Source organism: Saccharothrix stipae (assembly GCF_054781895.1).
Genome location: NZ_BAAGTN010000005.1, coordinates 227079 through 453051, shown reverse-complemented (window position 1 = coordinate 453051; position 225973 = coordinate 227079). Strand labels below are relative to the sequence as shown.

Here is a 225973-nt window from a genome sequence, read left to right as displayed (position 1 = left end):
CTGACGCTCGACAGCTATGGGAAGGTGCGCAGCGACGGCGCGCCGGTCGATCCGGCCCGGTACGACTACCGGCGTGCGGCTCGGGACGCGGTGCACTTCGCGGCACTGCTGGACCGGTTCGTGCAGAACCTGCGGCGCTGCGTCGGCTGGGACGTGCAGTACTTCTCAACGGTCGAACCTCAGCGGCGACTGGCGCCACACTGGCACGCCGCTATCCGGGGTTCGATCTCGCGCGCGGAGCTGCGAGCGGTCGCTGAGGCCACCTACCACCAGGTGTGGTGGCCCAACCACGACGAGATCAAGTACGGCGGTGACAACCGGCCGGTGTGGGACGCGCGGGCGAAGGGGTTCGTTGATCCGGCTACCCGCGAACCTCTGCCGACCTGGGCGGAAGCCCTCGACCAGGTGGAGCGTCCGGCACATGTGGCGCGGTTCGGGGTGCAGGTGCACTCCAAGGGCATCCTCGGCGGCACGGAGGAGGCCGGACGTCACATTGGCTACCTGACGAAGTACCTGACCAAGAGCATCGGTGAGTGCTTCGACGCTCGGACCAGCCGCCAGGAGGACCACGCCGAACGGCTGTGCACGGAGCTGGCCGTGACGCCCTGCTCGCCGCAGTGCCCGGTGTGGCTGCTCTACGGCGTCCAACCCAAGGGCGCTCGCCTGTCGATGGAACCGGGCAAGTGCAAGGGCAAGGCGCACAAGCGCTCAACGCTCGGCGTCGCCGGTCGGCGGGTGCTGGTGTCGCGGAAGTGGTCGGGCAAGTCGCTCGCCGACCACAAGCACGACCGCAAGGAATTCGTTCGGCAACTGCTCGCCGACGTGGGGATCACCGGGGACGACCAGCCGAAACGGGTCGTCTGGAACAACGTGCAGCCCGGTGACCCGAACGTGCCCCCAAGACCACACCTGCTGCTGCGGGCGGTCGCGGAGCGGCGTCGATGGAAGGCCGAGTACACGGCGGCGTTGCTCGCCTCGGCCGGTCCGCCAAACCGTTCGGCAACGTCTCAAGCTGCGTAAATGGGGGAGAAGAGATGAAGGAGCACTTCACGGTTCAGGAAGCGGCGGACTACATGAACACGACCGTCCGCTTCGTCCGGCGGCTCATCGCTGAGCGTCGGATCGCGTTCCACCACCTCGGGCGGCACGTCCGGCTGAAGCGGGCCGATGTGGACGAGTTCATCAACGCCGGTCGGGTCGAGCCGGTCTGGAGGGCTGCCTGATGGCGAACAAGAAGAACCACCGCCAGTTCGGCCACGTTCGTAAGCTGCCGTCCGGTCGGCACCAGGCGAGCTACCTCGGGCCTGACGGCCTTCGTCGAAACGCGCCGGAGACATTCCCGACCAAGACCGATGCCAACGCCTGGCTGTCCACGGTCGAAGCCGATCTGCTCCGCGGTGAGTGGGTTGACCCGCTGCTCGGCAAGGTCGCGCTCAAGGAGTACGGGGAGCGGTGGATCAAGGAACGGCAGCTCGGCGTCCGTACTCGTGAGGAGTACGAGCGGCAGTTCCGGCTGCACGTCGTGCCGTTCCTAGGGGAGAAGCTGCTCAACTCCATCACCACGGAGACCGTGCGCACCTGGCGACGGCACCTGCTCGACAACGGCCGTTCGGACACCACGACCGCCAAGGCGTACCGGCTACTACGGGCGGTCATGAACACCGCCCTGGACGACAACCGGATCAAGCGGAACCCGTGCCGCGTCAAGGGAGCAGACCAGGAGAAGGCTCCCGAACGGCCGGTGGCGTCCGTGGACCAGGTCTTCACCCTGTCCGAGACCGTGCCGCCACGCTTCCGGGTGCTGATCCTGGCCGCTGCCTTCACCGGCCTGCGGTGGGGTGAGTTGATCGCCCTCCGAAGGTGTGACGTCGACCTGGACGCGCCATCGGTCCGGGTTCCTCGGAGGTTGGCTCAGCTCAACTCGGGGCAGCTCGTGGAAGGCCCACCGAAGTCAGCGGCGGGCTTCCGAACGGTCGCCATGCCGGAGATCCTCGTGGACGACTTCCGGCGTCACCTGATGGCGTTCGTCAAGGCCGGTCCGGAGGAGTTGATCTTCACCGGAGCGAAGGGCGCGGCGCTCAAGCGGGGCAACTGGCACCGGTCCGTGAAGTGGATCAAGACCGTGGCCGAGGTCGGACTCCCGAAGGGCTTCCACTTCCACGACCTGCGCCACACGGGCAACAACCTGGCGGCGGCAGCCGGTGCCAGCACGCGGGAACTGATGCACCGCATGGGGCACGGGAGCATGCGGGCGGCGCTGATCTACCAGCACGCGACCCGCGAGCGTGATCGTGAGATCGCCGACAAGCTCAGTGAGCGGGTCAGGAAGAGCCAATCGCACGCTAATCGCACGACCTGATCTAGAGACACGACAGCGGTGCTACCCGGAGATGGGTGGCACCGCTGTTGACCTGCAAGGGGAAGTCGAGAGCGGGTGACGGGAATCGAACCCGCATGACCAGCTTGGAAGGCTGGGGCTCTACCATTGAGCTACACCCGCACCGCGCCTACCGGGGTGGGCGCGTTGGTAGCTTAGCTGGTCGCGATAGGCTTGGGTGGACCGGGGCGTGGCGCAGTTTGGTAGCGCACCCGCTTTGGGAGCGGGGGGTCGCAGGTTCAAATCCTGTCGCCCCGACGGTCGCCCTGGCCAGCCTGGTGGTTGGTCAGGGCCCTTCCGATCCCGGACCAGGGGCGCCCGAGCAGGAGCCCGGTTGCGGGGTCGAGGCGGAAGAGCCCGATGTGGTCGAGGGCGAACCGAAGGCGGTCAGCCGCCCAGTTCGTTGACGGCGGTCGAGACCGCGGCCGCCTGGCGTTCAAGCTCCTGGTCCGGCGAGTTCTCGTCCACGCCTCGCGCCAGGAGTTCGGCTCTGGAGAGCAACAGCATCGCACCGCGGAAGTGGTCCGCGTCCAGGTCGTCCACCTGGACGACCTCCAGCCTGCCCTCGATCAGGACCAGGTTCGGGTCCGGCAGGTCGGAGGTCAGCAACGCGCGCAGATCACGCGCCTTCACGGTCATGGCTTCGGCCTACCCGGCACTCGTCCCGCGAAACGCGGGCCGTTCTTGAGCACACCCGCGCCCGGGCGCTCAAGAACGGCTCCCCAGTGTCATGCCGGAGTCGCCACCTGCTCGCTGACCACCTGCGCCGCCGCCGACACGAGTGCCGTCACCGACGGGTTGATGGAGTTGTCCTGGCGCCACGCGAACTGGGTGTACACCCGGAACGGCGGGACCCAGGGCAGCCGGCACAACCTGCCGTCGGCGAGCTCCGCCGCGACCGTCACCTCGGGGACAAGCGAGATCCCCAGACCCGAGGCGACCGCCCGCTTGGCGGCGTCGATCGAGTCGAGCGCCAGCACCGGCGACTTCGACTCGGCTTCCTGCAAACCCAACGCCTGCTCGAACTGCTCGTAGTAGCTGGCGCCGTTCTCGGCCCGGATGAGCGTGCTGCCGCGCAGCTCGTCCTCGGTGATCACCGAACGCCTGGTCAGGGCGTGGGTCGGACCGGCGACCATGACCAGCGGCTCCGGGCAGAGCACCGTCGTCTCCAACCCCTCGCGGGGCTCCACGGAGCCGATGAAGAAGGTGCAGTCCAACCGCCCCTCACGCACCGAAGTCAGGTTCGCCTGGGTGTTGCGCGAGTGGAGGGAGATCTGGACGCTCGGGTACCGCCAGCACATGTACTCGATCAGTGGTAGCAGACGGTAGTCGGTCAGACTCTGTGCGCTGCCGATGACCAGCTTGCCGTGCGGCTCGCCGTTCATCGTGATGGCTTTCCTGGCCTTGTCGGTCAGGGTGATGATGTTCCGCGCGAACGGCAATAGCTCGACACCGGCAGAGGTCATCTGGATGCCGCGCGGAAGTCGACGGAACAGCGGCACGCCGAGGGTCTCTTCGAGTGCCTTGATCCGAGTGGTTATAGTGGGTTGCGAGCAATTCAGCGTGGCGGCTGCCTTGGTGAAACTGCCCGTTTGAACCACAGTTGTGAACGCCAAAAGCTGACGCGTCTCCATGGAGCTCCCCAACGGTGCGTGTAAGTGGTCCACGATGTGGCCGGCGCCGGACGGCATCGTGATCTCTTCTGCGTGGCGGCAGTTGACCTGGCTGCGCTTCTACGTGCGCGTGGCCTGAAGTCGATCAACATCGCCGCGCTACCGCGAGGGGTGGTACGCGGTGGCCGGACGGCACCGCGGGGGCCGGTCGGACCCCGAAGTGACAGCCGGCGCCCAGGGGTAGGCCTGGGTTAGTGTTCGGCAGCGGCGGAATGGATCTCATCGGGTCATCGGCACCTTGTCTGGTAGGTGGTTAAAGAGCTCGATGACATTGTCTCGCTCGTTCCTGTCGGTCCCGGTTGCCGGTTGCGTCCGCTGCTGACCCCCCAGAACGTCCGGCAACGTGAATTATTGCTGGTCCAGCACGTGGATCCCGGCGTCACGCTACCTGAAACCCACACTAATGGACTACGGCGGTTGGAGTCATCTCGACAAGTGAAAGTTTTCCGTCGAGCACTACTCCAAACGGCCTCAATTCACTCTTTCTGACGAACCTGCCCTCCTCGGTGGTTGCCGACTGTTAGTCGTCCCTACGACATACGTGTTACACGACTCCGTGGGCGCCTCGCTCGGTGATGACGCTCCACGGCATGCTCACGGCTCCCAGTGCCACTCGAATGGCCTAACGGATCGCCCTGTCGATCGACCGTTGAGCGGCATAGGTACGGCTGAATCGCCCCTGGCGAGACCGCGAAATTGCGGTCACGGCCGCCGGTGGCGGCACCCGCGGGTCGACGGCGGGGGAAGGAGGGAGCGGCGGCGGGGGCAGTGGGTCGGTAGCCGAGTTAAGAATCACTGTTGTGTTTTCGGCCGCCGCCGCGGGCCGCCGCCGGAAGGACGCACGAGACCGCCCGCAGGACCGCACGGGAGGGCAGCACGAACGGGCGGAATTCCACCGGCCTTGAGAATTCCCGCCCGCGCCCCGCAATGTGATTCCCGATCACGCGGTATTGCCGCGACAATGTCCGCGCACGACCCGCGCCACCGTCGTCACGCAAGGTTGCGGCCCCCGGATGCGGGGTGCTAGCGCCCCCGCGCCGGCCGACCGCCTAGACTCAGGCGGAATCCCGGCGCGACCAGACGCGTTCACGGGGTGTTCCGCACGTCCTGCCCGTTACGAGGAGACCACGTTGAAGAGCACCGTCGAGCACCTGAGCCCGACGCGGGTCCGGATCAACGTCGAGGTGCCGTTCGACGAGCTCAAGTCGGACTTCGACCGCGCGTACCGCAAGCTGGCCAAGCAGGTCCGCATCCCCGGCTTCCGCCCCGGCAAGGCCCCCGCCCGCGTGCTGGAGAGCCGCATCGGCCGCGCGCCCGTGCTGGACGAGGTCGTCCAGGAGGCGATCCCGGCCAAGTACCTGGAGGCCGTCAGCTCCGGTGAGCTGCGCACCCTGGGCCGCCCCGACTTCGAGGTGACCAAGATCGAGGACGGCGAGTCGCTGGCGTTCACCGCCGAGGTCGACGTCCGCCCCGAGATCACCGTCCCCGCCTTCGGCGAGCTGTCCGTCAGCGTCGACGACCAGGAGGTCACCGACGAGGACGTGGACACGCAGCTGGACGAGCTGCGCGCCCGCTTCGCCACCCTCACCGGCGTCAAGCGCCCGGCCGGCACCGGCGACTTCGTCGTGGTCGACCTGTCGGCGACCGTGGACGGCGAGGAGGTCGAGGAGGCCAAGACCACCGGCCTGTCCTACGAGATCGGCTCCGGCCAGCTCGTGGAGGGCATCGACGATGCCCTGGTCGGCGCGTCCGAGGGCGAGTCGAAGAACTTCACCACCACCCTGGTCGCCGGTGAGCACGCCGGCCGCGACGCCGAGGTCACCGTGGTGCTGAACTCGGTCAAGGAGCGCCAGCTGCCCGAGCTGGACGACGAGTTCGCCCAGCTCGCCAGCGAGTTCGACACGCTGGAGGAGCTCAAGGCCGACCTGCGCACCCGCCTGGGCCGCGTGAAGAAGATGCAGCAGGGCGTCCAGGCCCGGGACAAGGTGCTGGAGGCGCTGCTGGCCAGCGTCGAGGTGCCGCTGCCCGAGGCCGTCGTCCAGGGCGAGATCGAGGCGCGGGCGCACGACGCGATCCACGCCCTCGACCACGACGAGGCGCGCTTCGCCGAGTGGCTGGCCGAGCAGGGCCAGACCAAGGAGCAGTTCGACACCGAGGTGCGCGAGGCCTCCGAGCAGGCGGTGAAGACCCAGCTCGTGCTGGACGCCATCGCCGACGCCGAGCAGCTCAACGTCACCGACGGCGAGCTCACCGAGCGGATCATCTACCAGGCCCAGCGGTTCGGCATCAGCCCGGACGAGTACGTCAAGCGGGCGCAGCAGTCGGGCCAGCTGGGCGCGATCTTCGCCGACGTGCGCCGCGGCAAGGCGCTGGCCTCGGTCGTGCGCCAGGCCACCGTGACCGACTCCGCGGGCAACGCCCTCGACCTGGACGAGCTTTTCGGTGAGGCGAAGTCCACTGAGGAACCCGCGAACGCGGAGTGAAGCCCTGAGCGAACGCGGGCGGTGTCGGGACGTCGACGCCGCCCGCCTTCGTTAAGGTCGTTGCTACGAGACTCTTTTCGGCACAGCTAGTCGGCAAAGTTAGGCAGGCAGACGTGACGCAGCACTCTTTCTCGGAGCCCATGATGCGAGCGGCCTCGGGGATGAACCTCAACGACTCGGTCTATGAGCGTCTGCTCCGCGAGCGGATCATCGTGCTGGGGACGCAGGTCGAAGAGAACATCGCCAACCAGATCGTCGCCCAGCTCCTCCTCCTCGCCGCCGAAGACCCGGAGAAGGACATCACCTTCTACATCAACTCGCCCGGCGGCTCGGTGACCGCCGGCATGGCGATCTTCGACACGATGGAGCTCATCCAGCCCGACGTGGCCACCTACGCGATGGGCCTGGCCGCCTCGATGGGCCAGTTCCTGCTCTCCGCCGGCACGCCCGGCAAGCGGCACGCGCTCCCGCACGCCCGGATCCTGATGCACCAGCCCTCGGCGGGCGTCGGCGGCACGGCGGCGGACATCGCGATCCAGGCGGACATGCTCACCCGGACCAAGCACGAGATGGCCGAGCTGATCGCGCAGCACACCGGCCAGTCGGTCGAGCGGATCGTCGCCGACTCGGACCGCGACCGCTGGTTCACCGCCCAGGAAGCCCTCGAGTACGGCTTCGTGGACAAGGTGATCACCCGCGCCAGCCAGGCGTCGACCAACTGACCGCGAGCCGAGCACCAGGAGACCTGAAGTGAGCCAGTTCCACGCACCGCAGTCCCGGTACGTGCTCCCGTCGTTCGTCGAGCGCACGAGCTACGGCATCAAGGAGTCCAACCCGTACAACAAGCTCTTCGAGGAGCGCATCATCTTCCTCGGCGTGCAGGTGGACGACGCGTCGGCCAACGACGTGATGGCCCAGCTGCTCGTGCTGGAGTCGGAGGACCCCGACCGCGACATCCTGATGTACATCAACTCGCCGGGTGGCTCGTTCACCTCGCTGATGGCCATCTACGACACCATGCAGTTCGTCCGCCCGGACATCCAGACCTACTGCCTGGGCCAGGCGGCCTCGGCGGCCGCGGTGCTGCTCGCGGCGGGCACGCCCGGCAAGCGGCACGCGCTGCCCAACGCCCGGATCCTGATCCACCAGCCGGCCACCGAGGGCGTCTACGGGCAGGTCTCCGACCTGGAGATCCAGTCCAACGAGATCCAGCGGGTGCGCAGGCTGCTGGAGAGCACGCTGGCCAAGCACACCAGCCGCACGCCGGAGCAGGTGCGCGAGGACATCGAGCGGGACAAGATCCTCACCGCCGAGCAGGCCAAGGAATACGGCATCGTCGACAGCGTTCTGCCTTACCGGAAGCTCTCCGCGAAGTAGTCCGGCGTGGCGCCCGACACGCCGAGCTGACCAGGGGTCCTGCTCAGTTCGGGGTGTCGGGGGCACGCTGGTCCTCCCGCACAGGCGGGTAGGACAGGTACCGTCGAGGGGAACGGGCGGACCCCGCATCCAGCGGGCACTCGCCACATCAGCAGTCAGGCGCACCTCACCAGGTCGTGCGCCGGAGGGGACAGAGGTCAGCGGTCATGGCACGTATCGGTGACGGCGGCGACCTGCTGAAGTGCTCTTTCTGCGGCAAGAGCCAGAAGCAGGTGAAAAAACTCATCGCCGGCCCCGGTGTCTACATCTGCGATGAGTGCATCGACCTCTGCAACGAGATCATCGAGGAAGAACTCGCGGAGGCCGGTGACGTCAAGCTCGACGAGCTGCCCAAGCCCGCCGAGATCCACGAGTTCCTCGACCAGTACGTGATCGGCCAGAACGAGGCCAAGCGCACGCTCTCGGTGGCGGTCTACAACCACTACAAGCGCATCCAGGCCGGTGACCGCGGGCGTGAGGGCCGCGACGACGGCGTGGAGCTCGCCAAGTCGAACATCCTCATGCTCGGGCCCACGGGGTGCGGCAAGACCTACCTGGCCCAGACGCTCGCGAAGATGCTGAACGTGCCGTTCGCCATCGCGGACGCCACGGCGTTGACCGAGGCGGGCTACGTGGGTGAGGACGTGGAGAACATCCTCCTCAAGCTCATCCAGGCGGCGGACTACGACGTCAAGCGCGCCGAGACCGGCATCATCTACATCGACGAGGTCGACAAGATCGCTCGAAAGAGTGAAAACCCGTCGATCACGCGCGACGTGTCGGGTGAAGGCGTGCAGCAGGCCCTGCTGAAGATACTGGAGGGGACCACGGCGTCGGTGCCCCCGCAGGGCGGTCGCAAGCACCCGCACCAGGAGTTCATCCAGATCGACACGACGAACGTGCTGTTCATCGTGGCGGGCGCGTTCGCGGGCCTGGACAAGATCATCCAGGACCGGGTCGGCAAGCGCGGTCTCGGCTTCGGCGCCGAGGTGCGGACCAAGGCCGAGGTCGACGCGGCGGACTACTACGCCGACTCGATGCCCGAGGACCTGATCAAGTTCGGGTTGATCCCCGAGTTCATCGGCCGGTTGCCGATGGTCGCGAGCGTCACGAACCTGGACAAGGAGTCGCTCGTCCGGATCCTGACCGAGCCGAAGAACGCGCTGGTCAAGCAGTACCAGAAGCTCTTCGAGATGGATGGCGTCGAGCTGGAGTTCACCCGGACGGCGATGGAGGCGGTCGCCGACCAGGCGATCCTGCGCGGCACGGGCGCACGCGGCCTGCGGGCGATCATGGAGGAAGTCCTGCTGCCGGTGATGTACGACATCCCGAGCCGCTCGGACGTCGCCAAGGTAGTGATCACGGAGCAGACCGTGAAGGAGAACGTCAACCCGACCATCGTGGCCCGGCAGCCCTCGCGCCGGGAACGCCGCGAGAAGTCGGCGTGAGTTGTCGCTCCCGCACGCGCTGATCCTGCACGGCCTGGGTGGTTCCGGGCCGGAGCACTGGCAGAACTGGCTGGCAGGCGAACTGGCCCACCACGGTGGGTCGGTCGACCTGCCCCGGTTCAGCTCTCCCGACGAGCCGCGGTTGTCGGTGTGGTCGCAGGAGCTGCGGTCGCACCTGGCCGCGATGCCCGCGGCCGGTTCGGTCGAACGGGTGGTCGTCGCGCACTCGCTGGCCGCGCTGCTGTGGCTGCACCACGCGGCCGGGTCGTTCGACCCGGCGCTGCGGGTGGACCGGGTGCTGCTGGTCGCGCCGCCCGCGCCGGACTTCGCCGGCGAGCCGTTGATCTCCGAGTTCCTGCACCCGGTGCTCGACCCGACGGCGGTGCGGCGGGCGGCGGTGTCGACCCGGCTCGTCGTGGGCGAGGGCGACCCCTACTGCACGTTGGCGCAGGCCAAGGAGCTGGCCGAGGCGGTGCGGGTCGACCTGGACGTCATCGTGGGCGGCGGGCACCTGAACACGGACTCCGGGTACGGGCCGTGGGGTGCGGTGCTGAAGTGGGTGCGCAGCGGGCGGGTCCCGCTCACCCCGCGCTGACCGTCACCCGGAAGAGGGAGAACGCGGCCAGGAACGGCCCGGCGGCGAGCTCGGCCAGCCAGGCCTCGGCGGCCCGGCGGGTCATGCGGCCCGCCCGCACGGCGCGGTGGGCGTTGCGGGTCAGGCCGAGCAGCTCGTCGGCGGTGGTGAAGTCCCGCAGGAGTTGGGTGTCGGCCGCCACGTCGACCACGGTGAAACCCGCCGCCGAGGAGAGCCTCGCCAGCTGCCTGCCCACGACGGGGTTGCGCACGACCCGGTCGCACACGAAGCGGTTGAACGCCAGGTTCGCGGCCACCGGTCCGGGGTCGACGGCGAGGGTCTCCCAGTCCGGTTGGGCGAGCACGGCGCGTCCGCCGGGGCGCAGCACGCGGCGGAGCTCCGCCAGGACGCCCGCCGGGTCGGCCACCAGGTGGAGCACCCGGTCGATGCGCCCCCGGTCCACGCTCGCGTCCTCCAGGGGCAGTGCGTGGGCGTCGCCCTGGCGCACCTCCACGCAGAGCCCGGCGGTGCGCCGCGTCGCTTCCGCGACCATGACGGGGTCCACGTCCACACCGATGACGGCACCCGCGCGTCCGGCCATGGCGGGCAGGTCGGTGCCGGGACCGCAGCCCACGTCGAGGGCGGTGTGCTCGGGTCGCAGGTCCAGGTCGTCCAGGAGGCGCCGCTTGTAGGCGCGGCCCGCTTCCGCCACGTCGTCCAGGTAGGCGATCGGGTCCGGGTGCGTCGGCATGGTGCCAAGGCAACCACGGGAGTGTGGAGATCCTGTGTGGGGTCCGTGCAGGTCAGGGGACGCGTTTGCCGAGGAACCGGATGACGTCGGGCACCACCTTGCGGTAGAGGCCGTCGTCGTGGCCGCCGGGGAGGACGGACGCCACGGCGGGCTTGGTACCCGCGATGAACCGGCGGGTGCCGGTGATGAAGTGGTCCCGGTCGCCGACCCAGACGCCGATCGGGGTGGGGCCGAGCTTGTCCATGTTCTTCAGCGGATCGAGTGACGCCCACTGCTCGGGGCTCGCGAACGCGTTCCGCTTGGCCATCTCGGTCCAGTCGGTGAGCAAGGCGGGCGCGATGGCGGCGACGGCCCTGGTCGACTCACGGCGTTCGTGCCGCCTGCGTGCGTAGAGCAGCGCGCCGAAGCCGCCCATGGACACACCCGTGCAGGCGAACGGCTCGCCGTAGCCGCGTTCGGCCAGCCAGCGGGGCACCTCTTCGAGCAGCATCGCCATGGGGTCGTCGCCGGGGACGTTCTCGTGCCAGTAGTGGTCGCCACCGTCGACCGCGACGAAGCCGAACGGCGGTACCTGACCGCGGCTCACGGCCGCCACGAGGACTTCCTCCATGCCGGCGACCGAGGCCAGGCGGGCCGTGCCGTAGCGGCCGTGCAGCAGGATCGACATGGGCAGGCCACGGGTGGGCACGCCCGGCGGGACCATGGTGAGCAGGTCGACCTCGCGGCCCCGGTACCGGGAGTGCACGCGGTCGACCCGGACCACGGCGCGCCTCACCGCGGGCACGGGGCCCGCCACACCCACCGCGTGCCGCAGCGCCTCGCCGAGCGGCGCGTCGCCGTGGTACGCCGCCGCGATGCCCGCGGTCGCCAGCGCGCCGCCGGCCAGCGCGGTGAGCACCGTCCGCCTGTTGGCCATGTTCTCTCCCGTCGACCCACTCGTCGACATGTCGTCGCGGGAGGGCCGTGCGTTGCCTCAGATCGCCGACTGCGCCCGAAGGGCGGCGACCTGTTCCGCCGAGTAGCCGAGCCCGTGCAGGACGTGCTCGGTGTGCTCGCCGAGAGCCGGTACCGCCTCGGGTACCCATTCCCACGCGGAGGAGTCGACCGGTGGGCGCAGCACCGTGATCCCGCCGGCGGGCACGGGCACGGTGGCCGTGCGGCCGCGGGCGGTGACCTGGGGGTGGTCCGGGAGGTCGGCGACGCTCCGGGTGCGGGCGGCGGGGACGTCGGCGCGGTCCAGCGCGTCCAGCAGGTCGGCGGCGGTCCAGGCGGTGAAGTCCAGTTCGGCGTGCAGGGCGGCGCGGTGGGTCACGCGGGAGGTGACGGTGGTGAAGCGGGGGTCGTCGGCGAGGTCGGGCCGGCCGAGGACCCGGCACAGCCGGCGCCACTGGGGGTCGTTCTGCACGGCCAGGTGGACCGCGCCGTCCGAGCACGGGAACGGGCCGTAGGGGGCGATGCTGGGGTGGTGCGCGCCCGTGCGCGGTGCGGCCCGGCCGGTGCCCGCCGCGTACAGCATGGGTTGGTGCATCCACTCGGCCATCGCGTCGAACAGCGACAGGCGCAGGGTGGCGCCCTCACCGGTGCGGGACCGGTGCAGGAGGGCGGCCAGGACGGCGGACTGCAGCTGCACGCCCGCGGCGATGTCGGCGACGGAGATGCCGGCCCGCGCGGTGACCTCGTCCTGCCCGGTCAGCTCGATCAGCCCGGTCTCGGACTGGACCAGCGCGTCGAACGCCTTGCGGGACGCGTACGGGCCGGTGTCGCCGTAACCGGACAGTTCACCGATCACCAGGTCGGGTTTCACCTGCCGGAGTGAGGAAGCGTCCACGTCGAGTCGACGCGCGGCGTCGGGCGAGAGGTTGCACAGGACCACGTCGGCGGTGGCGACGAGCCGGTTCACGATCTCCGGGGCGGCCGGGTGCTTCAGGTCCAGCGTCAGGGACTGCTTGCCGGCGTTGACCCAGGCGAAGTAGGACGACACCGAGCCGCAGGCGGTGTCGTAGTGGCGGGCGAAGTCGCCGCCGTCGGGGCGCTCGACCTTGACGACCCGCGCGCCGAGGTCGGCGAGCAGGCGGGTGGCGTAGGGCACGGCGACGGCTTGTTCGAGGCTGACGACGAGGACGCCGTCCAGCGGTCTCACGCGACGACCCGGTCGTGGCCGGTGTAGACGTTCATCGAGTCGCCGCGCAGGAAGCCGACCAGGGTCACGCCCTGCTCCTCGGCCAGGTCGGCGGCCAGCGACGACGGCGCGGACACGGCGGCCAGCACCGGCACGCCCGCCATGGCGGCCTTCTGCACCAGCTCGAAGGACGCCCGGCCGGAGACCATGAGCACCGTCCCGGCGAGCGGGATCCGGTCGTGCAGCAGCGCCCAGCCCAGCACCTTGTCCACCGCGTTGTGCCGGCCGACGTCCTCGCGCACGACCAGTGCCTCGCCGGAGGTGGTGAACAGGCCGGCCGCGTGCAGGCCGCCGGTGGAGGTGAACACCTTCTGGCGTTCGCGCAGCGCGTCCGGCAGGGCCGAGAGCACGTCCACGTCCACCTCGGACCGGTCGCCGGCGGGGGAGAAGCGGGTCTTCAGCTTCACCGCGTCCAGCGCGGCCTTGCCGCAGACGCCGCAGGAGGAGGTGGTGTAGAAGTTGCGCTCCACGCCCGCCTCGGGCGGCGCGACGCCGTCGGCGAGGGTGAGGTCGAGCACGTTGTAGGTGTTCAGGCCGTCCGGGCCGGTGCCCTCGCAGAACCGGGCCACGGCGATGTCCGCCAGGCCGCCGATGACGCCTTCGCCGAGCAGGAAGCCGTGGGCCAGCTCCACGTCGTGACCGGGGGTGCGCATGGTCACGGTCAGTGCCTTGCCGCCCACGCGGAGTTCCAACGGCTCCTCGGCGGCCAGGGAGTCGATCCGCTTCCGGGACGTTCGTCGCGTGTAAGTGACCACTGGGCGACGCACGGTGACTCGCCCCATCGGGGAACTCCTTCTCTTGGCTAAGTTTTTTCGCAAGCCACTCACCAGGTTACGGAGGTGTCGGGCAGTGGGTTTCCTGGACCGCTCTCGGACGATCGCCCCACCGGGCTGGAACCGCTGGTTGATCCCGCCGGCGGCGTTGTCGGTGCACCTGGCGATCGGTCAGGCGTACGCGTGGAGCGTGTTCAAGCCGCCGTTGGAGGGCGCGCTGGACCTCACCGGGACGCAGAGCGCGCTGCCGTTCCAGCTCGGGATCGTGATGCTGGGCCTGTCGGCGGCGTTCGGCGGCACTCTGGTGGAGCGCAACGGTCCGCGGTGGGCCATGTTCGTGTCCGCGACGTGCTTCTCGTCCGGCTTCCTGATCTCGGCGCTCGGCGCGTGGACGCAGCAGTACTGGCTGGTCGTGCTGGGGTACGGGTTCGTCGGCGGCATCGGGCTCGGCATCGGGTACATCTCACCGGTCTCCACGTTGATCAAGTGGTTCCCGGACCGGCCGGGCATGGCGACCGGCATCGCGATCATGGGGTTCGGCGGCGGCGCGTTGATCGCCTCGCCGTGGTCGGCGCAGATGCTGGAGTCGTTCGGCCGGGACAGCGGCGGCATCGCGCGGACGTTCCTGGTGCACGGCATCGTGTACGCGGTCTTCATGTCGGTCGGCGTGCTGCTGGTGCGGGTGCCCGCGGAGGTCGAGGAGCGGAAGGTGGTGCGATCGGCGGTCAACGTCTCCGCGCGCAACGCCCTGCGGACGCCCCAGTTCTGGTGCCTGTGGGTGGTGCTGTGCTTCAACGTGACCGCGGGCATCGGGATCCTGGAGAAGGCGTCGCCGATGATCCGGGACTTCTTCGCCGAGACCTCGGCACCGGTCGCCGCGGGCGCCGCCGCCGGGTTCGTGGCGCTGCTGTCGCTGGCGAACATGGTGGGCCGGATCGTGTGGTCGTCCACATCGGACCTGGTGGGGCGCAGGAACGTCTACCGGCTGTACCTGGGCGCCGGCGCGGTGACGTACCTGGTGCTGGCGTTGGCGGGCAATGCGTCCAAGCCGCTGTTCGTGGTGTGCGCGATGCTGATCCTGTCGTTCTACGGCGGCGGGTTCGCCACCATCCCGGCGTACCTGAAGGACCTGTTCGGCACCTACCAGGTCGGCGCGATCCACGGTCGGCTGCTGACCGCGTGGTCGTTGGCGGGCGTGCTGGGGCCGCTGATCGTCAACGCGATCGCGGACGGCCAGAAGGCGGCCGGGAAGGCCGGGCCCGACCTGTACACGGCGTCGCTGTTCATCATGATCGCGCTGCTGGTGGTCGGGTTCGTGGCGAACGAGCTGGTGCGGCCGGTCGCGGCGAAGTACCACGAGCCGGAAGTGGAGGGTGCGGTCCGATGAGCGGGCGGTGGTTGGTCGTGTTCGCGTGGCTGTGGGTGGGCGTGCCGCTGGCCTACGGGCTGGTCGAGCTGATCCGCAAGGTGACGGCGTTGTTCACTGGCTAGAGTCGCCGCGTGGATACCTACGACGTGGTGGTGGTCGGCGGCGGGCACAACGCGCTGGTGGCGGCCGCCTACCTGGCACGGGCGGGCCGCACGGTGCTGGTGCTGGAGAAGCTCGACCACGTCGGTGGCGCGGCGGTGAGCGAGGAGCCGTTCGCGGGCGTGCCGGCGCGGCTGTCGCGCTACTCGTACCTGGTCAGCCTGCTGCCGGACAAGATCGTCGCGGACCTCGGGCTGGGGGTGGCGTTGCGGTCGCGGTCGACGTCGTCCTACACACCGGCGGGTGACCTGCTGGTGGAGCGCGCGCCGGGCGAGGCGACCGCGGCCTCGTTCCGGGCGCTGACCGGCTCGGACGCGGAGTGGGAGCGCTGGCATCGCTGGTACGACGACCTGGAGGTGCTGGCCGAGGCGTTGTCGCCGACGCTGCTGGAGCCCCTGCTGTCCCGGGAGCACGCCCGGCTGCGGGTCGACGCGGTGGCCCGGATGCGGCTGTGGGACCAGGTCGTGGAACGCCCGTTGGGCGAGACGCTGGAGGAGTTGTTCACGAACGACGTGGTGCGCGGTGTCGTCGCGACGGACGGGTTGATCGGCACGCACACGTCGTTGCACGACCTGAAGGCCAACCGGTGCTTCCTCTACCACGTGATCGGCAACGGCACGGGTGAGTGGCAGGTGCCCGTCGGCGGGATGGGCGCGGTGACCGGCGAACTGCTGCGCGTGGCGCGCGAGGCGGGAGCCGAGATCGTCACCGGCGTCGAGGTGACCAGGGTGGACGCGGACGGCGTCACGGCCGAGGTCGAGTACGACGGCCGCACGGTGGGCGCGAAGTTCGTGCTGTCCGGGGTCGCGCCGTCCACTCTGGACCGGTTGCGCGGCCGGTCGGGCGGCGCGGTGGCCGACGGCTGCCAGATGAAGGTGAACATGGTGCTGGAACGGCTGCCGCGGCTGCGCGGCGGCGTGGACCCGCGGGTGGCGTTCGCCGGGACGTTGCACCTGGACGAGTCGTACGGGCAGCTGGAGGCGGCGTACCGGGAGAGCGCGGCCGGGCGGGTGCCGTCGGTGCTGCCGGCGGAGATGTACTGCCACACGTTGACCGACCCGTCGATCCTCGCACCGGAGCTGGTCGAACGCGGCTGGCACACGTTGACGTTGTTCGGGCTGCACACGCCGGCGGCGTTGTTCGAGCAGGACAACGACGGGTTGCGCGACGAGCTGGTCGGCCGTTACCTGACCGGGCTGAACGCCTACCTGGACGAGCCGATCGAGTCGTGCCTGGCCAAGGACGCGAACGGCGAGCCGTGCCTGGAGGCCCGCACGCCGCTGGACCTGGAGGCGGAGCTGGGGCTGCCGCGCGGCAACATCTTCCACGACGAGCTGGCCTGGCCGTTCGCGGAGGGCGAGGACGAGGTCGGCCGGTGGGGCGTGGAGACCGACGTGGCGAACCTGTTCGTGTGCGGCGCGGGCGCCCGGCGTGGTGGCGGGGTGAGCGGGATCGGCGGTCACAACGCGGCGATGGCCGTGCTGGAGCGGTGACGTCGTGAGCGACGTCCACAACGAGATCAGCGGCACGGTGTTCGGCCCGGTGCTCCAGATCGGGCGGGTCGACTCGCTCACCGTGGTGCGGGCCGCCGAGCCGGTGACGCCGGCGTCGTTGCCGGTGGACGAGGGTTTCGTGGGCCGTGCCGCGGAGTTGGCCGTGCTGCGCGACTTCCTGTCGCCCGGCGGCGAGCGGACCGCGCTGGCGGTGGCGGGCCTGGCCGGGGTGGGCAAGTCGGCGCTGGTGATCCGGGCCGCGCACGTGGCGGTGGACGCCGGGTGGTTCCCCGGCGGCGTGCTGTTCGTGGACGCCCAGGGGTACAACGACGAGCAGCGGCTGGAGGCGGACGACGCGCTGGCGTCGTTGCTGCGCGCCCTGGGCGTCCCCGGCGAGGCGATCCCGGAGGGCCGGGGCGACCGGCAGGCGCTGTACCGGTCGCAGCTCGCGGCACGTCCGCCGGTGCTGGTGGTCGTGGACAACGCGTCGTCGGCCGACCAGGTGCTGCCGCTGCGACCCGCCGGGCAGGCGCACCGGTTGGTGCTGACCAGCCGGGACAACCTGCCCGTGCCCGGGGCGCGGCGGATCGAGCTGGACGTGTTGAGCGCGGCGGAGGCCGTGGCGGTGCTGGAGGACGCGGTCCGGTCGGTCGACCCGGGCGACGACCGGATCACCACCGATCCGGTGGCGGCGGGTGCGTTGGCCGAGTCGTGCGGGTTCCTGCCGCTGGCGTTGCGCATCGTGGCCGAGGTGGTGGCCGACCGGCGCGGCGAGGACCTGACCCGGTTCGCCGAGACGATCACGGCGGCGCACGACCGGTTGGGCGAGCTGGCGTACGACGACTCGGTCGACGTGCGCACGGCGTTCAACGCCTCCTACACCCGATTACCCGCGGACCAGGCGCGGATGTTCCGACTGGCCGCGCTGCACCCCGGTCGAACGGTGACGGTCGCGACCGCCGCCGCGCTGGCCGGCGTCACACCCGCCGAGGCCGGGGCGCTGCTGGTCCGGTTGCGCCGGGCGCACCTGCTCCAGAGCGGCGTGGTGGCCGACGAGTACCGGTTCCACGACCTGCTGCGGATCTACGCGGCCGAGCGGTGCGCGGCGGTGGACGACCCGGGCACCCGGCTGGCGGCGGAGCGTGTGCTCGTGGAGCACTACGTGTCGCACGTCAAAGGGGTGCGCAGCCACCTCGATCCCAATGCGGCGCGAGGGGAGGTGTTCCCCGACCGGCTCGGGGCGCTGGCGTGGTTCGACGGCGAGTCTCACAACCTCCTGCCGGTGCTGGAACTGGCCGCCCGCAACGGGTGGCACGAGCAGGTCAGGGACACGGGAGAGGCCGCGTTCCGGTACTTCAACCTGCGCCGGCCGCCGGAGTGGATCCCGGTCGACCTGCTCGCCCTGACCTCGGCGCGGGCGCTCGGCGACCTCGCCGGCCAGGGCAAGGTCCTCAACGGCCTGGGCAGCGCGCACCACCGGCTGCGGCGGTTCGACGAGGCGCTGCCCCACTTCGAGGCGGCGCTGACGTTGTTCCGCGAACTCGGGTCGCTGCGGGACCAGGCCCACTCGCTCAACAACATCGCCTCGACCTACGCCATGACCGGCCGCGTCACCGAGGCGATCCGGCACCTGGAGCTGGGCGCCGACGCGTACCGGGCCGCGGGCGACCGGGACGGCGAGGCCCGCTGCCTGTCCAACCTGGGCAAGGTCCACAACGACAACGCCGAGTACGAGCGGGCGGTCGGGTTCTACCGGCGCGCCCTGGACCTGCGCAGGCAGGCGGGCGACCCGGACGGCGAGGGCGACTGCCTCAACGGCCTCGGCATCGCCTGGGACAGCCTCGGGCGGCTGGACCTGGCCGAAGGCCACTACCTGGCCGCGCTCGCGATGTACCGGGAAACAGGGAACCGCGTGTCCGAGGGGCACGCGCTGGGCAACATCGGCGGGATGCTGCGCCGCTCCGGTCGGATCGCCGAGTCGCTGGGCTACTTCGAGCAGGACCTGGCGGTCTCCCGGGAGATCGGCGACGCGCACGGCGAAGGCATCGCGCGGTACAACATCGGGCTGACGCACTGGTCCCTCGGCAGCGGGGACGAGGCCGTCGAGCACCTGCGGCGGGCGGCCGAGCTGTTGGCCGACACCAACGACCCCGTCCTCGCCGAGGCGGCCCGTGACTCCGTTCGGGAGATCGAGGCCGAGCGGACCGCGAGCCGGAAGTGGTTCAGAGGGCGGCGAAGAGGTCGTTGATCAGCCGCTGGGCCCGGTCGGCGTGCGCGCCGGACGTCACGGTGATCTCGACCGTGCCCGCGCGGGCGACGACGGCGGTGCGGACGACCTCGCCGGTGACGGCGGTGGCGCGGTAGCCCTCGTCGTGGAAGCCGGGCAGGTCGGTCACCTGCGCGTGCTCCCGGCGGCCCTCGGCGAACGACGCGGCGTCCGCGCCGGTCTCGAACCGGACCTCGGTCGTGCCGCCGTCGTAGGTGCAGCGCACGACGTTGTCGGTGATCGTCTGGCGCGGGTGGTTGAGCCGCAGCTCCAGCGCCGCGCCGACCACGTCCTCGGGCGCGTCCTCGCAGTTCACGCCCGCCGAGTCGGTCGGGGTCGGTGACGGCGCCTGCTCGGTGGTCGGCGTGCTCGTCGGCGCGCTCGTGCACGCGGCGAGCGCGAGCAGGGCCACGGCGGGGAGCACGGTCCTCATCACGTGCGTTGGTTCGCCCGAACGGTCGCCGGCGTTACCGGCCCATATATCAAGCAACCTTGCTAAAGGAGTCTTGCTAAAGGAACCTTGATATGGCTAGCCTGGTCACGTGGCCGACGAGCGAGAGCTGATCAAAGATCCCAAGACGCTCCGCGCGTTGGCGCACCCGCTGCGCTGGAAGCTGATCGAAGTCCTGGGCAGCTACGGCCCGAGCACCGCGACCCAGTGCGCCGAGGTGCTGCGCGAGAGCGTCGCCAGCTGCTCGTACCACCTGAACATGCTGGCGCAGTACGGGTTCGTGGCCGAGGTGCCCGGCAAGGGCAGGCAGAAGCCCTGGCGGTTGGTGCGCGCCGACCAGAGCTGGTCGTCCATCGAGATGGACGACGAGACGGCGCTGGCCGCCGAGGCCGCGGGCGACGCGTTCCTGGAGAAGGAGTTCTCCTCGATCCGCGAGCGCTTCCGCACCAAGGACCGCGAGTCGATCGAGTGGCGCAAGGTGATGGGCACCTTCGCCACGATCGAGTTCCTCACTGCCGAGGAGGCCGCCGAGGTGCACGAGAAGATCGCGGAGCTGTTCAAGCCCTACGCCGGCCGGCTGGAGAACGAGGAGAACCGCCCGGAGGGCGCACGTCCGGTGCGCTACTTCCTGGCGACCACCGTGGCACCGCGCCGCGACTAGGGGGAAACCATGCCGCACGACGACCTGCTGCTCGCCGTGGCGATGCAGCGCATGCAGGACGACCAGCACGCCGCCGAAGGTCGCAGGCTGGTCGGGAGCAAGCGTTTGCGCTCGCTGTCGGGTCGGTTCCGGCTCGACTGGCGGGTGGTGCGGGACCAGCGGGTGCTGGTCGCCAGTGTCGGGTTCTCCTGGCGTCGGGCGACGGGCTGACCGCTCAGGCGTCGAGCTTCTCCAGCCGCACCACGATCGACTTGGACGTGGGCGTGCCCGACACGGTGGCCGTGGAGTCCAGCGGCACCAACGAGTTCGCCTCCGGGAAGTACGCCGCCGCGCAGCCGCGCGCCGTCGGGTAGGCCACCACCCGGAACCGCTCGGCACGCCGCTCGGTCACGCCCGTCGGGTCGTCCGGCCACTCGCTGACCAGGTCCACGTGCTGCCCGTCGAGCAGGTCGAGCGCGTCGAGGTCCTCGGGGCTGACGAACACCACCCGGCGCCCGTCCTTCACACCCCGGTAGCGGTCGTCCAGGCCGTAGATCGTGGTGTTGTACTGGTCGTGGCTGCGCATGGTCTGCAACAGCAGCCGCCCCGGCGGCACCCGCAGCACGGTCAGGTCGTTCGCCGAGAAGTGCGCCTTGCCCGACCGGGTGCCGGTGAACTCGCGGGCGTCGCGCGGCGCGTGCGGCAGCACGAAACCGTCCGGCCGGCGCACCCGCGCGTTGTAGTCGTCGCAGCCCGGCACGACCCGCGCGATCCGATCCCTGATCAGGTCGTAGTCCTTCTCGAACTCCTCCCACGGCACCGGGTGCGCGGGCCCGAGCACGGCGCGCGCCAACCGGCACACGATCGACACCTCCGACAGCAGCCGGTCGCTCGCGGGCGCCAGCCGTCCCCGTGAGCGGTGCACCACCGACATCGAGTCCTCGACCGTGACGAACTGCTCACCGGTGTGCTGGAGGTCGCTCTCCGTGCGGCCCAGCGTGGGCAGGATCAACGCGGTCCGCCCGTGCACCACGTGCGACCGGTTGAGCTTGGTCGACACGTGCACGGTCAGGTCCAGCTTCCGCATGGCCGCCTCGGTCACCGCCGTGTCCGGGGTGGCCGCCACGAAGTTGCCGCCCACGGCGAAGAACACCTTCGCCGCGCCGTCGCGCATGGCCCGGATCGACGCCACCGTGTCGAACCCGTGCCGGCGCGGCACGTCGATGCCGAACTCCGACTCCAGCGCGGACAGGAACCTCTCCGGCATCTTCTCCCAGATGCCCATGGTCCGGTCGCCCTGGACGTTCGAGTGGCCGCGCACCGGGCACAGGCCCGCGCCGGGCTTGCCGATCATGCCGCGCAGCAGCGCCACGTTCGCGATCTCGCGGATCGTCGGCACGGAGTGCTTGTGCTGGGTCAACCCCATGGCCCAGCAGAAGATCGTCCGCCGCGACTCGGCCAGCATCCGGGCGAACAGCTCCACCTGCGCGCGCGGCAGACCGGTCGCCGCGTCGACCGAGTCCCAGTCCAGCCGCCGCACGTGGTCGGCGTACTCGGCGAACCCGTCGGTGAAGCCCTCGACGAACTCGGTGTCCACCGCGTCCCACGACAGCAGCAGGTTGCCCGCCGCCTGGAACAACGCCTGGTCGCCGCCCAGCCGGATCTGCAGGAACTCGTCGGCGAGCTTCGTGCCCGCGCCCACCAGCCCCCGCGCGTTCTGCGGGTTCTTGAACCGCAGCAACCCGGCCTCCGGCAACGGGTTCACCGCCACGATCCGCGCGCCGCCGCGCTTGGCCTCCTCCAACGCCGACAGCATCCGCGGGTGGTTCGTGCCCGGGTTCTGACCCACCACCACGATCAGGTCGGCGCGGGCGAAGTCGTCGATGCCCACCGAGCCCTTGCCGATGCCGGTCGTCTCCGACAGCGCCGCGCCGGACGACTCGTGGCACATGTTCGAGCAGTCCGGCAGGTTGTTCGTGCCGAACGAGCGGACCAGCAGCTGGTACAGGAACGCGGCCTCGTTGCTGGTGCGACCCGAGGTGTAGAACACGGCCTCGTCCGGGCTCGCCAGGCCGGTGAGGTGCGAGGCGACCAACGAGAACGCGTCGTGCCACTCGATCGGCTCGTAGTGCGTGGCGCCCTCGCGCAGTACCACCGGCTCGGTGATCCGGCCCTGCTGACCCAGCCAGTAGTCGGTCTTCCCGGCGAGCTCGGCGATCGGGTGCGCGGCGAAGAACTCCGGACCGACGCGCCGCCGGGTCGCCTCCTCGGCCACCGCCTTCGCGCCGTTCTCGCAGAACTCGGCCAGCCTGCGGTGCCCCTGCGGCTCCGGCCACGCGCAACCGGGGCAGTCGAACCCCTCCCGCTGGTTGAGCAGCCGCAACGTGCTCGCGGTGCGGGCGACACCCATCTGCTCGACACCGCGTCGCAGCGACACCGCGACGCCGGGCAGGCCCGCCGCCCACCGCTTCGGTTCGCTCACGTCGAGCCGTGACTCGTCGATGTCCTGCCGGGGCGGGTTGCGGTCCATGCCCCTATTGTGCGGCCGCCGTGCCACCGCGCGAGCGGACCGGTGGTGTACCGCCGGCGCACCCCGCGCGAGCACGCCGGCGGTCTGTCCGACCGCCGGTCGCGCCAGGACGGCGCGGGACCGCTGTCACGGGCCCCAAGGGGTTGCAACGGCCCGTGAATCCGGCGCCCTCACCTGCGCGTATTCCGGTGATCACCATCAATTGTGATCGGCGCCACTGTGCCGCGAATCGTCCGAACGGGTGACCTCAATCCGGGCAACCGTCGGCTGGCGACGACGGTGCGCTCAGATCGAAGTCCAGGCCCGGTGGCAGCGACGGCTCGGTGAAAGCGGGCGCCAGGTAGCCGCGCTTCGCACTCGAACACCCGATCGAGTGCAGCGAGCCCACCGACGCGTCCGCCCACAGCCCGTCCACCCCGGGACCACCCGTGCGCAACGAGTACCGCACCTGGAACCGCGACAACGCCACCACGTCCAACGGCCCACGCACCTCGTCCGGCCGCTCCGGCGCGAACGCGTAGGCGAACGTGTAATCCGTCCGCACCGCCAACTCGCCCTCCGGCCCCACCTCGGCCACCATCTCGCCGCGCACCTTCGGCTCCACCTCCGCCAGCCGCACGCCCTTGTCCACCCGCGTCACCACCAACGCCGCCTCACCGTCGTTGCGACCGTCGAACAACACCCGCAACGACTCGCGCAGGTCCGGTGCGAACAACCCGAAGAACGGCTCCAGGTCGTGGTCGCGCACCACCCGCCGGTCCAACCGCGCCGCGACCACCGCCGCACGAACCCGCTGGTAGGCGCCCGCGACCTGGTCCGCCGAGTACGAACCCACCGGACCCGCCTCCGGCACCACCACCCCCGCCTCGCCGTCGGCCCACGCCGCCGCCGACGTGCCCGCGAACGGCTCGTCCAGGTCGACCGGCCGCACCCCCTGCCCCGCGGGCGCACCCGACCCCGACTCGACCACCGCCCACCCCAGCAGCACCGCCGCCACCACGATCGCCAAGCCGACCCAGAACCGCCGCCGCGGCCGCCGCGGCAACGACCGCAGCCGACGCACCCGCGCCTCCCGCTCGGCCCGCCGCACGGCGTCCCGCGCCCACCCCGCGTCCCGCAGGTCCGGGTGGTCCTCGATCCGGTACTCGTCCACGTTCCCCCCGCTCGCCAACCGCCACCCAAGGCGTTACCAGCTCCCGGCCGAGAAGTCGATACGGGACCGGCGCCACCCGCCGATCGCGCTAGCAGGTATCTGGTTAGAAGTCGATACCCGCGCCTCCGTAGACTTCGACCGTGACTGAGACCCCCACCGCACCGCAGCGCTCCGAACTCCCGCCGGCCTGGAACCCGGCCGAGGTAGAGGCCGGGCTGTACGAGCGGTGGGTCGAGCGCGGTTACTTCACGGCCGACGCGACCAGCGACAAGCCGCCGTTCTCCATCGTGCTCCCGCCGCCCAACGTCAACGGCAGCCTGCACATGGGCCACGCGCTGAACCACAGCATCATGGACGCGCTCACCCGCCGCCGCCGCATGCAGGGCTACGAGGTGCTGTGGCTGCCCGGCACCGACCACGCGGGCATCGCCACCCAGACCGCCGTCGAACGCGCCCTCGCCGGCGAGGGCAAGTCCCGCCACGACGTCGGCCGCGAGAAGTTCGTCGAACGCGTCTGGGAGTGGCGCGAGGAGGTCGGCGGCCGGATCCTCGGCCAGATGCGCCGCCTCGGCGACGGCGTCGACTGGACCCGCGTCCGCTTCACCATGGACGAGGGCCTGTCCCACGCCGTCCAGACCATCTTCAAGAAGCTCTACGACGACGGCCTGATCTACCGCGCCGAACGCATCATCAACTGGTGCCCGCGCTGCCAGACCGCCCTGTCCGACATCGAGGTCGACCACTCCGAGGACGACGGCGAACTCGTCTCCATCCGCTACGGCTCCGGCGACAACTCCATCGTCGTCGCCACCACGCGCGCCGAGACGATGCTCGGCGACACCGCCATCGCCGTCCACCCCGACGACGAGCGCTACCAGCACCTCATCGGCACCGAGGTCGAAGTGCCCCTCACCGGCCGGTACGTGCCCGTCGTCGCCGACGAGCACGTCGACCCCGAGTTCGGCACCGGCGCGGTCAAGGTCACCCCCGCGCACGACCCCAACGACTTCGAGATCGGCCGGCGCCACGACCTGCCCGCCCTCACCGTCATGGACGGCCGGGGCGTGATCACCGCGCACGGCCCGTTCCAGGACATGGACCGCTTCGAGGCACGCCCCGCCGTCGTCGCCGCCCTGCGCGAACAAGGCCGCATCGTGGCCGAGAAGCGCCCGTACAAGCACTCCGTCGGCCACTGCTCGCGCTGCGACACCGTCATCGAGCCGCGCCTGTCCATGCAGTGGTGGGTCAAGGTCGCCCCGCTCGCCGAGGCCGCCTCCGCCGCCGTCCGCGACGGCCGCACCACCATCCACCCGCCGGAGCTGGCCAAGCGCTACTTCGACTGGGTCGAGAACCTCAACGACTGGTGCATCTCCCGGCAGCTGTGGTGGGGCCACCGCATCCCCGTCTGGTACGGCCCCAACGACAAGGTGATGTGCGTCGGCCCCGACGACGAGCCGCCCGGCGAGGGCTGGGTGCAGGACGAGGACGTGCTCGACACGTGGTTCTCGTCCGGCCTGTGGCCGTTCTCCACGCTCGGCTGGCCCACGCAGACCGCCGACCTGGCCAAGTTCTACCCGACCAGCGTCCTGTCCACCGGCTACGACATCCTGTTCTTCTGGGTCGTCCGGATGATGATGTTCGGCCTGTACGCGATGGACGGCAAGCAGCCGTTCGACCACGTGTTCCTGCACGGCCTCATCCGCGACCAGCACGGCAAGAAGATGTCGAAGTCGCGCGGCAACGGCATCGACCCCATCGACTGGATGGACGCCTACGGCGCCGACGCCACCCGGTTCACCCTCCTGCGCAGCACCAACCCCGGCTCCGACATGGCACTGGCCGACGAGTGGGCCGCGGGCGCGCGCAACTTCACCACCAAGCTGTGGAACGCCTCCCGGTTCGCGCTGGGCAACGGCGCCACCGTCGAACGCCCGCTCCCGCCGCGCGAGGAGCTGACCGACGCCGACCGCTGGATCCTCGACCTGCTCGACGGGCTCGTCACCGAGGTCGACGGCCACTTCGAGGCCTTCCAGTTCGCCAAGCTCAGCGAAGCGCTCTACCACTTCACCTGGGACGAGTTCTGCGACTGGTACCTGGAGCTGGCCAAGGTCCAGCTCGCCGAGGGCGGCACGCGCGCCGAGGCCACCCAGTCCGTGCTCGGCCACGTCCTCGACGTCGTGCTGCGACTGCTGCACCCGCTGACGCCGTTCATCACCGAGACCCTGTGGACCACGTTGACCGGCGGCGAGTCGCTGGTGGTCGCGGACTGGCCCGAGCCGACCGGCGTCCCGCGCGACGAGGTCGCCGCCACCCGGATCGAGGGCCTGAAGAAGCTGGTCACCGAGATCCGCCGGTTCCGCTCCGACCAAGGCCTCAAGCCCGGCCAGAAGGTCGCGGGCAAGGTCCGCGGCGCCTGCTGCGTCGACCTGCTCGACCAGGTGCCCGCGGTGCGGTCGCTGACCCGGATGACCGAACCCGGCGAGGACTTCACGGCCGGCGTCTCGCTGGACGTCGGCCTGCCCGCCGGCACCGTCAAGGTCGAACTGGACCTGTCCGGCGCGGTCGACGTCGTCGCCGAGCGCAAGCGGCTGGCCAAGGACCTCGCCGTGGCCGAGAAGGAACGCGCCCAGTGCGAGGGCAAGCTCGGCAACGCCGCGTTCCTGGACAAGGCGCCCGCCGACGTCGTGGCCAAGATCCAGTCCAGGCTGGCGGCGGCCAACGCCGAGATCGACCGCATCCACGCCCGCCTGGAGACCCTGCCGCAGGACAACTCGTGACCGGGTTCGAGACGGGCGCGCTGGAGGAGCTGCGGCAGGTCGAGTCGGAGCTGAACACCCGCTGGCCCGAGACCAGGATCGAACCGAGCCTGGACCGGATCCGGGCGCTGGCCGACATCCTCGGCGACCCGCAGGGCACCTACCCCGTGGTGCACGTCGGCGGCACGAACGGCAAGACGTCCACGTCGCGGATGATCGACGCCCTGCTCACCCGGATCGGCCTGCGCACCGGTCGCTACACCAGCCCGCACCTGCAGCTGGCGACCGAGCGGATCAGCGTCGACGGCGCACCCATCAGCCCCGAGCGGTACGTCGAGATCTACCGCGACATCGAGCCGTACCTGTCGATCGTGGACGCGCGCGGTGACGTGCCGATGAGCAAGTTCGAGGTGCTCACCGGCATGGCGTTCGCCGCGTTCGCCGACGCGCCGGTGGACGTCGGCGTGATCGAGGTCGGCATGGGCGGGTCGTGGGACGCGACGAACATCGCCGACGGCCGGATCGCCGTGATCACGCCCATCGGGCTCGACCACGTCGAGTACCTCGGCGACGACCTGGCCGGGATCGCGGCGGAGAAGGCCGGGATCATCAAGCCCGGCGCGGTCGCGCTGCTGGCCAAGCAGGACACCGTGGCGGAGCAGGTGCTGCTGCGGCGGTGCGCCGAGGTGGACGCCACCGTCGCGCGGCTCGGGTCCGAGTTCGGCGTGATCCAGCGCGACATCGCCGTCGGCGGCCAGATGCTGCGGCTGCAAGGCCTCGCCGGCGAGTACGAAGAGGTGTTCCTGCCGCTGCACGGCGCCCACCAGGCGGCGAACGCGGCGCTGGCGCTGGCCGCCGTCGAGGCGTTCTTCGGCGCCGGCGCCGACCGGCGGCTCGACATCGACGCCGTGCGCGAGGCGTTCGCCACCGCCACCTCGCCCGGCAGGCTGGAACGCGTCCGCACCGCGCCCACCGTGCTGGTGGACGCCGCGCACAACCCGCACGGCGCGGAGGCGCTGGCCAAGGCTCTGGACGAGGAGTTCGGCTTCCGCAAGCTGGTCGCCGTCGTCGGCGTGATGCAGGAGAAGGACGCCGTCGGCATCCTCAGCGCCCTCGAACCGGTCGTGCAGGAGGTCGTGCTGACCGCCAACTCCTCGCCCCGGGCGATGGACCCCGACCTGCTGGCCGGCGTCGCGATCCCGATCTTCGGCGAGGACCGGATGGTCGTGCGGCCGCACCTGGACGACGCGATCGAGGAGGCCGTGCGGCTGGCCGAGGAGAGCGACGACGGCGACATCGTGTCCGGCGGCGGCGTCGTGGTGACCGGCTCGGTCGTCACGGCGGGCGACGCGCGGGCGCTGTTCGGCAAGGAGCCCTCGTGACCTCCACCCCGGAGCCCAAGGACGTCCCCGCACCGAAGGACGTCCCAGCGGCCAAAGACGTCCCCGCGCCCAAGAAGGACCCGATGAAGTCCTTCCGCGGCATCATGGCGGGCACGCTGATCCTGGAGGTGATCGTCGTCGCCCTCGCCCTGCCGGTGGTGGCGAAGCTGGGCGGCGGTGTCGGTACGGGCACCGGGTACCTGGTGCTCGGGCTGATCGTCGCGCTGATCGGCACCTGCGCGCTGCTGAAGCGCCCGTGGGCCGTGTACGTGATCGCGGCGATCCACGTCGTGATGGTGGCGTCGTGGGTCGCCCTGACCGCGCTCGGTGGCATCGGCGTGGTGTTCAGCCTGGTCTGGCTGTACCTCCTGTGGCTCCGGCGGGACGTGGCCAAGCGGATGGCCGAGGGCCGCCTGCCCAGCCAGCAGGCGTAGCCGGCGCCCGCTTCAGGTCAGGTGCTCGATCGTGACGCCGTCCCAGTGCCCGGCAAGGTACTCCGCGACGAGTCGGCGGTGGCAGTTGTGCGGCTTGTCCTCGCTGCACAGCAGGACCGCGTTGTCGAGCGCGTCCCGGGGGACGGCGTTCTCGATGTCGCGCTGCCGCATCAGTTCCAGGAACAGGCCTTCGTACGTCTCCCAGCCGCTGCCCTGCTTCTTGTAGTCGTCGAGCATGGTCTGCGTCGGTGCCAGGTCGGGCCGGTGGGCGTAGGCCATGCCGCACAGTTCGCGGAGGAAGTACCTCAGGTCGTCCCGCTTGGCGAAGCCCGCCAGTTGGGAGACGTTGTTGAGCCGCACGTCGACCAACTTGTCCGCGGGCGATGCGCGCAACAGGCCGAAGAACTTCTCGGCGGACTTCTTCGTGAACCCGATGGTGTAGAGCCTCATACCTCGGTCATCCCGTCGTCGTCGCGCAGCTCTTCGTTGACGTAGGCGATCCGGCACTCCTGCTTGCCCAGGGCCTCTTCGAGCCGCTCGGCCCGGGTGCGGAACAGGTCGGCCTCCGCCAGTCCGAACGACCGCATCAGGCGTTCCATCGCCGCGTGGTGGCTTTCGACCCGTCCGTCGCCGTGGAGGTGGTCGATCGTGACGCCGTGTTCGGTGAGCACCCGCGCGATCAGGACCGTGCGGTGGCAGTCCAACGGCTCGCCCTCGGTGCACATGATCGCGATCCGCTCGCTCTGCGCGCCCGTCAGCAGGCGTTGGACGCCGCTGATGAACGCGGAGGTCTTCGCGAGCCGGTCGTATTGGACGCGGCCGTCGACGTAGCAGCTCAGGTCGTCGGTGCGGGCGCCGAGTTCCCGTCCCAGGAAGGCGTACTTGATGCCGACCTCGTGCAGACCGCGCTTGACCGAGCTCTGGTTGAACTGGGGGGCGAACCGGCTCACGGGAACCGACCGGACATCGGCGACCGCCGTGACCTCGTGCTGCCGGAGCAGCTTCGTCCAGTCGGGCAGGTCGTGCGTCGAGTGGCCGATCGTCAGCACCGTCTGGAACGTCATCGCCTGCTGCCCGTGCCGGGTCCACCGCGTTCCACGATGGCCGCGACCAACTTGTAGAAGTGGCCCTTGAACGCTTCGCCCAGGCTCACCGTCAGGAAGCACTCGCCCAGTTGGTAGTCGCCGAGCCCGCAGGACCGGAACTTATCCTCGTACACCGGATCGGTCACTTTCAGCGCGTAGTCCGTTCCGGAATGGCGGAACCGGGCCCGCACCGTCGGCCTCTGGTCGGTCGCGTTCCTGTGAGCGGCTTTCACTTCGATGGTTGCGCTTTCCACTCGGATGAGCTTGAGCGAGTCTACCACCGCGTCTTCTCGCTCGACCGGTACGCAGTCGTTGGCGCCGGCTGACGTGTTGTACCCGTTGACCCATAAGCTCCCGGGTCGCTGTTCCAGTGCGAGTAATTCCCGCCAAGTGGCCCGGCGGACCCTGCGCCAGCCGAGCGTGGGATCGAGGAGCCAGTTCTCCTGCTGGAATCCGAAGGGTTGGTGCTCGATGAGCGGTACCGCGATCACGTCGAGCACTCGCGGCTCCACCTCGCCGCGGTATTGCCGCTCAGTTGCGGAGACTTCATGCCCCACGCGGTCGCTGACGGGGCGGATCCACCGCGCGAAGCCGTTGACGAGTTCGACTCCCGCGACACAACGCCCATTGTGCTTGCGTGAATTGGCCAAACACAGGATTTGCTTGATTACAGCCACGACCGCCTCCGGAGTCGCTGCACCGACTTTGGCGATGGTAACGCAGGGTGCAGTTCGGAAGAGTCGGCATCGACGATCGGCGGACCGATTGCGCCATGCCTTGGAATAAATGAGCGCGGCTCAACCGCGGGCACCGGTTCCGAGATGTGGTCCGCATTTTTGTGGATGGCGAACACCGCAATGGCCGTGTCGTGATTGGTATGATCGGACGAGCGGTTCCGGTCGCGTGCACTCCGCGCTTGCGGCCCGTTCACGTGGAATTCGGCTTCACCGGCTACAAACCGGCGCATGAGCGATGGTGTGGTGAACCGGCGGACGCTGCTGCGCGCCGGTGCGATCGGTGCGACCGCGGCGTTCGTGCCTGGAACGCTGGGGTTGTCCGGCGGTGTGGCGTTGGCGCGCGGCGGCGATCGGCCGGTGCTCACGCACGGTGTGCAGTCCGGTGACGTGACGTTCGACGGCGGCCTGGTGTGGACGCGGGCGGACCGGCCGGCGCGGATGCTGGTGCAGGTGTCGTCCGACCCGTCGTTCCGGCACGCGCGGACCGTGCGCGGGCCGCTGCTGACGCCGGAGACCGGCGGCACGGGCCGGGTGCGGCTGCGCGGGCTGCCGGCCGGGCGGGAGGTGCACTACCGCGTCGTCGCCGAGGACCTGGACGGCCGCACCCGCAGCGAGGCCGTGGTCGGCAGCTTCCGGACCGCCCCGCTGGGCCGTGACGACGTGCGGTTCGTGTGGTCCGGTGACGTGGCCGGGCAGGGCTGGGGCAGCAACCCGGACCTGGGCGGCATGCCGATCTTCGGCGCGATGGCCGCCCGCCGACCCGACTTCTTCATCAACAGCGGCGACACGGTGTACGCGGACGGTCCGATGCAGGAGAAGGTGACGCTGCCCGACGGGCGGGTGTGGCGCAACCTGGTCACGCCGGAGAAGCTGAAGGTCGCCGAGACGCTGGACGAGTACCGCGGCCAGTTCGCCTACAACCTGCTCGACCCGCAGTACCGGTCGTTCGCCTCGCGGGTGCCGATGATCGTGCAGTGGGACGACCACGAGGTGACCAACAACTGGTACCCGGGCGAGGTCCTGACCTCGCCGCTGTACACCGAGAAGCGGGTGGACGTGCTGGCCGCGCGGGCGTTCCGGGCGTTCCACGAGTGGCAGCCGATCGACCCGCGGCAGGCGATGGACGGCCGGGTGTACCGCAAGTTCCGCCACGGCGCGCACGTCGAGGTGTTCGTGCTGGACATGCGCTCGTACAAGGACGCGAACACGGCACCGCGCGACGGGCGTGGCGTGGTGCTGGGTGAGGCCCAGGCCCGCTGGCTGGTGGACTCGCTGGACCGCAGCCGGGCCACCTGGAAGATCATCGCGGCCGACCTGCCGATCGGGTTGACCGTGCCGGACGGCACGGACATCGAGGGCGTGGCCAACGGTCTGCCGGGTGCGCCGGGGGGCCGTGAGCACGAGTTGGCGTGGGTGCTGAGCGAGCTCAAGCGGCGGCGGGTGCGGAACACCGTGTGGCTGACCGCGGACGTGCACTACACGGCCGCGCACCACTACTCGCCGGAGCGCGCGTCGTTCCAGGACTTCGACCCGTTCTGGGAGTTCGTGTCCGGTCCGCTGAACGCGGGCGCGTTCGGGCCGAACACCCTGGACCCGACGTTCGGCCCGGAGGCGGTGTTCGTCAACGCCCCGCCGGCCGCGAACACCACCCCGTTGGACGGGTTCCAGCACTTCGGCGAGGTCGAGGTGGCGCGGGACGGCGAGCTGACCGTGTGGCTGCGCGACATCAAGGGCGCGTCGCTGTGGAGCAAGACCCTCCAGCCGCAGCGCCGGTGACCGCTTGACCTTCGGGTGACCCGAGACCCCACAGTGGTGGTGTGACGAACGAGCTGATGACCATCGGGCGGTTCGCGCACCTCAGCGGGCTGACCGTGCACGCGCTGCGGCACTACGACGACGTCGGGCTGCTCACGCCCGACGTCGTCGACCCGGCGTCCGGCTACCGGCGCTACCGGCGCGACCAGGTGCGCCGCGCCCGGCTGATCCTGGCGCTGCGCTGCCTGGACCTGCCGATCGAGGAGATCAGGCGGGTGGTCGACGGCGGTGAGGTGACCGAGGTGCTGACCGACCACCGCAAGCGGCTGGAGCGGCAGCGCGACGTGCTCACCGCCCGGCTCGGCGATGTCGACCGCTACGTGGAGGAGGGGATCGTCGTGCCCACACCCGGCACGGGCGTCCGCCCGGTGCAGATCAAGATCGCGGTGGACGACGCGGCCGAGGCCGTGGAGTTCTACCGGGCCGCTTTCGACATGCGGTACGAGGTGACCCGGCGGGCCGAGGACGACGACTACTCGTCGTTCGTCTTCGGCGAGTACGGCGCCGACGGGTTCTTCCTGCTGCACCTGCAGGAGGACCGGTCCGATACCGACCGATCCGGGCCGAGCACGTTCGGGCTGCTGGTGCCGGACCTGGACGCCTGCCACGCGCGTGCCGTCGCGGCGGGCGGCGTGGAGGTCGTGGCGCCGCGCGCCTCGGTGGGGATGCCGCGCAACTCGGCGGTGAAGGATCCGTCGGGCAACTGGATCTGGCTCTACCAGGAGTGACGGGGCCTCACCGCGGGCTTGGCGGCGAACTCGGACCAGCGGTGCAAGAGACTGCAAGGACTTGCAGCCGTATGGGCCTTGTCCGGTCGTGATCGTCGTGGTTTTGTGCACCTCGCCCCGGCTCGTCGTCGGGGCGGGGGTTGCAAAATCTTGCGACAAGGAGGTCGCGATGCGTCGGGCCGTCGCCGCGCTCATCGCCCTGGCCGTTGTGCCGTTCGTGCCACCATCCACCGGCGCCGCGCCCGAAGTCCAGCGGCTCGCCGTGGGAACCGTCACCGACATCGCCCCCGGCGCCCGGGACGGTGACCGGGCGCTGGCCAAGGACGCGCTGCGGGCCGACCTGACCGGTGAGCGGTTCTACTTCGTGATGCCCGACCGGTTCGCCAACGGCGACCCGCGCAACGACCGCGGCGGCACGACCGAGACCGACCGCCTCAAGAGCGGCTTCGACCCCGCCGACAAGGGCTTTTACCACGGCGGCGACCTCAAGGGCCTGCGTGACAAGATCGAGTACCTGGACGACATGGGCGTCACCGCGATCTGGATGACGCCGATGTTCGCCAACCGGTGGGTGCAGGGCTCCGGCGACGACATCTCGGCCGGCTACCACGGTTACTGGACCACCGACTTCACCAGGCTCGACCCGCACTTCGGCACGACCAACGACATGCGGCGGCTCATCCAGGACGCGCACCGCCGCGGTATCAAGGTCTTCTTCGACATCGTCGCCAACCACACCGCGGACCTGATCGACTACGCCGAGGGCGAGCACGACTACGTCAGCACCGGCGCGCAGCCCTACCTGGACGAGCAGGGCAACCCGGTCGACATTTCGGAGATCGCCGGTCGGGAGGACTTCCCGAAGCTCACCGCGCCCTACACACCGGTGGTCAACGGCGAGAAGACGCCGGCCTGGCTCAACGACCCTCAGCTCTACCACAACCGCGGCGACTCGACGTTCAGCGGCGAGTCCAACGAGTACGGCGACTTCTTCGGCCTCGACGACCTGATGACCGAGCACCCGACGGTCGTCAAGGGCATGAAGCGGATCTTCACCAGCTGGATCGACACGCTGGGCATCGACGGCTACCGGGTCGACACGGTCAAGCACGTCAACATGGAGTTCTGGCAGGCCCTCGCGCCGCACGTGAAGCAGTACGCGGCGATGCGCGGCAAGAAGGACTTCTTCGTCTTCGGCGAGGTGTTCGACGCGAACCCGGCCAACACCTCCCGCTACACCACCACCGGCCGGATGCAGGCCGCGCTGGACTTCCCGTTCCAGAGCGGCGCGGCGACGTTCCTGTCCGGCCAGGGCGCGGCCCGGCTCGGCGAGGTGCTCGTCGAGGACGACCGGTACACCGACGCCGACTCCAACGCCTCCTCGCTGCCGACGTTCCTCGGCAACCACGACATGGGCCGCATCGCGTGGATGGTCCGGCAGAGCCGGCCGAACATCTCCGAGGCCGAGCTGCTGGACCGGCTGGAGCTGGGCAACGCCCTGATGTACCTGTGGCGGGGCAACCCGGTCGTCTACTACGGCGACGAGCAGGGTTTCGCGGGCACGGGCGGCGACAAGCTGGCCCGCCAGGACATGTTCGCCTCCGCGACCCCCGAGTACGCCGCCGAGGAGCTGATCGGCAGCGACCGGACCGGCGCGGTCGACAACTTCCGCACCGACCACCCGCTGTACCGGCAGCTCAAGGGCCTGGCGAAGTTCGTGGACGGCGACCCGGTGTGGCGTGCCGGCAACCAGGCGTTGCGGCTCGTCCAGGGTGACGTGATCGCGTTCAGCCGCACGGGCCGCACCCAGCAGGTCGAGCACGTCGTGGTGGCCAACGCGGGCACCGCGCCCACGACCGTCGAGGTCCCCGTCTCCGGCAGGGGCTACCGCCCGATCTGGCCCGCCGCCGGTTCGCAGGTCGACGCCGCGGGCGGCAAGGTCACCGTGACCGTGCCCGCGCTGTCCGCCCTGGTGCTCAAGTCGACCGGCAAGATCCCCTCCGCCGCGCCCACGCCGACGTTGGCCGTGCCGCCGACCGGCACCGTGCTGGACGACCGGGTCGAGGTGCGGGCCGACGGCGTCACCTCGCCGTACGCGCAGGCCACGTTCGCCGCACGGGTCGAGGGCGAGCGCGACTGGCAGGTGCTGGGCACCGACGACGCCGCGCCGTACCGGGTGTTCGCCGACCTGGCCGGGTTGCCCGGCGCGGCGGTGGGCAAGGACGTCGAGCTGCGCGTGGTGGCCAAGGACGCCAAGGGCACGGTGGGCGCGGACGGCGCGAAGCTCGGCCTGGTGGCCGCGCCCCCGGTCGAGGAACCCGGCACGGTGACGTCCGACTGGCTGGTGGTGCACTACAACCGCCCGGCGGGCGACTACGACGGGTGGGGCCTGCACGCGTGGGGCGACGTCGAGGACGCGCCGACGTGGGACGCGCCGCTGCCGTTCGCCGGTGAGACGCCGTACGGCCGGTTCGCCTGGGTCAAGCTCAAGCCGGGCGCGCGCTCGGTCGGCATCATCGCCCACCGCGGCGACGAGAAGGACACCGACGGCGACCGGTTCGTCGACCCGAGCGCGACACCGCAGGTGTGGTTGGCGCAGGGGCAGACCGCGGTGCACGCCAGCGAGGTCGCGGCGACCGGCCAAGCCGTCATCACGCACACCGGTGACGCCACCGGGCTCGTGGTGCGCGCGGCAGGCGTCGACCACCCGTTCACCGGGGGAGTGGCGAGGGTCCCGGCGACCGCGCCCGTCGAGTTCTCCGTGGTCCGCGGCGGCACGGTCGAAGCCTCCGGCCGCACGGCGGGACGTGCGTGGGTCGACGGCGACAAGGTGCACGCGAGCCTGGCCGCCGCCCGGAACCAGGCGGTGATCCACTACCACCGGCCCGACGGCGACTACGCCGACTGGACGCTCTACCACTGGACCGGGTCGCTGGAACCGAGCCCGGGCTGGAACCAGTCCCGCGTGCCGGACGGGACCGACGGGTTCGGCGTGTACTGGTCGGTCGCGCTGGAACCGGGTGCGCCCGGGTTGAACAACATCATCCACCGCGGTGACGTGAAGGACCCCGGGCCCGACCAGTTCCTCGACGTCACGGGCACCGGCTACGAGGTCTGGTACGTCTCCGGCTCCACCAAGCCGGACGGCTCGATCTCCTACGTGCTGCCGCCGTCGGGCGGTGAGGGCGTGGACGACGACCTCACCAAGGCCAAGGCGATCTGGGTGTCGAAAGACCTGGTGGTGTGGGACGTGCCGGTGGTGCCGTCGGACGGCTACCGGCTGGAGCACGACGGCAAGGTGCTGCGGCTGGAGCCGTCGGCGGACGCCGTTCCCGCGCAGTTCCCGCACCTCCGGGGCAAGCCGGTGTTCCGGGTGCGTGACGGCGAACGGCTGGACGAGGCGTTGCGCGGCAAGCTGTCCGCCGTGCACGTCGACTCCGGCGGCGGCCTGCGGCACCGCACGGGCGTGCAGGTCGCCGGTGTGCTGGACGACCGGTTCGCCGCCGCCGCGTCGCGGTTGACCTACGGGCCGACGTTCGACGGCGACCGCGTGACCGCGCGGTTGTGGGCGCCCACGGCGTCCTCGGTGAAGCTCCTGGTGTCCGACCAACCCGGTGGCGCCGCCACGACCGTCGCCATGACCCGCGACGACGCGTCCGGCTCGTGGTCGGCGTCCGGGGCGTGGCGGGACAGGTTCTACCTGTTCGAGGTGACCGTCGCCGGGCGCACGGTGACCGTGACCGACCCGTACTCGGTGGCGTTGGCGGTGAACTCGACGCACTCGCAGTTCGCCGACCTCGGCGACGCCCGCACCATGCCCGCCGACTGGGCCGGGCACGTCGCCCGCGGCCTGGACGGCGACCCGACCGAGCACGGCATCACCGAGCTGCACGTCCGGGACTTCTCGATCGGCGACACGTCCGTGCCGGCGGGCGACCGGGGCACGTACCGGGCGTTCACGCACCCGTCGTCGGTCGGCATGACGCACCTGCGCGCCCTGGCGGCCGAGGGTTTGGACACCGTGCACCTGCTGCCGACGTTCGACATCGCCACCATCCCGGAGAAGCGTTCGGACCAGCGGGAACCGGCGTGCGACCTGGCGTCGTCGCCCGCCGACTCGCAGGCGCAGCAGGCGTGCGTCGGCGAGGCCGCCGCGAAGGACGGCTTCAACTGGGGCTACGACCCGTACCACTACGACGTGCCCGAGGGCTCCTACGCGACGGACGACGCGCAGACCGGGTGGGCCCGCTCGAAGCAGTACCGCGAGATGGTGAAGTCGTTGCACGACAACGGCAACCGCGTGGTGGTGGACGTGGTGTACAACCACACGGCCGCCTCCGGTGACGCGGCGACGTCCGTGCTGGACAAGGTGGTGCCCGGGTACTACCAGCGGCTCAACCTCGACGGCACCGTGGCCAACTCCACGTGCTGCGCGAACACCGCGACCGAGAACGCCATGATGGGCAAGCTCGTCGTCGACTCGGTCGTGCGCTGGGCCCGCCTGTACAAGGTGGACGGGTTCCGGTTCGACCTGATGGGCCACCACCCGAAGGCGAACGTGCTGGCCGTGCGCGCGGCGCTGGACGCGTTGACCGTGGCCGGTGACGGCGTCGACGGGCGCAAGATCCGGATCTACGGCGAGGGCTGGGACTTCGGCGAGGTCGCCGGCAACGCCCGGTTCGAGCAGGCCACGCAGGCGAACATGGCGGGCACCGGCATCGGCACGTTCAGCGACCGGCTGCGGGACGCGGTGCGCGGCGGCGGGCCGTTCGACGCCGACCCCCGCGTGCAGGGGCTGGCGTCCGGGCTCGCGGGCGATCCGAACGGTGCGCCGGCCAACGGCGACGTGACCGCGCGGCTGGCCAACTACACCGACCTGGTGAAGCTGGGCATGGCGGGCAACATGGCGTCGTACCGGTTCGAGTCCACCGCCGGTGGGGTGATCTCGGGCCGCGACGTGTCGTACAACGGCTCGCCCGCCGGCTACACGGGCGCGCCCGCGGACGTGATCACGTACGTCGACGCGCACGACAACGAGACGTTGTTCGACTCGCAGACCTACAAACTGCCCGTCGGCACGTCCATGGCGGACCGGGTGCGGATGCAGAAGGTGGCGCTGGCACCCGTGCTGCTCGGCCAGGGCCAACCGTTCCTGCACGCCGGCGCGGAGTTCCTGCGCTCGAAGTCGTTGGACCGCAACAGCTACGACTCGGGTGACTGGTTCAACCGCTACGACCCGTCGTTGCGGGACAACGGCTTCGCCCGCGGCCTGCCGCCCGCGGCGGACAACGAGGACAAGTGGCCCTACGCCGCGCCCTTGTTGGCCGACCCGGCCCTGAAGCCCTCGACCACCGACATGCGTGCCGCCGTGGACAACACCCTGGAGCTCCTCCGCATCCGCAAGTCGTCGCCGCTGTTCACCCTGAACGACGCGGCGCTCGTGCAGCAGAAGCTGTCGTTCCCCGCAGCCGAGTCGGGCGTCGTCGTCGCTCTCCTGGACGACACCGCGGGCCCCGACGTCGACCCGACCCTGGACGCCGTCCTGGTGATCGTCAACCCCTACCCGACCACGAAGTCCGCCGCCGTCCCCGGCGCCTGGCAGAACCACCCCCTGGCCGGCGACAAGGCCACCGTGGCGGCCGGCTCGATCACCGTCCCGCCCCGCTCGGTCGTGGTCCTGACCCGCTAGTGGCCGGGCGGCCCGACGCCTGACCGGACGTGCTCGGCGCGCAGGGTGCGGAACTCCCGCTCCTGCGCGCCGAGCACGTTCACGACGGTCCGACGCGCGCTGCCGCAGCAGCCGAGGTGTGCGAACGACCTTGCCACCCCATCGCGGCCTCACTAACCTGACGCCTGTCGAAGCGCTTCGACAGGCGCCCGCGAAGAGCCCCCACCACGGCGCGATCCTCGGAAGGGAACGACGTCTCATGACGGAGACAATGGAGTGGCACGCGTCCGACGTGGTCGTGCGGGTGGAGCCGTGGGGAGCCGACAGCCTGCGGGTGCGGGTGGCGCGCGACAGCCTGCGCGACGACCTGCCCGGCGCGTTGCTCAGCCCGAAACGGCCGCCCGAAGGCGTCGTCGTCGAGGAGCGCCGCATCGTCAACGGCGCGATCACCGCCGAGCTCGACGAGCGGGGCCACCTGCGGTTCCTCGCCACCGCGAGCGGTGCCGAGCTGCTGGCCGAGGCCCCGCCGTACATCGGCTGGCCCGGTCCGCGCAACTTCACCTCCGAAGGGCTTGAGCAGCGCTTCCGCGGCTATCCGGGCGAGCGGTTCTACGGCCTCGGCCAGCACGGGCACGGCAGGCTCGACCAGAAGGGCTGCGTGATCGACCTCGTCCAGCGCAACGGCGAGATCGCCATCCCGTTCCTGGTGTCCAGCCGCGGTTACGGACTGCTGTGGCACAACCCGGCGGTCGGGCGGGTCGAGCTCGGCATGGACACGACCCGCTGGGTGGCGCGGGACTCGCGGCAGATCGACTACTGGATCACCGCCGGCGACCGTCCCGCCGACATCCTCGCCCGCTACGCCGAGGCGACCGGGCACCCGCCGGTGATGCCGGAGTGGGCGGCCGGGTTCTGGCAGAGCAAGCTGCGCTACAAGACGCAGGACGAACTGCTGGCCGTCGCACGCGAGCACCACGGGCGCGGGCTGCCGCTGAGCGTGATCGTCGCCGACTTCTTCCACTGGCCCGTCATGGGCTCCTGGCGGTTCGACCCGGCTTCGTGGCCGGACCCCGCGGCGATGGTGCGGGAGCTGGACGAGATGGGCGTGCGGCTGATGGTCTCCGTCTGGCCGAACGTCGGTCCCGCCAGCGAGAACTACGAGCCCATGCGGCGCGCGGGCCTGCTCGTCGGCCGGACCGGCGGCGGGCTGACCCGGCAGCACTGGCCCGACCCGTCCGGGTACGTGGAAACGGCCTACGTCGACTCGACCAACCCGGCCGCCCGCCGCTACCTGTGGGAACAGGTCAAGCGCAACTACCTCCCGCACGGCATCAAGGTGTGGTGGCTGGACGCCTGCGAGCCCGACCTCGCGTCCGAACTCGCCGAGAACGCGGTCTACCACGCCGGTCCGGGCCGCGCCGTGGCCAACCTCTACCCCCTCGTGCACGCGCAGGCCTTTTACGAGGGGATGCGGGAGGAGGGGGAGGACGAGGTCGTGCTGCTGATCCGGTCGGCGTGGGCGGGCAGCCAGCGGTACGGCGCGGCGGTGTGGTCCGGTGACATCGCCAGCACGTTCGGCTCGCTCGCCGTGCAGGTCAGGGCCGGGCTGAACATGGCGATGAGCGGCATCCCGTGGTGGAACAGCGACATCGGTGGTTTCCTCGGCGGCGACCCGGACGACGAGGAGTTCCGCGAGCTGGTGATCCGCTGGTTCCAGTACGCGGTCTTCACCCCGTTGCTGCGCCTGCACGGCGACCGGGCGCCCAACCAGCCGTTCACCGCCGAGATGACCGGAGGACCCAACGAGCTGTGGTCCTTCGGCGAGACCGCCTACCCGATCCTGTGCGACCAACTCCACCTGCGGGAACGGCTCAAGCCGTACGTCCTGGACCAGATGCGCGTCGCGCACGGGACCGGCCTGCCGCCGATGCGGCCGCTGTTCGTCGACTTCCCCGACGACGAGCGGGCCTGGCAGGTGGAGGACCAGTTCATGTTCGGTCCCGACCTGCTGGTCGCACCCGTCACCGAGTACCGCGCACGCGCCAGGACCGTGTACCTGCCCGCCGGAACGGACTGGACCGACGCGTGGACCGGCGCACCCGCCGTCGGCGGGACCACAGTGGACGCCGCCGCACCCCTCGACCGCATCCCGGTCTTCGTCCGAGCGGGTGCCGCACCCATCCCGGACCGCGGTTGACCGCACGGTGCGGGCGAGGGCTTGGCGGTGGTCACGGCAGGGCGTCGTCGAACCTCCGGCTACCCTTGACCGAGTTGCACAATCCCGTACGAAGGAGTACCGACCGCCGTGAGCGAGCGCACCCTGGTCCTGGTCAAGCCCGACGGCGTCAGCCGCGGCCTGGTCGGCGAGGTCATCTCCCGCATCGAGCGCAAGGGCCTGCACCTGGCCGGCCTCGAACTGCGCACCGTGGACCGCGCGACCGCCGAGCAGCACTACGCCGAGCACGACGGCAAGCCGTTCTTCGCCGACCTGGTCGAGTTCATCACCGGCGGCCCGCTGGTCGCGATGGTGGTCGAGGGCACGCGGGCGATCTCGGCGTTCCGCCAGCTGGCCGGCGGCACCGACCCGGTGGACAAGGCCACCCCCGGCACGATCCGCGGCGACTTCGGCCTGGAGGTCCAGTTCAACCTGGTCCACGGCTCGGACTCGCCGGAGTCGGCCGAGCGCGAGATCAAGCTCTGGTTCCCGAACCTCTGAACCGCCGAGCCGCCGATCACGAACGGCCCGGACGCCCGCCCGGTGTCCGGGCCGTCGGCGTCTCGAGGGGCGGGTGGCCGGGTCAGCGGACCTCGACCGGCACCTGCCAGTGCTGAATGCCCAGCTCGCTGTAGGGGCGCAGGACCACGTGGTTCCACCGGTTGCCCGACGCGGTGCCGACGGTGAGCGCCTCGTTGACGCGGCCCGCCGGGCGGATCACCGCCACCCGGTCGCCGTCGTCGACCGGGTCGAGGATCCAGCGCGCGGACCTGGCGGTGCCGCAGGCCTCGACCTTCACCCGCGTTCGATCGGGCTTGTGGTCGCGGTGCCAGCACAGGTCGTGGTCCGGCAACCTGATCGTGTAGTTGTTGTCCTTCCGGTGGAAGGTGAACACCCACTTCTCGGTCCGCACGAAGTGCTCGTACCAGCCGGCGTCGGGGAGCACGACCTCGTTCCCGGCCACCGGGTCGTCGGCGTAGAGGACCAGCCTGCCGCCCTCGGTGACGCTGGTGACCAGGCCCGCGGTCGCGGCGAGCGCGGCCGTCGGGGCGGCCACCGGCGCCAGGGCGAGGCAGCAGGCGAGTATCGCGAAGCGCTGGTGCATTCGCATGATCGGGATTCCTCCGCGTGAGCGTACGGGTGACGAAGTCCGCACGGCCCGGAACCGGTGAGGCGATCAGGCGGGGGTGCGATGCGGATTTCGTGTCCTGGAGTAGTACCCGGCACGGTCACACCAAGCGATTGGCCACCCGTTCGTGCACCCGAGTCACCCGTGCACGCGATCCGCCCGGACCCGGCGAGGTGATTACCGGCCGACCGACTGGTACCGCGGCGGCGACGAGCCGAGGCCGCCCGGCGCCGAGCCGTGCAGCACGACGCCCTCCCGGTGACCCAGGGGCAGGTACATGCGGACGTCGTCGAACCGGACGTCACCCACCGCGATCACGTTCGGCAACCGCCCCCACTCGCGGAAGCCCAGGCTCTCGTACAGCTGGATCGCGCCGTGGTTGTTGCCGCGCACACCCAGCGTCAGCACCTCCAACCCGGCCGCACGGGCGTCCTCGACCACCGCGCGCACCAACCGAGCCCCCAACCCGAGCCCACGCGCCGCCGGGTGCGCGGCCACCCGCCGCACCTCGGCCATGTGCTCGAACACCTCGCTCCCGGCCCGGCGCCACGTCGCCGTGCCGCGCAGCACGCCGTCCACCCGCGCCACGACGAGCGCGCCGTCCCCCGGCGACCCGAGCACGCCGTCCAGCCACGCGTCGGTCTCCGCGCGTCCCGGCGGCTCGCGCCACCCGATCGCGCCCCCGGCGGCCACCACGGCGTGCAGCACCTCGTGCACCTCGGCCCGAAGCTTCTCGTCGGCCACCGACGGCCGGCTGAGGTCGATCTCCACCCGGCCACCCTAAAACGGTTCCGGGAATGTCGGACCACGCCGCTACCGTGACGAACGTGACCTCCACCCTCGTCCACGCCAACGGCCTGACCAAGCACTTCGGCTCCTTCGAAGCCGTCCGGGGCATCGACGTCGAGGTGAGCAAGGGGGAGGCGTTCGGCTTCCTCGGCCCCAACGGCGCGGGCAAGTCCTCGACCATGCGGATGGTGGCCTGCGTGTCACCGCGCACGGGCGGCGAGCTGCGCGTGCTGGGCATGGACCCGGACACCGACGGCCCGCGGATCCGCGCGCGCCTGGGCGTGGTGCCGCAGCAGGACAACCTCGACACCGAGCTCACCGTCCGGCAGAACCTCCAGGTCTACGGCCGCTACTTCGGCCTGTCCCGGGCGGCGGTGCGCGAGCGGGCCGTGGAGCTGATGGATTTCGCCCAGCTCACCGACCGCGCCGACGCCGAGGTGGAACCGCTGTCGGGCGGCATGAAGCGGCGGCTCACCATCGCCCGCTCCCTGGTCAACGACCCCGAACTGCTGCTGCTCGACGAGCCGACCACCGGCCTGGACCCGCAGGCCCGCCACCTGCTGTGGGACCGGCTGTTCCGGCTCAAGCAGTCCGGCGTCACGCTCATCATCACCACGCACTACATGGACGAGGCCGAGCAGCTGTGCGACCGGCTGGTGGTGATGGACGGCGGCCGGATCGCGGCCGAGGGCTCGCCCGCGGAGCTGATCCGCCGCTACTCGACCAAGGAGGTGCTGGAGCTGCGCTTCCCGCCGGGCGAGCAGAGCGCCGCCGAGGTGCGCGACCTGGCCGACCGGGTCGAGGTGCTGCCCGACCGGGTGCTGCTCTACACCTCCGACGGCGAGGCGGCGCTGTCCGCGGCACACGCGCGGGGCGTGCGGCCGGTGTCCAGCCTGGTCCGCCGCAGCAGCCTGGAGGACGTGTTCCTGCGCCTGACCGGCCGGACGTTGGTGGACTGATGAGCACCCGAGTCGCCGGCTCGTGGCGCGCCACGCTGGTCGCGGTCGAGAACCACTGGACCTGGTACCGCCGCAACTGGCGGGCCACGGTCATCTCCAACTTCCTGCAACCCGTGCTGTTCCTGCTGGCCATGGGCGTCGGCTTCGGCTCCCAGGTCCGGGCCGGCGAGGCCACCGGCGGCCACCCGTACCTGGTGTACCTGGCGCCGGCGCTGGTGGTCATCACCGCCGTGCAGAACTCCGCGTTCGAGTCGACGTGGGCGGTGTTCTCGGCGTTCAAGTGGCAGCGCACGTACGTGGCGGTGGTGTCCACCCCGGTGACCCCCGCCCAGGTGCTCTACGGCCAGCTGCTGTGGATCGCGTTGCGCCTGGCCGGCGGCGCCGCCGTGTTCCTGCTCATCGCCGTCGTGCTGGGCGCGATCACCAACCCGTGGGCGGTGCTGACCGTGCCGATCGCCACCCTGGCCGGCATGGCGTTCAGCGCACCCCTGGTCGCCTACGCCGCGACCAGGGAGAAGCCGGACTCGTTCAACGCCGTCTTCCGCTTCCTGGTGCTGCCGATGACCCTGTTCAGCGGCGGGTTCTTCCCGCTGAGCCAGCTGCCGGGCTGGCTGCACCCGCTGGCCTGGCTCACCCCGGTCTGGCACGGCATCGAGCTGGCCCGCGGCGTGACGTTCGGCGCCCTGAGCCCGCTGCCCGCCCTGGGCCACGTGGCCTACCTGTCCGCCCTGGTCGCGATCGGTGTCGTCCTGGGCCGCCGCTACTTCCACCGGAGGCTGGCCGTATGACCCGCGAGTCCTCCCCCCGGGCCGACGCCCCCGTCCGCGAGCGCGAAGCCACGCCGGTACCGCCGGCGCGCGGCAACGGCCTGCTGCTGCGGGTCATCCCACCCGGTCTGTACGCGGGCCGCTCGCACGTCCTGGTCGAGCGGTCGTACCTGGTCAGCAGGCGTGCGTGGATGCCGGTGCTCTCCGGCTTCTTCGAGCCGCTGTTCTTCCTGTTCTCCCTCGGCTACGGCCTGGGGCAGCTGGTCACCACGGTCGAGGGCCCCGGCGGGCCGATGCCCTACGCCGTCTTCGTCGCCCCCGCGCTGCTGGCCGCCGCCGCGATGAACGGCGCGGTGTTCGAGGCGACGTTCAACCTGTTCTTCAAGTTCAAGTACGCCAAGACCTACGAGGCCGTGCTGGCCACCCCGCTCGGCCCGGTCGACATCGCGGTCGGCGAGGCCACCTGGTGCCTCATCCGCGGCGGCCTGTACTCGGGCGGGTTCATCGTGGTCATGCTCGGGTTCGGGCTCATCAGCTCGCCGTGGGCGCTGCTGGCGCTGCCCGCGTGCCTGCTGGTCGCGCTGGCGTTCGCGGCGGTCGGCATGGCCGCGGCCACGTTCATGCGCTCGTGGCACGACTTCGACCTGGTGCAGCTGGCCGTGATGCCGCTGTTCCTGTTCTCCACCACCTTCTACCCGCTGTCGGTCTACCCGGGCTGGTTGCAGGCGGTGGTGCGGTGGACGCCGCTCTACCACGCGATCGAGCTGATGAGGGCGCTGACCACCGGTTACGTCAGCTGGGGCGCGTTGACGCACGTCGCCTACTTCGCCGTGATGGTGGTCGTCGGAGTGGTCGTGGCGGCACGCAGGCTCGGCCGGTTGCTGTTGACCTGACCTGGCTGAACACTGGACGCACGCCGAGCACCGGAGGTCGATCGTGGACGTCGTCGCACTCATCGGTCGCATCCTGTTCGTCCTGCTGTTCTTCGGCTCGGCGGTGGGCCACCTCACGCAGTCCGAGGCCATGGCGGGCTACGCCGCGGCCAAGGGCGTCCCGTCGGCCAGGGCGGCCACGGTCGGCAGCGGCGTGCTCCTGGTCGTCGCCGGGTTGATGGTGCTCCTGGGTGTGTGGGCGGACCTCGGCGCGCTGCTGCTGGCGCTGTTCCTGCTGCCGACGGCGTTCCTCATGCACGACTTCTGGAAGCAGACCGACCGGCAGGCCAGGCAGGTGGAGATGACCCAGTTCAACAAGGACGTGTCCCTGGCGGGCGGCGCGTTGATGTTCTTCGGCCTCTACGCCGGTCCTGGTGCCGAACTGGGCCTCACCATCACCGGACCGCTGTTCTGATGGGTGATGACGCTGCCGTTACCCTGGTCGGCGTGAGCGTCGAGTCGGTTTTCCCCGCCCTGGAACCCCTGCTGCCGAGGGTGTCCAAGCCGGTGCAGTACGTCGGCGGGGAACTGAACGCCACCGTGAAGGACTGGGACGCCGCCGCGGTGCGGTGGGCGCTGATGTACCCGGACGCCTACGAGGTGGGGCTGCCCAACCAGGGCGTCATGATCCTCTACGAGGTCCTCAACGAGCAGCCGGACGTGCTGGCCGAGCGCACGTACGCGGTGTGGCCCGACCTGGAAGCGCTGATGCGCGAGCACGGCGTCCCGCAGTTCACCGTCGACGGCCACCGGCCGGTGGGCGCGTTCGACCTGCTCGGGGTGAGCTTCGCCACCGAACTCGGCTACACGAACCTGCTCAACGCGCTCGACCTGGCCGGCATCCCGATCCACGCCGCCGACCGCACCGAGGACCACCCGATCGTGGTGGCCGGCGGGCACGCGGCGTTCAACCCGGAGCCGATCTCGCCGTTCGTGGACGCGGCGGTGCTCGGCGACGGCGAGGAAGCCGTCCTGGAGATCACCGACATCGTCCGCGCGTGGAAGGCCGAGGGCCGTCCCGGCGGTCGGGACGAGGTCCTGACCAGGCTCGCCGAGACCGGCGGCGTGTACGTGCCCCGGTTCTACGACGTGGAGTACCTGCCCGACGGGCGCATCCAGCGCGTGGTGCCCAACCGCGAGCGGGTGCCGTACCGGGTGTTCAAGCGGACCACGATGGACCTCGACGCGTGGCCGTACCCGAAGCAGCCGCTGGTGCCGCTCGCGGAGAGCGTGCACGAGCGGATGAGCGTGGAGATCTTCCGCGGCTGCACGCGCGGCTGCCGGTTCTGCCAGGCGGGCATGATCACCCGCCCGGTGCGCGAGCGGTCCATCGAGGGCATCGGCGCGATGGTGCAGCGCGGCCTGGAGGCGACCGGGTTCGAGGAGGTCGGCCTGCTGTCGCTGTCCAGCGCGGACCACTCGGAGATCGCCGAGATCACCAAGGGCCTCGCCGACCGCTACGAGGGCACCAACACCAGCCTGTCGCTGCCGTCGACGCGCGTGGACGCGTTCAACATCGACCTGGCCAACGAGCTGTCCCGCAACGGCCGCCGCTCCGGCCTCACGTTCGCCCCGGAGGGCGGCAGTGAGCGCCTCCGGCGCGTGATCAACAAGATGGTGTCGGAAGAGGACCTGATCCGCACCGTCAGCGCGGCGTTCGGCGCGGGCTGGCGGCAGGTGAAGCTGTACTTCATGTGCGGTCTGCCCACCGAGACCGACGACGACGTGGTCCAGATCGCCGAGATGGCCAAGAACGTCATCCGCGCGGGCCGCGAGGTGTCCGGCCGCAAGGACATCCGCTGCACCATCTCCATCGGCGGGTTCGTGCCCAAGCCGCACACGCCGTTCCAGTGGGCCGCGCAGTGCGACCCGGAGACCGTGGACAACCGGCTGCGCCTGCTGCGCGAGGCGGTGAACTCCGACCGCGCGCTGGGCCGCAACATCGGCATGCGCTACCACGACGGCAAGCCGTCGCTGATCGAAGGCCTGCTCTCGCGCGGCGACCGGCGCATCGGCCGGGTCATCGAGCGGGTGTGGCGCGAGGGCGGCCGGTTCGACGGCTGGTCCGAGCACTTCTCCTACGACCGCTGGGTCTCCGCCGCCGAGGCCGAGCTGACCCCGTTGGGCGTGGACCTGGCCTGGTTCACCACGCGGGAGCGCGAGGAGCTGGAAGTCCTGCCCTGGGACCACCTGGACTCGGGGCTGGACAAGGAGTGGCTCTGGGCGGACTGGCAGGACGCGATCGACGAGCGCGAGCAGGACGACTGCCGCTGGACGCCGTGCTTCGACTGCGGTGTGTGCCCGGCGATGGGCACCGACATCGAGGTGGGCCCGACCGGTCGGGCGCTGCTGCCGATCTCGCCGGTCGGCAAGGGCTCACCGGTGCGCAACCCGGCGCTGACGAAGGGCTGACCGGCGGCGGGCCGACCGCTGGCCGGTCGACCGTTGGCGAAGGGCTGACCGCCCGCGATGGCCGACCGCTCACGAAGGGCCGGCCGCTCACGAACCGACCGCCCCCGGGCGGGCCGGTGCCCCGTCGACCCGGATCGCCCGCATCGGGCACACCCGTGCCGCCGCGCGCACCTGCGGCGCCTGGTCGGCGTCGGGGTTGCGGGCGTAGCGCAGCCGCCCGTCGTCCAGCACCCGGAACACCTTGGGCGCCTGGGCCTGGCACAGCGCGTAGTGCCGGCACCGCTCGTGGTCCACGGCGACCCGGACACCCGTCGGACCCTCCGGCGCCGGCGGCGGGTCGGCCTCGATCACGCCCATCCGCACGAGCACGGGCGGCGGCAGGAACCGGAGCACGGTCAACGTGATCGCGGGCATCAGCACGGTGATGCCACCCATCCACACCACGGCGACGTGCCCGCTCGCGGCGGCGCCCAGCCAGGCGTGCATCGCGCCCAGCCACACGCCCACGTACGCGAGCCGGTGCAGGCGCAACCAGTTGCGGTAGAACACCGAGTTCTGCAACGCGGCCGTCACCGCGGCGGCGAGCATGAGCTCCAGGCCGACCACGCCGAGCGCGTGCCGCACCTCGCCACCACCCACCAGCGGCAGCACGAGCTGGTAGACCGCCAGCGAACCGTTGTCCAGCAACAGGAACGTCACCGCGTGCACGACGGCCGCCGCGATGGCGAACGTGCCCAGGACCTGGTGGGTGGTGCGCAGCGCCGACCGGCCGGTGATCTTGCGGACCCAGCCGGTCGCGGTGAGCACCCCCCAGCACGCGGCCAGGCACATCGCCACGTACGCCATCCGCCCGGACAGCGTGGCGACGTCCCACACCCCGGCGTCGTGTTCCGAGACCGCGACCACCACGTGCGCACCCCCTGTTAAAGACCTGATCCACCCTCTGCAGAGGAACTACGAACGTCGTGTGCGGCGGTTCGACAGAAGGTTCAATTAAGATATGTGATCTACATCACACAGGTACTCGAGAACCGTCCGGACGGCCAACACGATGTGTCCCCTAGAACGCACGGTAATGCCGTCCACAACTGTCCGACAGTGGTGGATCGCGGCCTTGCGTTGTAGTACGTTCGCGACAGTCGCATTCGCCCCGCCGCGCGCGAACTCCAGGAGGTCGGTTACTCCATGAATTCACTGGGCGGTGTCCGGATGGCCGGCGGGCGGTCCGGGGAAGAACTCGTGACCACGCTGTACGAGCAGTTCAAGGGCGCGTTGCACGCCCATGTGCTCGGCTTGACCAACTATGACCGGCAGTGGACCGAGGACGTGGTCCAGGAAACTTTGATCCGTGCGTGGCAGAACGCCGAGACGCTGGTCCGCGACCCGCGGATGCTGCGCGGCTGGCTGCTCACCGTGGCCAGGAGGATCGTCATCGACGGGTGGCGCACGAGGCGATCCAGGCCTCAGGAAGTAGAGCTGACCAGCCCGGACGCGGCGCAAGTCCCGGACGACACCGAACAGCGGCTGTCCATCATGGTGATCAACGACGTGATCGGCAGGCTCGGCGAGGAGCACCGCGCGGTGATTTACGAGACCTACGTGCGCGGTCGCACCGTGCGCGAGGCGGCGCTGGTGCTCGGCATTCCGGAGGGCACCGTCAAGTCCCGCGTCTACAACGCGATGAAGATCTTGCGCCGCGCCTTGCACGAGTGGAATTGAGAAAGCGCGAGTCCGGGCAACGCGGAGAAATCGACGACCGGTCACGCGCATTTGCCCGCAAGTCCGGTGAATCGGCTCGCGGCAGTGAGGACTCGATTCTGGCCGAAGACCGGCGAGGCGTCTCTACGGTGGGTACCGAAGGAAATCCGACCGCCGCGATGGCGATCCTTCGGTACCCAGGGGACTGGACAGGTGTCCTACCGTGGTGGTTCCGATCCACCGCCCGGGCTGCGCCGCAGCAGATCGGAGCTTTCCGGTGACCGCACCGAACCCCACATTGTCCGGCCGGGACCGCGAACTGCGCGCCGCCCGTGCGCTGCTGCACGGCGTGCTGGCGGGCCGGGCCACGACCCTGCTGGTCACCGGTGAGATCGGGATCGGCAAGTCGACCCTGCTGGCGGCGATCGCGCGGGACGCGCGCGGTCTGGGCTTCACGGTGGCGGCCGCCACCGGTGCGCGACTGGAGAGCGACCTGCGCGGCGGCGTGATCGGCAGGCTCGCCGAAGGGCTGGACGGCGGGTCGGCCGAGTCGCTGGACTGGTTCTACCGCGTGGTCCAGGCGGCGCTGGGCCGCGGACCGCTGCTGCTGGCCGTGGACGACGTGGACCTGTCCGACAGCTGGTCCCTGCGTTGCCTGGCCTACGTGCTGCGCCGGGTGACCGACCGGCCCCTGGCGGTCGTGCTGGCCGCCACCACCGGCCAGGCGCCGGTCGGCGAGGTGACGCTGCCGGAACTGGTGGGCGCGCACCACGAGCACCTGGAACTGGCCGGGTTGGACGTGGCGGCGGTGGCCCAACTGGTCGGCGACGCGCCCGCGGCGGCCTGCCGCGAGGTGACCAGGGGCAACCCCAAACTCCTGGCCGCGTTGGCGAACCAGCTGCGCGACCGCCCGGGCGTGACCGCGGCCGACGTGCACGCGCTCGCCTCGGCCGACATCGGCGCGGCGCTGCGGGTGCGGCTGCGCCGGCACGAAGGCGCGGCGGAGGTGGTGCGCGCCGCGGCGGTGCTGGGGGAGGACGCGACCGTGGACCGTCTGGCCGCGATGGCCGACGTCGAACCCCGGCGCGCGCTGCGGCTCATCGACGGCCTCGTGCGGCTGCACGTGTTCCGCGACGACTACCCCCTCGGCTTCAGCCACAGCTACCTGCGCAACGCCGTGCTGGCCGACCTCCCCGTCGCCACCAGGGCCGCCGACCACACGCGCGCCGCCGTGCTGCTGCGGGCCGCGGGCGCGCCCGACGACCGGATCGCCGAACACCTCCGCGAGGCGCGCGGCGTGCCGCTCGCGTGGGGCGTGGAGGTCCTGCGCCGCGCGGCCCGCAAAGCGACCCACGACGACCGGCTGGACGCCGCACAGGACTACCTGGAGCGCGCGCTGGAGGAACGCCTGTCGTCCGACGACCGGCTGGCCGTGCAGCTCGAACTCGTGCACATCACGTTCCTGGTCGACCAGGCCGCGGGCATGGACCGGCTCCGGGACGCGCTGGCCCACGCCGACGACGCGCGTTCCGCCGCCGGGCAGGCGGTCACCATGCTGCTGCGGCTGTGCAGCGGCCCGGAGGCCCGCCTCGCGGTGTCCATCGGCCTGCAACTGGCGTCCCGCCTCACCTCCCAGGAACACGACGAGTCGTGGGAGCTGCGGGTCATGTCGTACCTGGCCAGCGCGGGCAACGACGTCGCCCTGGCGTTGCGCGCCAGCATGTTCACCGACGAGCTGGAGTCCGAGGTGCCGCGCCCGCCCCGGCTGCGGCAGGTCCACTCCGCCCTGCTGTCGCTCGGGCACGCGTTGCGCGGCGAGTCGGCCGAGGACGCCCTGCGCCACGCCGCCGAGGCCTTGGAGGGCGAGCGGGTCGACGTGTTCGTGCAACCGTTCGTGTTCACCGTCAGCACGTGCTTCATGGCCGACGCGCCCGACCTGTCCGAGCGGTTCCGCCGCATGATCGGCAGCGAGGCCGAGCCGCACGACTACCACCTGCGCAAGGGCACGGTCGTCTCGATGGCGCACGGCATGGACTTCCTGGCCCGCGGCGACCTGGTGCGCGCCAAGACGTTCCTGAAGTGGCAGCTGCGGCTGTTCGACGAACTGGGCGCGGTCGCGGTGTGCCCCATGGCGATCCTGTGCGCGGCCCGGTTGGCCGAGGTGCTGGTCGACCTCGGCCGGTTCGAGGAGGCCCGGGAGCTGCTGGCGCGCCACGGTTTCGCCGACGAGCTGCCGGAGCTGTTCCAGCACAACGTGACGCTGTTCGCGCGGGGCAAGCTCAAGCTCGCCACCGACGACCCGGTCGGCGCGCTGGCCGACCTGCTCGAATGCGGGCGAAGACTCACCGCGTCCAAAGTAGACAGCCCGGCGATCCTGCCGTGGCGGTCGCTGGCGGTGCGGGCACACCTCGCGCTGGGACGCCGTGAGGCCGCCGCCGGACTGGCCGCCGACGACCTCGCCCGCGCCAAGCGCTGGGGCACCCCGCGGGCCATGGGCACCGCGTTGATCTCCGTCGGCCTCACCACCGACGACGAGGCCGCCACCCGGGCGTTGCTCAAGGCGGTCGAGTACGTGACCGACTCCGTCGCCCGCCTCCTGCACGCCGAGGCGCTGCTGGAACTGGGCGCGCGACTGCGCCGCCGCGGTCAGGCGGAACGCGCCATCCCGTACCTGAGACAGGCGGTCGAGATCAGCGCCCGGTGCGAGTCCAAGCCGCTGATCCGCCGTGCCGCCGAGGAACTGCGCGCGTGCGAGCCGGCCACCGCGCACGGCACCGTGCACGGGTTGACCAAGCAGGAGACCCGCGTGGCGGGCATGGCCGCCCAGGGCCTGACCAACCGCCAGATCGCCGAGGCCCTGTTCCTCACCCGCCGCACGGTCGAGCTGCACCTGTCCGGCGCCTACCGCAAGCTCGGCATCGCCGGCCGCGCGGACCTGGCGGGCGCGCTGCGCCGCCACCAGGACCAGTACTCGGCCTGACCTACTCCCGCACCGCGGCCAGGGCGTCGACCAGGCCGTGCCCGTAGAAGCCGTTGTACTCGGAGTACCCCGTGCAGTACGCGTCCTGCACGCCCGTGCCGTTGAGGTCGTAGTCCGCCGGGCACGGCACCGTCTCCGCCCGCGCGTTGAGCATCCGGGTCAGGTCGTCCGCGGAGGCACCCGGGTGCCTGGACGCCAGCAGCGCCGCCACCCCCGTCACGTGCGGCGTGGCCATCGACGTGCCGCACGAGTAGTCGTAGCCGGCGGCGGGCACCGTCGACAGCACGCACCCGCTGCGCCCGTCGTCGGGCACCTGCCTGCGGTCACCGCCCGGCGCGGTCACGTCCACCGCGCCCAGCCCGTACGAGCTGTACCCGGCCTTGACCTTGTCCGCACCCACCGACGACACCGCCACCACGTTGCGCAGCTGCGCGGGCAGCACCAGGCACGTGTTGTCCACCGGCCGCGGCTGGACGTCCTCCGGCGCGGCGTTGGTCGGGCTCAGCACGTCCCGGCCCGGCTTGGTCAGGTCGGCCGCCGCGTTGCCCGCCGCCGCCACCGCCAGCACACCGCGCCCGGAGGCGTGCTCGACCGCCCGCCGCACCGCCTCGTAGACCACGGACTGGCCCTGCTTGTTCTGGCAGGTGAACACCCACGGGTCGATGAAGTAGCTGTTGTTGGTGATGGTCATGCCCTGCTCGGCGGCCCACATGAACCCGCACACCGCGTACTCGGGGTAGATGAACCCGGCGTCGTCCACGACCTTCACCGACGCGATCCGCACGCCCGGCGCCACACCCGTCGTGCCCAGGCCGTCGTCGGCCGCCGCGATCGTGCCGGCCACGTGCGTGCCGTGACCGGAGGTGGTGGGCGTCCACGCGGCGGGCGACGGGTCCGCCACACCGGTCGTGCAGCCCGCCGACAGCGCCGGGTCGAGCGCGCCGACCAGGTCGGGGTGCGCGGGGTCGATGCCCGAGTCGAGCACGCCCACCACCACGTCCCGGCTGCCGGTGCTCACCGCGTGCGCCTCGGCCGCCCGGATCAGGTCCATGTCCCACTGCTCGGCCGTGCGGTCGGTCGTGCCCGCCGAAGGGGGCGTCCCGGTGGCCTCGTCGTCCCTCTTCTTGTGCCGGGCGGGCGCGCCGGTGCGCTTGGACAGGCCGTCGAGCTGGGCGCTGTAGGCCCGGTGGGTGCCGATCCGCTGCCCGAACCGGGGGTCCGGCGACACGGCGACGGCCACCGCGATCTGCGGGTAGTACCGGGCGGTGCCGCCGCACGCGGCCGCGATCTCCGCCTCGGCCAGCGGCGCGCTGGTGCCGGGGGCGAACACGACCAGGTAGCGCAACGTCGGACCGGGCTGGACGCAGTCCACCGCGGTCACCGGCTCCTCGGGCTCGGCCGCGGCCGCCGGGATCACCGATAGGCAGCCGGTCGCGAGCAGCGCCGCGCTGACCGCGACCGCTTGGACGCGGCGGTGCAGAGGCACGGGGGACCTCCAGGGCTGGACCGGGTCGGGGGCGTTGCCGGACGGTAGCCAGACGGCGCGGACCAGACAAGCGCAACGGTGCCGAACAGGTCCAAGGTACCGTCCTGGTGGAGTAGGAGCGTGGACCGTCGGGGGTGCTCACCCCTTCGCGGGCCCACCCGGCACCCAAGGGGAGTAGCACTGAGCCGCCAGCAGCAGCCCAACCCGTCGGCCGCACCTGTGCAGAAGCTCCGACTGCGCTACGCGAAGCGCGGTCGACTGCGGTTCACGTCACATCGTGACATCGCACGCACGTTCGAGCGTGCGCTGCGTCGGGCGGGTGTCCCCATGGCCTACTCCCAGGGTTTCAGCCCTCACCCGAAGGTGTCATGGGTCGGGGCGGCGCCGACCGGCGTGGCCAGCGAGGCCGAGTACGTCGAGGTCCAGGTCGTCGAACAGGTCGACCCCGATGCGCTGCGGACCGCGTTGGACGCCGTGCTGCCGCCCGGTCTGGACGTGCTGGAGGTCGTCCGGTCGGCGGGCGGCACGCTGCCCGAGCGGATCGAGGCCAGTGCCTGGCGGGTCGAGCTGCCCGGCGTGTCGCCCGAAGTTCTGACCGAAGCCGTGACGAGGCTGATGGCCGCGGCATCGGTCGAGGTCGAGCGCCTGACCAAGGACGGGAAGAAGATCGTGGACGTCCGGCCGGCGATCGTGTCGGCCGCGGTGCTGGACTTGGTAGGGGTGCATTCGAGCGACGCGGGACACGATGGACGAGATTTGTCACAGCCGTGTGGGATACTCATGACGGTCGTACGGCAGACAACCCCTACCGTGAGACCCGACGACGTGCTGAGCGCGCTCCGAGTCGTCGCCGACCTGGTTCCGCCGGTCCCCGCGAAGGCGACCCGGATGGCGCAGGGGCGGCTGGACGATGAAGGCGGCCTGGTCGACCCGCTTGCCCTGGACAGGGCGGCGGAGGTCTGACCGGGCAGTGATCGGAACGGCGCTGACGGCGTCGTCGAACAGTGTTATGGGACCTGCTGTGCCGCGTGCCCCCACGGGTGTGCGCGCCACGGCGAAAGGCAAGGATTCCCGCCGCCAGCCGCGGCGGTGAGTGGACACGGAGAGGCCCCTGCGCGGCCGCGTCGGTTGGGACGCGCCCGGGGGCGGAGGAGCTGCATTGTCGAACAAGGAAAAGCCCGCCGGCGCCGCCGGCGGGGGTAGCGCCACATCCGCACACCCGGAACTGGCGGATCTGCCCGCCAAGCTGCGGGTGCACGCGCTGGCCAAGTTGCTCGGCGCGAGCAGCAAGGACGTGGTGGCCGCCCTCGCCGACCTCGGTGAGACGGTCAAGGGCGTGCAGTCGAGCGTGAGCCGCGATCTCGCGCTCAAGGTCGCCGAGAGCCTGCTGAACTGGGACGACATCGTCACCGGCGAAGTGGACGAGCAGACCGAGGAACCGGTGGCGGTGGCCCGTGAGGTCGCGCCGCTGGTGCCGCTGTTCGCCCCGCCGTCGGCGGTGTTCCTGCCGCCGACCCCGGTGGCCAAGCAAGCGCCGCCGGTGAGCCGGGACGACGACCTCGACGACACCGAGGACGACTCCGACGACCACGCGGCCGCCGACGACGCCGGTGACGAGGGCGAAGGCCGCCGCCGCCGCCGTCGTGGCCGGCGTGGCCGCGGTCGCGGCAAGGGCGTCGAGGACAACGGCGACGACGAGCCCGGCGAGGAGCAGGCCGAGGTCGCCGAGGCCGAGACCGAGGCGGAGACCGCCGACGAGACCTCGGCCGACGAGGACGGCGCGGGCAGCCGCCGCCGTCGGCGTCGCCGCCGCCGCAAGACCGGCGCCGAGGAAGAGGCCGCGCCGAGCGAGGACGACCCGCCGAACACGGTCGTCCACGTCCGCGAGCCCAGCCGCGACGCGCGTGACGACAAGGCCGACTCCGAGGCCGCGCAGAGCGAGGTGCGCAGCGTCCGCGGGTCGACCCGGCTGGAGGCCAAGCGCCAGCGCCGCCGCGACGGCCGCGAGGCCGGTCGCCGCCGCGCCCCCGTGCTGTCCGAGTCCGAGTTCCTGGCCCGTCGCGAGGCCGTCGAGCGCACGATGGTGGTGCGCGAGCGAGGCGACCGCACGCAGATCGGCGTGCTGGAGGACGGCGTCCTGGTGGAGCACTTCGTGACCTCGTCGGGCAGCGGTTCGCTGGTCGGCAACGTCTACCTCGGCCGGGTGCAGAACGTGCTGCCCTCGATGGAGGCGGCGTTCATCGACATCGGCCGCGGCCGCAACGCGGTGCTCTACGCGGGCGAGGTCGACTGGGACGCGGCGGGTCTCGAAGGCAAGGCCCGCAAGATCGAGCAGGCCCTGTCCTCCGGCGACAGCGTGCTGGTCCAGGTCACCAAGGACCCGGTCGGCCACAAGGGCGCCCGGTTGACCACCCAGATCAGCCTGCCCGGCCGCTTCCTGGTCTACGTGCCCGGCGGCGGCGCGACCGGCATCAGCCGCAAGCTGCCCGACAACGAGCGCAAGCGCCTCAAGGACATCCTCAAGCGCGTCGTCCCCGAGGACGCGGGCGTCATCATCCGCACCGCCTCGGAGGGCATCGCCGAGGAGGAGCTGGCCCGCGACGTGACCCGTTTGCAGGCGCAGTGGCAGATCATCAAGGACAAGGCCGACACGCCCAAGGCCCAGTCGCCGCAGCTGCTCTACGAAGAGCCGGACCTGCTGGTGAAGGTCGTGCGCGACCTGTTCACCGAGGACTTCGCCGCGCTCGTCGTCCAGGGCGCGGACGCGTGGGAGACCATCGACGGCTACGTCCGGCACGTCGCGCCCGACCTGCAGGAACGGCTGCGCAAGCACATCGGCAACAGCGACGCGTTCACCGAGTACCGCATCGACGAGCAGCTGCTCAAGGCGCTGGACCGCAAGGTCTGGCTGCCGTCGGGCGGCTACCTGGTCATCGACCGCACCGAAGCGATGACGGTCATCGACGTCAACACCGGCAAGTTCACCGGATCGGGTGGAAACCTCGAAGAGACGGTGACCCGGAACAACCTGGAGGCGGCCGAGGAGATCGTCCGCCAGCTCAGGTTGCGCGACATCGGCGGCATCATCGTGATCGACTTCATCGACATGGTGCTGGAGTCGAACCGCGACCTGGTGCTGCGCCGGCTGACCGAGTGCCTCGGCCGTGACCGCACCCGTCACCAGGTGGCGGAGGTGACGTCGCTGGGTCTGGTGCAGATGACGCGCAAGCGGGTCGGCACCGGGCTGCTGGAGGCGTTCTCGACGACCTGCGAGCACTGCCGCGGGCGTGGCCTGGTCGTGACGACCGAGGTCGCGCACGCGCACGGCAACGGCAACGGCGGTGGCCAGCCCCAGCAGCAGCAACAGCCGCAGCAGCAGGGCGGTGGCCGCAAGTCGCGTCGCGCCAAGCAGGCGGACGTCCCGGAGCCGGTGGCCGAGCAGACCGTGGAGCCGACCGAGGAGCCCGAGGCGATCGCCGAGCAGCCGACGTCGGACGAGCCGGTGGCCGCCGTGGTCGAGGAGGAGGCCGCGCCGGAGACCCCGAAGCGCGACCGCCGCCAACGCCGCCGGGCCCGCCGCGAGGCAGGCGCCGTCATCAAGCACGGCGACGAGCCCGCCGTCCCGGTCCGGACGAGCCCTGCCGCAGCCGCGGGCACGGCCACGTCGGACGCGGAGCCGGTCACCGAGCAGGCCCCGGCCGTCGTGCGGGCCGAGCAGGCGCCCGCCGAGCCCGCCGCCCGGCAGGCCGCTCCCGAGCAGCCGGTCGCCCCGCAGCCGGTCGCCCAGCAGCCGGTCGCCGAGCAGCCCGTCGTCGAGCAGGCCGCGCCCGCGCCGGCCGGCCCTGTCGCAGCCGCGGACACGGCCGAGCAGCCCGTCGAGACTCCGTCGGCGCCCGTCGACGAGCCCGTCAAGACCGGGCGGACCCGCCGCCGGGTGACCAAGCCCGCCATGGTGCCCGAGCCCGTCACCCCGCCCGTCGCGGTGGCGCCGGTGGAGGTCCCGCCGGTCACCCGGACGAGCGCCCCGGCTCAGGTCGCCGAGCAGCCGCTCAACGGCCACGCCGAGCCGAACGCGCCCGCGGTGACCACGCGTCGCCGCCCGGCCCGCCGTGCCGCGTCCCGCCCCGCGGGCCCGCCGCTGGACGGGGTCAAGGAGAGCTGATCCACGCACCGCCGGAACCGCTGCCCAGCCCGTCTGAGCAGCGGTTCCGGCGCGTCGGGACCGGTACGCCCACCCCGGTTTGACCACGCCGTCCACCGCCACGTAACCTGATACGCGGCCCGCCGTCCGGTGGGCCCTGTCGCGTGAAGCCCAGCTTGCTCTTTACCAGTGCAGCCGTGGCGCGCGCGATCCCGTCCCGTCGAGCAGCAGGAGACTTCCGTCCCGATGTACGCGATCGTCAAGACCGGCGGCAAGCAGTACAAGGTGGCTGTCGGCGACGTCATCGAGGTCGAGAAGCTCGAAGGCGAGCCGGACACCGAGATCACCTTCGCGGCGCCGCTCCTCGTTGTGGACGGCGATGACGTCACCTCCGCGGCGGACGCCCTGGCGAAGTTCTCGGTGACCGGCAAGGTCGTCGAGCAGACCAAGGGCCCCAAGATCCGCATCCACAAGTTCAAGAACAAGACCGGCTACCACAAGCGCCAGGGTCACCGCCAGAAGTTGACCCGCGTCGAGGTCACCGGCATCACCGGTAAGTGAGGATCTGACTAGCCATGGCACACAAGAAGGGTGCATCCAGCTCCCGCAACGGCCGTGACTCGAACCCCCAGTACCTCGGGGTCAAGCGGTTCGGCGGTCAGGTCGTCAAGGCCGGCGAGATCCTGATCCGCCAGCGCGGCACCAAGTTCCACCCCGGCGTCAACGTCGGCCGCGGCAAGGACGACACGCTGTTCGCGTTGGCTCCGGGCGCGGTCGAGTTCGGCACCAAGCGCGGTCGCAAGACCGTGAACATCGTCCCGGTCGAGGCTGCTGCCTAAGCAGCTCGGCGAGACGGATCGACCTCAAGACGAGGGGCGGGACCGGTGCAATCCGGCTCCCGCCCCTCGTCGCTTCTGCTAGAGAGGAAATCCCCGTGTCCCGCTTTGTCGACCGGGTCGTCATCCACGTCGCCGCAGGTGACGGGGGCAACGGGGTCGCCTCCGTGCACCGCGAGAAGTTCAAGCCGCTCGGCGGCCCGGACGGCGGCAACGGCGGCAAGGGCGGCGACGTCGTGCTCGTGGTCGACTCGCAGGTCCACACGCTCCTCGACTTCCACTTCCGCCCCAACGCCAGCGCCGGCAGCGGCAAGGGCGGCCAGGGCGGCAACCGCGACGGCGCGCACGGCGCGGACCTCGAACTGCGCGTGCCCGACGGCACGGTCGTCATGACGCCCGACGGCGAGGTGGTCGCGGACCTCGTCGGCGAGGGCACCCGCCTGATCGCCGCCCAGGGCGGCCGCGGCGGCCTCGGCAACGCCTCGCTGGCGTCCAAGGCCCGCAAGGCCCCCGGATTCGCCCTGCTGGGTGAACCGGGCGAGGAGCACGACCTGGTGCTGGAGCTGAAGTCCGTCGCGGACGTCGGCCTGCTGGGCTTCCCGTCGGCGGGCAAGTCGTCGCTGATCTCGGTGCTGTCCGCGGCCAAGCCGAAGATCGCCGACTACCCGTTCACCACGCTGGTGCCGAACCTCGGCGTGATCACCGGCGGCGAGACGATCTTCACCATGGCCGACGTGCCCGGCCTGATCCCCGGCGCGTCCGAGGGCAAGGGTCTCGGCCTGGACTTCCTGCGGCACATCGAGCGCTGCGCGGTGCTGGTGCACGTGGTGGACTGCGCGACCTACGAGCCGGAGCGCGACCCGCTGTCGGACATCGACGCGCTGGAGGAGGAGTTGGCGAAGTACACCCCCTCCCTGGCCGACGACCTGGCCGAACGGCCGCGCGTCGTGGTGCTGAACAAGATCGACATCCCGGAGGCGCGCGACCTGGCGGAGATGGTGCGCCCGGACATCGAGGCGCGCGGCCTGCCGGTGTTCGAGGTGTCCACGGCCAGCCGCGAGGGCCTGCGCGAGCTGACGTTCGCGTTGGCGCGCGTGGTGGAGGAGTACCGGGCGTCGCGGCCGAAGCAGGAGTCGACCCGGATCGTGCTGCGGCCCAGGGCCGTGGACGACCAGGGCTTCACCGTGGTGGAGGACCCGCAGACCGAGGGCGGCTTCATCGTGCGCGGCGAGCGGCCCGAGCGGTGGATCCGGCAGACCGACTTCAGCAACGACGAGGCCGTCGGCTACCTGGCCGACCGGCTCGCCCGCCTCGGCGTCGAGGACGCGCTGGTCAAGAAGGGCGCCGAGCCGGGCTGCCAGGTCACCATCGGCGACCTGGTGTTCGACTGGGAGCCGACGACGCCCTCGGGCATCGCGATGACCATGAGCGGTCGCGGCACGGACGCGCGGCTGGAGGCCGGCAACCGGATCGGCGCCTCCGAGCGGCTGGCGGCCAAGAAGGCCCGCCGCATCCCCGGCCAGTTCGACGAGGCCGACGACTTCGAGGACCGGTTCGAAGAGGACGACGACGAGTGATCGGTTCGGTGGCGGCGTCGCAGGCCCGGCAGTCGGTGTCCGCGGCGTCCCGGGTCGTGGTGAAGGTCGGGTCGTCGTCGTTGACCACCGCCGAGGGCGGCCTGGACCGGTCGCGGCTGGACGCGCTGGTGGACGCGGTCGCGGCGCGGTGCGCGGCGGGCAGCCAGGTGGTGCTCGTGTCGTCGGGCGCGATCGCGGCCGGTCTCGCGCCGCTGGGCGTGCCGCGCCGGCCCCGTGACCTGGCCACGCAGCAGGCGGCGGCGAGCGTGGGGCAGCTGGCGCTGGCGCACGCGTACGCGAACTCGTTCGGGCGGTTCTCGTTGACCGTCGGGCAGGTGCTGCTCACCGCCGACGACGTGGTGCGGCGGTCGCACTACCGCAACGCGCAGCGCACGTTCTCACGGCTGCTGGCGCTGGGCGCGGTGCCGGTGGTGAACGAGAACGACACGGTGGCCACCGAGGAGATCCGGTTCGGCGACAACGACCGGTTGGCCGCGCTGGTGGCCCACCTGGTCGGCGCGGACGCGTTGGTGCTGCTCTCCGACGTCGACGCGCTCTACGACGGCGATCCCCGCCGGCCGGGCGCGCGGCGCATCACCGAGGTGGCCGGCGCGTCCGACGTGGACGGTGTGCGGGCGGGTTCGGTCGGCGCGTCGGGGCTGGGCACCGGGGGTATGGCGTCGAAGCTGGCCGCGGCACGGCTGGCCGCGTCCGCGGGCATCCCGGTGCTGCTGGCGGGCGCGGCGGACGCGGCGCGGGCGTTGGGCGCGGCCGACGTCGGCACGGCGTTCGCGGTGACCGGCACCAGGCTGTCCGCCCGCCGCTTCTGGCTCGGGCACGCGGCCGACGCGACCGGCAGGCTGGTGCTGGACGACGGCGCGGTGGCCGCGGTCGTGGGCCGCCGGCGTTCGCTGCTGGCGGCGGGCATCACCGGCGTCGAGGGCGCGTTCGAGGCCGGTGACGTGGTGGAGCTGGTCGACCTGTCCGGGCACGTGGTGGCACGCGGCGTGGTCGGTTTCGACGCCGCCGAGCTGCCCGCGTTGATCGGCCGGTCGAGCCACGACCTCCCGGCCGAGCAGCGCCGCGAGGTCGTGCACGCCGACGACCTGGTGCCGTTGCGGCCTTAGCCTCAGCCGTGGTTGCGGTCGCGGTCGCGCAGCCAACGTCCGGCCGTCCGCCAGATGACGTGCGGGTCGACGTCCTCGGCCTGCCGTGGTAGCGCGCGTGACCCCGAGCTCCCGGTACTTCCGCTCAGCCCCGGCCACTCGCGGCTCGAGGTGAAGCCCGCCCGGTAGGCGCCCGGCGTGCGCCGGATGCGGTCGAGCGTGAACTCGGTGACGCTGACCAGCGCGGGACCCGCGAAGTCCGCCTCCGGGCCGGTGATCCACTTGCTCCTGAGCACGTCCGCTCCCCGCTGTCCGACACCGGCTGACCAAGGCGCTCGTGGCCGCGGAACTGCCGCTGCTGGAGCGGCACGGGCTGGACATGTGGGCCTACGTGGTGCTCACCGAGCTGTCGCGGGGCGCCGCGCCGACCCAGCTGGCGTTGGCCAGGGAGGTCGACGTGGACAAGACGACGATGGTCGGGATCATCGACGGGATGCAGGCCCGGGGCTGGTGTCCCGGCGGCCCGATCCGGACGACCGGCGGGCGCGGATCATCGAGCCGACCGCGGAGGGGCGCAAGCGGTTGCGCGCCGCCCGTGCCGCGGTCCGGCGCATGGAGGACGACTTCCTGGCCGAGCTGCCGCCGGCCCGGCGCGCCACCCTGCTGACGGCCCTGCGCGACCTGTCCGCCGAGCCGCCGGCCCGGTTGACCGCCACGCCCTGAGCGCTACCGCAGTTCGCTGCCCTTCGTCTCGGGCATCGTGAGGATCACGAAGAAGGCGATGGCGGCGCCGACCGCGACGTAGACGAAGAACGTGGTGCCCGGCAACGCCTGGATCACCAGCGGCGCGGTGCCGCCGAACAGCGCCACGGTCAGGTTGTACCAGGAGCCGATGCCCGTGGCGCGCAGCTCGGTCGGGAACAACTCGCTCATCACCGCGGGCGCGATCGATGTCATGGCCGTGTAGAGGCCGAGGCCGACGCAGAACACCAGGAGCAGGTTGCCCACCCCCGGTCCGATGAGCGTGGACAGCGGCACCACCAGCACCGCCGTCGTGGCCGACCAGGCCAGCAGCTGCGGCTTGCGGCCGAACCGGTCCGACAGGGCGCCCATCGGGTACTGGAGGGCGATGAACAGGGCCGTGGCGATCGACAGGGCGAGGAACACGTCCACTGCGTCGGCGCCGCGCTTGGACACCGCGAACGGGGTCAGCGCGCTGAAGAACGTGTAGTAGCAGAGCGTCGAGAGCATGGTGAAGCCGACGAGTCGGCCGACCGCCTTGGGGTGGTCGCGCAGGGTCGTCAGCAGGGGGCGCCTGAGCTGCTGCGCCTTGGCCTTGTTGTGCTCGAACTGCTCGGTCTCCTCCAGGCTGCGGCGCAGCCACAGGCCGACCAGGCCGAGCACACCGCCGATCAGGAACGGGATGCGCCAGCCGTAGGACGCGAGTTGGCCGGCGTCGAGCGTGCGGGCCAGGGTGAACCCGAGCAGTGACGCGATGAGCACCGCTGCGCCGGTGGAGATGTAGAAGAACGCCGAGTACCGCCCCCGGCGTTCCGGCGGCGCGATCTCCGCCAGGTACGCCGAGGCGTTGGACACCTCGCCGCCCAGCGACAGGCCCTGTGCCACGCGGGCCAGCAGGAGCAGGATCGGCGCCAGCCACCCGACCTGCGCGTAGGTGGGCAGGATGCCGATCGCCAACGACCCGCCGGCCATCAGGACGATGGTCAACAACATCGCCGTCCGCCGCCCGCGCAGGTCGGCGAACCGCCCGAGCAGGTACCCGCCCAGCGGGCGGAAGAAGAACGCGATCGCGTACGCCGCGAGCGTGTTGATCAGCGCGAGTTGCGGGTTGTCCTTGGGGAAGACCTGGGTGGCGAAGTAGATGCTGAAGGTGACGAAGATCGTCCAGTCGTACCACTCGATGGCGTTGCCGATGCTCGCCGCGACGAGCTTGCGGACCGGTAGGCGGTGCTGGGTGTCGGTCTCCACGGCAGCCATGCGTTGGACACAACCACAAAGTCGCCGAAGTCGGTAGATCCTTCACCGATCCACCGTCGGGCTCACCCCCGCGAGTCGGTCGCGGCTCGCCACTCCGCCGCCAGCAGGCCGAACAGCAGGTCGTCGGTCCACTCGCCCTTGATCCAGGTGGCCTGCACCCGGTGACCCTCCTGCCGGAACCCCAGCCGGGCCAGCAGGTGCGCGGACCGCGTGTTGCGGGCGTCGCACTCGGCGGACACCCGGTGCACACCGCGCACCTCGAACAGGTACGCCAGCACCCGCCGCACGGCTTCCACCGCGTAACCGCGCCCCTGGTGCGCGGTCGCCAGCGTGTACCCGATCTCGGCCTGCATCCGGTTCTCGTGCAGGCCCACCCCGACGTCGCCGACGAGCACCCCGTCCGCCTCGACCGCGAACTGGTACCAGCCCGGTGCGGTCGGGTCCGCCGCCGCGACGTCCCGCACGAACTCCTCGGCCTGCGCCAAGGTGAACGGCGCCTCCCATCCCTGGTACCTGGCCACCTCCGGGTCCGACCGGTACGCGGCGAACGCCGGCGCGTCGGCCGCCTCGAAAGGCCGCAGCACCAACCGTTCCGTCGTCAGCCTCACCTCGTCACCCCCACCTCCTCGTCGTCACGCCGTCACCGCCAACGCGAACGGCAGCACCGCCGACGCGCCCGCCCTGCGCAGCAGCCGCGCGGCGACCGTCATCGTCCACCCGGTGTCGACCTGGTCGTCCACCAGCAGCACCGGACCGTCCACACCGGACAGGTCCGGCACGTCGGTCTCCCGCACCAGCCCCGCCAACCGCTGCGCGCTGTTGGCCCGGCGCGCCGCCTCGCCCAACCACACCTGCCCCAGCCGCGGCAGCCGGCCCACCTCCGCGATCCGCTGCCCGAAGCTGCCCACCAACGCGGGCCTGGTCCGCGACCCGACCGTCACCACGCCCACCGGCCGCTCCGCCCAACCCCACGCGGACAGCACCTTCACGCACGCGGCGAACACGTCCTCGGGGATCTCCTGGTCGTCCGCGGCGAACAGCGACCGCAACCGGTTGCCCCAGCCGATGTCGGTCAACCGTCCCAGCGCCCGCCCCGTCGTGGCCACCTCGCCCGGCGGGATCTTCCCGGACAACGACACCCCCGCCGACGCCATCCCGGTCGGCCACATCTTGCGCGGCTCCACCTCGACGCCGGGCCGCAGCAGCCGTTCCCGGGCCGCCGACGCCGCCGCGTCCGAGACCTCCGCCGACGGCCGCTGACCCGTGCAGTTGTCGCACCGCCCGCACGGCGCCGCGTGCGGGTCGTCCAACTGCCGCAACAGGAACTCCATCCGGCAGCCGTCGGTGGCCAGGTAGTCCAGCACCGCCTGCCGCTCCACCCGCCGCGCCGCCTCGATCCGCTCGTACCGCTCGGCGTCGTAGGACCACGGCTGCCCGGTCGACACCCACCCGCCGCGCACCCGCCGCACGGCGCCGTCCACGTCGAGCACCTTCAACACCACTTCCAGCCGGGTGCGCGACAGCTCCACCACCGGCTCCAACGCCGCCGTCGACATCGGCCGGTCCGCGGGCAACGCGCCGAGCACCTGGCGCACCAGGTGTTCCGGCGGGAACGCCAGCGACGCGAAGTACGCCCAGATGTCCTTGTCCTCCGGGCCGGGCAGCAGCAGCACCTCGGCCCGCTCGACCCCGCGCCCCGCACGGCCGATCTGCTGGTAGTAGGCGATGGGGGAGGGTGGCGCGCCCAGGTGCACCACGAACCCCAGGTCCGGCTTGTCGAACCCCATGCCCAGCGCGGAGGTGGCCACCAGCGCCTTGACCCGGTTGGCCAACAGGTCCTCCTCGGCCCGTTGGCGCTCGGCCGGGTCGGTGCGCCCCGAGTACGCCGTCACCCGGTAGCCGCGGTCGCGCAGGAACGCCGCCACGTCGTCGGCCGAGGCGACCGTGAGCGTGTAGATGATCCCCGAGCCGGGCAGCCGCTCCAGCCGCTCGGCCAGCCACCCCAGCCTGGCCTCGGCGGTCGGCAGCCGCACGGCCGACAGCCGCAGGCTCTCCCGGTCCAACGGCCCCCGCAGCACCAACGCGTCCGTGCCCGCGCCCAGCCCCAACTGGTCGGCCACGTCCCGCACCACCCGGTCGTTGGCCGTGGCCGTGGTGGCGAGCACCGGCACGCCGGCCGGCAGCTCGGTCAGCAACGTCCGCAGCCGCCGGTAGTCCGGCCGGAAGTCGTGGCCCCAGTCGGAGATGCAGTGCGCCTCGTCCACCACCAGCAACCCCGCCGACGCGGTCAACGACGGCAGCACCGCGTCCCGGAAGTCCGGGTTGTTCAGCCGCTCCGGCGAGACCAGCAGCACGTCCACGTCACCGGACGCCACCCGGTCCCGCACGTCCTGCCACTCGTCGGTGTTGGCCGAGTTGATCGTCGCCGCGTGCACGCCCGCCCGCGCGGCCGCGTCGACCTGGTTGCGCATCAGCGCCAGCAACGGCGACACGATCACCGTCGGCCCCTCGCCCAAGGACCGCAGCAACGCCGTGGCGATGAAGTAGACGGCGGACTTGCCCCACCCCGTGCGCTGCACCACCAGCGCCCGCCGCCGCCCGGACACCAGCGCGTGGATCGCCGTCCACTGGTCGTCCCGCAGGACCGCCTGAGGGCCCGCCAAAGCCCTCAGCCGTTCCTCGGCCAGCTCACGGAGTGCGCCGTCGTCCATGTTGTCGGTCCTCGCTCGCTCGGACGATTCGGTCGCCGGGAAGACGCGACCTCATGGGCCACAGTGGCAGACGGCTCCGACAAGACGGACACCTGTGCGACGGTCCGCGGCGCAGCTTCACCCGATCGAGGACGGATGTCCGATCCTCGGGAACCTCGGCGACAGCCACGACCGGGTGACCGTAGGCTGGATGACGTGACTGATGACCTGCGCGAACAGGTGCACGCCGCGGCCAGGCGCGCCCGTGTCGCCGCCCACGAGCTCGTCCTCGCCACCCGCCAGGGCAAGGACGCCGCACTGCACGAGATGGCCGCCGCGCTGCGCACCCGCGCCACCGAGGTGCTGGAGGCCAACGCCAAGGACCTCGAAGCCGGCCAGGCCGCGGGCCTCACCCGCGGCCTGCTGGACCGCCTCACGCTCACCGAGGCCCGCATCGACGGCGTGGCCCGGGGCCTGGAGACGGTCGCCGGCCTCGCGGACCCGATCGGCGAGGTGCTGCGCGGCTCGATCCTGCCCAACGGCCTGGAGCTGAAGCAGGTCCGCGTGCCGATGGGCGTGGTCGGCATGGTCTACGAGGCCCGCCCGAACGTCACCGTGGACGCGGCCGGCCTGGCGCTGAAGTCCGGCAACGCGGCCCTGCTGCGCGGCTCGTCCACCGCCGAGCACTCGAACACCGCGCTGGTCGCGATCCTGCGCGACGCGCTGGAGACCGCGGGCCTGCCCGCCGACGCCGTGCAGCTGCTGCCGTGCCACGACCGCGCCTCGGTCACCCACCTGATCACCGCGCGCGGCCTGGTCGACCTGGTGATCCCGCGCGGCGGCGCCGGTCTGATCAACGCCGTCGTGCAGCAGGCCACCGTGCCGACCATCGAGACCGGCGTGGGCAACGTGCACGTGTACGTGGACGCGAGCGCCGACCTCGACATGGCGCAGCGCATCGTGCTCAACTCCAAGACCCGCCGCACGAGCGTGTGCAACGCGGCCGAGTCGCTGCTGGTGCACGCCGCGATCGCGGACGAGTTCGTGCCCCGCATCACCGACGCCCTGAACGCGCAGAACGTCACCATCCACGGCGACGAGCGGTTCGCGAGCGACCCCAGGGTGCAAGCCGCCACCGACGAGGACTGGGACACCGAGTACCTGTCGCTGGACATCGCCGCCCGCGTGGTCGGCTCCCTCGACGAGGCCATCTCGCACATCGCCGAGCACGGCTCCGGGCACACCGAGGCCATCGTGACCCGCGACCTCGACGCGGCCCGCCGGTTCACCGCGCGGGTCGACGCGGCGGCGGTCATGGTCAACGCCTCCACCGCGTTCACCGACGGCGCGGAGTTCGGCATGGGCGCGGAGATCGGCATCTCCACCCAGAAGCTGCACGCCCGCGGCCCGATGGGGCTGACGGAGCTGACCTCGTCCAAGTGGGTGGTCTGGGGCGAGGGGCACGTCCGGCCGACATCGTGAGCAGGCCCCGGGACGCCGACGCGACCAAGGCGGCGTTGCTGGACGCCGCCACGAAGCTGTTCGGCGAGCGCGGGTACGACCGCACCACGGTGCGTGACATCGCGAGCCTGGCGGGCGTGAACCAGGCCCTGCTGTTCCGCTACTTCGGCAGCAAGGACGCCCTGTTCGCGACCGTGCTGGCCACGCAGAGCCGTGAGCTGCTGGAGGACTCGCCCGCCGAGCACCTCCTGCGCAACGTGCTGCTGCGGATGATGGAGAAGACGCCGAGGCGCGAGGACCACCCGTTGTACGCGGTGCTGCGGTCCTCGCACCACGACTCGGCGGCGGAGGTCGTGCGGCGGCAACTGGGGGAGGAGTACGCGCGCGCTCTGTCGTCCCTCACCGACGCGGAGGACGCGGAGCTGCGCGCGGACCTCGTGCTGGCGTGGATCGTGGGCATCGGTGTGCTGCGCAGCGTGTTCGGCAAGCAGCCGCTCGCGGACGCGGACGCCACGGCGGTGGCGGCCCTGGTGACCGAGGCCGCCTCGGTGTTGTTGGAGCACACCGAATCCGGTTGACGGTCCGTAGTGCGCTGCCTACTGTCGGATGTAAGCGACTGCTTACATGGGGGTACCGATGGAGACCAGGCCCTACCCGTTCACCGAACTCGACCACCTGGAGATCAATCCCGTCTACTTCGAGCTGCAGCGGGACGAGCCGGTGGCCAGGGTGCGGCTGCCCTACGGCGGCGAGGGGTGGTTAGCCACCCGCTACGAGGACGTCAAGACCGTGCTGGCGGACCCGAGGTTCAGCCGCGCGGCGGTGATGGAGCCGGGCGCCGACGTGCCGCGCACGCTGCCGACCATGCCCACCGAGACGAACATCCTGAGCATGGACCCGCCGGACCACACCCGGCTGCGCAAGCTGGTCGCGAAGGCGTTCACCGCGCGGCGCACCGAGCAGCTGCGCGAGCGCGCCCAGCAGATCGTGGACGGCCTGCTGGACGAGATGCAGGCGCAGGGTCCGCCCGCCGACCTGGTCGAGGCGCTGGCGATGCCGCTGCCCATCACGATCATCTGCGAGATGCTCGGCGTGCCGTTCGAGGACCGGGGCAACTTCCGGGCCTGGTCGGAGGCGGCGGTGGCGATCACCGCGTTCACCCACGAGGAGATCCTGGCGGCCAACCAGTCGCTGCGGACCTACATCGGCGAGCTGGTCGAGCGCAAGCGCGCCGAGCCCACCGACGACATGCTGTCCGTGCTGATCGCCGCGCGCGACAACGACGACCGGCTCAGCGAGGAGGAGCTGGTCTCGTTCGGGGTGACGCTGCTGGTCGCCGGGCACGAGACCACCGCGAACCAGATCGGCAACTTCGTCTTCCAGCTGCTGCGCAGGCCCGAACGGCTGGCCGAGCTGCACGCCGACCCGTCGCTGATGCCCGCCGCGATCGAGGAGCTGCTGCGGTTCACCGCGCTGGGCGGCTCCGCGGGCTTCCCCCGGATCGCGACCGCCGAGGTCGAGCTGTCCGGTGTGACGATCAAGCCGGGCGACGCGGTGTTCGTCAACAACGTCACGGCCAACCGCGACCCGTCGGTGTTCGAGAACCCGCACGAGGTGGACTTCCACCGCGCCCACAACCCGCACATCATGTTCGGCCACGGCGCGCACCACTGCATCGGCGCCCCGCTGGCGCGGATGGAGCTGCAGGTCGCCATCGCGAGCCTGCTCAAGCGGTTCCCGACGCTCCAGCTGGACGGTGACGTGACGTTCAAGAGGGGCCGGCTGATCCGTGGCCCGCAGGCCCTGCCGGTGAGGTGGTGAGCCGGGTGGGCGACTGGAAGATCGAGGTCGACCGCGGCACGTGCATCGGCACCGGCATGTGCACCTCGACCGCACCGGACCACTTCCGCCTGGAAGGCGGCACGTCCACGCCGGTCAAGGCGGACGTGGAGCCGGACGACGCGGTGATCGACGCCGCCGAGTCCTGCCCGATGGAGGCGATCCTGGTGCGTTCGGCCGACGGCACGGTGCTCGCGCCGCAGCCGTAGCGCACGCCAAGGCAAGCAGGGAGTTGCCGGCCACTGTCGTGACCTTGCTCAATGGGTTCCCGCACCCGCAGATGGCCGGCAACGCGGCGTTCGACACGGGCAGACTGGTGCGAGGCCCCGAACGCCTACTGGTGAGGTGGTAGACCGATGAGTGAGTGGACGATCGAGGTCGACCGGGGGATGTGCCTCGGCACCGGCATGTGCACGGCGACCGCGCCGGACCACTTCCGACTCGACGGCGGCACGGCCACGCCGATCAAGGCGGACGTGGACCCGGACGACGCGGTGATCGACGCCGCGGAGTCGTGCCCGATGGAGGCCATCCTGGTGCGTTCGGCCGACGGCGCCGTGCTCGCTCCGCAGGTCTAGTCGAAACAAGTTCAGCGGATCGCGTCATGACGGCGTGACGTGCGCGTTCCTCTGTCGCGCGGCCTTGCTCGGGGCGGGGCGCGCGATCCGCGGAGGCGGCCTACTCCCCCAGGGCCGCGGCCGGGATTCGAGTGCGCGGGCGGCCTTTCGGGGAGCGACGGGCCGCCCGCGCACCACCCGAACTAGGCTCATGCCCCATGTCGAACCGGCGGATCGGGGTCATGGGCGGCACCTTCGACCCGGTGCACCACGGCCACCTGGTCGCGGCCAGCGAGGTCCAGGCCCGCTTCGACCTCGACGAAGTCGTCTTCGTGCCCACGGGCCAGCCCTGGCAGAAGAGCGAGCGCGAGGTCAGCGCCGCCGAGGACCGGTACCTGATGACGGTCATCGCCACGGCGTCCAACCCGCGGTTCTCGGTCAGCCGGGTGGACATCGACCGGCCCGGTCCGACGTACACCATCGACACCCTCACCGACCTGCGGGGCAGGCACCCGGACGCGGACCTGTTCTTCATCACCGGTGCGGACGCGTTGGAGCAGATCGTGTCGTGGCGGCGGGCCGACGACGTGTTCGACCTCGCGCACTTCATCGGAGTCACCCGACCGGGTTATGAACTGGTCGACACGCACCTGCCGCCGGGCGCGGTGTCGCTGGTCGAGGTGCCCGCGATGGCCATCTCGTCGACCGCCGTTCGTGCCCGGACGGCCGCCGGACTGCCCGTCTGGTACCTCGTGCCGGATGGTGTCGTCCAGTACATCAGCAAGCGCCGGCTTTACTCGATGCCGGACTGAGCGCGGACGCCGGTACCCTCATTGACTCGTGCGGGCGTAACGGCGTCCGCCGGTGTGATGAGGAGTGACGTGGCAGCCACCGACGAGGCACGACGGTTGGCGCTGGTCGCCGCTAACGCGGCAGCCGACAAGAAAGCGCACGACGTGATCGTGCTCGACGTGTCCGACCAACTGGTGATCACGGACTGCTTCGTGATCGCCTCCGCCGCCAACGAGCGGCAGGTCGGCGCGATCGTGGACAGCGTCGAGGAGAAGTTGCGCGAGACCGGCCGCAAGGCGGTCCGCCGTGAGGGCGCGCGCGAGGGTCGTTGGGTCCTGCTGGACTTCGTGGACGTGGTGGTGCACGTCCAGCACGTCGAGGAGCGCACCTTCTACGGCCTGGAGCGGCTGTGGAAGGACTGCCCGCGCATCGAGTTCGACGCCGGGCCGCCGACCGACGAGGTCGCCGAGGCATGACCCTGAACCGGCTCGTGCTGTGGCGGCACGGTGAGACCGACCACAACGCGACCGGCCGCATGCAGGGCCACCTGGACTCGTCGCTGACCGAGACCGGGTGGAACCAGGCGCGGTTCGCGGTGCCGGTGCTCGCCGGCTTCGCACCCGAGCTGGTGGTCGCCTCCGACCTGCACCGCGCCCGGGACACGGCCACGGTGTTCACCGACGCGACCGGTGTCGACCTGCGCATCGACCAACGGCTGCGCGAGACGCACCTGGGCAAGTGGCAGGGGCTGACCTCGGCCGAGATCGAGGTGGAGTGGCCGGGTGCGCTGGACCGCTGGCGCGCCGACGGCACCCTGGCGCCGCCGGACGGCGAGACGCGGGTGGAGGTCGCCGAGCGCGCCCTGGCCGTGGTGGCCGACGTGGACGCGGAGTTCTCCGGGACGGTCATGCTGTGCGCGCACGGCGGCCTGATCAGCGCGTTGACCGGGCGTCTGCTGGAACTGCCGGTCGACCGCTGGGCGTTGCTGGGCGGTATCGGCAACTGCCACTGGACGGTGTTCACCCGCCGTCCGCACGGCGACGGCCGGTGGCGGCTCTCGTCGTACAACGCCGGAATCACCCGGTGAGACTGCTCGTCCTCGGCGATTCGCTGTCGTTCCACGGTCCGCACGGGCCGTTGCCCGCCGATCACCCCCGGTTGTGGCCGAACGTCGCGGCGTCGGCGTTGGGCGGGCACGCGGAGTTGGCGGCGGGGTTCGGGTGGACGGCCAGGGACGCCTGGTGGTCGTTGACCGGGGATCCGCGGGTGTGGTCGTTGTTGCCGCGCACGGACGTGTTGGTGCTGGCCGTGGGGCACATGGACACGTTGCCGTCGCCATTGCCGACCTACCTGCGGCAGGGGTTGCGCTACCTGCGGCCGGAAGGGCTGCGACGTCGGGCGCGGGCCGGGTACCTGACCCTGCAACCGGTGCTGTCGCGGGCGCTGTGGGGGTTCCCGGTGGCGTTGCCGCCGCGACTGACCGTGCGGTACTTGAACGACTCCGTGTGCGCGGTGCGTTCGCTCGCGCCGGGTATCAGGGTGGTCGGGATGACGCCTTCGGTGCACTGCTCGTCCGCTTACGCCGGTGTGCACAGTGGACGTGCGGCGGCGGAGCGCGCTGTGCGCACGTGGGCGGAAGGGGTGGGCGTGCCGCTGCTGGACGTGCCGCCGTTGGTGACCGAGCACGTTCGGTCACGGTGCGGCAACCCGGACGGCATGCACTGGGGTTGGGAAGGGCACGCGCTGGTCGGGAACGCCATGGCCGGACTGATCCGGTCCGTGGCGGTCGGCCACTCGGGTGCGGCGGAGCCGTAGTCTCGGCACTCGTGTCCACCACGATCGTCACCGACTCCACGGCGTACCTGCCGGAGGGGTTCGCCGAGCGGCACGGCATCCGGGTCGTGCCGCTGCACGTGGCCGTGGACGGTCGCAGCAGGCTGGACGGGGTGGACTTCGGCCCGGCGGAGCTGGCCGCGGCGTTGGGGGACCACCGGCGGGTGACCACGTCCCGGCCGACGCCGGGCGAGCTGGCCGAGGTGTACCGGTCCGTGCTGGCCGAGGGTGCCGAGGCGATCGTGTCCGTGCACCTGTCCCGTGACCTCTCCGGCACGTGGGAGGCCGCCCGGTTGGCCGCGGAGGAGGTCGACCCGGCCCGGATCAGGGTCGTCGACTCGCGGGCCACGGGCATGGGCTTGGGGTTCGCCGCGCTGGCCGCGTGCGCGGCCGGTGGTGACGCGGAGTGCGCGGAAGGGTCCGCCGTGGCGGCTGCTGCCCGGGTCAAGATGTTCTTCTGCGTGGAGACGCTCGACCACCTGCGGCGGGGCGGGCGGATCGGCGCGGCCGCGGCGTTCGTGGGCACCGCGCTGGCGGTGAAGCCGCTGCTGCACGTCGACGACGGTCGGATCGTGCCGTTGGAGAAGGTGCGCACGATGGGCCGGGCGATCGGCAGGCTGGTGGACCTGGCGGCGTCGGCGGCGGGTTCCGGGCCGGTCGGGCTGGCTGTCCACCACTTGGCGGCGCCGGAGCGCGCGGCGGAACTCGCGATGTTGCTGGACGAGCGCGTCGCCGGGTCGACCGGCTGCCTGATTTCCGAGGTCGGAGCCGTGATCGGCGCGCACACGGGGCCCGGCGTGCTGGGTGTGGTGGTTCTCCCCGGAGGGGTGTCGTAACCGCTTTATCCATCATTCAGCGAGTTATCCACAGATTCGGAACAAGCCCGACGCCCACTGCTCCATCCGGCCTAGCGTCGACCGCATGTTCGACAGGAACCCGGAAACCACGACCGCCCGCCTGAAGGCCCTCGTCTCCCAGGAGCGGGGCAAGCACCGCGCGTCGGACGCCGAGACGCTGGTCTTCGTCTCGTCGGACGGCGGCTCCGACCCGCCCCGCCCGCTCGGTTCGTCCGATCCGCTCGGTCGGCTGCGTCGCCTGCTGCGGCGCTGGCTGCCCGAATCCGCCGTCCCGCACCGCCGCAGATTCCTGCTGGCGGGCGCCATGGCCGGGGTGGCGCTGGCGGTGGCGCTGGCCCTGTGGTGGCAGCGCCCGGTGCCGGAGAGCCCGCCCGACCTCCCGGTGGCCGAGGCCGCCGCCGTCACCCGCGCCGAGGAACACCTGGTCGTCAACGTGGTGGGCTTGGTGCCGAGCCCCGGCCTGGTGACCGTGCCGAACGGCGCCAGGGTGGCCGACGCGCTGCGTGCGGCGGGCGGCCCCGACCCGGCCGCCGACCTGACCCCGCTCAACCTCGCCCGCAAGGTCGCCGACGGCGAGCAGATCGCCGTGGGCATCCCCGTGCCGCAACCGCCGGGCGCGGTGACCGGCCCGCTCGACCTCAACACCGCGACCAAGGACCAACTCGACACCCTGCCGGGCGTGGGCCCGGTGACGGCACAGCGAATCGTCGACCGAAGGCAGAAGCGCGGCCCCTTCACGTCCCTGGAGCAGCTGGGCGAGATCGAGGGCATCGGCGACGCGAAGCTCGCCAAACTCCGCGACCTGGTCCGCCTGTAGCCCCTTGGAGACCCGTCATGCGCCCGAACCAAGCCTGCCGAGACCTGAACACCCCAACCCAAACCGCAATCCCCACCGCCTGCCCACCCCAAGCCACGTGCCCCCGCTCAGAACCACCCCAACGGCCACAGCCCCCAACCCACCACCCTCAACCCCACCGCGCCCATCCCCACCACCAGCAGCCTGACCACCACCGGCCCGACGACCACCGGCCCGACGACCGGCGGCCCGACCATCAGCGGCTTGACGACCAACGGCGTGACCATCAGCGGCTTGATGACCGGCGGCTTGACGACCAACGGCGTGACCATCAGCGGCTTGACGACCGGCGGCCCGACGACCAACCGCGCGTCCCAGCCCAACGAACCGAAGCCCTCGCCCACCTCCTGCCCACCCCGCCGCCCAACCCACTCCACCGCACCCCCTTCACCCACCCACCACGCGACCCGTCCACTGTGGCCACCCGTGGGCCGGACAGCAGCGCACCGGCCATCCCCGCCGACACAGCCGTCAACGGGCCGAGCGTCGGCGGTGCAACCGTCCCACCCGCTGACGTAGCCGCCCTGGGATCGGCCTGCCCGCAGGTGGGCGCCCTGCCCAACGCACCCGGCACTCGGTCCGGCAGGCACGCGGCCGGCACCGCGCCCGACGTGCCCCGCCGCGGATCGGGCAGCCGCCAGGTGCGAGTCCGACCCGATCCCGACTGGGTGACACCCGACCTCGTCCACAGCGATCGCCACCGCACCGGGCTGGTGCTGGACCACGTCCACCGCGTGATCCGCAGCGTCCGCGCCGCCTGCATCCGCCTCGTCACCCTCTCCAAGTTCCGCTGGGTGGGGTCGTGAGCCCCCGCGCGCATCTCGTCCCGGCCGCGCTGGCGGTGTGGGCGACGGCGCTCGCCGGGCTGCTCTGGACGTGGTGGGCGGCGCTCGGGGTGGGCCTGGTCGCCGCGATCGTGGGTGGCTCGGCGTTGCGGCGCTGGCGACCGGCTGCGGTGGCGGTGGCGGTCGCCGCTCCGGTGGCGGCGTGCTGGATCGGCGCACAGGTCCACACAGCCGCCCAACACCCGGTGCGGGCCGCGGCGGAACGCGGCACGCCGGTCACCGTCCACTTCGAACTCGACAACCGGCCGCACGGCCTGCGCAGCAGTGGGTTCGGGTCCCGGGCGGGCGGGATCGACCTAGTGCTGGTGCGAGCCACGCTCGGCGGCGGCGGCCGGCTCGCGGTGCTGGCGCCCGCCACCCGGTGGCGGGATCTCCTGCCCGGCCAGCGGGTCACCGCGCGTGGCACGCTCGCTCCTCCTCGCGGTGGCGGGCTGACGGTCGCGGTGCTGCGGGTTCGCGGGCCTCCGCAAGGGGTGACCGAAGCGCCGGTGTGGCAGCGGGTCGCCGAGGACCTGCGGGCCGGGCTGCGCCGGGCGAGCACCGCGCTCGATCCCGAACCGGCGGGGTTGCTGCCCGCGCTCGTCGTCGGCGACACCTCGGGCCTGCCGCCCAGGGTGGTGGAGGAGTTCCGCACGGCGGGCCTCGCGCACGTCCTGGCCGTCAGCGGTGCCAACCTGGCGATCCTCTGCGGCGCGGTCCTGTTGCTGCTCAGGCTGCTGCGGGTCGGTCCACGTGGCTGCGCGGCGGGTGCGATGGCGGCACTGGTCGGGTTCGTGGTGCTGGCCGGGCCGGAGCCGAGCGTGCTGCGGGCGGCCGTGATGGGCGCGGTGGCGTTGCTGGCGTTGGTGCTGGGTCGGGAGCGGTCGGCGTTGCCCGCGCTCGCGGCCGCGGTGGTGGTCCTGGTCCTCTACGACCCGGAGTTGGCGACCGAACCGGGGTTCGGCCTGTCGGTGGTGGCCACGGCGGCGCTGGTGCTGCTCGCGCCGAGGTGGGCCGCCGCCATGAAGGAGCGTGGCGTCCCGGTGGGCTTCGCCGAGGCGCTGGCGGTGCCGGTGGCCGCGAACCTGGCCACCGCGCCGCTGGTGGCGGGGTTCTCCGGCCAGGTGAGCCTGGTCGCGGTGCTGGCGAACCTGCTGGTCGCGCCGGTCGTGGCACCGGCGACCGTGCTCGGTGTGCTGGCCGCCGTGCTGGCACAGGTGCACGAGCCGACGGCACGGCTGGTCGTCGAGGTGGCTGGTCCGGCGGCGGGCTGGTTGATCACCGTCGGCCGGCACGCGGCGGCCGTGCCGGGTGCGGCGGTCGGGTGGCCCAGCGGCTGGGTGGGCGGGTTGTCGCTGGTCGGGGTCCTGCTGCTCGGCTACGCGGTCACCAGGCTCCGCCGGTTGCGGACGCTGGTGGTGGCGGCCGCGGTCGGCGCGGTGGTGGTGCTCGTGCCGCTGAACGTCGTCTCGCCCGGGTGGCCGGTGCCCGGCTGGTCGGTCGTGGCGTGCGACGTGGGGCAGGGCGACGCGGTGGTCCTCGCCACCGCCGAGCGCGACCGGGCGGTGCTGGTCGACACGGGGCCCGACCCGGTGCCGGTGCTGTCGTGCCTGCGGCGGCTGGGTGTGCGGCGGATCCCGCTGGTGGTGCTCAGCCACCTGCACGCCGACCACGTGGGCGGGTTGGCCGCGGTGATGGCGGAGCGGGGTGTGGGCGCGGTGGCGGTGGGGCCGTCGAGGCAGCCGGAGTGGGCTTGGGAGGAGGTGAGGGAACGGGCGCGGACGGCGGGGGTCCGCGTGGTCGAGATGGGCGTCGGGCAGCGGCTGAGCTGGCCGGGTCTGCAACTCGACGTGCTGGGTCCGCGCGCGGGCCCGGTGGGTGAGGCGAACACGGCGGTCAACGACGCGTCGCTGGTGCTGCGGGCCACCACTGCGGCCGGGCGGGTGCTGCTGACCGGCGACATCGAGCTGGCCGGGCAGGCGGACCTGCTCGGCGGGCACGTGGACCTGCGGGCCGACGTGCTCAAGGTGCCGCACCACGGCTCGCGGTACTCGTCACCGGCGTTCCTCGCGGCGGTCCAGCCGCGGATCGCCCTGGTGAGCGTCGGCGCGGGCAACCGCTACGGCCACCCCAGCGGGGTGCTGGTCGACGCGTTGACCAGCCGAGGCGCGCTGGTGCTGCGCACGGACCGGGACGGCGACACCGCCGTGCTGGCAGGCCCGGACGGGCCGCGGGTCGCCCGCAGGGGCGGCGGCCCACCCGACAACGGACAAGGGGAGGACGACCATGAGGAACGACGTCTGGATCCGATTGCACTCAGGCTGGTCGCCGCGAGGCGGCAACCGCGCGGTGGCGTGGGCGTTGTGGCAGCCCGGCTACACCGCCGAACCGTGGCCGCGCGACGAACTCCGGCCCGCTTTCACCTACTACGTGTGCGAGGACCTGCCCGGTGGCGACCGGGGCATCGTCGCCAGGGCCACCGCCACCGGTGTGATCCGCATGGCGCAGGTCCCCTCCGCGAACACCGCCTACCGGCTGGTCGCGGACGCGCTGTTCGACGCCGACCTGACCATCCCGCCGGAGGAGTGGCACGCCGAGCGCTACAACCAGGAGAAGGAGAAACGCCCTTGGCCCCAGATGCTCACCGCCTGGCGCGTGGTGACCGAACCGGTGGGGCCGCACGTGCTGCCCGAACTGGCCGCCTTCCCCCGGACCGGCTGGCTCCGCTCGTCCGGGATCGCGCTGTGATGGGAACCGCGCTGTGATGGAGACCGCGCGGCGGCCGCCCCGATCGCCACCTCGACCGCCAGGGCCGGTGGCCGGGGTCCGCCGGGCGACGCCTGACCGGTCGCCGCCCGGCGGGCGGGTCAGTCCTGGAGGGCCTTGAGCACGGCCTCGGCCGACGGCGGGACGTTGGCGCGGGGGCCGACCCGGTCGCCCAGGGCGTCCAGGGTCTTGAGGCCGTCGCCGGTGATCAGGAGCACCGTCTCGCCGTCCGGGTCCAGTTGGCCGGTCTCGATGAGCTTCTTCGCGGTCGCGACGGTGACGCCGCCCGCGGTCTCGGCGAAGATGCCCTCGGTCTGGGCCAGCAGGCGGATGCCCTCCACGACCTCGTCGTCGGTGACGTCCTCGATCGCACCGTTGGTGCGGCGGACGGCGTCCAGCACGTAGGGGCCGTCGGCGGGGGCGCCGATCGCCAGCGACCGGGCGATGGTGTCCGGGCGGACCGGGCTGACCACGTCGTGGCCCGCCTTGAAGGCGGCCGAGACGGGGGAGCAGCCGGTGGCCTGCGCGCCGAACACGCGGTACGGGGTCTGTTCGACCAGGCCCAGGGTGCCGAACTCCCGGAAGGCCTTGTCGACCTTGGTCAACTGGGAGCCGGACGCGATGGGCACGACGATCTGGTCGGGCAGCCGCCAGCCGAGCTGTTCGGCGACCTCGTACCCGAGCGTCTTGGAGCCCTCGGCGTAGTAGGGGCGGACGTTGACGTTGACGAACGCCCAGTCCTCGTGCTCGGCGGCCAACTCCTGCGCCAGCCGGTTCACGTCGTCGTAGTTGCCGTCGACGGTGATCAGGTCGCCGCCGTACACGGCGGTCATGAGGATCTTCGCCTGCTCCAGGGAGGAGGGCACCAGGACCACCGACTGCCAGCCCGCACGGGCCGCGGCGGCGGCCACGGCGTTGGCCAGGTTGCCGGTGGAGGGGCAGGCCAGGACCTTGAAGCCCAGCTCGCGGGCGGCGGCGAGGGCGACGCCGACGACGCGGTCCTTGAACGAGTGGGTCGGGTTGCCGGTGTCGTCCTTCACCCAGACCTTGCGCACGCCCAGGGCCTTGGCGAGGCGGTCGGCCTCGACCAGGCGGGTGCCGCCGGGGTTGGTGTTGGGGTGCGACTCGACGGTGGTCGGCACGGGGAGCAGGCCGCGGTAGCGCCAGATCGACCGGGGGCCCGCCTCGATGTCCTCGCGGCGGATCGGGCCGAAGTCGTAGGCCACTTCCAGCGGCCCGAAACACTCCAGACAGGCGTATTCGGCGGCGAGCGGCGTCTCGTGGCCGCATTCGCGACACGACAGCGCGCGAGCGGGACCGAGGTCGAAGGAGGTGGTGGCGGAGGGCACACTGACAGCAGTCATCGCGAGGTATCTCCTCATCTTTCCCGCGCGTCGCGGGTCGGAATTGGCACCGTGGTCGCCAGCGGACGCTGTGCGACGGGTTGCCGGGGCTTCTTCGGGCCGATCCCTCTGCCCCTCTGGATGAGCGGTATTCAGTTGTGCGGCCAACTTACGTCACGATCCCGACCCGCAGCCAGAGACGTCCACCATCCGGACGTCGGACGGGCGTGGGAGGATCGCGCCGTGAGTTCGCCCGCAGACACGCCCGACGCCGTGCACCTGATCGTCGGCGAGGAGGAGTTGCTGGTCGAGCGCGCGGTGCGCGGTGCGCTGGCGACGGCGCGCAAAGCCGATCCGCAGGCCGACCTGACGCGCGTCCGCGTGACCGATCTCACGCCTCCTGAGCTGGCCGAACTGGTCAGCCCGTCGCTGTTCGCCGAGGGCCGCGTGGTCGCGCTGGAGGCCGCCCAGGAGTGCGGCAAGGAGATCGCCGACGCGGTGATCGCCTACGCCAAGGCCCCGGCGGACGGGGTCACGGTGGTCGTCGTCCACAGCGGCGGCGGGCGTAGCAAGGTGGCCAAGGACCTGCCCGCCGCGCTGCGCAAGGCGGGTGCCCGGGTCACCGAGTGCCCCAAGATCACCAAGGCGGCGGACCGGGAAGCGTTCGTGCGCAACGAGATCCGTTCGGCCGGCGGTGGCAAGGCCGATCCGGAGGCGGTGGCCGCGCTGATCGAGGCGGTGGGGTCGGACCTGCGCGAGTTGGCGGCGGCGGCCTCGCAGCTCGTCGCCGACACCGGCGGCAAGGTCGACGCCGAGGCGGTCCGCCGCTACCACCGCGGCCGGGCCGAGGTGACCGGGTTCGCGGTCGCCGAGAAGGCCGTGATGGGCGACCGGGCCGGTGCGCTGGAGGCGTTGCGGTGGGCGATCCAGCTCGGGGTGCCGCACGTGCTGGTCGCCGACGCGCTGGCCGACGCGGTGCGCACGATCGCGCGGGTGTCCGCGGTGGGCCGGGGCGACCCGTTCAAGCTGGCGGGCGAACTGGGCATGCCGCCGTGGAAGGTCAAGAAGGCCCAGGGCCAGTCGCGCGGCTGGGAGGACCGTGGTCTCGCGGCGGCGATGACGGTGGTCGCCGACCTGAACGCCGACGTCAAGGGTGTCGCAGCGGACTCCGGCTACGCCCTGGAACGCGCAGTGCTGAAAATCGTCGCCGCCCACGGCCGACGCTGACCGACCGCCGGACGCCGAGCCGCTTACGGATCGCCGGAGGCCGAGCCGACTACCGAAGACCGGGGCCACCTGGGTACCGGAAGCCGAGTCGACTGCCCGGGGCGAGCCGACTGCCGGAGGCTTGGGCCGCCCGATCTGCTGCCGGTAGCCGGGCCATCCGACCGGTTGCAGGGGCTGAGCCGGCTGTCGGAGGGCTGGGCCGCTCGACCGGCTGCGGGAGGTCGAGCCGACTGCCGGAAGCGCCGGGGCAAGCACAAGCGCCGCCCACCCCGCGTGGGGTGGGCGGCGCCTTGGCGTGAGACCAGATCAGATCTGGTTGGCGCGCCGCGCCAGCGCCGACTTCTTGTTGGCGGCCTGGTTGGCGTGGATCACGCCCTTGGTGACGGCCTTGTCCAGCTTGCGGGAAGCCTCCCGCGCCAGCACGGTCGCCTTCTCCTTGTCACCGGCCTCGGCGGCCTCACGGAACTTGCGGATGGCGGTCTTGAGCGACGACTTGACGGCCTTGTTGCGCAGGCGCGCCTTCTCGTTCGTCTTGATCCGCTTCATCTGGGACTTGATGTTCGCCACGCGAAAGCCACCTTTTCCTCGGTCTCGGAGTCGCACCGCGCTTGTCACCGGCTCCGCCCACGAGGGGCGGTTTTCCTCCACAGCGGAATGCCGCGCGGGTACGGCCGAGAAGGATATCAGGGCAGCTCACCGCACCGTGAATCGAGCCCTCCCGTCGCCGACCACGACCTCGTAGGCGCCCTTGGCCACCTCCGGCTTGTCCGCGCCGTCCACGTCACCGGGGGTCACCGCGAGGCGCTTGACGTCGAACGAGACCTCGACCGCCCGCTGCTCACCCGCCTTCAACGCCACCCGGGTGAAGCCGACCAGGCGCTGCGGCGGCGTCAGCACCTTGCTCACCGGCTGGTGCACGTACACCGGCACGACGAGCGTGCCGTCCCGCGCGCCGGTGTTGGCCACGGTCACCGACACCTTCACCCGCTCGTCCCGCCGCACCTCGGCCGACGCGACCTTCGGCGCGGACGTGGTGAACGTCGTGTACGACAGACCGTGCCCGAACGCGAACGCCGGGTCGTAGGCCGAGCTGGGCGAGGTGTTCGCGCCGCGCACCTGGTCGTAGGAGAACGGCTGGTCACCGACCGTCTTGGGCCACGACACGGGCAGCTTCCCGCTCGGGTTCACCGCGCCGAACAGCACGTCGGCGATCGCGGAGCCGCCCTCGGAGCCGGGCAGCCAGCCGGCGACCAGCGCCGGGGCGTCCGCCACCGTGCCCAGCACCTGCGGCCGACCGGTCAGCAGCACGACCACGACCGGCTTGCCGGTCGCCCGCACCGCGTCGACCAGGCCCTGCTGCTCGGCGGTCAACACGGGCTCCTCGGTGTCCGCCTCACCCTCCGCGCCCGGGTCCTCACCGAGCACCACGACCACCGCGTCCGCGTCACCGGCCTGCGCCACCGCGTCGGCCTGCGTCGGCGCGCTCACCACGTTCGTCGCCGGCGCGACCGCCCGGATGCCCTGCAGCACCGTCACCGTCGGCGGCATCGGGGACCCGCCGGGCACGCCCTGCCAACCGACCGTCCAGCCGCCGAGCTGCCTGGGCACGGAGTCGGCCGAGTCACCGGTCACCACGACCTTGCGCGCGTTGGTCGACAGGGGCAGCACGCCGTCGTTGCGCAGCAGCACGGTGCCCTCCGCCGCCGCCTGACGGGCCAGCGCCCGGTCCGCCCCGTTCACGATCGAGTCGGCCTTCTCGACGTCCACGAACGGCTTCTCGAACAGCCCGAGGTCGAACTTGAGCTTCAGGATGCGCCGCACGGCCTGGTCGATCCGCTTGCCGGGGATCGCCCCGCCGCGCACGCCCGCGAGCACGCCCGCGGTGAACTCCGCCGCGTTGGAGGGCTCCATCGCCATGTCGACGCCCGCGTTGACGGCCATCGCGATGGCCTCCGGGTAGTCGGCCGCCACGTGGTAGCGGTCCACCAGGAACCGGATGTCCTCCCAGTCGGTGATCGCCACGCCCCGGAAACCCATCCGGTCGCGCAGCTGCGTGGTCAGCAGGTACTTCGACGCGTGCGCGGGCACGCCGTTCACCGCGCCGGAATTGATCATCACGCTGCCGACGCCCGCGTCGAACTGCGGCTGGAACGCGGGCAGCACGGTGTCCTGGAGGTACCGGATCGGCAGGTGGGCGGGCGCCCGGTCGTGGCCGTTGAACGGCTCGGAGTAGCCCGCGAAGTGCTTGGCGGTCGCGGTGAGCTTCGCGGTGCCGTCGGTCGGGTCGCCCTGCTGCCCGCGCACGTTCGCCGCCGCGAGGGCGCCCGCCAGCACCGGGTCCTCGCTGTAGGTCTCGTAGTAGCGGCCCCAGCGGGTGTCCCGCGCGATGTCGGACACCGGCGCGAAGTTCCAGAACACGCCAGTGGCGCGCATGGCCCGACCGGTGGACGCGCCGAGCCGCTCCTGCAGCTCCGTGTTCCACGTCGCGCCGAGGCCGATCTGGTGCGGGAACATCGTGGCGGTGACCACGTTCGAGTGGCCGTGCACGCCGTCCGCGCCGTAGATCAGCGGGATGCGCAGCCTGCTGTGGTCCAGCGCGTACTTCTGGATGGCGTTGGTCATCTCCGCCCACGCCCGCGGCGTGTTCGGGTTGGGCGCGTCGCCGCCGCCGGACAGGATCGAGCCGACTTTCGCGTCCTCCAGCACGGCCTTCATGCAGTCCTCGCGCAGCGGACCGGGGTTCCACTCGCAGTTGCCGCGCAGCTTGCCCAGCCTGATCTGGGTCATCTGGCCGACCTTCTCCTCCAGCGTCATGCGCTTGAGGAGGTTCTCGACGCGTCGGTCGACCGGCGCCCTTGAGTCCTGGTAATCGTGCCCGGCCGGCTCGATGATGCCGCTGGCCTGCGCGCCGGTGACGAGCAGGGCCATCGTGACCAGCGCGGCCACCGTGGTCCGCTTGCGGGATCTCAACACCCGAGAACCTCCTGCGTCGATCGGGAGAACACCCGCCCACACCCTTACCTCGTGACCTGGCGCACAACAGGGCTGAACGGCGGATTCCGGGAGCGCTCCCACTCGGTAAGGGATGAAATGCAGTACGCTCATCTTGTTTGATGTCCGGCGTGACCGCCGCACTCGACTGGCCCGGCTTCGGGCACATCTCGCTCGCCGCGTTGCTGTTCCTCTGCCTGGCCGCCGCCCTCGCGGGCGCGGTCGACGCGGTGGTGGGCGGTGGCGGGCTGATCCAGGTGCCCGCGCTGCTGCTGATCGCGCCCGGCGGCGAGCCGCTGTTCGCGCTGGCCACGAACAAGATCGCGTCGGTGGTCGGCACGTCCGCCGCGATGCGCACGTACGCCAAGCAGACCACGATCGACTGGTCGGCGGCGTTGCCGATGGCGGTGGCGGCGTTCGCCGGCGCGGTGGGTGGTGCGGCGGTCGCGGGCGCGTTGGCACCCGGTGTGCTCAACGGTGTGGTGCTCGTCGCGCTGGTCGGCGTCGGCCTGTACACGTGGCGCAAGCCGGAGTTGGGCGCGGTCGAGACACCGCGGCTCACCCGGGCCGCGCAAATCGCCGCGATGGTCTCCGGTGGCGCGCTGATCGGCTTCTACGACGGGCTGGCCGGACCGGGCGCGGGCACGTTCCTGGTGTTCCTGCTCGTCGGCGTGGTCGGGTTCGCGTTCCTGCGCGCCTCGGCCACGGCCAAGGTCGTCAACGTCGCCACCAACCTGGGCGCGTTGCTCTACTTCATCCCGGCCGGGAAGGTGTTGTGGGGCCTGGGTCTGGTGCTCGCGCTGTGCAACGTGACCGGCGCGGTGTTCGGCGCGCGGCTGGCCGTGCGGCGCGGATCGGCGTTCGTGCGCCGGGTGTTCCTCACCGTCGTGGTGGCGCTGGTGGTCAGTCTGGGGTGGAAGGCGGCGACTGGATGAGCCGGAACGTCGCGCCCATCGGGTCGCCGACCGTGGTGAACCGGCCGAACCGCGACTCGACCACGTCGCCGACCGTGACGCCGCCCAGTTCCCGCACCCGGGCGGCCGCCGCGTCGGCGTCGGTCACCGCGAAGTAGGTCATCCAGTGCGGCGGGATCTCGGCGGGGATCTCGTTGGCCATCCCGAACACGCCGGCCACCGCGCGGCCGTCCACCCGGAACTGGGTGTACGGGAAGTCGGGCAACGGGTCCAACCCCACGTCGAACACCTGCTGGTAGAACTCCGCCGCGCCGAACGGGTCACGGGTGGCCAACTCGTTCCACACCACCGAGCCGGGCTCGTTCACCACGTACGCCCCGATGTGCGTGCCCGCCTCCCACAACCCGAACGCCGCGCCGTACGGGTCCACCGCGATCGCGCCGCGACCGGGCCCGCCGGTGTCGAACTCCGGCACGAGCACCTTGCCGCCGTTGGAGTTCAGCCTCTCCAGCGACTCGTCCAGGTCGTCGGTGGCCAGGTAGGTCGTCCACACCACGGGGAACATCACGTCCGGTGGCATCTCGCCGAACCCGGCCACGGGCAGCCCGCGCACCAGCGCCATCGTGTAGTGCCCGGTCTCCGGGCCGCCGATCTCGAAGTCCCAGCCGAACAGGCCGCCGTAGAACTCCATGGTGGCCTGGCGGTCGGTGGTCATCATGTCGACCCACGCGGGTGTGCCTGGCGGGTACGGGGAGTTCAGGTCGCTCATCTGCCCCACCGTCGCACCCGCCGCCCCGCTCCGCGAGTTGATCAACGCCGGGGTCGCGCGTGATCGCGGTCGACACGGGTGGTCCGCGCCGACCGCCCCCGGCTACTCGTCCCGGTTCTCCGCGTCGTCCTTGCGGGGTCGGCCGCGCTTGGGCTGGGCGGCGGCCCCGGTGGGCTGCCGGCCCGCCTCGGCGAGCGCGCGGCGGAGCAGGAACTCGATCTGGGCGTTCGTGCTGCGCAGCTCGTCGTTCGCCCACCTCGTCAGCGCGTCGTGCACCGCCGGGTCGAGGCGCAGCAGGACGCTCTTGCGCTCGGCCACGTCAGGTGTACAACGACCCGGCGTTGACCACGGGTTGGGTCGATCGGTCGCCGCAGAGCACGACCAGCAGGTTCGACACCATCGCGGCCTTGCGCTCCTCGTCCAGTTCCACCACGTCCTCCTCGGCGAGCTTGGCCAGGGCGAGCTGGACCATGCCGACCGCGCCCTCCACGATCCGCGACCGCGCCGCGACCACCGCGCCCGCCTGCTGGCGTTGCAGCATCGCGTGCGCGATCTCCGGAGCGTAGGCCAGGTGCGTGAGCCGGGACTCGATCACCTTCACCCCGGCGGACTGCACGCGTGCCGCGATCTCCACCGACAGCGTCTCGGTGATCTCGTCGGCGTTCTCCCGCAGCGACAGCCCGGCCTCCTCGTGGTTGTCGTACGGGTAGCTGGTCGCGATGTGCCGCACCGCGGTCTCGGTCTGGATGCCGACGAACCGCACGAAGTCGTCCACCTCGAACATCGCCCGCGCGGTGTCCTCGACCTGCCACACCACCACGGCGGCGATCTCGATCGGGTTGCCGTCGGCGTCGTTGACCTTGAGCGTCGCGGTCTCGTGGTTGCGGATGCGGGTGGACACCTTCACCTTCGTGGTGAACGGGTTCGCCCAGCGCAGGCCGTCCTGGCGGACGGTGCCGGTGTAGCGGCCGGCGAACTGGAGTACCCGCGACTCGCCCGGCGCGACGGTGAACAACCCGACGGACACGACGCTGGTGCCGGCGACCAGCAGGGCGCCGACGACGATCGCCGGGATGTTGGGTCCGTCGTCGCCCGGGATCGAGCCGAGGGTGATCAGCGCGGCACTCGCCAGCGCCCCGACCACCACGCCCGCGAGCACGCCCCACCCGGATGGCGCCCGTGCTTCCTTCTCCCGGACCACCGGGACTGGCATCTGCACCGCAACGTCCGTGACGTCCATGTTCCACCCCTCAGATGTCATATCGCGTGCTTAGCAAAGTGATATCACTTTTTCGAGCCGCCGGGCAAGTCGCGGCGATACGAGGACCGAAGTTGACCGCAATGATTCCTATCCTGGGCGCATGACCCCGGTACTGAGCCGGCGCGCGCTCGGCCGCGCCACCCTGGCCCGCCAGTTCCTGCTGGCCCGCACCGAGGCGACCGTGCCCGAGGTCGTGTCGCACCTGGTCGGCCTGCAGGCCCAGACACCGCACACCTGGTACACCGGCCTGTGGTCGCGCGTCGCCGGCTTCACCCCGGACCAGGCCGCCGACCTGCTCGTGCGCCGCGAGCTCGTGCGCATCGCGGTGATGCGGTCCACGATCCACCTGGTGACCGCCTCCGACGCGCTGCACCTGCGCCCGGTGGTCCAGCCCGCGCTCGACCGGGACCTGTTCCGCAACTACACCCACGGCCGCGACATGCGCGGTCTGGACGTGGACGCCGTGGTGGCCGCCGGGCGCGCGTTGCTGGCCGAGAAGCCGCGCACCAACAAGGAGTTGGGCGCGCTGCTGCACGAGCAGTGGTCCGACCGCGCGCCCGCCGCGCTGGCCTACGCGATCCGGTGCCTGGTGCCGTTGGTGCAGGTGCCGCCGCGCGGGGTGTGGGGTCGCAGCGGCTCGATCGCGCACACGAGCGTGGAGACGTGGCTGGGCGAGCCCGTGGTGGACAAGCCGTCGGTGGACGGGGTGGTGCTGCGCTACCTGGCCGCGTTCGGGCCCGCGACGGTGAAGGACGTGCAGACCTGGTCCGGCCTGACCAGGCTGCGGGAGGTGGTCGAAGGGCTCCCGCTGCTGCGGCTGCGCGACGAGGACGGCCAGGAGCTGTTCGACCTGCCGGACGCGCCCAGGCCGGCGGAGGACGTGCCCGCGCCGGTGCGGTTCCTCTACGACTTCGACAACCTCCTGCTCTCGCACGCGGACCGGCGTCGGGTCGTCACGGACGACGTGCGTGCGCAGAACTACGACCCGCACGGCCCCGTGCCGCAGTTCTTCCTGGTCGACGGCGTCACGGCGGGCGACTGGAGGCTGGACCGCACCAAGGACCTCGCCACGCTGGAGCTGCGGCCGTTCCGCCGGCTCTCCACAACGGACGAGCTGGAGCGGGAGGGCGAGCGGTTGCTGGCGTTCCTCGCGCCGGACGCGCCCCAGCACGAGGTCCGGACAACCATGCCGGCCCTCACGCGTCCCTGACCGCATGGGGACGATCACCGTGCGTTCGCCGCGGGCGGAGGACAGGTGGCCGCTGGTCGACATCCACGTCAACGCCCGGCGCAGCTACTACGAGGGCCACCTGCCCGAGGCGGAGCTCGCGGAGTGGGAGCGGTCGGCGCGGGCGCGCGGCTACACCTTCGACCAGCCCGACCGGGTGTGGCTGTGCGCCGAGCTGGACGGCGCGCTCGTCGGGTTCGCGCTGGTCACGTCGAGCGGTGAGCTGTTGCAGCTCCAGGTCGACCCGGCGTCGTGGGGCAACGGCGTCGGCCGCGCGCTGCACGACGCGGCGGTGGGCTCGCTGCGGGACCTGGGCGTCGCCACCGGGCACCTCGACGTGTTCGCGGAGAACCACCGCGCGCGGCGCTTCTACCGCGACCGCGGCTGGCGCGAGGTCGGCCGGACCGACGAGGCGCCGGCCCACGTGCGGATGGCGTTGCCGCTGCACGTGTGATGCCCTTGGCGTCGTGGAGATCCTGAGCAGCCGCGTCCTCATCCGCTCGACCGACCCGGAGGGCGCCACCGCGTTCTACCGGGACGTGCTCGGCCTGGCCGTGTCCCGCGAGTTCCCCGGCGGCACGGTCTTCTTCCTCGGCCAGGGGTTGCTGGAGGTCTCCGGCAGCTCCACCGAGGAGCCCACCGGAGCCACCGAGCTGTGGTTGCAGGTGCGCGACCTCGGACGAGCCGCCGCCGAGCTCGCCGAGCACGTCGTCCGGCCCGCCCGGCGCGAGCCGTGGGGCATGGACGAGATGTGGATCACCGACCCGGACGGCCGGCGGATCGTGCTGGTCGAGGTGCCGGCCGACCACCCGCTACGCCGGGACACCCGCCAGTAGCTGCACCGCGGGCCCCACCACGCCGCCGTACTGGTGCAACGACGTGCGCACCCCGGTGAACCCGGCCGCCTCGGCCTGCTGGATCAGGTCGTACTCGGAGGTGTCCAGCACCCGCCGGTGCACCGAGACGACCAGCCGGCCACCGGGCCGCAGCACCCGGAACAGCTCGTGGAACGCGGCCGGCCGGTTGCCCCACAGCTGGAGGTTGTTCACCGAGACCACCACGTCCACCGAGTCCTCGGGCTGACCGGTCCGCGTCGCCGCACCCTCGCGCAGCTCCACGCGACCGGCCACGATCAGCTCGGCGCACCGGGTGCGGGCCTCGTCCAGCATGACCTGCGAGGGGTCCACGCCGATGGCCTTGAGGGCGCGTTCGCCGGCGAGCTTGAGCCCCACGCCCGGACCGGGGCCGAGCACCAGCACGACCTCCTCGGGCGTCGGCGCGGCCACCTCGGTGACGTGCTCCTCCACCTTCGCGTTCAGCACGGCCATCACCCGGCCGCCCAGCTCGCCGACCTTGCCGCGCGGGTGTCCGAACGCCGCGTCGAACGCCTTCGTCAGGTTGTTCGCCATGCCACCAGCGTCGTCACCGGGGATCGCGACCGCATCGGGGATCGCCCCGAGTGGGGTCGGGGATGCTTCCGGGGATGTTTCCGTGGCGTTTCCATCCTGGACTTCCCGTGGTCGGGGTAGTGCTTTCCGGGCGTTCACGTAGTCAAGATGTGGACCATGACGCGAAGCCGAGCACGCACGTCAGAGCTGCGCCGAACGCCGGTGCGCACCGTTCCGCGCCTCGGTGAGCTCTTCGACGGCTACCTGGACCCGGACCGGCCGCACGCCGACGCCTACGACGAGATGTTCGGTGAGGACTCCTCCGTCCGCGCCGCGTACCGGGCGCTGTACGACTCGATCGCGCCGTCACGGGTGGCGGAGCTGACCGCCCGGGCCGAGGCGCTGGACCGGGCGTTCGTCGACCAGGGCATCACGTTCTCGCTGTCCGGCCAGGAGCGGCCGTTCCCGCTGGACCTCATCCCGCGGGTGCTCACCGCGGCGGAGTGGTCGAAGCTGGAGCGCGGCATCGTGCAGCGGGTGCGGGCGCTGGAGCTGTTCCTGGCCGACATCTACGGTGACGCCCAGATCGTGCGCGACGGCGTGCTGCCGCGCCGGCTGATCACCTCGTGCGAGCACTTCCACCGGGAAGCCGCCCTGCTCAAGCCGCCCAACGGCGTTCGCCTGCACGTCTCGGGCGTCGACCTGGTGCGTGACGAGTCGGGCACGTTCCGCGTCCTGGAGGACAACCTGCGCTGCCCGTCGGGCGTGTCGTACGTGATGGAGAACCGGCGCACGATGGCACGGGTGTTCCCGGACCTGTTCGCCCGGCACCGGGTGCGGTCCGTCGGCGACTACGCCGTGCACCTGCTGCGCGCGCTGCGCAACGCCGCCGCGCCCAACGCCGCCGACCCGACCGTCGTCGTCCTCACGCCCGGCGTGGCGAACTCCGCCTACTTCGAGCACTCGCTGCTGGCCAGGCAGATGGGCGTGGAGCTGGTCGAGGGCCGCGACCTGTTCTGCCGCGACAACGTCGTCTACCTGCGCACCACCGAGGGCGAACGGCAGGTCGACGTCATCTACCGGCGCATCGACGACGACTTCCTCGACCCGGTGCACTTCCGCCCCGACTCGGTGCTCGGCGTCGCCGGGCTGCTCAACGCCGCCCGCGCGGGCAACGTCGTCATCGCCAACGCGGTCGGCAACGGCGTGGCCGACGACAAGCTCGTCTACACCTACCTGCCCGAGATCCTCCAGTACTACCTGGGCGAGAAGCCGCTGCTGCCCAACGTGGACACGTTCCGCTGCTGGCTGTCCGAGGAACGCGCGCACGTGCTCGACCACCTCGACGAGCTGGTGGTCAAGCCGGTGGAGGGCTCCGGCGGCTACGGCATCGTGTTCGGGCCGCAGGCCTCCAGGCGTGAGCTGAACGGCCTGCGCCGGACCATCCGGGCCAACCCGAGGGGCTGGATCGCGCAGCCCGTCGTGCAGCTGTCCACCGTGCCGACCAAGGTCGGCGACCGGCTCGCGCCCCGGCACGTCGACCTGCGGCCGTTCGCCGTCAACGACGGCAACTCGATCTTCGTGCTGCCCGGCGGCCTGACCCGGGTCGCGCTGCCCGAGGGGAGCCTGGTCGTGAACTCCTCGCAGGGCGGCGGCTCCAAGGACACGTGGGTGCTCGCCGCTCGCTCCGCCGCGGTGGACCGCGAGCTCGCCGAACCGGGCCTGGCCACGGCCGCGCTCGACTCGTCCGCCGCCGAGCAGGGGCCGGAGCTGACCACGTCCCAGCAGCAGCAACAGCAGCAGCAGGAAAGGGGGGCGTGATGCTGGCCCGCAACGCGGAGTCCCTGTACTGGATCGGCCGGTACGTCGAACGCGCCGACGACACGGCGCGCATCCTCGACGTCACCGTGCACCAACTGCTGGAGGACGCCACCGTCGACCCGGACGCCACCAGCCGCCAGCTGCTCGCCGTGCTGGGCATCGACGCGCCGAAGGCCGCATCCTTCGACGTGTGGTCGCTCACCGAGCTGGTGGCCTACTCGTCCGACCACGCGGGATCGATCGTCGCGTCGATCAACAGCGCCCGGGAGAACACCCGCGGCGCGCGTGAGGTCGTCTCCACGGAGATGTGGGAGTGCCTCAACGCGATGTACAACGCGGTGCAGGAGCGGCAGGCGTACGCGCGGGTGATGGGGCCGCACGCGTTCTTCGCGTTCGTGGAGGAGCGTGCCGCGATGTTCGCCGGGCTGGCCGACTCCACGATGAGCCGTGACGACGGCTGGCGCTTCCTGGTGCTCGGCCGGTCGGTCGAGCGGGTCGACATGATCGTGCGGCTGCTGCTGTCGCGGGTGGCCGACCGCGCGTCCTCGCCGGGCTGGGTCACCGTGCTGCGGTCGGCGGGCGCGCACGACACCTACCTGCGCACGTACCGGGGCGCGTTGGACGCCTCCCGGGTGGTGCAGTTCCTGCTGCTCGACCGGCTGTTCCCGCGCTCGGTGTTCCACGCGCTGAGGCAAGCCGAAGCCTGCCTGGAGCAGCTCGACCACCAACCGAGCGTGCGCGTGGGCGCCCGCGCCGAGGCGTTGAGGCTGCTCGGGCGGGCGCGCAGCGACCTGGAGTTCCTCCGCCCGCACGACCTGCTGGACGACCTGCCGCGTCGGCTCAAGGCGCTGCAGGCCACCGTGCGCGACGTCGGCGAGGCGGTGTCGCAGCAGTACTTCCACACCGCGCCCTGGGTGGCCTGGACGAACGCCGAGGTGATCTGACGTGTCGTGGCGGGTGCGGGTCGTGCACACCACCGGGTACCGGTACGCGCTGCCGGTGACGCAGTCCTACAACGAGGCGCGGATGACGCCGCGGGCCGACCGGCGGCAGAACGTGGTGGTCAGCCGGGTGGAGACGACGCCCGCCACGCGGGCCTACCGGTACACCGACTACTGGGGCACCGAGGTCACGTCGTTCGACCTGCACGCGCCGCACGTGGAGCTGAAGGTCGTGGCGTCGTCGGTGGTGGAGACCGGCGCCGAGGAGGAGCCCGTGCGCACCGGCACGTGGGCCGACCTGCGGGCGGACGCGCTGGTCGACCGGTACACCGAGTTCCTGGACTGGACGGGGTACGTGCCGCGCGACCGCGAGCTGGCCGTCGTGGCCAGGGGGCTCAGGCGGGCCGTCGGCCCGGCGGACGCCGTGCTGGCCGCGTCGCGCTGGGTGCACGAGCAGTTGACGTACCGGTCGGGTTCGACGGGCGTGCACAGCTCGGCCACCGACGCGTGGCAGGCCCGCGAGGGCGTCTGCCAGGACTTCGCGCACCTCACGCTCGTGCTGCTGCGCGCGATGGGCATCCCGGCCCGGTACGTGTCGGGCTACCTGCACACGAAGCCGGACGGCGAGGTCCGCGAAACCGTGCGCGGCGAGAGCCACGCCTGGATCGAGGCGTGGACGGGCGGCTGGTGGGGCTACGACCCGACCAACGCCATCCCGGTCGGGCCTCGGCACATCTGGGTCGCGCACGGCCGTGACTACGCCGACGTCGCGCCGCTCAAGGGCATCTTCTCGGGCGGCGCGTCGTCCGCGCTGGACGTCAGCGTGGAGGTGACCAGGCTGGCCTAGTTCCAGCCGAGCCGCCGCAGCGCGTCCACGACCAGGGAGAACCGCTCCGGGTCAGACCACGTCGGCAGGTCAGCTCCGAATGGAGCTTGCCAGCGAATCGATGTCGGTCTGCAGCTCAAGCCAAGAGATGTTCGTTCCCGACGGGGTCGTCGACTCCTCCAGTTCGACGGCCTTGTCCAGGATCATCGGCGCGTCGGATTCCCGATAGCGGCGTCCGCCGCTCCGGCTTACCTCGCGCGCCATGACCTGCTTCGGGTCGTGCACTTTCGCGGTATCCCGTCCGCGATACTTCTTGGGGATGGTCCACGATGGGTGAGTGGCGCTCACGGCTCGGGGGAAAAGGAGCAACCACGCTTCGATCTCCCACGTGGCGAGCACGTAGTGGGCTCCATCGAGGCGGGCTGAGAGAGCCTGCTGGACTCGTCGCCGTGTAGCTGCGCGCTCCGGCGAGTCGACCGCGTCGAAGTCTTCGTGGACGAAGAAGGCGGCGATCTTCGCTTTTTCACGTGCGGCGCGAGCGTCGGCCAGCCTCACGAGCTTGGTGACCCGGTCGACCAGGTTCTGCCCATTGGCCTGGCGCAGGCGGACCTGCTCGTTGATCTCAACGATACGTCCTCGGGCATCTGGGTAGCGCGCTTCGATTGCAATGCGCAAGCACTGTCGATCGTTACTGTCTTCACCCGCGAGTACGATCACCGGTTTCCGCGTGGCCCGCTGTGCCGTGCCAGCCCGTCGATTCAAAGGTCCCCGCCCAGTGCGCCGGAGAACCACAATTCTCCCAGTGGGAGGTCTTCACTTGCCCGGACGATCCGGCGCACATCGTTCACGGACACGGCAGGAATGGCCGACGAGCCGTCGTCGCGACGTTCGCAGATGACGAATTCCTCCGGACGAAGCCGGTCGGCCAGGGCGGGGGAGTGCGTCGCGATCAGGAACTGGCTTCGCTCACTGGCGTCGCGAAGTCTCTCGACCAGCATCTCGAGTGCCTGTGGGTGTAGGCCGTGATCGATTTCCTCGATGCAGGTGAGCGCCGGTGGATCCGGGTCGTAGAGCAGCGCGAGCAGTCCGAGCAGCCGGACCGTTCCGTAGGATGCGTCGATCAGCGGGGTGGGACGTCGCAACCCTCGTTCATGGAGGATCACCGCGACCTCGTTCAACCCGTTCTCCTGGTACTCGAAGCCGATCGATTCGAGCTGGGGCAAAGCCTGACGTGCGTCCTCTTCGAGGTGTCTGAACGATGACGGATCGGTTCTGCGCAGCATGAGCATGAATGAGGCGAGGTTGCTTGCGTTGTCTGCGAGGTACTCGCGGTGTCGAGAAACCCGAACCGGTCGACGTGCTGCGTGGACCGCTACGTCGAAAACTCGGAACGAGGCGAGTCGTTCGGCGACGGCGGTGACCTCTTCCCCGCCGGTGCCGTGGAGACGAGGCAGCGTCGACAGGCCACTGCTGAGCGACTTGATCCCGATCGAATCCTCGGCACTGCTGGTGTGCCCGGTATTCTCCACCGTGGCCTGTTGTCCACTGATGGTGATCCTTCGGCCACGGCCCTGAGTCCGTTTGAATTGGAACGTCTCTCGACGTCGCAAGACGTCACCAGTGGACCGTCTCGTTCGGGTGATTCGCAGCTCGTATTCGTCGGGTGCGTTGCGACTGCTATGCGTGGTCCAGGTGGCAGTAGCCTTGATGCGAATACTTGATGGTGGTTTGTCTCCGCCGTGGAAGACGATCTCGTCGAATCCGCCCCGAGCGTTCATCGCCGGTTCGAGGTCGGTGCGGATGATGTCGGCGAGGAACTCGAACACCTTGAGGACGTTGGTCTTGCCGGCACCGTTCGGCCCGACCAGCACGGTGAGGTCGCCCAGGGGCAGGTGGACCTTCCGCAGGCTGCGGAAGTTCTCCACTTCCAGGCTCACCAGTCGCTTGTCCATAGTGGAACCCTAATGGTTTTGGCAACGCCCTTCGATGCGACTCGCCAAGCGTCTTTCCACGTCACCGCCAGCCGAGCCGCCGCAGGGCGTCCACGACCAGGGAGAACCGCTCCGGCTCCAGCACCGAGCCCTCGCGGCGGATGTCGACCTCGTCCAGCTCGAACACCCGGTCCAGCCGCAGGTAGGAGCGCCGGCCGTCGCGGTCCCAGCGGCCGGAGCCCAGGTCGAGGCAGTCGTCCACCTCGTGCCGGTCGGGGGTCTTGCTGGTGAGCATCAGGCCGAGCAGCGCCCGGTGGTGCCTGCCGACGACCAGCAGCGGCCGGTCCTTGCCGCGGTCGGGGTCCTCCTCGAAGGGGACCCAGGCCCACACCACCTCGCCCGGGTCGGCCAGGCCGTCCAGGTCGGGGGAGTACTCCAGGGTGGCCGCCACCGCGGCCGTGTGGACCTCTCGGACCGCGCCCCTGACCGGGCGGGCGTCCTCACCGTTCGCGTGCACGGCGGGCAGCTTATGGCCTCGGTCACGCCCACGGGGAACGCCACGACGGCGTGACGTGAGATGCTGTGTCCAGTTGGGCACCCGTCCGTGCCCGATTGAACTGAGGCCCCAGTTGGACTAGGCCCCCCGTCCTTCCTGTGCGAGGAACCTGAGTGAGCACGTTCGCCGACCAGACCTTCACGCCTCCGGAGCTGATCCGGAACTTCTGCATCATCGCGCACATCGACCACGGCAAGTCGACCCTGGCCGATCGGATGTTGCAGCTCACCGGCGTGGTCGACGCCAGGGCGATGCGCGCGCAGTACCTCGACCGGATGGACATCGAGCGCGAGCGCGGCATCACGATCAAGGCGCAGAACGTGCGGCTGCCGTGGCAGGTCGACGGCCGGGACCACGTGCTGCACATGATCGACACGCCGGGTCACGTCGACTTCACCTACGAGGTGTCGCGCGCCCTGGAGGCGTGCGAGGGCACCGTGCTGCTGGTCGACGCCGCGCAGGGCATCGAGGCCCAGACGCTGGCCAACCTGTACCTGGCGATGGAGAACGACCTCACCATCATCCCGGTGCTGAACAAGATCGACCTGCCCGCGGCGGACCCGGACAAGTACGCCAAGGAGCTCGCGCACATCGTCGGCTGCGAGCCCGAGGAGGTGCTGCGCGTCTCGGCCAAGACCGGCCTCGGCGTCGGCGCGCTGCTGGACGAGGTCGTCAAGCGGGTGCCCGCCCCGGTCGGCGACGCCGACGCGCCGCCCCGCGCGATGATCTTCGACTCGGTGTACGACACCTACCGCGGCGTGGTCACCTACATCCGCGTGGTCGACGGCAAGATCACCCCGCGCCAGCGGATCCGGATGATGTCCACCAACGCGACCCACGAGCTGCTGGAAGTGGGCATCATCTCGCCCGAGCCGAAGGTCAGCGTCGGCCTGGGCGTCGGCGAGGTGGGCTACCTCATCACGGGCGTGAAGGACGTGCGCCAGTCGAAGGTCGGCGACACCGTGACGGCGGAGAAGCACGGCGCCACCGAGCCGCTGGCCGGCTACCGCGAGCCGCGGCCGATGGTCTACTCCGGCCTGTACCCGGTGGACGGCTCGGACTACCCGCTGCTGCGCGAGGCGCTGGAGAAGTTGCAGCTCAACGACGCCGCGCTGACGTTCGAGCCGGAGACCTCGGCCGCGCTGGGCTTCGGCTTCCGCTGCGGCTTCCTCGGCCTGCTGCACCTGGAGATCACCCGCGACCGGTTGGAACGCGAGTTCGGCCTCGACCTGATCTCCACCGCGCCCAACGTGGTCTACCGCGTGGTCATGGACGACGGCACCGAGCACGTGGTGACCAACCCGTCCGACTGGCCCGACGGCAAGCGCGCCGAGGTGTACGAGCCGATCACCAAGTGCACGATCATCGCGCCGAGCGAGTACATCGGCGCGATCATGGAGCTGTGCCAGGCCAAGCGCGGCCAGCTGGGCGGCATGGACTACCTGTCCGAGGACCGCGTCGAGCTGCGCTACACCATGCCGCTCGGTGAGATCATCTTCGACTTCTTCGACGCGCTGAAGTCGCGCACGCGCGGTTACGCGTCGTTGGACTACGAGGAGTCGGGCGAGCAGGACGCCGAGCTGGTCAAGGTGGACATCCTGCTCCAGGGCGAGCCGGTCGACGCGTTCAGCGCGATCGTGCACAAGGACTACGCCTACGCCTACGGCACCCGGATGGCCACCAAGCTGCGCGAGCTGATCCCGCGGCAGCAGTTCGAGGTGCCGATCCAGGCCGCGGTCGGCGCCCGGGTGATCGCCCGCGAGACGATCCGCGCCATGCGCAAGGACGTGCTGGCCAAGTGCTACGGCGGCGACATCACGCGCAAACGCAAGCTGCTGGAGAAGCAGAAGGAAGGCAAGAAGCGGATGAAGATGGTGGGCCGCGTCGAGGTCCCCCAGGAAGCCTTCGTCGCCGCTCTGTCGACCGACGACTCCGGCGGCAAGGACAAGGGCAAGAAGTAGGTACCACCGGCCGATTCCGCGCCGACCGGCACATCTTCGGGTGGCTCGTCGGCGCGGATTGCCGTTTTCGTCGGCACCCTCCGAGACAGGTGCAGCCAGACTTCCTGGTGGCCGCCGTCGCGGATCTCACCGAGGAATCGCCGCCGGTCGCGCCGCTGTCGGCGGTCGAGGTGCTGTCGCCGGAAACAGAGCTGTACGACAGGCCTGTGGAATGACAGAAGGGCCCTCAGGACGCCCCTGTCCTGAAGGCCCTCGAAGGGGTGCGGCGGCTCAGCTGTGGTTGCGGAGCATCCCGCTGAGCGCGTGGCGGCGGAGGATCGCTTCGATCTCACGCGCCTCGTGGCCGGAGTGCCGGGCGAGGATGGCTTCCATGTCCATCCGGGCGCTCGGGGTGTCGTAGGCGGCCAACTCGCGGTTCAGCTGCGCTTCACGCTTGCGGAGCTGCCGCCGGGTGGCGAGGTACGTGCGAACGGTCTTCAGAGCGTTGGTCATGTCGCCTTTCGGTCGTCTTCTCTGTATCGGTTCACCTACTATGATGCCGCACGTCAGGGGCTTGTGCGCGCACTTCGGGCGTGATCTCTGCCGCAACTGTCACGGGCACGTGAAGAGGGTCTCACCGCCCGAGGATGTCGAGCGCCCGCGCGTACTTCGCCCGCAGTCGGTCCTGGGTGGCGGTGTCGAGCAGGGCCAGCCGCGGCGGTGACGTGTTGTCGGCGATGTCGGCCCGCTTGACCTGCACCGCGACCGGGTCGGTCAGCACCCGCGCCAGGTAGTCCTCCTGGGTCTCGCCGTCGCGGTGGCTCAACGCCAGGACGGTCGCGACCACCTCCGGCGGGCACCCGGCGGCCAGCAGGTCGTCGGCGGTGACGGCGGTGTCCTCGACCACGTCGTGCAGCACGGCCGCCATGCGCGCGTGCTCGCCGGACACCCGGCCCATCACGCGCAGCGGGTGGCCGATGTAGGGCTGGCCGGACTTGTCGACCTGCCCGTCGTGGGCGGCCCGCGCGATCCGGATCGCGTCATCAACGGTGAACGTCATCGGATCATTGTTCACACCCTTGACAAGCCTCAGTGGTCTAGTCCATTTTTCGAGTGGCCCACGTCACCTGTGCTGGGCCTTGGCCGCCGATGAGAACGTGGAGGTGGACGTGGTTCCGAGGACGAGACGCGCACTGGGCGCGGTGCTGGCGGGTCTGCTGGCCATCGCGGGCCTGACCCTGGTGGTCGTGGGCAGCGCGTCGGCCGCCAACCTGGTCGCCAACCCCGGCTTCGAGAGCGGTACGAGCGGGTGGACGTGCAGTGCGGCGGCGACGGCGGTGACCACGACCAAGCGCAGCGGCACGCAGGCGATGGCGGGCACCCCCGCCGGCCAGGACAACGCGCGCTGCTCGCAGACGATCTCCGTGCAGGCCAACACCGCCTACAAGCTGTCCGCGTGGGTGCAGGGCAGCTACGTGTACCTCGGCGTGACCGGCACCGGCAGCGGTGACAAGAGCACCTGGACGCCCGGTTCGGCGGGCTTCGGCCAGCTCTCGATCGACTTCACCACCGGGGCGACCGGCAGCGTCACGATCTACGTGCACGGCTGGTACGGCCAGCCGACGTTCTACGCCGACGACGTGAGCCTCGACGGCCCCGGCACCCCGCCGACGAGCACCACCACCACGAGCCGCACCACCACCAGCACGACCACGACAACAACCACCACCACGACCACCACCACCGGCAACCCGGACCCGTCCCTGCCCAAGCACGTGCTCACCGGCTACTGGCACAACTTCGACAACGGCTCGCGGCTGCTCAAGCTCGCCGACGTGCCCACCACCTACGACATCGTGGCCATCGCCTTCGCCGACGCCACCACCACGCCCGGCGCGGTCTCGTTCACCCTCGACCCGACGCTGTCGAGCAAGCTCGGCGGCTACACCGACGCCCAGTTCAAGGCCGACATCCGCACGCTCAAGGCACGCGGCCAGAAGGTGATCATCTCGGTCGGCGGTGAGAAGGGCACCATCAGCGTCGGCAACTCGACCGCCGCGACCAACTTCGCCAACAGCGTCAAGGCGTTGATCGCGAACTACGGGTTCGACGGCGTGGACATCGACCTGGAGAACGGCGTCAACGCCACCTACATGGCGCAGGCGTTGCGGACGATCCACGCGGGCGGCGGCAAGGTCATCGCGATGGCGCCGCAGACCATCGACATGCAGTCCACCGGCCAGGAGTACTTCAAGCTGGCGCTGGCGGTGAAGGACATCCTCACCGTGGTCAACATGCAGTACTACAACTCCGGCACCATGTTGGGCTGCGACCAGAAGGTCTACGCCCAGGGCACGGTGGACTTCCTGGTCGCGCTGGCCTGCATCCAGCTGCAGAACGGCCTGCGCCCCGACCAGGTCGGTCTCGGCCTGCCCGCCTCGCCGTCCGGCGCGGGCGGCGGTCACCAGTCGCCCGCGAACGTCAACGCGGCGTTGAACTGCCTGGCCAAGGGCACGAACTGCGGTTCGTTCAAGCCCGCGCAGACCTGGCCCGGCATCCGCGGCGCGATGACGTGGTCGATCAACTGGGACGCCTCGAACAACTGGCAGTTCGCCAACGCGGTGGCGCCCCACCTCGACACGCTGCCCTGACCCGAACACCGCCCCGCCCTGAACGTAGAACACACCACGCCTGAACGTAGGACTCTCGCGGCCTGGACGTAGGACTCTCGCGAGAGTCCTACGTCCAGCACGCGAGAGTCCTACGTTCGCGACACCCGAGTTCAACGCTCGGAACACGCCGTTTTGCGCAAGAACGCCGTGGACCAGCTACTACGTGACCACGGCGGTGGCGCGGGTTAGGGTCGGCGCCATGTTGGACCGACTCGAAGTGCCCGTCATCGCCGCGCCGATGGCCGGTGGGGCGTCGACACCCGCGCTCGTGGCCGAGGTCGGCCGCGCGGGCGGTCTCGGGTTCCTGGCCGCCGGCTACCTGTCGGTCGAGGCGGTCGCCGAGCAGGTCACCGCCACCACCGCGCTGACCGACCGGCCGTTCGGGGTCAACCTGTTCGTCCCCGGCCCCCGGGCCACCGCCGACCTGTCCGGCTACCGCGACCGCGTCACGGCGCAGTCGCCCACCGCGCCGGGCGAACCCCGGTGGGACGACGACTCCTACGCCGCCAAGCTGGAACTGCTGATGGCGCTGCGCGTCCCGGTGGTCTCGTTCACGTTCGGCCTGCCCAACCCCGAGGACGTGCACCGCCTGCACGCCGCCGGCTCCACGGTCGTCGTCACGGTCACCACCCCGCAGGAGGCCGCGCAGGCGGCCCAGGTCGGCGCGGACGCGCTGTGCGTGCAGGGCAGCGAGGCGGGCGGGCACCGCGGCACGTTCGCCGACGACGGCGTCTCACCCGGCGGCGGCGAGCTGTTCGGCGTGTTGGCCGCGCTGCGCCTGGTCCGCGCCAAGGTCGACCTGCCGCTGATCGCGACCGGTGGCCTGGTGCACGGCGCGGACGTCGCCGCCGTGATCACCGCGGGCGCGGTCGCGGCGCAGCTGGGCACCGCGTTCCTGGCCACGCCGGAGGCGGGCACGTCCGCCGCGCACCGCCAGGCCCTCGCCGAAGGCACCCGCCGCACCGCCTTGACCAGGGCGTTCAGCGGACGTCCGGCCCGGGGTCTGGTGAACCGGTTCCTGGTGGAGAACCAGGGGCAGGCGCCCGCCGCGTACCCGGAGGTGCACCACCTGACCAAACCGGTGCGCGCGACCGGCGACCCGGAGCTGATGTCGTTGTGGGCCGGGCAGACCTACGCGCTGGTCCGACCGGCCCCGGCGGCCGAGGTCGTGGCCCGGCTGGTCGCCGAGGCGCGTCAGGCCCTTTCCGTCGCGATCACGCGCATTTCCCCGGTCTAGCACCACAGAATGGCGACGTGACCACCGCGCGCGAGCTCGCCGACGAGATGCTGACCCTGGTGCTGGACGCCGATCCCGTCATGGCGACGCTGCTGGGCATACCGGGCTGGGACAACCGGCTGCCGGACCCGAGCGCCGACGGCGGACGCGTGCTGCGCGCACGTGCCGAGGACATCGCGCGTCGGGCGCGGGCCGAGGACGACGACCCGGTGACGCGTGCGGTGGTCGTGCAACAGGCGTGGAGCCTGGTGCACCGCCTCGACTCGAACCTGGTCGAGCACACCCACGCCGAGGGCCTCAGCGCGCCGCTGGCCGTGCTGCTCTCCGCGCTGCCGCTGGTCCGCCCCGCCGACGACCAGGCACGGCAGGCCTACCTGACCCGGCTGTCGGCGCTGCCCGCGTACCTGGACGCCCTCACCCGACGGCAACGCGACTCCGTCCGAAGACCGCTCAGGCACCTCGTGGAAGCCGCCGCCCACCGGATCGACCGCTACCTGGCCGATGACGACGACCCGTTGGGCACGCCGCTGCACGACACGCCGTTCGCCGCGGTGTGCGCCCGGCTGTTGCACGAGACGGTGCGCCCCGCCATCGCCCGCTACCGCGACTTCCTGCGCACCGCGGTGGTCGGCCGCGGCCGCGGCGAGGACCAGCCCGGCCTGTGCTGGCTGCCCGACGGCGACCTGATCTACGCGGACCTGGTCGGCATGTACACCACCACCGGCCACACGCCGGAGGAGCTGCACCGGATCGGCCTGGACCTGGTCGAGGAGCTGGACCGGGAGTACGAGGAGATCGGCTGCCGGGTGTTCGGCCCGATCACGGCCGCCGGCGTGCGTGCCCGCCTGCTCGCCGACCCGCTGCTGCGCTGGCGCGACGCCGACGACATGGTGTCGCTCGCCGTGACCACGATCGCGCGCGCCGAGCAGGTCGCGGGCGACTGGTTCGGCACGGTGCCGGCGGCGCGGTGCGCGGTCGAGGCGGTGCCGGCGGCGGAGGCGCCGACCGCGCCGCTGGCCTACTACGTGGACCCGGCGATGGACGGCTCCCGACCGGGCACCTACTTCGTCAACACCCATCAGGCCGAGCTGCGCGCGCGGTTCAGCGCCGAGTCCACCGCGTTCCACGAGGGCGTGCCGGGCCACCACTTCCAGCTCGCGCTCGCGCAGCAGATCCCGGACCTGCCGCTGCTGCGCCGGTTCGCCTCCATCGAGGCCTACCTGGAGGGCTGGGCGCTCTACGCCGAGCGGTTGGCCGACGAGATGGGCCTCTACAGCGACGACGTGGCCAGGCTGGGGATGCTGTCGGCCGACTCGCTGCGCGCCGCACGCCTGGTGGTCGACACCGGGCTGCACGCGATGCGCTGGACGCGCCGGCAGGCCGTGGACTACCTGCGCGCCAACGCCGTCATGCCGGACGTCGACATCTTCTCCGAGGTCGACCGGTACATCGAGAACCCCGCGCAGGCGCTGTCCTACATGGTGGGGCGACTGGAGATCCAGCGCCTGCGCGGTGAGGCGGAGCGGAGGCTGGGCGACCGCTTCGACATCAGGGCGTTCCACGACCTCGTGCTGCGCGGCGGGCCGCTGCCGATGGCCGTGCTCGCCGACGTGGTCGACGACTGGTGCGACTCAGTCCTCGCGGTCGGCGTTCGAGGGGTTGTTGAGGACTGACCTGCGCTTGCTGTAGGCGAAGTACACGACCAGCCCGATGAGGAACCAGACGCCGAAGCGCAGCCAGGTCTCCGGCGCCAGGAACGTGATCAGCCACAGCGAGAACACCACGCCGATGATCGGCACGACCGGCATGCCCGGCGTCTTGAACGTCCGCGGCAGGTTCGGCTGCTTGTACCGCAGCACGATCACCGCGACGCAGACCACCACGAACGCCAGCAGGATGCCGATGTTGGTCAGCTCGGCGGCCTCGGCGATGGGCAGGAAGCCCGCGATGACCGCGGACGCGATGCCGAGCACCCACGTGGTGCGCGTCGGCACGTGCTTGACCGGGTGGGTCTTGGCGAACCACTTCGGCAGCAGTCCGTCGCGCGACATCGAGTAGCCGACGCGCGCGGCGCCCATGAGGAACGTGAACAGCACCGTCGTGATGCCCAGCACCGCGCCGACCGAGATGATGATGCCCAGCGCCGGCAGGCCGATGTCGGCGAACGCCGAGGCGAACGCGCTCTCCGCGTCCACGTCCTGGTAGTTGACCATGCCGGTGAGCACGAGGCACGCCAGCACGTACAGCACCATCGAGATGGCCAGCGAGTAGATGATCGCCTTCGGCATGTGCCGCTGCGAGTCCTTGGACTCCTCGGCGGCCGTGCTCATCGCGTCGTAGCCGAACACCGCGAAGAACACCGTGGCCGCGCCGGCGAGCGCGCCGGACAGGCCGAACGGGAAGAACGGGTCGTAGTTGCCGGTGTTGATGTGGAACGCGCCGACCACGATCACCAGCAGCACCACGGCGACCTTCAGGTACACCAGGGTCGTCTCGAAGCGGGCCGCGTTCTTCATGCCCGTGTTCAGCACGAACGCGATCAGCAGGCACAGCAGCACGGCGAACAGGTTGACCTTGTAGCTGCCCGCCGCGACGTCGGCGCCCTCGGTGCCGGGCGCGCCGAGCATCCACACGGGCAGGTCGATGCCCAGCAGGTTCAACAACTCGTTGAAGTAGCCGCTGATGCCGATCGCGACCACGGCCACGATCGCGGTGTACTCCAGCAGCAGGTCCCACCCGATGAACCAGCCGACGATCTCGCCGAGCACGGCGTAGCCGTAGGTGTAGGCCGAGCCGGCCCTGGGGATCAGGCCCGCGAACTCCGCGTAGGAGAACGCGGCGGCGGCGCTGGCGATGCCCGCCACCAGGAACGAGATCAGCACGGCGGGGCCCGCGGTCTTGTTGGCCACGGCGCCCGCCAGCGAGAAGATGCCCGCGCCGATGATGCCGCCGATGCCGATCGCGGTGAGCTGCCACAGCCCCAGGGTCCGGGTCAGCGCCGTCTTCTCGTCACTGATCTGCTCGATCGGCTTGCGGCGGAACACGCCGCTGCCCCGGCCGAATCCGTCCTGCACCGTCATTCGTCCGACTCCCTCGGTGGATTGGTGTGCGGCGAACCGTACGCCGGTCGACCGGCACCGGGTTTGTTCGATCACACCATTCGAGGGGATGATTTTTGTCCGGACGGACGATTGGGGGTCAGTCGCGGGCGAACACGATCTTGCCCGCCGTCTCGCCGTCGAGCATCGCGCGCAGGCCCTCCTCGGCCCGGTCGAACGGCAGCTCCGCGCCGATCTGCGGGCGCAGGCCGTTCAGGTCGCAGAACGCCAGCAGGTCGCCCAGCTCCTCCCGCGTGCCCATGGTGGAGCCGACCACCCGCAGCTGGAGGAAGAACAGCCGCTGCAACTCGGCCGCCGTCGCGTCACCGCTGGTCGCGCCGGAGATCACCACGATCCCGCCCGGCTTGAGCGACTTCATCGAGTGCGACCAGGTGGCCTTGCCGACGGTCTCGAACACCGCGTCCACGCGCTCGGGCAGCCGCGCGCCGGACTCGAACGCCTGGTGCGCGCCCAGGCTCTCGGCCAACGCGCGCTTCTCCTCCGTGCGGCCGGTCACCCACACCCGGAACCCCGCCGCACGGCCCAGCTGCACCAACGCGGTCGAGACGCCACCGGACGCGCCCTGCACGAGCATCGTCTGACCCGGGCGCAGACCCGACTTCACGAACAGCATCCGGTACGCGGTCAGCCACGCCGTGCCCATGCACGCCGCCTCGGCGAAGCTCAGCCCCGCGGGCTTGGGCAGCGCGTTGCGCGCCGGGACGACGACGTGGTCGGCGAACGTGCCCTGGTGCTTCTCGGTGAGCAGCGTGCGGCGGGGGTCCAGCGTCTCGTCGCCGGCCCAGTCCGGGTCGCCGATCACGGAGTGCAGCACGACCTCCGTGCCGTCCTCCAGCACGCCCGCGCCGTCGCAGCCCAGGATCATCGGGAACCGCTCGGCCTTGATGCCCACGCCGCGCAGCGTCCACAGGTCGTGCATGTTCAGGCTCGCCGCTTTCACGGCCACCTTCACCCAGCCCGACGGGACCTCGGGATCCGGCCGTTCGCCCACGCGCAGGGCGGCGATCGGGTCTTGCGGGCTCGGCTCGGCTGCGTAGACGGCGAACATGCGGGCAACTTACCGAGTGGTAGTGATCCGCGTGCGGTGAAGCGCGTCACGCGGCTAGGCTCGGCGGCGTGGTGGACGCGTTCGAGCAGTGGTGGGACGGGGTCGAGCTGTGGATGGCGCAGCTGGCCTTCCCGTTCCAGTTCGGGCTGCTCATGGTCGTGCTGCTGCCGTTGTGCCTGGGTGTGGCGCGGTTGATCGACCGGGTCGTGGACAACGCCTCGACCAGGTTCAACCCGGTGCCCAAGGTCGGCCCGGCCGGTGACCAGGCGCGGCCCGCGAAGGTGGACCCGAACCGTCCTTCGTAGGCTCATCGACCGTGACCCCCGCCCGGCGGCTCTCCGTCGCACTGCTCGGCCTGATCGCGCTCGTCGTGGTCGGCTACTTCGCCAAGGACATCACCGGCACGTCGTCGGACCCCGCGCCACCTCCGACCGCCGCCGCGGCCGTGCCGGGCGCGGCCTCCGGGCTGCCGGTCGAGCCGCTGTCCAGCCTGCCCGCGCAGGTGAGGTCGACGTGGGAGCTGATCGGCAAGGGCGGGCCGTTCCCGTACCCGCGCAACGACGGCGTGACGTTCCAGAACCGCGAGAAGCGACTGCCCGCGAAGGCGTCCGACTACTACCGGGAGTACACCGTGCCGACACCGGGCAGCGACGACCGAGGCGCGCGGCGCCTGGTGACCGGGTCGTCCGACGAGGTGTACTACACGGCCGACCACTACGAGTCGTTCGTCGTCGTGGACGTGCGCAAATGACCTACCGACACGTGGTGCGCCGCGGTGCGCGCTCGAAGCGGGACGCCATCGGGGCCATCGCGGAGGCGTTGGGCTTCCCCGACTGGTTCGGGGGCAACCTGGACGCGCTGTACGACTGCCTGACCGACCTGTCGTGGTTGCCGGAGGGTGAGCACGTGCTGGAGTGGGAGGGTGGGAACGCCGACGTGGAGGCCGTGCTGGCCGACGCGGTGACGCGCACCGCCGAACTCGGGGACCGCGTGCTGACCGTCGTGTACACCGACTGAAGTACACGGACTGAAGTACACCGACCGAGTCATCCCGGCCCGCTCGCGCTGCGAGGATCCCTCACCACCGGCACAGTCCAGCCATGAACCACCCGGTACTGCGCCTGGTCGCCGCCACGGCGCTCACGCTGACCTTCGCCGTCCCCGCCCGCGCCGAGGAGCCGGGCTGCGACTACCTGGAACCGTTCACGCCGTTCGACGTGGTCGGCGGCGACAACCCGGTCGTCATGCAGAACGGCCGGACCGTCGAACTCCGCGCGTCCAACCGCACCCGCTGCGCCTGGGGCCGGCTGAGCGAGGCCAAGCCCGCCGAGGAGATCTGGACCGACCGCAAGAACCTCGACGGGTCCGGCTACGAGGGGTTCCTCGGCCACACCCGGGTCGCGTCCGGCACCGGCGCGCACACCGAGGCGTTCAGCAACGACCGCAAGCTGATGCGGGCGTGCGGGTCGTCCGAGGGCAAGATCGAGTGCACGGGCTGGTTCTAGCCGGTGCCGGCCTCCTCGGTGCCGATCTCTTGCGGAGGCACCCACGACGGCTTGCGCTTGCCCACGAACGCGGCGATGCCCTCCTGGCCCTCGGCGCCGCCGAAGTGCCGTGCGGACAGGGCCAGCATGTCGGCGAACACCTCGTCCAGGTCGCCGGACCGGGGTTCCCGGAGCATCCGCTTGGTGGCGGCCAGGGCGTTCGGCGCGCCCAGCGCGAGCATGTCGGTGTAACGGGTGACCTCGGCGTCGAGGTCGTCGGCGGGCACGGCCGAGTTGATCAGACCGATGGCCGCGGCCCTCGGCGCGGCGAACGTCTCGCCGGTCAGGAACAACTCGTGCGCGGCGCGCGGCAGCAGGCGGGGCAGCACGGTCACCGAGATGACGGCGGGCACCACGCCGATGCGGACCTCGCTGAACGCGAACGTCGCCGTGTCCACCGCGACCGCGATGTCGCACGCCGCGACGAGGCCGACGCCGCCCGCGCGTGCCGGGCCCGCCAGCCGTGCGACCACGGGCTTCGGGCTGGTCCACAGCCGCGCCAGGATCGCGGGGAACTCGTTGACCCCCTGCTCGCCGGCGCTCGCGCCGCCCGCCTCCTTGAGGTCCATGCCGGAGCAGAACACCGGTCCGGTGTGGCTCAGCACGACCACGCGCACCGCGTCGTCGGCCGCGGCGGTCTCCAGGTGCCCGGTCAGGTCGGCGCGCAGCCGTGCGGACAGGGCGTTGCGGTTGTGGGGGGAGTCCAGCGTGATCGTCGCGATGCCACGCCGCACCTCGTAGTGGACCAGCTCGTCTGCCATGGGCGCACTCTACGATCCCGGGTCAATTGACAGCGTGCTGTCAAAATGACAGGATACTGTCATGATGACGAAGACGGTCCACCTCGCCTTGTACGACACGCTCGCCGACTGGGAGTTCGGGTACGCGACGGCGCAGATCAACACGCCGCAGTTCCAGAAGGTGCCCGGTCGCTACCGGGTGCGGACCGTCGGCGCGACGCTCGATCCGGTGACGTCCCTCGGCGGTCTGCGGATCACGCCGGACCTGGCGTTGGCCGACGTCGACCCGGCCGACAGCGCGATGCTGCTCCTGCCCGGCGCGGACACCTGGGAGAGCGGTGACAACGCGGTGTTCGGCGCGGCGGCGCGGCGGTGGCTGGACGCGGGCGTGCCGGTGGCGGCGATCTGCGGCGCGACGATCGGGCTGGCGGCGGCAGGCCTGCTCAACGACCGGGCGCACGGCGGCAACGCGGTGGAGCAGCTGGCGTCCGTGCCCGGGTACACCGGTGCGGCGCTGTTCAGCGGTGAGCGCGCGGTGCGGGCGGACGGCGTGATCACGGCCGGTGCGGCATCGGCGCTGGAGTTCGCGCGGGAGGTCTTCATGGAGCTGGACCTGTACGAGCCGGCCGTGCTGGAGGCGTGGTACGGGCTGTACCGCACCGGCGACCCGTCGTGGTTCGGCAAGCTCGTCGCGGCGGTGTCGTGAACGAGGTCGTGCACGAGGTCGTGGGTGGTGCCGTGGACGAGGTCGAGCCGCGGACGGAGGCGGGGGACGTGCTGACCGAGGTCATCATGCGCACGTTCCGCCTCTACGGCGGGTTCCTGGAGGCGGCGGAGGCGATGACGAGGCCGGTCGGCCTGACCGCCGCGTGGTGGCAGGTGCTGGGCGCGGTCCTGCGCGAACCGCTGCCGGTGTCGGGCATCGCCCGTGAGATGAGCCTGACCAGGCAGAGCGTGCAGCGCATCGCCGACCTGCTGGTGTCGAAGGGCCTGGCCGAGTACCTGCCCAACCCGGCGCACAAGCGGGCCAAGCTGTTCCGCCCCACGGCCGCCGGCTACGAGGCCGTCTCCAGCCTGGCGCGGGCGCAGCACGCGTTCACCAACCGCATCTCGGCGCAGGTGGACCTGGAGGAGCTGCGCACCACCCTGAAGGTGATGCAACGCCTGGTCACCGCCCTGGAATCGGACACCTGACCACGAGAGTCCTACCTCCACCCCGCGTGAGTCCTACGTCCAGGTCTCGCGTGTCCTACGTTCGGAACACCCGAATTCAACGCTCAGAACACCGTGCGGCCGTCCTGAGTGTTGAACTCGGGGTACCTGAATGTAGGACACGCGTGTCCTGAACGTAGGACACGCGCGATCTGGACGTAGGACTCTCGAGCGTTGAACGTAGGACTCTCGTGGTTAGGCAGAGTGGGCCAGTGGGGCGGACACGGCGGCCTCGTAGCGGTGCAGGACCAGTTCGGCCACCTCCGGGTCCGGGCCCAGCGGTGGGGCGATGATCGCGTCGTCGCCGGCCAGCCGGGCCACCCGGTCCGGGAGGAAGCCCGGTGCCAGGAACCACGACGCCACGGCGATGCGACGGGCACCCTGGGCACGCAGGCGCGCCACGGCCGCGGGCACGTCCGGGTGCGCGGCGGAGGCGAACGCCGCCGTCACGCCCGCCCAGCCGGATCCCGCGGCCCAGCGGGCGGCGATGGACGACACCAGGGCGTTGGCCGGGGCGTGCGACGAACCCGCGCCGGCCAGGACCACGCCCAGCGTGCGATCACGGGACCGGACGCCGACCGACGCCAGCCGCCGCAACGCCGCCGACTCCAGCCGGGGATCCGGACCGAGCACGTCGGAGATCGTCACGTCCAAGCCGGGCAGGCAGGCGTCCGCGACCGCGCTCGGCACGTCCACCCGCGCGTGGAATGCCTTGCCCAGCAACAGAGGCACCACCACGGCCGAACGGTGACCGTCCGCGTACACACCACGCAGCACGTCACCCAGCAGTGGCACCGAAAGGTCCAGGAACGACCCGCGCACGTCCACCGACGGCGCCAACGCCCGCACCACGTCCAACAGCGCGTGCACGGTCGCCGCCGACCGGGGATCACGACTGCCGTGCGCCACGGCCACCAGCGCGGTCACAGTGCGCCCGTCAATCCGCGCGCCCGCAGCACCGCCCGCTCCAACGGCCGGAACACCAGCAGCTCGATGCCCACACCCACCAGCAGGATCAGGAAGATCGCCGCGATCACCATCGAGATGTCGTTCAACGCCGACCCGTTGTGCAGGTACTGCCCCAGCCCCTCGCCGAGCTGCGGCGACGTCGCGATGATCTCCGCGGCCATCAGCGACCGCCACGAGAACGCCCACCCCTGCTTCAACCCCGCCAGGTACCCGGGCAGGGCGGCGGGCAGCAGGATGTGCCGCGCCGCGGCCATCCGACCGGCGCCCAACGCCTGACCGACCCGCGGCAGCAGCGGCGGGATCTGGTCGACGCCCGACACCAGGCCGTTCGCGATGGACGGCACCGAACCCATCAGCACCACGAAGTAGATGGTCGCGGGCGTCGCGCCGAACCACAGGATGCCCGCCGGCACCCACGCCACCGACGGCAGCGACTGCAGGCCGGTCAGCAACGACCCGATGGCCGCGCGCACCACCCGCACCTTGGCGATCAGCAGGCCCAGCGGCGTGGCGATCACCACGGCGGTGAGGAACCCGAGCACGGCGCGGCTCACCGAGGTCCAGAGCACCTCGAACGCCCGGCCGGTCTCGACCGCCTCGGCCACCGCCGCCCACACCGAGGAGGGCGACGGCAGCTGGTACTCCGGCCACCACGCCGCCGCCCACAACGCCTGCCACACGCCGAGCAGCAGGGCGAACGCGATCAGCGGCGGCACCGCGGTCCGGAGGAACCGCTTGCGGAACGACGGCCGCCGCTCCTGCGACGGCGCGTCCAGCGCGTCCAGGCCGGCGCCGACGGCCGCGAGGTCGGTGTCAAGCTGCGGCATGACCGCTGATCACCTCTCGCAGGTGGGTCGTGATGTCCTCGATGACGGCGGGCTCGTCGCAGTCCACGGTGGACCACTCGCGCACCACGCGGCCGGGACGTGACGACAGCAGCACGACCCGCTGACCCAGCCGCACCGCCTCGCGCACGTCGTGCGTGACGAACAGGATCGCCGTGGACGTCTCCCGCCACACCCGCACCAGCTCCGCCTGGAGCACGTCGCGGGTGATGGCGTCCAGCGCGGCGAACGGCTCGTCCATCAGCAGCAGACCGGGCGTGCCGTCCTCGGCGCTGCCGAGCGTGGACGCCAGGGCACGCGCCAGCGCCACGCGCTGCCGCATGCCGCCGGACAGCTCGTGCGGGCGCTTGTGGCCCGCGCCGACCAGCCGCACCAGCGACAGCAGCTCGCTGGCCTTCTCCCGCCGCGGCCCCCGCTTCACGCCCGCCAGCCGCAGCGGCAGCTCGACGTTGCGCGCCGCGGTCAGCCACGGCATCAGCGCGGCCTCCTGGAACATCACCGCGGGCCGCGAGGTGGTCAGCTCGATGCGGCCGGAGGTGGGCGCGTCCAGCCCGGCGACCAGGTTCAGCAAGGTCGACTTGCCGCAGCCGGACGCGCCCAGCAGGCACACGAACTCGCCCGGGGCGACCGACAGGTCGACGCCGTCGAGCGCGACGACGCCGGCCGGGCCGTGGCCGAAGACCTTCCGCACCCCGGACAAGGTCACCGCGGCGTCCACGTCGGACAAGGCCGCTGGGGTCTCAAGCGTGGCGGTCATGGTGTGCCTGCCTTCCTCAAGTTACTTCTTGTCCAGCCCGGCGGTGTCCACGGTCGGCTTGCCCGCCGCCGAGAGCACCTTGTTGAGCAAGGTGAAGTCGGCGAGACCGGCCACGTTCGCGGCCTCCTTCGCCACGCCCGCGGTGACGGCGTCCTGCGCCAACCTCGGGAAGCTCTTGGCCTGCGGGTCCAACGTCAGCTCGATGTTGTCGAACGCCCGGTCCAGCACCGGCTCGCCCAGCGACTTGCCGGTGAGGTCCTTGAGCGCCTTGTTGACGATCTGCTTGGCCTCGACCTTGCTGTTGACCGCGAAGTCGGTGGCCGCGAGGTGCCCGCGCAGCAGCGCCTCGACCGTCTGCGGGTGCTCGTGGAGGAACTCGGTGCGCACCAGCAGCACGGTGGTCGGGAACTTCCCGCCCTCCCACAGGTCCTTCTCGTCCAGCAGCACCTTCGCGCCCGCGTCGAGCACCAGCCGCGACGACCACGGCTCCGGCGCCCACGCGCCCTGCACGTCGCCCTTCTTGAACAGGTCGAGCGACTGCGAGTTCTCCGTGTTGGTGACGTTGACCTGGTCGGCGCCCGCGCCGATGGCCAGCTTCTCGTCGGACAGCCACTTCTTCAGCGCGACGTCCTGCGTGTTGCCCAGCTGCGGCGTGGTGATGACCTTGCCCTTGAGGTCGGCGGGCGAGGCGATGTCGGGCGCGACGACGAGCTGCGCACCGCCGGACGTGGCGCCGGAGATGAGCCGGACCGCCTCGCCCTTGGACTTGGCGTAGGCGTTGATGGCCGGGCCGGATCCGATGAACGTGGCGTCCAGCGACTCGCCGAGCAGTGCGTTCACCGCCTCCGGACCGGCGTTGAACGTCTGGGTGGTGAGCTTGGTGTTGCCGAGTTCCTTGGTGAACAGGCCCTTGTCGACGCCGATGAGCGCGGCGGCGTGGGTGACGTTGGGGAAGTAGCCGAGGCGGATCTCCGCCGCCGCGCCCTTGTCCTGCGCGGGGGCGGCGTTGTCGACGCCGCTGTCGGCGCGCGAGCAGGCGGCGAGGGCGACGAGGGCGGTGGCTATGGCCAGGGACTTGGTCAGGGTGCGGCTGCTCACGGCGGCGGTGGCCTTTCTGGTCAGGGGCCGGGGGAGACGAGGGCGTGGTTGTCGGGCAGGGCGGCGTCGCCGCCCTCGGTACAGCTGTCCACGCCGTCCACCTCCGGCAGCGGGGCACCCACGAGACCCGCGGCGAGCGTGCTGCCGTCGGCGGCGTCGATGACCAGGAACGCGCCCGTGCGGCGGTCCCTCGTGTAGTCGTCCACCGGGATCGGCTCGGCGGTGCGCACCGCGACCTGGCCGATCTCGTTCAGCGTCAACGAGGCCGGCGCGTCGGTGCTGCCCAGCTTCTGCTCGTCGAACCGGGTGCGCAGCTCGGTGACGATCGCCTGCACGGTCCGGGTGCCGTGCTTGACCAGGACGCGCGCACCCGGCGTCAACGCCTTCTCCGACAGCCAGCACACCGTGGCCTCGAACTCGTCGGTCACCCTCGGCGGCTGCCCGGCGGTGGCGATCAGGTCGCCCCGCGAGATGTCCAGCTCGTGCGCCAGCAGCAGCGTCACCGACTGGCCGGCGACCGCCTCCGGCAACGGGCCGTCGGCGGTGTCGATGCCGGTCACGGTGGACCGCAGCCCGGCCGGGAGCACGGCGACCTCGTCACCGACCCGCACCGTGCCCGCTGCGACCTGGCCCGCGTAACCGCGGTAGTCCGGGTGCTCGGGGGTGCGCGGCCGGATCACGTACTGCACCGGGAAGCGGAACGGCGCGTCGTTCGCGTCCGGCTCGACCGGCACCGACTCCAGGTGCTCCAGCAGCGTCGGGCCGCCGTACCAGGGCGTCCGCGACGACCGCTCCACCACGTTGTCGCCCGCCAGCGCGGACACCGGGATCTCCACCACGGCGTCCTCGGCGTACCCGAGGGCGGCGGCGTGCGCGGTGAACTCCTTGGCGATGCGGGAGAACGTCACCTCGTCGAAGTCCACGAGGTCGATCTTGTTGACCGCCAGCACCAGGCGCGGCACGCCCAGCAGCGCGAGCACGGCGGCGTGCCGGCGGGTCTGCTCGATGACGCCCTTGCGCGCGTCGACCAGCAGCACGCCGAGCTGCGCGGTGGACGCGCCGGTCACCGTGTTGCGGGTGTACTGCACGTGGCCGGGGGTGTCGGCCAGCACGAACGAGCGGTTCGGCGTGGCGAAGTAGCGGTAGGCCACGTCGATGGTGATGCCCTGCTCGCGCTCCGAGCGCAGGCCGTCGACCAGCAGCGACAGGTCGGGGGTGGTCAGGCCGCGGTCGGCGCTGGCCCGGTGCACCGCGTCCAGCGTGTCGGCCAGCACCGACTTGGTGTCGTACAGCAACCTGCCGACCAGCGTGGACTTGCCGTCGTCCACGCTGCCCGCCGTCGCCAACCTCAACAGGTCGCTCATCTAGAAGTAGCCCTCCCGCTTGCGGTCTTCCATGGCGGCCTCGGACAGCCGGTCGTCCGCGCGGGTCGCGCCGCGCTCGGTGAGCCTGCTGGCCGCCACCTCGGCGATGACGGTCTCGATGTCGGCGGCGTCCGACTCGACCGCGCCGGTGCACGACCCGTCGCCCACGGTCCGGTAGCGGACGGTCTTCTCGACCTTGTCCTCGCCCTCGCGCGGACCGCCCCACGGGCCTTCCGCCAGCCACATCCCGTCGCGCAGGTACACCTCGCGGCGGTGGGCGTAGTAGATCGACGGCAGCTCGATGCCCTCGCGGGCGATGTAGTGCCACACGTCCAGCTCGGTCCAGTTGGACAGCGGGAACACCCGGACGTGCTCGCCGGGGCGGTGCCGGCCGTTGTAGAGGTTCCACAGCTCCGGGCGCTGCCGGCGCGGTTCCCACTGGCCGAAGGCGTTGCGCAGGCTGAAGATCCGCTCCTTGGCGCGGGCCCGCTCCTCGTCGCGACGCCCGCCGCCGAACACCGCGTCGAACTTGTGGTTGGTGATCGCGTCCAGCAGCGGCACGGTCTGCAACGGGTTGCGCGTGCCGTCGGGGCGCTCGGCCAACCGGCCGTCGTCGATGTAGTCCTGCACCTTGGCGACCTCAAGCCGCAGCCCGTGCTGGGCCACGACCTTGTCGCGGAACTCGATGACTTCCTCGAAGTTGTGCCCGGTGTCCACGTGCAGCAGCGGGAACGGCACCGGCGCGGGCCAGAACGCCTTGACCGCGAGGTGCAGCAGGAGGGTCGAGTCCTTGCCGCCGGAGAACAGGATCACCGGCCGGTCGAACTCGCCCGCCACCTCGCGGAAGATGTGGATCGCCTCGGACTCCAGGCGGTCCAGCGTGTCGAGAGCTGTCGGGGTCGTCATCCGTGCAACCCGCATTCGGTCTTGGCCTGGCCCGCCCACCGGCCGCTGCGGGCGTCGGCGCCCGGCAGCGGCTTCGCGGTGCACGGCGCGCAGCCGATGGAGGGGTAACCCGCCTGCACCAAGGGGTTCTCCAGGATCCCGTGCTCGGCGATGTAGGTGTTGAACCGCTCGTCGGACCAGGGCGCGATCGGGTTGATCTTCACCAGCCCGTTGCGCTCGTCCCACTGCACGATCGGCGTGTTCGCCCGGGTCGGCGCGTCCACGCGGCGCACGCCGGTCACCCACGCGTCGTAGCTCTTGAGCGTGCGCTGCAACGGGATGACCTTGCGCAGCTGGCAGCACCGGCCCGGGTCGGTCTGGTTCAGCAGGCCGAACTCGGCCTCCTGGTCGGCCACCGACTGCTCGGCCGCGGCGTTGACGATGTGCACGCCGGGGTAGACCAGGTCGACGGCGTCCCGCGTGCCGATGGTCTCGGCGAAGTGGTAGCCCGTCTCCAGGAACAGCACCTCGACGTCCGGCTTGACCTTGGTCGCCAGGTCGATCAGCACGGCGTCCTGCATGTTCGACGCGACGATCCAGCTCTCGCCGAACGTGCGGGCGGTCCACGCGAGGGCCTCCTCGGCACTGGCGTCCGCCAGCTCGACCGAAGCGGCCTCGGCGATCACCTTCAGTTCCTCGACCCGGGTGGGGGCGGTCATCGCTGCACCTCCTGAGGAAGGTTGAGACCAACGAACTTCACGGTGAACACGCGGCGACAGGAGGCGCACAGCCACGAGTAGCCGGGCTCCTCCTGCGGGCGAAGGTCCTCGTCGCCGCAGTAGGGGCAGTAGAAGGGAGTGGCCCTCTCGCTCATTTCAAGTCACCCTCGTCGGCGCGGGCGACCCACTGCGGGAACCGCTCGTCCGGCTCGCGCTTGGCGACGAAGTTGCGCACCACGCGCTCGACGTAGTCCGACAGCTCGGCGGACGTCACCTTGTGGCCGCGCAGCTTGCGGCCGAACCCGGCGTCCAGGCCGAGACCGCCGCCCAGGTGCACCTGGAAGCCCTCGACCTGGTTGCCGTCGGCGTCGGTGACGATCATGCCCTTGAGGCCGATGTCCGCGGTCTGGATGCGGGCGCACGAGTTGGGGCAGCCGTTGATGTGCACGGAGATCGGCTCCGTGACCCCCGCCACCACGTCGACCAGCCGGGACTCCAGCGCGGACACCAGGTCCACCGCCCGCGCCTTGGTCTCGACGATCGCGAGCTTGCAGAACTCGATGCCGGTGCAGGCCATCACGCCCCGCCGCCACGGCGACGGCTCGGTCTGCAACCCCAGCTTCGCCAGGTCGGCCTGGAGGTTGCGGACCTCGGCCTCGGGCACGTCCAGCACCACGAGCTTCTGCTGGGGCGTCAGCCGCACCCGGCCCGAACCGGCGCGCTCGACCACCTTGGCGATCTCGACCAGCGTGGAGCCGGACACCCGGCCCGCGATGGGGGCCGCGCCGACGTAGAACAGGCCGTCCTTCTGCCGGTGCACGCCGACGTGGTCGCGCGGGATCGCGGGCACCTCCGGCGCGGGACCGTCGATCAGCTCGCGCTTGAGGTACTCGGTCTCGAGGACCTCCCGGAACTTCTCCGGGCCCCAGTCGGCGACCAGGAACTTGATCCGGGCCCGGTGCCGCAGCCTGCGGTAGCCGTAGTCGCGGAAGACGCTGATCACGCCCTCCCACACGTCCGGCACCTCGTCGGACGGCACCCACGCGCCCAGCCGCTTGCCGATCATCGGGTTGGTGGACAGGCCGCCGCCGACCCACAGGTCGAACCCGGGGCCGTGCTCGGGGTGGTCCACGCCGACGAACGCCACGTCGTGGATCTCGTGCGCCACGTCCGGCAGGCCCGAGATCGCCGTCTTGAACTTGCGCGGCAGGTTCGAGAAGCGCGGGTCGCCGATGTAGCGGCGCAGGATCTCGTCGATCGCGGGCGTGCCGTCGACCACCTCGTCCTCGGCGATGCCCGCCACCGGCGAGCCGAGCACCACGCGCGGGCTGTCGCCGCAGGCCTCCATCGTGGTCAGGCCCGCGTCCTCCAGCTTCCGCCAGATCGTCGGGACGTCCTCGATGCGGATCCAGTGGTACTGCACGTTCTGCCGGTCGGTGATGTCGGCCGTGTCACGCGCGTAGGTCTGGGACAGCTCGCCGATCAGCGCGAGCTGCTGGGTGGTGAGCCTGCCGCCGTCGATGCGGACGCGCAGCATGAAGTACTCGTCGTCCAGCTCCTCCGGCTCCAACGTCGCCGTGCGGCCGCCGTCGATGCCGGGCTTGCGCTGGGTGTACAGGCCGTACCAGCGGAAACGTCCACGCAGATCGGCCGGGTCGATCGAGTCGAAGCCACCGTGGGCGTAGATGTTCTCGATCCGCGACCGGACGTTGAGCGGGTTGTCGTCCTTCTTGCTCCGCTCGTTCGGGTTCAGCGGCTCGCGGTAGCCCAGCGCCCACTGCCCCTCACCTCGGCGCTGCTTGGTGCGCTGAGGCGTCGTCGTCGGGGGGACCATCCTCGTCCTCCGGGGTTTCGGGGCGCTGGTGCGCGTGCGAGTCCCGGTGGAGCCGTGGTGGGGGTCTCGTCAGCGCACCCGGCGCCGACGGGAACAAAAAGGCAGGCGCGGGTTATGCCGAACGACGGCACATCGCGCTGGAGACACGCCGGAAGTCGACGTGGCGGCGGACCACCAGGCGGACTCCGGTCGATGTCATGTCAGTCAGCGTGCCACGCGTCCACCTCGTGGTCCACCGCCATCCGCATCGTGGGACGGGGTTGCGCTGCTGGTAGATGGGACAATGGGGACCATGCCCTCCGCCCTGCCGATCGGTGATCCCGCGCCCTCCGACGGCTCGCTGCCCCCTTCCGCGCTCACCGGTCTGGGTGACCGCCCGTTCGGGGTGTACGTGCACGTGCCGTTCTGCGCGACCCGGTGCGGCTACTGCGACTTCAACACCTACACCGCCGGTGAGCTGGGCACTTCCGCCTCACCGGCGTCCTGGCTGGAGGGGCTGCGGCGGGAGTTGGACCTCGCGGCCTCCGTGCTGGGCGACCCGCCGGCGGTGGACACGGTGTTCGTCGGCGGTGGCACGCCGTCACTGCTCGGAGCAGCGGGACTGGGCCAGGTGCTCGACGCGGTGCGGTCCTCGTTCGGCCTGGCGCCGGGCGCGGAGGTCACCACGGAGTCGAACCCGGAGTCCACGTCGCCGGAGTTCTTCTCGGCCATCCGTGACGCTGGTTACACCCGCGTGTCGCTGGGGATGCAGTCAGCCGCCCGGCACGTGCTGGCGGTGCTCGACCGCGTGCACACGCCGGGTCGCCCGGTGGCCGCCGCGCGCGAGGCCCGTGCGGCGGGGTTCGAGCACGTGAACCTCGACCTCATCTACGGCACGCCGGGGGAGACGGTCGCGGACCTCCGGTCGTCGTTGGACGCCGTGCACGGCGCGGGTGTCGACCACGTGTCGGCGTACGCGCTGATCGTGGAGGAGGGCACGGCGCTGGCCCGCCGGGTCCGTCGCGGCGAACTGCCGATGCCCGACGACGACGTGCTCGCGGACAAGTACGAGCTGATCGACGCGGCCATGACCGCGCAGGGCCTGACATGGTACGAGGTGTCGAACTGGGCCGCCTCGGCCGAGGCCGCGTGCCGGCACAACCTGCTGTACTGGCAGGGCGCCGACTGGTGGGGCGCGGGACCGGGCGCGCACAGCCACGTGGGCGGGGTGCGCTGGTGGAACGTCAAGCACCCGGCGAAGTACGCCGAACTGCTGGCCGCCGGCACCTCACCCGCCGCCGGCCGGGAGGTCCTCGGCGACGACGACCGCCGGGTGGAGCGGGTGCTGCTGGAACTGCGCCTGGCCACCGGCCTGCCGCTGGACGTGCTGGACCCCGACGCCCAGGCCGAGGCCAAGGTCGCCGCCGCCGACGGCCTGCTCGACCAGACCGCTCTCGACCGGGGCCACTGCGTGCTCACCGACCGGGGCCGCCTGCTCGCCGACGCCGTGGTGCGCCGGCTCACGTGACCACTCCGGTCCGCCCCCGTCGGTTGTCGGACCCCGTCGGTTGTCGGACCCCCTCGGTAGAATTACGACAAGGGTTCCCCTTGGCGGGGACCCGCGCGCAGCCGTTGCCTGAGCGTGGGCCGTCACGTCAGCGTGACCGACGCCGACTCGCCGATCGTCCGGTAGCCCAACGGCCCGTACAGGCGGGTCACCTTCCCATCCGGCTCGGTCTCCAGGAACGGCGTGCAGCCCGAGTCGAAGACCCGCGCGGTGAGGTCGGCGCACACCACCGACGCGATGCCGAGTCCCCGGAACGACGGCAGCACCGCGATCCCCGCCACCTGCGACAGCCCGTACCGCGGCGCGGTGTGCGCGCCCGCGGCCGCGGCCACACCGTCCAGTCGGGCCAGCACGACCACCCCGTCGTCGCGCAACAGCGACCGCTGCCGCGCCACGTCCCGCACCCCGGCCACCCCGCCCACGCCGAACGCCGTGTTCTGCACCACGGACACCGCCAGTAGATCGTCGTCCGAGGTCACCGCCTCGACCGTCAACCCGGCGGGCACCGGTGGCGCGACCAGCTCGTCGACCGCCATCACCGGCAGCAGCCGGTCCACGGTGAACCCGGCCGCCTCCAGCGCCGCGTCGACCACCGGCGAGGGCCGCAGGTACTCCAACCTCGGCGTGCGCGACCGCGCCCGGAACGCCGTGACCAGGGCATCCGCCTCGGCCCGGGTCGGCGCGGCACCCTCGTCCGGCACGGCGTAGTTCATCAACGGGCCGTCGCCGTGCGCGTCGAAGCGGACCAGGAACGGTCCGACGCGCACGGCGTCGGCCCCGATCGCGTCGCGCAGGGCGGCCTGGATGCGGGTGAGCACACCGGAAGCTACCGGCCGCACGAACCCGGTGACCGGTTTTTCCGATACTGGCCCGAACCTCCGTAAACTCAAGGTGAAGCAGCATGGCCCAGCCTGGAGGTGACGCGCGTGAACGCCGATGAGCGCCGGTTCGAAGTGCTGCGCGCAATCGTCGCCGACTACGTGTCGAACCAGGAGCCGGTCGGCTCGAAAGCCCTGGTGGAACGCCACAACCTGGGCGTTTCGAGCGCGACCGTGCGCAACGACATGGCCTCCCTGGAAGAGGACGGCTACATCACGCAGCCGCACACCAGCGCGGGCCGCGTGCCGACCGACAAGGGCTACCGCCTGTTCGTGGACCGGCTCAGCGAGGTCAAGCCGCTGTCCACGCCCGAGCGCAAGGCCATCCAGAACTTCCTCGAAGGCGCCTACGACCTGGACGACGTGCTGCGGCGCAGCGTCCGGCTGCTGGCCCAGCTGACCCGCCAGGTCGCCGTCATCCAGTACCCGACGCTGAGCCGGTCCACGGTCCGGCACATCGAGGTGCTCGCCATCACGCCGGCGCGGCTGATGCTGGTGCTGATCACCGACACCGGCCGGGTCGACCAGCGCTCGGTCGACCTCGGCGACGTGATCACCGAGGAGAACGTGGCCCGCATCCGGTCCATGCTCAACGGCGCGATGGTCGGCAAGCGCCTGTCCGACGCCTCGGCCGAGGTCGCGAAGCTGCCCGACGAGTCGCCGGGCGAGCTGCGCGACATCGTGCTGCGGGTCAGCACCGTGCTCATCGAGTCGCTGGTGGAGCACCCCGAGGAACGCCTGGTGCTGGGTGGCACGGCGAACCTCACCCGCAACGTGGCAGACTTCCCCGGTTCGCTGCGCCAGGTGCTCGAAGCGCTGGAGGAGCAGGTCGTGGTGCTTAAGCTGCTCGCCGCGGCCCGCGACCCCGGCCGCATCCTGGTGCACATCGGCGAGGAGAACGAAGCGGCGGAGATGCGCAGCACCTCGATCGTGTCCATCGGCTACGGCAGCCGGGACAACCTGCTCGGCGGCATGGGCGTGGTGGGGCCGACCCGCATGGACTACCCCGGCACGATGGCGGCGGTCCGAGCGGTCGCCAACTACGTGGGGGAGATCTTGACCGGACGGTGACGGCGGGGGAACACCGCGGTCCCGAAGGACGTTTCGCAAGCGAGCGAGCGCGTGTCGAAGCGCGTTCGCAGGAGGAAACACGGTGGCGAGGGACTACTACGGCACGCTCGGGGTCGCCAAGAACGCGACTCCCGACGAGATCAAGCGCGCCTACCGCAAGCTCGCGCGGCAGCTGCACCCCGACGTCAACCCCAACGAGGAAGCGCGCTTCAAGGAGGTGACCGCCGCCTACGAGGTCCTGTCGGACCCGAGGAAGCGGCAGGTCGTCGACCTGGGCGGCGACCCGTTGGAGCCCGGCGGCGGTGGCGGCGGCATGCGCGACCCGTTCGCGGGATTCGGTCTCGGCGACATCATGGACGCGTTCTTCGGCGCGGGCGGCGGTGGCGGGCGCGGTCCGCGCAGCCGCGTGCAGCCCGGCTCCGACGCGCTGATCCGGCTGTCGATGACGCTGGAGGAGTGCGCGGCGGGCGCTTCGCGCGAGCTCACGGTGGACACGGCGATCCTGTGCGACCGGTGCGTGGGCAGCGGGTGCGCGGACGGCTCGTCGCCGGTGCGCTGCGACACGTGCGGCGGCCGGGGCGAGGTGCAGTCGGTGCAGCGCTCGTTCCTGGGCCAGGTCGTGACGGCGCGGCCGTGCCCGGTGTGCCGCGGCCTCGGCGAGGTCATCCCGGACCCGTGCCAGCAGTGCGCGGGCGAGGGCCGGGTGCGCTCGCGGCGCACCATCTCGGTGCAGATCCCGGCCGGTGTGGCCGAGGGCATGCGGGTGCGGCTCGCGGGCCAGGGCGAGGTCGGCCCCGGCGGCGGACCGGCGGGCGACCTGTACGTCGAGGTCGAGGAGGTGCCGCACGAGGTCTTCGAGCGCGACGGCGCGAACCTGCACTGCTCCGTGCGCATCCCGATGACCACCGCGGCACTGGGCGCGGTGCTGCCGTTGCAGACGCTGGACGGCGAGGAGGAGCTGGAGATCGAGCCCGGCACCCAGCCGAACACCGAGCTGGTGCTCACCGGGCGCGGCATGCCCCGGCTGCGCTCCAGCGGGCGCATCGACGGTCGCGGCGACCTGCACGTGCACCTGGAGGTCGTCACGCCGACCAAGCTGGACGCCCGGCAGGCCGAACTGCTGCGCGAGCTGGCCGTCGTGCGCGGTGAGGACGAGCCGACGCTCGCGCACAACGGCAAGGGCGGCGGCGGGCTCTTCTCGCGGCTGCGGTCCGGCCGCAACCACCGGTGACGCTGCCGGTCTTCCTGGTCGCCGCGCTGCCGTCGGGTGACGAGACCGTCCTGGACGGCCCGGAGGGACGGCACGCGGCGACCGTGCGCCGGTTGCGCGCGGGGGAGGAGCTGGTGCTCTCCGACGGCACCGGCGCCCAGGCGCGCTGCGTGGTGTCGGAGGCGTTCAAGGACTCCCTGCGGCTGCGCGTGGTCGAACGGTGGGTCGTGCCGGAGCCGTCCGTGCGGGTGGTGGTGGCGCAGGCACTGGTGAAGGGCGACCGCGGCGAGCTGGCCGTGGAGCTGGCCACCGAAGCGGGCGTGGACGGCGTCGTGCCGTGGCGTGCCTCGCGCTGCGTGACCAAGTGGGAGGACGGCCCGCGCGGGGCGAAGGCCCTCGAACGCTGGCGCGGCACCGCCCGTGAGGCGGCCAAGCAGGCCCGCCGGGCGCGCGTGCCGTCGGTCTCCGAACCCGTTTCCACGTCCGGGCTGGCGCGGTTGGCCTCGTCGTCGGCGGTCACTTTGGTTTTGCACGAATCAGCTTCGGTGGCCATCGGATCGGTTCAGCTGCCCGCTTCGGGTGATGTGCTGCTGGTCGTCGGACCGGAAGGTGGCATCACCGACGAGGAATTGTCCACGTTGACCGGGGTGGGCGCGCACGTAGTGCGACTGGGACCTGCCGTACTGCGAGCGTCGACCGCGGCGGCGGTGGCTTTGGGTGCGCTGGGTGTGCTGACCGATCGCTGGCGGTAATGGGGCGTGCTCCCTTCTGGCGAACACCTGACATAGGGGTTACCCTCATGGCAGAGGGGTCGCATTGGTCTAACCGTGATCGGCTCCTCGGCCAGACTCGCCGGACACCTCCCCCCTCGGTCCGGCGCCGCCGCGTCGCGGTGGGACGACCCCCAGGTCCCACCGCGACGCGGCCTCTTTTTTGCGTCCAAGGGGTTTCGATTGCGCATCGTCTACGGGCCGCACCCGAGCCAGTTCGGTGAGTTTTCCGCGCCGGCCGGTGAATCGTTTCCGGTCATCGTGGTAATCCACGGCGGGTTTTGGCATCAGCGTTATGGATTGGAACTCGGCCGCCCGTTGGCCGCTGACCTGGTCATTCACGGCGTCGCCGCGTACAACGTCGAGTACCGACGGGTAACCGCGGGCGGCGGTTGGCCCGCCACCGGCGACGACGTGCTGGCCGCCATCGACGCCCTCGACCCCGCGCTCGGCCCCGTCGTCACGCTGGGTCACTCCGCCGGCGGCCACCTGGCGGTCTGGGCCGCCGCCCGCCACCCCCGGGTCATCGGCGCCGTGGCCCAAGCGGGCGTGCTGGACTTCCTCCAGCACCCGCAGATCACCCGCCGAGCCGCCGAACTGCTGGGCGGCACCCCCGCCGAAGTCCCGGCGCGCTACGCCGACGCCTCGCCGGCCGCCCTGCTCCCGATCCCGAAACCGCTGGTCCTGATCCACGGCGAGGACGACGAGGACGTCCCGTTCGCCCAGAGCCAGGCGTTCGCCGAGTCCTCCGGCGCCGAGCTGATCGCCCTCCCGGCCACCGACCACATGTCCCTGATCACCCCGGGCACCACCGCCTGGACCACCTGCCGCGACGCCGCCCTGCGCCTGGCCCGAACGTAGAACTCGACGTACCCGAACGTACGACTCACGCGGCCCGAACGTACGACTCACGCGAGAGTCCTACCTCCACGCCGCGCGAGTCCTACGTTCAGAACGCGCGTGTCCTACGTTCAGGTACCCCGAGTTCAACGCTCAGAACGGCGTCACCGGCCGGGGTGGGTAGCCTGCGGAGCCATGTCCGACTGCCTGTTCTGCCGCATCGTCGCCCGCGAGATCCCGGCGACCGTGGTGCACGAGACCGACACCACGCTGGCGTTCCGCGACATCGCCCCCCAAGCGCCGACGCACGTCGTGCTGGTGCCCAAGGTGCACGCCCCGGACGCCGCGGCACTGGCCGCCGCCGCACCCACGGTGCTGGACGACCTGTTCCTGGCCGCGGGCGAGGTGGCCAAGTCCGAGGGCGTCGCCGACAGCGGCTACCGGCTGCTGTTCAACACCGGCGCGGACGCGGGCCAGACCGTGTTCCACGCCCACCTGCACGTGCTCGGCGGACGACCGCTCGGCCCCCTCGCCTAACCGCCTAACCCAGCGCCTGCATCACCGGCGCGTGCAGCCGCGCGCGGTCGCCGCCGAGCACACCCCGCACCATCAGGTCGACGGTGGCCTGGGGCACCACGCCGTGCGCCTCCAGCCACGCCGCCAACGCCGGGTCCCGCACGTCCACCCGCACCGCCGCACCCGCACCCGCGGCCAGGTCCGCGATCAACTCCGCCGCACGCCCCACCGACGGCGCGACCACCGGCCCGATCATCGACACGGCCCCGTTCCGCCACGCACCCGCGAACCCGTCGTCAGCCACCACGAACTGCGACGCGAACCCGAACAGCCGCTCCCACACAGCCGACCGGTCGGCGCCGAACACCTCGGCGTCGACCGCCACCACCTTCGCCCGGTCCCCGGCCTCCAGCGGCCGCGACGTGCCCGACGCCGTCCCGCCGAACGCCCCGACGTGCGCGGTCACCGAACCCACCGACCGGAACCCGAGCTTCTCGTACAGCGGCTTGCCGTACGAAGTCGCGTGCAGCGACACCACCGGCGTGCCGGCGAACGCCAGGGCGTGCTCCACCAACCGCCGCCCCAACCCGCGCCCACCGTGGCTGGACGCCACCAGCACCATGCTCACCGCCGCGTGCTCGTCACCGAATCGGGTGACGATCGTGGTGCCGACGAGCGCACCACCGTCGAACAGCCCGAAACCGGTTCCGACCCGCAGCAGGAACGCCCACTTGGCCGACTCCTCGGGCCACCGCCGGTCCGATGCCAGGCGGACGCAGGCGGGCAGGTCGTCCGGGGTCAGCACGCGCATCGTCACCACGACGTCGAGTACACCCGCCGTGTCCAACCCGTTTCTTACTCCGGTGCGGACTGTCGGTGGGGACGGCTAGCATCGAGCCGGTAGGTCGAATTCACCAGAGCACGGCGCGAACGCGCAGGAAGAGGGCCCGAGGCCACGTGGCCGGTACCGCTGACAACACGCCGCAGGCAGCAGCCCCCACCGCGGCCGACGCCCAATCCAAGTTCGCCGTGCCCGACGGCGCGGTGCTCGCCCTGCTCGGGTCGCGTGACGAGAACCTCCGGCTCGCCGAGGAACTGCTGGTCGCCGACGTGCACGTGCGCGGCAACGAGATCACGCTCTCCGGCCAACCGGCCGACGTGGCGTTCGCCGAACGCGTGTTCTCCGAACTGGTCACGTTGGCCAGCCGCGGTCAGCAGGTCGGCCAGGACACGGTCCGCCGCACGGTCGCGATGCTCTCGGCGGGCACCGCGGAGTCGCCGGCCGAGGTGCTGAGCCTCGACATCATCTCCCGGCGCGGCCGCACCATCCGGCCCAAGACGCTGAACCAGAAGCACTACGTGGACGCGATCGACCAGAACACCGTGGTGTTCGGCATCGGGCCCGCGGGCACCGGCAAGACCTACCTGGCCATGGCGAAGGCCGTGCAGGCGCTCCAGGCCAAGCAGGTGAACCGGATCATCCTCACCCGGCCGGCGGTCGAGGCGGGCGAGCGGCTGGGCTACCTGCCGGGCACGCTCTACGAGAAGATCGACCCGTACCTGCGCCCCCTGTACGACGCGCTGCACGACATGGTCGACCCGGAGTCGATCCCGCGCCTGACCCAGGCCGGCACGATCGAGGTCGCCCCACTGGCCTACATGCGTGGCCGCACGTTGAATGACGCGTTCATCATCCTGGACGAGGCGCAGAACACGACGCCCGAACAGATGAAGATGTTCCTCACCCGGTTGGGCTTCGGCTCGAAGATCGTGGTGACCGGCGACATCACCCAGGTCGACCTGCCCGGCGGGCAGCGCAGCGGGTTGAAGGTCGTCCGGGACATCCTGGAAGGCGTCGAGGACGTCCACTTCTCCATCCTGACCAGCAGCGACGTGGTCCGCCACCGGCTGGTCGCGGACATCGTGGACGCCTACGAGAAGTGGCAGGTCGAGCAGGACGAAGGTGACGCGGCCGACCGGCACCAGCACCACGCCGGACCCGGTGCGAGGTCACGCGGGCAACGCCGGGGACGATAGGCGCCGTGAGCATCGAGATCGCGAACGAGTCGGGCGTGCACGTGGACGAGCCGTCCATCGTCGCCGCCGCCCGGTTCGCCCTGGACCGGATGGGCGTCAGCCCGTTGGCCGAGCTGTCCGTCCTGCTGGTGGAGCTGGACGTGATGGCGGACCTGCACCAGCGCTGGATGGACCTGCCCGGCCCGACGGACGTGATGGCGTTCCCGATGGACGAGCTGGACTCGGCGCGGCGCCCGGACGCGGCGGGTCTCGGCCCGGCGCTGCTCGGCGACATCGTGCTGTGCCCGGACTTCGCCAAGGACCAGGCCAAGAAGGCGGGCCACAGCCTGCTGGACGAGCTGCACCTGCTGACCGTGCACGGCGTGCTGCACCTGCTGGGCTACGACCACGCCGAACCGGCCGAGGAGCGGGAGATGTTCACGCTGCAGAACCGCATCCTGGGCGACTTCCGCACCGCGGCGGCCGAGGCGGAGCGCAAGTCGGCGCAGCGCGAGGCCGACTCGAAGCTCCTCGGGGCGGTCGGCCTGGAAGACGCGGACCGGCCCGAGCCGACAGCCTGAGGCGGCCGAGGTGATAGGCAGTTCCGCCGGTCTGCTGGTGCTGGCCGTGGTGTTGGTGTTGTCGGCCGGCGCGTTCGCGGGTGTGGACGCGGCGCTGGGCACGGTGTCGCGGGCACGCGTCGAGGCGTTGCAGCGGCAGGGCCGGGCGGGTGCCGGGCAGCTGATCCAGCTGCTGGCCGACCGGCCGCGGCACGTGAACCTGCTGCTGTTGCTGCGCCTGGGCTGCGAGCTGGCGGCGACGGTGTTGGTGACCGTGGTCTGCCTGGGGCTCGTCGCCACCGACTGGGTGGCCATGCTGGTCGCCGGGCTGAGCATGCTCGTGGTGTCGTACGTGCTGGTCGGCGTGGGTCCGCGGACGATCGGCAGGCAGCACCCGTACGCGGTGAGCCTGCTCGCGGCCGGCCCGATCCGGGTGCTGGGCCGCGTGCTGGGGCCGTTGAGCAAGCTGCTGATCCTGGTCGGCAACGCGATCACGCCCGGCAAGGGTTTCCGCGAGGGCCCGTTCTCCTCCGAGGTCGAGCTGCGCGAGCTGGTCGACATGGCGCAGGAACGCGGCGTCGTGGACGAGGGCGAGCGGGAGATGATCCACTCGGTCTTCGAGCTCGGCGACACGATCGCGCGCGAGGTGATGGTGCCGCGCACCGAGATCGTGTGGATCGAGCAGACCAAGTCGATCCGCCAGGCGCTGGCCCTGTCGCTGCGCACCGGGTACACGCGGGTGCCGGTGATCGGGGAGAGCGTCGACGACATCGTCGGCGTGGTCAACCTCAAGGACCTGGTGCGGCTGACGTTGGCCGAGGAGCCGAACGGCACGTCGGTCGCGGAGGTGATGAAGCAGGCGTCGTTCATCCCGGACTCGAAGCCCATCGCGGACCTGCTGCGGGAGATGCAGCTGTCCCGCAACCACCTGGCGGTGGTGGTGGACGAGTACGGCGGCACGGCGGGGCTGCTCACCATCGAGGACATCCTGGAGGAGATCGTCGGCGAGATCACCGACGAGTCCGACACCGACGACCGGCCGCCGGTGGAGCACCTGACCGACGGTTCGGTGCGGGTCAGCGCCAGGTTGCCGGTGGACGACCTGGACGCGTTGTTCGGCACGGAGCTGGACGACCACGAGGTGGAGACCGTGGGCGGCCTGCTGGCCCAACGCCTGGGCCGCGTGCCGCTGCCGGGCACGGAGGCGGAGATCGCGGGCCTGCGGATGCGGGCCGAGGGCGGCAAGGACGAACGCGGGCGGATGCGCATCACCACGGTGCTGGTGCGTCCGGCGAACAACGGCGACAACAGCGAGGGGACCAGCGGTGAGTGACCTCGACCCCGAGGACCAGAAGATCGTCACGCTGGCGCGTTCGGCTCGTGCCCGCACGGGTGCGGCGGAGGGCGCGGCGGTCCGCGACACCGATGGCCGGACCTACGCGGCCACCACCGTCGCCCTGCCGTCGCTCAAGTTGACCGCCCTCCAGGCGGCCGTCGCCGCGGCCGTGTCGAGCGGGGCCGAGGGCTTGGAGGCGGCGGCCGTGGTCACCGCGGCGGGCGTCGTCGACGGGGACTCGCTGGCCGCCGTCCGGGACTTGACCGCCGGCGCGCCCGTGCTGCGCGCCGACGCGTCCGGCGCCGTGCAGGAGACCGTGTAGGCGCACTTGCGTCACGGTCCGCCCTGCGGACCTATCGGAATTCGGTGGTTCACGGGTTGGCGGTGCGCGACCGTTGAGGGTCGCGGTGGGTCGTGACCGGAGTGCCGGGCGCTAGAGCAGCACGCCCGCGCGGCCGAGGTCGTGGTTGAAGTACGCCGAGAGGGTCGACGCGGACGCCCGGTAGACGATCGCCTGCGAGGCGGGATCGAGCACCAGGTAGTCCCCGTCGTACCCGGCGACGGTGAGGAAGTGCGGCACGTTGCGGCCCGACCAGGGCAGGCTGACCATGTTGCCCGCCATGATCGCCGGACGGCCGTTGCGGACGTGGGTGAGCACCCGGTTGAGGTCGTTGAACACCACGGTCGCGCTCACGCCGTTGCGCGCCAGGGCCCGCTTGACGTCGGACTCGTTCGTGCCGAACTTGTTCGGGTCGTTCCACGTGGGGTCGTAGCCCATGTCGGACCGCGCGCGGTTGATCGCGTCCACCGGGCGGCTCGCGTTCCACGACCGCGGTGTCACGCCCGCCGCGAGCAGCGCGGACACCACGCCGGCCGGTCCGCAGTCCTCGCCCTGGTTGGGCTGGCCGTGGAACTGCGACACCGGCACCAGCCGCCCCGACTGCGAGCCGCAGTCCGGCACGCCCGGGATCCGGTAGTCGTGCCCGGTGGCCATGTAGGCGTCGGCGAGGTAGCCGCGCAACGCGGGCACGTAGTCCCACAGGTCACTGGTGAACCCGCGCGTGTTGGTCACCGACTGGCCGCGCGCCTGGCACGAGATGTCGACCCGCTGCCCGTCCCACACGAGGCCGAGCGACGAGCCGGCCGAGGTCGGCGCGGACCGGACGTTCAGCCCGTCGCCGTCGGTGTTGCCGACCGTGGCGGACGCGGCCGACGCGATGCCCGCGCCCCCGACCAGGGCAGATGCCACCAACACGGGTAGGAGCAGGGAGCGGAGTAATCGCTTCATGAGGGCCTCCACAGGGTTACGGGCTGATCACGAGGAGTGAGAGCTGCCCGTACCCCCGGAGGTTCCGCGCCGAACGAGCGCGGCTTCGTGGTCACGCACCGCTCGTTCCCCGGCGGACGAGGAACGTGATCGCCGGGGAACGAACCGCGTGACGCGACCGGCGCGGGTCAGGCTGGTTGGTCGGCCAGGCCGAGCTGCGTCAGCATGCTCAGGTTGTCGCTGTACGTGTGGAACTCGGTGATCTTGCCGTTGCGGGCCTTGAAGAAGAACGAGCCCCGGAACGAGCACCGCCGTCCGGTGGGCGGCACGAGCTGCCCTTCGCCGAGGTCCAGCTCACCGGTGTTGGTGCCGTTGAACTCCAGCTCACCGGCCACCGCGTCGTCGCCGACGATCCGGTTGGTCACGTGCAGCCGCATGTCCGGGAACGCGGTCCGCCAGCCTTGGACGTACGCGCGCGCCGTGTCCCGGTCGCGCATCGGCGCCGGCGCGGTGTCGTCGATCCACACGAAGTCGTCCGCCAGCGCGTCGACGAAGGCGTCGACGTCGCCCCGGTTGAACGCGTCGGTCTGCTGCTGGTCCAGGCGGGTGAGGTCGGCCGCGGTCATGGGGGCCTCCTCGCGTGCCGGGCCGTCCGCGCCGGTGAGCTGGGACATCAGCCCCAGCGAGTCCGGGTGGGTGTGGAACTCCCGGATCTTGCCGTTCTCCGTCCGGATGAACACCGTCGCGCGGGTCGAGACCTTCTTGCCAGTCGCGGGGATGCGCTGGTCGCCGAAGTCCAGCGGGCCCCGGTTGGTGCCGGTGAACTCGACCTCCGAGGCGATCGAGTCGTCCCCGATGACCCGGTTGATCTCGCGCATGTGCATGTCCGGGAACGCGGTGAACCACGACTCGGTGTACTGGCGCGCCTCCTCACGGCTGCGCATCGGCGTCGGCCGGGTGTCGTCCACCCACTCGAACTCGTCCGCGAACAGGCTGAGGAACGCGTCCGGGTCGTGGCGGTCCCACGACGCGATGCCCGCGTCGTCCAGGCGGGCGAGGTCTTCCTTCGTCGTCATGTTCCCTCCTCTGCGACGGTCAGGCCGGTGCGGACGAACCCGCGAGGCCGAGCTGGTTCATCATGGTCAGGTTGTCGGAGTGGCTGTGGATCTCCCGGATCTTGCCGCCGCGGGCCTTCATGAAGATGCTCACGCCCGCGGCGATCTTGCGGCCGGTCGGCGCCAGCCGGGTGCCGCCCATGTTGAGCGGCCCGGTGTTGGTGCCCTTCAGCTCCAGTTCGACGGCGATGGCGTCGTCGCCGATCACCCGGTTCTTCTCCTGGATCCGCATGTCGGGGAACGCGGCGAACCAGGACTCGGCGTACCGGCGGGCCTCGTCACGGGACCGCAGTGGCTTCGGCTCCATGTCGTCGATCACCACGCAGTCCTCGGTCAGCAGGCTCGCGAAGCTGTCCGCGTCGTGCTGGTCCCAGGCTTGGACGCACGCTTCTTCCAGGCGTGCGAGGTCGTCTCTTGGCATCTCAGCCTCCTCGTCGAGGTGCTCGATTGCCCCATCAGGCTCCGCTCGTTCGCCCGTTCGCACTAGTGTCGTAGGTCACATCTTTTCGGCCCTGGCGTGCGCACCACCCCCACCCGCGCGGTGGATCCGGGGTGACCGGGGACAATGGGTGGATGGATGGTTACCGCTCCGGGTTCGCGTGCTTCGTCGGCCGCCCCAACGCAGGCAAGTCGACGTTGACCAACGCGCTGGTCGGGACCAAGGTCGCGATCACGTCGAGCAAGCCGCAGACCACCCGCCACACCATCCGGGGCATCGTGCACCGCGAGGACGGCCAGCTGGTCCTCGTGGACACCCCCGGCCTGCACCGGCCACGCACCCTGCTCGGTCAGCGCCTCAACGACCTGGTCCGGGAGACGTGGACCGAGGTGGACGTGGTCGGGTTCTGCGTGCCCGCCGACCAGAAGGTCGGCCCCGGCGACAAGTTCATCGCCGCCGAGCTGGAGAAGATCGCCAAGCGCACCCCCGTCATCGGCATCGTCACCAAGACCGACCTGGTCGGCCAGCAGCAGGTCGCCGAGCAGCTGCTCGCGCTGCAGAAGGTGATGGACTTCGCCGACCTGATCCCGGTCTCGGCCGTGGACGGCTACCAGGTCGACGCCCTGGCCGACCTGGTGCTGGGCAAGCTCCCCGAGGGCCCGCCGCTGTACCCGGACGGCGAGCTGACCGACGAGCCGGAGCTGACGCTGGTCGCCGAGCTGATCCGGGAGGCCGCGCTGGAGGGCGTGCGCGACGAGCTGCCGCACTCGATCGCCGTCGTGGTCGAGGAGATGCTGCCCCGCGAGGGCCGCGACGACCTGGTGGACATCCACGCCAACGTGTTCGTGGAGCGCCCCAGCCAGAAGGCGATCATCCTGGGCCACCGCGGCGAACGCCTCAAGCAGGTCGGCATCACCTCGCGCAGGCACATCGAGAAGCTGCTCGGCACGCGCGTCTACCTCGACCTGCACATCAAGATCGCCAAGGACTGGCAGCGCGACCCGAAGCAGTTGCGCAGACTGGGCTTCTAGGAAGGCTGGGGTTGCGGAGGTGGCGAACCTCTACCGGGACACCGGGGTGGTCCTGCGGGTCCAGAAGCTCGGCGAGGCCGACCGGATCATCACGCTGCTCACCCAGAAGCACGGCAAGGTGCGCGCGGTGGCCAAGGGCGTGCGCCGCACGTCGTCCCGGTTCGGCGCGCGGGTGGAGCCGTTCGGGCACGTCGACGTGCAGTTCTACCCCGGCCGGTCGCTGGACGTGATCACGCAGGTGGAGACGCTGGACGCATTCGGCGTGGTCTTGGTGGACGACTACCAGCGCTACACCGCGGGGTGCGCGGTGCTGGAGACCGCCGACCGGCTCACCCCCGAGGAGGGCGAACCCGTCCTGCGGCTGTACCTGCTGGTCACGGGCGCGCTGCGGGCTCTGGCGGCCAAGGAGCGGGACGCCTCGCTCATCCTCGACGCCTACCTGATGCGGGCCATGGCCTTCGCGGGCTGGGCACCGGCGGTGGACGAGTGCGCACGCTGCGGTGACCCCGGCCCGCACAAGGCGTTCAACGTGCACGCGGGCGGCATGGTGTGCCCGCGGTGCCGCCCGCCGGGCAGCGCCTCGCCGTCGGCCGACACCCTGCGCCTGCTCACCGCGCTCCTGCACGGCCGGTGGGACGTGGTGGACGGCATCCCCGCGGTCGCGCGCCGCGACGCGAGCGGCCTGGTCGCCGCGCACCTGCAATGGCACCTCGAACGGCAGCTGCGCTCGCTGCCGTTGGTCGAGCGAAAGGCGCAGCCGACCGACGGTTAGAGTCGCCTGCCGCACGAAAACCCTCCCGAAACGCCTTCCGCAGTCCACCCCCTGAGAGGACAGCCATGCTCCGCCGACGGCGGGTCGAGCGCGTCCAGCGCGTTCCCCGACCCCCGGAACCGCACCCCACCGGCGCCACGCCACCGGTGCTGCCCGCCGACCTCGTGCCCAAGCACATCGCGATCGTCATGGACGGCAACGGCCGCTGGGCCAACCAGCGCGGCCTGTCCCGCATCGAGGGGCACAAGCGCGGCGAGGCCGTCGTGGTCGAGGCCGCCAAGGGCGCCATCGAGATGGGCGTGAAGTGGCTGTCGCTGTACGCGTTCTCCACCGAGAACTGGCGGCGCAGCCCGGAGGAGGTCCGCTTCCTCATGGGCTTCAGCCGGGACGTGATCCACCACCGCACCGACGAGCTGGACGAACTCGGTGTGCGGGTGCGCTGGGCGGGCCGCCGGCCCAGGCTGTGGCGCAGCGTCATCAAGGAGCTCGAAGTCGCCGAGGAGCGCACGAAGGACAACGACGTGCTGAACCTGGCGATGTGCATCAACTACGGCGGGCGGGCCGAGATCGGCGACGCGGCGCGGGAGATCGCCCGGCTGGCCGCGGCGGGCCGGCTCAACCCGGAGAAGGTGGACGAGCGCACCCTCGCCAAGCACATGTACCAGCCCGACATGCCGGACGTGGACCTGTTCATCCGGCCGTCCGGCGAGCAGCGCACCTCGAACTTCCTGCTGTGGCAGTCGGCGTACGCGGAGCTGGTGTTCCAGGACATCCTGTGGCCGGACTTCGACCGGCTGGACCTGTGGCGTGCCTGCGAGGCGTTCGCCATGCGCGACCGGCGCTTCGGTGGCGCCGTGGACAAGCCCGACGTGGAGGATTCTTAAGTGACCGACCTGGACGCCAAGGTGACCGCGGAACTGCTCACCGCGGCCCGCGAGGCGTTGGAGATGTTCCACGAGGTGCACGTCGACGACGACGGCGCGTTGAGCTTCCAGCACGCCGAGGTGCCGTGCGCGGTGCAGGCCATGCGGCTGGCCGAGGGCCTGACCGTGCTCAGCCTGACCTGCGTGGTGGCGTGGGACCTGCCCGACGACGGGAAGCTCGCCGTGTCCGCTGCCGAACGCGCGGGTCAGGGCCTGTTCGGCACCCTCGGTGTCGTGCGCACCGAGCGTGGGATGGATGTGACGTTGCGCTACGCGTTCCCGGCCGAGGGGCTCAAGCCGGAGCCGTTGAGCACGCTGCTGATGTTGGTCGTGTCCACTGCCTCGCAGCTGCGCAACGAGCTGCTGGCCGGAACCGGGGACGGTGCCTGATGGCTGGTGTGATCGTGTACGAGCCCGACGACGAGTCGGACGTGGAGGGCCTGCCGTGGGCCATCACGTTCGAGGCGTCGGCGGGGGAGGAGTGGGCCTCGTTCGTGTGCGGGCCCTACGACCGGGACTTCGCGGTCAAGCTGGCCGAGGAGGTGCTGGGCGCGAGCCGCGGCGTGACCGCCGTGGTCGAGCCGCTGCTGCCGGTGACGGAGGCGGTGGACGTGCTGGCCACCATCGCCGAGCTGCGCGACGAGGAAGAGTCGTCGGAGTAGTCGCCGCTCTGTGATGCCGCGCTCGCTCGCCGTGGCCGGTCCCCGTCGGTGACCGGCCACGGCGAGCGGCGTTCGGCACAGCTCGATCACGACACCGGTGCATTGGCGTCCGATCGACTACAGAGGACGCATGTCGAGCTTCCTGCGCCTGACGACGGCGGTGTCCACCGCGGTGCTCGCGGTCTGCGCCGTGGTCGTGACGGTCCACCTGCTCTCCGGCGGCGCCGTCGTCCGGGTCGAGCAACTGCGCACCTTCGACGCGCTGGAACTGTCCACGAGCGTGGCCGCCAGGGTGAAGGAGCAGTACCCCGGCACGGGCCTGGATTGGACCTCCAGCCCGCCGCCCTGCCCGGCTTCCGTGGCGATCAAGGAAGGCGTGACCTTCACCTGCACGTTCCGCGACGACGACAAGAGCCGCAAGGTCCGGGTGGTCGTGAAGGACACGTTGAGCGGCGAGCTCGAGGTCGGTGCCCCGACCTCGTGACCGGGCTTCCTACCCGTCCGCTTCCTCCAGCACCTCGTAGCCGACGAAGGTGAACATGCGCGCGCCCGTGGTCAACGGTCGTGGTTCGCCCCGGAAGCGGTGTGCGCCGGCGCCGTAGTCCGCGGCCGGGTCGGACAGCCAGCGGCGCTCGAAGCCGCGGTCCTCGAACCAGTCGCAGATCGTCGGCACGAGGTCCGGGGCGCCGCGGTGGCGGGTCCAGACGACGGTGCCGCCGGTCGCGCACAGCCGCGTGCAGTGCTCGACGGTCCGCTCGACGTCCTCGTCGGTGATGTTGCCGAACACGCCGCAGACCAGCACGAGGTCCGCCGGCGCGAGGTCCCGGTAGTGGTCGGTGAGCGAGGCGTCGGCGGTCAGCACCTCCACCCCGGTCAGGCCCGCCGCCCGGGCCGCCGCCTCGGCGACCGCCGTGTTGCGGGGGTCCAGCTCCACCAGGCGTGCTCGGACATCGCCCCGCCGGGGGTGGTCGGCGAGCACTTCCAGCAGGTCACGCCCCTGACCCGCGCACAGGCTCAGCACCCGCAGCGGGCCGGGCGGGCTGTCGTCCAGCGCGGCCCGGACCTGCGCCTGGACGGCTCGCAGCCGCCGCGCCAGCGCGGAGTCGGGACGGTCGTAGTCGTCGTGCCACTCGTGCCAGTCCACGACCCGAACCTACCGGCGGTGACGGTCCCGTGGCCGGTGGCTGAAGATCCGACGTAGGTCGGTGAGCCGTCGGCGGGAGTTCTGGCATCATCTCGAAAGTGACAATCACTGGCGAGATCCGCGGTTCGCGCCAGCGCCGTCCGCCACCGCGCTGGAAGGTCACTTCGCTGGAAGTGCTCTGCGCGCTGCTCGTGCTGGCGCTGCTGTTCCAGGACTGGCTGGTCGGCGTGCTCGACGTGCCGGTGCTGCGCACGGCGTCCACGGTGTTCGTCGCCGTGTGCGTGCAGGCGCTGCCGTTCCTGGTGCTCGGCGTGCTGATCAGCGGCGCGATCGCGGCGTTCATCCCGGCGAGCGCGCTGCGCCGGGCGTTGCCGACCAAGACCGCGCTGGCCGTGCCCGTCGCCGGTGTCGCCGGGGTGGCGCTGCCCGGCTGCGAGTGCGCGTCCGTGCCCGTCGCCCGCCGGCTGATGCAGCAGGGCGTGGCGCCCGCCGTGGCGCTGACGTTCCTGCTCGCCGCGCCCGCGGTGAACCCGATCGTGCTGGTGTCCACGGCCGTGGCGTTCCCCAACGCGCCGATGATGGTGCCCGCGCGGTTCGTCGGCGCACTGCTCACCGCCGTGGTCATGGGCTGGCTGTGGACCCGGTTCGGCAAGGCCGACTGGATCGCCGAACGCGCCCTGCGCCGCCTGCCCGACCACGACGGCACGTCCCGCTGGGTGGTGTTCGCCGAGACCGCGCGGCACGACCTGGTCGACGCGGGCGGGTTCCTGGTGCTCGGCGGCGTGTTCGCGGCGGCGTTCAACGTCCTGGTGCCGCAGGCCTGGCTGGAGACGCTGGGCGGTCAGCTCGTGCTGGCCGTGGTGGTGCTGTCGCTGCTGGCCGTTGTGCTGGCGCTGTGCAGCGAGGCCGACGCGTTCGTCGCGGCCTCCATGTCGGCGTTGCCGCTGCTGCCCCGGCTGGTGTTCCTGGTGGTCGGCCCGGCGGTCGACGTCAAGCTCATCGCGCTGCAGGCGGGCGCGTTCGGCAAGTCCTTCGCGGCCCGCTTCGCCCCGGCCACGTTCCTGGTGGCGATCGCGTCGGCCCTGGCGGCGGGAGCGGTGTTCCTGTGAGGTGGGCGGACCATGAGGCGTGAGACCCAGAACATCCTGCTGGTGCTGCTCGGCGGCGCGCTGCTGAAGCTGGCGCTGACCGGCACCTACCTGCGGTACGTCAAGGAGTCGTTGCAGCCGTGGCTGGTGGCCACCGGCGGTGTCATGGTCGTGCTGGCCCTGGTGTCGATCGCGCGCGACATCCGCGGTGGCAAGGAGAACCCCAGCGGGGTCGAGCACGCCGGGCACGAGCACGGCACGTCGCGCAGCCCGTGGATGCTGCTGCTGCCGGTGCTCGCGGTGTTCCTGATCAGCCCGCCGGCGCTGGGCGCCGACACGGTCAACCGGTCCGACCGCAACGCCGCCCAGGAGGCCAAGGCCTCGAACGGGTTCGCGCCGCTGCCGTCCGACGCGGTCATCCCGCTCACCATCAGCGAGTTCGTCACCCGCACCGCGTGGGACGACTCCGGTTCGCTCGACGACCGCACGGTCAAGCTCACCGGGTTCGTGGTGCGCAAGGACGGCGACGTGTTCATCGCCCGGCTGACCATCTCCTGCTGCGCCGCGGACGCCTCGCCGGTCAAGGCGAAGGTGGTGGGTCAGGACTTCGCCGCGCTGCCCACCGACCAGTGGATCGAGGCCACCGGCCGGGTGGTGCCCGGCTCGGCGACCAAGGAGAGCGCGTTCGTGCCGACGTTCACCGTCTCGGAGGTCCTGCCGATCGCCACGCCCGAGGACACCTACGAGGGCTGAGTCGCCGGCGGCCGGCCCTCCGCGCAGCACTCGCGGCACGTGCCGAAGATCTCCACGGTGTGGCTGACCTCGACGAACCCGTTCTCGGCGGCGACCCGGTCGGCCCACTTCTCCACCGCCGGGCCCTCGACCTCCACCGTGCGCCCGCAGCCGCGGCACACCAGGTGGTGATGGTGGTGCTGGGAGCAGCGGCGGTAGATGGCCTCGCCGGAGTCGGTGCGCAGCACGTCCACCTCGCCCGCGTCGGCCAGCGACTGGAGCGTGCGGTAGACCGTGGTCAGACCGATGCCCTCGCCGCGTTTGCGCAGCTCCTCGTGCAGTTCCTGGGCCGAGCGGAACTCGCCGAGCGAGTCGAGCAGCTTGGACACGGCGGTGCGCTGCTTGGTCGAGCGCAGCCCGGGGACCGCGGTGGTCGGACGCTCGCTAGTGGTCACATCTCCTCCGTCCGGGGGGTCCGGTCGGTCTGGTTGATACCACGCGGCCCCTCCTCCACGTGCGTCACCGCGTCCACCACGATGTGGGCGAGGTGCTCGTCCACGAGCCGGTAGACGACCTCGCGGCCGTGCCGCTCGCCGTGCACCACGCCGGCGGCCTTGAGCACCCGCAGGTGCTGGCTGATCAACGGCTGGGCCACGCCCAGCGCCTCGACCAGCTCGTGCACGCACCGGTCCGCCTCGCGCAGTTGCAGCACGATCGCGATCCGCACCGGGGCGGCGAGCGCGCGCAGCAGCTCGCCGGCCGCCGACAGCGTCCGGGTGGACTTGCGCGGCGCCGGTGGTGGTACGCGGCGTTCCGGGGAGTGGACGTGTTCGCCCCGCACTCCGACCGTCACGGCGCCTCCCACGTGGTATGGATTTTCACCACCGATACTACGGCGCTAGAGCACCGACACCGTGATGAGCACCAGCACGGCCAGCACGAGCAGTCTCAACACGCGTGCGCTCGGCGTGAGCAGGGACCAGGTGACGGCGAGCAGCGTCGCCACCCCGAGCGCCAACACGCCCAGCAGCAGCGCGCCCACCGTGCCCCGGAGCCACACACCCAGCACGAACAGCGCCAGGACCACCAGGAACGCCACCGGCGCGGGCACCCGCGAGAGCGGTCCGGCACCGGGGATCAGGGTCCGCTTCATCTGACCAGCCACCGTGGCATCCTTGCACCGTGCTGCTCGTGTGCCGCTTCACCGTGGCGGAAACCGGGGTCGAGGCCTTCACCGAGCGCGTCGACCGCGCGTTGTCGCTGCTCACCGCCCAACCCGGCTGCCGGCGGGCCCAGCTGTCGCGGTCGACCGACGAGGCGGACCGGTTCGTGCTGACCGCCGAGTTCGACTCGGTCGTGGCCTACCGGCGGGCGATGTCCCCGTTCGAGGTGCGCGAGCACGTCATCCCCCTGCTGTCCGAGGCGACCACCGACGAACCGGCCGCCTACGAACCGCTGCTGGTCGCGGCCGACGGCGCGGTCCGGCGCGAGGTGAGCCTGCTGGCCCGCGACGCCGGCACCGTCCGCCTCGGCGAGGCCGCCGGTCCGACCACTCCGCGCTGACCGGACGGTCGCGGGCGCGACCGGTCGCCCGATGGGGATCCGAGGGCTAGGACTACCCTGGCAAGCCCGTTTCCCGTCCCGTTTCTGCATCTCCCGATGGAGTGTCCGTGGCAGCCGATCGCATCGAGACCGTCGTCAGCCTGTGCAAGCGCCGCGGGTTCGTCTACCCGTGCGGCGAGATCTACGGCGGCACCAGGTCGGCCTGGGACTACGGTCCGCTCGGCGTCGAGCTCAAGGACAACATCAAGCGCCAGTGGTGGAACTTCATGGTGCGGGGCCGCGAGGACGTCGTCGGCCTGGACTCGTCGGTGATCCTGCCGCGCGAGGTGTGGATGGCGTCCGGGCACGTCGAGGCGTTCGTCGACCCGCTGATCGAGTGCAACTCGTGCCACAAGCGGTTCCGGCAGGACACGATGGTCGAGGAGTACGCCGAGCGCACCGGCAAGCAGGTCGCCGAGGGTGACGTCACCGACATCCCGTGCCCCAACTGCGGCACCCGCGGCCAGTACACCGAGCCGAAGATGTTCAACGGCCTGCTCAAGACCCACCTCGGCCCGGTCGAGACCGACGAGGGCCTGCACTACCTGCGCCCGGAGACCGCGCAGGGCATCTTCACGAACTTCCTGAACGTGCAGACCACGTCGCGTCGCAAGCCGCCGTTCGGCATCGGCCAGATCGGCAAGAGCTTCCGCAACGAGATCACGCCGGGCAACTTCATCTTCCGGACCCGCGAGTTCGAGCAGATGGAGATGGAGTTCTTCGTCGAGCCGGGCACGGACGAGGAATGGCACCAGTACTGGATCGACGAGCGCAGCCGTTGGTACACCGAACTGGGCATCTCCAAGGAGAACCTGCGGCACTACGAGCACCCCGAGGAAAAGCTGTCGCACTACTCGAAGCGCACCGTCGACATCGAGTACCGGTTCCGGTTCGGTGGTCAGGAGTGGGGTGAGCTGGAAGGCATCGCCAACCGCACCGACTTCGACCTGAACACCCACTCGAACCACTCCGGCGTCGACCTGTCGTACTTCGACCAGGCCACCAACTCGCGCTACCGGCCGTTCGTGATCGAGCCCGCCGCGGGCGTCGGCCGGCCGATGATGGCGTTCCTGCTGGAGGCCTACACCGAGGACGAGGCGCCCAACGCCAAGGGCGGCGTGGACAAGCGGGTCGTGCTGCGGCTGGACCGCCGGCTGGCGCCGGTGAAGGCCGCCGTGCTGCCGCTGTCGCGCAACGCCGACCTGTCGCCGAAGGCCAAGGACCTGGCCAACGCCCTGCGCAGGCACTGGAACATCGAGTTCGACGACGCCGGCGCCATCGGCCGCCGCTACCGCAGGCAGGACGAGATCGGCACGCCGTTCTGCGTGACGGTCGACTTCGACACCCTCACCGACCACGCCGTGACGGTGCGGGAGCGCGACACCATGTCGCAGGAACGGGTGTCGATGGACCAGCTGGAGGGCTACCTCGCCGCTCGCCTGATCGGCGCCTGACCACTCGGACGGTTAGGAGCAGGGGACACCTCGGCGAGGTGTTCCCTGCTTCCGTTCCGGGTGAATAGGGTGCGGCGAACCCGCACTTTTCGTATTTCGACTATTCAATCCGCCGAAATCCCGCCGGATGACGTCCGTTACGACCCGCATGCGTCGAGGGATGGGATGATCGAGGCCCACGGGTGGCCTGATCAGGCGCGGAGGAACGAACAGTGGCCGAGAACGCCGGCGGCAACTCGCTGCACACCACCAGCGCTCGCGGGATCGTCCAGGTGGCAGGGTCCGTTTACGGCGGCATCTCCTTCGGTGACGGCTCGACGCGCTCGTTAGGACCGCCCGAAGGCTGGGAGCGCCTCGTCGCCGACGCGCGGGTCTGGGACCACGTGTCCTCACACCGCGACACGCGCCGCGTGCGGGAGCAGGTCGTGGACGCGGCGACCCGGCTCTCGCGCCTCAGGGACGACTCGGCGCCGGTCCTGCGGGACGACCCGTGGCACGACCGGGACTTCGTGACCAGGTTCGTGGAGCACGTCGACTGGCTGCTCGGTGAGCCGCGGCCCGACGCGTCCCTGGACCTCTTCCCGGCAGAGGCGGCCCTGCTGGTCCTCGTCCCGCTGATCTACCACGTCCACTACCTCCAGACCGCCGCGAAACTGGTGGCGGTGTCCCCGTGGCGGCTGGCCGCCTCCGACGACCGCTCTGCCGACCGAACGGCCTTCGAGCAGTTCGCCGACCAGTACGGCTGGCTCCAGCACCGGGCGCGCCTGCAACCGGCGGCGGAACCCGCGATCGGCTGGTGGGTCTTCCACCGGTGGCTGGTGCACCGCGACTACGCCGACGAGCGGCAGGTGGAGCCACTGTGCGCCGACTTCGGCGACGAGTTGGCGGAGGTGTTCACCAGCCGTCGGGTGAGCGCCCTGCTGCACGGCCTGCGCCGCGGGCCGAGCGTGTGCAGCCCGGAGTACCTGCTCGGCCTGCGCGCCGACGACCTGGTCCGCCGCGCCGGCAACCAGCGCATCAGGGAGCAGCGGCTCGCCCTGCTGCTCGCCCTCGCCTACAACGTCTCCATCGAGATGCACACGATGCCCGACATCGTCGCCGAGCACCTGGGCATCCCCGACCCGGTGGACCTGGGGCAGCTCGGCGAGACGTTGAACCGGGTGTCGTGGACCGGGTCCCACCAAGTGCCCGTGCTCAGCGCGCAGTGCCACCACGCGGCGGTCATCGAAGGGCTGCGCACGCACGTCGCGAGGACCGACGAGGTGCTGCACGCGGTCCACCGGACCGTGCGCGAGCGCATCACGCACCCGATGCCGTCCCTGCCCGCGCGGTTGTCGTCCGATGACGTGCTGCCCGTCGACGCGGCGGTCACCGGCTGGGCGAGCTTCCGCGTCGACGGACCCCGCATCCGCGAGATGCTGATGGGCGAAACGCTCTACAAGGACCGTGACCTCGCGGTGCGCGAGCTCTACCAGAACGCGTTGGACGCCTGCCGGCACCGCAAGGCCCGCGCCGAGTACCTGAACCGGACCCGGGTCGAGCAGGTGTCGTTCGACGGCCGCATCGAGATCGTGCAGGACGTCGACGACGACGGCCGGGAGTACGTGGAGTGCCGGGAGAACGGGATCGGCATGGGTGACGCCGAACTGCGCGGCGTGTTCTCCAAGGCCGGCGCCCGGTTCGCCGAACAGCCGGACTTCAAGCAGGAGCAGGCGGCGTGGCGGCGCCTCGACCCGCCGGTCGAGTTCTACCCGAACAGCCGGTTCGGCATCGGTGTCCTGAGCTACTTCATGCTCGCCGACGAGATCCGCGTGACGACGTGTCGAATGGGCCTCGACGGCACTTTGGGCCCGGTGCTGAACGTGACCATGTTCGGACCGGAACACCTCTTCAGGATCACCGAGACGGCGAAGCGCGGTGATCGACCTGGAACGGTGGTCCGGCTCTACCTCAAGGATCGCGAGCCGGGCTGGTCGGCGCCTGCCGTGCTCGAACGGCTCCTCGGCATCGCCGAGTTCACCACTGTCGCCCAGCACGGCGACCGCCGCTCGGAGTGGGCTCCTGAAGAGGTCAAGCTCCGTGAACGTCCTTCGGAAGAAGGTTTCGGCTACAACGCTCATGGAACCTTGGTCGAGTGGTCCGGCGCGCCGAAGGGTGTGTCGGTTGCCTGGTGTGCACAGGGTGGAGCACTGCTGGTGGATGGTCTCGTCGTCCAACCCGCCATCCGTTCCGGCGTCATGACGGAGTTGGGATCGCGGACGGTCTCAGTGGCGGGGCTGGTCGGTGCAGTCGTGAATCTGACTGGGGAGTACTCGCCAGAACGGTTGTCCGCGGATCGCCGCGAAGTCCTCAGCGACGTGTCCGAGGTGGTCGAAGACCTGTTGCGCGAGGCCGCCGATGTGGTGCTGGCGAACGACCGATCGCTGTTGTCCGTGGAGTGGCTCTCTTACGTCTCCCGGAACAACGGCCGTCTCGGTGATGTGGTGACCGAGATGGCGGTGCGACATGACCTGACGCTGTTGTGCGGGCGGAAGCCCGTCCACATCGGCAGCACGGGTTTCGTGAACGCGGACATCGGCCTCGCTGGTTTGCAGCCAGAGTGGCACAAAATAATGAACGGTTATCACACCCTGACGGATGCCGAGTCCGGCGAGCACGTGCCTGACAACCTGCTGCTCTGGCGGCTGCTCGCCCACCCGTCGAACCGACAACTGTCCGACCTGGTCCGGTTGCACCCGGACCTGGCGCACTTCGGCGCCGTCCGACCTGCACTGCCGTCGCGCCAGTCCGTGCTGACGGCCGTGAAACCGCCGAGCTGGCAGAGTCCAGGGGGCAAGCTCAAGGTCGACGATCTGGTCAAGGCCGCAGCCGACGCGCGGTTGTCCATGGCCGGCCTCTTCCGCGAGTTGGGCAGCTTCGGCGTCGACTGCGTCGAGGTGTCCGAGGTGGATGACGTACCGGTGTCCGCTGCTGCACTTCATGCTCTGTGCGATGAGTCCGGTGACCTGTTGAAGGTAGGGGGAGCTGTCACGGTCACCGGTCTGGTTGGTGCGGCGCGGCGCGGCCGGAGAAGCGTGGAAGAAATCGTCCAACTGTGGCGCAAGTGTGGCGTGGACGTTCCCGATCGAGTCTTCGCCGCGGCGACCGAGGCGTACCGAAGCGGTCAGTTGACCAAGCTGGTCATCTATCGGGATTACGTGCGCTTCTGGGAGCCCGGCGAAGAGATCCCACCGGGTTACTTGGTTCGGCTGAGCATCGATCTCGATGAAGACGTGCCGACCATCTGCTCCAGGTTGGCCTCCTGGGGCTATGTGGTCGATGCCACCGGTATCCCGCAACGCCCGACGGAAGACTTGGCTGTCATGATGAGCGTCTACCGGACCGGTCAGGGGCCTTGGTTGACGCGGGCGGAAACGGTGCCGCCAGCCTGTGTGATGCTCCTCGCTGTGGATTCGCAACTTGACCTCGGCGAGGTGGTCACGCGGTTCTCCGCACTGGGGTTCACCGTCGCAGCTTTCCCCACCGACGCATCTCCGGATGACCTCGACGTCCTGTTGGATGCGACTGGCGAACAGTTGAGCCCGAGCAGGTCCGTAGAGTACTCGCACCTCTTTTCGTTCCGTGTAAACGAACTCAGGGGAGTTGTCGGCCGCTTGGTCGCGTACGGCTTCCACGTACCGTTCCGCCTCCCGGCCAAGTTCGATTCACTGGATGACTCGCTCTTCGCGGAAGATGGACCTGTCGATTGGTTCTTCGGGTCGACCGGACGCGAAGTCCCGTTCGCCAAGGTCATTTTGGCCGCGAGCAGGTTGAACATGGCTCCGGGCGTGATCGTCAACCGGCTCGTGGCACGTGGTGTCGCGGTTTCTGCCAGGAGCCTTCCGCCAGGCCTCTCGTTCTCGTACGCCCTGCGGTTGATCGACTTCTTTCTTGAGGACGGCGAAGTTCACGACTTCGACCGGGAGACTGATCTCGGTACCCTCCTCAGGATGTCGCGCGAGGTGCAAGCCCCGATTCCCCAAGTGATCACCTGGCTGCGTCGGCTCGGCGTGCCTACTCCCGACGTCGTTGAGTTGATCAAGGCCGCGGCCGCCGGGGTGCCGCGAGCGACGTAGCGTCAGGCGCCGGCGCGGTGTTCGGACGGGCTCACGCCGCGTTCCCGCTTGAACGCCGTGCTGAGCGCGAACGCCGTGCTGTAGCCGACCTGGTGGGCCACGGCGGCCACCGTGGCGGTCGGTTCGCGCAGCAGGTCCGCGGCCAGGGTGAGGCGCCAGGTCGTCAGGTAGGCCATCGGCGGTTCGCCGACCAGTTCGGTGAACCGCCGGGCCAGCGCCGCCCTCGACACGCCGACCGCACCGGCCAGCGCACCCACCGTCCACGGCCGGGCCGGGTCGCCGTGCAGCAGGCGCAGCGCCCGCCCCACCACGGGGTCGGCGTGCGCCGAGTACCAGGTCGGCGCCTGCGCCTCCGGCCGGCAGAACCACGACCGCAGCACGGAGATCAGCAGCAGGTCGAGCAGGCGGTCCAGCACGGCCTCCTGGCCCGGTTCGTCACGGGCGATCTCGTCCGCCAGCAGCGGCACCAGCGGCAGTTCGGCGCGCGGCACCACGAGGAACGGCGGGAGCACGGACAGCAGCCGTCGGCTCACCTCGCCGTCCAACTGGTAGGTGCCGCTGAGCATCACCACGGACCCGTCGGGGTTCGCGCCCCACGTGCGCACGCCCAGCCCCCACTGCTCGCACAGCTCCGACCCGTCCGGCGTGGTGCTGATCTCGCCCGGGTGGATCACCGCCTGCACGGGCGTCGCCGGGTCGTCGGCCAACGTGTACGGGTCGGGCCCGCGCAGCACCGCCACGTCACCGGCGTGCAGCGGCACGGGGTCGCCGTCGTGCGGCAGGAGCCACCCGTCGCCGCGCACCAACGCCACCGCGGTCAACGGCGCGCGGTCCTCGATCCGCAGCGACCACGGCGGGTCCAGGACGGTGCGCATGAGGAACGCGCCACGGGCACGCGGCCCGTCCAACAACCCGGCAAGAGCGTCCACGGGCACCAGCCTAGAGACGCTCGCGTATGCGTTCGAGCCGCTGAGCAATGGAAAGTCCAGGACCGGTCGACTTGACTGGGCTCATGTTCCCCACGGTGACGATCCTCGCGGCCCTCGGCTGCGGGATGATGGCTGGAGTCTTCTTCGCGTTCTCCGCGATGGTCATGCCCGGTCTGCGGCGGGCCGAGCCGGCGGTGGGCGTGGCCGCCATGCGTGCGATCAACCTCGCCGTGGTGAACCCCGCGTTCATCGGCCTCTTCCTCGGCACGGCGGTCGCCGGCGTGGTCGCGGCGTTCGAGGGCGACCCGTGGGCGTGGGCGGGTGCGGCGCTCTACGTCGTGGGCGGGATCGTGCTCACGGCCGCCTTCCACATCCCCCGCAACAACGAGCTCGAACGGCTGGGCACCACCGAGTACTGGACCCGCTACCTCCGCGAGTGGGTGCCCGCGAACCACCTGCGCGCGCTGCTGTCCCTGGCCGCCGCCGCGTCGTTCACCCTCGCCGCCCTCAACTAGCTCGATGGGACTTCACGCCCGGGCCCGCCGGGCGTGGTTGGCGTGCTTGCGGGCCGCGAACCCGTGCGCCTCGGTGAGCAGGGACCGGACGACGTCGAGCGTCGCCTCGATGGGCGACACCACGCAGACCCAGTGCTGGGACGCGTAAACCGGGTGCGGCATCACCACGTCCGGTCGCGCGTGGTCGAACCCGGTGTCGAACACGCCGGCCTCGTCGCGCTCGGTCGGCACGGCGCCGAACATCGCGGTGTACGTCGCCTTGGTCAGGCCGATGTTCAGCCGGAACACCCCGGGCCTGCTCAGCCCGGACACCCGGTCGTAGTTGTCGTCGGTCACGAGCGTGGCGAACGGCATCTGCCGCTCCGGCGGCAGATCACCGTCCGGGTCGTAGAGGAAGAACGTGTCACCGGAGGCCTCCATCGTGCGGACCCCGGCGAAGGTCGAGCTGATGTGGTCGCGCAATTCGTCGGCATTCACACCTTCAAGCGTATCTTTGAACTCCTTTGTGAGACTTTTCCTGAGGACGTCGTTGAAACCTGCCGGTCAGCTCGCCGGTACTCGACCAAAGTCTCAACCCGGACCGGAAGTGCCCCGCAGGAGTGGCGAGGACTTGGTCGAGTGCGCCGGACTTGATCGCGTCGAGCCAGGCGCGGGTGACGGTGATCGTGCCCGCGTCAGGGTTCTTGCTGTCCCGAACGGCGTACCGCTCGCCCTGCATCGCGACCTCGACGCAGTCACCACCACCGGTGCCGCCGTCGCCCGAGTAGCTGCTCTTGCGCCGGTTGGTCATGCCACATCCCTTGCCGCGTCCGGTTAGGCATAAGTCTTCACCGCCTCCCTGATGCGTCCAGGGAGGCGGCTGGTGACAGCGCCCGACCGGTATCGACTTCGGCAGCAGCTGGACGGTGATGTGGTCGTCCTGCGTGGTGTCGAGCAGGCGTTGGAGTTGGTTGCGCATCACCACGTTCGAACCGACCGGCCGTTCCGGGATCGCTTCTTCGAGGATCACGTGGAACCGCAACGGATTCGGGCGGGTGAGCACCTGCTGTCGAGCCAATCGAGCGAGGACACGACGCTCCACGACGTCATGCGCCATCGGGCCGCGATTGATCAATGCGCATTCGGGTGGAATATATTCAGTGTTGTCGGGCTTATCGGGCGCTGGTAGTTTCGCAAATGTGCTGGGGAGGCACATCTCGGGGCGGGGGGTCCTGTAGGTTTCAATGCGCTCATGCGCGGGGGATTTTTCGTTCGCGGCCTCTCGGGCTGTTTTTTCCACACCGACGAAGGCGAGCGATGACAACACATTTCATGCGATCGGGGCGCGCGCGGATGCGGTTCTGGTCACGGCGCTGATCGCATCCGGAATAGTGGCGGGTGGAGTTCTGCCCGCATCGGCGAATCCGGATGCGATTCCGTCCGACCTGTTGTCCGAAGGTACCGTGGTGTCCTCGGAGTTGCGGTTCTTCCCGGCCAACGAGGCCGGGGCGACCGGTGACACGGGTGCCCGTTCCGTGGTGCGGCCCAGCCTGGAGCAGTTGCGGCAGGAGGACCGCGACGCCACGGCGACCTACCAATCGGACTACGGTCCGCCGGAGGTCACCGCGCAGGACTGGTCCCCACCGCCGTTCGAGTACGACTACATCACCAGCCCCTACGAGTGCCAAGAGCACGCGGACCAGGCCGGCTCGGCTGATGGCTGGATCAAGAACCACTACGCGTTCTGCCGCATCATGAAGGGCGAGAAGGGCGACCGCGTGTGCGTCGGCGGCATGTGCTTCGTCGTGACGTCGACCTTCCGCGTCACGATCCTGGGGTTCGGGTCCGAACGCGACCGGGCCGTCCGGTTCGTCACCTTCGTGGACCAGATCGTGTCGAACACCCCGGCGCTCAAGGAAGCCACCTTCCTCAAGTTGGACTTGGAGTGCACGCCGCTGGTCAACGGCGATGAATGCACCGAGGACTCGCAGAACCCCGCGGAGGCGGAGAAGTCGCTGGCGCAGTGGGAGCGTGTGCCGGCCTACTCCACGCGTTTCACGTCAACGGCTCCCGTGCTGACGCCCGAGAACCCGAACCGCCTCGGTTACATGGACTTCTGGTCGCGTGCCACCGCCAGGGTGGTGGGGTTGCCGGGCTCCAAGCCCCAGTCGCAGGACAGCCCGCCGCAGAAGGTCCGGTACGACACCGTCAACTACCTGAACCTCAACGGTCACAACGGTGCGATCTTCAGTCGGGTCAAGGCCGTCATCCACTTCCCGGTGAGTCGTCCCGAGTTCGCGGCGATGACGGAGTCGGCGGCGCACTACCGACTCGCGATGCAGTCGCCGCAGTTGACCATCCCGCGCATCGACGGCAAGACGATCCGCGGTGCCGTGGAGGGTGAGGCCCTCACCAGGTGGTACTTCAACAACACGAACCAGAACCGCACGGAGGCGGTGAAGGCGTGCGTCGCCGAGTGGGGCGCCGGTTACGCCGAGGGCGGCAGGTACCAGTGCGACGAATACCCGTTCAACGCCACGCACCAGGGCGCGGCCCGGGGTGACGGGCGGTTCTCGGTCGCCCGCGTCCCCGGCCCCGACAACGAGGCCGCCGGCAGGTGGCTGGGCGCCTGGTACTCCTACGACCGCATCCTGGACAGCGACGCGTTCCACGTCAACGCGACACCGTGACGGTGGGCGGGACGGGCGGTCACCCCGTCCGTCCCGCTCCTCACCGGGGCCAGAACTGCATCACCCAGTGCTCGACGACCTCCCCGGTGTACGGCATGAACCCCGCTTCGAGAGCGGCCGCCCGACCTCGGCAGCACACGCGCATCGCGTACACACCGGGAGCACCGACCCGCAGGGTCTCCTCCGACACGCCTGCCGTCACGGCGGCCAGTCGCAGCAGTCCCGAGGTCAAGGTGATCTCGTCCTCCCACACCGCGTCCCAAGTCCCATCCGGTGGCTCCGGCGGCCCGTCCCAGGACTCCAGTCGCACGCCCGCCCGGTGCATGGCCCCGCCGCTGCGGAAGATCGCGCCGTTCTTGCCGGTCAACATCGTCTTCGGCGAGCCCAACGCGGCCCACCCCGGCTCGCCCGGCTCCACCCGGTCGTCATCGATGAGGCCGAACACGTTCCACTCGACGTCCGCGTGGTCGTCCAACGCGGTCGACAACGTCGCCACCGTCGCCCCCTTGATGCCTGCGTTGTGCGGTTGATGCCTGCGTGCGGTGTGCCTACCAGGATGCCCACCCGTATAGCGACGCGGCACCGACGCGCCCACCTCGGATCGACGCGTCCCCGTTCCGGCTACTCGGCGCCCAGCACGCGTTCGCGTCGAGGCTCGACGCGCACTTCCGGGCCTTGATGCGCCCTGAGGCGCGTTGCTTCAGCCGGCTGCCGTGAGCATGACGAGCAGGGCCGAGGTGACGGCGGTCAGGCGGTCCTTCGCGGTCTGCTCGGCGACACCCGTCTGGATGGACAGGACGGCGACGGCGTAGTGGTTGGCGACGACGCCGGCGCTGTGCAGGTAGAAGTCCGCCGGCAGGTACCACATCCAGCCCTGCTTGGCGTAGGCGTCGATGGGGGCGCCCGGGGCGAGCAGGCCGTAAGCCTGGTCGAAGCCGTCGGCGGCGGTGGGGGAGGCGGCGGACAGGGCGGTGACGATGAAGTCCCGGTCGGCGGCCGGCAGGGCGGTCACGATGTACCGGTAGAGCCGCACCACGTCGTTCGCCGACATCTCGACGTCGCCCCACTGGGAAGCGTCCGCCGGGGCGCTGGTGGCGGTCAGGCCCGCCTGCGCGGCGACGCGGTCGATCGCGCCCACGCCGTCGTGCAAGGTCCACAGCGCGTTCATGGCGTTGTCGTCGCTCAGGCTGAGGGCGCGTTTCAGACGATCGAGGTCGGCCGACGGGACCTCGCCGGACGTCAGCATGTCCACGGCCACCAAAAGCTTGCTCAACGACGCCGAGCGGAACGGGGTGTCGGCGGCGTGACCGGCCACCGCGCCGGTGTCGAGGTCGAGCACGGCCAACCCGAGGTCGATGCCGGCCGCGGCCTCGACCGCCCGCGCCACCGCCGCCGAGAGGTCCGGGGCAGGTGCCTCGGCGGTGCGTGGCGCGGCCGGACGCGGGGTCTCCGCCGAGGTGGTCGCGGGCGGTGATGCCTGTGCGGTGCACTCCGGTTGCCGTGGGTACACCACCGCGGCCATGCCGGCGATCAGCGCGACCACGACCACCCACCAGCGTCTTCCCACACCTCAACGGTCCGTTTCACAACCGCCTGATGTCGAGCGATTCCTCCTGTGCGGTTGCTGAAGACTCGTCGCGGGTCACGACGTACGCGCCGCCCGTCGACCGCTCGGACACCGCCTCCACCAGTTCCGTGCCGCGGTAGACGAGCCCCGCGCCGTCGTCGGTGCAGTGCGTCACCGGCAGCGCGCCCGCCAATGTTAGTGTTCAGAATAATGCCTATGAACCTCGGCATTCACAGCCACGAATAGTCGACAACAACCGACTTTGGTCATCTTCGCGGAGATCGCGGGCGAGCGCCTGACACTGTTGCTCGATGCTGTGAGCGTCGAACCTGGTGTACGCGCTTGTCGACTGATTGCAGAATTTGACCTCACCAATAGGTGAGACGGTGATCCTGTTCACCTGTTGGCTGGGATGGCTGCGACGGAGCGCGAGGTGACCGCTTTTCGCGTCCCGTTCGACGACTTCTCCCGTGCCGAAGACGACTTCCGCGTTTAGCGGAGGAGTATACGAGTTCAACGCGCTTGAAACTCGCGTGTCGAACTCGTCGGTCGACAGGGATAAGCGGTGCTCATGAGTCAATCCTTGACCTGCCGGGTGGAATCTGTTGACGATCACCCGGTCAGCCGAGATCAGATCCGCCAGTCGCAGAACATGCTGCAGATGGTCGATATTCACTGCGGTCAGGACGGTCACCAACGTGGTGCCAAGGCCCAACTCCTTGGAGATCGCCAGCGCTTTGATCGCGCTGTCCCAGGACTTCGCTCCCGCGAGCTCGTCGTGTAGTGCTGGGAAATGCGAAAGGACGGGGACCTGTATCGCCTTCAGTCCTTGGTCCGCGAGCGAGGAAAGCCGCTTCCTTGTCACCGCTCGGCCGTTGGTGGTCAACACCGTGGGGATCTCGCGCCGACTGATGAACTCAACTAATTCCGCGAGTTGCCGGTAGAGTAGGGGTTCGCCGCCAGAGAGTGCCACGTACTCGAGTTCTATCGTGCGAGCAAGTGTGTCGATTGCAGTCTTCAGCGATGACAAGGGCATGGTGGCAGGAGCGGAATCTGGATCCGGTCGCCACGGATTGTAGCAGAACTGACAATTGAGATTGCATCGGGTGTCGAGCTCCAGCCACAAGGAAAGGGGTGCCACTCTGCTACCCGCGGCAATTGTCTGCAGCTGGCACTCGGGGGCTGCCCGCAATCGGCAGCTTGGACCTCCATTCAGTCAATTGCGGAGAGTCGGGAATTATATAACTAGTCGCGCTGACTGACTCGTCGGTGCTGGCGTCTACGAGTTCGCGGAGTAGTCCTGGGACCATTTCGGCGCCCTCGCGCTCAATCGGCTTGTTCATCATTTCCTCTTTTCGGTTGTCAGCGATCAAGTAGTGCCTCGCTTGTCCAGCCAGGTCATACGAAATCCTTGAAAAGGGAGAATAGCGTGGTCGACTCGGTATTCAACGGTGTTGCCATCGGCCGTCGGGTCGACCCTGCCCTGCATCAGGTGCTCGACGTGGAAGCTGATCGGGTACTTATTGGTTATCCGGAGGGTCAGGCTGGTCGACGGAATCCACGAGGTGTATAGGTCGTTGTCTCGCGCCTGATAATCCACATCCACGATGAATTCGATGTCCGTCTCCGAGCCAGCACCGAACAGTCGAGGCACCCGCATGCCGCGCTCGGTCATTATCTCAGGATCGGTGAGATCTATGTCTTTCCCTGCGACTGTCACTTTGACGGGGCGAATGGTGCGCAGGCCCGGAGCGACCCCTGGCGCCAGTTCTCGAGCGCTCTTCGTGCGGTTCACCAGCACATACGAGAGCTTCATTCGCATGGTCAGCGTATTCTGCTCGACCTTGAGGACTTCCAAGTCGTAGACCTGGTTCTTTCGATAGAACGGGAGCTCGACCACTTCGGTGCGGATCGCGTCCCTTATCTCCCTCGGGTAGGGTCCGCCGAACTGCTCCTCCTGTACCCGGTAACTCAGTAGAAGATATGCCACTGGAATCATGATGGCGACGGCTAGGTACAGGGTGACGCTCAGGCGATTCGCCTGCAGCCAAGGCGGAATTTCGATCGCAACGGACTTCAGGACGAGCAGCGGCGCCACGATCAGTATCAAGATTAGTGGCGTCGATATGAGGACCGCGCGAGGGAAATTCCCGGACACTTGTCTGCGGAATACGTAGACTATACAGAAAGCGGATATCGTGACGAGGATCCACAGGCCGATGTTCACGTATTTTTCGAGGCCGAGGATGCTGACTACCGCTGCTGATAGAATCGAGAGATGTGTCCACTGGATGCCGAACTCGTCCAGGACTTGCTTGAGGAAGCCGTCCGGAATCAGGGTCGGCGTGGCCATGTTGCGACCTCTTTTCGGCAATGTGACTCGGCACTGCACATTAGCGGTGAACCGTCTGGGCGGGCAAGATGGTTAACTCGAATGACTTAGTACTGATTGTGCAGTTAGTCGGTCGTATGTGCGATCTTGAGCGTGGACGCATGCTCCTCCGCCGGTCCTCGTCACTAGACCGAATCGACCATCGCTGGCCCTGTACCCGATCCGCCAGCCACTGGGGCAAGGAGCAAGTGGCTGCATGCCCGCGATCCTGGCAGCGCCCACGCCCGAGCGGGTGTGGAATCATCCTCGGTGTGACGTTCCTGCCGAGACTCCGCAGGCTGGTGACCCGCGCCGTCCTCGGCGGCCTCGTGATCGGGATCCTCGTGGTCGGCGGCACGGCCTTCCGCGTGTGGCAGGTGGCCCGCGAGGACGACCGCACGCACGCCGACATGGCCGTGGTCCTGGGCGCGGCCCAGTTCAACGGCGTGCCGTCGGACGTGCTGGAGGCACGGCTGGAGCACGCCCGACGGCTGTACGAGCAGGGCGTGGTCGGCTACATCGCCACCACCGGCGGCAGGCAGCCCGGCGACAACTTCACCGAGGGGCAGGCCGGCCGGATCTGGTTGGAGGAGCACGACGTGCCCGCCGACCGGATCCTCGAAGTCGGCGAGGGCACCGACACGCTGGGCAGCATCCGGGCGCTCGCCGCCGCGGCCAAGGCCAAGTCCCTGACCACCGCCGTGATCGTCAGCGACCCGTGGCACTCCCTGCGGGCGCGCACCATGGCCGAGGACGAGGGCCTGTCCGCCTGGACGTCCCCGACGCGCAGCGGGCCGAACGTGCAGACCCGCGAGACCCAGCTGTTCTTCATCCGCCGCGAGACCGGCGCGCTGCTCTACTACCACCTGACGAGGGCGCCCGCGGGCGCGTTCGACGGCATCCTGCTGTAGTGCCCTTACCCTGGGCGGATGAGGCCGGGCACATGATCCAGGGCTACACCGGGCACGACTCCGCGCGGCTGCTCCCCGAGCGGCCCAAGGTGGCGGTGCTGCCCGGAGCGCGCACCGAGCGCCGCTCGCCGTTCTCCCGGGACCGGGCCAGGGTGCTGCACTCCGCGGCGCTGCGCAGGCTCGCGGGCAAGACCCAGGTCGTCGGTCCCGGTGAGGGCGCGGAGGTGACCGGTGTGCCGCGCACCCGGCTCACCCACTCGCTGGAGGTCGCCCAGATCGGCCGCGGCATCGGCGAGGAGCTGGGGTGCGACCCGGACGTGGTCGACACCGCGGGCCTCGCCCACGACATCGGGCACCCGCCGTTCGGGCACAACGGGGAACGCGCGCTGGACGAGCTGGCCGGGCCGTGCGGCGGCTTCGAGGGCAACGCCCAGACCCTGCGCATCCTGACCCGGCTGGAACCCAAGACCGCCAAGGGCCTCAACCTGACCCGCGCGTGCCTCGACGCGGCGACCAAGTACCCGTGGACCCGACGTCCCGGGATGGTGAAGTTCGGCGCCTACGACGACGACCTCGCCGTGTTCACCTGGGTGCGTGAAGGCGCGCCGGACCGGCGGCGCTGCCTGGAAGCGCAGGTCATGGACTGGGCCGACGACGTCGCCTACTCCGTGCACGACGTGGAGGACGGCGTGCTCGCGCACCGGATCAGCCTGTCCGCCCTCGGCGACCCGGCGGAGCGCGCCGCCATCGCGGGCCTGGCCGCCAAGCACTTCTCCGACGAGCCGGTGTCCGTGCTGGAGGCCACCGCGACCGGGCTGCTCGGCCTGCCCGTCATCGCCGAACTGGCCGAGTACGACGGCTCGCTGCGCGCCCAGGTCGCGTTGAAGCGGCTCACCAGCGAGCTCGTCGGCCGGTTCGCCTCGGCCGCGGTCGGCGCGACCCGCGAGGTGCATGGCGACGGTCCGCTGAGCCGCTACCGGGCCGACCTGGTCGTGCCGCCCCGGGTCGCGGCCGAGGTGGCGCTGCTCAAGGCGGTCGCGGTGCGGTACGTGATGAGCGACCCGTCCCGGCTGGCCATGCAGGCGCGGCAGCGCGAACTGGTCGCCGAACTGGTCCACCTCCTGCTGATGCGCGCCCCGGACACGCTCGACCCCGCGTTCCACCCCGCGTGGGCCGCCGCCGGCACGGACGCCGAACGGCTGCGCGTCGTGGTCGACCAGGTCGCCTCGCTCACCGACGCCCAGGCCGTGGCGTGGCGGCGGGCGCTGGCGAACGGCAGCCCCGAACCCCTGTGACCGGTGGCACACTCGACGTCATGGCCGATGAGCAGACCAGACCGCCAGGCCGTCCGTGGCCGTGGCGCCGACCGAGCCGCGACCCGGTGCACGTCGGTGGTGAACTGCCGTACGACGGGCGCCCCGGCGGGTGGGACGACGACCCCGACGACGGTTCCGCCGGGGTGCGCGAGCCGCGCCATCCCAGGCCGTTCGGACCCACGAGCGGCGCGGGCGAACGTCCGATCCCGGACGACCCGATAGTGGTTGAGGAGACCTCGTGCCTGATCGAGCGCACCTGACGTTCGCCCTTGCGCTGCACGACGCCATCGCGCCCGACCGCACGCGCAACGCCTGCTGGTCGCCGTACTCGGTGGCGAGCGCGCTCGGCATGACCGCGCAGGCGGCGCGGGGCGAGACGGAGGCGGAGCTGGTGGCGCTGCTCGGCGCGGACCACGCGAAGGTGCTCAAGGGCGCGGTGGTCGGGGACGACGCCGAGTTCGCCGTGGCCAACACCCTGTGGGCGTGGCAGGGGCTGCCGCTGAACGAGGGGTTCCTCACCGACCTCGCCGGGTGGCCCGGCGCCAAGGCCCGTTCCGCGCCGTTCGCCGAGGACCCCGAGGGCGCGCGCGAGCTCATCAACGCCGACGTGGCCGAGACCACGCACCAGCTGATCCCCGAGCTGCTCGACGCGGGCTCGATCACGTCGGACACGGTCGCGACCCTGGTCAACGCGCTGTACCTGAAGTGCGCGTGGCGCGAGGAGTTCCCCGAGCACGACACCGCCGAGCTGCCGTTCCGCGGCGCCGGGGACGTCGCGACCATGCGCCGTGAAGGCTCCATGCGGTACGCCCGGCGTGACGGGTGGGAGGCCGTGGCGTTGTCCGCGCGCGGCCAGGTCGAGGCGGTCGTGCTGCTGCCCGACGGCGACCTCGGCGGCACGGAGGGCGTGCCCGGGGTGCTGGAGGCGTTGGACCACGACCGGGTCGAGCTGTTCCTGCCCAAGCTGGACCTGTCCGTGAACGTCTCGCTCGCCGAGGCGTTGCAGCAGGTGGGCGTGCGCACGATGTTCGACCGCGCGGCCGCCGACCTGACCGGCCTGAGCCCCGACCCCCGGCTCTACGTGGACGACGTGGTGCACGAGGCCGTGCTGCGGCTGGACGAGCAGGGCTTCGAGGGCGCCGCCGCGACCGCCGTGGTGATGCGGATGACGTCGTTCATCCCGGCCGACCCCGCCCGCACCGTCCGCGTCGACCGGCCCTACCTGCTGCTGGTCCGGCACTCCGACACGGGCGCGATCTTCTTCCTCGCCCAGGTCGCCAAGCCGTGAGTTGATGTCCCGGGGACTGTCACGTCCCGGGCCCCCTCCTCGTCCTCCGGGTGAAGACCCGAAACGAGGAGGGGACATGCCCAGGATCCCGGTCATCACCACCAAGCAGGCCAACCCGCTGGTGCGGCTCGCCTACCGGTTCGCCAAGCGGCGGTTCGGTGCGGTGCCGGAGCCGTTCACCGTGGCCGCCCACCACCGCAAGCTGTTCGTCGCGAGCGCACGGCACGAGATGGCCCTGGAGAAGGCGGCCAAGACGCTGCCCGCGTCGTTGCGGGAACTGGTGCAGTACCTGACCGCGGTCAAGCTGGGCTGCTCGTGGTGCGTCGACTTCGGCACCATGCTGATCAAGCACGAGGGCCTGGACGTCGACCGGCTCAAGCACATCCACGACTACCGGACGTCGGACTCCTACACCGAGCTGGAGAAGCTGGCCCTCGCCTACGCCGACGCGATGACCGAGACGCCCACCGCGGTCACCGACGAGCAGGTCGCCGAGCTCGACCGGCGGCTGGGGCACCAGGGCCTGGTCGAGCTGACCTACCTGATCGCGGTGGAGAACCAGCGCGGCCGGTTCAACTCGGCGTTCGGCATCACCGACCAGGGCTTCACCTCGGGCGACGCCTGCCGGGTGCCGCTGCCGTAACCGGTCTCAAGGGCTCTCGGGGAACGGCACGTGGCCGAGCTTGTCCGGGTTCGACATGTCGTACACGCCGGCCACCTTGCCGTCCCGCACCACGACCGCCTCGACCCTCGGCGTGAGCTCGCCCTGGGCGCCGAACACCAGCCCGACGTCGCCGTTGACCAGCGCGGGCCGTCCCTCGACGTCGCCGTACCGGCGCAGCAGGCCGAGGATGAAGCGCGCCACCTTGTCCGCGCCGCTGATCACGCGGGCCGCGGTCCTGGCCTTGCCGCCGCCGTCGCCGACGAGCACCACGTCCGGGTGCAGCAGGCCGATCACCGCGTCGACGTCGCCGGTGGCCAGGGCCCGGAGGAACCGTTCGAGCACCTCGCGCTGCTCCTCCAGCGCCACCCTCGGCGGCGGGTCGGCGTCGGCGGCCGCCTTGCGACCGCGTGAGGCGTGCTGACGGGCCGTCGCGACCGTGCAGCCCAACGCGTCGGCGATCTCGGCGAACGGCACGCTGAACGCGTCGTGCAGCACGAACGCCACCCGCTGCTCGGGCGTGAGGCGGTCCAGCACGACCAGGGCCGCAAGCCGCACGCCGTCGTCGCGCACCACCGCGTCCAACGGGTCGTCCTCGCCGGAGGTGACCAACGGCTCGGGCAGCCACTGCCCGACGTACCGCTCCCGCCGCACCGCCGCGGACCGCAGCCGGTCCAGGCAGATCCGGCCCACCACGGTCGTCAGCCAGCCCCGCAGGTCCCGGATGTCGGCCCGGGCCTGTGGGCTGAGACCGGTCAGCCGCAGCCACGCCTCCTGCACCGCGTCCTCGGCGTCCGCGACGCTGCCGGTGAGCCGGTAGGCCACGCCGACCAGGTGGGAGCGATGGCCGGTGAAGGTCGAGGCCAGCGTCTGCCCGGCGGCCAAGGTCTTCTCGCCTGCGGTCACGGGCACCAGTCTGCCAGCACTAGACTCGCTCGACGTGGCAGGACGCATCCGGGAGAGCGACGTCGCACTGGTGCGTGACCGGAGCCGGATCGACGAGGTCGTGGGCGACCACGTCTCCCTGCGCGGAGCCGGCGCCGGCGCGATGAAGGGCCTGTGCCCGTTCCACGACGAGAAGTCGCCGTCGTTCAACGTGCGCCCCTCGCACGGCACGTTCCACTGCTTCGGCTGCGGCGAGGGCGGCGACGTCATCGCGTTCGTGATGAAGATCGAGCACCTCGGGTTCGTGGAGGCCGTCGAACGGCTGGCCGACCGGGCGGGCGTCCAGCTCACCTACGAGGGCGGCGGCGCGACCGTCCAGCGCGACCGCGGCACCCGCAGCAGGCTCATCGAGGCGCACCGGGTCGCCGCCGAGTTCTACGCCGAGCAGCTGGCCACGCCGGACGCACTGGCCGCACGGGAGTTCCTGGCGCAACGCGGTTTCGACGAGGCCGCGGCCCGCACGTTCGGCTGCGGGTTCGCACCCGGCGGCTGGGACAAGCTCACCAAGCACCTGCTCGGGCGCGGGTTCGAGCTCACCGAGCTGATCAAGTCCCAGTTGACCAAGGAGGGCAGGCAGGGGCCGATCGACCGGTTCCACCGCCGGCTGCTGTGGCCGATCCGGGACATGGGCGGCGAGGTCGTCGGCTTCGGCGCGCGCCGGATCTTCGACGACGACCCGATCCAGGCCAAGTACCTCAACACCAGCGAGAGCCCGATCTACAAGAAGTCGCAGGTGCTGTTCGGGCTGGACCTGGCCAAGCGGGAGATCGCCAAGCGCAGGCAGGCCGTCGTGGTCGAGGGCTACACCGACGTGATGGCCATGCACCTGGCCGGCGTGCCCACGGCGGTCGCGTCCTGCGGCACGGCGTTCGGCGCGGACCACATGAACGTGCTGCGCCGGCTGCTCATCGACGACTCGATGAACGGCGAGGTGATCTTCACCTTCGACGGCGACGCGGCCGGGCAGAAGGCGGCGCTCAAGGCGTTCGAGGGCGAGCAGGCCTTCTCCGCGCAGACCTACATCGCGATCGCGCCGGACGGCATGGACCCGTGCGAGCTGCGCCAGGCCAAGGGCGACGTGGCGGTGCGCGACCTGGTGGCCCGCCGCACGCCGCTGTTCGAGTTCGCCATCAAGACCCGGCTGCGCGACTACGACCTGGACTCGGTGGACGGCCGGGTCGAGGCGTTGAAGACGATGGTGCCGTTCGTGGCGCAGATCAAGGACCGGGCCAAGCGGGACGGTTACGCGACCCGGCTGGCCTGGTGGGTCGGCTGGGACGACGAGTCGGCCGTGGTGCGCCGGGTGCGCGAGACGGCGACCGGCCGTGCGCCCGCGCCGTCACGTCGTGCCGCCGCACCGGTCGACCCGAACCAGGGCGCGCTGGACGTCGACGGGCCGCCGCGCCCCGATCCGCGCGACCCGGCGCTGTGGGCGCAGCGGGAGGCGCTGAAGGCGGCTCTGCAGCTGCCGGAGATGGCCGGGCCGTACTACGACTCGCTGCCGGACGAGGCGTTCACGCACCCCGCGTACCTGGCGTTGCACCAAGCGATCCGGCAGGCCGGCGGCGCGTCGTCGGGGCTGTCGGGCCCGGCGTTCCTGGACGCGGTGTCGCAGGCGTGCCGGCAGCAGGCCGTGCGGTCGGTGTTGACCGAGCTGTCCGTGGAGGCCCTGCGGGTCAAGGCGGACGACGAGTACCGGTACGTGCAGAGCGTGCTGGCGCGGTTGCAGCAGATCCTGGTGGCCGGGCAGATCACCGAGATCAAGTCCCGGCTGCGGCGGGTGTCGCCGGTGGAGGAGCCCGACGAGTACCGGGCCCTGTTCGGCGACCTCATCGCGCTGGAGGACTACCACAAGGCGTTGGGCCAACAAGCGGTGGGCGGGCTGTGATGGGGCTGTTCCGGAGGGTTTTCGGCTCGGGCGCACCGGAGGGGTTCACCGGGGCGTTGGACGCCGAGGAGCACGTCCTGGCGTCGGCCGCGGTCGGCTCGGACTGGCTCGTGGCGACCTCGTACGGGCTGTGGGTGCCCGATCCGGCCGGCCCCCGCCGGGTCGGGTGGCACCTGATCAGCAAGGCGACGTGGAGCGGGAACGCGTTGGCGGTGATCGAGGCGGTCGAGGACGGCACGGCGGGTGAGGCCGTGGTGCTGCGCGACCTCGCGCCGCGGCGGTTCCCGCTGGAGTCGCCGGGCAAGGTGCCCGAGGTCGTGCACGAGCGGGTGACCGGGTCGATCAGGACGCGGGAGCACAACCCGACGGTCGGCGCGTGGTTCGTGCAGCGCAAGGTCGCCGGGCGCGACGGCGTGGTGCTCCAGGTGCGGCCGGACCCCGGCGCCGACGTGGAGCGCATCCGGGAGGTCGCGGCCGCGGTGGCGGCGAAGATCACCAAGTTGCGCGGCTGACTGGCCCGGTTCGCAGTACGCGCGTACTGTTGCAGTACGTCCGTACTGTTACTAGGGGTGCGCATGTGGGATCCGGGCAAGTACCTGGCGTTCGCCGACCACCGCTCGCGCCCGTTCCACGAGCTGGTGGCGCGGGTCGGGGCCACGTCGCCGCGCCGGGTGGTCGACCTCGGCTGCGGTCCGGGGAACCTGACCGGGACGTTGGCCGAGCGGTGGCCGTCGGCGGTGCTGGAGGCGCTGGACTCGTCACCGGAGATGGTCGCCGCGGCACGGGCGCGCGGGGTCGAGGCACGGGTGGGCGACGTGGCGTCGTGGGAGCCGGAGCCCGACACCGACGTGGTGGTGACCAACGCCGTGTTGCAGTGGGTGCCGGGGCACGAGGACCTGCTGCGCAGGTGGGTGCGGGAGCTGCCGTCCGGCGCGTGGCTGGCGATGCAGGTGCCCGGCAACTTCTCCGGGCCGTCGCACGAGCTGGTGCGGTCGCTGGTACAGGCGTCGTGGCCCGCGTTGCGGGGGTTGCTGCGGCCGTCGCCGGTGCTCGACCCGAAGGGGTACGCCGAGGTGCTCGACGGCTGCTCGGTGGACGCGTGGGAGACGACGTACCTCCAGCGGCTGGAGGGGGAGGACGCCGTGCTGGAGTGGATCACCGGGACGGCGCTGCGGCCGATCCGCGCGGCGCTGGGGGACGGTGAGTGGGCGGCGTTCCGGGGCCGGTTGGCGCCGATGCTGCGGGAGGCGTACCCGCGTCGTGCGGACGGCACGACGTGGTTCCCGTTCCGCCGGGTCTTCGCCGTGGCGCGGGTGCCGTGACGCGCCGTGGCCGCCCCGGTTCGAGGCGGCCACGGCGACGTCGTCGGCGGTCGGGGTCCTAGTTGGTGCGCGGGATGACGGGGTCGCGCCGATGGCCGTTGGCGTGCGGCTGGTGCCGGCCGAAGCCCGTCTTCTCGCCCACCTTGGCGCGGACGATGCCGGCCGCGCCCTGTACGGCCGGGTGGTCGGACAGGGAGCGGTAGGCGCGCACGATCTGGTCGTAGCGCTGGCGTCCGGCGCGCGCCCCCAGGACGTAGCCGACGGCGGCGCCGAGCAGGATGCCCTTCATGTCCGATGTCCTCTCGTGGAGATCGTGCCTGGTCACACCCTTCCTACCCGACGAGGGAGGGGGGCGTGCGCGAGCACTGTTCCGGATGCGCTAGAGTTACGTCCTGTCGGGCCGGGTGGCCCGGCCTACAACAGAACATTCCCCCTTAGCTCAATGGCAGAGCATTCGACTGTTAATCGAAGGGTTACTGGTTCGAATCCAGTAGGGGGAGCGCGATGGCACCCCAGGTCGGTCGACCTGGGGTTTTGTCGTCCTCATGGGGGTCGGGTACCCGCGAGTCACCCGATTGTCACCCCTTCGCGCCGGTTTCTTGGGGCAGGCTGAGCCGCATGGCCGACCGCTTCGCCAACCGTCGCCGGATCACGTCCCTGGACCCCGAGCGGGACCACGTCGAGATCATGCGCATCTCGTCCGGGTACGAGTTCCCCTGGGACTACGTGCGGTCGCTGGAGTTCGCCCTGTTCCGGACCTACTGCGTGCCGTCGATCTCGGCCCTGCTGGCGCGGACGGGCGAGTTCGAGCGCAGGCCGCAGAAGCGGTACGACGACACGGCGTTGCTGATGGCGGAGCTGGTGGAGCACGGCTACGACTCGCCCCGCGGCCGTGAGGCGCTGCGCGTGGTGAACCGGCTGCACGGGCGGTACGAGATCTCGAACGACGACATGCGGTACGTGCTGTCGACGTTCATCTTCGACCCGATCGAGTGGATCACGCGGTACGGCTGGCGGCCCCTGACCGACCACGAGCGGCTGGCCGCGTTCCACTTCTACACCGCGGTCGGCGTCCGGATGGGCATCAAGTCCCTGCCGCCGACCTACTCCTCGTACCTGGAGTTCAAGCGGGGGTACGAGCGCGAGCACTTCACCTACAGCGACACCAACCGCGCGATCGGCCAGTACACGCTGGACCTGTTCTGCTCCTGGTACCCCGCGCCGCGCGCCCTGACCTCCCGGGCCGTGCTGGCGATGCTCGACCGGCCGATGCTCACCGCCTTCGGCTTCCGCCCCCCACCGCCGGTGCTCACCGCCATCGCGCACGCGGCCCTGCGCACCCGCGCCCGCACCGTCCTCCTGCTCCCGCCACGCAAGACACCACGCCTGACCAACGACCCGAGGAACCGCACTTACCCGGGCTACCCGACGGGCTACCGCCCGACCGACCTCGGAGCCCCGTAGCCCACCAGTGCACAGCTTGGTCACGCCGCCCGGGTTGTCGAGACGCGGCGGAGCTCCCCTCTGTACCCTCCGGAACCGCACGTCAGGGGGCGGTAGCTCAGCCGGTCAGAGCAGCGGACTCATAATCCGTCAGGTCGTGGGTTCGAACCCCACCCGCCCCACTGGTTTGAACAGCGCGAACTGAGCCTAACAAGATCGACTCGCGGAACCGGTCGCGGTGTTGGTCGGGGGCGTCGGTTCTTGCACTCCGGGTTCGGCCGGCATGACCCGCGACCAGGTTCCGGTGGTGGTGCGGCTGATCGAAGGCCGACCCGGTGTTGCTGCTGAACGGCGCGGCCCTGGGTGAGTGGTTCGGTCGCCCGGCGGCCATGGTGCTGCCGCTCTCGCTCATCCTGATCATCGCGATCTCTCCCCGCACCAGCGGGCCGGGCGATGGGCCTCCAACCGGGTCTCACCGGTCTGGCGGCGTTCGGTGACGGGAGCAACGCGACGGTGGCCAGCTGGTAGCACCGGAGGTAGCATCGGAGGTATGAAAATCAGTGTGAGCCTCCCCGAGGAGGACGTAGAGTTCGTTGATCGCTACCTGCGGCAACACCGGAGTGCCTCGCGATCGTCGGTGATCCACCAGGCGATCACGTTGCTGCGCGAGGCGGGTCTGGAGAACGCCTACGCGAGTGCGTGGGAAGAGTGGGAAGCCGGAGGAGACGCCGACATGTGGGACGTGACCGCGCCAGACGGTGTCCTCGATGCGGCGAGGTGACATCTACTGGGTGGACCTGGACCCGGCGCAGGGCGCCGAGGCCAACAAGATCCGCCCGGCCGTGGTCGTCAGCAACGACGCGGCGAACCGGGCCGCCGGACGGGGCGGCCGGGGTGTGGTGACCGTCGTGCCCATCACCTCCAACACCGCGAAGGTGTACCCGTTCCAAGTGCTGCTGCCCGCCAAGGACTGCGGGCTCGGCGCGGATTCCAAGGCGCAGGCCGAGCAGGTGCGCACGGTCGCCGCGGCCAGGTTCCGCGCTCGGATCGGCGGTCTGCCGCCCGCGGTGCTCAAGCAGCTGGACGACGCCCTCCGCGTGCACCTGTCCCTCTGATCGCCGCTCAGCCGCGCACCGGAAACCGCCGGGGCCGTCCGGAGACGGCCCCGACAGCCCCTGTCACCCCACGACGTGGATGGCGCCCGCCGGGCACAGGTGCGCCGCTTCACGCGCCGCCTTCTCGTGCTCGCCGGTCGGGGACGGCAGCAGCAGCACGACCGTCCCGTCCACCTCGTCCTGGTCGAACACCGCCGGGTCGGTCAACGCGCACATCCCCGACCCCGCGCACCGGTCCGGATCGACTTCGATCTTCACTGGAACTCCACCGGCAGCTCGTGCACCCCGTAGATCGCCATGTCGTCCCGCATCCTGACATCCTCGGCGGGCACCGCGAGCCGCAGGTCGGGGAACTCCCGGAACAGCGCCGAGAACCCGACCCTCATCTCGATCCTGGCCAACTGCTGACCGAGGCACTGGTGCACGCCGTGGCCGAACCCGATGTGCCCGGCCGCGGACCGGGTGACGTCGAACTCGTCCGGCCGCTCGAACCGCGCCGGGTCGCGGTTGGCGGCGGCGACGGAGATCGAGACCGACTCACCGGCCCGGACCACCACACCACCGATCTCCACGTCCTCGACCGCGGTGCGCAGCGTGCCGAACTGGATGATGGTCAGGTACCGCATCATCTCCTCGACCGCGTTGTCCACCAACGACGGGTCGGCTCGCAGCGCCGCCAGCTGGTCGGGGTTGCGCAACAGCAACAACGTGCCGATGCCCAGCATGTTCGCCGTGGTCTCGTGACCGGCGACGAGCAGCAGCAGCCCCATGTTGGCGACCTCGGAGTCGGTCAGCTCGCCGGTGGCGATCAGGCCGGACAGCATGTCGTCGCCCGGCGTGACGTGCTTGCGCTTCGCCAGCTGGAGCACGAACTCCTCCAGCCGCTCGAACGCCGCCATGATCTCCTCGAACGTGGAGTCCAGGCTCAGCGCCTTGGCGGTGTCGTGCTGGAACGACTCCCGGTCCTCGTAGGGCACCCCCAGCAGTTCGCAGATCACCATCGACGGCACCGGCAGCGCGAAGTTCGCCACCAGGTCCGCCGGCGATCCGGCGGCACGCATCGCGGCCAGGTGCTCGGCCACGATCTGCTCGATCCGCGGCAGCAGCTGGTTCATCCGCCGCACGGTGAACTGGCCCGTCAGCAGCTTGCGGTACCGGGTGTGGTCGGGCGCGTCCATCGCGATGAACATGCCCGGCTTGGCCGGCGGCCGCTGCGTGACCGGCTCGCCGGCGAGCAGGCGCGGTGAGTGCTGGAGCTCGGCCCGGCTGCTGAACCGCCGGTCCGCGTGCACCTCGCGAGCCAGCTCGTAGCTGGTCACGAGCCACCCCAGGTGGCCGTCGGGGAATCGCAACCTGCTGATGGGCGCCCGCTCGCGGAGCAACCCCAACTCCGCGGGCGGGTCGAACGGGGTGCTGCGTCGGGTGGGCAGCTCTGAATACAGCGTTTCGGTCATCTCGCACACCTCCCAGTGCGTTAGGGGACCTACTTCGCAACATACAGAAGGTTCACGAAGCCGTGAAGGAAATAGGCAATCAGGGAACGGCCGTAGTACGAGTGATAGCAGGTGTGCTACAAAAAGCCCAAGAACTCTGACAGGGGGAGGTGAGGGTCCTTGGTCATCGAGGTGCGCGATCTGCGGATGCGCTACGGCACGACGGACGTGCTGCACGGGGTCGACTTCACCGCGGATCCGGGTGAGGTGGTGGCCCTGCTCGGGCCCAACGGCGCGGGCAAGACCACGACGATCGAGATCCTGGAGGGCTTCCGGCTGCCCTCCGACGGCCACGTCCGGGTGCTGGGCGTCGACCCGGCCACCGGCGACGAGGCCTGGCGCGCCCGGCTCGGCGTGGTGCTGCAGTCGTGGCGCGACCACGGCCGCTGGCGGGTGCGCGAGCTGCTGCACCACCTCGGCCGCTACTACGCGCCCTACGCCACGCCGCACCAGCCGCGGCCGTTCGACACCGACGAGCTGGTCGAGACCGTCGGCCTGACCGAGCACGCGCACAAGAAGATCAGCAGCCTGTCCGGCGGCCAGCGGCGGCGGTTGGACGTGGCGATCGGCATCGTCGGCAAGCCGGACCTGTTGTTCCTGGACGAGCCGACGGCCGGGTTCGACCCGCACGCGCGCCGGGACTTCCACGACCTGGTGCACCGGCTGGCGGACCTGGAGGGCATGACGATCCTGCTCACCACGCACGACCTGGCCGAGGCGGAGAAGCTGGCCGACCGGATCCTGGTGCTGGCGGGCGGCCGGATCATCGCCGACGGCAGCCCCGACCAGCTCAGCCGCCAGGTCGCGGGCAAGTCCGAGATCCGCTGGACGCACGACGGCCTGCGGCACGTGCACACGGCCGAGGACGCGACGGCGTTCGTGCGCGACCTGTTCCGGCAGCACGCGACCGGCATCTCCGAGCTGGAGGTGCGGCGCAGCACCTTGGAGGACACCTACATGGCCCTCGTGCAGCGGCACGAGAGCGGGCAGGCGATGGAGGAGGTGGCGGTCCTGTGAACGCCACGACGCACGGCGTCCGGCTCGGCCTGGACCGCGGGCTGCGCGAGTTCCGTCACACCCTCGGCAGTTCCGACCAGCTCTACAACCTGTTCATGTCGGTCGGTTTCCTGACCGTGCTGTGGTTCCAGCGCGACTCGACCGCCGATGGCGCCGACATCACGCTCGCCGCCCTCACCCTGCCCAGCATGCTCGGCATGGGCATGGTGTTCGGCAGCCTGGTCGGACCGGCGGGCCAGCTGTCGACCAACCGCGAGGACGGCACGCTGCTGCGCGCCAAGGCGGTGCCGCACGGCATGGTCGGCTACCTGGTCGGCCGGGCCGTGCAGACCACGCTGGACAACGTGTTCGCCCTGCTGATCGTGCTGGTGCCGGGCCTGTTCCTGGTCAACGTGCTGGCGGACGCGGGCGTGGTCGGGCTGCTCGGCCTGCTCGCGGTGCTGGGGCTGGGCATGGCGTCGATGTTGCCGTGGGGCGCGGTCGCCGGGTCGATCACCAAGAGCCCGGGCGGCGCGATGGGCATCACCATGCTGCCGATGATGGGCCTCACGGCGATCTCCGGCATCTTCTACCCGATCACCGCGATGCCGGGCTGGGTGCAGGGCGTGGCCCAGGTGTTCCCGGTGTACTGGGCCGGGCACGGCGCCAGGGCGGCGCTGCTGCCCGACTCGGCGGCGGCCGCGGAGATCGGCGGGTCGTGGCGGGTCCTGGAGGCGGTCGGCGTGCTCGGGGTGTGGGCGGTGGCCGGCTTCCTGGTAGCGCCTACGATCCTGCGGCGGATGGCCCGCCGGGAGTCCGGAGCGGAAATGGAGCAGCGCCGCGAGGCGGCGTTGCAGAGGGTGCGATGAGCGAAAGCGTCTACAACCGGATCGCGATGCTGCGCGCCGAACGGGGTGTGTCCCGCCGGCAGCTCTCCGAGGCGTTGGGCATCCACTACCAGACCGTGGGCTACCTGGAACGGGGCGAGTACAGCCCCAGCCTGTACCTGGCGCTGCGCATCGCCCAGTACTTCGAGGTTCCGGTGGAGGTCGTGTTCTCGACCGACCCGTTCCCCCGGTTGGGCAGCAACTCCGAGCGATCCGCGTAGACGAGGCGGGGTCGGCGCCGTGGCGCCGACCCCGCGTCACTCACTTCCCTAGCACGCCGCGCAAGGCCGCACGGATCGCCGCGGCCAGCTCGGCCCGGCTCTCCGGCGTGCCCGGTGCCGGTGCGCCGAGCGCGCCCGCGCCGACCAGCCGGTCGAACAGCAGCCCGTCCACGAACGCCACCAGCTCCCGGCCCTGCCGCTCCGGGTCCTCCGCGCCCAACGCGGCCAGCAGCTCCCTCGCCTGCGCGCGCGGTCGTTCGCCGTGGGCCAGGATGCCGCGCAGCTCGGGGTGGTGGGTGGCCTCCAGCAGGCACGCGTACCGGGCCAGGGTGCGCTCGCGGCCGGTCGTCATCCACTGGTCGAGCACGTGCGCGACGCCCTCCGCGAGCCGGTCCGGGTCCAGCGTGACGTCCACCGCCGCCGCGACAACCTCGGCGTTGTCCACGTCGGCCAGCCGTTGCACCACGCCCTCGACCAGTGCCTTGCGGGTGCGGAAGTAGGCCGACGTCGAGCCGGTGGGCACGCCCGCCGCCGCGTCCACCGCGCGGTGGGTCAGCCCGCGCATGCCTTTGGTGGCCACCACGTGGATCGCCGCGTCGGCGAGGGCGGCCATGCGCTCCGTCACGGTGTCGTCCTCCTTCTACAGCTGTAGAGTACTGACATCTACAGCTGTAGAAGGAGGGGCATGAGAGCGGTCGTGGTGGGAGGTGGCCTCGGCGGGGTCACGGCGGCGGTGGCGTTGCGACAGGTCGGGTGGGATGTCGTCGTGCTGGAGCGCGCCCCGGAGTTCGGCGAGGTCGGCGCGGGTGTCGGGGTGATGCCGAACGCGATGCGGGCGCTGGCCGCGCTGGGGTTGGCCGACGACGTGCGGCGGATCGGCACGCCCAGGGTGGCGGGCGGCCTGCGCGACCCGAGGGGCCGGACGCTGACGCACGTGGACGCGGCGCGGGTGGACCACGTCGTGGCGGTGCACCGCGCCGACCTGCACCGGGTGCTGCGGTCCGCGCTGCCCGGGTCCTGCCTGGTCACGGATGCCGACGTGCGGTCGGTGGACGACCTGGACGCCGACCTGGTGGTCGCCGCGGACGGCATCCGCAGCCGCGTCCGGGAGGCGTTGTTCCCGGCGTTGCCCCGGCCGGTGTACGCGGGCACCACGGCGTGGCGCAGCGTGACGACGGCCCGGTTCCCGCTCGACCTCGGCATCGGCCAGACCCTCGGTCCGGGGCGGGAGTTCGGCGTGCTGCCGCTGGGCGACGGCCGGGTCTGCTGGTACGCGGCCGCGGTCGCACCCGCGGGCGGGCGTGCGCACGACGAGCTGGCCGAGGTGCGCGGGCTCGTCGGCGACTGGCACGACCCGATCCCGGACCTGCTCGACGCCACCCCGCCCGGGACCGTGCTGCGGCACGACATCCACGAGTTGGCCACGCCGCTGCCGACCTACGTGAGCGGCCGCGTGGCGCTGCTCGGCGACGCCGCCCACGCGATGACGCCCTACCTGGGCCAGGGCGCGTGCATGGCGATCGAGGACGCCGTGGTGCTGGCCGCCGCGTGCGCCCGCGCCGACGACGTGCCGACCGCGCTGGCCGAGTACGACCGGCAACGCCGTCCGCGCACGCAGGCGATGGCGAAGGCGTCGAGGGCGGTCGGGCGGGTGGGGCACAAACTGCGCAACCCGGTGGCGGTGGCCGTGCGTGACGCCGTGGTGCGTGCGGTGCCGGCCGGGGTCGGTCTGCGGGGCATGGCGAAGTTCCTGGCGTGGAACCCGCCGTCGCTGTCACCCGATAGGTGAGAAATCCCCAGTGATGTAAATCACAGGTAACCGCCGCAATTCGAGCGGATAACGATCCAATATCACTCGTTTTCGCAGGATGGGTCACCCGTCTGCGCGATCAAGCACTCACTGTCCGGCATCAACAGTGTGGGGTGGACCCCACCCGGTGCCCGGCACGGCGGTGCAGCAACCCCGAAAGGGCAACTACGGTGTCCCGCCATGGCCCCCGTCCCCTCGTGTCCGGCTGAAGCCATTCCCCTGTGCGACTCCGCCGCCCCCGCCGTCGACCTCGCCGAGGCCGACGAGTTCATCCGCCTGCACCACTCGGAGAACCCCGAGTCGGGCCCCGTCGAACACCGCCTCGCCGAGGTGCACGCCGAGGTCGCCGCCACCGGCACGTACCGCCACACGCCCGACGAGCTCACGTTCGGCGCGCGGGTGGCCTGGCGCAACAGCGCCCGCTGCATCGGTCGGCTGTACTGGCGCAGCCTCAAGGTCCGCGACCTGCGCGACCTGCGCGACCCCAAGGAGATCGCGGACGAGTGCGTCGAGCACCTCAAGCTCGCCACCAACGGCGGCAAGGTCCGCCCCGCGATCACCGTGTTCGCGCCGGACGAGCCGGGCCGGCCCGCGCCGAGGATCCGCAACGAGCAGCTGATCCGCTACGCGGGCTACCTCGGCCCGGACGGCGGTGTGCTGGGCGACCGGCGCAACGTCGAGCTCACCGAGGAGGCCATCGGGATGGGCTGGCGCCCGCCCGGGCGGCGGGGCCCGTTCGACGTGCTGCCGTTGATCGTGGCGCGGGAGGACGCCGAGCCCGCCCTGGTCGAACTGCCGCCCGACGCGGTGCTGGAGGTGCCGATCGGCCACCCAGAGCTGCCGTGGCTGGCCGACCTGGGGCTGCGCTGGCACGCCGTGCCGGCGATCAGCAACATGCGCCTGCGCATCGGCGGCATCGACTACCCCGCCGCGCCGTTCAACGGCTGGTACATGGGCACCGAGATCGGCGCCCGCAACTTCGCCGACGTCGACCGGTACGACCTGCTGCCCTACCTGGGCAAGCGGATGGGCCTGGACACCTCGTCGGTGCAGACGCTGTGGCAGGACCGGGTGCTGGTCGAGCTGAACCGCGCGGTGCTGCACTCGTTCGCGGCGGCGGGCGTGACGATCACCGACCACCACACCGAGTCGGACCGGTTCCTCACGCACATCAAGAAGGAGGAGGCGGCGGGTCGCTCGTGCCCGGCGGACTGGACGTGGATCGTGCCGCCGATGTCGAGCGGCATCACCAGCGTCTTCCACCGCTACTACGACAAGCGCGAACTGGTGCCGAACTTCTTCTCGAACGACACCGAAGGTGTTTGCCCGGTCATCCACTGACGCGTCCGGGCACGCCCCGGTCTCAGCAAGACGTATGTACGGTTAACGTTAATGCCCACGTGTGGCGTAGATCACCTTCAGCGGTCTAGGGTGACTCTCCGTGAGAGTGGGCATACCCGTCGAGTCGCGGCCCGCCGAGCGCCGCGTAGCCGGTCTACCGGAAACGGTGACCACGCTGATCGGTGCCGGACTCACGGTCGACGTGCAAGCCGGAGCGGGCGCACACGCCCAGGCCTCCGACGCCGCCTACCGCGCAGCCGGTGCGAACGTCATCGCCGACCACCCGGCCGGTCTGTCCGACGTGGTCGTGTCCGTCCAACCACCGACACCCGAGCAGGCCGCCGCCCTCCGGGAGGGCGACATCACGATCAGCTTCCTCCAGCCGAACGCCGAGCCGGAGCTGATCGAGGTGCTCAAGGCCAACAAGGTCACGTCGTTCAGCCTCGACCTGCTACCCAGGGTGACCAGGGCGCAGTCCGCCGACGCCCTGTCCTCGCAGGCCCTGGTGGCGGGCTACCGCGCGGTGATCGAGGCGGCCAACCGGCTGCCCAAGTTCCTGCCGATGTTCACCACGGCCGCGGGCACCATCCCGCCGGCCAAGGTGCTCGTCCTGGGCGCGGGGGTGGCCGGGCTCCAGGCCATCGCCACCGCGCGCCGGCTCGGCGCCGTGGTCGAGGCCTACGACGTGCGCGCGGCGGCCAGGGACGAGGTCAAGAGCCTCGGCGCGAGGTTCCTGGAACTGGACCTCGAAACGCAGCAGGGCGTGTACGCGCAGGCGCAGTCGGAGACGTTCCTGGAACGCCAGCGCGAGCTGATCGCGGACCGGGTCGCCGCCTCCGACGTGGTCATCTCCACCGCCGCCATCCCGGGCCGCAAGGCGCCCGTGCTGGTCACCAACGACATGCTCAAGGCGATGGCGCCCGGCTCGGTCGTGGTCGACCTGGCCGCAGAGTCCGGTGGCAACGTCACCGCGAGCAGCCCGGGCGAGGAGATCTGGGTCGGCGAGGTGCTGGTCTACGGGGCGAGGAACATGCCGAGCACCATGCCCGTGCACGCCAGCAGGCTCTACGCGCGCAACGTGGCCAACCTCCTGACGATGATGACCAAGGACGGCCGGGTCGTGCCGGACCTCACCGACGAGGTGCTGGCCGGCTGCTGCCTCACGCACGCGGGTGAGCTGAGGAGGGAGCTGTCGTGATCGACCTGTTGACGATCTTCGTGCTGGCCGTGTTCGTCGGCTTCGAGGTCGTGTCGAAGGTGTCCACGATCCTGCACACGCCGCTGATGTCGGGCGCGAACGCGATCCACGGCGTGATCCTGGTCGGCGCGATCCTGATCACCGGTCGCGCCGAGCACGCGCTGGAGATCACGCTCGGCCTGGCCGCGGTCTTCCTGGCCACGGTCAACGTGGTGGGCGGCTTCGTGGTGACCGACCGGATGCTGGAGATGTTCAAGGGCCACAAACCGACCAGGGCGGTCAAGGCCGACACCAACGGGCACGGGGAGGCGGGGAAGTGAGCCCCACCTGGGTCCAGCTCGCGTACCTGGTCGCCGCCCTGTGCTTCGTGCTCGCGCTCAAGGGCCTGAGCACGCCGAAGTACGCCCGCGCGGGCAACCTGCTCGGCGCGGCGGGCATGGCGCTGGCCGTGGTCACGGCCTACGTCCACGGCGCGGTCCACAACGGACTGCTGATCCTGCTCGCGGTGGCCGCGGGCGTGGTGGTGGGCATCCCGGCGGCCCGGTCGGTGAAGATGACCGCCATCCCGCAGATGGTGGCGCTGTTCAACGGCGTCGGCGGCGCCGCGGCGGCCCTGGTCGCGTTGACCGAGTTCCTCGCGGTGCCGCACGGCTCGGTGTTGTTCCAGCTCGCCACCGTGCTCACGGTGCTGATCGGCTCGGTCAGCTTCTCCGGCAGCGTGGTGACCTTCCTCAAGCTCCAGGAGATCATGACCACCCGGCCGGTGCTGCTGCCCGCCGGTCAGGTCCTCGGCATCGGGGTGGCCGCGGTGAGCGCGCTGCTGGCCCTGTGGGTCGTGCTGACCGGGAGCGGCGTGGTGCTGGTGCTGCTGGCGCTGGCCGGTCTCGCGCTGGGCGTGCTGTTCGTGCTGCCGGTGGGCGGTGCGGACGTGCCGATCGCGATCTCGCTGCTCAACGCGTTCACCGGACTGGCCGTCGCCGCGTCGGGTTACGTGCTGGCCAACACCCTGCTGATCGTCTCCGGCACGCTCGTCGGCGCGTCCGGCACCATCCTGACCCGGTTGATGGCCCAGGCCATGGGCCGGCCGCTGACCAACATCCTGTTCGGCGCGTTCCAGACCACCACCGCGACCGCGGGCACCGACGAACAGCGCACCGTGCGCGCCGGCACGGTGGAGGACGTCGCGATCCTGCTCGGCTACGCCCACTCCGTGCTGGTGGTCCCCGGTTACGGCCTGGCCGTGGCGCAGGGGCAGCACGCGGCGCGGGAACTGGCGCAGGTGCTGGAAGAGCGCGGCATCACGGTGCAGTACGGCATCCACCCGGTCGCGGGCCGGATGCCGGGTCACATGAACGTGCTGCTCGCCGAGGCGGACGTGCCCTACGAGAACCTCAAGGAGCTCGACGACGTCAACCCCGGCATCGGCAGCGTCGACGTGGTGCTGGTGGTCGGCGCGAACGACGTGGTCAACCCGGGCGCGCGGGACGAGCCGAGCAGTCCGATCTACGGCATGCCGATCTTCGACGTGGACCGGGCGAAGGCCGTGGTGTTCATGAAGCGCTCCATGCGGCCGGGCTTCGCGGGCGTGGACAACAGCCTGCTCTACAACCCGAAGACCACGATGCTGTTCGGTGACGCCAAGGAGTCGCTGACCAAGCTGCTGGCCGCGGTCAAGCACGTCTGAGCCCCCCCGGCGGGCTCAGGCGCCGGACAGCTCGTAACCCGGCACGGCGGGCGCGAGGTGGTCGCCGAACGCGGCGTCCACCTCGACCCGCGCCCACCACGCCGCCCGTAGCGCTGTGTCGACATCCGGCACCAGCACGGACACCCCGGACGAGCGGATCAGGTCCACCATCCGCGCCACCGCGTCGTGCAGGAACGACTCGGGCCGCTCGGCGAGCCTGCGCACCACCGACGGGTCGAGGACCACCGCGTCCACCGGCATCTCCTCCAGCAGCGCCAGCTCGGCCTGCCCGCCGTTGAAGCGGGTCAGCCCGGCGGCGATGCCGTTGTCCCGCAACACCTGCGCGTTGTCGTCGTCGACGCAGTCCAGCATCGTGCGGGCGTCCAGGAGGAGCCGCAGCCGGGACGCGGGCAAGCCGGTCTCCGCCAGCGTCCGCGTCACCCTGCGCACCAGGTCCTCGTCGCGGGACTGCATCGGCGACAGCTCGAAGTACAGCGTTCCCGCCGGGTCGGCCGCGGCGGACCGCACGGTGTCGGCCGCGGCCTCGCTCAGCGCCCACTGGCCGAGCGCCAGGGACAACCCGGTCTCGTCGGCCAGCGCCAGGCACTCGTCGTGCCCGAGGTCGTCCCAGCGCAGCCTGGCCACGTGCCCGAGCACCCGCCGGTCGACCAGGTCCACCACGGGCTGGTATTCGAGCTCCAGCTCGCGGTCGGCCAACGCACCGGGCATCCTCGCGGCCCGCGCCTGTCGATCCCGGAACCGCTGGTCGGCGTGCCGGTCGTAGGACAGCCACTGCCGCTTGCCGCACGACTTGGCCCGGCGCAGGGTCGCGTCGGCCGCGCGGAGGATCTCGGCGACGTCCCACCCCGCCGGTGGCCGGTCGACCACGGCGATGGTGGCGGACGGGGCCACGCCGTTGTCCATCGGCCGTTGCAGCGCCTCGTTGATCCGGTCCACCACGACGGGCACCGTCGGCGTGGCCGGCGAGTTGCCCACCACGATGGCGAACTCGTCGCCGCCCATCCGGGCGACCAGCGCGTCCTCGTGGGCCACCGCGGCTTCGAGTCGGCGGCCCACCTCGATGAGCACCCGGTCGCCGACCGCGTGGCCGAGGCCGTTGTTCACCGCCGAGAACCCGTCCAGGCCGAGCTGGTAGAGCGTGACCCCGCCGCGCGACGTGCCGTGCAGCGCTTCCAGCCGGGTGACGAGGCGCTGCCGGTTGGACAGGCCGGTGAGCGAGTCGTGCAGCAGCTGGAAGTCCAGGTTCTTGCGCAGCAGGTGCAGCTCGCTGACGTCCTCGGCCATGGTCACGTGGTAGGCGGGCTCGCCGTCCGCGTCACGCAGCAACGACACCGCCAGGTGCACCCACACCGGCTCGCCGTCCTCGCGCAGCAGCCGCCGTTGCGCGCGGACCCGCGCCGCCCGGCCGTCGCCGACCGCCTCGTACGTGCTCACCATCGCCTTCGCGTCGGCCGGGTCGAACAGCTCGACCAGCCTCCGCCCGGCCAGCTCGGCGCGGTCCCGGCCGACCATCTCGGCCAGCGCCTCGTTCGCCTCGACGCACGCGCCGCCCAGGTCGGTGATGGCGATGCCGAACGCGGAGGAGTCGAACACCTCCCGGAACCTGGCCTCGCTGACCTTGAGCACCCGCTCGGCCCGCCGCTTGGCCGCCAAGAGCGCGCGCTTGACCTCTTCCTGCTGGTCGAACGCGTCCATCCGCATCGCGGTGGCGAAGGCGGTGCTCAGGCTGCCCAGGATGGCGACGACCTTCTCCGCCAACCGGGGCACGTCCTGGAGCTCGGGGGTGAACAGCAGGGCGCGCCCGAGCACCTCCACCGTGCGCCGCAACGTCTCCGGACCGGTGAAGTGGGCCTCGACCAGCCGGTCGCCCACCACCGCGACGGGGTCGACGGTGAACGGCTCGGCCTGGACCGCGTCGGCGATCACGTCCACCAGGTCGAGCAGGTACAGCTCGATCTCGGTCGGCGACATCGGCACGTACGCGGTGGGGTAGACCGCCCGCATCCACTCGCGCGCGATGTCCTGCCGCCGGGTCTCAGCGGGTGGTGCCACGTCGGCTCACCTCTTGCGGCCCACGCCGGCGAAGATGCCGGCCCGGTCGGCATCCTCGTCGACGGCGCCTTCCTCGGGCCGCCACCGCGGCAGCGCGACCACGCCCGGCTCGACCAGGTCGAAACCGTCGAACAGGGCGGTGATCTCGGCGTGGGTGCGGGGGAACATCGGGTTCGCGCTCGGCCGCATCACGGCCACGATCCCGGCCATCTCGTCGGGCTGGAGGTCGGAGGTGAACTGGGACAGGGCCAGGTAGCTGCCCGGCGCCACGGCGTCGCGGTACGCGGCGAGCACGCCGGCCGGGTCGCGTTCGGGCGGCACGAAGTGGAACACCCCGACGGCGAGCACGCCGACCGGCTCGGCGAAGTCGATCAGGCCGGTGGCCCGGGCGCCGTCGAGCACCGCGGCCGGGTCGGTCATGTCCTCCTGCAGGACGGTCGTCAGGTCGTCGTGCGCGAGGATCATCAGGCTGTGCGCGACCGCGATGTCCTCGTAGTCGACGTACACCACGCGTGACCCGGGCGCGGCCTTGCGCGCGATCTCGTGCACGTTGCCCACGGTCGGGATGCCCGAGCCCAGGTCGAGGAACTGCCGCACGCCCGCGTCGACCAGGTGCAGCACGGCCCGGCGCAGGAACGCGCGGTTGAGCCGGGCGATGGTGCGGGCGTTGGGCTGGGCGCGGAGGAACCTCTCCGCCAGCTCGCGGTCGACCGCGAAGTTGTGGCCGCCGCCGAGCAGGTAGTCGTAGAGCCGGGCGGCGCTGGGCAAACCGGTGTCGACCTCGTCGGGGACCCAGCCAAGCCGATCCGCCACCGCTCCCTCACCCGTGTGTGTGCCGGCCCGAGCGTTCGCCCCGGTGGGGCGAGATTACTGATCCGGCGCGACTCGTGGACAGCGGGAAGACGCCTTGTCCCCGATCGGCGTAGAGACCGTCAACGAGGCGAACACCGAGAGTGCTGCGCAGGACACGCCGGGCCCGCCCAAGGGGTTCGGGGAACGGCGGCAGGGCCACCGCTAACGCGCTGCCGAACGCGTTGCCGAGCGCCGGGCGGGTCCACCGGGCCACCACCTGATCCGGCGTCACTCCGTGGGACGACATTTCCTGACCCAGTACCATTCGCGCATGTCAGACGAGGCACGCTCGCTCACCGACGTGGTCACGAGGCTCCGGCGGGCACTGCGCACGAGCATCCGGTCGGAATGGCCGTGGGACTCCCTGCCGATGGCGCAGGTCGAGTTGCTCCAGACGCTCGCCGAGCGCCCCCCGATGCGCGTAGGCGACCTCGCCGCCGAGCTGCGGTTGGCGCCGAACACGGTCAGCGGCCTGGTCGGCCAGCTGATCGAGGGCGGCCTGGTCGAACGGGGCGGTGACCCCAGCGACCGCCGCGTGGCCCGGCTCTCGGTGACGCCGCAGGGTCACGAGCAGCTGGCCGTCTGGCAGGCCGCGCACGAGAAGCGCATCGGTTCGGCGCTGGACAAGCTCGACCCGGCCGAACGCGCCGACGTGGTCCGCGCCCTGGCCGCGCTGGACCACCTGGTGGACCACCTGCGTGCGCACTGAGCTCCGGGTCCTCGCGGCGGTCGCCCTGGGTGGCGGCATCGGCGGCGTGGCGCGCTACGGCCTGGCCGCGGTGGTCCAAGGCCCTTGGGGCACGCTGCTGGTCAACGTGGTGGGCTGCGCGCTGATCGGGGTGCTTATGGTCCTGGTGCCGCGCCTGCACCCGCTGGCGCGGCCGTTGCTGGGCATCGGTGTGCTGGGCGGCTTCACCACGTTCTCGGGCTACGCGCTGGACGCCGTGCGGCTGGGTGGCCTCACTGCGGTCGCGTACCTGCTCGCCACCTTGCTCCTGGCGCTGGGCGCGACCTTCGCCGCCATGGCCGTGACCCGCCGGGTGTCGCCGTGACGGTGCTGCTGGTCTTCGTCGGCGCGGCGGCGGGCGCGTCGTTGCGGTACGCGGCCGGCCGGCTGCTGCGCAAGTCGTTCCCCTGGGCCACGTTCGCGGTGAACGTGGTGGGCTCGTTCGTGCTCGGCTGCGTGGCGGGCGCGTCTCCGGACCTGGTCGCGCTCGTCGGCACCGGTCTGTGCGGCGGCCTGACGACCTACAGCACGTTCAGCTACGAGACGATCCGGTTGACCGAGGACGGCCGCCACGGGCAGGCGTTCGCCAACGTGGCCGGCAGCATCGCGGCCGGCGTGGCCGCGGCCGCCCTCGGCTACGCCCTCACCCGTTGACCGCCAACCTCCGCAGCACGTCCGGCAGGTCGTCGGTGTGCACGACGCCGAGCCGTTGGGTGGCACGGGTCAGCGCCACGTAGAGGTCGCTCGCGCCGCGCGGCGACTCGGCCAGGATGCCCGCCGGGTCGACCACCAGCACCGAGTCGAACTCCAGGCCCTTCGCGTCGGTCACCCCCAGCACCACCACCTGCGCGTCGAGGTCGTCCGAAGCGCCCGGCACGGCGGCGCGCAGCGTCGCCACCGACGCCGACGGCACGATCACCGCGAGCTTGCCGTCGTCGATCTCGGCGAGCTCCTTGTCGACCACCGACGGCAGCGCCTCGGTCAGCGACGGCACCCGCAGGCTCCACGGCTCGAACCCGCTGTCCCGCACCGACGTCGGCGGCACCAGGTCCGGGTCGACCGAGGACAGCACGTCCGCCGCCACCGCCATGATCTCCGACGGCGTCCGGTAGTTCACCGTCAGCTCGGTCAGCTTCCAGCGGTCCAGCACGTACGGCGACAGCACCTCGTGCCAGGACGACGCGCCGGCGATGTCACCGGTCTGCGCGATGTCGCCGACCACGGTCATCGACTTCGAGGGGCACCGGCGCATCAGCGTCCGCCACGCCATGGGGGACAGCTCCTGCGCCTCGTCCACGATGATGTGCCCGAACGTCCAGGTCCGGTCCGCCGCCGCGCGCTCGGCCGCCGTCTCGTAGCGCTCCGCGCCGTGCCGCTCGGCCAACCGGTAGGCGTCGACGAGGTCGGTCGCCATCAGGATGTCCGGGTCGGCGTCGTCCTCCAGGTCGAGGATGTCGAGCACGCCCTGCGCGTAGTCGATCGCCTGCCGCCGCTGCCGCTCGGCCCGCGCCTTGGCCTCGGTGTCGTCCTCGCCGAGCAGTTCCGCGGCCTCGTCCAGCAGCGGCACGTCGGCGGGCGTCCACTCGGCGCCGCGCGGGCGGGCCAGCAGCTCGCGCTCGGCGGCCGAGAACTTCGGCGTGGCCTTGGCGATCAGCTTCGGCGTCGCGTAGAGGTCTTCGAGCAGCCGCTGGGGCGACAACGTCGGCCACAGCTTCTCCACGGCGGCCTGCACGCCCGGGTCCTCGCGCAGCTCGCGCCGGATGTCGTCGATGTCGGCCTGGTCCAGCAGGTGTCTGCCGAGCCGGGACACCGCCTGCGACGCCAACGTGGAGATGATCTCCCGCTGGAACGTCCGCCGCGCCTCGTTGTGCGGGCGCCGGGTCCGCCGCGCCCGACCGCGGGCCTCGGTGATCGCCCGCCGGTCCAGCCGCAGCACGTCCTGCTCGAACGGCACCTCGACCAGGCTCGGCGCCTCCTGCCGGTCCCGGATCGCGTGCGCGACCACGTCCGCCATCTCGCCGCGGCCCTTCAGCGCGGCCACCTCGGCCGGCTCGCGGCCGACCGCGGTCAGGCCCGGGAACAGCTCGCCGACGGTCGACAGCAGCACGCCGGTCTCGCCCAGCGACGGCAGCACCTGCCCGATGTAGCGCAGGAACGTCGCGTTCGGCCCGACCACCAGCACGCCGCGCTTCGCGAGCTGTCGGCGGTGCGTGTAGAGCAGGTACGCGGCGCGGTGCAGCGCCACCGCGGTCTTGCCCGTGCCCGGACCGCCCTGCACGACGACCACGCCGTTCAGCTCGGTGCGGATGATCTTGTCCTGCTCGGCCTGGATGGTCGCGACGATGTCGCCCATCTGGCCGGTGCGGCTCGCGTTCACCGCGGCCAGCAGGGTGGCCTCGCCGGTCAGGCCGTCGGACCGGCGGTCCGGGTCGACCGAGTTGATGTCCAGCACCTCGTCGTCGAAGCCGACGACCTTGCGCTGCTTGGTCCGCAGGTGCCTGCGCATCCGCACGCCCTCCGGCGCGGCGGCGGTGGCCAGGTAGAACGGGCGGGCGGCGGGCGCGCGCCAGTCCATCAGCAGCGGTTCGTACTCCTTGTCCTCGTCGAACAAGCCGATCCGGCCGATGTAGAAGCGGTCGTCGGTGTCGAAGTCGAGCCGGCCGAAGGCCAACCCGTTCTCCACCGCGCTGTACTGCGCCAGCTGGTCGGAGTACATGGCCACCGAGGTGTCCCGTTCGGAGCGCATCTGGTGCGTGCCACCGGTTTGCCGCAGCGCGCCGGCCAGGCGCTTCGAGCTCTGTTCGCGGAGGTCGTCCAGCCTGCCGTACAGCATCGACACGTATTCCTGCTCCGACTCGGTTTCCGCGAGCCGGAGGTCATCGGAGGGGCTTGACAACGTGCCTCATTTCTGGATAGCGTGGTTTATCGGCCTGTGTCGCATTCGGCTGACGGTTTCTTGCGGGCTCACTGTCCTGCGTCCGTCTGCGCAGAACGTCTAATCTACTACACGTTCTTCCCGCCGGTGCGTGAACGAGCCCGCGCCCGCGACGAAGATCCGTGACGCGCGAACGCCGCCACCGAGCGGGTGCTCGACGACGGCGTCCGGTGCGTGGCGACGTGGGTGCGGCGGGCTACAACCGGGTGGTGACGAACCGGCCGATGGCGTCCATGCCCTGCGCGTTCGGGTGCAGCGGCGCGGCGGGTCCGGTCGGCGCCAGGCCCTCGAACCACCTCACCCTGGCCGGTGCGCACGCGTCGTGGCCGACGCTCGGCGGCGCGATGTCGACGAACGACGCGCCGTGCGCGGCCGACTCACGGGCGAACACCGCGTTCAGCCGGTTGACGGTGCCCTGGAGGTAGTCGGCGTCCCGGGCCCAGATCGGCTGGTCGGGGTAGCAGCCGCCGGGCCGGATGTAGGTGCCGTAGCCGACCACCACGACCCGCGCCCCGGGCGCCCGGGCGGAGATGAGGTCGAGGGCGGCGGCGAACTCGGCCGCGTAGGCGTCGACCCGCTCGGCCAACCGGTCCTGCCCACCGGCGGTGAGCCGGTCGCGGCACGACGTCCCGAGCGGCTCGGGCAGCATATTGAGGCAGCCCACCGCCTCGCCGACCAGGCCGATGTCGTTGCCGCCGATGGTGAGCGTCACCAGGTCGGTCGACGGGCCCAGCGCGTCCAGCTGGGGCGCCTGCGTCCCCTCGGTGGTCGACTGCGGCCCGGCGAGGTCGTCGGTCACCGCGCCCGAGCACGTCACGTCGGTGAGCCGGGCGCCGATCCGCGCGGCGAGCACGGACGGCCAGTTGCGCGTCGAGCGCAGGCAGCCCGGCGCGCTCATGTCCTGCTCCGGGATGAGCGGCCCGGCGGCGGCTGAGTCGCCGAGCGCGACGTACTCGACGGCCGGTTCGGCGGTCGGTTCGGCGATCGACTCGGTGATCGTCTCGGCGGTCGCCGCGCCGGTGGTCCAGGTGATCGACAACACTGCGAACAACGCCGGTAGCAGTCTGCGCACGACCGCCTCCTCTTCGTGGTCGGGTGGTTTCCGGGGACATGATGTGGCCGACGCCGCCGCGGAGCGCCGAGGATTCGCCGCGGTGTCACCCGGGAGGGGTGGGAGACGACCCCAACCGGTCATCGACGGTCGCGGTCCCGCCGCGGGGATCCCGGCACGCCGAGTGAGGGCCGGACCACCCGATGAGCCGCTGTCCGAGGGCACGTGGGTGAAACCCGATCACGGTCCATGATCACTCCGGCACGCTGGGAGGGGTGAAGGAGAAGCGCCAGGAGCTCGTGCGGCTGTGCCGGATCGTGGTGGACCGGTCGCGGTGGCAGCTCGGGTTCGCGGTGGTGGTGTCGGTGTGGTCCTTGGCGTGGGTGGCGGGGCAGGCGTTCGGCGCGCCGAGCCCACTGGAGGTGCTGCCGGTGCGCTGGGCGGGCCTGCCGACGGGGTGGCTGGAGGTGACCCGCGGGTGGTTCGCCGGCCGCACCGGGTTCCTGGCCGTGGCGGGCGGCCTGCTGTGGGCGATGACGAGCGCGGGCCGGCAGGCGTCGGCGTTGTTCGGCTGGCTCGCGGTGATGGCGGCGGCCGAGGACGTCGGCTACGTCGCGGTGCGGTGGGCGTTGCTGGCGTTCGCGGCCTTCCTCGCGGTGATGGGGTTGGTGTCGATCACCGGGCGGCGGGCGTTCGTGGTCGACCGGGTCGCGGTCATCCCCCGGGACGTGGCGCGGGCCGGGGCGACGGCGGTGGCGTTGTCGGCGGTGGTGCCGCTGGTCGCGCCGGGTCTGGTGCTGGCCCGGCTGGTCGGCCCCTACGTGACTCGGCCACCACGCCGCCGGGCGGGGGCGCCGATCGTCCGCGCGGCTTCCACCGAACGGCCGACGGCCGGCGAAACGCCCGGTGAACTGCCCGAACCCGTCCCGGCGCAGCGCGGCTCGCGCCGAGGGGCCGGTCCGATTTCAGGATAGGTCAGGGCACGCTAATAGTTTTGCACCCCAACAATCAGAAGCGGGAAAGCTGAGCGAGCCTCACATCACATTCCGGAATCGTCTGTTTGGGCTTACCGGTCCGTATCCATCAAGATGTGCGCGTGCCAGAAAATCCCGCCGAAAACCGCTTAGCCAAGGTGATGCGTCGGCAGCCCGTTCAGCAGCGCGGCGCCGCCACGGTGTCCGCGATTGTCGATGCCTGCGCGACACTGCTCAACGACTACGACTACGACGACATCACCACCGCCCGGATCGTCGAGCTAGCAGGCGTGCCCATTGGATCGTTCTACCAATACTTCCCGGACAAGCGTTCTGTTGTGCACGCGCTGGCGTTGCGAGGTATGGAGGAGTACCTGGGACGGGTCGAAACGCTGTTCACGGAGGGTCGGCTCGCCCAGGACTGGCGGGAAGCGGTGCAGCAGGTCGTCGGCGTCTACCTGCGGATGCTGGTCGAGCTGCCCGGTTTCGGCCGGGTGCGGTTCAGCGACCTGCTCGACGGCCACCGGCTCGACGCGTCGGTCGACCAGTACGAGTTGATGGCCGAACGGTTGCGCGACCTGTTCCTGGGCCGCTTCGCGGTGCGCGGCGACGCGCCGGTCACGTTGACGTTCCGGATGGCCGCCCAGACCGCCGACGCGATGTTCAAGCTGGCCGAACGGGTCGAGCCCGACGAGCGCCCGGTGGTGCTCCGCACCGCCGACGGCGTGATCCTGACGATGTTGGCCGGCGTCTTCGACCCTGTGTGACGATCTTGGCCGAGCCTGACGACCTCGGCCACGTGTGACTTGCCGCGCCGGTCCCAGTGGTGTGGGGTGGACCGGTGAGCGACGACTTCGACGTGATCGTGATCGGCGGCGGCCCGGTGGGCGAGAACGCCGCCGCCCGGACCGCCGCCGGTGGGCTGCGGACCGCGTTGGTGGAGGCCGAGCGGGTCGGCGGCGAGTGCTCGTACTGGGCCTGCATGCCGAGCAAGGCGTTGCTGCGCCCCGGTCACGCGCTCGCCGCCGCCCGCCGGGTGCCGGGCGTGCCGGTCGGGGAGCGGCTCGACCCGGTGCAGGTGCTGAAGCGGCGCAACGGCTTCACCTCCGACTGGGACGACTCGGGCCAGGTGGAGTGGGCCGAGGGAGCCGGGCTGACCGTGGTGCGCGGACGCGGCAGGCTGGTCGGTGAGCGCCGGGTCGAGGTCGACGTCAGCGGCGTTCAGGCCGATGGCCGCGTGGACGGCGGCAGCCGCCGCGTGCTGACCGCCACCAAGGCGGTCGTGGTGTGCACCGGCAGCGTGCCGCGCATCCCGTCCCTGCCCGGTTTGTCCGAAGTGCCGTACTGGACCTCCCGCGAGGCGACCTCCGCGCAGGAGGTGCCCGAGTCGTTGGTGGTGCTCGGCGGCGGTGTGGTCGGCGTGGAGATGGCGCAGGCCTGGGCCCGGCTCGGCTCGACCGTCACGCTGGTCGTCTCCGGGCAACGGCCGCTGCCGAAGTTCGAGGAGTTCGCGGGCGACCTGGTCGCCGAGGGCCTGCGGGAGGACGGCGTCCGGATCGTCACCGGTGTCAAGGCGACCGGCGTGTCCACTTCGGACGGGCAGGTGTCGTTGCGGCTGTCCGACGACACCTCGGTGACCGGCGCGCACCTGCTGGTCGCGACCGGCCGCCAACCGGCCACCTCGGACTTGGGCGTGGAGCAGTTCGGTTTCACGGCGGGCGAGGCGCTGGAGGTCGACGACACGGGCCGGGTGTCCGGAGTGGACTGGCTGTACGCGGCGGGCGACGTCACGGGTCGCGCGTTGCTGACCCACCAGGGCAAGTACGCCGCGCGTGCGGTCGGCACGGCGATCGTCACCGGTGCCACCGACCCGCGGCCGTGGACCGCACCGGTCGCCACCGCCGACCACACCGCCGTGCCGCAGGTCGTCTTCACCGACCCCGAGGTGGCGTCCGTGGGGTGGTCCGAGGCGCAAGCCCGCGAGGCGGGGCTGGACATCCGGGTGGTCGACCTCGACATCGCGGTGGCCGGGTCGTCGCTGCACGCGGACGGCTACCGGGGCAAGGCGCGGATGATCGTGGACGAGCGCAAGCGCACGCTCGTCGGCGTCACGTTCGCGGGCCCCGACGTGGCCGAGATGATCCACGCGGCCACCATCGCGATCGTCGGCGAGGTCACCGTGGACCGGTTGTGGCACGCCGTTCCGGCGTACCCCACCATCAGTGAGGTGTGGTTGCGGCTCCTTGAGGCCTACGGTCTCTGACGCTGGGTGCACGGTGTGTCAGCACATCGTGTACACCCTGCGCTGAGTGCCGTAGCGATCGTGCGGCCATCGGGACTCTTAACCTCAAAATGCGGCTTCAGCTCATTACACTGCGGGTGTGACCAGGGGATCCGTGGCTCTCGCGATAGGCGCGGTGCTGTGGTGCGCCTTCGTCATCGCGTCCACGTTCCTGCCCGGCGGGCCCTCGTGGTCGCCGGTCGCGGTGTACCTGCCCGGGTTCCTGATCGTGCCGGTCGTGGTCCACACGTTGTGGCGGGCGCGGACCAGCGCCCTGCTCTGCCTGGCCCACGTGCCGAGGTCGGTGCTGTTCACCGGGTTCGTGATCGCGGTGGGCGGGTGGCTGTTCTCGTTCGGCGCGTTCGCGGGCAAGCCGGGCACCGAGACGTTGTGCGCGGTGGCCGGCCTGGTGATCGTGCTGCACGTGTCGTTCGGGTTGATCGGCGTGGGCATGGTGCGCACCGGTCGTTGACCGCGGTGGTCGTGTGGTGGTGCCGCGGTGGTCGTGCTGTGGTGGTTGGTGGTTATTGCTGGGTGGCCGGTAGCCGCAGGGCTTGTTCGGCGATCTCGGCCAGCTTCGGGTCGGCCGGGTCCTGGTCGCCCTCGGTCCACACCACCTGCGTGATGCGCAGCTGCGCGCCCTTCACCGACACGCGGATCGCCGACCGGTCGAACGACGCCGGACCGCCCGCCCAGCCCTTGCCCTCCTTCACCAGCGCGGTGACGCCGCCCGAGCCGGCCGCCGACGCGACGGCGTGCAGCTCGCCCGCCCGGGTCGCGTCGGGGAGGCTGAGCTCGGCGATCGCGACACCCGCCCGGCGACCGTCCACTGTGGTCTCGTACTGGGCGCGTCGCAGCTGCATGCACATGTGCCCGGACAGCCACGCCCGCACGTCGCCGAACGCGTGCCCGGCGCAGTCGTCGGTCCGGTCCGCGCCGCGCGGCGAGAAGTTCCGGCCGTCCACGACGACCGTGGTCGGCTGCGGGGACGGTGTGGTGGACGTCCCGCCGTCCGCGGTGTCGCCCGACGACAGCGAGGCGATCAGCGCGATGACCAGCAGCACCGCGACGACCGCTCCGCCCACGTACGGCAGCAGCTTGCGGCTGATCGGGACCGCGGGCGTGATCTTGGGCAGCAGCATGGTGCTGGCCGACGCCAGGTCGGCCGCCGCGTCCGAGAAGCCCTCGGCGATCAGCTGCTGGCGGGTCGGCGGCGCGCCGGTCGGCGCCAGCACGGCGGCCAGCTTGGCGGCGTGCTCGGCCGAGCAGGGCCGATCACTGGTGGCCAGCTCGCGGGCGGCGGCGAGCAGCGTCGTCGGCTTCGGGTGCAGGACGCGCACGCCCCGGTTGAGGTCCACGGTCGGCTGCACGACCTGACCGACGTAGGGGCCGACGGCGACCACGGTGGTCACGGGCAGCGGCTCGCCGCGCATGTCCTGGATGCGGCGGGCCACGGCGGTGGTGGCCTCCAGCGCCTCGGCGGCCGGGCTCGTCGCGCCGTCGGGGCGGGTCAGCGGCCAGCCGTCGATCTTCCACTGGCCGTTCAGCGGCGCCTCCAGCCGCATGGCCGGGTCCGGCAGGTCGACGCCGACGACCACGAGCACGCCGCGCGGCAGCACGATCACGGCGTCCAGCTCGCGCGGGCAGTCCGGCGGTCGCACGCCGAGCAGCGCGACACCGCCGAGCACGGCGTCGCCGTTGCCCCACGTGCTCAACGCCGCGCGCACGTCGGCGCCCACGGCCGAGGGCTCGGCCCCGAGTCGGATCATCCGCACGGGATCACCACGAGATCACCACAGGACCAGACCGTTCGACGTTCGCCGACGTTCGTCGACGCTCTCCACGGTTGGGCGTTCCACACGGTCGGACACGGTAGCGCCGTAGGGGGACGGCTTCGCGCGCGCATCGCTGGATCTGACGTTGCGTGACAACCATCACCTGAACGTGTGTGACTCGTTAGGGGGTTTGCTCACCCAGCATTGGAGGTTCGCCCGTGATGCGCAAAGCCGCCCTGCTCGCGGCGGGAACGCTGGCACTGTCCGTAGCGGTAGCCCCTTCCGCCTCGGCCGGCCCGCTCGCCCCCGTCTCGACGTTGCTCGCCAGTCAGCTGTCCGGTGGTCGGACCGGAGCCGGGCTCCCGAGCACGGTGTTCGTCCACGGCTCCGACCTCGCCGCCGCCGAGCGCGCGGTGCGCGACTCCGGTCTGAGCCGCATCACCGCTTTCGACCGGATCGGCGTGGTCGCCGCCCGCGGCACCGCCGCCCAGATCACCGCCGCGCGTGCGGCGACCGGCGTGACCTACGTCGAGGCGAACCGGCCGATCGAGTTCACCGGCTCCACGTCCCACACCGCCACCCGCGGCCTGGCGGCGCGGCAGACGTTGACCGGTGCGAACGGCCTGGCGCTGGACGGCACCGGGGTCACCGTCGCGGTGATCGACTCCGGCGTCGACCCGACGCACCCGGCGTTCAAGCAGGCCGACGGGCAGACCAAGATCGTCCGCAGCCTCAAGAGCGTCTGCCTGGACGAGGCGAGCGCCGGCACCGGCTGCATCCTCGACGTGCCCACGTCGGTGGACACCGACCTGCTGGCCGTCGGCGGCCACGGCACGCACGTCACCGGCATCGCGGTCGGTGGCGACACCACGTTGACCGACGGCACGGTGGTGCGCGGCGCGGCGCCGGGCGCGAAGGCCGTGGTGATCTCGACCGGCGCGGTGCTGTTCATCATCGGCGCCGACGCGGCGCTGAACTGGGTGCTGGAGAACCACCGGGCGCCGTGCGGCGCGGGTGTCCCGGCGTCGGTGTGCCCGCCGATCAAGGCGGTCAACAACTCCTACGGCCCGTCCGGCGGCGGCGCGTTCGACCCGAACTCGACCACGGCCAAGCTCCAGCGGGCGTTGGCGGCCGAGGGCGTCGTGACGGTGTGGGCGAACGGCAACGACGGCGGCGACGGCAGCGCGAACCTGTCCAACCCGGCCGGTCAGGACCCGACGCCCGGCGTGCTGTCGGTGGCGTCGTACCACGACCTGGGCACCGGGACGCGTGACGGCGCGGTGTCGGAGTTCTCTTCGCGGGGGCTGGTGACCGACTCGTCGACGTGGCCGGACATCTCCGCGCCCGGTGAGGAGATCACGGCGGCGTGCCGGCCGTACCTGGTGATCTGCGCGACCGGGTTGCGGCCGCAGAACGGGCCGGGGTTGCTCGACGTCGGCACGTTCAACACGATCAGCGGGACGTCGATGGCGGCGCCGCACATCACCGGCATCGTGGCGCAGCTGTTCCAGGCGAATCCGGCGGCCACGCCGGCGCAGGTCGAGGCGGCGTTGAAGTCGACGGCGCACAAGTACGGCGCCGGGTACCAGGTCGTCGGTCCGTACACGACGAGCCACGACAAGGGGACCGGGTTGGTCGACGTGGTGGCGGCGGCTCAGGCGCTGGGTGCGGCCTGACACCGGTCGAGTGGTGCCGGTCGCTCGATGTCGGTGTCGGGCGGCGCCGGTGGCGGGTGATGTGAGTTTGGCGTGATGTCGGTATCGGGTGATCTTGTGTGATCACGTGAACGTGTCCGGGTGATCCCGGAAAGTGACCTCGCGGTCCGGTCTCGGGCCGCGAGGTCGCCGATTTAGGGTCGAAAGTCCTGTATCTGACCCGCTCGGGTGAGGAACGGGATGGTTCTTATGGCGGACTGGTGCCGTAGCGGGCAGAATGACCAAGTCGGGAATTCGCAAGATCGTCCGCATCCTCGAGAGGTCGTAGGGGAAGACGTCCCTCGTCGAGTAGCGGAGGTCAGCTGTGAGCACCCGTGGCAGCAGCAGTGGCGTGGTCTACGTCCACTCGTCGCCGTCTGCGGTCTGTCCGCACGTCGAGTGGGCGATCTCGGGCACCCTCGGTGAGCGAGCGGACCTCAAGTGGGCGGCGCAACCCGCGGCGCCCGGTCAGTTGCGCGCCGAATGCAACTGGACCGGCGACGTCGGCACCGGTGCCAGACTCGTGTCCGCGCTCAGGGCGTGGCCGATGCTCAGGTTCGAGGTGACGGAAGACCCGAGTCCCGGTGTGGACGGCGTGCGGTACTGCTTCGCGCCCGTGTTGGGCCTGTGGCATGCGCGTACCAGCGCGAACGGTGACATCGTCGTGTCCGAGGACCAGCTCCGCACCCTGGCCGCACGGAGCAGGGGTGGTGAGTCGTTCGCGCACGGCGTGGACGAGATCCTCGGTGCGGCTTGGGACGATGCGCTGGAGCCGTTCCGGCGGGCGGGCGACGGTGCCCCGGTCACCTGGTTGCACCGCGTGGGCTGAGCCACGCGAGCTGAACCGCGCGAGCTGAACCGCGCCCCACCTCGCGATCGCGCGTGTCCTACGTTGGGAACGCGCGTGTCCTACGTCGGGAACAGGCGAGTTGAACGTTCAGGATCCGAGAGTCCTACGTTCAGAGCGCGAGAGTCCTACGTTCGGGGCGTGTGAGTCCTACGTTCGGAGTGTGTGAGTCCTACGTTCGCGGGGTGTGAGTTCTGCGTTCAGGGGCGGTGGTCCGGTCCGGCTCGATTTGACATGGGGCCCTTACGGGCACCCCAGGCAGGCCAAAGCCGGGCAGGCCTGGCGGATAAAGCGCCCGCCAGGCCTGCCCGGCTTCGTCCAGCCTATGGCACCCGAACCCATGTCAAATCGAGCCTCGGTGGGGATGTTGCGGGGCCGTTGTGGGTGGGTTGGGGTGGGTTCAGAGGGCTGTGGGGGTTGGTTGCCAGGCGGCCATCAGGTCGCGGTAGAGGGGGGAGGTGGCCAGTAGGTCTGTGTGGTTGCCGAGGAGTGGTTGGCCGCCGTCCATGACCAGGACTTGGTCGGCTCGCAGGGCGGAGGAGAGGCGGTGGGCGATGACGATCAAGGTGCCGTTCCTCGCGGCGAACGCCTGTTCCACAAGGGCTTCGGCTGCTGGGTCCAGGGCTGAGGTGGCCTCGTCGAGGATCACGACGTCCGCGGTTGAGGCGTAGACGCGGGCGGCGGCCAGTTGTTGGGCTTCGCCGGCGGAGAGGCCGCCTGCGGAGTGGCCGAGGGTGCCGGCCAGGCCGCCCAGTTGTGCCACCAGGTCTGCGGCGCCGACGGCTTCGACTGCTTGTAGCAGTGTGGCGTCCGATGCTTGCGGCGCGAACAAGGCCAGGTTCTCCCGCACGGTGCCGGTGAACAGGTACGTCTCCTGTGGCACGAGGGCGATTCGTTGGTGGCGCACCTCCGGCCGCACGGACCGCACCGGTACGCCGCCCAGCCGCACGACGCCGGACTGGGGTGCCACCAGTCCCGTGAGGAGGCCGGCCAACGTCGACTTGCCGATGCCGCTCGGACCCACCACGGCGAGGTGCGAACCCTCCGGTAGGACGAGGTCCAGCGAGCGCACCACGGGCTCGGCCGTCGCACTCCAGCCGAACGTCACGCCGCGCAGCTCGATCCCGTACCCCTCGGGCACGGCGTCGCCGGACGGTGGCTCCACTGGTGGCGCGGCTTCCGCCAACCGCCGCAGCGCCACCACGAGCCGCAGCACGATGGTGCTCGTCGTGTCCGCCAAGCGCCGCAACGCGGGCTGCACGCTGGTGCTCAGGTAGACGACCGCACCCAGCACCTCGCCGACCGTCAACGTCCCGGCCCGCACCATCCCCGGCGCGACCAGGAGCAGCAGCACGAGCGGCGCGAAGCCGCCCAGGGCGATGACGATGCCGCGCAGCGCGGTGGCGAACGCCATCCGCACCGTCGCCGAGGCCTGCGCGTCCACCTGCGCCATCACGTCGCGGAGCGCGTGCTCCGAACCACCGACGGCGACCACGTCCCGCACGCCCAGGAACACGGTCCCGGCCACCGAAGCGGCCTGTTCGTCGGCCAGCACGAGCCGTCGCTGGCCGCGCGCCAACGACGGCAGGAGCAGGCCGAACAGCACCAGCGCCGCCACCACCGGCAGGATCACCAGCCATGCCAACGACGACACCGTCGCGGCCAGGCCGATCAGCGCCGCGGTGGTGGTGACCAGCAGCGCCCGCGCCTGCACCAGCACGCCGGCGGTGGCGTCGCGCACCACCTCGACGTGCCGGGTGATCCGGGCGACCGCGCTCGCGTCCGGCTGGCGCGTCTGCGACCCGGCGCGCAGCACACCGCGCACGACCTCGCGCACCAGCGCGTCCCGCAGCGGCTCGACCACGGCACCCAGGCGCACGAAGACCTGCCGCAGCCCGAAACCGCCGAGCACCGCCACCGCGGCGAACAGCAGCAGCCACGCCACGCCGACCCCCGGCCGGCCGGCCGCGAAGCCCTGGTCCACGGCCAGCCCGACCAGGCGGCCGGACAGCAGCGCGGGCACGCCCTCCAGCACCGACCAGCCGAGCAGCACCACGATGCCGCGCCGCTGGTCGCGCAACGCCCGCAGGTAAGCCATCAGCCGAACACCGCCCGGTACTCGTCGTCCTCCCACAGGTCGCCATGGGGTCCCATCGCACGCACCCGGCCGTCGTCCAGCCAGACGACGACGTCCGCACGACGTGCGGTTGCCGCGCGGTGCGTCACGACGATCCGCGTCCGACCGGGCAACGCCGTCTCCACCGCACGTTCCACAGTGGACTCGGTGACCATGTCGAGGCTGGCGGTGGCGTCGTCGAGCACGAGGACGGCCGGGTCGCGCACGAACGCCCGGGCCAGGCCGAGCCGTTGCGCCTCGCCGCCGGACATCGGTGCCGTGGCCATCGGTGTTTCGTAGCCCTGGGGGAGTCGGACGACGACGTCGTGCACCTGCGCGGCGCGGCAGGCCGCTTCGACCTCGGTCCGGTCTTGGGACGTGCCGTACCGGACCGCGTCGGCGACGGTGGTGCCGACCAGCGCGGGCCGCTCGAACGCGTAGCCGACGGACCCGCCGCGCCGCACGTCCCCGGTCGACGGCCGGACCAGCCCGCCGATCACCGCCGCCAACGCCGACTTGCCCGACCCGGACCGGCCGACCACGGCCACGAACGTCCCGGCCGGCACGGTCAGGTCCACGTCGTGCAGCGCGCCCGGCACGTTCACGCCGGTCAGCGCCACCTCGCCGGAGGCGGCGCGCACCGGTTCCGACCGCGGGGCCACGGGCGTCGACAGCACTTCCTCCAACCGCTGTGCGGAGGCCCGCGCCCGTTGCAGGGCGGTCAACAGGGTGGTCTGCCCGACCACCGTCATCCCCAGCGCCACGTAGCCGAGGGCGGCCAGCACGTCGCCGACGCTCAACCGGCCCGCGACGACGCCGAACCCGGCGGCGGTCAGCACGGCTAGCTCCACGGCGGGCAGCAGCAGCCCCGCTCGCCAGATCATCCTGGCCTGCGTGCGCCACATGCCCACACCGGCGGCGGTCAGCCGGGGCAACGGGCGCAGCACCCGTTCGGCCTCCTGGTCGGACCGACCGGAGGCGGCGATGGTGCGCAGGCCGCCGACGGCGTCCACCAACCGCGCGGACAACTCGCCGGACACCTCCTGGTAGGTCGCCACGTCCGCGGCCGTCAGCCGCAGGTGCGACCGCACCAGCAACGCGGCCAGCGGCACGCTCAGCAGGAACACCACGGCGAGCCGCCAGTCCAGCAACGTCAACGCGGTGATCGCGCCGACCGCCGTGACCACCGAGATCCCGAGGTTCACCGCGAGCACCGCGACACCGCCCGCGATCGCGCTGTCGCCGGTCAGCCTGCTCACCGCGTCGCCCGCCTCGAACCGCGCCGGGTGACCCAGCGCGAGCAGGTGGTCGGTCAGCCGGTGGCGCAGCCACGCGGCGCCACGTGCGGTGATCGCCGCGGCCAGCACCACGCCGATCGCGTCGCCGAGCACTTCCACGCCCGCGAGCCCGATCAGCCACAGCACCGTGCCGCTGTCCAACCGGCCGTCCAGCGCCATGTCCACGGCGGAGGCCAGCGCGGTGGGCAGCAGGAGCCCGGCGGCGGTGGCCGGCAGCGCGTTCAACGCCAGCAGCAGCCACCGCGGATCGCGCCGAACAACGCTGGACAGAACCACGATCTGGAACTCCTAGCTCATCGCCGCGCTCAAGCGCATCATGGGGCGGGGCCCCACCCCGGCGGTCCCTGCGAGGTCGCGACTTCCAGGCGACCGAGCCGCCGTCTGCGAAGCAGCGGCAATATGCCCAGGTGAGCGGCGCACTTCGACTGCGCCGCTCACCCGGTTCTGTGTGACAGGTGTCAGCAGAGGACCAGGCTGACGGTGGAGTGGCTGCAGGGGAGCAGCAGGGAGGCGTTGGACGCGGTCGTGCTGCCGCCGCCACCGCCGCTGCTGCCGCCGGTCGCCATCGCGTTCGACTGAGCCTCAGGGGTCTCGAGGTCCTGGAGGTCGAGGATGAAGTCCATGGTGACTCCTCATATCGGGGGATCGAAAAGGGTTACTGCTACCGGCCGGTGAGGGCCGGGGCTGTGAGGAACGGCAGCACGGGTGTGCCGTCCAGGGTGGCGCCGAGCGCCAGCAGCACGCCCGCGCCGCCGGTGTCGACGTCCATCGAGAGGCGCCGCAACTGGATGCCGGGGAACGCCAGGCCCTCCTGGTAGGGCACGGCGTGCCAGGACAGTGCGGCGAGGTGCCGGTCGATCGCGTGCCGGGGGCCGTTGGCGTGGGCGAGCGTGGCCAGCAGGCCGGCCCGGCCGAGCATCAACGCCGGTTGGATCACGAACTCGCCGGTCGTGCTGCCGACCAGCTCCGGCAGCCGTTCGACCACCGGCAGGTCCGGCGCGGCCAGGCGGAACTCGTTGAGCACCAGGGCGATGCCCGCGCTGCCGACGCCGACGTACGGCAGGGTGCGGAAGTTGCCGTCGCGGACCTGCGTCGAGCCGTCCAACGCGGTCATGGTCTCGGCCAGGTCCCGCTCCAGGGCGCGGACGCCGAGGTCGAGCCAGCGGCGGTCGTCGGTGTGCTGGAACAGGCGGAGGAACAGCAGCGCCGGGCCCGACCAGCCGTGCTCGAAGCCCGCACGTGCCTTCGGGCCGGGCGGCTCGGCGTCCGAGAGCGCCGTGTCGAGCCGTTCGCCCAGTTCCAGCGCCTGGGTGGCGTAGGACTCGTCGTCGCGGGTGCGGGCGAAGTGCAGCAGGTTGAGGCCGATGCCGGACAGACCCGCGCTGAGGCCGTGGTCCTGCGTGTCGGGCAGCACCTCCGCGTAGGAGCGGACGAGTTCCTCGGCCAGGTCGTGGTGGCCGAAGTTCTCCAGCACGTGGGCGATGCCGTGCGCGCCGGTGAAGAAGCCGGGCTCCTTCGGCGGATCGCGGCGCACCGAGTCCAGCAGCCACTGCTCGTGCTCGGGGAAGCGACCCATGCCGGTCACGTCCAACGCGTGCAGCACGCCCGCCGCGCCGTAGCCGAACCCCGCGCCGCCGATCTCGAACTGCTCCACGTCGCCGGGGAACAGCCGGTCCGTGCGCTGGGGCGTGGCGCTGGCCAGGATGCCCGCCGCGATCGACTTGCGCACCACGTTCCAGTCCGGTTCGGGCACGTCCAACACGGTGGTCGTGGGACCGGCCTGCGCGTCGCGCCGGGTCAGGGGGCCGAGGATCTTCGCGCAGTACTCGTCGGACAGGCCGAACCGCCGTTGGACGAAGTCCACGTGCGAGCGCAGCTTCGTCGGCGCCAGGTCGATCACGGCGTTGAGCGGCAGGAAGACGTAGAGGCGCAACGCGGCCAGCGCGTGCTCGTCGATCTCGAAGCCGGTGCGGTCCGGCGGCGCCTGGAACCCGGGCGAGCCGAGCGTGGGCTTGCCGTTCTCCTCGATGCCGAACGCGAGCTCGAAGTCGATCAGCGACACCACGTCGTCGTCGTCCACCAGGACGTTGAGCGGGTGCAGGTCGCTGAACACGACACCGCGCTCGTGCACGGCGGCCATGATCCGCTCGACCTCGGAGATCAGCTTCAACGCCCGGCCGGTGTAGGCGGTGATCGCCTCGTCGGTGACCTCGTGGTGGGTCAGCGGGTAGTTGTTGCCCAGCCACTGGCCGAGCGGGCGGCCCGACACCCGCGACATGGCCACGAACTCGTGCTCCCACGCGGTGAAGTGCTCGTACACCTCGGGCACGCCGGGCACACCGGCCACCTTGCTCAGCATCGCGTGCTCGCGGCGCAGCCGGGTCACCGCGTCGACGTTCTCGCGGTCCAACCCGGCGTGCGGTCTGGCCTCCTTGAGCACGACCGGTCTGTCGTCGGCCTTGCGGATCGCCTCGTACACGCCGCCGCCGTTGGAGAAGTGCAGCGACTGCACCACCCGGTACGGGAACGCGTCGGCGTCACCGGCGCGCCGCGCGGCCAGGTGCTCCTCCAGGCAGGCGGGCAGCTTCACCCAGTCCGGCACCCAGAACGTCGGTTTGCGCTGGTCGGGCACGAGCGCGCCGTCCGGGCCCTCGATGGCCAGCACGCGCTTGCCGTCCCGTTCCAGCCACTGCTCGACGAACCCGCCGTAGCGGACGAACAGCGGGCCGGCGCCGTAGCGCAGGTCGCTGAGGATGTACGCGCCGGACTGGCCCTTGAGGATCTCCGACAACTCCACGAGCGTCGATTCCAGTTCGGCGTCGTCGGCCGGGTAGATCGTGATGAGCTTGCCGCTGCCCTCGCGTGGCGCGTATTTCGAGTTGCGGGCCAGCACGATCGACTGGGTGCGCAGGTATTTGAACGGGATGCGGCGCGCGATCAGGTACTCGAAGGACTTCAGCAGCACCTCGCCCGCGTTCAGCACGGTGGCCGAGACGTGCACCTTCCAGCCCTGCTTGGGCAGCGCCACACCGTCCGGGTGGATGTGCCGCCAGATGTTGCGGTCGCCCTGGGTCCAGCCGGCCGGCAACGCGGGGAGCACCTGTGAGAAATCGTCTTCGGAGGTTTCCGCGTGGCTTTGCACGTCATAGAAGAGACGGTCCGCGAAGCAGTAGGCCTCATAGCGGAGATCCACGGGTTTTCGCCTCCTTGCGATTTATCCGACCGGCATATTCCCGCACGGGGAAGGCGGGAAAGCCAATCCACCATTTCGGGGGGTGTTGTAGTCCGTTCGTGCGAATGAGGAGACCTCGGATTTGCACTACTGGTGGGCATAGGCGCTGCGAGGTCACCCGATCGCCAGGTTTAGCCTCCCGGGCGTGCGGAAACCGGCTACCGTGGGCGGCTAAACGAAACCCGATCGTTCTTCACGTTGACCGGCGCTCACCTGCGGTTTCGGCGTTATGCCGCCGGATTGCGGGAACGGTTACGGACCGTGTCGCAAGGGCCGGTCGGGTGTGTGTGTCCACAATTCGGGACGGTGTGGACCCGATATCTCGGGAAAGGGTGTACTACTTCGTGGGGACCCATTGTGAGTAGTTATGTCGGTGCGGTCAAACCGCACTCTGCGGGTCTGTCACTACCCCGTCCGGGTGATTACCTGCGCGTACGGACGCTGTGGCACGCTCCTGTTGTGTCCGCACGCCTGCTGCTGCCCGCCGTGTTCCTGATCGCCGCCGCCACCGCAGGCGTCGGTGTGCTGGCGCGCGAGGTCTACCAGCGGCCGGCGGCGGCCCCGGGCGACCAGGTCGCGGCGCCCGCTTCGGGGCCGTCGAGTTCGGTTCCGCGCAGCGCGCAGCCCGGCCACGCCGCGGTGCAGCTGAGCGGCGACGCCTCTCAGCACCCCGACGGGCAGCGCGTGCGCGAGGTGCTCCAGCAGTTCTTCGACGCGATCAACGGCCACGACTACGAGCAGTGGGCCAAGACGGTGACCGCGCGTCGGGTCAGCGAGACGGCGAAGTCGCAGTGGCTGTCGGACTACGAGAGCTCGCGGGACGGGTCGATCCTGGTGCACCGGATCGAGTCGGTCGCACCGACCAGGCTGCGGGTGCTGATGACGTTCACCAGCACGCAGGACGTCGCCAAGGCACCGGCCGAGCTCCGGGCCGACTGCATCCACTGGCGCGTGGTCTACCCCTTGCAGGAGGAGCGCGGCGCGCTCCGCGTCGACCTGGGCACCGAGGGCTCGACCTCCCAGTTCACGGCCTGCTGACACGGCGGTGGGGTCGCCCCCCGACGGAACGACCCCACCACCGAAACCGGCCCCCTACAGCGGGATGTTGCCGTGCGCGCCCCGGCCGGCCGGCGCCGCCGCCAGGGCCTGCGCCAACTTCCGCCGCGTCTTGGTCGGCTCGACGACCTCGTCGACCACGCCGATCGCGATCGCCCGCTCCACGCCGCCCGCGATCCGCTCGTGCTCCTCGACGAGCTGGGCGTGCAACGCCTCGCGCTCCTCGTCCGGCACGGCGGCCAGCTTCTTGCGGTGCAGGATGCCGACCGCGGCCTTGGCGCCCATCACGGCCACCTCGGCGATCGGCCAGGCGAACACGGCCGTCGCGCCCAGCGAGCGCGAGTTCATCGCGATGTACGCGCCGCCGTAGGACTTGCGGGTCACCAAGGTCACCCGCGGCACGACGGCCTCACCGAACGCGTGCAGCAGCTTCGCGCCCCGCCGCACCACGCCGTCCCACTCCTGGCCGACGCCCGGCAGGTACCCCGGCACGTCCACCAGCACCAGCAGCGGCACGCCGAACGCGTCGCACATCCGCACGAACCGCGCCGCCTTCTCCGCCGACAGCGAGTCCAGGCACCCGCCCTTGCGGATCGGGTTGTTCGCGATCACGCCGACCGTGCGGCCACCGAGCCGGCCGAGGCCGACCACGATGTTCGGCGCCCACTTGGCCTGCAACTCCTCGAACGAGTCGACGTCCAGGATCGCCCGCACCAGCGGCTTGACGTCGTAGGCCCGCTGCGGCTGCTCCGGCAGCAACGCCCGCAGGTCGTCGCCGTCGGGCACCGAGTGCAGGTCGAACACGCCGGGCTGGGCGAACAGCCCGGTGATCCGCCGCGCCCGCTGGTAGGCGTCCGGCTCGTCGTCCGCGATCACGTGCACCACGCCGGACTTGCGCCCGTGCGCCTCGGCGCCGCCCAGCCCGTCCATGTCGATCTGCTCGCCGGTCACCGACCGGACCACGTCCGGCCCGGTCACGAAGACCTTGCCGGCCGGAGCCATGATCACCACGTCGGTCAGCGCGGGACCGTAGGCGCCGCCACCCGCCGCCGGGCCGACCACCACGGAGATCTGCGGCACCCGACCGGACGCCCGGATCATCGCGGCGAACATCTGGCCCATGCCGTCCAGCGACTCCACGCCCTCCGGCAGCCGGGCGCCGCCGGAGTGCCAGACGCCGATCACCGGGGTGCGCTCGCGCACCGCGATGTCGATCGCCTCCACGATGTGCCTGCACCCCTCCGACCCCAGCGCGCCGCCCATCCGCGTGGCGTCGCTGCAGTACGCGACGACCTTGGCGCCGTTGATCCGGCCGCGCACGGCGAACATGCCGCTGCCGTCACGCGGCCGCAGCGGCGCGATCGAGCCGGGGTCGAGCAGTTGCGCGAGCCGGACCTCCGGGTCGCGCGGATCGGTTTCGCCGCCCGCACCCGGGTTCGCCGGTCGGGACGCAAGGGCAGTCATCGCGAAGCTCCTCGTGTGAACGTCTGCGGCACGGGGTCGTCAGGCCTGGGTGAAGACGAGCGAGACGTTGTGCCCGCCGAACCCGAACGAGTTGTTGACCGCGGCGATCAGGTCGACCTTGCGCGGCTCACCGGTGACGACCTCCAGCTCGACCCGGGGGTCCTGGTCCTCCAGGTTCAGCGTCGGCGGCACGATGCCGTCGCGCACCGACAGCAGCGTGGCGATCGCCGCCACCGCGCCCGAAGCCCCGAGCATGTGCCCGTGGTTGCCCTTGGGCGCGGTCAGCACGGGGTGGTCGCCGATCGCCCGGCGCACGGCCTGCGGCTCGATCACGTCGCCCACCTTGGTGGACGTCGCGTGGCAGTTCACGTGGCCGACGTCGGTCGGGTCGACACCCGCCGAGCGGAGCGCCTTCGTGATCGCCCGCGACTGGCCGATGCCCTCGGGGTCGGCCGCGGTGATGTGGTGCGCGTCGGAGCTCATGCCGATGCCCGCGAGCTTGCCGTAGATCCGGGCGCCGCGCGCGCGGGCGAAGTCCTCGCGCTCCAGCACCAGGATCCCGGCGCCCTCGCCGAGCACGAAGCCGTCCCGGTTCACGTCGAACGGGCGCGAGGCGCGCTCGGGCTCGTCGTTGCGGCTGCTGAGGGTCCGGGCCTGGATGAAGCCGGCCATGGTGATGGTGGTGATGCACGCCTCGGCGCCACCGGCCACGACCACGTCCGCTTCGCCGGACTTCAGCATCCGGAACGCCCAGGCCAGCGCCTCGGAGCCGGACGCGCACGCCGAGACCGGCGCGTGCACGCCCGCGCGTGCCTTCAGCTCCAGGCCGACGTGCGCGGCGGGGCCGTTCGGCATGAGCATCGGCACGGTCAGCGGCGAGACCTTGCGCAGCCCGGAGGTCTCGATCAGGTCGTCCTGCGCCAGCAGCGTCATCGCGCCGCCGATGCCGGTGCCGATCACGACGCCCAGCCGCTCGGGGTCGACGTCGTCCTCGCCGAACCCGGCGTCCGCCCACGCCTCGCGGGCCGCGACCACCGCGACCTGCTCGCTGCGGTCCAACCGGCGGGCCTCGACGCGCGGCAGCACCTCGGTCGGCTCGACCGCCAGCGGCGCGGCGATTCGGACGGGCAGGTCGAACTTCTCGGCGAAGCCGCCCACCAGCGACTTCACGCCGCTGCGGCCGGCCAGGAGCGCATCCCAGGTGGAGGCGGCGTCGCCACCGAGCGGGGTGGTGGCACCCAGCCCGGTGACGACGACGTCGTTGCTACCGGTCATGCGTTGCTGGCGATGTAGTTGACCGCATCGCCCACGGTCTTGAGGTTGGCCAGCTCGTCGTCCGGGATCTTCACGCCGAACTTGTCCTCGGCCTGCACGGCGATCTCCACCATGGACAGCGAGTCGATGTCCAGATCGTCCACAAAGGACTTGTCAACCGTGACGTCGGCCGCCTCGACACCGGCGACCTCCTCGACGATCTCGGCGAGCCCCTTCTGGATGTCCTCGTTGCTCACTGAAAGTCCCTTCCTTCTTGCTTCGCCGGCTGGTTGGTCCCACCGGAGTCTCGGATTGCGGTCACGGCAGTCGGACGACCTGTCCCGCGTAGGACAGGCCGGCCCCGAAGCCGACGAGCAGCGCCACGTCACCGCTGCGCACCTCTCCCGCCGCGCGCATGTGGTCCAGCGCGAGCGGGATCGAAGCGGACGAGGTGTTGCCGGAGTCCACGATGTCACGTGCGATCACGAGGTCTTCACGCGCACCCTTGGCGCGCAAGCGCTTCGCGATGGCCTCGACGATGCGCAGGTTCGCCTGGTGCGGCACGAACACGTCCACATCGGACACCTGCAGGCCGGCCAGTTCGACCGCCTTGAGCGCGATCGGCGCGATCTGCGTGGTGGCCCAGCGGAAGACCGACTGGCCCTCCTGGAAGATGAACGACGCCCGGTCCTTGATGTAGATCATGTCGACCAGGTCGCCCGCGCTGCCCCACGACACCGGGCCGATGCCCGGCTCGTCGGCCGGTCCGACGACCGCCGCGCCCGCGCCGTCGGCGAAGATGATCGCGGTCGACCGGTCGTCGGCGTCGACCCAGTCGGTCAGCTTCTCCGCGCCGATGACCAGCACGTGCTTCGCGGTGCCCGCGCGGACCATGTCCGACGCGGTGCCCAGGGCGTAGCAGAAGCCCGCGCACGCGGCGTTGAGGTCGAACGCGGGCGCGCCCTTGACCCCGATCCGATCGGCGACCTGCGCCGCCGCGTTGGGGATCTGGGTGGGCATGGTGCAGGTGGCCACGATGACCGCGCCGATGTCGGTCGGCGCGAGCCCGGCGTCGGCCACGGCCTTGGCGCCCGCCTCGACCGCCATGTCCACCAGCCGCTCGTCCGGCTTGGCCACGCGGCGGTTGGCGATGCCCACCCGGTCGCGGATCCACTCGTCCGAGGTGTCCATGCGCAGGCTCAGGTCGTGGTTGCTGACGATCGTCTCAGGCTGGTAGCTGCCCAGGCCGAGGATCCGGGTGCCGACCGTGCCGGTCGGCATCGAGAAGGTGGTCACCCGGCCACCTCCGCCGGTGTCGCGGTGATCATCTCGACGACCTGGTCGAGCTGGTCGGGGGTCTTGAGGCCCAAGGTGGGGGTGCCCTTCAGTTCGCGCTTGGCCAGGCCGGTCAGCGCGCCCGCGGGCGGCAGTTCGACCACCGCGCTCACGGCGTGCCCGGCCAGGGTTGCCTGGCAGGCGTCCCACCGCACGGGGCGGGTCACCTGGGAGATCAGTCGGCTCAGCACCTCGTCGCCGTCGGACACGAGCGTGCCGTCGGCGTTGGACAGCAGCGGCAGCACGGGGTCCTTCACCACGATCCCGGCGGCACGGGCGCGCAACGCCTCCTCGGCGGGCGCCATGAACCGGGTGTGGAACGCGCCGGCGACCTGCAGCTTGCGGATCTTCGCCCGGTCGGGCGGCTCCTCCGCGAGCCGGTCGAGCGCCTCCAGCGGGCCGGCGGCCACGATCTGGCCCGCGCCGTTGCGGTTCGCGCCGACCAGGCCCAGCTCGTCCAGCCGGGCCAGCACCTCGTCCGGCTCGCCGCCGAGGACCGCGGCCATGCCGGTCGGCGTCAACGCGCAGGCGGCGGCCATCTCGGCACCGCGCACGGCGGCGAGGGCCACGGCGTCGTCGCTGCTCAGCACGCCCGCGATGGCGGCGGCGGCCAGTTCGCCGACGGAGTGCCCGCCGATCACGGTGTCGCCCGGCAGCTCGACCCGGCGGCGCAGCTCCTCGAAGGCCAGCAGGGCGAGCGCCACCACCAGCGGCTGGGTGACGGCGGTGTCCTTGATCTCGTCCGCGTCCGCGGTGGTGCCCAGCCGGACCAGGTCCAGACCGGTCGCCTCGGACCACGCGGCGACGCGCTCGGCGGCCCCCTCGACTTCGAGCCAGGGGACGAGCATGCCGGGTGTCTGGGACCCCTGTCCGGGGGCGAGGAGCGCGATCACCTGCTCACTGAACACGCTCGCGGTCGGTTCCGGTGATGTCGCCACTGACGAAACCGAGGACGCTGGCTTGTAGGGTCTCTACAAATGTGACTCGTAGATGAACGTAGAACGACGTCCCGTGTTGTCCATCTTCTCGCAAACCGGACATGCGTCTTCCGTCACACCCGTTGGAGCGTCCTCCGCTCGGGTCACCACAACCCGCGGGCGCGGGCCAGCCTCCCCACGGAGAGCGCCACCCGCAGCACCAGCGCGTCACGCGGGTCGTTGGCGTTGCGCCCGGTGAGCTCGGTGGCCCGCTTGAGCCGGTAGCGGACCGTGTTCGGGTGCACGAACAGCTTCCGCGCGCACGCCTCCAGCACACCGCCCACCTCCAAGAAGGCGTCCACGGTCTCCAGCAGGGCGCCGCCCGCGTCCTCCAGCGGCCGGGCCACCCGGTCCACCAGCTGCCACTCGGCCTCCGGGTCGCCCGCCAGCGCCCGTTCGGGCAGCAGGTCGAGCGAGCGCACCGGCCGCGGCGCGGCGGGCCACCCCACCACCGCGCGCAGGCCGGACAACGCGTCGCCCGCGCTGCGGTGCGCGTCGGCCAGGCTCGTCACCGTCGGCCCGGCCACCACCGGGCCCGGCCCGAACGCGTCGGAGATCCGCACCAGCGACTCGCCCCGCTCGGTCTCCCCGCCCAGCACCACCACCAGCCGGGAGCCCTGCACGCTCAGCAGCACCGGCCGCCCGATCCGGGCCGCCCGGCTGCGCACCTCGAACACCACCGCGGGCGGGTCGTCCGACGGCGGGTTGCCCACCAGCACGGTCGCCTCCGCGGCCGGGTCCCAGCCCAGCGCGGTGGCCCGCGACAGCAGCGACTCCTCCGCGTCGCCACGCACGATGCCGTCGACGACCAGCGCCTCCAGCCGGGCGTCCCACGCGCCCCGCGCCTCGGCCGCCGCCGCGTAGGAGGTGGCCGCCGAGAACGCGATCTCCCGGCCGTACCGCAGCACGCCCTCGGTCAACAGCGCGCGCTCGGCCTCGTTCTCCGCCAGCTTGGGCAGCAGCTCCTCGAACAGCTCCAGCGCGATCCGCACCAGCTCCACGGTCTGGCGCAGGCTCACCCACCGCGAGATGTCCTTGGGCGCGGAGCGGAACGCCTCGGCGGTCAGCCGGATGGCCTGCTGCGGGTCGTGCAGCCAGGACACGAACCCGGCGACCCCGTTCTGGATCAGCAGCAGCACCCCGGCCCGCTGGTCGGCGGGCATCCGCCGGAACCACGGCAGGCGTTGCTCCATCTCGGCCACGCTCGCCGCGGCCAGGTCGCCCGACGCCCGTTGCAGCGTTCGCAAGGTGGCCCGCGACAACGCGGTTGAGCTGGTCATACCCCACACGATCGCACGGGCGCCGCCGGCCGACACCAACGAGTGACTCGACCTGACGCTGTGCGCCGATCGCCCTACCGTCGGTTCGTCGTCGCAGACCGCTCGCTCGGGAGGGTGCTCGTGCGCAGGTACATGTCAGTCGGGCTGGTGGTGGCCGCCGTGCTCGCGACGGCGGTCGTGCCGTCGTTCGGATCGGGCCGCGGCGACCCGCTGGCCGAGTTCCACTCGCAGCAGCTCACCTGGTCGCCGTGCAAGCAGCTGCTGGAGTGCGCCGAACTGGTGCTGCCACTGGACTACACCCGGCCGACGGCCGACCGGATATCCCTGGTCATCAGCCGCCGGAAGGCGACGGACCCGGCGCGCAGGCGCGGCGTCCTGGTGCTCAACCCCGGCGGCCCGGGCGGTTCGGGCCTGGGCATGCCGACGTTCCTGGCCAACACGGAGCCCGCCAAGGTGTACGACCTGATCGGGTTCGACCCGCGCGGCGTCGGCGGGTCGACCGCGCTGACCTGCCGCACGGTCGCCGAACTGGCCACCGTCGACACCCGACCGGCTGATTCGGAGTTCCCGAAGTGGGCCGCCGAGGCGAGCGCCGCCGAGGACGCCTGCCAGCGCGCGGCGGGCGGCATCCGGCCGTTCGTCAGCTCCGCGAACACCGCGCGCGACCTCGACGTGGTGCGGGCGGTGCTGGGCGAGGAGAAGCTCAACTACCTGGGCTACTCCTACGGCACCTACCTGGGCGCGGTGTACGGCAGCCTGTTCCCGGCAAGGCTGGACCGCAGCGTGCTCGACTCGGCCGTGCACCCGGAGTGGATCTGGCGCGAGCAGTTCCGCGCCCAGGCGGTGGCCTACCGGCGCAACGTCGAGACGTGGGCGGACTGGGCGGCGCGGCACCACGATCGGTTCCAGCTCGGCACGACCGCCGACGCGGTGATGGACACCGTCGAAGGGGTGGCGAGCGCCCTCGCGGCGAACCCGGTCGGCGACCACACCCGCACCCGCTTCGACGCGGCGGTCGGTGTCGGCGCGCGTTACCGTCCACTGTGGGCGGACCTGGCGGCGGCGGTGGTCGAGCTGCGGGCCGGCTCGCCGTCCGAGGTGAGCGCGCTGATGTCCGGCGAGGCGGAGAACGACCTGGTGTCGGGCGTGTTCAACACGGTGACGTGCGAGGTCGACTGGCCGACCGACCTGGAGACCTACTACGAGGACATGCGGGTCTTCCGCGACCGCTACCCGTACGGCTTCGGCGTCCTGCGCGCGGCGCCGACCACCTGCGCGTTCCGCAGCTTCACCCCGCCCGAGCCCGCCGTGGCGCTCAAGCGGGAGGGCTACCCGGTCGGCGTGATCGTGCAGGCGGAGGGCGACACCCAGACGCACTACGAGAGCGGGCCCGCCATGGCGGAGCGGCTGGGGCACAACCTGATCACCGTGCGGGACGAGGGCAAGCACGGCATCTACGGAGGTGGCAACGCGTGCGTCGACCGGGTGGTGAACCGGTACCTGGTCGACGGCGTGCTGCCCGCCAGCAGCTCGTTCTGCCCCGGCGACCCGAGGCCCGCGGTGAACCAGGCGACCTCGCCGCAGCACGTCCAGACCTACCTGGACGGTCGGGGCCTGTCCGCCGGGTTCTGAACCGGCGGGCCGGTCGGCACCCGGCGCGTGCGAAAACGCCCGGCGCGAGAACATCGCGCCGGGCGTTTCCCTCTCCCCGGTCCCCACCGGTGATTCCACTCTGGACCGCCGACGCGAGAACCGCCACGTCAGTCACCCTTTCGTGCCACCACTTCAGGTTGCCGGGTGATGCGCGCTGGGAAACGATCCCGACCACAAGCGAAAAGCGAAGGAGGGCGTCGTGGGCTCCCAGATCACCGATGGACTCGGACAGGCGTGGACGATGGTGGCCACGTTCGTGCCGAAACTCCTCGGCTTCCTGCTGGTTCTCCTGATCGGGTGGCTGATCGCCAAGGCCCTCGCCAAGGCCGTCGGGTTCCTGCTCAAGCGGGTCGGGTTCGACCGCCTCGTCGAGCGCTCCGGCCTGGGCGGCGCGATGTCGAAGTCCCCGATCGACGCCTCCAACCTGATCGTCAAGCTCGTCTACTACTTCGTGCTGCTGATCGCGTTGCAGCTCGCGTTCGGCGTGTTCGGCACCGGCAACGCGGTGAGCGCCCTGCTCAACGACGTCATCGCGTACCTGCCGCGGATCGTGGTGGCGATCATCCTGGTGCTCGTCGCCGCCGCGATCGGCAAGGCGCTGCGCGGCCTGGTCACCGGCGCGCTGGGCGACCGCCCGTACACCAAGGTGCTGGGCGGCATCACGTACGGCTTCATCGTCGCGCTGGGCGTGATCGCCGCGCTCAACCAGCTCGGCATCGCCGTCGCGGTGACCATGCCGGTCCTGATCACGGTGCTGGCCACGGTCGCGGGCGTGATCGTGGTCGGCGTCGGCGGCGGCCTGGTCCGCCCGATGCAGCAGCGCTGGGAGGGCTGGCTCAACCGCATCCAGCAGGAGTCGGCGAACATCGCGCCGGCGCCGCGCCGGTCCCAGGACCCCGTGACGGGCCGTTCGCAGGAACCGGTGACGGCGGCGGCCCGCTCGGCCCGGCAGTCCACCCAGGTGGACCCGCCGACCCCGCCCGCGGGCATGCCGATGCCGCCCGCCGACGGCCGCTGACCTCCCGGCGACGCTTCCGCACGCGACAGGCCCCCGTCCGGCACCGGCGGGGGCCTGTCGCGTGGTGCGGGTCAGTCCAGCTCGTCCAGCACGTCAGCCCAGCTCACGTACGCGAAGCCGGTGGTCGGCAGGTCGCCCGCGGCCGGGGTGCGCTCGCCGTCGTGCACGACCAGCAGGCCCTGCCGGTAGTCCGGGCCGAGGTCGGCGGTCACCAGGTGCGCGCCGTCGGAGTGCTCGACCGCGTCGTTGCCCCGGCCGCTACCCACCACGAACTCGCCGACGTAGGAGTTGCGGCCGGTCCGCTCGTAGGCCACGAACCGCGAGTCTCCCTGGCTGGACGCGATCAGGTACCCGTCGCCGACGGTCAGCCCCTCGGCGTCGGCCGTCAGGTGCTCGCCGCCGAAGCCTGGGTCGGCGCCCGACACCGAGCACTCCTCGGTCTCCGGGTCGTAGGTCTGCGGCACCCCGAACGAGCGAACCTCGTCGATCAGCACGGGCCGGCCGAACCCGGTCGCCCGCAGCGGCACGCGCCAGATGCCGACGTCCTCCTGCGCCGCGTACAGCACGCCGTGCTCGGAGTCGACCACCATGCCCTCCAGTTGCGGCCGCTCGCCCGGCTCGCCGCACGGCGTCCAGGTGGTGCCGTCGGGCAGCCGGAACGACGCGGGCAGGTCCAGCGTGGACACGACCGACGTGCCGACCGAACCGGACGGACCGGCCGTCACGCGCAGCAGCGCCAGCCTGGTCTCGCTGCGCCGGTTGGTCACGACCACCGGCGTGCGGCCGACGAACCCGGCCGCCAGCCCGTAGGCGGTGCGCTGGTCGTCCACCTGCTCCTCGGACGAGGAGAACACCGGCCGCGCGCCCGGGTCCGTCACGTCCCGCACCACCGCGGCGCCGGCCGCCGCACCACGTCGGTCGATCTCGTAGACCCGGATCCGGTCCCGGCCGCGGTCGCTGACGAAAGCCAGGTCACGGGCCCGACCGGCGACCGGCACGCGGCTGATCACGTCGACGTTGTTGAACCGCCCAGGCTTCGCGTCCGGCGTCGGCGGCGCGGGGTAGGTGCCCAGCGTCCGACCGGCCAGGTCGAACGCGGCCAGCCCGCCCTCCTTCAGGGTGCCGAGCACGACGCTCTGCCGGGCCGAGCGCGGGTGCACCCAGATCGCCGGGTCGTCGGCGTCGGCGTTGGCCGGCCGCCCGGAGGCGTCGTCGACGAACGCGCGGGTCTGGGTGACCGGCACGACCACGTCGGGCCCGGGTGAGGAGGCGATGAGCAGCGGCACCACCGCGGCCATGAGCAGGATTCGCATTCGGCGGAAGCTACCGACCGCCGGTGTACCGGGCCTGAAGTCGAGGTGACCACTCGGGCCCGGGTTCTCGGTTATTGCCCAGGTGTGCCTTCGATCACCTCGGGAACAGCCCGACGCGCCATGATGTTCGGACGCGATGAGAGACATGCGCTCCGGGGCTCGGTGGAAATCCGAACCGGCGGTGACAGCCCGCGACCCGCCCACCAGGGCGGTTGACCCGGTGGGATTCCGGGGCCGACGGTGAAAGTCCGGATGGGAGGCGCGCATGCCGCCTGGCTTGCCATGCCCCGGAACGGCTTGTCCGGGATGGAGTACGTGGTGCACGTCTTGATGGAGCAGGGCTTCACGGTGTTCGGGCAGAAGGTCTCCTGGGCGGAGTTCATCGGCCAGGTCTTCGCGCTGGTGGTGGTGTACCTGGCGCAGAAGCGCTCGTTGTGGACGTGGCCCGTGCAGCTGGCCTCGGTCTCGCTGCTGTTCGTGGTGTACATGTCCGCGCAGCTCGGCGGCACGGCCGCGCGCCAGGTGGTGATCGCGCTGATCACGCTCTACGGCTGGTGGGCGTGGACGCGCCGGCGTGACCCGGTGTTCGGCGTGGTCGTGCGCAAGGGCACCCCGAAGGAGCGCCTCGCCGTGGTGGTCGCGTTCGTCCTGGGCACGATCGGGTTCGCGCTGCTGCTGGACGCGCTGGACGCCTCGTGGGCGCCGTGGCCGGACGCCGCGATCTTCGTCGGCACGATCCTGGCGTTCACCCTCCAGGGGTTCGGCCTGGTCGAGTTCTGGCTGGTGTGGCTGGTGGTGGACGCGATCGGCGTGCCGTTGCAGATCCAGTCGGGGCTGTGGTTCAGCGCCCTGGTCTACACGATCTTCGCCGTCCTGGTGATCCGCGGCTGGATCGACTGGAACCGCGCCGCCAAGCGCACCACCGCCCGGGTCGAGACCGCCACGACCTAACGCCGTCCCTGCTCGGCCTCGGCCATGTTCTCGGCGAGCCGGTCCAGCGACTCGTTGACCGAGTCCGGGTTCCGCAGCACGTGGTGCAGGCTCTCCTGCATCACGCTGGTCAGCGTGTCGTAGTGCGCGGACGGGCGCCGGGCCCTGGCCGTCAGCAGGCTGTCCCGCAGCACGGGTGCCACCAGTCCCGGCTCCTCGTACAGGGATTCGAGGGTGGGGGCGAACCCGGCGCGTTCGGCCATCAGCCGCTGGTTCTCCACCCCGGTGACGAACGCGATGAACTTGCGGGCGGTCTGCTGGTTGGCCGAGCACCGCGACACGGCCAGGTTCCAACCGCCCAGCGCGCTCGGGCCCGGCAGCTTGGTCGTGGCCCACTTCTCCTTGACCCGCGACGCGTCGCCGTCGAGCCGGGGGCCCGCGAACGGCCAGTTGCGCATGAACAACGCCCGGCCGGCCTCGAACTCGTCGAGGGAGGTGATCTCGTTGTACTCAAGGGCCTCGGGCGGGATCCAGCCCTGTGCGACGCCGTCGGCCAACGCCCGCACGCCGGCCTTCGCCTGCGGCGAGTTCGGGTGTTCCAGATCGCCTTGGTGCGCCCAGATCGCCTCGGCGGCGTTCACGGTCAGGCCCTCGTAGCGGCCGAGCTGGGCCACGTAACCCTTCAGGCCGTGGCGCCGCCCGATGGTGCTCGCCTGCCACCTCAGCTCGGCCCACGTGGTCGGCGGGTCCAATCCCGCTTCGGCCAGCAGGTCCTTGCGGTAGTACAGCAACCCGGCGTCGCTGCGCCACGGGACGGCCCACAGCTTCCGGCCGTCGGCCGACGTCGCCGCCCGCACCGCCTCCGGCAGCATCCGGTCCACCTCGAAATCGGCGGGGTCCAGCGGCACCAGGTGCCCCGCCGCGGCGAACGGGGCCGTCCACACCATGTCCACGGCCATCACGTCGTAGCAGTCCGGACCGCCGCGCGCGTCCGCCAGGTCCTGGGCTCGGGCGGTCAACTGGGCGCGGTGGCCGTCCGTGGTGGTCGGCATCTCCACGAACACCGCGCGCTCGCGCCGGTCCGCGCGCTCGTTCCAGCGCTTGACCAGCTCACGCACCTGTCGGCCCGCGGTGGTGTCGCGGCCGTCCACGAAGGTGATCGGCCCGGTGCCGTCCTTCGCGTTGTCCTCGATCGGGGTCGTGCAGGCCGCCAGGAGCACCACCAGCGGCACGAGAACGCGGATCATGTCACATCCCCCAAGCGCCGTGCGCTATCTCGTCCAAGGCGTCTTCCTGGCGCTCAGTCGGGCCGGAGCCGTTCTTGTCGACGATCTCGTGGCAACGCCCGCCGTGGTCGTTCGCGGCGGCGTAGAGGGCCGTTGAGGGCCCGCACGACCCGTCCGTGAATCCGATGGCCACCACCTCGACCGGGCCGCCGACGGTCCTCACCGCCGGGGCCGGGGCCCGCGACGCCAGCACGACGACGGCCGCTCGCCGTTGGACGCCTTCCTCGACCACGCGCTCGGACAGCGGCAGGGTGATCACCTCGTCGTGCGGGCCGGCCAGCAGCCGCACCTGCTGGAGGACCAGGTTCGCGTCGGGGGAGCCGTCACCGGCCACGGCGATCACCCGTCCCCGGCTCGCGGCGGTCCACGCGTCGCGCATCGTCCGCGCGTCCAGCTCGACCGGCAGCGTCCGCGGCTGGCCGGGTCGCACGCCCGGTCCCGCGTCCGAGCCGACGTCCCAGTTCACGTCCCGGAACCCCGACCGCCGGAACTGGTCCTGGGCACCGGCCGACAGCAGGTACTCCCGGAACCGGTCCACGATTCCCCGCCGCCGCTCGTTCGCCGGCCGGGTCGGCCGCTCGACCTCCACGAACGGGTGGTCCAGCACCAGCGCGCCGTCCTTCGGGTAGAGCACCCGGCACCCCTTCGTCCCGGTCACGGCCTTCTCCGAGCCGACCAGCACCACGTCACCGGCGCAGGGCTGCTCGGCCGTCGTGCCCCGGGTGGCCTCGTGGAGCCTGCGGGCCGCCTCCGACGTCTTCAGGAACAGCCCGCCCAACTCGTGGTGCGCCAGCGCGGCGGCGGCGACCACACCGACGCCCGACGACACGTCCACGGCGGCCGGCCGCCCCGCGTACCCCCAGTCGAACTCGCCGTCCGGCGTCGCGATCCGGGCGGCCAGCTCCTCCGACGCGCCGAGCACCACCGGCGACAGCGCCACGCTCCCTCGCGGGCGCAGCACCGTGTCGGTGCGCGTGCGCAGCGCCGTCTCGACGGACCGGACCTCCGCGGTGCTGTCCGGCAACCAGACGTGCGGCTCGGGGCCGACGCCGGTGAGGTCGCTCGCCGACCAGCCCCGGCCCAGCGCGGCGGCGGCCTTCTCGTCGTCCACGGGGCCGCTGAACACGAGCGCGTCGAGCTCCTTGCACTCCAGGGCGTTGTGCCGCCGCGAGTCCTTCTCGAACTCCAGCGCGATCGAGCGGATCACCGCCTCCGACTCGCGCGACGTCAGCACGTTGAGCTGGACCGGGGACGGGCAGGGCGGTACCACGGGCGGCGTGGCGTCGGCGGCGTTCGTCAGGCCGACGACCAGCAGCGGCACCACCAGCAGGACACGCTCCCACCGGGGTTTTCGGCCCGGCGGCCGGGGCTCCTCCACGATCGGGTCGTCTTCGTGCACCTCGACCGGCACGCCGTTGGGCACGTACAGCCAGGCGCGCCCGCGGACCTCCTTGACGTCGACGTGGACCCGGCGGAACGACTCCGGGTCCAGCGCCGGGTCGGGCCGCACCACGTCGTCGTAGAACCGGTCGGAGACGATCAGCGCGAACAACGCGGTCGAGCGGTCCAGCGCGGCGCGCAGCGGCTTGGCGTCGAGCAGCCGGAACGCCAGCGTCACCTCGTCGCCGACCACGCCGTGCTCGTCGTGCTGCACCTCGCCCGCCGTGATCGCGATCCGCAGCCGGATCCGGGCCTCCTCGTTGCGGGTGGCGTTGTAGCGGCGCAACTCGCCCAGCAGGGCGTGCGGCAGGCCGCCGACCACCCGGCTCTTCGGCACGTCGGCGGGCACGAGCACGAACACGCCGTCGCCGCGGTCCTCGTGGTGGGTCGCCGACCAGTTCAGCCCGCTGTCCTCGAACGCGGCCTCCAGCGCCGCGTACAGCCCGCGCCGGATCTCCTCCTGGGGACGGCGCAGCCGCTGCCCGAACCCGGACACGTCCACGACCACCACCGTGCGGTGCAACGCGTGTTGTGGCTGCGTCCCCACTGCGACCCCTCGTTGGAACGCCGAATTGTGGGGCAAGTCTATGGGGCGGATCACAACCCGCAGCGGCAACGGGGATATTTCCGCTGGTCGGCCGCATTTCTGCGGAAAGCCGAAGGGCGGCCCGCCACCGCGGACCGCCCTTCGAACCAGCCGACGATCAGGCCAGGCCGGCGTCCGAGGTGGACGGGCCCGCCGCGCTCACGTCGTCGATCTTGTACTTGCGGGCCGCCTGCACGACCAGCGACTGCTGGATCTCGCCGCGCCTGGCCAGCGCCGCCAGCGTGGCGACCACGACCGACTCGGCGTCGACCAGGAAGTGCCGCCGCGCCGCCGGCCGGGTGTCGGAGAACCCGAACCCGTCGGTGCCCAGCGTGGTCATGTCCGTCGGCACGTACGGCCGGATCAGGTCCGGCACCGCGCTCATCCAGTCCGACACCGCCACCACGGGACCCGCCGCGTCGGCCAGCACCTGCGTGACGTAGGGCACGCGCGGCTCCTGGTCGGGGTGCTGCAGGTTGTGCCGGTCGACCTCGACCGCCTCGCGCCGCAGCTCCGAGTACGACGTCGCGGACCACACGTCGGCCTGCACGCCCCACTCCTCGGCCAGCATCTGCTGCGCCTTGATCGCCCACGGCATCGCCACGCCCGACGCCATCAGCTGCGCCCGCGGACCGCTCTGCACCGACGCCACCCGGTACCGGTACAGGCCCTTGAGCAGGCCCTCGACGTCCAGGTCCGCCGGCTCGGCCGGCTGCTGGTACGGCTCGTTGTAGACGGTCATGTAGTAGAAGACGTTCTCGGCGTTCTCGCCGTACATCCGCCGCAGGCCGTCCTTGACGATGTGCGCCACCTCGAACGACCACGCCGGGTCGTACGCCACCACGGCGGGGTTGGTGTGCGCCAGCAGCAGCGAGTGCCCGTCCGCGTGCTGGAGGCCCTCACCGGTCAACGTGGTGCGGCCGGCCGTGGCGCCCAGCACGAAACCGCGCGCCATCTGGTCCGCCGCCGCCCACAGGCCGTCACCGGTGCGCTGGAACCCGAACATCGAGTAGAAGATGTAGATCGGGATCATCGGCTCGCCGTGCGTGGCGTACGACGTGCCCGCCGCGGTGAACGACGCCGTCGACCCGGCCTCGTTGATGCCCTCGTGCAGGATCTGGCCCTGCTCGCTCTCCTTGTACGCCAGCATCAGCTGGGCGTCCACGGAGGTGTACATCTGCCCGTTCGGGTTGTAGATCTTCTGCGCCGGGAACATCGAGTCCATGCCGAACGTGCGCGCCTCGTCCGGGATGATCGGCACGATGCGGCCGCCGATCTCCGGGTCCTTGGCCAGGTCGCGGACCAGCCGGACGAACGCCATCGTGGTGGCGACCTCCTGCTTGCCCGAGCCCCGCTTGATCACGTCGTAGACCTTGTCACCGGGCAGCACCAGCGCCTTGGACTTCGTCCGCCGCTCCGGCACGAACCCGCCGAGCTGCTTGCGCCGCTCCAGCAGGTACTGGATCTCCGGGGAGTCCTTGCCGGGGTGGTAGTACGGCGGCAGGTACGGGTCCAGGTCCTTGTCCTCGATCGGGATGCGCAGGCTGTCCCGGAAGAGCTTCAGGTCCTCGTGGGTCATCTTCTTCATCTGGTGCGTGGCGTTGCGCGCCGCGAAGTGCGGGCCCAGGCCGTAGCCCTTGATGGTCTTGGCGAGGATGACCGTCGGCTGGCCGTGGTGCTCCACCGCCGCCTTGTACGCCGCGTAGACCTTGCGGTAGTCGTGGCCGCCGCGCTTGAGGTTCCACACCTCGTCGTCGGACATCGGCGAGACCAGCTCCTTGGTGCGCGGGTCGCGCCCGAAGAAGTGCTCCTTGACGTACGCGCCGTCGTTGGCCTTGTAGGTCTGGTAGTCGCCGTCCGGCGTGGTGTTCATCAGGTTGACCAGCGCGCCGTCGCGGTCGGCGTGCAGCAGGGAGTCCCACTCACGGCCCCAGATGACCTTGATGACGTTCCAGCCCGCGCCGCGGAAGAACGCCTCCAGCTCCTGGATGATCTTGCCGTTGCCGCGCACCGGGCCGTCGAGGCGCTGCAGGTTGCAGTTCACCACGAAGGTCAGGTTGTCCAGCTGCTCGTTGGCCGCGACCTGGAGCAGGCCGCGCGACTCCGGCTCGTCCATCTCGCCGTCGCCGAGGAACGCCCAGACGTGCTGGTCGGAGGTGTCCTTGATGCCGCGGTCGCGCAGGTAGCGGTTGAACCGCGCCTGGTAGATCGCGTTCATCGGGCCCAGGCCCATGGAGACGGTCGGGAACTCCCAGAAGTCCGGCATCAGCCGCGGGTGCGGGTACGACGGCAGGCCGCCACCCGGTCCGGCGTGCGAGAACTCCTGGCGGAAGCCGTCGAGCTGCTCGGCGCTCAACCGGCCTTCGAGGAACGCGCGAGCGTACACGCCGGGCGAAGCGTGGCCCTGGATGAACACGTGGTCACCGCCACCGGGGTGGTCCTTGCCCCGGAAGAAGTGGTTGAAGCCGACCTCGTAGAGGCTCGCGGACGACGCGTAGGTCGAGATGTGACCGCCGACGCCGACGCCGGGCCGCTGCGCGCGGTGCACGGTCATCGCCGCGTTCCACCGGACCCAGGCCCGGTAGCGGCGCTCCACCTCCTCGTCGCCGGGGAACCACGGCTCGCGCTCGGTGGGGATGGTGTTCACGTAATCCGTGCTGGTCAGCGACGGGACGCCGACGTGGCTCTCCCTGGCCCGCTCGAGCAGCCGCAGCATCAGGTAGCGGGCGCGCTGCTGCCCGCCGCCCTTGAGCGCGGCGTCGAACGACTCCAGCCACTCCGCGGTCTCCTCCGGGTCGATGTCGGGGAGGTGGGCGGCCAGACCGTCACGGATGACGCGTACCCGCTCGGGGGGGTTCTGCGGGGCCAAGGGATCTCCTCGTTCCGGTGTCTTCTGTCTCCATCGTCGCCTGCTGGTCACGGTCCCGTCACCTCTACCGGTGAGTAACTCTGGATCGTTTCCCTCGCGCGCGCGAATAGGAGGTGTGTAGAGCGTGCCTCATCCGGTCGGAGTACCGCACTCGGGGGTACCCGATGCGGCGTGTCTTGGCCGTTACGGTTGCGCGTGGCGGGGCAGACAGTGTTCGCTAGCCGCGACTGGTAGTGACATCGCGCGGCAGTCGTACCCCGGCTGCCGCTCTTGTGTACTTGGAGGAGTGGAAGCCGTGGTCGCCGCGGAAGACGCCGGCAAGATCGGTGTCGCCGACAGGCTCGGGATCGAACCGGGCAGCGTGGTCCAGGAGATCGGCTGGGACGAGGACGTCGACGACGACCTCCGCGCCGCGATCGAGGAGCGGGTGGGCGGTGATCTGCTCGATGAGGACTCCGACGAGGTCATGGACGTGGTCCTGCTGTGGTGGCGCGAGGAGGACGGCGACCTGGCCGACGCCTTGATCAACGCCACCACGTCGTTGGCGGACGACGGCGTGATCTGGGTGCTGACGCCCAAGACGGGGCGGGCCGGTCACGTCGAGCCGAGCGACATCGCCGAGGCCGTGTCCACCGCGGGGCTCGCCCAGACCTCCAACATCACGGTGAGCGGTGACTGGTCCGCGACCAGGCTCGTCTCCCCGAAGTCGGCCAAGACGAAGCGCTAGCCACGACGAGTCGCCGACCGCCCATGCCCTAGGCTCGACGGCGGGCTCCCCGATCGGGTGGAGCCCGTTCTTCGGGTTGCCCGGCTTCGGGTTCGGTTCGGGTCGGTTCGTCTTGGTGGAGGGGTTTGCATTGGTCGAGGTTGGCGCTCTGGCCCCGGACTTCACGCTCAACGACTACAACAAGCAGCCCGTGACGCTCTCCTCGTTCCGCGGGGAGCGCAACGTGCTGCTGGTGTTCTACCCGTTCGCGTTCAGCGGCATCTGCACCGGCGAGCTGTGCCAGGTGCGCGACGAACTGGCCGCGTACGAGGACGAGAACGTGCAGGTCATCGGTGTGTCCGTGGACACACCGTTCAGCTTGAAGGCGTGGGCCGCCCAAGAGGCCTACCAGTTCCCGCTGCTGTCGGACTTCTGGCCGCACGGACAGGTCGCGCAGGCCTACGGCGTGTTCAACGAGAAGGCGGGCCTGGCCAACCGCGGCACGTTCCTCGTCGACACCGCAGGCATCGTCCGCTACGCCGAGGTCAACGCCCCCGGCGAGCCCCGCGACCAGGAAGCCTGGAAGAAGGCCGTCGCCGCCCTGGCCTGATACCTTCTGGCGCCGGCCAACCGACCGCCGGCGCTTCGGGGGCGCGTAGCTCAGCGGAAGAGCACTCGGCTTACACCCGAGCGGTCGCAGGTTCGAACCCTGCCGCGCCCACTGTGCTGGTGCGGGGGTGCAACCCCCGCGCCCCGCCCGGCGGGCTCCGCCCCCGGACCCCCGCCGGGGCTGTCGCCCCTGACCCCCCGTTGGTGGGCGCCGCTTCAGCGCTTCGCGCCTTCGCTTCGCCCTCTGAAGCCTCGTCTGCCGCCACTTTGGACGATCGGTTGGGGGTTTTCCGCGCACGCAGTGGTGCAAGCCCTCCAGGGCGCCTGTCGGCCACACCGCACGACCGTCAGCTCTCGGAGCTTGACCGGCCGGCCAGCCCATCGGTGTCTCGATCCGGACCGCGAGTCCTTACCCGCAGCCCATCACGCAAGAGCACAGCTTCACGATCATCGTGAGGTCTTCTGCTGTCGACACGAAGGTCGGCGAGTGGCGTAACGCGGACGCGAGCCGCGTGATTGCGCGCAACCCATGCGTGCTCGGGCGTACGGCTAGTGGCTGACGGGGGCCCGGGCCACTCCCGACAGGTCGGTTTCGGAACGTTCGACGGTGGTGAGGACGTCGCCGACCGCGATTCGGCCAGGCTGGAGGACGGCGTATTTCGCGCCGAATGCGATGCCGTCCGGGGTGCGGCGGTAAGTGGCGAGGGTGCGCAGTGGTTCGGGGCCGGCGCGGGTGCCGGTTGGTTGGTCGACTGTGGTGACGACGCAGCGGGTCGCGGGTTTGGCGTAGCCGAGGTCCACGGCGCCCGTGGTGAGGTGGAGGGCGTGGTCCTCCTCGTGGGCTTGCCAGCCGTCGACGACGATGTTCGGGCGGAAACGGCTGATGGGGACCGGATGGCCGCCGTTGGTGGTGATGCGGTCGTTCAGGTCACGCAGTGAGGTCGTGGAGAGCAGGTGCACCGGGCAGCTGTCGGCGTAGCCGGACGTGCCGGGGGTGAGGCCGTCGGTGATGCGGTGGTGCTCGGGTGGTGCCAGCACGAGCCTGCTCGGCTTGCCCAGCACGGCGGTCAGCCAGGTTGCGACGTCCTCACCCAGGTCGATGCCGGTGTAGGGCACGCCGAACAGGGTGATCGGCCGCCGTGGCGCGGTCGTGTCGATCGGTACGTGGACGGTGCCCGCGGTGGGTGCGGAGAGGGTGAGTTGCTCGTCGTCGACGGTGGGCTGGATGGTGGCGAGCAGGGGGTCGCGGCGCTGGGAGCGGAAGGTGCCGGCGAGGTCGGTGACCAGGAAGCGGCGGTCGTGGGCGAGGCCCGCGCGGCCCAGGACGCCGGTCGGCACGCGGATGCCGGCGCAGCCCTTCACCGGGTAGTGGTACAGCGCGGAGATCGTCGCCATGTCGGCGACACTAGCCGTGGTCGGAGGCAGGCCGGTCGCCATTGGTCGAGCGTCACGCGGCGGTCAGGCGGCGTGGCCGCGTCTTTCGCGCAACTCGCGCCAACGGCCCTCGTGCAGGCGGTAGACGCGGCGGCCGATCTCGGTCTCGAACGCGATCCAGCGGTCCATCGGAATGGGTGCGGTGAGCAGTTCTTCGCGCTCCTGGTCGGCGCACGGGATCAAGCGGGACTGCTTCAGTTCGTCGGTCCGGGCGAACTCGGGTATTCGCGCGAAGCGGGCGGTGATGGTGGTGACGTCCAGGGTGCGGTCGAGGGGGAGTGGGCCGTAGCCGCCGACGTCGTTCGTGCGGAACGCGACCGTGTCCGCGGCCCGTTGCGCGGCGGCCGCGGGCCAGCGCAACGCCAGCTTGCCGAATCGGGTGCTGCCGCCCAGAGCGGCTGCGAGTCGACGTTCCAGGGCGATCAGCAGGGTGTCGTCTTCGATGGTGTTCACGGCGGCCTTGAGCTCCCTCGGCGGGCGCGGCGGAATGGGCGAATAGTTCGACCATGGCCCACGAAAGGGTGGAACGGCTCGGCCTGTCGCTGAACGGCGGATGGTCTGAGCTCAGCGGTGGGAACCGCCGGCCCGGGCCGATGAGGTGCGCAGACGTGGGTTCGGGCACGCTGCGGCGCGGTCTTGCGCGTATTGGGTGGGGCCTGCGGAAAGCAAGTCACTCGATCGAGTGGTTACCGGGTTTCCGGGTGATCGCGGCCGGCGGAATCGGTCGCGCGGCACCGCCGTGAATGGTTCGACTGGTCGGGTTGAAGGGCCGCGGGACCGTTCGGCGCGCCAAGGTGTCCGCTTACCCCTAGTAGGCCGGATGGCCCATTAGGGGCTGCTAACCGGATCCCCCTATGTGACATCCCCCTATCCCGGCGCGTGTCGAAGACGTAACTTCCTCACATGTCGCCCAGGGCGGTCACCGCGGTGGTTGGTGTTGCGTTCTTCCTGGCCGGCCTGCTGATCATGCTGCTGCCGCTGTCCACCGACTCGCCGGTGGGCGTCCCGATTTCCTGCGGCAACAGCCTGGCCATGGGGTTCGACGCCCTGGCGGTCGAGGCCGAGGGCGCGGCGTTCGTCGAGATCTGCGGCCGGCTGCGCATGGAGCGGTTGGCGTGGGCCGCGCCGGTGTGCGTGGTGGGTGTGTTGTTGGTGGCGGGCAGCATCGTGGTGCGGCGGCGGTCGTCGAGTTAGCTACCTGCTAGTAGCTTCTACCGCATGAGGTGGATGGTCTACGGCGCATACGGGTTCACGGGCACGCTCGTCGCGGAACTGGCGGTGCGGCGGGGGTTGCGGCCGGTGTTGGCGGGGCGTGACGCGGCGAAGGTGCGTCCCCTCGCCGAACGGCTGGGGTTGGAGCACCGGGTCTTCGGGCTCGACCGGGCGGCGGAGGCGTTGGAGGACGTGGACGCGGTCGCCCACTGCGCCGGGCCGTTCTCGTCGACCTCCGGGCCGATGGTGGACGCGTGCATCAAGAACGGCACGCACTACGTGGACATCACCGGCGAGATCGACGTCTTCGAGGCCGTGAGCCGGCGCGACGACGAGGCGAAGCGCGCCGGGGTGGTGCTGCTGCCCGGCGCCGGCTTCGACGTCGTCCCCACCGACTGCCTCGCGGCCATGCTGCACGCCGCCCTGCCCACGGCCACGCACCTGGACCTCGCGTTCCTGGTCCAGGGCGGCGCCAGCGCGGGCACGGCGCTGACCGCCGTCGAGGGCTCGGGCGGCGGGGGACGGGCACGGGTGGACGGCGAGATCCGCGGCGTGCGGCTGGGCCACCGCCGACGCACGGCGCACTTCCGCGACCGGCCGCGCGAGGTCGGCGCCATCCCGTGGGGTGACGTGAGCACCGCCTACCGGTCCACCGGCATCCCGAACATCACCACGTTCACCACGATCCCGGGCGTGCTGGGCAAGCTCCAGCCGCTCACCGGGCCGCTGCTGCGCACGGGCCCGGCGCAACGGCTCGGCAAGGCGCTGGCCAAGCGCATCGGCGGTCCGAACGGCACCACCAGGGCCAGGACGCGCTGCGAGGTGTTCGGCGAGGCGTGGGACGACGACGGCAACCGGGTCCGGGCCGCGCTCACCGGACCGAACGCCTACGACCTCACCGCCGACTCGGTGATCAAGGCGATCCAACGCCTGGCCGACACGACCCCCGGCGCGCACACGCCGTCCAGCGCCTTCGGAGCGGACTACGTCCGAGCGCTGGACGGCGTGGTGCTCGACGAACCCTCAGCGGGCCGACAGCAGTGAGGTGATCTCCTGCGCCGCGCCGCCCGCCTCCAGCAGGTGGCGCAGGTTCTCCGGCAGCACGTCGCCGCGCTTCTGCACGGCCTGCGCGTACAGCCGCCCGGCGCGGTAGGACGAGCGGACCAGGGGACCGGCCATGACGCCGGAGAACCCGATGCCCTCGGCGGTCTCCTTGTGCGTCACGAACTCCTCCGGCTTCACCCACCGCTCCACCGGGTGGTGCCGGGGCGAGGGCCGCAGGTACTGCGTGATGGTGATGATCTCGCAGCCCGCGTCGTACAGGTCGTTGAGCGCCTCGGTGACCTCGTCCGGCGTCTCGCCCATGCCCAGGATCAGGTTGGACTTGGTCACCAGGCCGGCCTCGCGGGCCGCGGTGATGACCTCCAGCGACCGCTCGTAGCGGAACGCCGGCCGGATGCGCTTGAAGATGCGCGGCACGGTCTCCAGGTTGTGCGCCAGGACCTCCGGGCGCGACGAGAACACCTCGGCCAGCTGCTCGGGCACCGCGTTGAAGTCCGGGATCAGCAGCTCGACGCCGGTGCCCGGGTTCATCGCGTGGATCTGGCGGACGGTCTCGGCGTACAGCCACGCGCCGCCGTCCTCCAGGTCGTCACGCGCCACGCCGGTCACGGTCGAGTAGCGCAGACCCATGGCCTGCACCGACTCCGCCACCCGCCGCGGTTCATCGCGGTCGAGGTCGGCGGGCTTGCCGGTGTCGATCTGGCAGAAGTCGCAGCGACGGGTGCACTGCTCGCCACCGATCAGGAAGGTGGCCTCCCGGTCTTCCCAGCACTCGTAGATGTTGGGACAACCGGCTTCTTCGCACACCGTGTGCAAGCCCTCGCGTTTGACGAGGCCCTTGAGCTCCCGGTACTCGGGGCCCATCTTCGCCTTGGTCTTGATCCACGAGGGCTTCTTCTCGATGGGCGTTTGGCTGTTGCGGACTTCCAGCCGCAGCAGCTTCCGACCTTCAGGTACGACGGTCACGGGTTCAACCCTACGTCACGCGGGGTCGGGCGCTACGCCCGTGAGCTTGGCCGTCAAGTCCCACAAACGGCTTGCCGCGAGGTCGTCGCGGGCGGCCGTCGTCGACCCGACCGGCACCGGGTGGCCGCGCATCTCGCGGAAGCCGTCGGGCCCGTAGTAGCCGCCCGGCTCGACGTCGGGCGCCGTCGCCGCGTAGAGCTGCGGCAACGCACCGACCTCGACGGACTGCGAGAAGAAGTCGCTGATCCGGGTGCCGAACCCGAGCAGCGGGTTGCCCCGCGCGCGGGCCATGTTCGCGCTCAGCTCCGTGGCGGTGACGCCGGGGTGCGCGGCGACGGACGTCACGTCCACGCCCGCGGCCCTGGTCCGCCGGTCCAGCTCACGGGTGAACAGCAGGTTCGCCAGCTTGGACTGCCCGTAGGCGCCCCACGACGTGTACCGGCGCACCTCGTAGTTCGGGTCGGCCAGGTCGACCCGGCCCAGCTGGTGGGCCAGGCTGGCCACGGTGACCACGCGCGCGCCCGGACGGGTGCGCAACGCGGGCATGAGCAGCCACGTCAGCGCGGCGTGGCCGAGGTGATTGGTGCCGAACTGGCGCTCGAAGCCGTCGGCGGTGCGCCCCAGCGGCACCGCCATCACGCCCGCGTTGTTGACCAGCACGTCCAGCGCGTCACCGGTGAGCTCGCGCACCAGTGCGGCGGCCGACCGGACCGAGGACAGGTCGGCCAGGTCCAGGGTCACCAGCTCGGCCTTGCCGCCGGTGGCGAGCACCCGTTCCAGCGCGCGCTGCCCGCGTTCGGCGGACCGGCAGGCGAGCAGCACGCGCGCGCCCTTGCCCGCCAGCACCTCGGCGGTGCGCAGACCGAGGCCCGAGTTGGCCCCGGTGACCAGCGCGGTGCGCCCGCTCTGGTCCGGGATGTCGGCGGTGTCCCACTTCCGGGCGATCCACTTCGGCATGGGTCAATACCTACCAGGCGGTCACGCGCTCTTGGCGAGCCTGCGGTGCCCGCCCGCCACGACGCCCGGCCGCGTGCGGATCAGGTTCGCGAACGCCGCGCCGACGCGGGCGATCTCCGCGCCCGGCTCGGACAGCTCGGCCAGGCCCGCGGTGAGCGCCAGCAGGCGCTGCTCCCGCTCGACCGCCTCGGTCGAGGTCAGGTGCGCGTCGAGCACCGCGCGCAGCACCGGCTGCTCGGCGGCCAGTGCGCGCCACGTGCGCGCGACGATCTCGACGCGGTCGTCGTCGCCGTCCTCCAGCGCCGTGCCCAGCCGGCCGGTGAGCTGCTGCATCCAGCGGTAGTGCAACGCCAGGAGCAGGTCGTCCTCGGTGGCGAACAGGTCGCGGTCGAACGCGAGGGGTGCCGCGGGATCCCCCGCCGCGGCGCGGAGCACGGCGTCCAGAGCGTCGCGCCGTCGGTAGAAGTCGGACCAACTCATGATCACGCCCTCCTCTCGTGGTGACCGGCGTCATACCTGAGGTCTTTCGCATACCGTCGGTATGGCCGATAGGACGAACATACCACGAGTACGTACCGTCGGTATGTCGTACGGTTGTGAACGTGGTGACAGTGCGGTCGAGGCGGTTGGACTACTCGGAGTCGACGAGGCAGGCCCTCGTGGACAGTGCCGTGGAGCTGTTCACCAAACGGGGGTACGCGGGCACGTCGCTGGACGAGGTGGTCAAGCGGGCCAGGCTCACCAAGGGCGCGCTCTACCACCACTTCAGCGGCAAGCAGGCGTTGTTCGAGGCCGCCTTCGACTCGGTGGAGACCAAGTTCATCGAGAAGCTCGGCGAGATCGTCAGCGCGCCCGGCGACCCGTGGGAGACCGCGATCGCGGGCCTGCGCGCGTACGTGCGGGTGTGCCTGGAGCCCGCCTACCAGCGGATCGTGATCCACGAGGCGCCGGTGGTGATGGGCTGGGAGCGCTGGCGCGAGGCCGAGGAGCACTTCAGCTACGGCCTGCTGCGCTCCACCATCGAGGTCCTGGTCGACTCCGGCGAGCTGGAGCAGCTGCCGGTGGAGACGATGAGCAGGCTGCTGTTCGGTGCGCTGTCGGCGGGCGCGAGCACGATCGCCGGCGCGTCCGACCCGCGCAAGGCCAGCGCCGAGGTCGAGCGGACCATCGTGCGGGTGGTGGAGGGGCTGCGGATCACGCCGGAGGTCGCAAGCCCGGACGTCCCGGTCACCGCGCCCGTCGAGGAGAGGCGGTCGCGGTCGCGGCGCCGTTGACGCCTCGTCGAGACGCTCGGATCGCAGGCCGGTCGCACGGCCGACTAGCGTGATCGCGGTGGAACTCCGCATCTTCACCGAGCCCCAGCAAGGGGCCTCCTACGACGACCTGCTGGCGGTGGCGCGCACCGCCGAGGCCGCGGGCTACGACGCGTTCTTCCGCTCCGACCACTACCTCAAGATGGGTGGCGGGGACGGCCTGCCCGGCCCTACCGACGCCTGGATCACCCTCGCGGGCCTCGCCCGCGACACCGAGACCATCCGGCTCGGCACGCTGATGACCGCCGCCACGTTCCGCCACCCCGGTCCGCTGGCCATCTCGGTGGCGCAGGTGGACCGGATGTCCGGCGGCCGGGTCGAGTTCGGCTTCGGCGCGGGTTGGTACGAGGCCGAGCACACCGCCTACGGCCTGCCGTTCCCGGCCACGATCGAGCGCTTCGAGCGGTACGAGGAGCAGCTGGAGATCATCACCGGGCTGTGGAACACGCCGGTCGGGCAGACCTACGACTTCGCCGGCAAGCACTACCGGCTGGCCGACTCGCCCGCGCTGCCCAAGCCAGCGGGTCGGATCCCGGTGCTGGTCGGCGGCACGGGCCGCAAGCGCACGCCGGCGCTCGCGGCGCGGTTCGCCGACGAGTTCAACCTGCCGTTCCAGCCGGTGGACGCCGCGGTCGAGGTGCTCGCCCGGGTCGACGAGGCGTGCGGCGCGATCGGCCGCGACCCGGCGGAGGTCACCCGGTCCGCGGCCCTCGTGGTGTGCGTCGGGCGCGACGACGCGGAGGTCGCCCGGCGGGCCGCCGCCATCGGTCGCGAGGTCGCCGAACTGCGCGAGAACGGCGTGGCGGGCACGCCCGACGAGGTGGTGGACAAGCTCGGCGCGTGGCGTGCGAAGACCGGCATCAGCCGGGCCTACCTCCAGGTGCTGGACCTCGCCGACCTCGACCACGTCGAGCTGATCGCGGCCGCCGTCGCGCCTCAGCTGCGCAGCTGACCCGCGACGTCCGACGCGGCGGTGAGCAGGACGAGCACGGGGACGATCGCGTCCGGTCGCAACCGGTAGCTACCGCGCTTGTCCTGCTCCACCACGCCGGACGTGGTCAGCGCCTTGAGGTGGTGGTACAGCTGGCCGGTCGACCCGAGTCGGGCCGCCTCCTGCAACGCCGCCGCGGGCTGCCCGCCCTGCGCCAGCAGCGTCCGGACGAGCTCCACCCGCACCGGGTGCGCCAACGCGGACAGCACCTCGATCCGGGGCCGGTCCGGCAACGACAGCGTGCGCCCGGGGGTCAGGTCGATCCGCCACGAGACCCGGCCGTCGCCCACCGCGACCTGACCGCCGTAGCCGAACGCGCCGCCGTCGGCTTCCTCGGGTGACGGGAGCGGCTCCTGCTCGTCACCCTCCAGCGCGGCCACGCGCTGTTCCAGCTCGGCTAGTCGCTGCACCAGGTCCACCGCGGTGATCCTACGAGAGAGTCACGTGGAATTCCCGCAGGACAGCGGGCTCCACCAGGGCCTTTTGGACCAACCGCACCAGGTCGTCCGCGCGCGCGGACCACGCCTCGTCGACCTCGCGGATCAACACCGCCGCGCTGCCCACCCGGCCGTCCTCCCACCGCACGCCGAAGCCGACCGTGACGATCCCAGGCAGCGACCCGCCCTTGAACCCGATGCCCGCCACACCCGGCGGGAGCGGCTGACGGCGTTCGAGGTGCGTCCTGGCGAGCGGCACGGCGGTCATCGCCCGGTGCGCCTGGTTCAGCGCCGCCGCCGTGCCCGCCCACGTGCCCCGCGCCCAGGGCCGTTGACCCTCGTAGGTCTTCGGGATGTCGGGGAACCTCCCGATCACCTCCAGCTGCAACCGCGGATCACGCAGGTACCGCCGGACGTCCACCGGCCGCCCGAGCACGAGGTGCAGCACCTCGGCCAGGATCTCCGGCACCTCCAGGCCGGGCCACGCCACGGCGCCCAGGCGGTGGCGCAGGAAGTCCGCGGCGGCGTTGTCGCCGTGCCGGATCATCACCGAGGCCAGGTCGTCCAACGTGACCACCCGGTGCGGGTCGTCGGCCGTGACGCCGTTGGTGGACGGGATGCCCAGCGCCCGCAGCGAAGCTTGGTGCGCGCCGCCGTCCAGGCCCAGGTAGTACTGCTCCCACGCGCCGACGCGCACCTCCTCGTCCGGCCGCGCCAGGCCGGTCTCGACGGCCTCCGCGTACGCGGCCAGGTGCACGACCTGCACCGCCGACGCCAACGGCTGCCGCTCGTGCGGCCGGTGCGCGACCCGACCACCGCGCCCGTCGTCCAGCGCCACGGCCACGTGCCGCGGGTTGGCCCGGAACCAGGCGAGCCAGTCGTCGGGCTGGGCGGTCGCGTTCGCGGGCACGGCGGGCAGGAGCGTGGCGGCGCCGGCCGCCCCGCAGGTGCGGAACAGGTGTCGTCGGGTCAGGGGCACGACGAAACTCCCTCCTGGTAATCCGTAATTCCGGAACACTAGGGGGAGGGTGAGGTGGCTGTCAGCCCGTCCGGACCGCGAAGGTGACGCCGGCGGCGACCGGCTCCGACCGGACCAGGGTGCGCTCGGTGACGGGCAGGTCGCCGTTCAACGCGTCGATGACGGCCTGGCGGGCCAGCGGCAGCACCTCGGCCACGGTCACGTCCCGGCCCAGCTCCCGCGACAGCGACGCCACCCCGGCATCCCTGATCCCGCACGGGATGATGTCGCCGAAAGCGGACAGGTCGGCATCGCAGTTGATCTCGAATCCGTGCATGGTGACGCCGCGCTGCACCCGGATCCCGATCGCCGCGACCTTGCGCTCGACGCCCTTGTCGTCGGCCGGGATCCACACGCCGCTGCGGCCCTCGACCCGACCCGTGCGCACGCCGAGCTGGTCGCACACGTGGATCAGCGCCTGCTCCAGGCGGCGGACGTACTGCACCACGTCCAGCGGCTCGGCCAACCCCACGATCGGGTAGCCGACCAGCTGCCCGGGTCCGTGCCAGGTGATCTTGCCGCCGCGGTCCACGTCGATGATCGGGACGTCGCCGCCCCTGGGCCGCTCCTCGGGCTCGGTGCGCCGACCGCACGTGTAGACGGGCGGGTGCTCCAGCAGCAACACCGTGTCGCCGATCGCGCCGTCCGCGCGTGCCTCGGCGAGTTCGCGTTGCAGGTCCCACGCGGCGAGGTAGTCGATGGTGCCCAGCTCGCGCACCTCGATCGGGTCGGTCGAGGTGCGGCAGGAAAGGTCAGGACTGCTCACGTCTCGACACTACGCCCACGGGCACCAGCCCCAGGGCACGGGAGACGACCAGGCCGACCCCGACCACGGCCAGCACCGCGCCGACCGTGTCGGTGAACCAGTGCATCTCCAGCACCACCCGGCTGGCCGCCGTGACCAGCACCGACGTGCAGGCCAGCGCCACCGCGAGCCTGAGGTGCCTGCGCGCCAACCACGCGCACAGCACCACGCCGGTGAACGCCACCGAGGTGACCGCCGTGACGTGCCCGCTCGGGTAGGCCCACTTCGGGAACTCGATCGGCCGGACCCGCTGGTAGACGTGCCGGGCGAACAGCGTGGACCAGCAGACCGCGAGCAGCACGGCGGACTTCGCCAGCAGCGGGTCCTTGGCCAGCAACGCCCGCAACCCCAACGCCAGCAACGCGATCGTGGCCAGACCGGGGCTGAGCACGAGGCTCACCACCGCCGCCGACTGCGCGAACGCCGGTCCCAGCTCCACCGCGGTCTGGTGCAGCCCCTGGTCCAACCCCGGCGGCTCGTGGCGGACGGTGAAACCCAGGACCATCGAGGCCAGCGCCAGCACGACCCCGATCAGCGCGCCCATCACCCCTCGACGGCCGCCGCCACGGCCGCACCGAGCGCGGGGTGCAGGAACTGGAAGCCGCGTTGTTCGAGCACCCGCGGCACCGCGCGCTGACCGGAGAGCAGGCCTTCCTCCGCGACCTCGCCCAACACCGCCTTCAACGCGAACGCGGGCGCCACCCACGGCGTCGGCCGGCGCAGCGCGTGCCCGACCGTGCGGGTGAACTCGGCGTTGGTGACCGGGCTGGGCGCGGTGATGTTCACCGGGCCGGAGACGTCGTGCTCGATCACGAACCGGATGGCCGAGATCGCGTCGTCCAAGGAGATCCACGGCATGTACTGGCGGCCGTCACCGAGGCGGCCGCCGAGGAAGAACGAGAACAGCGGCTTGATCTGGCCGAACAGGCCGCCGGAGGGGCTGATGACCAGTCCCGTGCGCATCCGCACCACGCGGGCGTGCTCGTCGGCGGGCGCGGTGGCGGCCTCCCACTGGCGGCACAGCTCGGCCAGGAAACCGGTGCCCGACGGGCTCGTCTCGTCGACCACCTCGTCACCGGTGTCGCCGTAGTAGCCGATGGCGCTCGCGTTGACCAGCACCGGGACACCGTGCTCGGCGACGGCCGCGGCCAGCACCTCGGTCGGCACCGTGCGGCTGTCCAGCAGCACCTGCTTGCGCGCGTCACTCCACCGCTTGTCCGCCACACCGGCGCCGCACAGGTTGACCACCGCGTCCACGCCGTCCAACGCGCCCGCGTCGATCCGACCGGCGGGCGGGTCCCAGCGCCGCTCGTCCGGCGCCGAGGGCCGCCGCCGGACCAACCGCAGGACCTCGTGCTCCGCGCCGCGCAGCGCGGCGACCAGACTGGTGCCGATCAGGCCCGACGATCCCGCGATGACAACCCGCATGCGTTGATCGTCTCGCAGCAGGGGGTCGGTTGCACAGCGGCGG

Annotated in this window: 225 protein-coding genes, 5 tRNA genes, 1 pseudogene and 2 riboswitches (1 of these 233 running past the window's edge); of the genes and pseudogenes, 133 read left to right on the top strand and 98 right to left on the bottom strand. The window is 71.2% G+C overall.

Translation table 11 applies throughout. From position 1 onward, the window contains the following. The 3 genes in view from ACYVLT_RS11035 to ACYVLT_RS11025 are tightly spaced (at most 14 nt apart) and all read left to right on the top strand, a layout consistent with a single transcriptional unit that may run on beyond the window. On the top strand, window positions 1-1020 hold the 3' portion of the coding sequence (locus tag ACYVLT_RS11035) for a replication initiator (protein WP_461120166.1). 555 nt of this gene lie to the left of the window's left edge; the window shows 1020 of its 1575 coding nt (coding positions 556-1575); the start codon falls outside the window, past its left edge; it ends in the stop codon at window positions 1018-1020. 14 nt (window positions 1021-1034) lie between these two features. Continuing rightward, window positions 1035-1223, top strand: coding sequence for a helix-turn-helix domain-containing protein (locus ACYVLT_RS11030; protein WP_106615129.1), 189 nt, complete (start codon window positions 1035-1037; stop codon window positions 1221-1223). After that, window positions 1223-2359, top strand: a complete 1137-nt coding sequence (locus tag ACYVLT_RS11025) for a tyrosine-type recombinase/integrase (protein WP_461120019.1) — start codon at window positions 1223-1225, stop codon at window positions 2357-2359. Before ACYVLT_RS11030 ends, ACYVLT_RS11025 begins: the two co-directional genes overlap by 1 nt. Window positions 2360-2429: 70 nt before the next feature. Here ACYVLT_RS11025 and ACYVLT_RS11020 read toward each other — a convergent pair. Continuing rightward, a tRNA-Gly gene (locus ACYVLT_RS11020) sits at window positions 2430-2500 on the bottom strand. 61 nt (window positions 2501-2561) lie between these two features. Between ACYVLT_RS11020 and ACYVLT_RS11015 the strand changes: the two genes are divergently transcribed. Beyond that, window positions 2562-2635, top strand: a tRNA-Pro gene (locus ACYVLT_RS11015). 129 nt (window positions 2636-2764) lie between these two features. Here the strand turns inward: ACYVLT_RS11015 and ACYVLT_RS11010 are convergent. After that, window positions 2765-3016 (bottom strand): hypothetical protein, encoded by a 252-nt coding sequence (locus ACYVLT_RS11010; protein WP_461120018.1) that lies wholly within the window; start codon window positions 3014-3016, stop codon window positions 2765-2767. An 89-nt stretch (window positions 3017-3105) separates the two neighbouring features. Next, a complete protein-coding gene (locus ACYVLT_RS11005; RefSeq protein ID WP_360452890.1) occupies window positions 3106-4011 on the bottom strand; it encodes a LysR family transcriptional regulator in 906 nt (301 codons plus the stop codon). A 1169-nt stretch (window positions 4012-5180) separates the two neighbouring features. Here ACYVLT_RS11005 and tig point away from each other — a divergent pair. From tig to ACYVLT_RS10980, 5 genes are all read left to right on the top strand, one after another. Continuing rightward, a complete protein-coding gene (gene tig, locus ACYVLT_RS11000) occupies window positions 5181-6533 on the top strand; it encodes a trigger factor (RefSeq protein ID WP_461120017.1) in 1353 nt (450 codons plus the stop codon). Window positions 6534-6646: 113 nt separating this feature from the next. Then, the gene (locus tag ACYVLT_RS10995) at window positions 6647-7255 is read left to right on the top strand and encodes an ATP-dependent Clp protease proteolytic subunit (RefSeq protein ID WP_360452894.1); all 609 of its coding nucleotides are present in this window, start codon (window positions 6647-6649) and stop codon (window positions 7253-7255) included. Between the two features lie 28 nt (window positions 7256-7283). Then, window positions 7284-7910, top strand: coding sequence for an ATP-dependent Clp protease proteolytic subunit (locus ACYVLT_RS10990; protein WP_360452896.1), 627 nt, complete (start codon window positions 7284-7286; stop codon window positions 7908-7910). 206 nt (window positions 7911-8116) lie between these two features. Beyond that, window positions 8117-9397 carry an ATP-dependent Clp protease ATP-binding subunit ClpX gene (gene clpX / locus ACYVLT_RS10985; protein ID WP_158840925.1) on the top strand — a complete coding sequence of 427 codons (1281 nt, stop codon included), beginning with the start codon at window positions 8117-8119 and terminating at the stop codon, window positions 9395-9397. A 1-nt stretch (window position 9398) separates the two neighbouring features. Continuing rightward, window positions 9399-9992: an RBBP9/YdeN family alpha/beta hydrolase gene (locus ACYVLT_RS10980; protein ID WP_461120016.1), complete on the top strand. Its 594-nt coding sequence runs from the start codon at window positions 9399-9401 to the stop codon at window positions 9990-9992. Here the strand turns inward: ACYVLT_RS10980 and ACYVLT_RS10975 are convergent. Genes ACYVLT_RS10975 through fdhD form a run of 4 tightly spaced genes read right to left on the bottom strand, consistent with a single transcriptional unit; the run spans window position 9979 to window position 13683 of the window. Then, window positions 9979-10722, bottom strand: a complete 744-nt coding sequence (locus ACYVLT_RS10975; RefSeq protein ID WP_461120015.1) for a methyltransferase domain-containing protein — start codon at window positions 10720-10722, stop codon at window positions 9979-9981. The genes ACYVLT_RS10980 and ACYVLT_RS10975 overlap by 14 nt on opposite strands. A 52-nt stretch (window positions 10723-10774) precedes the next feature. Continuing rightward, window positions 10775-11638 carry an alpha/beta hydrolase gene (locus ACYVLT_RS10970; RefSeq protein WP_461120014.1) on the bottom strand — a complete coding sequence of 288 codons (864 nt, stop codon included), beginning with the start codon at window positions 11636-11638 and terminating at the stop codon, window positions 10775-10777. 57 nt (window positions 11639-11695) lie between these two features. Then, the gene (locus ACYVLT_RS10965; RefSeq protein WP_461120013.1) at window positions 11696-12862 is read right to left on the bottom strand and encodes a CaiB/BaiF CoA transferase family protein; all 1167 of its coding nucleotides are present in this window, start codon (window positions 12860-12862) and stop codon (window positions 11696-11698) included. Then, the gene (gene fdhD, locus ACYVLT_RS10960; RefSeq protein WP_461120012.1) at window positions 12859-13683 is read right to left on the bottom strand and encodes a formate dehydrogenase accessory sulfurtransferase FdhD; all 825 of its coding nucleotides are present in this window, start codon (window positions 13681-13683) and stop codon (window positions 12859-12861) included. The genes ACYVLT_RS10965 and fdhD overlap by 4 nt, the downstream gene beginning before the upstream one ends. Before the next feature lie 67 nt (window positions 13684-13750). Between fdhD and ACYVLT_RS10955 the strand changes: the two genes are divergently transcribed. From ACYVLT_RS10955 to ACYVLT_RS10940, 4 genes are read left to right on the top strand one after another with little or no spacing between them, the layout of a single operon-like run. After that, window positions 13751-15061 (top strand): OFA family MFS transporter, encoded by a 1311-nt coding sequence (locus ACYVLT_RS10955; RefSeq protein WP_461120011.1) that lies wholly within the window; start codon window positions 13751-13753, stop codon window positions 15059-15061. Beyond that, complete coding sequence (locus ACYVLT_RS10950) at window positions 15058-15165, top strand: MFS transporter small subunit (protein WP_461120010.1); 108 nt, start codon at window positions 15058-15060, stop codon at window positions 15163-15165. Before ACYVLT_RS10955 ends, ACYVLT_RS10950 begins: the two co-directional genes overlap by 4 nt. 9 nt (window positions 15166-15174) lie before the next feature. Further along, window positions 15175-16695: a phytoene desaturase family protein gene (locus ACYVLT_RS10945; RefSeq protein WP_461120009.1), complete on the top strand. Its 1521-nt coding sequence runs from the start codon at window positions 15175-15177 to the stop codon at window positions 16693-16695. Window positions 16696-16699: 4 nt separating this feature from the next. Then, a complete protein-coding gene (locus ACYVLT_RS10940; protein WP_461120008.1) occupies window positions 16700-18943 on the top strand; it encodes a tetratricopeptide repeat protein in 2244 nt (747 codons plus the stop codon). On the opposite strand, the gene ACYVLT_RS10935 is transcribed toward ACYVLT_RS10940, so the two are convergent. Continuing rightward, window positions 18918-19394: a hypothetical protein gene (locus tag ACYVLT_RS10935; protein ID WP_461120007.1), complete on the bottom strand. Its 477-nt coding sequence runs from the start codon at window positions 19392-19394 to the stop codon at window positions 18918-18920. The genes ACYVLT_RS10940 and ACYVLT_RS10935 overlap by 26 nt on opposite strands. Before the next feature lie 109 nt (window positions 19395-19503). On the opposite strand from ACYVLT_RS10935, the gene ACYVLT_RS10930 reads away from it, so the two are divergent. Together ACYVLT_RS10930 and ACYVLT_RS10925 are read left to right on the top strand one after the other, a co-directional pair. Then, window positions 19504-20073, top strand: coding sequence for an ArsR/SmtB family transcription factor (locus tag ACYVLT_RS10930; protein ID WP_461120006.1), 570 nt, complete (start codon window positions 19504-19506; stop codon window positions 20071-20073). Between the two features lie 9 nt (window positions 20074-20082). After that, window positions 20083-20283: a hypothetical protein gene (locus ACYVLT_RS10925; RefSeq protein ID WP_461120005.1), complete on the top strand. Its 201-nt coding sequence runs from the start codon at window positions 20083-20085 to the stop codon at window positions 20281-20283. A gap of 4 nt (window positions 20284-20287) precedes the next feature. On the opposite strand, the gene ACYVLT_RS10920 is transcribed toward ACYVLT_RS10925, so the two are convergent. Next, complete coding sequence (locus ACYVLT_RS10920; protein WP_461120004.1) at window positions 20288-22582, bottom strand: FdhF/YdeP family oxidoreductase; 2295 nt, start codon at window positions 22580-22582, stop codon at window positions 20288-20290. Between the two features lie 247 nt (window positions 22583-22829). Next, on the bottom strand, window positions 22830-23753 hold the full coding sequence (locus ACYVLT_RS10915; RefSeq protein ID WP_461120003.1) for a hypothetical protein: 924 nt from the start codon (window positions 23751-23753) through the stop codon (window positions 22830-22832). A 122-nt stretch (window positions 23754-23875) separates the two neighbouring features. Between ACYVLT_RS10915 and ACYVLT_RS10910 the strand changes: the two genes are divergently transcribed. The 3 genes from ACYVLT_RS10910 to ACYVLT_RS10900 all read left to right on the top strand — a co-directional run bounded on the left by ACYVLT_RS10910 (window position 23876) and on the right by ACYVLT_RS10900 (window position 28307). Next, on the top strand, window positions 23876-26512 hold the full coding sequence (locus ACYVLT_RS10910) for a valine--tRNA ligase (protein WP_461120002.1): 2637 nt from the start codon (window positions 23876-23878) through the stop codon (window positions 26510-26512). After that, entirely contained in the window at window positions 26509-27873 is a 1365-nt protein-coding gene (gene folC, locus ACYVLT_RS10905) for a bifunctional tetrahydrofolate synthase/dihydrofolate synthase (RefSeq protein WP_461120001.1), read from the top strand. Before ACYVLT_RS10910 ends, folC begins: the two co-directional genes overlap by 4 nt. A gap of 83 nt (window positions 27874-27956) precedes the next feature. After that, window positions 27957-28307, top strand: coding sequence for a DUF4233 domain-containing protein (locus tag ACYVLT_RS10900; protein ID WP_461120165.1), 351 nt, complete (start codon window positions 27957-27959; stop codon window positions 28305-28307). Window positions 28308-28319: 12 nt separating this feature from the next. On the opposite strand, the gene ACYVLT_RS10895 is transcribed toward ACYVLT_RS10900, so the two are convergent. From ACYVLT_RS10895 to ACYVLT_RS10885, 3 genes are read right to left on the bottom strand one after another with little or no spacing between them, the layout of a single operon-like run. Then, the gene (locus tag ACYVLT_RS10895) at window positions 28320-28757 is read right to left on the bottom strand and encodes a DUF488 domain-containing protein (RefSeq protein ID WP_461120000.1); all 438 of its coding nucleotides are present in this window, start codon (window positions 28755-28757) and stop codon (window positions 28320-28322) included. Further along, window positions 28754-29371, bottom strand: coding sequence for a DUF488 domain-containing protein (locus ACYVLT_RS10890; protein WP_461119999.1), 618 nt, complete (start codon window positions 29369-29371; stop codon window positions 28754-28756). The genes ACYVLT_RS10895 and ACYVLT_RS10890 overlap by 4 nt, the downstream gene beginning before the upstream one ends. Continuing rightward, the gene (locus tag ACYVLT_RS10885) at window positions 29368-30069 is read right to left on the bottom strand and encodes a dual OB domain-containing protein (protein ID WP_461119998.1); all 702 of its coding nucleotides are present in this window, start codon (window positions 30067-30069) and stop codon (window positions 29368-29370) included. Before ACYVLT_RS10885 ends, ACYVLT_RS10890 begins: the two co-directional genes overlap by 4 nt. Window positions 30070-30357: 288 nt before the next feature. Between ACYVLT_RS10885 and ACYVLT_RS10880 the strand changes: the two genes are divergently transcribed. From ACYVLT_RS10880 to pulA, 3 genes are all read left to right on the top strand, one after another. Then, window positions 30358-31905 (top strand): alkaline phosphatase D family protein, encoded by a 1548-nt coding sequence (locus ACYVLT_RS10880; protein ID WP_461119997.1) that lies wholly within the window; start codon window positions 30358-30360, stop codon window positions 31903-31905. Between the two features lie 41 nt (window positions 31906-31946). After that, window positions 31947-32672 carry a MerR family transcriptional regulator gene (locus ACYVLT_RS10875; protein ID WP_461119996.1) on the top strand — a complete coding sequence of 242 codons (726 nt, stop codon included), beginning with the start codon at window positions 31947-31949 and terminating at the stop codon, window positions 32670-32672. A 169-nt stretch (window positions 32673-32841) separates the two neighbouring features. Further along, window positions 32842-38361 carry a pullulanase-type alpha-1,6-glucosidase gene (gene pulA, locus ACYVLT_RS10870; protein ID WP_461119995.1) on the top strand — a complete coding sequence of 1840 codons (5520 nt, stop codon included), beginning with the start codon at window positions 32842-32844 and terminating at the stop codon, window positions 38359-38361. Here pulA and ACYVLT_RS10865 read toward each other — a convergent pair. Next, the gene (locus ACYVLT_RS10865; protein WP_461119994.1) at window positions 38358-38498 is read right to left on the bottom strand and encodes a hypothetical protein; all 141 of its coding nucleotides are present in this window, start codon (window positions 38496-38498) and stop codon (window positions 38358-38360) included. The genes pulA and ACYVLT_RS10865 overlap by 4 nt on opposite strands. Window positions 38499-38599: 101 nt before the next feature. On the opposite strand from ACYVLT_RS10865, the gene ACYVLT_RS10860 reads away from it, so the two are divergent. Both ACYVLT_RS10860 and ndk read left to right on the top strand, forming a co-directional pair. Further along, window positions 38600-40537, top strand: coding sequence for a glycoside hydrolase family 31 protein (locus ACYVLT_RS10860; protein ID WP_461119993.1), 1938 nt, complete (start codon window positions 38600-38602; stop codon window positions 40535-40537). Between the two features lie 108 nt (window positions 40538-40645). Next, a complete protein-coding gene (gene ndk / locus ACYVLT_RS10855) occupies window positions 40646-41056 on the top strand; it encodes a nucleoside-diphosphate kinase (RefSeq protein WP_461119992.1) in 411 nt (136 codons plus the stop codon). 82 nt (window positions 41057-41138) lie between these two features. Here ndk and ACYVLT_RS10850 read toward each other — a convergent pair whose 3' ends face one another. Together ACYVLT_RS10850 and ACYVLT_RS10845 are read right to left on the bottom strand one after the other, a co-directional pair. Then, window positions 41139-41666 carry an RICIN domain-containing protein gene (locus ACYVLT_RS10850; RefSeq protein WP_461119991.1) on the bottom strand — a complete coding sequence of 176 codons (528 nt, stop codon included), beginning with the start codon at window positions 41664-41666 and terminating at the stop codon, window positions 41139-41141. Between the two features lie 195 nt (window positions 41667-41861). Continuing rightward, complete coding sequence (locus ACYVLT_RS10845; protein WP_461119990.1) at window positions 41862-42455, bottom strand: GNAT family N-acetyltransferase; 594 nt, start codon at window positions 42453-42455, stop codon at window positions 41862-41864. 56 nt (window positions 42456-42511) lie between these two features. Between ACYVLT_RS10845 and ACYVLT_RS10840 the strand changes: the two genes are divergently transcribed. From ACYVLT_RS10840 to ACYVLT_RS10820, 5 genes are read left to right on the top strand one after another with little or no spacing between them, the layout of a single operon-like run. Then, entirely contained in the window at window positions 42512-43432 is a 921-nt protein-coding gene (locus ACYVLT_RS10840; protein WP_461119989.1) for an ABC transporter ATP-binding protein, read from the top strand. Continuing rightward, window positions 43432-44220, top strand: a complete 789-nt coding sequence (locus ACYVLT_RS10835) for an ABC transporter permease (protein WP_461119988.1) — start codon at window positions 43432-43434, stop codon at window positions 44218-44220. Before ACYVLT_RS10840 ends, ACYVLT_RS10835 begins: the two co-directional genes overlap by 1 nt. Then, on the top strand, window positions 44217-45092 hold the full coding sequence (locus tag ACYVLT_RS10830) for an ABC transporter permease (protein WP_461119987.1): 876 nt from the start codon (window positions 44217-44219) through the stop codon (window positions 45090-45092). The genes ACYVLT_RS10835 and ACYVLT_RS10830 overlap by 4 nt, the downstream gene beginning before the upstream one ends. Window positions 45093-45135: 43 nt before the next feature. Then, window positions 45136-45546 carry a DoxX family protein gene (locus ACYVLT_RS10825; protein WP_461119986.1) on the top strand — a complete coding sequence of 137 codons (411 nt, stop codon included), beginning with the start codon at window positions 45136-45138 and terminating at the stop codon, window positions 45544-45546. A gap of 32 nt (window positions 45547-45578) precedes the next feature. Next, complete coding sequence (locus ACYVLT_RS10820; RefSeq protein WP_461119985.1) at window positions 45579-47543, top strand: TIGR03960 family B12-binding radical SAM protein; 1965 nt, start codon at window positions 45579-45581, stop codon at window positions 47541-47543. 87 nt (window positions 47544-47630) lie between these two features. Here ACYVLT_RS10820 and ACYVLT_RS10815 read toward each other — a convergent pair whose 3' ends face one another. Beyond that, window positions 47631-48452, bottom strand: a complete 822-nt coding sequence (locus ACYVLT_RS10815) for a ferredoxin (RefSeq protein ID WP_461119984.1) — start codon at window positions 48450-48452, stop codon at window positions 47631-47633. A gap of 276 nt (window positions 48453-48728) precedes the next feature. On the opposite strand from ACYVLT_RS10815, the gene ACYVLT_RS10810 reads away from it, so the two are divergent. Continuing rightward, window positions 48729-49262, top strand: a complete 534-nt coding sequence (locus tag ACYVLT_RS10810) for a sigma-70 family RNA polymerase sigma factor (protein WP_461119983.1) — start codon at window positions 48729-48731, stop codon at window positions 49260-49262. 256 nt (window positions 49263-49518) lie between these two features. Then, the gene (locus ACYVLT_RS10805) at window positions 49519-52221 is read left to right on the top strand and encodes a LuxR C-terminal-related transcriptional regulator (protein ID WP_461119982.1); all 2703 of its coding nucleotides are present in this window, start codon (window positions 49519-49521) and stop codon (window positions 52219-52221) included. A 1-nt stretch (window position 52222) separates the two neighbouring features. Here the strand turns inward: ACYVLT_RS10805 and ACYVLT_RS10800 are convergent, their stop codons facing one another. Then, the gene (locus tag ACYVLT_RS10800; RefSeq protein WP_461119981.1) at window positions 52223-53707 is read right to left on the bottom strand and encodes a S8 family peptidase; all 1485 of its coding nucleotides are present in this window, start codon (window positions 53705-53707) and stop codon (window positions 52223-52225) included. 219 nt (window positions 53708-53926) lie between these two features. Here ACYVLT_RS10800 and ACYVLT_RS10795 point away from each other — a divergent pair, with 219 nt between their 5' ends. From ACYVLT_RS10795 to proB, 6 genes are all read left to right on the top strand, one after another. Next, window positions 53927-54670: a TIGR03936 family radical SAM-associated protein gene (locus ACYVLT_RS10795; RefSeq protein ID WP_461119980.1), complete on the top strand. Its 744-nt coding sequence runs from the start codon at window positions 53927-53929 to the stop codon at window positions 54668-54670. Between the two features lie 196 nt (window positions 54671-54866). Next, window positions 54867-57869, top strand: a complete 3003-nt coding sequence (locus ACYVLT_RS10790; RefSeq protein ID WP_461119979.1) for a translation initiation factor IF-2 N-terminal domain-containing protein — start codon at window positions 54867-54869, stop codon at window positions 57867-57869. Window positions 57870-58094: 225 nt separating this feature from the next. Beyond that, window positions 58095-58409 carry a 50S ribosomal protein L21 gene (gene rplU / locus ACYVLT_RS10785; protein WP_053722830.1) on the top strand — a complete coding sequence of 105 codons (315 nt, stop codon included), beginning with the start codon at window positions 58095-58097 and terminating at the stop codon, window positions 58407-58409. A gap of 14 nt (window positions 58410-58423) precedes the next feature. Further along, a complete protein-coding gene (gene rpmA / locus ACYVLT_RS10780; RefSeq protein ID WP_073889563.1) occupies window positions 58424-58687 on the top strand; it encodes a 50S ribosomal protein L27 in 264 nt (87 codons plus the stop codon). Window positions 58688-58782: 95 nt separating this feature from the next. Further along, window positions 58783-60261, top strand: a complete 1479-nt coding sequence (obgE, locus tag ACYVLT_RS10775) for a GTPase ObgE (RefSeq protein WP_461119978.1) — start codon at window positions 58783-58785, stop codon at window positions 60259-60261. Next, window positions 60258-61388, top strand: coding sequence for a glutamate 5-kinase (gene proB / locus ACYVLT_RS10770; protein ID WP_461119977.1), 1131 nt, complete (start codon window positions 60258-60260; stop codon window positions 61386-61388). Before obgE ends, proB begins: the two co-directional genes overlap by 4 nt. A 2-nt stretch (window positions 61389-61390) precedes the next feature. Here proB and ACYVLT_RS10765 read toward each other — a convergent pair whose 3' ends face one another. After that, window positions 61391-61663, bottom strand: coding sequence for a hypothetical protein (locus ACYVLT_RS10765; RefSeq protein ID WP_461119976.1), 273 nt, complete (start codon window positions 61661-61663; stop codon window positions 61391-61393). A gap of 214 nt (window positions 61664-61877) precedes the next feature. Here ACYVLT_RS10765 and ACYVLT_RS10760 point away from each other — a divergent pair, with 214 nt between their 5' ends. Then, window positions 61878-62090: a hypothetical protein gene (locus tag ACYVLT_RS10760; protein WP_461119975.1), complete on the top strand. Its 213-nt coding sequence runs from the start codon at window positions 61878-61880 to the stop codon at window positions 62088-62090. Window positions 62091-62093: 3 nt separating this feature from the next. Here the strand turns inward: ACYVLT_RS10760 and ACYVLT_RS10755 are convergent, their stop codons facing one another. From ACYVLT_RS10755 to ACYVLT_RS10745, 3 genes are all read right to left on the bottom strand, one after another. Further along, the gene (locus ACYVLT_RS10755) at window positions 62094-63365 is read right to left on the bottom strand and encodes an MFS transporter (protein WP_461119974.1); all 1272 of its coding nucleotides are present in this window, start codon (window positions 63363-63365) and stop codon (window positions 62094-62096) included. A 62-nt stretch (window positions 63366-63427) separates the two neighbouring features. Then, window positions 63428-63973, bottom strand: coding sequence for a GNAT family N-acetyltransferase (locus tag ACYVLT_RS10750; RefSeq protein WP_461119973.1), 546 nt, complete (start codon window positions 63971-63973; stop codon window positions 63428-63430). Between the two features lie 24 nt (window positions 63974-63997). Further along, on the bottom strand, window positions 63998-66076 hold the full coding sequence (locus ACYVLT_RS10745; RefSeq protein WP_461119972.1) for a RecQ family ATP-dependent DNA helicase: 2079 nt from the start codon (window positions 66074-66076) through the stop codon (window positions 63998-64000). A 195-nt stretch (window positions 66077-66271) separates the two neighbouring features. Between ACYVLT_RS10745 and ACYVLT_RS10740 the strand changes: the two genes are divergently transcribed. The 11 genes from ACYVLT_RS10740 to ACYVLT_RS10690 all read left to right on the top strand — a co-directional run bounded on the left by ACYVLT_RS10740 (window position 66272) and on the right by ACYVLT_RS10690 (window position 74211). Then, the gene (locus tag ACYVLT_RS10740; protein WP_461119971.1) at window positions 66272-67537 is read left to right on the top strand and encodes a glutamate-5-semialdehyde dehydrogenase; all 1266 of its coding nucleotides are present in this window, start codon (window positions 66272-66274) and stop codon (window positions 67535-67537) included. After that, a complete protein-coding gene (locus ACYVLT_RS10735) occupies window positions 67534-68094 on the top strand; it encodes a TetR/AcrR family transcriptional regulator (protein WP_461119970.1) in 561 nt (186 codons plus the stop codon). The genes ACYVLT_RS10740 and ACYVLT_RS10735 overlap by 4 nt, the downstream gene beginning before the upstream one ends. Window positions 68095-68152: 58 nt before the next feature. Beyond that, complete coding sequence (locus ACYVLT_RS10730) at window positions 68153-69337, top strand: cytochrome P450 (protein WP_461119969.1); 1185 nt, start codon at window positions 68153-68155, stop codon at window positions 69335-69337. Window positions 69338-69342: 5 nt separating this feature from the next. Next, window positions 69343-69564 carry a ferredoxin gene (locus ACYVLT_RS10725; RefSeq protein ID WP_461119968.1) on the top strand — a complete coding sequence of 74 codons (222 nt, stop codon included), beginning with the start codon at window positions 69343-69345 and terminating at the stop codon, window positions 69562-69564. Window positions 69565-69711: 147 nt separating this feature from the next. Then, window positions 69712-69933, top strand: a complete 222-nt coding sequence (locus tag ACYVLT_RS10720) for a ferredoxin (RefSeq protein ID WP_461119967.1) — start codon at window positions 69712-69714, stop codon at window positions 69931-69933. Between the two features lie 197 nt (window positions 69934-70130). Next, a complete protein-coding gene (gene nadD / locus ACYVLT_RS10715; RefSeq protein WP_461119966.1) occupies window positions 70131-70724 on the top strand; it encodes a nicotinate-nucleotide adenylyltransferase in 594 nt (197 codons plus the stop codon). A gap of 69 nt (window positions 70725-70793) precedes the next feature. Then, a complete protein-coding gene (gene rsfS, locus ACYVLT_RS10710; RefSeq protein WP_360452987.1) occupies window positions 70794-71180 on the top strand; it encodes a ribosome silencing factor in 387 nt (128 codons plus the stop codon). Next, window positions 71177-71791 (top strand): histidine phosphatase family protein, encoded by a 615-nt coding sequence (locus ACYVLT_RS10705; RefSeq protein WP_461119965.1) that lies wholly within the window; start codon window positions 71177-71179, stop codon window positions 71789-71791. Before rsfS ends, ACYVLT_RS10705 begins: the two co-directional genes overlap by 4 nt. Beyond that, on the top strand, window positions 71788-72519 hold the full coding sequence (octT, locus tag ACYVLT_RS10700; protein WP_461119964.1) for a diglucosylglycerate octanoyltransferase: 732 nt from the start codon (window positions 71788-71790) through the stop codon (window positions 72517-72519). The genes ACYVLT_RS10705 and octT overlap by 4 nt, the downstream gene beginning before the upstream one ends. An 11-nt stretch (window positions 72520-72530) precedes the next feature. After that, window positions 72531-73373, top strand: a complete 843-nt coding sequence (locus ACYVLT_RS10695; RefSeq protein ID WP_461119963.1) for a DegV family protein — start codon at window positions 72531-72533, stop codon at window positions 73371-73373. 85 nt (window positions 73374-73458) lie between these two features. Beyond that, complete coding sequence (locus ACYVLT_RS10690; RefSeq protein ID WP_461119962.1) at window positions 73459-74211, top strand: helix-hairpin-helix domain-containing protein; 753 nt, start codon at window positions 73459-73461, stop codon at window positions 74209-74211. Window positions 74212-74318: 107 nt separating this feature from the next. Here ACYVLT_RS10690 and ACYVLT_RS10685 read toward each other — a convergent pair whose 3' ends face one another. Next, complete coding sequence (locus ACYVLT_RS10685) at window positions 74319-74627, bottom strand: hypothetical protein (RefSeq protein ID WP_461119961.1); 309 nt, start codon at window positions 74625-74627, stop codon at window positions 74319-74321. A gap of 291 nt (window positions 74628-74918) precedes the next feature. Between ACYVLT_RS10685 and ACYVLT_RS10680 the strand changes: the two genes are divergently transcribed. Together ACYVLT_RS10680 and ACYVLT_RS10675 are read left to right on the top strand one after the other, a co-directional pair. Further along, the gene (locus tag ACYVLT_RS10680) at window positions 74919-75056 is read left to right on the top strand and encodes a hypothetical protein (protein ID WP_461119960.1); all 138 of its coding nucleotides are present in this window, start codon (window positions 74919-74921) and stop codon (window positions 75054-75056) included. Beyond that, window positions 75053-77341: pseudogene (locus tag ACYVLT_RS10675) on the top strand (DNA internalization-related competence protein ComEC/Rec2); the annotation flags it as partial. The gene ACYVLT_RS10680 and the pseudogene ACYVLT_RS10675, both read left to right, overlap by 4 nt. Window positions 77342-77941: 600 nt before the next feature. On the opposite strand, the gene thrC reads toward ACYVLT_RS10675, so the two are convergent. Continuing rightward, on the bottom strand, window positions 77942-79204 hold the full coding sequence (gene thrC / locus ACYVLT_RS10670; protein WP_461119959.1) for a threonine synthase: 1263 nt from the start codon (window positions 79202-79204) through the stop codon (window positions 77942-77944). 11 nt (window positions 79205-79215) lie between these two features. Continuing rightward, window positions 79216-79331, bottom strand: a riboswitch (SAM riboswitch). 95 nt (window positions 79332-79426) lie between these two features. On the opposite strand from thrC, the gene holA reads away from it, so the two are divergent. Further along, on the top strand, window positions 79427-80410 hold the full coding sequence (holA, locus tag ACYVLT_RS10665; protein ID WP_461119958.1) for a DNA polymerase III subunit delta: 984 nt from the start codon (window positions 79427-79429) through the stop codon (window positions 80408-80410). A 306-nt stretch (window positions 80411-80716) separates the two neighbouring features. Here the strand turns inward: holA and rpsT are convergent, their stop codons facing one another. Together rpsT and ACYVLT_RS10655 are read right to left on the bottom strand one after the other, a co-directional pair. Further along, a complete protein-coding gene (rpsT, locus tag ACYVLT_RS10660) occupies window positions 80717-80977 on the bottom strand; it encodes a 30S ribosomal protein S20 (protein ID WP_073889602.1) in 261 nt (86 codons plus the stop codon). 126 nt (window positions 80978-81103) lie between these two features. Then, window positions 81104-83383: a glycoside hydrolase family 3 N-terminal domain-containing protein gene (locus ACYVLT_RS10655; protein ID WP_461119957.1), complete on the bottom strand. Its 2280-nt coding sequence runs from the start codon at window positions 83381-83383 to the stop codon at window positions 81104-81106. A 140-nt stretch (window positions 83384-83523) separates the two neighbouring features. On the opposite strand from ACYVLT_RS10655, the gene ACYVLT_RS10650 reads away from it, so the two are divergent. Further along, a complete protein-coding gene (locus ACYVLT_RS10650) occupies window positions 83524-84336 on the top strand; it encodes a sulfite exporter TauE/SafE family protein (protein ID WP_461119956.1) in 813 nt (270 codons plus the stop codon). Here ACYVLT_RS10650 and ACYVLT_RS10645 read toward each other — a convergent pair. From ACYVLT_RS10645 to ACYVLT_RS10635, 3 genes are all read right to left on the bottom strand, one after another. Continuing rightward, on the bottom strand, window positions 84305-85084 hold the full coding sequence (locus ACYVLT_RS10645) for a VOC family protein (RefSeq protein WP_461119955.1): 780 nt from the start codon (window positions 85082-85084) through the stop codon (window positions 84305-84307). The genes ACYVLT_RS10650 and ACYVLT_RS10645 overlap by 32 nt on opposite strands. Before the next feature lie 102 nt (window positions 85085-85186). Next, window positions 85187-85402 (bottom strand): type II toxin-antitoxin system antitoxin, encoded by a 216-nt coding sequence (locus ACYVLT_RS10640; protein WP_461119954.1) that lies wholly within the window; start codon window positions 85400-85402, stop codon window positions 85187-85189. A 1-nt stretch (window position 85403) separates the two neighbouring features. Then, a complete protein-coding gene (locus ACYVLT_RS10635) occupies window positions 85404-86324 on the bottom strand; it encodes an SPFH domain-containing protein (RefSeq protein WP_461119953.1) in 921 nt (306 codons plus the stop codon). 121 nt (window positions 86325-86445) lie between these two features. Here ACYVLT_RS10635 and ACYVLT_RS10630 point away from each other — a divergent pair, with 121 nt between their 5' ends. Genes ACYVLT_RS10630 through ACYVLT_RS10620 form a run of 3 tightly spaced genes read left to right on the top strand, consistent with a single transcriptional unit; the run spans window position 86446 to window position 88409 of the window. Then, on the top strand, window positions 86446-87555 hold the full coding sequence (locus tag ACYVLT_RS10630) for a winged helix DNA-binding domain-containing protein (RefSeq protein ID WP_461119952.1): 1110 nt from the start codon (window positions 86446-86448) through the stop codon (window positions 87553-87555). 4 nt (window positions 87556-87559) lie between these two features. Continuing rightward, complete coding sequence (locus ACYVLT_RS10625) at window positions 87560-88027, top strand: GNAT family N-acetyltransferase (protein WP_461119951.1); 468 nt, start codon at window positions 87560-87562, stop codon at window positions 88025-88027. A 13-nt stretch (window positions 88028-88040) separates the two neighbouring features. Further along, window positions 88041-88409: a VOC family protein gene (locus tag ACYVLT_RS10620; RefSeq protein WP_461119950.1), complete on the top strand. Its 369-nt coding sequence runs from the start codon at window positions 88041-88043 to the stop codon at window positions 88407-88409. Here the strand turns inward: ACYVLT_RS10620 and ACYVLT_RS10615 are convergent. Then, entirely contained in the window at window positions 88386-88982 is a 597-nt protein-coding gene (locus ACYVLT_RS10615; protein WP_461119949.1) for a class I SAM-dependent methyltransferase, read from the bottom strand. The two genes, ACYVLT_RS10620 and ACYVLT_RS10615, sit on opposite strands and share 24 nt — an antisense overlap. A gap of 156 nt (window positions 88983-89138) precedes the next feature. Here ACYVLT_RS10615 and ACYVLT_RS10610 point away from each other — a divergent pair, with 156 nt between their 5' ends. From ACYVLT_RS10610 to ACYVLT_RS10600, 3 genes are read left to right on the top strand one after another with little or no spacing between them, the layout of a single operon-like run. Further along, window positions 89139-90782 carry a circularly permuted type 2 ATP-grasp protein gene (locus tag ACYVLT_RS10610; protein ID WP_461119948.1) on the top strand — a complete coding sequence of 548 codons (1644 nt, stop codon included), beginning with the start codon at window positions 89139-89141 and terminating at the stop codon, window positions 90780-90782. Continuing rightward, entirely contained in the window at window positions 90782-91726 is a 945-nt protein-coding gene (locus ACYVLT_RS10605; protein WP_461119947.1) for an alpha-E domain-containing protein, read from the top strand. The genes ACYVLT_RS10610 and ACYVLT_RS10605 overlap by 1 nt, the downstream gene beginning before the upstream one ends. A gap of 1 nt (window position 91727) precedes the next feature. Then, window positions 91728-92570 (top strand): transglutaminase family protein, encoded by an 843-nt coding sequence (locus ACYVLT_RS10600; RefSeq protein ID WP_461119946.1) that lies wholly within the window; start codon window positions 91728-91730, stop codon window positions 92568-92570. Window positions 92571-92639: 69 nt separating this feature from the next. On the opposite strand, the gene ACYVLT_RS10595 is transcribed toward ACYVLT_RS10600, so the two are convergent. The 3 genes from ACYVLT_RS10595 to ACYVLT_RS10585 all read right to left on the bottom strand — a co-directional run bounded on the left by ACYVLT_RS10595 (window position 92640) and on the right by ACYVLT_RS10585 (window position 94997). Next, window positions 92640-93266, bottom strand: a complete 627-nt coding sequence (locus ACYVLT_RS10595) for a hypothetical protein (protein ID WP_461119945.1) — start codon at window positions 93264-93266, stop codon at window positions 92640-92642. A 41-nt stretch (window positions 93267-93307) separates the two neighbouring features. Continuing rightward, entirely contained in the window at window positions 93308-94501 is a 1194-nt protein-coding gene (locus tag ACYVLT_RS10590) for an AAA family ATPase (protein WP_461119944.1), read from the bottom strand. A gap of 61 nt (window positions 94502-94562) precedes the next feature. Continuing rightward, window positions 94563-94997, bottom strand: a complete 435-nt coding sequence (locus ACYVLT_RS10585; protein ID WP_461119943.1) for a type II toxin-antitoxin system PemK/MazF family toxin — start codon at window positions 94995-94997, stop codon at window positions 94563-94565. Window positions 94998-95149: 152 nt separating this feature from the next. Here ACYVLT_RS10585 and lepA point away from each other — a divergent pair, with 152 nt between their 5' ends. Then, entirely contained in the window at window positions 95150-96997 is a 1848-nt protein-coding gene (lepA, locus tag ACYVLT_RS10580; protein WP_461119942.1) for a translation elongation factor 4, read from the top strand. An 89-nt stretch (window positions 96998-97086) separates the two neighbouring features. Further along, the gene (locus tag ACYVLT_RS10575; RefSeq protein WP_461119941.1) at window positions 97087-97212 is read left to right on the top strand and encodes a hypothetical protein; all 126 of its coding nucleotides are present in this window, start codon (window positions 97087-97089) and stop codon (window positions 97210-97212) included. Between the two features lie 55 nt (window positions 97213-97267). Here ACYVLT_RS10575 and ACYVLT_RS10570 read toward each other — a convergent pair whose 3' ends face one another. Then, the gene (locus tag ACYVLT_RS10570; RefSeq protein ID WP_360453031.1) at window positions 97268-97489 is read right to left on the bottom strand and encodes a hypothetical protein; all 222 of its coding nucleotides are present in this window, start codon (window positions 97487-97489) and stop codon (window positions 97268-97270) included. 121 nt (window positions 97490-97610) lie between these two features. Continuing rightward, the gene (locus tag ACYVLT_RS10565) at window positions 97611-98036 is read right to left on the bottom strand and encodes an HD domain-containing protein (protein ID WP_461119940.1); all 426 of its coding nucleotides are present in this window, start codon (window positions 98034-98036) and stop codon (window positions 97611-97613) included. Between the two features lie 109 nt (window positions 98037-98145). Here ACYVLT_RS10565 and ACYVLT_RS10560 point away from each other — a divergent pair, with 109 nt between their 5' ends. The 3 genes from ACYVLT_RS10560 to ACYVLT_RS10550 all read left to right on the top strand — a co-directional run bounded on the left by ACYVLT_RS10560 (window position 98146) and on the right by ACYVLT_RS10550 (window position 102558). Continuing rightward, window positions 98146-99627 (top strand): chitinase, encoded by a 1482-nt coding sequence (locus ACYVLT_RS10560; RefSeq protein ID WP_461119939.1) that lies wholly within the window; start codon window positions 98146-98148, stop codon window positions 99625-99627. Window positions 99628-99847: 220 nt separating this feature from the next. Next, complete coding sequence (locus ACYVLT_RS10555) at window positions 99848-100885, top strand: NAD(P)H-dependent flavin oxidoreductase (RefSeq protein ID WP_461119938.1); 1038 nt, start codon at window positions 99848-99850, stop codon at window positions 100883-100885. A 17-nt stretch (window positions 100886-100902) separates the two neighbouring features. Then, window positions 100903-102558, top strand: coding sequence for a DUF885 domain-containing protein (locus tag ACYVLT_RS10550; protein WP_461119937.1), 1656 nt, complete (start codon window positions 100903-100905; stop codon window positions 102556-102558). Here ACYVLT_RS10550 and ACYVLT_RS10545 read toward each other — a convergent pair. Beyond that, entirely contained in the window at window positions 102517-103965 is a 1449-nt protein-coding gene (locus tag ACYVLT_RS10545; protein ID WP_461119936.1) for an amino acid permease, read from the bottom strand. The genes ACYVLT_RS10550 and ACYVLT_RS10545 overlap by 42 nt on opposite strands. Window positions 103966-104083: 118 nt before the next feature. Continuing rightward, entirely contained in the window at window positions 104084-105052 is a 969-nt protein-coding gene (locus ACYVLT_RS10540; RefSeq protein WP_461119935.1) for a quinone oxidoreductase family protein, read from the bottom strand. A gap of 68 nt (window positions 105053-105120) precedes the next feature. Between ACYVLT_RS10540 and ACYVLT_RS10535 the strand changes: the two genes are divergently transcribed. The 4 genes from ACYVLT_RS10535 to ACYVLT_RS10520 all read left to right on the top strand — a co-directional run bounded on the left by ACYVLT_RS10535 (window position 105121) and on the right by ACYVLT_RS10520 (window position 106557). Further along, a complete protein-coding gene (locus ACYVLT_RS10535) occupies window positions 105121-105357 on the top strand; it encodes a hypothetical protein (protein ID WP_461119934.1) in 237 nt (78 codons plus the stop codon). Between the two features lie 11 nt (window positions 105358-105368). Next, a complete protein-coding gene (locus ACYVLT_RS10530) occupies window positions 105369-105803 on the top strand; it encodes a guanyl-specific ribonuclease (protein WP_461119933.1) in 435 nt (144 codons plus the stop codon). Next, window positions 105800-106069, top strand: a complete 270-nt coding sequence (locus tag ACYVLT_RS10525; protein WP_461119932.1) for a barstar family protein — start codon at window positions 105800-105802, stop codon at window positions 106067-106069. Before ACYVLT_RS10530 ends, ACYVLT_RS10525 begins: the two co-directional genes overlap by 4 nt. Before the next feature lie 83 nt (window positions 106070-106152). Beyond that, window positions 106153-106557: a hypothetical protein gene (locus ACYVLT_RS10520; protein WP_461119931.1), complete on the top strand. Its 405-nt coding sequence runs from the start codon at window positions 106153-106155 to the stop codon at window positions 106555-106557. Here the strand turns inward: ACYVLT_RS10520 and ACYVLT_RS10515 are convergent. Continuing rightward, on the bottom strand, window positions 106554-107357 hold the full coding sequence (locus ACYVLT_RS10515) for an enoyl-CoA hydratase-related protein (protein WP_461119930.1): 804 nt from the start codon (window positions 107355-107357) through the stop codon (window positions 106554-106556). The genes ACYVLT_RS10520 and ACYVLT_RS10515 overlap by 4 nt on opposite strands. Before the next feature lie 61 nt (window positions 107358-107418). Between ACYVLT_RS10515 and ACYVLT_RS10510 the strand changes: the two genes are divergently transcribed. Together ACYVLT_RS10510 and ACYVLT_RS10505 are read left to right on the top strand one after the other, a co-directional pair. Beyond that, window positions 107419-108042 (top strand): DJ-1/PfpI family protein, encoded by a 624-nt coding sequence (locus tag ACYVLT_RS10510; protein ID WP_461119929.1) that lies wholly within the window; start codon window positions 107419-107421, stop codon window positions 108040-108042. Further along, window positions 108039-108530 (top strand): MarR family winged helix-turn-helix transcriptional regulator, encoded by a 492-nt coding sequence (locus ACYVLT_RS10505; protein ID WP_461119928.1) that lies wholly within the window; start codon window positions 108039-108041, stop codon window positions 108528-108530. Before ACYVLT_RS10510 ends, ACYVLT_RS10505 begins: the two co-directional genes overlap by 4 nt. Before the next feature lie 213 nt (window positions 108531-108743). Here ACYVLT_RS10505 and ACYVLT_RS10500 read toward each other — a convergent pair whose 3' ends face one another. From ACYVLT_RS10500 to ACYVLT_RS10460, 9 genes are read right to left on the bottom strand one after another with little or no spacing between them, the layout of a single operon-like run. Further along, window positions 108744-109475 (bottom strand): sirohydrochlorin chelatase, encoded by a 732-nt coding sequence (locus ACYVLT_RS10500; protein WP_461119927.1) that lies wholly within the window; start codon window positions 109473-109475, stop codon window positions 108744-108746. Next, complete coding sequence (locus tag ACYVLT_RS10495; RefSeq protein WP_461119926.1) at window positions 109472-110344, bottom strand: ABC transporter permease; 873 nt, start codon at window positions 110342-110344, stop codon at window positions 109472-109474. The genes ACYVLT_RS10500 and ACYVLT_RS10495 overlap by 4 nt, the downstream gene beginning before the upstream one ends. Then, entirely contained in the window at window positions 110331-111119 is a 789-nt protein-coding gene (locus ACYVLT_RS10490; protein WP_461119925.1) for an ABC transporter ATP-binding protein, read from the bottom strand. The genes ACYVLT_RS10495 and ACYVLT_RS10490 overlap by 14 nt, the downstream gene beginning before the upstream one ends. 21 nt (window positions 111120-111140) lie before the next feature. Continuing rightward, window positions 111141-112217, bottom strand: a complete 1077-nt coding sequence (locus ACYVLT_RS10485) for an ABC transporter substrate-binding protein (protein WP_461119924.1) — start codon at window positions 112215-112217, stop codon at window positions 111141-111143. A 20-nt stretch (window positions 112218-112237) separates the two neighbouring features. Further along, the gene (locus ACYVLT_RS10480; protein WP_461119923.1) at window positions 112238-113581 is read right to left on the bottom strand and encodes a sulfate adenylyltransferase subunit 1; all 1344 of its coding nucleotides are present in this window, start codon (window positions 113579-113581) and stop codon (window positions 112238-112240) included. Continuing rightward, window positions 113582-114487, bottom strand: coding sequence for a sulfate adenylyltransferase subunit CysD (gene cysD, locus ACYVLT_RS10475; protein ID WP_461119922.1), 906 nt, complete (start codon window positions 114485-114487; stop codon window positions 113582-113584). Then, window positions 114484-115185, bottom strand: coding sequence for a phosphoadenylyl-sulfate reductase (locus ACYVLT_RS10470; RefSeq protein ID WP_461119921.1), 702 nt, complete (start codon window positions 115183-115185; stop codon window positions 114484-114486). The genes cysD and ACYVLT_RS10470 overlap by 4 nt, the downstream gene beginning before the upstream one ends. Next, a complete protein-coding gene (locus ACYVLT_RS10465; protein WP_106615051.1) occupies window positions 115182-115340 on the bottom strand; it encodes an Insertion element protein in 159 nt (52 codons plus the stop codon). The genes ACYVLT_RS10470 and ACYVLT_RS10465 overlap by 4 nt, the downstream gene beginning before the upstream one ends. Continuing rightward, on the bottom strand, window positions 115337-117019 hold the full coding sequence (locus ACYVLT_RS10460) for a nitrite/sulfite reductase (RefSeq protein ID WP_461119920.1): 1683 nt from the start codon (window positions 117017-117019) through the stop codon (window positions 115337-115339). The genes ACYVLT_RS10465 and ACYVLT_RS10460 overlap by 4 nt, the downstream gene beginning before the upstream one ends. Window positions 117020-117311: 292 nt before the next feature. On the opposite strand from ACYVLT_RS10460, the gene hemW reads away from it, so the two are divergent. After that, window positions 117312-118526, top strand: a complete 1215-nt coding sequence (gene hemW, locus ACYVLT_RS10455; RefSeq protein ID WP_461119919.1) for a radical SAM family heme chaperone HemW — start codon at window positions 117312-117314, stop codon at window positions 118524-118526. 122 nt (window positions 118527-118648) lie between these two features. On the opposite strand, the gene ACYVLT_RS10450 is transcribed toward hemW, so the two are convergent. Further along, on the bottom strand, window positions 118649-119383 hold the full coding sequence (locus tag ACYVLT_RS10450; protein ID WP_461119918.1) for a GNAT family N-acetyltransferase: 735 nt from the start codon (window positions 119381-119383) through the stop codon (window positions 118649-118651). Window positions 119384-119491: 108 nt separating this feature from the next. Between ACYVLT_RS10450 and hrcA the strand changes: the two genes are divergently transcribed. The 5 genes from hrcA to ACYVLT_RS10425 all read left to right on the top strand — a co-directional run bounded on the left by hrcA (window position 119492) and on the right by ACYVLT_RS10425 (window position 123871). Beyond that, a complete protein-coding gene (hrcA, locus tag ACYVLT_RS10445; protein ID WP_360453078.1) occupies window positions 119492-120514 on the top strand; it encodes a heat-inducible transcriptional repressor HrcA in 1023 nt (340 codons plus the stop codon). 82 nt (window positions 120515-120596) lie between these two features. After that, entirely contained in the window at window positions 120597-121745 is a 1149-nt protein-coding gene (dnaJ, locus tag ACYVLT_RS10440) for a molecular chaperone DnaJ (RefSeq protein WP_360453081.1), read from the top strand. Beyond that, window positions 121742-122476, top strand: coding sequence for a 16S rRNA (uracil(1498)-N(3))-methyltransferase (locus tag ACYVLT_RS10435; RefSeq protein ID WP_461119917.1), 735 nt, complete (start codon window positions 121742-121744; stop codon window positions 122474-122476). Before dnaJ ends, ACYVLT_RS10435 begins: the two co-directional genes overlap by 4 nt. A gap of 318 nt (window positions 122477-122794) precedes the next feature. Continuing rightward, window positions 122795-123355 carry an alpha/beta hydrolase family protein gene (locus tag ACYVLT_RS10430; protein WP_461119916.1) on the top strand — a complete coding sequence of 187 codons (561 nt, stop codon included), beginning with the start codon at window positions 122795-122797 and terminating at the stop codon, window positions 123353-123355. Between the two features lie 174 nt (window positions 123356-123529). Then, a complete protein-coding gene (locus tag ACYVLT_RS10425; protein WP_461119915.1) occupies window positions 123530-123871 on the top strand; it encodes a histidine triad nucleotide-binding protein in 342 nt (113 codons plus the stop codon). 4 nt (window positions 123872-123875) lie between these two features. Here ACYVLT_RS10425 and ACYVLT_RS10420 read toward each other — a convergent pair whose 3' ends face one another. Then, complete coding sequence (locus tag ACYVLT_RS10420; RefSeq protein ID WP_461120164.1) at window positions 123876-124661, bottom strand: GNAT family N-acetyltransferase; 786 nt, start codon at window positions 124659-124661, stop codon at window positions 123876-123878. A gap of 146 nt (window positions 124662-124807) precedes the next feature. On the opposite strand from ACYVLT_RS10420, the gene ACYVLT_RS10415 reads away from it, so the two are divergent. From ACYVLT_RS10415 to ACYVLT_RS10400, 4 genes are read left to right on the top strand one after another with little or no spacing between them, the layout of a single operon-like run. Next, entirely contained in the window at window positions 124808-125887 is a 1080-nt protein-coding gene (locus ACYVLT_RS10415) for a PhoH family protein (RefSeq protein WP_461119914.1), read from the top strand. A gap of 5 nt (window positions 125888-125892) precedes the next feature. Then, window positions 125893-126447, top strand: a complete 555-nt coding sequence (gene ybeY, locus ACYVLT_RS10410; protein ID WP_360453092.1) for an rRNA maturation RNase YbeY — start codon at window positions 125893-125895, stop codon at window positions 126445-126447. Between the two features lie 13 nt (window positions 126448-126460). Further along, window positions 126461-127759, top strand: a complete 1299-nt coding sequence (locus ACYVLT_RS10405) for a hemolysin family protein (protein ID WP_461120163.1) — start codon at window positions 126461-126463, stop codon at window positions 127757-127759. Then, window positions 127752-128084, top strand: a complete 333-nt coding sequence (locus ACYVLT_RS10400) for a cytidine deaminase (RefSeq protein ID WP_461119913.1) — start codon at window positions 127752-127754, stop codon at window positions 128082-128084. The genes ACYVLT_RS10405 and ACYVLT_RS10400 overlap by 8 nt, the downstream gene beginning before the upstream one ends. Before the next feature lie 111 nt (window positions 128085-128195). Here ACYVLT_RS10400 and ACYVLT_RS10395 read toward each other — a convergent pair whose 3' ends face one another. The 3 genes from ACYVLT_RS10395 to ACYVLT_RS10385 form a co-directional block, all read right to left on the bottom strand. Further along, window positions 128196-129050 carry a C39 family peptidase gene (locus ACYVLT_RS10395; protein WP_461119912.1) on the bottom strand — a complete coding sequence of 285 codons (855 nt, stop codon included), beginning with the start codon at window positions 129048-129050 and terminating at the stop codon, window positions 128196-128198. Window positions 129051-129217: 167 nt separating this feature from the next. After that, on the bottom strand, window positions 129218-130105 hold the full coding sequence (locus ACYVLT_RS10390; protein WP_461119911.1) for an ester cyclase: 888 nt from the start codon (window positions 130103-130105) through the stop codon (window positions 129218-129220). A gap of 19 nt (window positions 130106-130124) precedes the next feature. Further along, window positions 130125-130565: an ester cyclase gene (locus tag ACYVLT_RS10385; protein WP_461119910.1), complete on the bottom strand. Its 441-nt coding sequence runs from the start codon at window positions 130563-130565 to the stop codon at window positions 130125-130127. 152 nt (window positions 130566-130717) lie between these two features. Between ACYVLT_RS10385 and era the strand changes: the two genes are divergently transcribed. The 6 genes from era (at window position 130718) to ACYVLT_RS10355 (ending at window position 134455) form a co-directional block, all read left to right on the top strand. Further along, window positions 130718-131614, top strand: a complete 897-nt coding sequence (era, locus tag ACYVLT_RS10380; RefSeq protein WP_461119909.1) for a GTPase Era — start codon at window positions 130718-130720, stop codon at window positions 131612-131614. Window positions 131615-131633: 19 nt separating this feature from the next. Beyond that, window positions 131634-132386: a DNA repair protein RecO gene (recO, locus tag ACYVLT_RS10375; RefSeq protein ID WP_461119908.1), complete on the top strand. Its 753-nt coding sequence runs from the start codon at window positions 131634-131636 to the stop codon at window positions 132384-132386. A 65-nt stretch (window positions 132387-132451) separates the two neighbouring features. Next, entirely contained in the window at window positions 132452-133270 is an 819-nt protein-coding gene (locus tag ACYVLT_RS10370; protein ID WP_461119907.1) for an isoprenyl transferase, read from the top strand. Then, on the top strand, window positions 133271-133699 hold the full coding sequence (locus ACYVLT_RS10365; protein WP_360453115.1) for a YbjN domain-containing protein: 429 nt from the start codon (window positions 133271-133273) through the stop codon (window positions 133697-133699). Beyond that, on the top strand, window positions 133699-133971 hold the full coding sequence (locus tag ACYVLT_RS10360) for a hypothetical protein (protein ID WP_461119906.1): 273 nt from the start codon (window positions 133699-133701) through the stop codon (window positions 133969-133971). Before ACYVLT_RS10365 ends, ACYVLT_RS10360 begins: the two co-directional genes overlap by 1 nt. Window positions 133972-134101: 130 nt before the next feature. Continuing rightward, window positions 134102-134455 (top strand): DUF4333 domain-containing protein, encoded by a 354-nt coding sequence (locus ACYVLT_RS10355; RefSeq protein ID WP_461119905.1) that lies wholly within the window; start codon window positions 134102-134104, stop codon window positions 134453-134455. Between the two features lie 9 nt (window positions 134456-134464). Here the strand turns inward: ACYVLT_RS10355 and ACYVLT_RS10350 are convergent, their stop codons facing one another. Continuing rightward, the gene (locus tag ACYVLT_RS10350; protein WP_461119904.1) at window positions 134465-135115 is read right to left on the bottom strand and encodes a class I SAM-dependent methyltransferase; all 651 of its coding nucleotides are present in this window, start codon (window positions 135113-135115) and stop codon (window positions 134465-134467) included. Window positions 135116-135213: 98 nt separating this feature from the next. Here ACYVLT_RS10350 and ACYVLT_RS10345 point away from each other — a divergent pair, with 98 nt between their 5' ends. Further along, complete coding sequence (locus ACYVLT_RS10345) at window positions 135214-136224, top strand: permease (RefSeq protein ID WP_461119903.1); 1011 nt, start codon at window positions 135214-135216, stop codon at window positions 136222-136224. 12 nt (window positions 136225-136236) lie between these two features. Then, window positions 136237-136956, top strand: a complete 720-nt coding sequence (locus ACYVLT_RS10340; protein WP_461119902.1) for a TIGR03943 family putative permease subunit — start codon at window positions 136237-136239, stop codon at window positions 136954-136956. On the opposite strand, the gene ACYVLT_RS10335 is transcribed toward ACYVLT_RS10340, so the two are convergent. The 3 genes from ACYVLT_RS10335 to ACYVLT_RS10325 are packed head-to-tail and all read right to left on the bottom strand — an operon-like array spanning window position 136944 to window position 138100. Then, a complete protein-coding gene (locus tag ACYVLT_RS10335; RefSeq protein WP_461119901.1) occupies window positions 136944-137390 on the bottom strand; it encodes a Fur family transcriptional regulator in 447 nt (148 codons plus the stop codon). The two genes, ACYVLT_RS10340 and ACYVLT_RS10335, sit on opposite strands and share 13 nt — an antisense overlap. Then, on the bottom strand, window positions 137387-137788 hold the full coding sequence (locus ACYVLT_RS10330) for an ArsR/SmtB family transcription factor (RefSeq protein WP_360453134.1): 402 nt from the start codon (window positions 137786-137788) through the stop codon (window positions 137387-137389). The genes ACYVLT_RS10335 and ACYVLT_RS10330 overlap by 4 nt, the downstream gene beginning before the upstream one ends. A 45-nt stretch (window positions 137789-137833) precedes the next feature. Further along, window positions 137834-138100 carry a hypothetical protein gene (locus ACYVLT_RS10325; RefSeq protein ID WP_461119900.1) on the bottom strand — a complete coding sequence of 89 codons (267 nt, stop codon included), beginning with the start codon at window positions 138098-138100 and terminating at the stop codon, window positions 137834-137836. A gap of 17 nt (window positions 138101-138117) precedes the next feature. On the opposite strand from ACYVLT_RS10325, the gene ACYVLT_RS10320 reads away from it, so the two are divergent. The 3 genes from ACYVLT_RS10320 (at window position 138118) to ACYVLT_RS10310 (ending at window position 144106) form a co-directional block, all read left to right on the top strand. Beyond that, window positions 138118-138498, top strand: a complete 381-nt coding sequence (locus tag ACYVLT_RS10320) for an antibiotic biosynthesis monooxygenase family protein (RefSeq protein WP_461119899.1) — start codon at window positions 138118-138120, stop codon at window positions 138496-138498. Window positions 138499-138605: 107 nt separating this feature from the next. Beyond that, window positions 138606-139991 carry a glycine--tRNA ligase gene (locus tag ACYVLT_RS10315; RefSeq protein ID WP_461119898.1) on the top strand — a complete coding sequence of 462 codons (1386 nt, stop codon included), beginning with the start codon at window positions 138606-138608 and terminating at the stop codon, window positions 139989-139991. Window positions 139992-140203: 212 nt separating this feature from the next. Further along, window positions 140204-144106 (top strand): HD domain-containing protein, encoded by a 3903-nt coding sequence (locus ACYVLT_RS10310; protein ID WP_461119897.1) that lies wholly within the window; start codon window positions 140204-140206, stop codon window positions 144104-144106. Window positions 144107-144108: 2 nt separating this feature from the next. On the opposite strand, the gene ACYVLT_RS10305 is transcribed toward ACYVLT_RS10310, so the two are convergent. After that, the gene (locus ACYVLT_RS10305; protein ID WP_461119896.1) at window positions 144109-145035 is read right to left on the bottom strand and encodes an AraC family transcriptional regulator; all 927 of its coding nucleotides are present in this window, start codon (window positions 145033-145035) and stop codon (window positions 144109-144111) included. 95 nt (window positions 145036-145130) lie between these two features. Here ACYVLT_RS10305 and ACYVLT_RS10300 point away from each other — a divergent pair, with 95 nt between their 5' ends. Continuing rightward, on the top strand, window positions 145131-145550 hold the full coding sequence (locus ACYVLT_RS10300) for an anthrone oxygenase family protein (RefSeq protein WP_461119895.1): 420 nt from the start codon (window positions 145131-145133) through the stop codon (window positions 145548-145550). 12 nt (window positions 145551-145562) lie between these two features. On the opposite strand, the gene ACYVLT_RS10295 is transcribed toward ACYVLT_RS10300, so the two are convergent. Beyond that, window positions 145563-146027 (bottom strand): DUF6194 family protein, encoded by a 465-nt coding sequence (locus tag ACYVLT_RS10295; RefSeq protein ID WP_461119894.1) that lies wholly within the window; start codon window positions 146025-146027, stop codon window positions 145563-145565. A 4-nt stretch (window positions 146028-146031) separates the two neighbouring features. Next, window positions 146032-146853, bottom strand: coding sequence for a Scr1 family TA system antitoxin-like transcriptional regulator (locus tag ACYVLT_RS10290; RefSeq protein WP_461119893.1), 822 nt, complete (start codon window positions 146851-146853; stop codon window positions 146032-146034). 142 nt (window positions 146854-146995) lie between these two features. Here ACYVLT_RS10290 and ACYVLT_RS10285 point away from each other — a divergent pair, with 142 nt between their 5' ends. Further along, on the top strand, window positions 146996-148219 hold the full coding sequence (locus ACYVLT_RS10285; protein ID WP_461119892.1) for a NucA/NucB deoxyribonuclease domain-containing protein: 1224 nt from the start codon (window positions 146996-146998) through the stop codon (window positions 148217-148219). A 40-nt stretch (window positions 148220-148259) separates the two neighbouring features. Here the strand turns inward: ACYVLT_RS10285 and ACYVLT_RS10280 are convergent, their stop codons facing one another. The 5 genes from ACYVLT_RS10280 to ACYVLT_RS10260 form a co-directional block, all read right to left on the bottom strand. Beyond that, complete coding sequence (locus ACYVLT_RS10280) at window positions 148260-148715, bottom strand: hypothetical protein (RefSeq protein WP_461119891.1); 456 nt, start codon at window positions 148713-148715, stop codon at window positions 148260-148262. Window positions 148716-148919: 204 nt separating this feature from the next. Then, window positions 148920-149786: a serine hydrolase gene (locus tag ACYVLT_RS10275; RefSeq protein WP_461119890.1), complete on the bottom strand. Its 867-nt coding sequence runs from the start codon at window positions 149784-149786 to the stop codon at window positions 148920-148922. A gap of 16 nt (window positions 149787-149802) precedes the next feature. Then, a complete protein-coding gene (locus ACYVLT_RS10270; RefSeq protein WP_461119889.1) occupies window positions 149803-149979 on the bottom strand; it encodes a hypothetical protein in 177 nt (58 codons plus the stop codon). 21 nt (window positions 149980-150000) lie between these two features. Continuing rightward, window positions 150001-150927, bottom strand: a complete 927-nt coding sequence (locus tag ACYVLT_RS10265; protein WP_461119888.1) for a radical SAM protein — start codon at window positions 150925-150927, stop codon at window positions 150001-150003. Between the two features lie 228 nt (window positions 150928-151155). Next, complete coding sequence (locus ACYVLT_RS10260; protein WP_461119887.1) at window positions 151156-152139, bottom strand: hypothetical protein; 984 nt, start codon at window positions 152137-152139, stop codon at window positions 151156-151158. A gap of 290 nt (window positions 152140-152429) precedes the next feature. On the opposite strand from ACYVLT_RS10260, the gene ACYVLT_RS10255 reads away from it, so the two are divergent. From ACYVLT_RS10255 to ACYVLT_RS10235, 5 genes are all read left to right on the top strand, one after another. Beyond that, window positions 152430-153068 (top strand): YdcF family protein, encoded by a 639-nt coding sequence (locus ACYVLT_RS10255; protein ID WP_360453170.1) that lies wholly within the window; start codon window positions 152430-152432, stop codon window positions 153066-153068. A 32-nt stretch (window positions 153069-153100) separates the two neighbouring features. Then, complete coding sequence (locus ACYVLT_RS10250) at window positions 153101-154363, top strand: deoxyguanosinetriphosphate triphosphohydrolase (protein ID WP_461120162.1); 1263 nt, start codon at window positions 153101-153103, stop codon at window positions 154361-154363. A 20-nt stretch (window positions 154364-154383) separates the two neighbouring features. Then, entirely contained in the window at window positions 154384-154644 is a 261-nt protein-coding gene (locus ACYVLT_RS10245) for a hypothetical protein (protein WP_461119886.1), read from the top strand. After that, window positions 154623-155672 carry a serpin family protein gene (locus ACYVLT_RS10240; protein WP_461119885.1) on the top strand — a complete coding sequence of 350 codons (1050 nt, stop codon included), beginning with the start codon at window positions 154623-154625 and terminating at the stop codon, window positions 155670-155672. The genes ACYVLT_RS10245 and ACYVLT_RS10240 overlap by 22 nt, the downstream gene beginning before the upstream one ends. A gap of 76 nt (window positions 155673-155748) precedes the next feature. Continuing rightward, entirely contained in the window at window positions 155749-156315 is a 567-nt protein-coding gene (locus tag ACYVLT_RS10235) for a carboxymuconolactone decarboxylase family protein (protein WP_461119884.1), read from the top strand. 6 nt (window positions 156316-156321) lie between these two features. On the opposite strand, the gene ACYVLT_RS10230 is transcribed toward ACYVLT_RS10235, so the two are convergent. Beyond that, complete coding sequence (locus ACYVLT_RS10230; RefSeq protein WP_461119883.1) at window positions 156322-157239, bottom strand: sigma-70 family RNA polymerase sigma factor; 918 nt, start codon at window positions 157237-157239, stop codon at window positions 156322-156324. A 34-nt stretch (window positions 157240-157273) separates the two neighbouring features. Here ACYVLT_RS10230 and dnaG point away from each other — a divergent pair, with 34 nt between their 5' ends. The 3 genes from dnaG (at window position 157274) to ACYVLT_RS10215 (ending at window position 160488) form a co-directional block, all read left to right on the top strand. Then, on the top strand, window positions 157274-159166 hold the full coding sequence (gene dnaG, locus ACYVLT_RS10225; protein WP_461119882.1) for a DNA primase: 1893 nt from the start codon (window positions 157274-157276) through the stop codon (window positions 159164-159166). Continuing rightward, window positions 159166-159678: a hypothetical protein gene (locus ACYVLT_RS10220; protein WP_461119881.1), complete on the top strand. Its 513-nt coding sequence runs from the start codon at window positions 159166-159168 to the stop codon at window positions 159676-159678. Before dnaG ends, ACYVLT_RS10220 begins: the two co-directional genes overlap by 1 nt. A 63-nt stretch (window positions 159679-159741) precedes the next feature. Then, entirely contained in the window at window positions 159742-160488 is a 747-nt protein-coding gene (locus ACYVLT_RS10215; protein ID WP_461120161.1) for a trans-aconitate 2-methyltransferase, read from the top strand. Window positions 160489-160546: 58 nt separating this feature from the next. Here ACYVLT_RS10215 and ACYVLT_RS10210 read toward each other — a convergent pair whose 3' ends face one another. After that, window positions 160547-160777 carry a hypothetical protein gene (locus ACYVLT_RS10210; protein WP_360453190.1) on the bottom strand — a complete coding sequence of 77 codons (231 nt, stop codon included), beginning with the start codon at window positions 160775-160777 and terminating at the stop codon, window positions 160547-160549. 139 nt (window positions 160778-160916) lie between these two features. Between ACYVLT_RS10210 and ACYVLT_RS10205 the strand changes: the two genes are divergently transcribed. The 5 genes from ACYVLT_RS10205 (at window position 160917) to ACYVLT_RS10185 (ending at window position 163046) form a co-directional block, all read left to right on the top strand. Further along, window positions 160917-160988, top strand: a tRNA-Asn gene (locus tag ACYVLT_RS10205). Between the two features lie 118 nt (window positions 160989-161106). Further along, entirely contained in the window at window positions 161107-161952 is an 846-nt protein-coding gene (locus tag ACYVLT_RS10200; RefSeq protein WP_461119880.1) for an oxygenase MpaB family protein, read from the top strand. An 86-nt stretch (window positions 161953-162038) separates the two neighbouring features. After that, window positions 162039-162113: transfer RNA gene (locus tag ACYVLT_RS10195), tRNA-Ile, on the top strand. A gap of 368 nt (window positions 162114-162481) precedes the next feature. Beyond that, on the top strand, window positions 162482-162712 hold the full coding sequence (locus ACYVLT_RS10190; RefSeq protein WP_123743529.1) for a ribbon-helix-helix domain-containing protein: 231 nt from the start codon (window positions 162482-162484) through the stop codon (window positions 162710-162712). After that, window positions 162699-163046, top strand: a complete 348-nt coding sequence (locus tag ACYVLT_RS10185) for a type II toxin-antitoxin system PemK/MazF family toxin (RefSeq protein WP_461119879.1) — start codon at window positions 162699-162701, stop codon at window positions 163044-163046. The genes ACYVLT_RS10190 and ACYVLT_RS10185 overlap by 14 nt, the downstream gene beginning before the upstream one ends. Before the next feature lie 63 nt (window positions 163047-163109). Here ACYVLT_RS10185 and ACYVLT_RS10180 read toward each other — a convergent pair whose 3' ends face one another. Together ACYVLT_RS10180 and ACYVLT_RS10175 are read right to left on the bottom strand one after the other, a co-directional pair. Then, complete coding sequence (locus ACYVLT_RS10180) at window positions 163110-163304, bottom strand: ferredoxin (RefSeq protein WP_461119878.1); 195 nt, start codon at window positions 163302-163304, stop codon at window positions 163110-163112. After that, entirely contained in the window at window positions 163301-164500 is a 1200-nt protein-coding gene (locus ACYVLT_RS10175) for a cytochrome P450 (protein WP_461119877.1), read from the bottom strand. The genes ACYVLT_RS10180 and ACYVLT_RS10175 overlap by 4 nt, the downstream gene beginning before the upstream one ends. Window positions 164501-164686: 186 nt before the next feature. Between ACYVLT_RS10175 and ACYVLT_RS10170 the strand changes: the two genes are divergently transcribed. The 3 genes from ACYVLT_RS10170 to ACYVLT_RS10160 are packed head-to-tail and all read left to right on the top strand — an operon-like array spanning window position 164687 to window position 166643. Continuing rightward, a complete protein-coding gene (locus ACYVLT_RS10170; protein ID WP_461120160.1) occupies window positions 164687-165556 on the top strand; it encodes an ABC transporter ATP-binding protein in 870 nt (289 codons plus the stop codon). Beyond that, window positions 165553-166404, top strand: coding sequence for an ABC transporter permease (locus ACYVLT_RS10165; protein ID WP_461119876.1), 852 nt, complete (start codon window positions 165553-165555; stop codon window positions 166402-166404). Before ACYVLT_RS10170 ends, ACYVLT_RS10165 begins: the two co-directional genes overlap by 4 nt. Continuing rightward, window positions 166401-166643 (top strand): helix-turn-helix transcriptional regulator, encoded by a 243-nt coding sequence (locus tag ACYVLT_RS10160; protein ID WP_360453217.1) that lies wholly within the window; start codon window positions 166401-166403, stop codon window positions 166641-166643. Before ACYVLT_RS10165 ends, ACYVLT_RS10160 begins: the two co-directional genes overlap by 4 nt. 40 nt (window positions 166644-166683) lie before the next feature. Here ACYVLT_RS10160 and ACYVLT_RS10155 read toward each other — a convergent pair whose 3' ends face one another. After that, window positions 166684-167268, bottom strand: a complete 585-nt coding sequence (locus ACYVLT_RS10155; RefSeq protein ID WP_461119875.1) for a TetR/AcrR family transcriptional regulator — start codon at window positions 167266-167268, stop codon at window positions 166684-166686. A gap of 60 nt (window positions 167269-167328) precedes the next feature. Here ACYVLT_RS10155 and ACYVLT_RS10150 point away from each other — a divergent pair, with 60 nt between their 5' ends. From ACYVLT_RS10150 to ACYVLT_RS10130, 5 genes are all read left to right on the top strand, one after another. Continuing rightward, window positions 167329-168432: an FAD-dependent monooxygenase gene (locus tag ACYVLT_RS10150; RefSeq protein WP_461119874.1), complete on the top strand. Its 1104-nt coding sequence runs from the start codon at window positions 167329-167331 to the stop codon at window positions 168430-168432. 201 nt (window positions 168433-168633) lie between these two features. Further along, window positions 168634-169794, top strand: a complete 1161-nt coding sequence (locus tag ACYVLT_RS10145; RefSeq protein ID WP_461119873.1) for a nitric oxide synthase oxygenase — start codon at window positions 168634-168636, stop codon at window positions 169792-169794. 100 nt (window positions 169795-169894) lie between these two features. Continuing rightward, complete coding sequence (locus ACYVLT_RS10140) at window positions 169895-170992, top strand: Re/Si-specific NAD(P)(+) transhydrogenase subunit alpha (protein ID WP_461119872.1); 1098 nt, start codon at window positions 169895-169897, stop codon at window positions 170990-170992. Beyond that, the gene (locus ACYVLT_RS10135) at window positions 170989-171312 is read left to right on the top strand and encodes an NAD(P) transhydrogenase subunit alpha part 2 (RefSeq protein ID WP_461119871.1); all 324 of its coding nucleotides are present in this window, start codon (window positions 170989-170991) and stop codon (window positions 171310-171312) included. The genes ACYVLT_RS10140 and ACYVLT_RS10135 overlap by 4 nt, the downstream gene beginning before the upstream one ends. Next, on the top strand, window positions 171309-172676 hold the full coding sequence (locus tag ACYVLT_RS10130; protein ID WP_461119870.1) for an NAD(P)(+) transhydrogenase (Re/Si-specific) subunit beta: 1368 nt from the start codon (window positions 171309-171311) through the stop codon (window positions 172674-172676). Before ACYVLT_RS10135 ends, ACYVLT_RS10130 begins: the two co-directional genes overlap by 4 nt. Before the next feature lie 15 nt (window positions 172677-172691). On the opposite strand, the gene ACYVLT_RS10125 is transcribed toward ACYVLT_RS10130, so the two are convergent. Next, a complete protein-coding gene (locus ACYVLT_RS10125) occupies window positions 172692-174749 on the bottom strand; it encodes an EAL domain-containing protein (RefSeq protein WP_461119869.1) in 2058 nt (685 codons plus the stop codon). Window positions 174750-174755: 6 nt separating this feature from the next. Beyond that, entirely contained in the window at window positions 174756-175562 is an 807-nt protein-coding gene (locus ACYVLT_RS10120) for an SAM-dependent methyltransferase (protein ID WP_461119868.1), read from the bottom strand. Window positions 175563-175872: 310 nt separating this feature from the next. Between ACYVLT_RS10120 and ACYVLT_RS10115 the strand changes: the two genes are divergently transcribed. The 3 genes from ACYVLT_RS10115 to crcB are packed head-to-tail and all read left to right on the top strand — an operon-like array spanning window position 175873 to window position 176982. Beyond that, complete coding sequence (locus tag ACYVLT_RS10115; RefSeq protein WP_461119867.1) at window positions 175873-176310, top strand: MarR family winged helix-turn-helix transcriptional regulator; 438 nt, start codon at window positions 175873-175875, stop codon at window positions 176308-176310. After that, window positions 176300-176653, top strand: a complete 354-nt coding sequence (locus tag ACYVLT_RS10110) for a fluoride efflux transporter FluC (RefSeq protein WP_461119866.1) — start codon at window positions 176300-176302, stop codon at window positions 176651-176653. The genes ACYVLT_RS10115 and ACYVLT_RS10110 overlap by 11 nt, the downstream gene beginning before the upstream one ends. Further along, the gene (gene crcB / locus ACYVLT_RS10105; protein WP_461119865.1) at window positions 176650-176982 is read left to right on the top strand and encodes a fluoride efflux transporter CrcB; all 333 of its coding nucleotides are present in this window, start codon (window positions 176650-176652) and stop codon (window positions 176980-176982) included. The genes ACYVLT_RS10110 and crcB overlap by 4 nt, the downstream gene beginning before the upstream one ends. On the opposite strand, the gene ACYVLT_RS10100 is transcribed toward crcB, so the two are convergent. Both ACYVLT_RS10100 and ACYVLT_RS10095 read right to left on the bottom strand, forming a co-directional pair. Further along, window positions 176972-179224 carry a HelD family protein gene (locus tag ACYVLT_RS10100; protein ID WP_461119864.1) on the bottom strand — a complete coding sequence of 751 codons (2253 nt, stop codon included), beginning with the start codon at window positions 179222-179224 and terminating at the stop codon, window positions 176972-176974. The genes crcB and ACYVLT_RS10100 overlap by 11 nt on opposite strands. Before the next feature lie 235 nt (window positions 179225-179459). Next, on the bottom strand, window positions 179460-180335 hold the full coding sequence (locus ACYVLT_RS10095) for an SGNH/GDSL hydrolase family protein (RefSeq protein WP_461119863.1): 876 nt from the start codon (window positions 180333-180335) through the stop codon (window positions 179460-179462). 254 nt (window positions 180336-180589) lie between these two features. Here ACYVLT_RS10095 and ACYVLT_RS10090 point away from each other — a divergent pair, with 254 nt between their 5' ends. The 4 genes from ACYVLT_RS10090 (at window position 180590) to ACYVLT_RS10075 (ending at window position 184041) form a co-directional block, all read left to right on the top strand. Beyond that, the gene (locus ACYVLT_RS10090; protein ID WP_461119862.1) at window positions 180590-181288 is read left to right on the top strand and encodes a hypothetical protein; all 699 of its coding nucleotides are present in this window, start codon (window positions 180590-180592) and stop codon (window positions 181286-181288) included. Between the two features lie 86 nt (window positions 181289-181374). After that, entirely contained in the window at window positions 181375-182055 is a 681-nt protein-coding gene (locus ACYVLT_RS10085; RefSeq protein WP_461119861.1) for a TetR/AcrR family transcriptional regulator, read from the top strand. 92 nt (window positions 182056-182147) lie between these two features. Beyond that, window positions 182148-183551, top strand: a complete 1404-nt coding sequence (locus ACYVLT_RS10080) for a dihydrolipoyl dehydrogenase family protein (RefSeq protein ID WP_461120159.1) — start codon at window positions 182148-182150, stop codon at window positions 183549-183551. A 118-nt stretch (window positions 183552-183669) separates the two neighbouring features. After that, a complete protein-coding gene (locus ACYVLT_RS10075; RefSeq protein ID WP_461119860.1) occupies window positions 183670-184041 on the top strand; it encodes a hypothetical protein in 372 nt (123 codons plus the stop codon). Between the two features lie 52 nt (window positions 184042-184093). On the opposite strand, the gene ACYVLT_RS10070 is transcribed toward ACYVLT_RS10075, so the two are convergent. Then, complete coding sequence (locus ACYVLT_RS10070; protein WP_461119859.1) at window positions 184094-185338, bottom strand: hypothetical protein; 1245 nt, start codon at window positions 185336-185338, stop codon at window positions 184094-184096. Window positions 185339-185565: 227 nt separating this feature from the next. Here ACYVLT_RS10070 and ACYVLT_RS10065 point away from each other — a divergent pair, with 227 nt between their 5' ends. Both ACYVLT_RS10065 and ACYVLT_RS10060 read left to right on the top strand, forming a co-directional pair. Continuing rightward, window positions 185566-187020 (top strand): S8 family peptidase, encoded by a 1455-nt coding sequence (locus tag ACYVLT_RS10065; RefSeq protein WP_461120158.1) that lies wholly within the window; start codon window positions 185566-185568, stop codon window positions 187018-187020. A 343-nt stretch (window positions 187021-187363) separates the two neighbouring features. After that, the gene (locus tag ACYVLT_RS10060) at window positions 187364-187867 is read left to right on the top strand and encodes a DUF3145 domain-containing protein (protein ID WP_360453265.1); all 504 of its coding nucleotides are present in this window, start codon (window positions 187364-187366) and stop codon (window positions 187865-187867) included. A 418-nt stretch (window positions 187868-188285) separates the two neighbouring features. Here ACYVLT_RS10060 and ACYVLT_RS10055 read toward each other — a convergent pair whose 3' ends face one another. From ACYVLT_RS10055 to lanKC, 4 genes are all read right to left on the bottom strand, one after another. Then, window positions 188286-189983: an ABC transporter ATP-binding protein gene (locus ACYVLT_RS10055; RefSeq protein ID WP_461119858.1), complete on the bottom strand. Its 1698-nt coding sequence runs from the start codon at window positions 189981-189983 to the stop codon at window positions 188286-188288. Further along, entirely contained in the window at window positions 189983-191575 is a 1593-nt protein-coding gene (locus ACYVLT_RS10050; protein WP_461119857.1) for an ABC transporter ATP-binding protein, read from the bottom strand. The genes ACYVLT_RS10055 and ACYVLT_RS10050 overlap by 1 nt, the downstream gene beginning before the upstream one ends. A 182-nt stretch (window positions 191576-191757) precedes the next feature. Further along, a complete protein-coding gene (locus ACYVLT_RS10045) occupies window positions 191758-191922 on the bottom strand; it encodes a SapB/AmfS family lanthipeptide (RefSeq protein WP_360461531.1) in 165 nt (54 codons plus the stop codon). A 38-nt stretch (window positions 191923-191960) separates the two neighbouring features. After that, window positions 191961-194492 (bottom strand): class III lanthionine synthetase LanKC, encoded by a 2532-nt coding sequence (gene lanKC / locus ACYVLT_RS10040; protein WP_461119856.1) that lies wholly within the window; start codon window positions 194490-194492, stop codon window positions 191961-191963. Between the two features lie 498 nt (window positions 194493-194990). Here lanKC and ACYVLT_RS10035 point away from each other — a divergent pair, with 498 nt between their 5' ends. After that, window positions 194991-195569 carry a hypothetical protein gene (locus ACYVLT_RS10035; protein ID WP_461119855.1) on the top strand — a complete coding sequence of 193 codons (579 nt, stop codon included), beginning with the start codon at window positions 194991-194993 and terminating at the stop codon, window positions 195567-195569. Window positions 195570-195623: 54 nt separating this feature from the next. On the opposite strand, the gene ACYVLT_RS10030 is transcribed toward ACYVLT_RS10035, so the two are convergent. The 6 genes from ACYVLT_RS10030 to ACYVLT_RS10005 all read right to left on the bottom strand — a co-directional run bounded on the left by ACYVLT_RS10030 (window position 195624) and on the right by ACYVLT_RS10005 (window position 201897). After that, window positions 195624-197051 carry an acyl-CoA carboxylase subunit beta gene (locus ACYVLT_RS10030; RefSeq protein WP_461119854.1) on the bottom strand — a complete coding sequence of 476 codons (1428 nt, stop codon included), beginning with the start codon at window positions 197049-197051 and terminating at the stop codon, window positions 195624-195626. A 39-nt stretch (window positions 197052-197090) separates the two neighbouring features. Then, entirely contained in the window at window positions 197091-198326 is a 1236-nt protein-coding gene (locus ACYVLT_RS10025) for a beta-ketoacyl-[acyl-carrier-protein] synthase family protein (RefSeq protein ID WP_461119853.1), read from the bottom strand. After that, window positions 198323-198562 carry an acyl carrier protein gene (locus ACYVLT_RS10020; protein ID WP_033437259.1) on the bottom strand — a complete coding sequence of 80 codons (240 nt, stop codon included), beginning with the start codon at window positions 198560-198562 and terminating at the stop codon, window positions 198323-198325. The genes ACYVLT_RS10025 and ACYVLT_RS10020 overlap by 4 nt, the downstream gene beginning before the upstream one ends. A 61-nt stretch (window positions 198563-198623) precedes the next feature. Then, the gene (locus ACYVLT_RS10015) at window positions 198624-199586 is read right to left on the bottom strand and encodes a beta-ketoacyl-ACP synthase III (protein ID WP_360461549.1); all 963 of its coding nucleotides are present in this window, start codon (window positions 199584-199586) and stop codon (window positions 198624-198626) included. A gap of 11 nt (window positions 199587-199597) precedes the next feature. Then, entirely contained in the window at window positions 199598-200548 is a 951-nt protein-coding gene (locus ACYVLT_RS10010) for an ACP S-malonyltransferase (RefSeq protein ID WP_461119852.1), read from the bottom strand. Window positions 200549-200721: 173 nt separating this feature from the next. After that, the gene (locus tag ACYVLT_RS10005) at window positions 200722-201897 is read right to left on the bottom strand and encodes a PucR family transcriptional regulator (protein ID WP_461119851.1); all 1176 of its coding nucleotides are present in this window, start codon (window positions 201895-201897) and stop codon (window positions 200722-200724) included. Window positions 201898-202017: 120 nt separating this feature from the next. Here ACYVLT_RS10005 and ACYVLT_RS10000 point away from each other — a divergent pair, with 120 nt between their 5' ends. Continuing rightward, window positions 202018-203529, top strand: coding sequence for an alpha/beta fold hydrolase (locus ACYVLT_RS10000; RefSeq protein WP_461119850.1), 1512 nt, complete (start codon window positions 202018-202020; stop codon window positions 203527-203529). A 220-nt stretch (window positions 203530-203749) separates the two neighbouring features. Further along, on the top strand, window positions 203750-204568 hold the full coding sequence (locus tag ACYVLT_RS09995; protein WP_461119849.1) for a mechanosensitive ion channel family protein: 819 nt from the start codon (window positions 203750-203752) through the stop codon (window positions 204566-204568). 71 nt (window positions 204569-204639) lie between these two features. Here the strand turns inward: ACYVLT_RS09995 and ACYVLT_RS09990 are convergent, their stop codons facing one another. Continuing rightward, window positions 204640-205881, bottom strand: a complete 1242-nt coding sequence (locus ACYVLT_RS09990) for a phytase (RefSeq protein WP_461119848.1) — start codon at window positions 205879-205881, stop codon at window positions 204640-204642. A gap of 144 nt (window positions 205882-206025) precedes the next feature. Beyond that, window positions 206026-206149: riboswitch (FMN riboswitch) on the top strand. A 50-nt stretch (window positions 206150-206199) separates the two neighbouring features. Here ACYVLT_RS09990 and pnuC point away from each other — a divergent pair. After that, the gene (pnuC, locus tag ACYVLT_RS09985) at window positions 206200-206832 is read left to right on the top strand and encodes a nicotinamide riboside transporter PnuC (RefSeq protein WP_461119847.1); all 633 of its coding nucleotides are present in this window, start codon (window positions 206200-206202) and stop codon (window positions 206830-206832) included. Here pnuC and ACYVLT_RS09980 read toward each other — a convergent pair. The 3 genes from ACYVLT_RS09980 to aceE form a co-directional block, all read right to left on the bottom strand. After that, a complete protein-coding gene (locus ACYVLT_RS09980) occupies window positions 206829-208058 on the bottom strand; it encodes an extracellular solute-binding protein (RefSeq protein ID WP_461119846.1) in 1230 nt (409 codons plus the stop codon). The genes pnuC and ACYVLT_RS09980 overlap by 4 nt on opposite strands. A gap of 1 nt (window position 208059) precedes the next feature. After that, the gene (locus ACYVLT_RS09975; protein ID WP_461119845.1) at window positions 208060-210084 is read right to left on the bottom strand and encodes a nucleotidyl cyclase domain-containing protein; all 2025 of its coding nucleotides are present in this window, start codon (window positions 210082-210084) and stop codon (window positions 208060-208062) included. Between the two features lie 157 nt (window positions 210085-210241). Continuing rightward, a complete protein-coding gene (gene aceE / locus ACYVLT_RS09970; protein WP_461119844.1) occupies window positions 210242-212992 on the bottom strand; it encodes a pyruvate dehydrogenase (acetyl-transferring), homodimeric type in 2751 nt (916 codons plus the stop codon). 295 nt (window positions 212993-213287) lie between these two features. Between aceE and ACYVLT_RS09965 the strand changes: the two genes are divergently transcribed. The 3 genes from ACYVLT_RS09965 (at window position 213288) to ACYVLT_RS09955 (ending at window position 214419) form a co-directional block, all read left to right on the top strand. After that, the gene (locus ACYVLT_RS09965; protein WP_461119843.1) at window positions 213288-213719 is read left to right on the top strand and encodes a DUF3052 domain-containing protein; all 432 of its coding nucleotides are present in this window, start codon (window positions 213288-213290) and stop codon (window positions 213717-213719) included. A 130-nt stretch (window positions 213720-213849) separates the two neighbouring features. Further along, window positions 213850-214308: a peroxiredoxin gene (locus ACYVLT_RS09960; protein WP_461119842.1), complete on the top strand. Its 459-nt coding sequence runs from the start codon at window positions 213850-213852 to the stop codon at window positions 214306-214308. A gap of 39 nt (window positions 214309-214347) precedes the next feature. Continuing rightward, window positions 214348-214419: transfer RNA gene (locus ACYVLT_RS09955), tRNA-Val, on the top strand. Window positions 214420-214856: 437 nt separating this feature from the next. Here the strand turns inward: ACYVLT_RS09955 and ACYVLT_RS09950 are convergent. Together ACYVLT_RS09950 and ACYVLT_RS09945 are read right to left on the bottom strand one after the other, a co-directional pair. Next, a complete protein-coding gene (locus tag ACYVLT_RS09950; RefSeq protein WP_461119841.1) occupies window positions 214857-215744 on the bottom strand; it encodes an MOSC domain-containing protein in 888 nt (295 codons plus the stop codon). Between the two features lie 21 nt (window positions 215745-215765). Further along, complete coding sequence (locus tag ACYVLT_RS09945; protein WP_461119840.1) at window positions 215766-216194, bottom strand: DUF6119 family protein; 429 nt, start codon at window positions 216192-216194, stop codon at window positions 215766-215768. A 450-nt stretch (window positions 216195-216644) separates the two neighbouring features. On the opposite strand from ACYVLT_RS09945, the gene ACYVLT_RS09940 reads away from it, so the two are divergent. Both ACYVLT_RS09940 and ACYVLT_RS09935 read left to right on the top strand, forming a co-directional pair. Then, window positions 216645-216935, top strand: coding sequence for a hypothetical protein (locus tag ACYVLT_RS09940; protein ID WP_461119839.1), 291 nt, complete (start codon window positions 216645-216647; stop codon window positions 216933-216935). Between the two features lie 24 nt (window positions 216936-216959). Then, entirely contained in the window at window positions 216960-217997 is a 1038-nt protein-coding gene (locus ACYVLT_RS09935; RefSeq protein WP_461119838.1) for a saccharopine dehydrogenase family protein, read from the top strand. Here the strand turns inward: ACYVLT_RS09935 and lipA are convergent. The 3 genes from lipA to ACYVLT_RS09920 are packed head-to-tail and all read right to left on the bottom strand — an operon-like array spanning window position 217977 to window position 220418. Then, window positions 217977-218981, bottom strand: coding sequence for a lipoyl synthase (lipA, locus tag ACYVLT_RS09930; protein ID WP_461119837.1), 1005 nt, complete (start codon window positions 218979-218981; stop codon window positions 217977-217979). The genes ACYVLT_RS09935 and lipA overlap by 21 nt on opposite strands. Before the next feature lie 15 nt (window positions 218982-218996). Further along, window positions 218997-219938: an oxidoreductase gene (locus ACYVLT_RS09925; protein ID WP_461119836.1), complete on the bottom strand. Its 942-nt coding sequence runs from the start codon at window positions 219936-219938 to the stop codon at window positions 218997-218999. A gap of 21 nt (window positions 219939-219959) precedes the next feature. After that, window positions 219960-220418 (bottom strand): hypothetical protein, encoded by a 459-nt coding sequence (locus tag ACYVLT_RS09920; RefSeq protein WP_461119835.1) that lies wholly within the window; start codon window positions 220416-220418, stop codon window positions 219960-219962. 131 nt (window positions 220419-220549) lie between these two features. Here ACYVLT_RS09920 and ACYVLT_RS09915 point away from each other — a divergent pair, with 131 nt between their 5' ends. Further along, window positions 220550-221212: a TetR/AcrR family transcriptional regulator gene (locus ACYVLT_RS09915; RefSeq protein ID WP_461120157.1), complete on the top strand. Its 663-nt coding sequence runs from the start codon at window positions 220550-220552 to the stop codon at window positions 221210-221212. Window positions 221213-221270: 58 nt separating this feature from the next. Further along, complete coding sequence (locus tag ACYVLT_RS09910; protein WP_461119834.1) at window positions 221271-222203, top strand: LLM class F420-dependent oxidoreductase; 933 nt, start codon at window positions 221271-221273, stop codon at window positions 222201-222203. On the opposite strand, the gene ACYVLT_RS09905 is transcribed toward ACYVLT_RS09910, so the two are convergent. The 5 genes from ACYVLT_RS09905 to ACYVLT_RS09885 form a co-directional block, all read right to left on the bottom strand. Next, window positions 222188-222661 (bottom strand): ArsR/SmtB family transcription factor, encoded by a 474-nt coding sequence (locus ACYVLT_RS09905; RefSeq protein WP_461119833.1) that lies wholly within the window; start codon window positions 222659-222661, stop codon window positions 222188-222190. The genes ACYVLT_RS09910 and ACYVLT_RS09905 overlap by 16 nt on opposite strands. A gap of 10 nt (window positions 222662-222671) precedes the next feature. Beyond that, window positions 222672-223658, bottom strand: a complete 987-nt coding sequence (locus tag ACYVLT_RS09900) for a serine hydrolase (RefSeq protein WP_461119832.1) — start codon at window positions 223656-223658, stop codon at window positions 222672-222674. Window positions 223659-223719: 61 nt separating this feature from the next. Continuing rightward, window positions 223720-224463 (bottom strand): lipoyl(octanoyl) transferase LipB, encoded by a 744-nt coding sequence (lipB, locus tag ACYVLT_RS09895; RefSeq protein ID WP_461119831.1) that lies wholly within the window; start codon window positions 224461-224463, stop codon window positions 223720-223722. Beyond that, window positions 224450-225046, bottom strand: coding sequence for a phosphatase PAP2 family protein (locus tag ACYVLT_RS09890; RefSeq protein ID WP_461119830.1), 597 nt, complete (start codon window positions 225044-225046; stop codon window positions 224450-224452). Before ACYVLT_RS09890 ends, lipB begins: the two co-directional genes overlap by 14 nt. Further along, window positions 225046-225930 (bottom strand): TIGR01777 family oxidoreductase, encoded by an 885-nt coding sequence (locus ACYVLT_RS09885; RefSeq protein ID WP_461119829.1) that lies wholly within the window; start codon window positions 225928-225930, stop codon window positions 225046-225048. The genes ACYVLT_RS09890 and ACYVLT_RS09885 overlap by 1 nt, the downstream gene beginning before the upstream one ends. Window positions 225931-225973: the final 43 nt, after the last annotated feature.

What these genes read in the sequence shown, in the direction of transcription:
- ACYVLT_RS11030 (WP_106615129.1), top strand. Translation starts at nt 1,035, where the DNA reads ATGAAGGAGCACTTCACGGTTCAGGAAGCGGCGGACTACATGAACACG.
- ACYVLT_RS11025 (WP_461120019.1), top strand. Translation starts at nt 1,223, where the DNA reads ATGGCGAACAAGAAGAACCACCGCCAGTTCGGCCACGTTCGTAAGCTG.
- ACYVLT_RS11010 (WP_461120018.1), bottom strand. Translation starts at nt 3,016, where the DNA reads ATGACCGTGAAGGCGCGTGATCTGCGCGCGTTGCTGACCTCCGACCTG.
- ACYVLT_RS11005 (WP_360452890.1), bottom strand. Translation starts at nt 4,011, where the DNA reads ATGGAGACGCGTCAGCTTTTGGCGTTCACAACTGTGGTTCAAACGGGC.
- clpX (WP_158840925.1), top strand. Translation starts at nt 8,117, where the DNA reads ATGGCACGTATCGGTGACGGCGGCGACCTGCTGAAGTGCTCTTTCTGC.
- ACYVLT_RS10975 (WP_461120015.1), bottom strand. Translation starts at nt 10,722, where the DNA reads ATGCCGACGCACCCGGACCCGATCGCCTACCTGGACGACGTGGCGGAA.
- ACYVLT_RS10970 (WP_461120014.1), bottom strand. Translation starts at nt 11,638, where the DNA reads ATGGCCAACAGGCGGACGGTGCTCACCGCGCTGGCCGGCGGCGCGCTG.
- fdhD (WP_461120012.1), bottom strand. Translation starts at nt 13,683, where the DNA reads ATGGGGCGAGTCACCGTGCGTCGCCCAGTGGTCACTTACACGCGACGA.
- ACYVLT_RS10950 (WP_461120010.1), top strand. Translation starts at nt 15,058, where the DNA reads ATGAGCGGGCGGTGGTTGGTCGTGTTCGCGTGGCTGTGGGTGGGCGTG.
- ACYVLT_RS10935 (WP_461120007.1), bottom strand. Translation starts at nt 19,394, where the DNA reads ATGAGGACCGTGCTCCCCGCCGTGGCCCTGCTCGCGCTCGCCGCGTGC.
- ACYVLT_RS10925 (WP_461120005.1), top strand. Translation starts at nt 20,083, where the DNA reads ATGCCGCACGACGACCTGCTGCTCGCCGTGGCGATGCAGCGCATGCAG.
- ACYVLT_RS10920 (WP_461120004.1), bottom strand. Translation starts at nt 22,582, where the DNA reads ATGGACCGCAACCCGCCCCGGCAGGACATCGACGAGTCACGGCTCGAC.
- ACYVLT_RS10900 (WP_461120165.1), top strand. Translation starts at nt 27,957, where the DNA reads ATGAAGTCCTTCCGCGGCATCATGGCGGGCACGCTGATCCTGGAGGTG.
- ACYVLT_RS10895 (WP_461120000.1), bottom strand. Translation starts at nt 28,757, where the DNA reads ATGAGGCTCTACACCATCGGGTTCACGAAGAAGTCCGCCGAGAAGTTC.
- ACYVLT_RS10890 (WP_461119999.1), bottom strand. Translation starts at nt 29,371, where the DNA reads ATGACGTTCCAGACGGTGCTGACGATCGGCCACTCGACGCACGACCTG.
- ACYVLT_RS10880 (WP_461119997.1), top strand. Translation starts at nt 30,358, where the DNA reads ATGAGCGATGGTGTGGTGAACCGGCGGACGCTGCTGCGCGCCGGTGCG.
- pulA (WP_461119995.1), top strand. Translation starts at nt 32,842, where the DNA reads ATGCGTCGGGCCGTCGCCGCGCTCATCGCCCTGGCCGTTGTGCCGTTC.
- ACYVLT_RS10860 (WP_461119993.1), top strand. Translation starts at nt 38,600, where the DNA reads ATGACGGAGACAATGGAGTGGCACGCGTCCGACGTGGTCGTGCGGGTG.
- ACYVLT_RS10850 (WP_461119991.1), bottom strand. Translation starts at nt 41,666, where the DNA reads ATGCGAATGCACCAGCGCTTCGCGATACTCGCCTGCTGCCTCGCCCTG.
- ACYVLT_RS10835 (WP_461119988.1), top strand. Translation starts at nt 43,432, where the DNA reads ATGAGCACCCGAGTCGCCGGCTCGTGGCGCGCCACGCTGGTCGCGGTC.
- ACYVLT_RS10830 (WP_461119987.1), top strand. Translation starts at nt 44,217, where the DNA reads ATGACCCGCGAGTCCTCCCCCCGGGCCGACGCCCCCGTCCGCGAGCGC.
- ACYVLT_RS10810 (WP_461119983.1), top strand. Translation starts at nt 48,729, where the DNA reads ATGAATTCACTGGGCGGTGTCCGGATGGCCGGCGGGCGGTCCGGGGAA.
- rplU (WP_053722830.1), top strand. Translation starts at nt 58,095, where the DNA reads ATGTACGCGATCGTCAAGACCGGCGGCAAGCAGTACAAGGTGGCTGTC.
- rpmA (WP_073889563.1), top strand. Translation starts at nt 58,424, where the DNA reads ATGGCACACAAGAAGGGTGCATCCAGCTCCCGCAACGGCCGTGACTCG.
- ACYVLT_RS10755 (WP_461119974.1), bottom strand. Translation starts at nt 63,365, where the DNA reads ATGGCTGCCGTGGAGACCGACACCCAGCACCGCCTACCGGTCCGCAAG.
- ACYVLT_RS10745 (WP_461119972.1), bottom strand. Translation starts at nt 66,076, where the DNA reads ATGGACGACGGCGCACTCCGTGAGCTGGCCGAGGAACGGCTGAGGGCT.
- ACYVLT_RS10730 (WP_461119969.1), top strand. Translation starts at nt 68,153, where the DNA reads ATGGAGACCAGGCCCTACCCGTTCACCGAACTCGACCACCTGGAGATC.
- ACYVLT_RS10720 (WP_461119967.1), top strand. Translation starts at nt 69,712, where the DNA reads ATGAGTGAGTGGACGATCGAGGTCGACCGGGGGATGTGCCTCGGCACC.
- nadD (WP_461119966.1), top strand. Translation starts at nt 70,131, where the DNA reads ATGTCGAACCGGCGGATCGGGGTCATGGGCGGCACCTTCGACCCGGTG.
- ACYVLT_RS10705 (WP_461119965.1), top strand. Translation starts at nt 71,177, where the DNA reads ATGACCCTGAACCGGCTCGTGCTGTGGCGGCACGGTGAGACCGACCAC.
- ACYVLT_RS10690 (WP_461119962.1), top strand. Translation starts at nt 73,459, where the DNA reads ATGTTCGACAGGAACCCGGAAACCACGACCGCCCGCCTGAAGGCCCTC.
- thrC (WP_461119959.1), bottom strand. Translation starts at nt 79,204, where the DNA reads ATGACTGCTGTCAGTGTGCCCTCCGCCACCACCTCCTTCGACCTCGGT.
- ACYVLT_RS10650 (WP_461119956.1), top strand. Translation starts at nt 83,524, where the DNA reads ATGTCCGGCGTGACCGCCGCACTCGACTGGCCCGGCTTCGGGCACATC.
- ACYVLT_RS10645 (WP_461119955.1), bottom strand. Translation starts at nt 85,084, where the DNA reads ATGAGCGACCTGAACTCCCCGTACCCGCCAGGCACACCCGCGTGGGTC.
- ACYVLT_RS10635 (WP_461119953.1), bottom strand. Translation starts at nt 86,324, where the DNA reads ATGGACGTCACGGACGTTGCGGTGCAGATGCCAGTCCCGGTGGTCCGG.
- ACYVLT_RS10630 (WP_461119952.1), top strand. Translation starts at nt 86,446, where the DNA reads ATGACCCCGGTACTGAGCCGGCGCGCGCTCGGCCGCGCCACCCTGGCC.
- ACYVLT_RS10625 (WP_461119951.1), top strand. Translation starts at nt 87,560, where the DNA reads ATGGGGACGATCACCGTGCGTTCGCCGCGGGCGGAGGACAGGTGGCCG.
- ACYVLT_RS10615 (WP_461119949.1), bottom strand. Translation starts at nt 88,982, where the DNA reads ATGGCGAACAACCTGACGAAGGCGTTCGACGCGGCGTTCGGACACCCG.
- ACYVLT_RS10610 (WP_461119948.1), top strand. Translation starts at nt 89,139, where the DNA reads ATGACGCGAAGCCGAGCACGCACGTCAGAGCTGCGCCGAACGCCGGTG.
- ACYVLT_RS10605 (WP_461119947.1), top strand. Translation starts at nt 90,782, where the DNA reads ATGCTGGCCCGCAACGCGGAGTCCCTGTACTGGATCGGCCGGTACGTC.
- ACYVLT_RS10590 (WP_461119944.1), bottom strand. Translation starts at nt 94,501, where the DNA reads ATGGACAAGCGACTGGTGAGCCTGGAAGTGGAGAACTTCCGCAGCCTG.
- ACYVLT_RS10570 (WP_360453031.1), bottom strand. Translation starts at nt 97,489, where the DNA reads ATGACCAACGCTCTGAAGACCGTTCGCACGTACCTCGCCACCCGGCGG.
- ACYVLT_RS10565 (WP_461119940.1), bottom strand. Translation starts at nt 98,036, where the DNA reads ATGACGTTCACCGTTGATGACGCGATCCGGATCGCGCGGGCCGCCCAC.
- ACYVLT_RS10555 (WP_461119938.1), top strand. Translation starts at nt 99,848, where the DNA reads ATGTTGGACCGACTCGAAGTGCCCGTCATCGCCGCGCCGATGGCCGGT.
- ACYVLT_RS10545 (WP_461119936.1), bottom strand. Translation starts at nt 103,965, where the DNA reads ATGACGGTGCAGGACGGATTCGGCCGGGGCAGCGGCGTGTTCCGCCGC.
- ACYVLT_RS10540 (WP_461119935.1), bottom strand. Translation starts at nt 105,052, where the DNA reads ATGTTCGCCGTCTACGCAGCCGAGCCGAGCCCGCAAGACCCGATCGCC.
- ACYVLT_RS10525 (WP_461119932.1), top strand. Translation starts at nt 105,800, where the DNA reads ATGACCTACCGACACGTGGTGCGCCGCGGTGCGCGCTCGAAGCGGGAC.
- ACYVLT_RS10520 (WP_461119931.1), top strand. Translation starts at nt 106,153, where the DNA reads ATGAACCACCCGGTACTGCGCCTGGTCGCCGCCACGGCGCTCACGCTG.
- ACYVLT_RS10515 (WP_461119930.1), bottom strand. Translation starts at nt 107,357, where the DNA reads ATGGCAGACGAGCTGGTCCACTACGAGGTGCGGCGTGGCATCGCGACG.
- ACYVLT_RS10510 (WP_461119929.1), top strand. Translation starts at nt 107,419, where the DNA reads ATGATGACGAAGACGGTCCACCTCGCCTTGTACGACACGCTCGCCGAC.
- ACYVLT_RS10495 (WP_461119926.1), bottom strand. Translation starts at nt 110,344, where the DNA reads ATGCCGCAGCTTGACACCGACCTCGCGGCCGTCGGCGCCGGCCTGGAC.
- ACYVLT_RS10490 (WP_461119925.1), bottom strand. Translation starts at nt 111,119, where the DNA reads ATGACCGCCACGCTTGAGACCCCAGCGGCCTTGTCCGACGTGGACGCC.
- ACYVLT_RS10480 (WP_461119923.1), bottom strand. Translation starts at nt 113,581, where the DNA reads ATGAGCGACCTGTTGAGGTTGGCGACGGCGGGCAGCGTGGACGACGGC.
- cysD (WP_461119922.1), bottom strand. Translation starts at nt 114,487, where the DNA reads ATGACGACCCCGACAGCTCTCGACACGCTGGACCGCCTGGAGTCCGAG.
- ACYVLT_RS10470 (WP_461119921.1), bottom strand. Translation starts at nt 115,185, where the DNA reads ATGACCGCCCCCACCCGGGTCGAGGAACTGAAGGTGATCGCCGAGGCC.
- ACYVLT_RS10465 (WP_106615051.1), bottom strand. Translation starts at nt 115,340, where the DNA reads ATGAGCGAGAGGGCCACTCCCTTCTACTGCCCCTACTGCGGCGACGAG.
- ACYVLT_RS10460 (WP_461119920.1), bottom strand. Translation starts at nt 117,019, where the DNA reads ATGGTCCCCCCGACGACGACGCCTCAGCGCACCAAGCAGCGCCGAGGT.
- hemW (WP_461119919.1), top strand. Translation starts at nt 117,312, where the DNA reads ATGCCCTCCGCCCTGCCGATCGGTGATCCCGCGCCCTCCGACGGCTCG.
- ACYVLT_RS10425 (WP_461119915.1), top strand. Translation starts at nt 123,530, where the DNA reads ATGTCCGACTGCCTGTTCTGCCGCATCGTCGCCCGCGAGATCCCGGCG.
- ACYVLT_RS10420 (WP_461120164.1), bottom strand. Translation starts at nt 124,661, where the DNA reads ATGCGCGTGCTGACCCCGGACGACCTGCCCGCCTGCGTCCGCCTGGCA.
- ACYVLT_RS10395 (WP_461119912.1), bottom strand. Translation starts at nt 129,050, where the DNA reads ATGAAGCGATTACTCCGCTCCCTGCTCCTACCCGTGTTGGTGGCATCT.
- ACYVLT_RS10390 (WP_461119911.1), bottom strand. Translation starts at nt 130,105, where the DNA reads ATGACGACGAAGGAAGACCTCGCCCGCCTGGACGACGCGGGCATCGCG.
- ACYVLT_RS10385 (WP_461119910.1), bottom strand. Translation starts at nt 130,565, where the DNA reads ATGCCAAGAGACGACCTCGCACGCCTGGAAGAAGCGTGCGTCCAAGCC.
- era (WP_461119909.1), top strand. Translation starts at nt 130,718, where the DNA reads ATGGATGGTTACCGCTCCGGGTTCGCGTGCTTCGTCGGCCGCCCCAAC.
- ACYVLT_RS10370 (WP_461119907.1), top strand. Translation starts at nt 132,452, where the DNA reads ATGCTCCGCCGACGGCGGGTCGAGCGCGTCCAGCGCGTTCCCCGACCC.
- ACYVLT_RS10360 (WP_461119906.1), top strand. Translation starts at nt 133,699, where the DNA reads ATGGCTGGTGTGATCGTGTACGAGCCCGACGACGAGTCGGACGTGGAG.
- ACYVLT_RS10355 (WP_461119905.1), top strand. Translation starts at nt 134,102, where the DNA reads ATGTCGAGCTTCCTGCGCCTGACGACGGCGGTGTCCACCGCGGTGCTC.
- ACYVLT_RS10340 (WP_461119902.1), top strand. Translation starts at nt 136,237, where the DNA reads ATGAGGCGTGAGACCCAGAACATCCTGCTGGTGCTGCTCGGCGGCGCG.
- ACYVLT_RS10260 (WP_461119887.1), bottom strand. Translation starts at nt 152,139, where the DNA reads ATGGCCACGCCGACCCTGATTCCGGACGGCTTCCTCAAGCAAGTCCTG.
- ACYVLT_RS10250 (WP_461120162.1), top strand. Translation starts at nt 153,101, where the DNA reads ATGATCCAGGGCTACACCGGGCACGACTCCGCGCGGCTGCTCCCCGAG.
- ACYVLT_RS10245 (WP_461119886.1), top strand. Translation starts at nt 154,384, where the DNA reads ATGGCCGATGAGCAGACCAGACCGCCAGGCCGTCCGTGGCCGTGGCGC.
- ACYVLT_RS10235 (WP_461119884.1), top strand. Translation starts at nt 155,749, where the DNA reads ATGCCCAGGATCCCGGTCATCACCACCAAGCAGGCCAACCCGCTGGTG.
- ACYVLT_RS10220 (WP_461119881.1), top strand. Translation starts at nt 159,166, where the DNA reads ATGGGGCTGTTCCGGAGGGTTTTCGGCTCGGGCGCACCGGAGGGGTTC.
- ACYVLT_RS10215 (WP_461120161.1), top strand. Translation starts at nt 159,742, where the DNA reads ATGTGGGATCCGGGCAAGTACCTGGCGTTCGCCGACCACCGCTCGCGC.
- ACYVLT_RS10210 (WP_360453190.1), bottom strand. Translation starts at nt 160,777, where the DNA reads ATGAAGGGCATCCTGCTCGGCGCCGCCGTCGGCTACGTCCTGGGGGCG.
- ACYVLT_RS10200 (WP_461119880.1), top strand. Translation starts at nt 161,107, where the DNA reads ATGGCCGACCGCTTCGCCAACCGTCGCCGGATCACGTCCCTGGACCCC.
- ACYVLT_RS10190 (WP_123743529.1), top strand. Translation starts at nt 162,482, where the DNA reads ATGAAAATCAGTGTGAGCCTCCCCGAGGAGGACGTAGAGTTCGTTGAT.
- ACYVLT_RS10185 (WP_461119879.1), top strand. Translation starts at nt 162,699, where the DNA reads ATGCGGCGAGGTGACATCTACTGGGTGGACCTGGACCCGGCGCAGGGC.
- ACYVLT_RS10175 (WP_461119877.1), bottom strand. Translation starts at nt 164,500, where the DNA reads ATGACCGAAACGCTGTATTCAGAGCTGCCCACCCGACGCAGCACCCCG.
- ACYVLT_RS10170 (WP_461120160.1), top strand. Translation starts at nt 164,687, where the DNA reads ATGCGCTACGGCACGACGGACGTGCTGCACGGGGTCGACTTCACCGCG.
- ACYVLT_RS10160 (WP_360453217.1), top strand. Translation starts at nt 166,401, where the DNA reads ATGAGCGAAAGCGTCTACAACCGGATCGCGATGCTGCGCGCCGAACGG.
- ACYVLT_RS10150 (WP_461119874.1), top strand. Translation starts at nt 167,329, where the DNA reads ATGAGAGCGGTCGTGGTGGGAGGTGGCCTCGGCGGGGTCACGGCGGCG.
- ACYVLT_RS10145 (WP_461119873.1), top strand. Translation starts at nt 168,634, where the DNA reads ATGGCCCCCGTCCCCTCGTGTCCGGCTGAAGCCATTCCCCTGTGCGAC.
- ACYVLT_RS10115 (WP_461119867.1), top strand. Translation starts at nt 175,873, where the DNA reads ATGTCAGACGAGGCACGCTCGCTCACCGACGTGGTCACGAGGCTCCGG.
- ACYVLT_RS10070 (WP_461119859.1), bottom strand. Translation starts at nt 185,338, where the DNA reads ATGATCCGACTCGGGGCCGAGCCCTCGGCCGTGGGCGCCGACGTGCGC.
- ACYVLT_RS10065 (WP_461120158.1), top strand. Translation starts at nt 185,566, where the DNA reads ATGCGCAAAGCCGCCCTGCTCGCGGCGGGAACGCTGGCACTGTCCGTA.
- ACYVLT_RS10055 (WP_461119858.1), bottom strand. Translation starts at nt 189,983, where the DNA reads ATGGCTTACCTGCGGGCGTTGCGCGACCAGCGGCGCGGCATCGTGGTG.
- ACYVLT_RS10045 (WP_360461531.1), bottom strand. Translation starts at nt 191,922, where the DNA reads ATGGACTTCATCCTCGACCTCCAGGACCTCGAGACCCCTGAGGCTCAG.
- ACYVLT_RS10030 (WP_461119854.1), bottom strand. Translation starts at nt 197,051, where the DNA reads ATGACTGCCCTTGCGTCCCGACCGGCGAACCCGGGTGCGGGCGGCGAA.
- ACYVLT_RS10025 (WP_461119853.1), bottom strand. Translation starts at nt 198,326, where the DNA reads ATGACCGGTAGCAACGACGTCGTCGTCACCGGGCTGGGTGCCACCACC.
- ACYVLT_RS10015 (WP_360461549.1), bottom strand. Translation starts at nt 199,586, where the DNA reads ATGCCGACCGGCACGGTCGGCACCCGGATCCTCGGCCTGGGCAGCTAC.
- ACYVLT_RS10005 (WP_461119851.1), bottom strand. Translation starts at nt 201,897, where the DNA reads ATGACCAGCTCAACCGCGTTGTCGCGGGCCACCTTGCGAACGCTGCAA.
- ACYVLT_RS09990 (WP_461119848.1), bottom strand. Translation starts at nt 205,881, where the DNA reads ATGCGAATCCTGCTCATGGCCGCGGTGGTGCCGCTGCTCATCGCCTCC.
- ACYVLT_RS09980 (WP_461119846.1), bottom strand. Translation starts at nt 208,058, where the DNA reads ATGATCCGCGTTCTCGTGCCGCTGGTGGTGCTCCTGGCGGCCTGCACG.
- ACYVLT_RS09950 (WP_461119841.1), bottom strand. Translation starts at nt 215,744, where the DNA reads ATGGCGACCGGCCTGCCTCCGACCACGGCTAGTGTCGCCGACATGGCG.
- ACYVLT_RS09940 (WP_461119839.1), top strand. Translation starts at nt 216,645, where the DNA reads ATGTCGCCCAGGGCGGTCACCGCGGTGGTTGGTGTTGCGTTCTTCCTG.
- ACYVLT_RS09935 (WP_461119838.1), top strand. Translation starts at nt 216,960, where the DNA reads ATGAGGTGGATGGTCTACGGCGCATACGGGTTCACGGGCACGCTCGTC.
- ACYVLT_RS09925 (WP_461119836.1), bottom strand. Translation starts at nt 219,938, where the DNA reads ATGCCGAAGTGGATCGCCCGGAAGTGGGACACCGCCGACATCCCGGAC.
- ACYVLT_RS09920 (WP_461119835.1), bottom strand. Translation starts at nt 220,418, where the DNA reads ATGAGTTGGTCCGACTTCTACCGACGGCGCGACGCTCTGGACGCCGTG.
- ACYVLT_RS09890 (WP_461119830.1), bottom strand. Translation starts at nt 225,046, where the DNA reads ATGGGCGCGCTGATCGGGGTCGTGCTGGCGCTGGCCTCGATGGTCCTG.
- ACYVLT_RS09885 (WP_461119829.1), bottom strand. Translation starts at nt 225,930, where the DNA reads ATGCGGGTTGTCATCGCGGGATCGTCGGGCCTGATCGGCACCAGTCTG.